The following is a 230,686-nucleotide window of genomic DNA, read 5'->3' on the forward strand; positions in this document are numbered from 1 at the left end:
AACACTACTGCTGGCAATGCCGACCGACTGAGGCACAGCTACTTTGAAAATAAATTCAATGTGCTCAACACCGGAATAATAGTCAGAAAAATATACAACACCGCTACCAGTACCGTGAAATCCACAATCAGTAATGTAAAGGAATCCACAAAATAATTCGTAGACTCAACTCTTTGTGCCAGGATTTTGCTGGCTTGGTATTGCCAGCCATAGTGAAAGTGTTGTTGAAGCCGATGAAATCGGCGATTACAACACCTTTGTATTTCAAGACTACAGGCTTGAAATCAAAGCCACTATGGCAGGCGGAACCAAGCCAGCAAAATCACACCACTCGATAATCGTACATTTCAAAAATATTTGGACGCAAAAAAACAGGTCAATCGCAATCAGCGATTGACCTGCATCGATTTTAATTATGCTTCTGGTTTGTAGTTAGGAGCTTCTTTAGTAATGTTGACATCATGCGGATGAGATTCTCTCAAGCCGGCATTTGTAATTTGAACAAATTGCGCACTGTCGTTAAGATCTTTGATTGTAGCAGAACCAGTGTAGCCCATTCCTGAACGAAGGCCGCCGACCATCTGGAAGACGATATCGTTAATGCTGCCTTTGTATTCAGTTTCGCCTTCGATCCCTTCTGGAACCAATTTGTTGGCTTCACTGACACCGCCTTGGAAGTATCGGTCAGCTGAACCATGTTGTTGTTCCATGGCTGCGACACTTCCCATGCCACGGTATGATTTATATTTCTTGCCGTGGTCTTCAAAGACTTCACCAGGTGCTTCGTCAGTTCCTGAGAAGACACTACCAAGCATAACAGCATTGCCACCAGCAGCTAATGCTTTGACGATGTCACCTGAATATTGGATTCCGCCATCAGCGATGATTGACTTGCCCCATTTACGAGCAACACTGGCTGAATCATAAACGGCTGTGATTTGAGGAACACCAACTCCGGCAACCACCCGAGTTGTACAGATAGAGCCAGGACCAATTCCAACCTTGACTACATCAACACCAGCCTGGAAAAGGGCTTCGGTTCCGGCAGCAGTTGCAACGTTTCCGGCAATCAATGTGGTGTCAGGATAGTGATCACGGATTTCAGCGATCTTGCGAAGGACGCCAGCTGAATGGCCATGAGCGGTATCGATTACGATTGCATCGGCACCAGCTTTGAGCAATGCTGAGGCTCGGTCAAATGTATCTGCAGAAACACCAACGGCTGCAGCAACCAATAACGCATTGTTATCATCAACAGCAGCATTTGGTGTGTCAGCTGTTTTCTTAACTGCCTTGACCTTGGCGATCTCAGCAGCCTGATCTTCAATACTTAAGTTCTTGTGAACAACACCCATGCCACCAAGTTTGGCTAACGCAATTGCCATCTTCGATTCGGTAACCGTGTCCATTCCGGCACTTAGAAAAGGAACATTCAACTTTAAGTTGTCTGCCAATTGTACTGATAAATCCACATCATTTGGTAAAACATCACTCGCTGCAGGAATCAACAGCACATCATCAAACGTTAAACCTTTTTTACCGAATTTTTCATCCCAACTAACCATCTATCTCGCTCCTTCTTTAATGTTGATTGCTTAATAACTTATCATTTTCATTTTCGTTAATCAACGTATCAGATAAAATTCTCATACGCTTTTAATAAAAGTGAGGCGACTGTTAAGCAAATCGTTTTCTGAAATTGTATTGATTATACACGACTCCCCCGAATAAATAAAGGCTATTGTTCATGTTTTTTAAGTTCTTGAGCAATTATGTCTGACTTTCTAAGTATAATGTTCGTGTTTAAACCGTTTAAAGTATAAAAAATAAGGCTCACTCAAACAAAAGGTTGTTTGAAAAGCCTTATAAATCAATGTTTTAATTAGTTTCTTTAGAAAACGCCACCGGTAATGTTAAAACGCCGTTTAACGAAGAATGATCCAACTCCGGACAACACACCCAGCACAATATAGACAATTGGATTCAAAACAGGATTCATAACGGTTGGCAGGATTGATGACACAGTGAAGATTCCCATCCACACGATCAGGAATAAGACAACCAAGATAATTCGAATCCAGACAGAGTATTGGTGCTTGACGCCAGGTGTGAACATCATGGTCACAACTGGAATTCCAAGTCCAGCAACTGCAGCACTAATTAAAATTCCAGTAATTCCCATCATTGGTGCATGTTGGCCACCCTTGGTTGGCAGGAAGTAAAGAACCCCATACATCAAGAAGAAGATTGTCAAAAATAGAATGGCGTTGTAACCGGCATTCTTCCAGTAATCTCGACGTGGGTCTGCTGGACGTGCCGGTGGATGAACCGTCGTTTCGACCTTTTGATCAACAGTCCCCCACATATTTCGGGCAGTTTTTCCCGACTTTTGACCCTCCAACAATTCTTGAATCATTGTCTGGACGGTCTCATTTTTCTTGTCTGCAGACAGTTTGGTAGCGCCAAGTGCCTGGTTAAATTTAAACATGTATTCTGCATTTCGTTTGGTTAACCCAATATTCTCAAACTGGGAATGAATCACTTTTGTTGCGTGACTCCTGTCTTGATGAACCTGGGCATTCTTTGCACGCGCCTTATCATTTGCATTGCGCTTTGCTGTTTCATCGTTGCTACTCACTAGCTTCACTCCTTAAAATAAACGTCTTAAACGTTAAATCTGAATTCAACAATGTCGCCATCTTGCATGACGTAATCTTTACCTTCAAGACGCAGTTTACCTGCTTCTTTAACGGCTGCGGGTGTTTCAAATTTGTCCAGGTCATCAAAGGCCATAACTTCAGCCCGGATGAATCCTCGCTCGAAGTCGGAATGGATGATCCCGGCAGCTTGAGGGGCCTTGGTACCCTTCTTAAACGTCCAGGCACGAGTTTCCTTGCCACCTGCAGTGAAGAAGGTTTGTAAGCCAAGAAGCTTGTATGAGGCTCTGATAAGCCGGTTTAAGCCAGGCTCCTTAACCCCTTCTGCATCCAGAAATTCGGCTTTTTCATCGTCATCAAGTTGGGCAATTTCTTCCTCAGGACCCGCAGCAACCGCAATGGCTTCTGCGCCTTCCTTTTGAGCGAATTCCTTGATTTCTGGGAAATATTTAGAATTCTCAGGATCTGCCATATCGTCTTCAGCGATGTTGGCGACATAGAGAACTGGTTTGCTGGTCAATAAGAACAGGCCTTTGACAATCTTTTGTTCATCTTCATCAAAATCGATTGAACGAACTGAGCCACCGTCTTCCAGGACTGGCTTAATCTTTTCAAGCACGGCCAATTCAGCCTTGGCTTCTTTATCGCTCCCTTTAGCAGCGCGTTGAACTTTGCCCAAACGCTTGTTAACGGAATCCAAATCAGCAATGCCAAGTTCGAGGTTGATGGTGTCAATATCGTCTAAAGGATCTACCTTACCGGAAACGGTCGTGATGTTATCATCGTCGAATGCCCGGACAACGTGAACAATTGCGTCCACCTGACGGATGTTTTCAAGGAACTTGTTTCCAAGTCCTTCACCTTTGCTGGCACCCTTTACAATTCCGGCAATATCAGTAAATTCAAAAGTGGTTGGGACAACTTTCTTGGCTGGAATCAATTCTTGAATCCGGTCAAGACGCTTGTCGGGAACTTCAACCATCCCGACGTTTGGATCGATAGTTGCAAATGGATAGTTGGCCATTTCGGCTCCGGCCTTGGTGATGGCATTGAACAAAGTTGACTTGCCGACGTTTGGTAGGCCGACAATTCCTGCAGTTAAAGACATAACTTAAACGCTTCTTTCTGGTTTATTTTTCAGCTTTTTCAAGGATCTTTTTTAATTTATGATCAAATTCTCGTCTGGGCATCATTACAATGTGGCCGCAGCCGGTGCATTGAATCTTGATGTCTGCGCCCATCCGAATGATCTGCCAGCGGTTGGTACCGCATGGATGCGGCTTCTTCATTTCAACTAAGTCATTTAAATCATACATGGTGAAATCGCTCCTCTCAGGTAGAGTGTGACGAAGCCCGGTTTGCCCCCGGAGTGTAAGTCGGAAAAATCAATGATGAACGGTTTTGGTTCATCGTTGATTTTTTTGACTTACACAGTAGGGGGCAGGGCTGTCGGAACACATTTCAGCTAGGTAACAGGTGAGCTTGCACTACACCCCGTCGCCCATCTAGTCCAAATCAACCCCAAACATCTCCAAAATCCGGTTCAAATCATCGGTCGAAGTATACTCAATTTCGATCTTACCCTTGCCCTTCTTGCGAGATGAGTTAACGATTGAAACCGGCGTCCCAAATTTTTCTTGTAATTGCCCTTCTGATGCACGGACAAATGGGGACTTTCGGGTTGTTTTTTTCTTTTTGGAGGGCTTGTTGCCATTGATCTTGGCAGCCGCTTGTTCAAGCTGGCGAACTGTCAACGATTCATTAACCGATTTACGAGCCAACTTGATGAGTTCCTGCTTATTGTTAACGGACAATAGCGTTCGTGCCTGACCCATCGACAGCTTCTTATCTTCCAACATTTTTTTAACTTCAGTTGGCAGGCCTAAAATCCGCAGATAATTAGCGATGTAAGGCCGACTCTTACCCAAACGAGTGGCAACCTGTGCCTGGGTCAAATCCAAGCGGCTCATCAGCATGTTATAAGCTTCGGCCTCCTCAAGGGTGGTCAAATCCTCACGCTGTAAGTTTTCCATCACAGCAATTTCCATCATCTGTTCTTCGTTGGCGCTGCGGATAATGGCTGGAATCGTTGGCTGCTTGGCAATCTTGGATGCTCGTAGTCGACGTTCACCAGTTAGGAGTTCAAATGACTCGACTTCTGGATCCGGTTGACGAACGATGATTGGTTGGAAAACCCCGGAATTCTTGATTGAATGAGCTAAATCTTCCAGCGCTTTCTGATCAAAATGATGCCGTGGCTGATACGGGTTGGGCTTGATCGTGCTGACCTTGAGATCAATCACGTCTTCCTTACTCGTATCAACATTATTGTCTTGGAACAGGGCTTCAATTCCCTTCCCAAGACCGGTTAACTTTTTCTTATTCGCCATGGTTTGCCAGCACCTCTTTTGCCAGATTCATATATTTCTCTGCACCTTTTGACTTTGGGTCGTAATCCATAATTGGCAGACCATAGCTTGGTGCTTCAGATAAGCGGACGTTTCTTGGAATAATTGTGTCATAGACTTCGTCCTTGAAGTATTTGCGAACTTCAGTGTTAACCTGTTCACCCAAATTCGTGCGGGCATCGTACATGGTTAACAGGACGCCTTCGATCTTCAAATTAGGATTGAAATGTTTCTTAACCAATTGAATGGTATTCAACAGTTGGCTCAATCCTTCCAGGGCATAGTATTCACTCTGAACTGGGATCAAAATTGAGTTGCTGGCAGTAAATGCATTAATGGTGATCAATCCAAGCGAAGGCGGACAATCGATCAGTACAAAATCGTATTGGTCCTTGACGACATCCAACGCTGCTTTTAAGCGGGTTTCACGAGCCATCTGCGGTGTCAATTCAATCTCGGCCCCAGACAACTGAATGGTAGCTGGCACGATATCCAAACCTTCGTGTGAAGTATGGACAATCGTTTCTGCCATCGGCTCTTCGTTGACCAGCACATCATAGATATCTTTTTTAATGTCGGCTTTGGAAACCCCGACACCACTGGTTGCATTACCTTGGGCATCGGCGTCGACCAAGAGAATTTTCTTCCCTAACGAAGCCATCCCGGCACCCAGATTCACCGCCGTGGTGGTCTTGCCGACACCGCCCTTTTGGTTCGCAAGCGCAATTACGTATGTCATCTTTCATCCCTCCTCATCGTTTGATTTGATCCAGTGGTTCCCGGTTGGGGGTTCCTGGCTTTCTTGGATATTTTTTCGGTGTGTCTTTAACCTTATCAATCACAATGATATGTCTTTCTTCATCAGAAATCGGCAGGGAAAATTCAAAGTCACCAGAAACTTTAGCGCCCAATAATTTAATGGCCGGTTCAGCATCAGCAAGTTCCCCTTCGGCTTTGGCAGCCTTTAAAGCCACCATTTTGCCACCGACTTTGGCTAATGGCAGACAAAGTTCGCTTAATACTGTTAGACGAGCGACAGCCCGAGCAGTCACCAAATCATACTGCTGACGGTGCTCTGATTTCTTGCCGCCAAATTCTTCTGCACGGGCATGAAATAATTCCACGTCTGTCAGATGTAACTTGTCGACTAAAGTTTGTAGAAAGTTAATTCGCTTATTCAATGAATCAACGATCGTGACCTTGAGTTGTGGAAAGAGAATTTTTAACGGTAATGACGGGAATCCAGCTCCAGCTCCCACGTCACAAATTGCTAACGGCTCTGTTTGGATCTGTGAAACAAAAAAGGCTGGCGTAATGGAATCATAGAAATGTTTGAGATAAACTTCAGACTTTTCTGTTATCGTGGTCAAATTAACGTGCTCGTTAACGGCCACCAACAGCTTAAAATAGGCATCGAACTGATCCATTTGCTGATCGGTGACTTCGATACCTTTATCCAAAAGTGCTTTTTTGAATTGATCATTGTTCATTCTTAACTTCTCCTGATGTGTGAAACAATCTGTTTCACGTCTTATTATACTTTACCTTAAAATTGCTTTACTGACAAGGTAACCACAGACATTTGTTTGAGCATACATATTTAATTTTAACATGTTTCGAAAGGGATTCCTGTTGTTTGGTAAATTGTTTTAAAGCCAGAATGAGGGATGGCTGCCTGTAGTTCGCCAGACGTCTTAGTGACAACCATCGGCGATGAATTTCAAAAGAATGGTTAGATTTGACGGTTCACTAAAAAGAGCAACCAGTCGCCTGATTGCTTCAACCGAAGATTATTAATTTTATTCTAGCTAAAATTTAAAATGTGATTCAACCACAATATAATCAATAATCTATTCTCCCAAATACATGTAAATCATTGAAATCAGCCCATAAGTCCGCACGGTTGATTTCTTTTCCTCGGCTTGCTTCTCACTCACTAGTTCCTGGTAAAGGGCTTGATTCTCATTCGAAGTATTTTGCATCTCAATGACCTCCCTTCTATTTCATAATACACCCATTTTCATATTCGATTAAAACTAATTTTAGGTGGTCCAAATAAAACCACATACTAAAAGCCGAGGCAAAAGTAAACCAACCTTTGTCTCGGCCTCACTATGAATCGATTAAAATAATTTGACGGGCGTCTCATCCCTATGCCCAAATTCCCGCACATGTTCTTGGACGATTTCCGCCACCACCTGGGCCGTTTTAGCCATTGCTTCAGTGCCGACATACTCATATGGACCGTGGAAGTTATCACCGCCATTGAAGAGATTGGGCGTTGGAATTCCTTTCGCAGTAATTGCGTTGCCGTCCGTTCCACCTCTAAATGGCGTAATGTTTGGCTTGATTCCCAGCCGATCATAGATGTTCAAAGCCAAGTTAACGATGTATGGATGCTTCTTCACAGTATCGCCAATGTTTTGATACTGTTCGTTAATTTTCAACGTCACTCGAGGGGCCTCAAAGCGATCATTAATCTGATCAACAATTTCCCGCAGCAATTCCAAATTACGCTGATATTTTTGGGTGTCAAACTCTCGCACGATTAAATTAATGTGTGCTTCAGCCACCGTTGCACCCATATCGGTTACCAAAATGAAGCCTTGATGATCGCGACTCTTTTCCGGGACTTCATCTTTAGGCAATGAGCTGACAATTTCATTTGCCAATGTCACAGCGTTGACCATCAAACCATAAGCATCCCCTGGGTGAACGGCAGTCCCTTGAATATCAATTTTAGCTTCGGACGCATTAAATGTCTCCGCTTCAATTTGGCCAGGTTGACCGTTATCCAAGGTATATGCAAATTCGGTACCAAATTCTTTGGCCGGAAATCGTTTGGCACCCCGCCCAATTTCCTCGTCAGGACCAAAGGCAACTTTGATCTCACCATGTTCAACTTCAGGATGGGTTAAGAAGTACTTGAGGGCACCGAAGATTGCGGCAATCCCCGCTTTGTCGTCCGCACCAAGTAAAGTCGTGCCGTCAGTGGTAATCACGCGTTGGCCAACATATTTCTTGAGCAGTGGAAATTCTTTTGGGCTCAAAACAATCTTTTTCTCTGCATTCAATACAATGTCGCCACCATCGTAATCAGGATGAACTTGCGGCTGAATATTTTCAGCATTGAAATCCGCCGTGTCCAAGTGGGCAATGAAGCCAATCGAGCTTAAATCCTTGTCCGAATTACTGGGTAAAGTTCCAAGTACATAGGAATTTTCCGGTTCATACTTGGCATCTTTAATCCCCAGTTCCTGAAGATCCTTCTCAACCATTTTAGCTAACTTCACTTGACCAACAGTTGTCGGTACGGTGTGACTGCTAGCGTCCGACCGTGTATTGACCTTGGCGTATTTGATGAACAACGATTCAATTAATTCGCTATCGAAATCTGATATTTTGCTCAATTAGGTTCACCTACTTTGCAATATATGTTGTTTTCCAGTCGTAAGGAACACCAGCTGGGTTGTAAACAACGTTCTTAACATTCTTACGTAGCAATTGTGACTTTGCTACTTGATAGAGCGGAATTGTTCCCTGATCATTCATTAGTGTTTTTTCAGCTTGAACCAAGTTATTCCAGCGCTTTTCGGGTTGATTACCAAATTTATTTTCAGATTGATCAAGTAAGGAGTCATACTTTGAACTCTTATAACCACTGGTATTGTAACTAGAACCTTTTTCGAAAACATCTAAGAAATTAATTGGATCGGCAAATACTGATTGCCAAGTTTGAACAGTGGTTTGATAGTTCTTCGCTGCCTGTTTTGAAATCAATTGTACGAATGGAATCGACTGAACTTGAATTTTCACTCCAGGAAGCTTTTGCAAGTCGGCTTGGATAAATTCTGCAGCATCTTTACTACTGTCGGTGTCAGAGGTTAACAGTGTTACATGGAGTTGCTTAATCCCAGCTTGTTTATATCCCTTTTTCAACAAAGTTTTTGCTTGTTTCAAATTGTAACTAACTGCATCTTTTACATAGGCTTCCTTGTCAAAGGCTTCACCTGTCTTGGGATTATTTCCCATCTTGGAAGGAACGAAGCCTTTCAATGGAACTGATCCATCTTGCAAAACATTCTTAGTCAACTGCTCCCGGTTGATTGCTAAAGAAAACGCCCGGCGAATATTAAAGTTCTTGAATGCTTTCACTTTATTTTGGTTTAAATCTAACCGAGTGGTGGCAGTTGGTAGGCGTTTTACAAAGTTAGGGTTGTGTTGATTGTTCTTTACTTGCTGTCCACTTAATAATGTGGCATCAGTTTTCTTAGCTGTAAATAAATTGTAACTGGTAGTTGTATCCTCTGACACCAATTCATTAATTTTATTCAAGTGAACTGCTTTTTTGTCCCAGTATGAATTATTCTTAGCCAAAGTCCATGATTTGCTAGTCCCACTCCATTTGGTTAACTTGAATGGTCCGTTTGAAACTGTATATTTTGATGCTGTCCCATATTTGTCGCCAAACTTTTTGACAGCATTTTGATTAATTGGGAAAAACAACGGCCAAGCTAATAGCTTTTTGAAATATGTAACTGGTTTGGTCAGCGTAACTTCAAGTTTGTATTTACCGTCTGCCTTAATTCCAAGAGAACTAACTGGCTTCTTGCCAGAATTAATTCCTTCAGCATTCTTCACTTGGAAGAAGTAAAATGCATCTTGAGAAGCAGTCTTCGGTGCCACCGTTCTTTGCCATGAATAGACAAAGTCTTTAGCGGTGACTGGATCGCCATTAGTCCATTTAACGCCCTTACGCAAATTAAATATATAGTGTTTGCCGTTATCAGTGATTGAAGTTTTCGTTGCCAAGGCCCCTTTGGGCGTTCCATTCTTATCCAAGCGATACAGTCCTTCTTGGGTGTTCATCAAAACATCAAAGCTCAAAGTATCTGTCGCTTTCGAAATATCAGCTGTGGCAAGGGCTGTATTTTCAGTCCAGTTAAGTGTTTGCGTTTTAGCATATTTACCAGTACCACCGTTGTTTGACTGTGAGGTTTTTCCACAACCAGTAAGAATTAAAATCGTTGCGAGTGCTGTGGAAGCTGCGAATATTTTCTTTAAGTTCATAAATTTAATTCCTCCAAATAATTGTCATTTTTTTACTTGTCTGATCATTTCAACTTGTGAGCATCGCATCTGATATTTCATAAAATCATCCCCTTAAATATGAGAAAACAAAAAGCGTCCCTTAGCCCAACTATGGACTAAGGGACGCTTACGCGCGTTACCACCCTGTATTCGTGTATTAGAAATACACCTCGACGGCACCACTTGGAATCGATACCCGGCAAAATAACGCTTGCTAACGAGTCATCGGCATTGACCGATAACTTGTTCGGAGCTCATCTTCATTATCTTAGTAATTGAACCTCTCACCAAACGGCTCTTCTCTTTAAATTACGTTGATAACTACTCTTCTCGTCATCACATTGTTCTCATGTGTTTTTAATGTTAAATCCATTATGCCAATTTGGTATCAACGTGTCAAGGGCTAAACTAATTACATTTTGGCAAGTTCGGCCATGACTTCTTGAACAATCTTGTTTCCAAATACTTCATCAGCGGATTTCTTGAGAATTTTTTGCTGAGTTGCTTTGGACAATTTATTGCCATGTACATTTTTTATGAAAGTTGTCTTTATTTGTTTGTTATCTTGCATACCTTTTCACTCCTACTATTTAGGAAAATCGTCCTTTAACTGCTCTATCGTATTCCAATCTTCATTGAACAAATTTAATCTAACGTTATCAGAAATATAGCTTGAAATCTCTTCAAAGTCAACTGCTTTCACTGCAATCTGAACTGAAAAATCAATCAATTCTTGTCTTAAGCCCTTATGAAAAATGAAATCATATCCGTTCGAATGAAGAAAAACCAAAGTAGCGACCATCGCTGTTCTCTTATTTCCATTTGAAAATGCCTGAAGCCCGGCACTCTGAGACCACAAATAAGTTGCTTTATTCAAAATTGTGGGGTGCCGATTTACACCATACATATACGGATTATTTAATGTATACGCCACATTTTCTATATGTCCACGATCTCGGATGCCATACTCTCCGTACACACCATCTTCTTTATATATTTGTTGTGCTTTAGAATTATAATCTATCAAGTTTTCAACGCTTGGCGCCACGGTTTCAATGGGAAAAAGAAAAATTCGATTTTTGATTTGTTGGTTGTACAGAACATTTAAAGCGAAAGCTTCGAAGTCAACATCAAGTTTAACTGGAACAATTTGATCAACCTCGTCATCACTCTGCTCCGTATACGTTTTGATTAACAGATTGATAACTTCTTGCTGCTGTTCCGGGGTGTCAAACGGCGTAACTAGTTGCACAGAATATTGAACATTTTGGAAATATGAGCCTTTAATCTTCCCCTTCCCAAAATTGATGGGTTTCAGTTCATCTTTGAAAGAATCTTCGTGTGTCATTCAATATAACCTCGTCTTAAGATTTCAAATTATAGTCCACATATATTATATACGAAAGTGAGCTCTACAATATTTTATTGCACTCAATTATTCACCCCAGCTTGAAATATACCGTTTCAGTAGCTCGCCCTTCAGTCCCTCGGCATTGCCAGCCATAGTGAAAGTGTTGTTGAGCCGATGGAATCGGCGATTACAACACCTTTGTATTTCGAGACTATAGGCTCGAAATCAAAGCCACTATGGCAGGCGGAGCCGAGGAACTGAAGGGCAGCGGAAGGTGCCCACAAAAAAAAGCGGCCAGAGACATTCTGGCCGCAAACAATTTTTACTTATTAATCTTAGAAACTTCTTCCAAGAACCATTTATTGAAAGCCTCAGCATCAATATCCACACAAACATTGGCATTGGTCTGACCATCATGATAGGCACCACGGATATCGCCGACGGTTTCACCAATGGCAGGACCATCAGTCACAATGTCGATCCACATTTTCTTAGTGGTGATGGCTTCAGGATGAAGCAGGTAGAAAATAGTATTCACATCGTGCATCGCGATTCCGTCAGAACTGTTGTCACCATCATGAATGATAATGTCATGCAGCATCTTACCGGTTTCGTTCATGTGCTCAAGCTTGCTGAGAGAGTCAGGGGTCAGCAAGGCCTTCATGGTAATGTCCAAGCCGACCATGGTAATCGGAATGCCAGAATTGTACATGATTCGAGCAGCATCCGGATCGGTGAAGACGTTGAATTCAGCAGCAGAAGTCATGTTACCTTTGCCGAGTGAGCCACCCATTGCAACGATTCGTTCGATGTGATCTTTGACTTCAGGGTATTCGCTGAACAGTAAAGCGATATTGGTATATGAGCCAGTTGGCACCAACGTAATCTTTTCATCGCTGCTCATGATGGTTTCCCGTAAAGCTTCAACGGCGGTCACATCCAAAGGCTTTGGCAGATCTTCAGGAAAATCATAGCCAGGCATCCCTGACTCGCCATGGATTCGGGCAGCATCTTCAAATTCCTTGATCAGTGGCTGCTTGGCACCTTCAGCAACCGGCACCTTCTTGTTAAAGAAGCGGACGATCTTCTGCGCATTCTTGGTTGTCTTGTCAACAGTGACGTTACCGGCAACGCTGGTAATCAATTTCAAATCAATCTCAGGATCATTCAGCGCCATGGTCAAAGCGGCAGCATCATCAATTCCGGGATCAGTATCCATAATAATTTTGATGGTCATGATAAGTTCCTTTCCAAACAATATTTGTCGATATCAAACGCTTACAATCAACTCCTAACAAGAAGCGAACCGCAAAGTCCGCCCACTTGCTACTTCTATAATAAGGCACTAAGCACCAAATCACACAAGAATAAAAATCCTAATACATAAGTTGCGACAGTCAATTCTTTTTGCCTGCCGGCAGCAATCTTTAAGATTGGATAAACAACGAATCCAAACGCCAAACCAGTGGAAATACTACTGGTAAATGGAATCAAAACAACAATCAGAAACGCTGGGAACCAATCGGAAAAATCAAACATATTAATTCGACTGAGCTGGTTCATCATCAAGGCACCAGTAATGATAATGACGGGTGCAATCGCTGCTTGAGGCACGAAGGCCAACAGCGGGATAAAAAACAACGAAATGGCAAACATGATCCCGGCGACGATTGACGTCAAACCGGTACGGCCGCCACTCTCAATTGCCGAAGCACTTTCCGCAGCGGCAACCGTGGGGCTAGTTCCCAGAATTCCGGAAAGAAAACTGGTCACAGAACTGGCCTGAAATGCCTTTTTGAATTTCTTGGGATTCGGCATGATGCCTTCCAAAAGCCCCATCGATTCAAACACCAAGATCATGGTCATCGAAAACACAGCGAGAATAAATGGAATCGTGAGAGCATTGCTAAAATTCCCTTTGGCAACAATCGACGAATACCGCCCAATATCACCAATCCCAACGGACGGTGATACCTGATCCTTGATGCCAAACAAAATTCCAACAACGGATGTCACCAGAATTCCAATGAAGAAGCCACCGGTGATGTTGCGGACAAACAAGAACAACGTGAGCAGCAAGCCAAACAGCGCCAATAAGGTTGCCGGTTTGGTTAAATCACCAAGCGCCAGAATTGAGTTGGTTCCCTGTTTGATCAATTGAGCCTTTTCCAGCCCAATTTCCACTAAGAACAATCCAATGCCGGCGGTAATCCCCGCTTTCAAAGTTTCCGGAATTCCCTTCGCCAAAATCTCACTCAATTTGGTGAATGCGATCAAGACGTAGATAATACTGGAAACAATTGAAATGGCTAAAGCTTCCTGCCAAGACAGGCCCATCGCCACAACCACTGTATAAGTGAAGAAGGCGTTGACCCCCATTCCAGGCGTCAGAATGACTGGCGCATTGGCCCAGAATCCCATAATCAAGCAGCCGATGAACGAGGAAATAATTGTCGCAAACACACTTAAGTCGGTCGGAATCCCAGCATCTTTTAAAATCATCGGATTCACAATGATGATGTAAGAAATCGCGAAAAAGCCTGTAATTCCGGCAATCAATTCTCGTTTGACCGTTGCTTTATCTCGTATAGCCTCACGAAGAGGCAGCCGGTTAGCTACCTCTTCTTCTCTTTGTAACTTATCCAAAAATAAAACCTAACTTTCTAGTTAAAAAGTTTACCAAACGAATAATCCAACGATTCCGGCAGACATCAAGGATACCAAGATACCTGAAAGAAGCATTGTACCAACGTTTTTACTGATCAAATCGTTCTTTTCCTTGTCAACCAATCCTTTGAAGGCACCGATAATCATACCGGTCGTTGAGAAGTTGGCGAATGAAGTGATGAAGACAGTTAATTGTGCTTGGTAGTGAGCTGGGAAGATGCTGAGGTTGTTGATGGTACCGGCAATCTTACCCATAACAACGAATTCGTTGGTAACTAACTTCATACCCATGAATTGTGCGAACTGGAATGCCTGGCTGACATCCAGACCCATTAACCATGCAAATGGGAACATGATGATTCCTAAGATATGTTCCAATGATAACCATGGGTTAAACAAAGCCAAAATCTTATCGATCAAAGCAGCCAAAGCAACAAAGGCGATAACGTTGGCAGCAATGATTAAGATCAAACGGCCGGCACCCAAGATTGAGTCACCCAAGAATGAGAAGTATGGTTCACGTTTACCGTTAGCTTGAACGTCGCCGGATTCAACAGCGGCTTCGCTAACACCTGAGCCACCCATTTTAGCAACAGTATCTTCTTCAGGAGTAACTTTAACGGGGTTTAATAAACTAGTGATAATCAAGGCGTTTAACACGTTCAATGGAACGGCAGTCAAAACATATTGGCCAGGAACCATTTGTGTATAAGCACCGATGATTGAGGCGGTAACACATGACATTGACATCAAAGCCAAGGTCAAATTACGTTTTGCTGACATTTGCTTTAATTGAAGTGATGAAACGGCAAGTGCTTCAGTGTTACCTAAGAACATCATTTCAACGGCAAAGAATGATTCGAACTTTGGAGCGCCGGTGATGAATGAAAGTCCACGGCCGACCCACTTGATGATCCATGGTAATACTCCAATATATGTAAGAGTATCAAACAATGGCACAATCATCAGGATTGGCAGTAACGCGCTGGTGACAAAGTTCATTGATTTGGCAGTTCCACCAAATTGTGGGGTAACCCAGTTAGGCAAGGCAAAATTGATTCCTTGGTAGGCAACTTGAACTAACCAGTTGAATCCGTCGGCAGCAGCTTTAACTGCGTCACGGCCCCAAGCAAAACTAGTCAATATCCATGCAAGAACAAGGTTAATAACTAAAACAACGGCAACTGAACGCCAGTTGATACCTTTTTTGTTATTTGAAAACAAGAAAGCAATTCCAAGGTATACGGCGACACCCAGAATATTGACCAGTAAATATGATAATTGCATATTCTGAAATCCTCTTTTCTGAATTTTAAACGACAATAATTGCTAAACAACGATGAAGATGACTAGCTATCCCCCTCTGTGATGGAATTGGTTTTATAAATTAAACCCTAAATGATGTGCGGTGAACTATTTCAATTCACCAAGAAAACTATGCCCAATGGACTCATTGGAAAAGTCGAGGCCAAAGATTTCACCAATCGTGGCACCTACATCTGCAAGTGTTCTTCTGATACCTAGAGCCTTGCCCTCAGGCAGAGAAGAAACGTATGCAATCAGTGGCAGGTATTCACGAGTTGGTGTAACGGCAAGGGCTGGGTCATTGGCATACGATGACGTAATGATCAAAAGATCAGTGCTGTATAACTCACGCATTAAGCGTGCCAAATGCTGATCTGCCAATTTCAGAGAATCAATGCAGCCCTTGCGATCGCCGGTGGCCGCATTTTCCTGGAGCCCCATGGCGCGAAAATAAAGCAGCCCATTATTAGGCTTGATCACCTGTTGATGGAGCTGATAAAAGCCGGCTTCATCGGTGTTAACAGGAATGACTTCGGCCTCATTTTGATTGGAAAGGTAACTCTGATAGTTGCTGATCAGAATCGAATGAACCCCCAGCAAGCCGACAATTGAATCAATCACGCTGGTCGTCCGGGTGGCCGCTTGAAAATCAAACATTTCCCGTAACCCACTGAGTTCTGAATTCTCTTCACTCTTGCTGCGGATCTTGCCGAAAAAGCCAATCGGTTCCTCAACTGGTGGCAAGCCGACAACTGGATCAGCGTAACGAATGTTTCCCAGTCCCATCCGGCTTAAAGTAGGCAACTGAAAGTCAGTCCCCTCCAAAGTCGCAATGTGACCCAATGTGTCCGCTCCAACTGATTCATATCGATTTGCGTCGCTGGCCTCACCGACACCTAAAGATGCCAAATCAAGAACAATCACTCGACGAAAGTTCATTAGAAGCTTCCTTTCCAGAACAAAAATGTGAAATAGAAAAATATTCTATGTGAATAGAATACCGCATTTGAGAAGTAAGTGGAAATAAAAATCACGAAATGACGTGAGGTAATACGGTTTACTTTAATGATTGCGTTTTCATTATATCAAAGTGTTTTGATCGCGTAAACAGAAATATTTTGCCTGGGTGGGATTTATGGAATTTGTCTGGTTTGGGTTTTGAGAATGGGAATTTGTTGGATGAATTTTTGGGGGTTAGTGGAGTTTGTTTGTGGGATTGTTTGGTGGACCTTGTTTGTGGAGTTTGTTTTATGTATTGGTTGTTTGGTGGTTCTCTGTTATCTAGCTGAAATGTGCTCCGACGACCCTGCCCCCTACTGTGTAAGGCAAAAATTTTAACGATGAACAAGAACCGTTCACCATTAAAATTTCTGCCTTACACTCCGGGGGCACCCGGGTCTCGTCGCACTCTACAAAAAAATAGGATTCAAACTCGCTTTTTGAACTTGCAAGTTTAAATCCTATACGGAAGGGAACTTTGGGGTAAATACCCACTTCATTAAAACTTTAATGTCTTATCGCCTCAATCTAACTATTTGTTGATCCAACTGCCGCAAACTTTAATCATTTTTCACGTTTTTACTTTATTGATAAATTTGCCGTGGTGTCAACATTTTGGTTCTTCGTGCAACTAACATACTTGGTACAACTGCTTGATACCGGTACATAAACCTAAGGTGCATGGTACTTGTTAATCGTGAACCTTAAACTTAAAACCTTTTGGAACTTTCATCAACTTGATATCACATCAATTTGATATTCGAAATGAATCTCTCAGACTCACTACAAGTGACCTCTGTACATAACCCTTTTCAATTACTCCACTAGGTTTTCAATAGCGAACCATCGAATTCATATTTGAACATGTGTGACTCATAACATTATATTCAAACACTTAATCACCTGAATTAACCTTCTGTTATTTTAAACTGTAACAATTTGAAACTCTGTGAATCTTTGAAACAATCGGCTAAATAAAACATTCTATTCGAACTTCCATGCTTCTATGAATCGTGAACCTCAAACTCTTAAAACTTAAAATAAACAACTATGCGTTCTACATGTGAAACATTTGAAAATAATCCTGTGACATAACAACATATTAATCTTGGATCAGAGAACATTCAAAGTAGGCTGAAACCCCTATGCTTCGAACTTCTTTTCCCTTCCTTGACTATATAATATCATATCTGTAAGCGTTTGCAAGTATTAAATACTCTTTTTTTGAATTTATTTCGGAACGTTGCTTTCACGCGGTTCAGAGCATCAAAAAACACGGTTGCTTAGACGCTCAACCGTGTTCTGTCTTCGTTATTATTTAAAAAGAAATCTCAATGGATCAAAGGCAATAAACGTAACCCCGGCAACTGCGATGACCGCCAAAGTTGCCATGACGGGAAGGGTTTCAGAAATCCCAGTCGAATCGTGTTCCATGTACTTAACATGCTTGACTGGCGTGGTCAAAGTTGCCTTACTGCCAGTTACGGTTGTAATCGTACCGGGCTTCTGGGCTGTTTTCAAGACATGACGGTAAATCGTGTTTGAAAACGCGTTAAATGTCAGTAGTTTGGTCTTATTGCTCGTAATCGCACTCGCCGCCTTGACTGCCTTTGGATCACTGTTCGTGACCTTATCAGCAAAGGTATCGCCTACAATATCGTTATGGACGTTTGAGCTCTCAATAATTGTCTGATCAGGGACAATCAAAGTCTCTTCAGTCTTGCCAGGTTGGGCTGTATCTGGCGATTCAAGCACAACCGTCGAATCGTCAGGTGTGTCTACTGCAGATGATGCAGTTTGAGCTTGAACATCTGAATCAGATTTATCGGCATCTGGGATAACCTTATCGACAACGGTTTTCACAACATTATCGATTGCGTCATCCCCTGCGCCAACTACTGAAGCGCCAGCATTTAAATCACTGCTGGTCGCGCTGGATGAACTGGTTGCAGAACTGGTACTCTCACTAGCAGTGCTTTCTGACTCGGAATCAGCTTGTTGGGTAGTTGTCTGTTGTGGTGTGGCAGAACTAACCGAGCTTTCGGAAACCGCAGTCGTTTCACCCTTGGCATCGCTAGTATCGTCATTATCCGTTGGTTTGACCTGGTTATCCTTGGCATCACCATATGTAGTCGTCACGCTACTGCTGTCAGAATTTTTGTTTGCTTTAGAATCATCAAGTTGACTGCTTGAACTGCCCTCAGAATCAGTGTCTGCAGAAGTGTTGGATGACGTCCCGTTTGCTGGGTTGGCAGACACAGTCGACTTGGAATTACTGATTGATTGAACTTCCGTCGATGACTGCGTTGAGCCGGTAGTAGCAGCTTGTGCCTGAGTACCTACCCCAAAACCGCCAAAGACTATCAACGAAAACAACAGTGTTAACCTGTATTTTGATTTCGTATTCATTATTTATTGACTCCCCCGGTTACATACTTGTCAAATCTCAAGCTTGTGAATCTTGCTAAAAGTAAGCATAATTGATTTACTAAAAATAAGCAAGTTGTGCGCAAACTCTTCACTTGAGTGTAAGCGGTATGTAAGGGTTTCGTAACAATATCATGCTAAAGTAATACATAGTTGAAATTTTATGAGGAGATAATCAATATGAATAAACGTTTTTACATAGCGACTGCGATTACAGCCGCCTTGGGGGTTGCGGCATTGATGACGCCTGCTCACGCCGCAGCAACGGATCCGACGACTCCGACTTCAACAAGTTCGTCCAGTACTAAATCAAAAACATCAAAGGATACCACGCCAAAAGTCATCCCGGCAGCGACCATCGTCTCTACTGAAGATTACGACCAGCCGCTTCCCTACCATATGAAGTCCGGCTATGTCTATACCACATCCGGCTTGAACAAGACGCTGGGATCCGCTAAAAACTTTGCCAAGATTACCTGGTACACTTATAAAAAAGCTGTCATCGACCGCTCTGCACAAGGCAAAGGCAACTCTGTCTGGTACTATGTTAAGAGTGGTTCCGGTAAGCAAAGCGGCTGGGTTTGGCACGGCAGTCTCCAGGATATTTCGGAAGGAACGTTTAACATCGCAATGAAAAATAGTGACTACTTCAAATCAGATAAAATAATCACCATGGGGGATTCAATTACTGCCGGTTACGATGGCTATGAGACTTTGGATGCCGGTTACCCAACCTGGCTGTCCCGTTACCTTGGTACCACGGTTGATAACGCTGCTTATAACGGTGCCTTCTTATGTGATGCCGGCGATATGTCAACGCCTGGTGATCTCGGCACAACTGTCAGTGACACCAACTTCGCCAAATACGACGTTGCCACGATTGCTTACGGGACCAACGACTACGGCCATACGGATTCAACTATTGATCAGATTAAAAATACTTTGGATTCCAACATCAAGAAGATGAAGGCTGAAAATAAAAATTTGATTATTTATGGGTTCCTGCCAATCACTCGTTATGATAATAACCAAAATTCAGATGACATTGTTGGCCAAGCCGGCTATACAATGAATGAATTGCGAGCAGCAGAAGCGCAGGTTTACGAGGATAACAATGTGCCATACCTCAACTGGGCAGACGTTGATCCTGATTTAATCACCGACGCCAACCACATCGACCGTTTCAACGATGGTCGTTTGCATCCCGCAGCCAAAACTTATCAGTTGATGGCAAGAGATATTGCCAAGTTCATGATTGACAATTTCCCAAAGGATCAGATTAAGAAGTCGACTTCGACTAAGAAGACAACCACTAAATCAACCACCGCTACAAAGAAAACCACAACGAAAACATCAACTAATTACTAATCGCGCATCAATAAAGGCAGGTTTCCAAAATCAGGAGACCTGCCTTTTTGTTTTTGCATTTAGTTAAATGGCCGGGCAATCCCAGCAATATCTGAGCGTTGTCCATTACGAATCGGCTGAACCATGATTCGTGGCGGCCAGCTTTCGATCACTTTGTTTTTACCAAGATAAATTGCCACGTGCCAAATGACGTGAGTACCCGGTTGGTAATAGAACACCAGGTCACCTCTTTGACGATGGGAATAAGCAACGTGTTTGAATTTCTTGGATGCCCACAAGTTTCGCGAGTTCCATTCATTACCAGGATAGGCATGGTGAATCGAACTAGTTGGCAGTGGATTGATACCGCCTGCATATAGTCCCTGCATCACCAATCCAGAGCAGTCAGTTCCATACTTGGGGCTCGATGAAGAACCAACCAAATATGGATTGCCCATGTAACGGTAGGCTTGATGAATCATTGCTTCAATGTGGGCTGAACGACCGTTCCACGCATGGGCTTTCAATGGGGCAACATAACTATCAATCCCCGTCCAAGCTTTTTTGGAAAAGCCCATCTTGAGCCATGTCTTTTCGTTGACGTTTCCGGTCACTTTCAAATGGTGCCGCTGTTGAAATCGTTTGACGGCGTTATAAGTTGCTTGGTTATATTTATCGTAACCTGCAAAAGTGCCCATCTTGCGCATAATATACCAGGTCTTGATCCCCTCGTAGTGACGTTTAACAGTGTAACCAATCTTACCAAATGGCTTAATCTGCGTGTAATTGACTTGGTAATACTTTTTCGGGTTCTGATAGCCCTTGGTCTTGACGACAAATTTCTTGCTGGCAGTCAAATACTTGCCGGTATTGGTTTTAAGCACCGGTGCCTTGCCATCTTCATGGATGACTTGACTGATTTTGGCAAAGTGATTGGCTGAAACTTTAGTGGCTTTATGTGTCTTTTCAGCATCCCGATATAAGATCACAGAATGTTTGGTCTTGATGATTCCAGGATTAGTGGTGTAGTAGTTAGAGTTAGCATGTACGCCGGTCGCCCAGGCGAAGGCTAGCAAAACGGTGAAGACTGCTGCTGTGGTCACAATGATTCGTTTAAAATGTGTCATGTCAAAGCATCCCTTCCATAATTAGTAACTCAGTGCTCGATAGCCATCCCTTGAACGATGAGTCTGCATCGTTTTGATCTTCATACTGGTCTTTTTCTTCGTCCAAGGATCGTTGTAATAAAATCTCGAACTGGAATAGCCCGTGATGGTAATTGCATGATTGACAAAGCCGTCAACATTATTGACCCAAACCACTACTGGATGTTCGGTAGCAATCTTAGCCTTGATCCTAGAAACGTTGGCCCCGGTCATGTTCACCGCACTGCCTGCGTGACGTTTGACAACTCTCATGAGTCCTTTGGGGTAAATGTACCAGCCAGTCGGGCTGTATGGGCTGCCGACAAACCCTTTGTTGGGGTTGCGGCTGCGTGGCACCTGTTTGGCCAGCTGCATTTTAGTGACTTTTGAGCCGGCAAAATTCAGCATCATCGTTGTCGCAACAATTTCACAGCCAGTCGGTAGTTCCGGCCGTTGAGCAATCAGCGGCACATTCAGCCAGCGATATGATTGATCGGTGGCGTTTAAGTGAACCCACCCCGTGAAGGTTCGATATGTAAATTTAACCCAGGTCCCTGTTCCAGCCGTTTCTTGCTTGGTGACATGGATCTTCTTATTTTTGAACTCATGGCCAAATGCGATTGGCTTAAGGTTATCTTCGGAAGTCTTCCAACCACCGGATTTGTAAATGCCATAATCATGGGAAGTTGAACGAATCCGGGTATAGTAGTTTGCCACCTTGAGATTGGTTGGATGAACATACGTGGTATCCGCGTTTGCGGTAAGGGGACCAATGATAAAAACTGCCAACAACCCCAGGATTATCAGTAGGCTCCGGAAAATAGTCTGCTTCATGATTTGCCTCTCATTGTATAAGATATGTGTCATTATACTATCTTTTTATAAGTGTTTCTATGGTATTTAGTAATTAATAGTTGACGGCGTGAATTAAAAGTGTTTTCTTGCTGGCAACTCAAAGATGATACTAGAAATAATTAAATGCAAAACAAAAACCAGCGACCCGAAATTAATCGGATCGCTGGTTTATTTTTATATCTGCCTGGAAGAAATATGCTTGAAGTATCCCTTCCGTTCCAGCAGATTATTCGTTACCTGTGTGCAACTACAAATCATATTGACGGAACGGTGATTCCATAAAGCGGACGACCAAATCACTTTGGTCGACATTACATATTAAGTTTGTAGAGCTGGAATTGGTAAAAATATGGGACAAATGAGAATGCTAACAATGATTACTTAGCAACATAATCAGTGTTGGCGTTAGCATCAGTCGTTTGTGTTGGAAGTGCTTTGCTAGTGATATAACGTTGCATTACAACTTTAACGGTAGCGCCCTTTTGTTGAGTTGGAGCATTGTTATTCAAAGTAGCCTTACCATCAAAACTATAGAAGTAACGTTGAGTACCATTATTTAAGTCTTGACCAAAGAATCCAGTAACTGGACCATTGTTATGAGTATTGGTGTTAGGGAAAGTCAATTCACCAGCTGGAGCAGTGTAAGCATTAGGTGCAAGAATTAAATTATAAATGAATCTTCCGCCACCATCTTTGTTAGTTAAAGTCCAATCTTGGAAGTAGTCGTTCATATTGAATGATCCGGCAGTCTTATTATCTGGAAGAGCTGCAGCTTGTTGAGCAGCAGTTAATGCAGGATAACCTGATGCAAATGCAGTTGCTGGAAGAGCAGTAATTGCACCACCTTCAGTATCTTGATAATAATACTGAACCTTTGTTTGTGCTGCTGTTGGTGTAACATCAACCGTCAAAGTATCACCAAACTTAGCACCAGAAATAACTGGGCTGATAGTAAGGTTCTTTGCATCAGATGCAGCGGCTTGGCCATCAGTAGTCTTAAATGCATAGCCTGATGGTGCACCAGCATTTACAAGATACTGAGTCAAACTATAACCTGCACTGTTTACCAATGCATTAACAGCGTTTCCTTGCTTAGTACCAGTAGAAGCAGTGGTCCAGACGTTAGTCTTGTCCAAAGTCTTACCAGTAGTAACATCACGGTACGCAATCTTCACACTAGTATCAGCGTTAAAGTTATCAACTGGAGTAGCAGGAGTAGCTTGTGCTAAACCACTGTATAAGATCCAGCCATTAGCCTTGCTGTTAGCAGAGTCGGTTGCTTGGATTTTAACCCAAAGGTCACCTTCACGAGTACGAACAGTTTGGTCAACAACTTTAAATGTTGCGTCCTTGTATGGCGTTGAGTCGGTGATTACTCGGCCCTTCTTATATTGAGTCCATGCAGGATAAGTGTAAGTTACTTCAGTACCATCGTTAGAAGTACCAGGGTTGGCAATCTTGTAAGTTGCAGCTTTTTGAGTAGCACTCAAAGCATTGGTTTGACCTTGAGTGTTAATCGTAGCACTTGAACTTACAGAACCGTTTGCGTCTGGGTTAGCTGCTGGATCAGTCGTTGTGTTGTATTGTGCAACACCGCCGCCGAACGCATCAGATGACTTACCACCGTAAATCCAGCCACGGTATGCACCATCAAATGATACAACCTTGTAGTAAACTGAGCCACGGTTAGTAGTCGCAACACGGTAAGCACGTACGTTGTGTTGTGAGCTCTTTGAGTTTGCGAAACTGCCTAAAACAGCCTTGCTTGCCTTAACTCTGGCACCACGTAAAGTACCAGCCTTAGTATATAAAGCACTCTTACCAGTGAAATTAACGTTACGAGAAGTAGCGTCCCCGCCAAGAGTTTTATTGGATGTTACTTTAGCGTAAGACTTTGCGCTTGCTTGAGTAGCATTAGCAGTACCAACTGCTGCAACCAATCCCAAAGCGGCAACACCAATGAAAAGAGACTTTTTCAAAGTATTTTTCAAATGACATTCCTCCAATATGTTAAAGATTATGATAAGTATAACGCACTTCAAACAAAAGTCGATGTGTTTCCGAGATTTGCTCAAGTGATTAACCAACCTTATCTAGTATATCATCTTTGCCGACGCTTCCCAAACGAAACAAACGACCCGTATTAAAACGGCTCGTTTGTTACGACACTATTTAAGGAAAAATATGCTTGAAATATTTTTCCCACTTCGCATAAACTGCTTGATTGAATATGCGAAAACGATTGTTCATATCATATTGGAGGTTGCTTGAACACAAAAGGGAGGGCTGGGCGAATGATCGCCTAATCCCCCCTCTTGGACTAGTTTGAAGTATTTGAAGCTACTTTTTAATTAACATATCGGCGTAGGCTATTTAAACCTATTTTGCGACATAATCAGTGTTAGCGTTCGCATCAGTTGTTTCTGATGGAAGAGGAAGGCTGGTCGTGTAACGTTGCATAACAACCTTAACTGTTGCACCTTTCTCTTGACGACTTGCATTATTGCTGATTGTGTCAGCACCGTTAAATACATAGAAGTAACGTTGAGATCCACTGTTCAATGACTGACCAAAGAATCCAGTTGTCTTTAACAGGTTAGTCGAAGTGGTTCCTGGAACTGTTAATTGGCCGGTTGAAGCAGTATATACATTTGGTGCCTTGATCAGTTGGGCAATAAATTTAGCGCCACTTGCAGGAGTTGATCCAGCTCCGTAATCCGCAAAGTAATCAGACATATTAAATGTATCTGAGGTGGTTGTGGTGTCAGGAAGTGCCGCAGTTTGTTCAGCAGAAGTCAATGCTGGATAGCCATATGCAAATGCGGATGAATCCAGAGCAGAAATTGTGCCACCAGCTTTGTCTTCATAGTAATACTGAACCTTTGTGGTTGCAGCAGTTGGCGTAACATCAACTGTTAAAGTGTCACCATATTTTGCATTTGTAATTGTTGGACTAACATTTAAGTTGCTTGTAGTAGCGGTGGTGCTACCATCACTCGTCTTAAATGCGTACCCTGATGGTGCACCCGCATTAAGAATGTATGATGAAAGGTTGTAGCCACTAGTGTTCAATGCAGTTGTGCCGACAGTATCTCCTTCCTTGGTACCAGAAGTTGCTGTGGTCCAAGTCTTGGTCGTGGAAATTGTCTTACCAGTCGAGACATCCCGATAGGCAATCTTCACGCTGGTATTTGCATCAAAGGTTGAGGTTGGTGTAGTTGAAGCAGTGGTCAAACCGCTGTACTTGATCCAGCCATTAGCCTTACTGTTAGCTGAGTCGGTTGCTTCGATCTTAACCCACAAGTCGCCTTCACGAGTCCGAGTTGTTTCATCGGTGATCTTGAAAGTAGCGTCCTTGTATGGCGTTGAGTCGGTGATAACGCGGCCCTTCTTGTATTGAGTCCATGCAGGATAAGTGTAAGTGACTTCAGTACCATCGTTTGATGTACCAGTGTTGGCAATCTTATATGTGGCAGCCTTCTGAGCGGTGGTCAAAGCAGAAGTTTGACTCGCTTGAGACGAGGTTGTTGAGTATGATGATGCTGACGATGAGCTCGTGTCAGTTGATGCTGTTGGGTCAGTAGTTGTGTTGTATGACTTGATGCCACCTGCAAATGCAGTGGTTGACTTACCACCGTAGATCCAACCACGGTATGTACCATCATATGATACAACCTTGTAGTATACGGACCCGCGATTAGTTGTAGCTACTCGGTAAGCCCGCCAGTTTTTCTCACTGCTTTTTGAAGTTGAAAGGCTTGATAATGTGGCTTTAGTTGCCACAGTCTTAGCACCTTTCAATGTACCAGCCTTTGTATAGAGGGCATTGGTACCATTGACGTTGACGTTACGACTAGTGGCGTCAGTTGTTAAGGCTTTGTTAGATGTCACCTTAGCATATGATTTGGCGCTCGCATTCGTAGCGTTGGCAGTCCCAGCAATTGCGACAAAACTTAAGGCTGCAATTCCTGTATAAATTGATCGTTTTAAATTTTTATTCATTTTCCATTCCTCCTTACAAAGAATACATTTAGTATAACTTGTTTATGGAGCAGTGACATTACGGTGTTTAAACAAAATTCTTAAGTTATTTCAAGAATGTGACATGTATAAAACAATGCGTCAAAAGTGAATAGATATTCTTAAAGTTTGCATATTTTAAGGTGTAGTTAAGGTAAGCGTTGTTCAGCAAAAAAGGAGCGTGTCGAAATGAATCGACCCGCTCCTGAGTTTTTAAATTTACGGAAGAGATACGCTTGAAATATCGTCTTCCACTCGCATAAACCGCTTGATTGAATATGCGACTACAAATCATTTTTTATCATATTGGATTGAACTTTTAGGATTAACAAAGGGGCCGACCAGGCTACTACCTCTGGTCGAACCCCCTTATTAACTTGTAGAGCTGTGCTTTGTTTTGAGACCTGAAATGGATGTGTTTTGAAAATCGATGATACTTTTAGTTGTTACTTTGCAACATAGTCAGAGTTAGCATTTAAATCAGTACTTGGTTTAGCTGGAGTCGTATTTGTAGTGTACTTAGTAAATACAAAGTTTACAGTTGAACCAGTCTGTACTGATGATGCATTAGCAGCATCCGTTGCAGCTTGATCGTATACATAGAAGTAGTATACAGGTTGAGAAGCTGATGACTTGGAATCATCTTTTTGGCCATAGAAACCAGTTAGAGTGCCATGATTTTCATTTCCAGCCGCGTCCCAAATATTACTATTAACACCGCTGATCTTTTGAGCATTTGGTGACTTGGTAGTGTCATTCAAAGCTTTAGTAAAGGAGCCATTAGAACCAAAGTATTTTCCAAATTCAAATGTCTTGTCCTTGTCAAGATTGACAGGTAAAGCGGCTTGTTGCGTTGATGCAGTTAAGGTTGGGAAACCATACAAGAAGTCGCTGGCTTTCAAATCAGAGTTAGTTGCACCATTTGTACCCGCAACTTGGAACTTAACCTTTGTGGTTGCAGCAACTGGCGTTACATCGACAGTTAAAGTGTCACCAAACTTAGCAGTGCTTGCATCTGGTGTTACAACCGCATTCTTACCATCAGTACCAACTGCTGAGCCATCTGTAGCACTACTCTTCAGCTTGTAGCCAGCAGGCGCATCGGTTGATCCGATGAAGGTCAAAATGTTTTCACCTTTAGCATCAGTGTTAGTTGAAACACTGTCGCCTTGCTTAGTACCAGTTGCAGAAGTAGTCCAAGTGTTAGTCTTGTCTAAAGTCTTACCAGTAGTGGTATCACGATAAGCAATCTTAACACTCTTGCTTGCATCAAAGTCAGTTGTTGGTGTAGTTGATGAAGCCTTAGTTAACCCACTGTACTTGATCCAGCCATTAGCTTTGCTGTTAGCTGAGTCGGTTGCTTCGATTTTAACCCATAAGTCGCCTTCGCGAGTACGAGTAGTTTCGTCAGTAACCTTGAAAGTTGCATCCTTATATGGAGTTGAGTCGGTAATAACGCGGCCCTTCTTGTATTGAGTCCATGCAGGGAAAGTGTATGTGACTTCAGTACCATCATTTGATGTACCGGTAGTCGCAATCTTGTAGGTAGCAGCTTTTTGAGCCGCGCTTAAACCATTAGTTTGGTTTGAAGTGCTGCCTGAAGCTGATGATGCTGACGAACCTGAAGTGGTTGTGTCAGTCGTTGCTGCAGGAGTTGTGGTTGTGTTATATGCTTCAACACCACCGCCAAATGCAGATGCTGATTTACCACCGTAGATCCAGCCACGGTATTGGCCGTCAAATGAAACAACCTTGTAGTATACTGAGCCGCGGTTAGTGGTAGCAACACGGTATGCACGAACGTTGTGTTGAGAAGTTTTGCTGTCAGCAAAAGTTCCTAATGTAGTCTTGCTTGCAGTAACGCTGGCACCCTTTAATGCGCTTGCTTTAGTGTATAAAGCTGAGCTTCCAGTAAAGTTAACGTTACGTGATGTTGCATCACCAGATAATGCCTTGTTAGACGTTACCTTGGCGTATGTCTTTGCACTAGCTTGTGTGGCATTGGCAGTTCCGGCAACGGCAACGAAGCCAAGAGCGGCAATCCCGACAAAGAGTGATTTTTTCAAAGTATTTTTCAAATTCATTTCCTCCAAATTTAAAACAAATAGTTCTGTTAAGCGCGCTAAACAACGTGTGATATTACTAAAAAGTAGCCAAACTTTTTTATTGGCAGTAATATTTCACTGGTTAGAACTTTATCACAGATTTGAAGAAAAATGTATATTTGAAGGAAACGTTCACAAAAAAGTCACATTTATACGGGCAAATAAAAGCGCCTTATCCCAACGTTTACGTGGGGTAAGGCGTATTACTTAGTCAAAATTGGTACTTTTAAATGTGTATATTTTGTGTATAAAGTGTGAAGATTTTGTGAAGATGTTTGTTTGGTTAATTAAACAGCGGTTAATTATAATGGTTCGTGCAACCTTAACGATGATCACACTACTTAGCGACACTGGCCGAAGCTTTGGTTTCATCGCCAAGGTATAAGACTCGGGCTGGGTCTCCAAATTTACCGCCTTGAATTGATTCGAGAACAACTGAATACGTGATTGTTTTATCAGTAGGGTTCAAATCATCACCGAGTTCAACATACTTTGGAGAAAGAAGTGTATTCAATTTATTGGAATTCAAATAGTCGATAACCATTCCACTTGTGAAGCTATCTCCGGGTTTGCCGGTTAAACCACTCAAGTTTACATTGGTAGAATTATATTGATGTTCAGCAGCATTTTTGAAAGCCCTGTTAACAGCACTGATTGCATCTGTTCGATCAGTACCAGTCAAAGCATTAATTTGAGCAATTACGCTACCGTTCGCCTTGGGGTCTTGCTTCATGAATTCGGCAGGACTTAATTTAATTTCGGGGCCAATATCAGTTAACTTAAAGTCCGCTTGAGCAGTTGCATATTCCGAGGTAGTTCCAGTCAGCAATGTACCAGTCGCATCAAGCCCATCATAGATGGTAATCGGACTAACGGCAGAAGCAACTGGACTAACTTCAACATAAACTTGGCCGCCAAAGGAACCTTGAGTGATCTTCTGAATTTGTGCAGGGGTCAAAGTAGAATTAGCAAGCGCGAATCCTGTACCAGTAAGCTGACTGTTGATCGAGTCTTGAAGTTTACCTTGTTCATCAGCGCTCAGGCTACCAACAGTGGTTCCTCTAGTAGCACCGGTTCGCATCCAATCAAAGCTCTTAATGACAGTCCCGTCTGACTTAATTAAATTAATTCGAACAGCGTTGTCAGCGATACTTGAAACAGCGTTCACAGTAATATTAATAAAACTGCCAAAGGTTGCCTGTGCAATTTGCGTCATTTGTGCACTACTCAACGAATTCAATCCATAAAATGTACCGTTCAAAGCACTTTGAATCTTGCTTAAAATATCGCTTTGATCTGCCTGTGTGATGGACCAAACACCGTTGTTGTTTATTCCAAAAGTGGTCCCTTTTTGCGCATTTGCACGAGAATAATCGAAGGATTTAATGGTCTTACCAGAGGCATCCACTAAATTCACTCGAATAGCATTGTCGGCGACTTGATCAACTGCTTGGTTCTGAGTCAAACCGCTGAACAAAATCCAGCCTGCAGCTGATGAGCTGGCATTATTTGGATCATAGATATGAACCCACTGATCATTCTCGCGGGTTCGAGTCCCAACTTGGTCAATTTTGAAATTCGTGTTGGCATAAATCGTTGAATCAGTGATCGCACGGCCCACCTTGTATTGGGTCCATGACGGGGCCTTATAAGTCACTGATTTGCCATCATTCTGAGTGCCTGGTGTAGTAATCTTGTATGTGGCATTTTGTTGAGCAGCAGTTAAAGCCGACATCCCCTGGTTGTTGAAAGTTGAATACTTGGTCAAGCCACCACCAAACTTGCCGGTGCTTTTCCCACCATAAATCCAACCACGATGCTGACCATCAAAAGTCACAACCTTGTAGTACACAGAACCACGATTAGTGATCGCAACACGATAAGCGCGAACATTACTCTGAGAATTATTTGAAGCAGCAAGCTGAGCCAAAGTTCGTTTTGATGCAACAACACGTGCCCCCCTCAAAGTCCCCGCTTTGCTATAAAGAGATTTAGAACCTGTGAAATTCACATTTCGACTATTCCCAGGCAATGATAACTTATAATTTGTAGAAATCTTCGCATATGATTTTGCACTAGAATTCGATGCTGTATAGATCCCCCCGCCGACACTCAATCCTAAAACAATCATGCTTAAAAGCATTGATCTTTTCATCTTCAAATCCATAATATCCTCCTCAATTGAATAACGTTTAACCGATTCTTATTTTACTCTAATAAACATTGGTACACCACATTTATTTATAACGTTTCTTATATAGTCAGGTAATAAATTACCTATACAAAAATTAAAACTTTTCGCATGAAATTCATGCTAAACTGATAAATGTGCAATAGATCACAGCAATTATTTGAGGAGTGAATTTTATATGAAGAAGATCATCTATTGCTTCCTGTTGACTGTCATGATGGTTGGTGGCGTTACTTATACGCAGCCAACGACCACTTCCGCCTCGACGACTGTGTACGTCACTCGCACCGGGAAGCATTATTTTTATCACCGGCACAATCGGGGATTGAACCGGGCCAAACACGTGTATAAGGTAAAATTGTCGACTGCTCGGAAACGCGGCCTGACGCTTGCCAAGACCGACTATAATCCACATAAACGTAAGGTGACTCGCAAGCGGGCCAACCAAGCTAGGAAGAAAGCCAGGCGAACCAGTAACAAGCCAATTCGAGTCAATGGCAAGCAGATTGTGATCATTAATCACAATCGACCAAAGTTCTCCAAGAGCACCCTTTCTCGTCGTCATGGTGCTTGGCAAAAGTACGGTAACCTTGATTTCTTGAACCGAGCAACGACTGCTAACGCAATGCTGAACAAGCGATTAATGCCGACCGGCCAACGTGAGCCGCTGTATGTTGACCCAACCGGCTGGCATAACAAACGCATCAAAGGTGGCTGGTTGTATAATCGCTGTCACTTGATCGGCTATCAATTGACCGGGCAGAACAATAATCTAAAGAACCTGATTACCGGAACCCGATCACTGAACACCCCAAGCATGCTTAAGTATGAGAACCAAGTCGCCTATTACCTTCGTGGCAGCTACAAACACTATATCCGTTATCAGGTACGGCCAGTATTTAAAGGCCACGATTTGTTAGCCCGTGGCGTTCAAATGCAAGGTAAATCAATCGGCAGCAATCGTGTTCATTTTAATGTCTATATTAAGAACATCCAACCTGGCGTGAAGTTAAATTACAGGACTGGAACTAGTCGGGTTGGTTAATTGAATGTATGTATGAAAGCAGGGCATCCCGCGATTGGGATGCCCTGCTTTCATACAATTCATTTCTTCAACTCGTTGCACGGCTAACTTTTATCATTTGTCTTTTTAGGCTCATCAAAATTTCCATCAAAAAAAGTATCCTTAGAGTCGTCCCACTTTTCTGCTGCTTTAAGATATGGGATCAAGTCCTCAGGTGTGAGATCCTTTGCTGCCTGATCTACAAGTTTCATTAATTCTTCATGCTTCATTAAGTACTCAGCCAATGATATCACCTCTACGCACCGGGACAGGGCCAAAAAATAGTATACACTACTTCTTGATTTTGGTAGCTTGTTCTTCTACGTTATCCGCAATGTTGTCAAATTCATCTTGCTGGTTCTTTTGCCAATTCTCAGCGTCCTGTAAATATGGGATAAGATCATCTACAGTTAATTCTTGCGCCATTTCATGAATATCTTTTCTAATTTCTTCATCGCTTTTTAAATACTTCATTGTATGATTTGTTCTCCCAATTTTTGCACTATCCATTGCAATTATGATATCAAACCATAACCTTAAATTCAATTACCTTTCTTTTCAAGTAAAAAACAAGGCCACGACTTTGGCCTTGTTTCAATCAAAAAGATTTATTTGGTAAGTTGATCATATGTGTAATAAGCCTTCACAGGATTCCCGTAAGTTCCCTCGTCAGCTTTATATGATTGGAATGTGAACTGAGCCCAATCATTAGTATCTTTCGCTGGCGCTTGATCAAATTCACCACTTGGAGAAAATACTGGGATTTTTACGGATTTAAGAGTATTGAGAGCTGAGTGACTCACATAGTTAAGTGCAGTTTCATCAGTAAACTTACTTCCTGGATTTCCACTGAACTCATCAAAGTTAAGCCCTGTGGAAATAAACTGAGTTTTAGCTTGATTTACATATGCTTCACTAATTCCATCGTATGCTGCCTTCCGAGCTTCGTTATCTTTAATTCCACTCAGGAAGTTAGTCAGAAGATCTTTACCATTACTGTCTGCTAATTGTGCTGCAGTCACATTAAAGGTTCTATTTGTTGGTGTTGCAGCACCACTAGCAGTCGGATTTTCGACAAACTTGTCAGCACCTACACTATCTGGAATCGAATATCCATTTGGTGTTGTGCTGTATACTCCAGAAACACCTTTTAATGCCACAGCAGTTTTGTCATCTGCATCTTTCTGTTTTCCGTATGGTGTAATAGTACTAATTCCATTTGATACCGACACCACATTCAGATAAACCTGCCCACCATACTGCCCGCGAGCGATGGTATCAATCTGGCTATCTGTCAGCGTGTTGCCACCCGATAACTGGTAACCTGAGTTGGCTAATGCCGAATTCACCTGACTTTGGATGGTTGACTTGTCGCCGTCCGCCAAAGTCCAGTTGGTACTGCCGGTCACGGCCGTTCCAACGTTACTTCCCTTAACCGCGCCACCTTTGACAAAATCAATTGTCTTGAGTGATGTGCCGTCTGGTTTACGGAAATTAATCCGGAGTGCGTTGTCGGCAATGTTTGTCACCGCAGTTACCGCAATGTTCACTGAACTACCAAAATTAGTCTGAGCGATCTGTGCCATCTGAGCAGTCGTCAACGAATCAAGTGTGTAGCTGGTTCCATTCAACGCATCCCTAATTTGATTCTGGATACTGGTTCGATCAGACATACTGATAGTCCAATTGCCGTTATCGTTGTACCCAAAGTTGGTCCCCTTCTTGGCACCGTCACGAGTTACGGTGATCGTCTTAATCACCTTACTGCTGTCGCTTGGATCCACCAAATTAATTTGGATCGAGCTGTCAGCGATCGGTGCGTCGACTTGTTTCAAACCGCTGTATAGAATCCAGCCGTTTGCCGGCGAGTTGGCATCCGCGGTATTGGTTACATGAACCCACTGATCACCTTCACGGGTCCGAGTTCCAACTTGGTCAATCTTGAATTTAGCATTTGCGTAAGGCGTCGAGTCGGTAATCGCACGCCCAACCTTATATTGAGTCCAAGCCGGCTGTTTGTAGGTCACAGTCTTGCCATCATTAGCAGTTCCCGGACTGGAAATGCTGTAAGTCGCATTCTGCTGAGCATCAGTCAAGCTGGAAAGGTTGGTGTTTTTAAATGTGTCAAACGACGTTACCCCGCCGGCAAATGTTGACTGAACTTTCCCGCCGTAAATCCATCCCCGGTACGCGCCGTCATAGGTCACGACCTTATAGTAAACGGATCCGCGGTTAGTCGTCGCAACCCGGTATGCCCGGACGTTATTCTGCGAGCTCTTCGAATTAGCTAATTTCTTAACTGTTGTGATCGAAGCCACTTTTTTGGCACCTCGCAGCGTACCGGCCTTGGTATACAAGGCGTTGCCGCCAGTGAAATTAACATTTCGGCTGGTAGCTGCGCTGGTCATCTTATGATTCGATGTCACCCGCGCGTAACTCTTAGCATCGGCGGAATGGGCATTGACCGTTCCGGCAGCCGCTAAAAATCCAAGGGCAGCCAGTGATAGGAACATTGATTTCTTGAGATTAGATGTCATAAAGTAATCCTCCTTAACAATACATAACAGTGTCTTTCTCTTTGGGTACATTGTTAGTATATCTGAGGTATGATTGGGATCTCAATTTTAAAGTCTGGAAAATTGGAAATTAATTATGATGGTGATAAGTATAAAAATAAAGGATCCCTTTATAAGGAATCCTTTATTACGAGAACATAGTATCAGCAGTTAGTTAGTAGTAAGGGGTGTATCAGTGTAGTTGTAATATACATTTACGTTACTACCATAATTACCACTGTTTGCAAAATTGAATACATAATTGCCTTGATGCCAACTGATGTTACCATTTGTATCAAACTTAGGATAAATAGGTGACTTCATTGACTTCATAGCTGCATTACCCGTAATTTGGTTGGCAATTGCAGTGGCAGGGAATGAGGTTCCATTTGTTCCTGGACCATAATCCCAGTCTTGGGCCTTATCGAAGATATATTGTGACAAAGCTGAGTTTGCGAACAAGGCATTTACAGCTGCTACCTTGGTACTGTCACCGTATTGAGTCTTGAACCAGGTTTGAAATTTCGTAAGTTTATCTGAATTCTTAGAAATTGCCAAGATATCATTTGCCGACAAATTAGTAACCGTTGATGCATCGGTAGCTGTTGTTGGAACATTGGTCAATACAGCATTTGTATCATAACCATTATTTGTAGCGTCTGAATTAAAGGCCTTCAAAACATTTGAAACTCCATTAATCGTTACGTTAGGAACAATGGTAGAAGTCTCATTGTTGGTAGGTACAACACTAATATAAACCTGTGTCCCAAACGTACCACGGGCAATCACATCCTGCTGGTTAGCAGTCAACGTATTGCCACTAGCTTGCAGCTGGTAACCAGTGCCATTCAAAGCAGTGGTAATTTGATTTTGAACATCAGTCAAGTCACCGGAAGCCAAAGTCCAGAGTGAACTGCCTGAAACAGATGATCCGGCAGCATTACCCTTGACCGCACCAGACTTAGCCCAGTCCATGGTCTTCAGTGAAGTGCCATCGCTCTTAACAAAGTTAATTCTCAAAGCATTGTCAGCGATGTTAGTTACTGTATTAACTGGCAAATTGATTGAACTGCCAAATGTTGCTTGACCAATTTGTGCCATTTGGGCAGTAGATAAGTTGTCAAGCCCATAAGTGGTGCCGCTCAATGCGCCTTGAATTTGATTCAAGATGCTTGCACGGTCAGAATTTGAAATTGACCATGTACCATTACTATTTGTACCGAAGTTGGTACCCTTTTGAGCACCATTTCTGGTAATCGTAATGGTCTTAACAACTTTAGTGTTGTTGGATGGGTCAACCAAATTAATTTGGATGGCGTTGTCAGCAACGGGTGCTGCGACTTGTTTCAAACCGCTGTAAAGAATCCAGCCGGTAACAGGTGAGTTGACGTTGGATGGGTCATATACGTGAACCCATTGGTCGCCTTCACGAGTACGAGTTCCGACTTGGTCGATCTTCAAAGCAGTGTTGGCATAAGGGGTTGAATCAGTAATTGCCCGGCCAACCTTGTATTGTGTCCATGCAGGCTGCTTGTAGGTAACGGTCTTGTTATCATTGGCAGTGCCTGGGCTGGCAATGTTATAAGTTGAATTCTGCATATCAGATGTCAAAGTACCAGTCTTGAAGGTATCGTATTGAGATACACCTCCGCCAAATGATGCCTGGCTCTTACCACCATAAATCCAGCCACGGTAGGCGCCATCATAAGTTACAACCTTATAATAAACGGAACCCCGGTTAGTAGTGGCAACTCGGTATGCACGAGCGTTATTACGTGAATTGCTTGAGTTGGCGAGCTTTCGTACAGTTGTCGTTGAAGCAACCTTACGAGCGCCTCGTAGTGTTCCTGCCTTGGTATAAATGGCATTTCCACCATTGAAGGTCACATTTCTACTTGTCGGATCAGTCGTCATCTTTTGATTAGATGTCACACGAGCATAGGTCTTGGCGTTGGCAGTCTGTGCATTAACAGCACCGGCAGCTGCGACAAAGCCTAAAGCAGCTAATGACACGAACAAAGTTTTCCTTAAATTGTTGGTCATTTTAATAATCCTCCTTTGCAAAACATAACAAATATCTTTAATATCACTACATCTTCATTATATATTAGGTATACTTTTTGTTCAATTGTTTCGACTCATGTTATGGAAGCGGGTTCAAAATAAGGCCTAAAAAAGAAGCTTCCTCAAACTGAGAAAACTTCTTCCAGAGTATTACACAACAAGACACTCATATACTATAGACTTTTTAAGGTTAACAAATATGATATTACTTACTCAATTATTGGTATGAGTAATATGCATTAGCAGGTTTACCAAAAGTCCCTGGTATCAAATCTCCATTCGATACTTTGTAGGTAATCGTGCTATCTGTCGATTTAGTTGTTCCATCCTGATTGAATACCGGGTAGGTAGGTGACGTTAAGGTTGTCATATTATTATCACTCAAGTATTTCATAACATCACTAGCTGAGAATGAAGCGCCAGATACTCCTTTAAATCCGTTAAAATTCAAATTTGCGAGTGAATATTCATTTTGAGCTTCAGCCTTAAACGCATCGTTAACTGCCTGAAGGGCCGTATCTTTGTCAACGTAATTTGCGAGGACTTTAGCTACAACAGTCTTATCTTTAATAGCATCCGTTGCATTAGTTGTTACTGTAATATAGCCACCTTGCGGGGTCTTTTCACTTAAACTAACAGTCCCAACAATCACTGAAGAACTCGTCCCTGTTAATTGATGAGTACTCAGTAAATTGATCCCTTGGAACGCATAAGGTGTAATCGGGCTTACAGTAGTAGCTGGTACAGGCACAACACTAATATAAACTTGTCCACCAAATGTACCACGCGCAATCTGATCAATTTGAGCGGTGGTCAGTGCATTTGTAGTGGTATCAAGCTGGAATCCAGAACCACTCAATGCAGAAACAAGTTGTGATTGAATGTTGGCTTGATCAGTTGAATTCAATGCCCAGTTAGTATTACCACTTGGCAAGTATCCAACATTGGCACCTTTAGTAGCTCCAGACTTAACCCAGTCGCTGTACTTAAGAATCGTGCTATCAGGTTTTACAAAGTTAATTCGTACCGCATTATCCGCAATATTCGTAATCTTGTTAACAGCAATATTAGTTGAACTACCAAAGTTAGTCTGAGCAATCTGAGCAATCTGTGCAGTGCTCAAATTATCCAATCCATAACTCGTACCATTCAAGGCGCCACGAATTTGGTTCAAGATGCTTGAACGATCTGAACTTGAGATAGTCCAGTTATTACCATCAAGATAACCAAAGTTGGTACCCTTAGTAGCGCCGTTACGAGTAACCGTAATTGATTTAACAACGTTGTTATTGTTGCTTGGATCTACCAAATTAATTTGAATGGCGTTGTCAGCGATTGGTGCTTGAGCTTGAGTCAAACCACTCATCAAGATCCAGCCGTTAGGTGCTGTTGTTGCAGCGTTTGTGGCCGTGATGTGAACCCATTGATCGTTTTCACGAGTTCGAGTTCCCACTTGGTCAATCTTGAATGTCGTGTTGGCATATGGTGTTGAGTCGGTAATTGCTCGGCCAACCTTATATTGTGTCCATGCAGGCTGCTGATAAGTAACGGTCTTAAAATCATTTGCAGTACCTGGATTGGCAATCTTGTAAGTAGCATTTTGTTGGGCAGTGGTCAAAGTCGACAAGTTCTGGTTATTAAATGTGGTGTATTGAGTTACCCCACCACCAAAGCTTGATAAGCTCTTACCGCCATAAATCCAGCCACGATACTGACCATCGAAGGTAACGACTTTGAAGTAAACCGATCCCCTGTTGGTGGTTGCGACTTGATAAGCCCGGACGTTGCTGGTTGAAACGTTTGAGTTTGCCAACCCCATCAATGTACTTTGACTCGCAACTTTTCGAGCACCTTTCAATGTGCCGGCCTTAGTGTACAAGGCATGAGTCCCAGTAAAATTAACATTTCTGTTCTGTGCCAAAGTTGACATCTTTTGATTTGATGTCACGTGTGCATATGTTTTAGCACTCGCATTTTGAGCATTTGTTGTTCCCGCAACTGCAATGAAGCCCAGTGCAGCGATGGACAGGAATAATGATCGTTTAAGATCAAATTTCATATCTAACCCCTCCTCAGAAATATGTAACATAATACCTTTCCTTTACCTAACCCATTATATATGACTAATTGAGGGGGTACAATAAAATAACCTTGGAAATTAAAAAAACGTTTCCAGGGTTATTATATTGCTACTTATAAAATTCGATTGATCGCCCATTCAAGGGTTGTAATTTTCGGTCATCTTTGCCGAAATGTTTCCTAAACCACTCAACCTGATCGTCGCTGACCGTGAAATCAGGATTGCTAACCAGCAGCCATTCGACACCCTCGGTCAATGGTGGTGTCGTCAATGATCCCAGGTAGTGGAACCCGACTGGATACCATGGCGCCCAGTCTTTGATGTTCAAATCGACTGGTTCCGTCTCACCTTTTTCATAGTTATCGATAATCTTTTGAAATGGTGCATTAGGTGTTTCACCGTGCTCCACCAATAGTGCCACGACACACAATTGACCAATCACGTTTTTGTGAACCATGTGAATTTCCAATGGGCAACGTCGTCCATTAATCACGTGTTCCGATGGTGAATGGAAATGCGCCTGCTGGAATTCAAAGTTGCGACCGAAGATTTCTGCCGACCCCGATCCAGTTAAGCGAATGGTGGTGCCATCATCGATTTCTTGTTTTAATCGGTAGTCCTCTAAAACATGGTAATTCAACTGACCACGTTTGGCGGACAACTTACTCGTATCAATTTTAATTGGTGACTGCAGTTCCCCGAAACCGTTAGGCCACTTGTCCTGCTGATTGTAATCAAGCATATACGTTCCTCCCCCGTTAGCGCTTCAGACTTTATTTTACACTTTTTGGGCAAAATAAAGAAGCCACCCCTGAGAGGATGGCTTCCTTTTATTTGAAATATGTTTCAAAGAGCAACAACCTGCATGTAAGCCAACTTACATTCCGGTTATTAACCGCTCTTTTCCACACTCTGATTAATCGTAAAATGAGTAGAACACATTAACCGGTGACCCAATCGTCCCATTCGATGCTGAACTTGCAGAGTAGTTAATCGTGTTCCAGACAACTTGGATATTGTTGCCATTGGCACCACTTGCAGGAACGATGAATTGCGGATACTTAGGTGATTGCAAGGTCATCAAGCTTGGATTACTACGTACATAGCTCATCAGCTGATCGCTGGTAAATGTCGAGCCGTTCGCTGCACTGCCATTGGTGAAGTTCAAGCCAGATGGTGCAACGTATTGCCCTTCAGCGGCGGTCTTGAACATGGTGTTCAAACAAGTCAGGTATGCTGGCCCAAAATTATCTTTATCATTATTGTAAGCCGTGGTCATTTCACTCAAAATGGTCTGCTGCTGTGCTTGGGTAAAATTATTGAAATCAGATGCAGACAGGTAACCTGTTTGATTGCCGGTCGTATTTGGATTGGTATCAATAAAGTTACCACCGGCATTCACAACGCCATTATTCACACCAGTCAGTGCGTGTGTGCCCAAGTTGTTAGTAGCGCTGGCATTCGTGTTGGTTGCATATGGTGTGATGGTGCTAAATGCGGTGTTGGTCGTGGTACTGACAACCGGAATGTTGACGTTGCCGGTTCCAAATTGAGCAGCAGCCAAGGCAGCCCGCTCAACCGTGGTCAAGGTGCTGGAATCCAGTTTGTAACCACTGTTAGCCAAGCCGGAATTGATTTGGCTAAGAATGTCATTGGCTTGAGCATCCGTCAAAGTCCAAAGACCGGAAGTCGTTGAATATTGACCTAAAGTCGTGCCTTTGACAGCGTTAGTAACAGCGTAATCAACGGTTTTAACGGTCTTGCCATTTGGATCATTCAAATTAATCCGAATCGCGTTGTCGGCTTGCTGAGTCTGAACAGGAGTTAAGTCACTCAAACGAATCCAGCCATTGGCAGCGGTGTTAGCAGGTTGTAATGATGTAATGTGAACCCAAACATCATCACTGCCTTCACGGGTTCTGAAGCCACTTTGGTCAATCTTAAAGGTTGCGTTGGCGTAAGGTGTTGAATCAGTGATCGCCTGGCCAATCTTATACTGGGTATATTGTGGTGCGTCCCAGGTTACTGAATCAGTGCCGGTTCCTGGCGTGGTAATCTTGTAAGTCGTCAATTGTGGGTTAACGCCACTCATGACGGTTGGTGAAAATGTCGTGTAAGGTGCAATTCCACCAGCAAAGCTGCTTTGTGATTTACCACCATAGATCCAACCACGGAAGTTCTGGTCAAATGAAACAACCTTGTAGTATACCGAACCTCGGTTAGTTGTTGCGACACGGTAAACCCGGAAGTTCGCAGTCGATACTTTGGCATTTGCCAAATTAGTGACAGTTGATTTGGAAGCAACTACTCGAGCTCCTCGTAAGGTGCCAGCCTTATTATATAAAGCATTGGTCCCAGTCATGGTGACATTTCGAGTCGTTGGATCAGAGTTCAAAACTGAATTAAATGTGACTTTAGCGTAAGTCTTAGCGCTGGCAGTCTGGCTGGTCGCAACCCCCGCTGCGGATACCAAGCCTAATGCTGCTATTGAGATAAATAATGACTTTTTAAGATTCATTTGCATATTTGATCCCCTCCTAATACATATCTTTACTACACCTATATTGTAACGCTTCCAAAATTGGGTTGTGTGGAAATGAGCTTTTGGATTAATTATGGCTTTAACTCCGGATCCTCAGCCATGTCCTTTTGATAATCATAATTCTGCCACTCAGATTGCTCAAAAATGTTTTGATGAACGGGTGTGTATGAAATCTTCCCGTCGTCACTCGATGAAACCTCAAAACGAGTTCCAACAACTGCTTTCAATTCCACAGGTACTGGCAACACCAACTCACCATCAATCTTCTGTACTTCAACTATCGCCATCCGATCACCTCCATCGAAATTTAACAAAAATCCCCGCCCCAGCCAAAGCTGAAACGAGGATTCAAAATTCAATGTTCAAATATTATTGAGTAATAGTGCCGGTTGCAGTTAAGCCATCAAGCTTAATCCAGCCGTTAACAACAGTATATTCTGGTGTTGTTGAAACGATGTATACCCAAGTGTCGCCTTCTTGAGTTCGAGTTCCGATACGGTCAAGACGGAATCTTGCCATACCGTAGTTCGAAGTGTTATCAATTTGGCGATCGTCATGGTTCAATTTGTATTCTGTGTACATTGGATCCATGTAGGTTGCGCTGCGACCATCATTGGCAATACCAGGATTGGTAATGCGGTATTCAGTGGTCTTTTGAGTTGGGGTCAAAGTACCTTCAGTAAAGGTTTGAGTTGGTCGGATACCACCGCCAAAGGTTGAAGTGCTACGGCCACCGTAAACCCAGCCACGATATTGGCCGTCAAATGAAACAACCTTGTAGTAAACGGAACCCTTGCTGGTAACACCGTAACGGTATGCACGCAAGTTATTCTTTGATTGATGTTCACCAATGAGGTCCTTGATGGTTGCTTTAGTAGCAACAACACGAGCACCCTTCAAAGTGCCCATCTTGTTGTACATAGCATTGCTGCCAGTGAAGACAACGTTTCTGTCATATGGGTTAGTCTTTAAAACACGGTTAACCTTAGTTGTTGGATATGACTTCTTCTTGGCATTAGCAGTTGTAGTCCCCGCTGCAGCAAACAAACCAAGAGCTGCGATAGATACAAATACAGTAATGAACGAATATACGAAAAAGGCCGACAACAGGAATATTTCCCATTGTCGGCCTCTTCATCGGTAACCGTAGCTAATTACCGCTATGCAATTGTGTTAATTATTCTCCGCGAGTATCGAACAACTTATCGATTTCAGTCTTACGATATTGAGCGGCGATTGGTGTGGCGTATGGATCGATGCCGTCACGGTCGAACATCTTTAATTTAGAGATGTCTTCCATGGCTTTGGTAACAGCGTCGGCATTCAAGTCCCCGTTGGCATAGTTGATTGACAGAGTCTTGAGCTTCTCGTCTGAAGTTTTGAAAATCAATTCTAATTTACGCATATGTGTTTCCTCCTATTAGTTAGTTAAGATTACGCTTTTGGTGCTGCTGGAGCAGCTGGTGCTGGCTGTGCTTTTGGTGCGTCACTGAGTTCAACATGGTCAGTTGAAGATACTGATGCGTCAGTGATGTTGCCGTCGATCAGGCTTTCAAGGACCTTGGCGAATGAAGCAACTTTTTCGGCGGTTACATTTTCAGTAACGTACGCAAAAGAATGCTTAACACCCTTCTTGTGATCCTCATTAACCAACGTATAGGTAACATTTGATTTCATCCAATCTTTTTGCATATTCTTTCTCCCTTTTTCTGATTAGTTTGTAAGTCGTTGGCGCCAACCCTTACATATGTTACTAACAAAATGAACCCCCAAAAGTGTTACCTTTTTTTAGAACTTTTTTTGAAGTTTCGCAATAACCTTGTTACGCCAGGCATGAACCGACTTTCGGCTCACGTTACACTCCTTGGCAATCTCCGAAATATTCATTCCATAATCATATGCCAGAACTAAATATCTGATTTCTTTCGCGTTCAGATACTGCATTAATTCTTTAGAAAGAATGTGCGTGTCGTAATAGCCCACTGAGTTTTGATTGTCAGGAAGTTCCGCCAGCGGATCCACATTGTCATCAGGAACTTCAATATGCTCAGTAATCGTAATTTGTTTGTGCAGATAATTAATCAAATCCCAATAGACACCACGATAGATAAATGCCAGATATGATTCTGGTTCCTTCTTCAGATTAATTGCCCGGATGTATTTTTCTACAAAGGATAACATCCCCTCTTGGACCATATCCTCATAATAGGTGTTGGTCTTGGAGATGTGCAGCTTCTTGAGGACACCATACACCACCAGCTCATGGTCGCCGTCTAATAGGAAGTTGAATGCGTCTTGGTACAATTTGATTTGCTTGTCGTCTTGTTTCATTATGAATCCACCTTTAATTTTGTTGGGTGATCCATTGGCCAATGTCACAAGAAGATAGTATATATAGTAGGAAGCGTGCGAACAACGCGGGAGATTTATTTTGTTTATGGGGTGTAAAGGCTGATGTGGTGCGTTTATTGCGCGTTCCCCTCGGCTGACTTTTTAGGAAAATGCAGCGATTTGGTGAATCTTTCGTATAATATGTATTTAACGAGGTGATTGGATGAAAATGGCGACGGAACAAGAAGCATTGGATTTGCTGGGACAAGTTGGCATTACATATCGGCGAGTCGACCACCCTGCCATTTGGACAATGGATGATCCGAATGCGCCCAAGGGACTGGCTGAGGTGAAGAATCTTTTGCTGAAGGATAAGAAAAGTGACCAGTTCTATCTGTACTTGGTGGATGACCACCGGGTGGATTTTAAGTCGCTGACCGATCAATTGGGGCTGGCGCACAGCCGGTTGACCTTCGCCAGTGAAGAGGAGTTGGAATCATTGCTTGGCGTTGTGTCGGGCATGGTCACCCCACTAGCGTTGATGCACGATACCGACGACCAGGTGAAGGTGCTGATTAACAAGTCACTCCAAAGCATGCCGGAAATCTCGGCGCACCCGAATGTGAATACGGCGACGATCTTGATGTCGTATGCGGATTTGGTGAAGGTGTTGGCGGCGATGGGGAAGGTGCCGGTTGTGATTGAATAGTAAAAGGCTGATGAACAGTTCCTCGTGTGAGGGGCGTTCATCAGCCTTTTTGGTTTGCCTTGCTATTCTTTTTAAATCTCATCCGGATACTCATAATGCAGCCCCGGCACGCCCAATGTATTGAGCATGTCGACCTTGAGATAGTCCAAGATATTTTCCGGAATCTCAGGTGCAACCAAGACAGCGACGTTTCTGGATGCTACCACGCCTTTGACCAAATTACGGTCGTTGCCGTCCACTTGGAAGTGGGCTTCATCGATTGGTTCATATTTGTAACCCAGGCCACTTTGGATTCCTTCCGTCAGAATGTCTTCAATGGCCGTGTCTGGGTAGTCTTGATGATGCTGAACAATGCCGATAATCTGACCGTGTCCCCAATCGAAGATCGAGAAGTTGCCGTCAGGATCACTGACCATTCGCGTTAATGCAGGTACGATGTCGCTTAAGTTCTTGCGACTGACTTTTTTGATTTGTTCGTTATTTTCATTTGCCATATTCTCATCCCATGTTTGTATAAATTTAGTACTCTCATAGTAAATGCTACAACAATTTGAATGCGCTAACAAGCAGAGTATATCCATATTAGCGCGGCATGAACGAACTCAATTTTCTCTAAGCTAAACTGTTTCACCATAATAAAAGGGATCCAGCCACAATCGACTGCATCCCCATTTCTACATATTCACTTAATTTGCGTCAAGTGCGACCTGTTCGACGACACCTTCACTCTTCAAATAGTCAACGATGCCAGCCATGGCTTCCTGCTCATCTTCGCCGTTAGCCTGAATTTCAACGTAGCTATCCTGGGGAATTCCCAACGACATGACGCCCATGATTGATTTAAGATTAACCGTCTTACCATTATACGTGAGCGTGACGTCCGATGCGTAATTTTGGGCTGCCATAACCAATCGAGTTGCCGGCCGTGACATGATTCCCGTCTCTGCTAATACCTTGAATCTACTCATTTCCATTTCACTTCGCCTCTTAGATTGATTGACTTTGATTCTTAAACTAATATATTAATGGATATTGTAAGCGTTTTCTAACGAACAATCAACACGTTCAGCCACTATTTGGTGAGTTTGATGAGAAAATATAACGGCTTTGTGAAATTTTGTAAACCAACAGCTCCATTCTTAGTTTTGATCAATATTTTAGTTAGTCTTGTCAACCAACCTCACGAATTCTTTAGGCTTTCCATACCAAATCTTTAACACTATTTCAGCCTGCAATCTTCCGTCAACGGATCACAAATTTCCTGTAATCGTCCTGCAAAGTTGATCAGTTATCCTGCTGGTACCAAATAAAAAACGAGGTGTTCTTTTGAGATTTACTAAAACAATTTTGAGTTTCGCCGTCGCCGGTGCCATCATGGGTGGCGCGGTTACGTCAGCGAGTGCTGATACTTATACCAACGCAGGACAGGGAACTTACAACAGCGGGTACAGCCAGAATTATAATGGCGGCTATACCGGGCAGAGCAACACCACCAACAACACGGTGACGACCAACACGACCTCATCGACTGCCGACCAAGTAGTTGATTTGGCCAAACAATTGGCAACCCAAAACATCCCTTACGTATGGGGTGGCGAGTCATTGAGCGGAATGGACTGCTCCGGCCTGACCGATTATGTTTATCAGAAGGCAGCCGGCATCAGCCTGGGCCACTACACAGTTACGCAAGAGAGTCATGTGACTAAGAAGGCTGTTTCGGCAGCTCAACCTGGCGACTTGCTGTTCTGGGGTAATGAAGGCGCATCGTACCACGTTGCCATCTATATTGGGAATAACCAGTATGTAGCAGCACCACAACCGGGTCAAAACGTTGAAATTGAGACAATTAATTCGGCGTTTATGCCTAGTTTTGCGGGTCAAGTAACTGGTTAGAGTGCGCACCAAGCCGGTTAGCTTTGGAGCATTAATGTAATAACCAGTTTTGATGCGGGTCATGCATCGAAGCTGGTTATTGGATTAAGCGGACAAAGTTGGCTTGCGTAGCACGTTTCAGCAAAATAACAGCAAAAAATAGAGGTGTCCTCCCCGATCAAATATTTCGGGAAAGGACACCTCTTTAATTTGCGTTCATTTTAGAGCATTGGGGCACCTTTACCATCCAAGGCGACTGCTTTCCAATTGTCCCAAGTAATCTGCTTGTATGCCGCATCCCAGAAGTACCACTCCAGCAGGCAGCTCTTCAAAAACGTTTGCTTGGCCTGTTCCTGTTCGCGTGGTGTGGCGGATTCAGCTTCGTGATCAATGATTCCGAAGAATTTTTGGATATAGCCATTTGGCCCCTCGAAGTCACCGCCACCGATGTTCAGGAAGTCCTTAAACGGCTCATCCTGGACGCGGGTCTGCTTGCGCATGAACTTACCAAGCTCAATGTACATCCACTCTCCTGCGGCAAATGACGGCAGAATTTGCAGAACACTGTGGGTTTGGATCGTGGCCGCCATGTGCTGACGATACATTTGGTTGATCGGCTGGATCGGCGTTTGCTTGAGAGTTTCCCAATCGTGAGGCATCGATTCCGGCTCGCGGGCTAACCAATCTCGCAGCATGGTGAGCTGCAGGTCCTGACGTTTGTGGAATAACAACGCCTGTTCTGTGTTGGTGCTGTAATTAATCAAGGCGTTAATGACGGCGACCTCGTTATACTCAAAGGCAATGTCTTGTTCGTCGTAGTAGTGCAGCTGTTCCGGCGTTAATTTACCATTGATGATTCCCTGGACAAACGGATGCTTCTCGTTGGCGATCAGGTACGGTTGGGCTTCAAACAAGATATCTTGTGACAGTGACATGGTGGTTCCTCCTTGTGTGGCGGTAGTGCTTGGGTAAAAAAATAACAGCTGACTGCAATTTGCAGGTTAGCTGTAATCTAGTGGAAACGTGCTTCGACGAACCAGATGCTAACTTCTAAGAATGCTTGGATTAAAGTCCCAAGACTAGGGACTTCAATCCAAGCACCCTTAGAAACAGCATCTACCAGTTCTTGTCGCACTCTGATTCTTCCTTCGACAGTGCTAACTGTATCAGGTTCAATGGGTATTTCTCAGCCTTTCGGCACCCCAGACCACGGTTTATTTGGTTGTACAAGTTAATTATATCTAGGCAACACACCACATACAAGAGGAATATTAAAGTGTTTGATGAATATTGTCTAACACCATGTCCAACAGATCAGGTGTGATGGACTCATGAAATCTGAATGGGCGAGCTCGGTAATCAAAGCAGCTTAATTGCTCAACGAATATTGTCCCCTCCGTTGTGGTTCGATCATCCAAAGAAACATGTAAAGGATGATAATATTGCCCATGCGAGACTGGAACACACCAGATAAATGGTGACGTGGCTGATAATTGTTGCTTGCTGACAACTAAAGCAGGATGCCAGCCCTGTTCTTCATGTCCACGAGAAGGATTAAAGTTAATATCAATGATGTCACCTTGCTTGGGCATATATGCCGGGTTCTGAGTTTCTACCACAATTTACCAAATCTCCTTCCCAGTCGGCCGCTTCTGTGACCAATCTTTTAAATCTTCAGGCTGCTTATATGTTTCCGGTGTCCCAGTGTAGTTCGCATACTTTTCTGCTAACGTCGGTTTGTCCTCAGGTTCAAGTGCCAAGATATCACGTCCATTGTGATGCACCGTTATCACTCTAATTTTTGTGCCTTCAGTCAAATTGCCAGCAGCTAGTGCTTTCTTGCTCAAAAATGCACCGTGCCCATTTCCCCACTTAGTAATCTTTGTTTCGCTGATTTCATTAACCATTAGGGAGCACCTCTCTTCATTATTTCCTTCAGTTTAACCAAATGTTTAAACATGGTCAACTAAAGCATCTCAACTTGGATCATGATCACCTCCTCAGACAGGACCCACATTAAATTAAATACGAAAGTTTTGCTCGTTTTTTTGAAATTCATGACGAACATCGGCCAACAGAACATCCATCTAACTTTGCCAAAGGGCTACGTATTGAATTATAATAAAGTACTAATAGGTGTTGGGGGGATCAGCATGGTCGAATACACATTGTTAACACTAATTGCGATTGGGTGCTTCGGGATGACGATGTATTGCATCAGCCTGCTGAGCGGCAATCAAGAATCCACAGACGATCAGAAGCCAGATGAGCCACATCTCTACGAAGGCAAAACGCCCCAGTATGATGTTGAAGTTGAACCCGGAACCTACCATTACGACCCGGTGACGGGCAAGACCGATGTCCCAATTGATGAGTTTGACCTGTACATGCTGTATACGATTGATAATCTCCCACGTGGGCAGAAGTTGAAATTGAACCCAACCGATCAGGCGCTGACTGACAAGCTGAAAAGTCCCGCCGGACATTGGGATCAATTTCCTCCGGCAGTCCAACACTTACCAATGGTTTGGACAATTGGTGGGCATGGGTTGGTGCTGTTGAGAATTAAATAAATTTAACGTATATAGGACTCGGAGTTGTTTAGCTTCGGGTCCTTTTCTATATATCGATTTTGAGAGTGTTTAGCCACCACTCCCCAATCTTCAAAAAGTCCAATTCCACATGTTTTCCAACGTATTGAATTATAATGAAGTACTAATGGTGGTTAGGGGGATTCGGATGGTTGTTGAATACTTCTTGATAATCGGCATCGCTTGCAGTGGCCTGGTGACCATGTGTATTAGTGTGCTCTGGGCCGACCGGAATGCACCGAAGCCACTGCCCCCGGAACCTCGTTTGTATGAAGGAAAATTGCCCAAATTCGATGTCGAAGTCGAACCTGGAACTTACCAGTATGATCCGCAAACCGGCGAGACCAACATCCCGGTCAATGAGTTCGATTTGTGGATGCTTTATACAATTGACAACCTGCCGAGAGAACGACAGGTGCTGTTAAATGACGTAGACCTGAACTTGACTCAGCAACTCAAGAATCCTGAAGGTGACTGGTCGCAATTTCCACTGGCAGTTCAGGAAATGCCGATGATTTGGACGATTGCTGATCATGGCATGGTGCTGTTGCGAATTAGATGAACACATGAAAAAGGACTCGAAGCGATTTGGCTTCGCGTCCTTTATTTTGATTAGATTAGTAGTTTCCCTGAATCACAAGTTTCTTGTTAGCAGATACGTATTGCCCGTTGGTTAACTGATATCTGGTAGTCAAATTATGCTTCACGAGCTTCTTCACATGCAGACGGGTGCCCTTTTTGTAGTGATGGGCTTTGCCAGTTAGGCTAGCAGTCTTGTATGAGTTGACGCCCTTTTTAGCGATGACCGTGATCTTTTTGTTCTTTGGCATCGTTTGGTAATAGACGTTTAGAACATAATTCTTGTTGGCTGTGATGTAGCCAGTCTTGCCATAATGCTTGGACTGTTTGTTCACATCACGAACCTTGTAGCGGAGTGCCCCACCATTGGACTTGGCGTACCCCGTCACGACAAACATTGGTCGGTTGACACGGGTGCGCTTGGTGTACTTGGCAATCCGATCAGACTTGCTAAAGGTTGGATCGCTGTACATGTAAATCGCTTTGGTTGAGTAAACAGCCGTCCCTTTAACCGCAGCATAATTTGGTAGACCAGTTGTACCGTCTGCCTTGTTTGGTGTGGTTGGATTCCAGTTTGGATTGGTGCTTGGCGTTGTGTTGCCATTCGTATTTGTGTTGGTATTGGATGAGCTTCCGCCGCCATGGTTATTCGATGGTGTTACTGGAAGTGGAACTGGTGTGACTTTGTATAGACGTAATTGGATACTTCCAGTTCCCCCTGTATCCAAACCACCATTACCACCACCAGAAAAGTTAGGGGTTACACCATTGAATTGGTAATAGTATGAAGTGGCGGTCTTATTTGTCGACGCATCAGGTGCAAAGTCATACCCGAGTGCCTTTAAGGCTTGTTCCAAGGGATATCCATTAGACGCTTTTAAGGATCCTATTTTGGTTAAATCCAAGTAAAAAAATGATCCGGTAAAGCCTACATGATCTAATGTACTGAAAAGCTTAGTTTGAACATCCCCTTGAACAGGTCCATCTCCGTCGTTCAGATTCTCCCAGAAGATCTCTCCATTTGCACCGATTTGAGGCATTAGATCTTGGACATTTTTGGGAAGAGGTGTGAAACTGCCATCTTTATTTTCCACGGTTGCAAGATACTTTCCACCACTCAAACTGTCTTGTTGGGCAATTCTTGCTTTAGTCCGCAATTCTACTCCATGGTCGTCTGGTGCATATGAATAGTCAGTCAACGTTGCCCAGTTGTGGCTATACAGATATTTATCAAGTGCAGCTTTATCTGTAAGATTCAGCCTTAATGGAATTTTGATGCTCCAAGAATTTCCAGGATGCAGGGTACCTCTTACACGGAACCTATCCATCGTTGACCAGTCTGCGTCAGCGGGGACCGTTTCCGACGCGGGATGTGATCCAGGTAAAAAATATTCCTTTCCAGCAATGTATGTTGTAAGCACCATTTCGCTCTGGCTGTCAGCTTCAGGGGCAATGGACGACTGCCCCCGACTATTATCATAAATTAAGGGTGCGTCTGAACTGTCTTTCAAAGGCAATCCAACAATTTCATTAACCTTTTTATCTTCCTTTGTGTTGTTCGTAATCGTAAAATTCATTGTCAGATTTTTGTAATGGTCTGCATTAATAATGGTCTTACGATAAGTACTGTTATCTCCGATAAGTGCATAATTTGAATCTTCAAGATTACCGCTATCATCCGTTGCTTGAAAATACAGTGAATGTTCAAACCCATTTGGAGTTTGTGGTGTCTGCATTGATTGTCCGCTCACGGTATTCGTGTACATCGCCCCGGTAAAAGTAGTATTAACGGTCGAACTCACACTAGTTTGAGTTGTTTCTGCCAAAGCAGTTGCTTGCTGACCAATAACCGGCGCACTTAATACTAAGCCCGCCAAAACTGCAGCACTAAAAGACAATTGCTTCAGCAACATTTTATGTTTAATATTCAATTTGATCCCTCCAAAAAAGCCCCATACATAACATTTAATGATCTTATTATAATGTGGATGACATTCCATGTCTACTTATATGATTATCGAAGCGTTAACTTTTTTGTAATGTAAATACCAATACCTGTAATAATAAAAAGCATGGCAAGTATGCCTACTCACCATGCTTCATAATCCTATTCACTTAATAATTCCCCTGAATCACAAGCTGCTTATTTCCAGTCACATAATCACCATTAGTCAATTGATAACGAGTGGTCAAATTGTGCTTAACAAGCCTCTTGACATGTAGATGAGTGCCCTTCTTGTAGTGGGTCGCCTTGCCATTCAAGCTTGCTGTCCTGTATGCATTAACACCCTTCTTGGCAATGACGGTGATCTTCTTGTTCTTCGGCATCGTCTGATAATAAGCATTTAAAACATAACGCTTGTTAGATGTGATGTAGCCAGTCTTGCCATAATACTTGGAGTGTTTATTCACGTCACGAACCTCATATCGAAGTGCTCCGCCGTTGGACTTGGCGTAACCCGTTACGACAAACATCGGTCGGTTGATCCGCGTGCGCTTAGGATATTTAGCAATTCGGTCACTCTTATCAAAGTTTGGTGAACTGTACATATAAATTGGCTTAACGGCATAGACAGCATCGCCCTTAACCTCAGCGTAGTTTGGCAAACCGGTTTTGCCATCGGCAGGCTTAGGTGTCGTTGGATTCCATGAATTGTTATTTGGTTGTGGTGCCGGAGTTGGGGCTGGACTTGGTGTAACTGGTGTTGGTGGAATTGGGACCACGTGAATCACCAATGTCGCATTCTGCTTGCTAGCCAAGTCGTAATTGATTGGCGAGTAGCTTACCAGCTGATATCCGGCCGGCAAGACTGGCTTGTACTGACCCTTCTGGCCCAAGAAGCCAGTGATGGTGTCCCGTTTGACGATGGAACCGTTGTTGTCATTGACGTACTCGATGGGCATGGTGGCCTGTTGGTAGTCGTAGATGATGGTGAAAGTTTGAGGAACACCCGTACTTGCGACGCGATCCATATCAACGGCGACGTCCGGTTGAAATGCCACACCGTTTTTATACCATTCGATGTACTTAGCAAGGCCCTCATTCATAGTCGTGAAAGTCGTATCAAGTTGTTGCTCTAAGGTTGCTTTATCTATTGAGTCTGACACAGGGTCATGTCCAGTAATGACTAAATATGAATCCAATTCATCATTGGCTGAGTTGACGGTAAATTTGGTTGATACATAAAATGGCGATAACTTGGGATTGTATTGCACATCGACTTCCCTCAACGTATCAGCCACCGGGTATCCAGGTACCGTGGCATCAATATTTTTAGCATCCGTCTTATATGTAAGTGTTTGAGCAGCTTTTAAAGTGTTGCCTTTTGTATCGACAACCTTGACAACCGCCTCGGCACCGGTAGGGTCAACAACCGGCTCGTCAGCCCGCGCATTCGTCCCTCCGACAAATAACGTGAGCATCACAGCCCCCATCGTTAACAGCATCCAATTAAAACAATTCATCCGCTTCATCATTTTCACGGCCTCCCAACAGCCATCACAATTTTCCTCAACTCCATTGTACAATTTAGGCATATTTTATCAAAGTGGATGGTTATGGCAAAAAATAAAATCTGGCCACAAAAAAAGCATGACGAATAATACTATTCATCATGCTTGTCATCATTATTAACTAACCCATTTAATCGATTCTTTGCCGACAGCCAGAACAAAATTGACTGCACGGCATCGTACTGCATCAAAGTTGCCTGACTGGCGGATTTTAATTCCAAACTGGTCGGATCGGAAAGCTCCTTGCCTGCTTTGGCTGCCTGTTCGTTGAACATGATCACAAAATTATTGTAGCCAACTTTGGGTGAACCAGATCCCAGCAAGGCCATCAGACCGGCCTTCACTTCATTCAATGAGAAGATGTTTTTCAACAGGCCGACAACAATAGCGCCGGCGAGCTGAGTCCGTTGGTATTTTTTCTTGACCGGCGGGACCAAAATCTTCGCCTTGAAGTAATTATGCAGCATTGTTTTCGTAATTTTATCGCCGATAATCGGTTCCAAGTACCCATTCGTCAGGTCCAGCAACTGATCCAGGTGCAGTGAGAACGTTGGCAGCTCTTCCCACATCGGTAATTTAATTTGAAGCTCGGTAGTCGTCTTTGGCATCGAACCGCTCCCTCTTTTATTCGCCTTCGCCAACCTGCACGCCCACCCCGACAAGACCGGGACCAGTGTGAACCCCTAACGCTGGTGAAATGCTTCCTCTATAGATTTTAAGTTGTGGGAAGGTTGAGTGCAAGCGATCGTAGACTTTTTCTTGAAGCGGCACGTCGGCACCGTTGGCCACTCCGACACGGACGCTCTTGTGGCTGGAAATCAATTTCTCAACCAAGGCAACCATTTTGGAAATGGCTTTCTGCTCGGAACGAGCTTTGGCGACTGGAAAGTAAATGCCATCCGAATCAGTCGCAATTACCGGTTTGATGTTCAGAACCGAGCCAATCAGTCCAGCCACTCGACCGATCCGACCGCCAGCCCGCAGGTATTTCAAGCTGGGAATGTAGAAAAAGGTCCGGCTATTCTTGACGGATTGTTTGAGGAAGGTCATCGTCTCATCAAAGGTTTGGCCGCAGTCGATCATCTCTTCGGCGTACACGGCAAACAGACCGCTGCCAATTCCAATATTCTTGGTGTTGATGACGTCCATTTTGATGTCGGTGGTTTCTCTAGCCACGTTGGTGAAGATGCCAAACGTGGTTGAAAGCCGAGCTGAAACCGTGATGCCGATGATGTGATCAAAACCGCGTTTTCTCAGCTTGTCGACACTCGCCTCCACACTTCCTTGAGTTGGAGCGGCAGTCTTCGGAAATTGATCCTCCTGGCCAAGCCGGGCATAGAATTCTTCTGGAGTAATATCGACATTATCGCGATATTCTTTACCGGTCATAGTCACCAGCATCGGGGCAACTTCGATATTATCGTATTTTTGTAACAGTTCTGCGGGTACATCAGAACCGGAATCAGCTAGAATAGCAATCTTTTCAGGCATGTAGGGGTCTCCTTTTATTCGGTACGTAGTTTTCAATACTATTTATGTAGTATTGTATACCTCATGTGTAGGTTGTCAATGCCATAACAAAAAGGAACGACCGTGGGAGCCGTTCCTTACGGACATCATTCAATTATTTATGCCAACCGTATTTCTCAAATGTCGCAACCATCTCATCCTCTGTCAAAGTATTGCCAGTTTCAAAATCCTTAAATCCAGTTTCAATAATTGCACCAATCCGAGCATTCTCTACTTCCTCTGAGTTCATAAAACATTTCTCTTTCTGCTGATGACTAATCATGCCAGCCATACTTGCCAAATTTTTGCTCCATCTCTTCTTCTGTTAAGAGCTTTCCTTCTTCAACATCTTTAAATGCTGCCTCAATGATTTCACGATCATGTTGCAATTTTTAAATTGGTTTGTTCGTCCATGCTTTGATCCTCCAACATATAATAAAGAACTTGATTATAATCCGCATCTCATATTTTAACCCATTTTGGATAAGTTGGACTGTTTTTGCTCCACACTTTTTAATAAGCTATGTTCCTCTACAACATAAAAAATAACGAACAAATGTGTTCGTCATTTTTCCCATATTTATTCATAACTCAAACTCTCAATTGGATCCAACCGTGCAGCCGATGCCGCCGGTGCCAATGCCGCCAAGAGTGAAATGAAGATGGCGACCACGAAGCCGAAGATAACGTTGCCTGGTGTGATCTGCATGATGGAATAATTGATTCCGCGTTGAGCGATGTTGTTCGCCACAACTTGCAGTAATTCCGCCAAGGCGATGGCTAAGGCCGATGAGAATAATCCGATAAAGAAGGCTTCAGAAAAGAACAGGTTTCGAATACTGCCCTTGGATGAGCCCAATGCTCGGAGGATTCCGATTTCCTTGGTTCGCTCGGAAACACTGATGTAGAGCACAACAATAATCATGATCGCTGATACCAAGAGTGAAATCCCGGCAATCGTTGCGAGAACGTTGACCGCCAGTGTGATGTAAGTGTTCAACGTATCAACAAAGCCGCCGACACCAGTGATTTGGTAAGCAGCCTTCTTCTTATCATTTTTGAAGGTCTTAATTTTGTTGGTCACTGGTTTGACATTCTTCACGTCACCTTTGATCTCAACCGTCACAAAATTAGGCTGAATCTTGATGCCCTTTGATTTGTACAGTGATTTCATGGTGTCATAAGTGATTGAAGTAGCGCCGGTACTGGCCTTGGCAATTCCACTCACTTTCAAAGTCTTGTTCAGCATGACCGGGCGTTTTTTGTTATTCAGTGTATTTTGGTAGAAAGTGACTTTCTTGCCAATCAGCGAATTTGGATTCTTCTTATTCAACTTCTGAGCGTATTCCTTGGTTAGCATGATTTCGCCGTTCTTAGGCGCATGCCCTTTGGAAATACTCTTAGTCAGCATGGTGCTGTTGTGGGTCTGCATAAATGAAATGGTTGCCGTCTTACGGCCCATTCGAATTTGTGTCCCACCTTGAACGAAGTAGCCGTCCTTAATGCTCTTCACATTCTTGATGTCCTTCAAACGGTTCTTATCCTTGGCCTTCATGGTGACTTTATCCATGTCAACACTGGAATTGGTTGGAACGTTTTGAGTAACTTGGACAGCATTAGGATTAACCTGCGAATAGATTTCGTGGTTAATATACCCTTGAACACCATTACCAAGCCCCAGCATGACAATCACACTGAAGATTCCGATGGCCGCCCCAAAAACGATTAGCAGGTTTCGTTTTAAGTTGTAGCGCATGTTCTCCAAGGCCATTTTTAACGTAGCGCCAAATCTCAATGTGTGAGTGGATAACTCATTGGCTTGTGATTTTTCATAGCCTTGCTTGATTGATTTGTCTTCACTAATTTTCCCATCAGCCAGTCGAACGATTCGAGTTCCGTGATTGGCCACGGTTTCCGAGTGGGTAACGGTGATGACCAGTTTGCCGTCTTTGGCGATTTGGTCGAGCAAGGTTAAAATTTCTTGCGTATTTTGACTGTCCAGTGCACCAGTTGGCTCATCGGCGATAATAATTTCCGGATCAGACGCCAATGCCCGGGCAATCGCTACCCGCTGCTTTTGGCCACCCGAAAGCTGGTTGGGATATTTGCGCATGTGGTCTTTCAAACCGACCTGCTCCAACAGCTGACGGGCACGGGCTTCCTGCTGCTTATGACTTAATTTGGTCATCTGCAGGGAGACCATGACGTTGTTAAAAACAGTCAGATGGCTAATCAGATCGAAGTTTTGAAAAATAAAGCCGATGGTTTGGCGACGGTATGCGTCCAATTGTTTGGCGGTATCGTGACGCAAGGACTTGCCGTTTAAGACGACATCCCCGGAATAATTACTATCCAAGCCACCAATAATGTTCATCAAAGTTGTTTTCCCACCGCCGGATTCACCGACGATTGAGACGAATTCCCCTTGGTCAAATGACAGGTCAATTCCAGTCAAAACTGGGAATTCTTGGTTTTCAAGATAATAGGATTTCTTGATGTTATGAAGTTCTAAGTAGCTCATGTGGTCCTCCATTCGTGATGCTTGCGATTAGCATATCAATTAATTTTAACGCAGTTTGTTGGCTTTGGATACCGCAAGGCTCTGATAAGTGCAAAAGAAAAAGCCTTGGCACAGTTGAGTGGTCAAGGCTACATTATTAAATTTTACTGTTGCTTGGCACCAAACAAAGTATCAATCAACTGTTCACGCTTCAAGATAGTTGGTGTGCCAAATGCCTTCAAGCTCAAGTCAGCTAAAGTTGCGACCAAGTAGTCAACAACTGGTTGAGCAAAGCTGTTACGAAGGTTCTTGTCGTCATCAATTGTCTTTTGGATGGCGTCGTTGTCGGTCAAGCTGCTGGGAACTTGATAGACACCGGCAATGGTTGCGGTGAAGTAGCTCTTAGCCAATTCGTCATCATACAATTTGAAGGTTGAAACCACCTGAACAACACTCATAGTTGAAGTGTCTGCAGGATCATTAGGCAAAGCCAAACGGGTTTCTGCATTGATCTGAGGGCCTTTTTGCGGATTGAAATTACTCCGGTCAAAGTTCAAACCGTCCAAGCGAACGCCCATTAACTGCCAATTATTATTTTCTGCCAATTTATTTACCACCTTATATTTATTCGAATATGCTACACGTTCATCGTATCATACCAGTGATTACATTTGCATTACTTATAGGTAAATTAAGAACTTTAACCACACATAGAATTTTTAGCCAATGTGTCATATTATAGAAAGGTAGATTTTCAAACTAATGCAATGGAGTTATACAATGACAATTAATGAAATGCTGACTGAAATTGAATCATATCAACACAAATTGAACTTAGCTGATGATTACCTGTTCAATATCGTTGAGTTTGACCCAGTGGAAATCAAGGCCTACCGAGATCACACTGCACCAGAAAGTGCTTATCAGGCGACTTTGAAGCAAATCAAGCGCCTCTACCTGCTGAGTTTGTCGCCGGAAGAGTTGCTCAACCGAATCCACAACGCTCAAAAGGCAGCCAGTCTCTCGGATGCTGATGCAATTAAAATAATGGGAATTGAGGATAGTAAACTGGCTGATTTCAAAGCGGGCTTACTACCAACCATGAATTACGTGACCGCTTTGTATGCTCTGAAAGCTAACATCTAAAAAATCACCACGGCCACTCATCTTTAAGATGAGTGGCCGTGGTGATTTTTTAATGAACAAACGAAACAGCATCAATGATAGCTGCCAAATCTCGATTAATCTTCTTAGTCACGTCTGAGATCAAATGATACTGATCAGACCTCATGACTTCTTTGAGTCTCAACTCAACTGTTTGTGCCTCATCCTTCGGGAATATCTGATGAATCAATCCCGAATTAACTAACAGAATTGCCAACATCGAGTTCTTCTCCGAAGGCTCTTTTTTTGCAGTGGCATCATTATATAACTGCGTCAAAATCCGGTCGGTCAGGGTTTGGTTATCGTAGTAGGTCTTATGATCCACTTCCAGGTATCCATCCTTAACCAATGCGTCACAAATTGCTTGAGCAAATTTAGTCACCCGACGTCGACGGACTGACAAGACAGAATCCCGCACATAATTGCTGACAGTTTGCGGTTGACCCTTCTTAATATCATCGGTGATCGGCTTCAGATAATCGGTTGGTGCTTTGGACACCTGGGCGATGACCATCCGATTTGCTGGTGTCAGGTCCATCGTCCCATCTCGGAGTAATTCAACAATTTCTGACAGCAGCAAGCATGCCGCAATTTTACGATCCTTAAATGCACTCAACTTCGGCTTTTGATTAAGCACACACAACACAAATTCCTGCGTATAAGTTAACCCGTCCATAAGCAACGCCCCCTGGCTTCACAATCTCATTACCTCAAAAATAGCCTAAATGAAAACGCTTAGCAAGAAATATGTTCTTTGAGTATTTGCGCATTTCTAACTGAAAATACTATACTGAAGGTTAGAATAATTAGGAGGCAATTATTTTGATTTATATTAACATTCATTTAATATCTTGGATCTTGCTGATCATCTCAACCGTGTTAGCATTTATTCTCAAAAACAAGTCGTCAATCGTTTTTCAGATGATCACGCGGGTATTGTACATCCCCATTCTGATCTCGGGCTTCATGCTGGCGCTGTATCGAGTACCACGTGAACCGGTCTTGGGAAGTCTCAAAGTCATTTTGGGTTTGGCGGTTATCGCATTGCTGGAAATTGGCTTTGCCAGAAAGAACCACAAGAACTTGGCGGCCAATATTCTTTGGACACTGGGAATTGTGTTCGTGTTGACCAGCTTGTTGGGACTTGTGTTGGCGGGATGGTATTTCTTTTAGAGAGTGCGACAAGACCCGGGTGGCCCCGGAACACGTTTCGGCTAAATAAAAGTGAACAACCCAGCATTTAACCTAATAACGGCCCGGACAAAAGCATCAAAACATGTCCGAGCCGCTTTTCTCATACGCATAGATCACCCATCTAAAACGGCAAAGTTCTACTAACAAAAACAAAGTAGGTATGAACTTTTTATGGGGTGTCGGTTCATCACTTATTTGTTATATTAGTATTGCGTTTCGATAATCTGGTGGTATAATTGATTTTTGAGTAAACCGATATATATGGGGATGTACGGGGAATCGATTTGCTACAAAATGAATAATCGGAGACCATCATGAAAAGATTCCTAGCATTCCTCGTGACCGGTTTGGCATTTATCCTAACCTTTAGTGCAACTATTGGGCTTGGGGTAACAATTGCTAAAATCGATCCTCAAATGAATACGACCATTGCATATGCCAAGCGGGTGAAGCCCAAAAAGCCTCAAAAGGTTCAGCCAAAGCAGCCGGCAAATTCGGTCAAAACTGCACCACAGCCTCAAGACATCACGGTTCCGGTTGCGACTGTTCCACAGGCAAAGCCGGCAGTCACAGTACCAACGCCGGCAAAATACCGCTGGGCAAGTACCACGATTACATATACAATCCAAACGCCATCCAATTACTACCGCGACATCTGGCAGCAGGCGGTTTCTGCGTGGAACGAAACCCAACAGGTTAATCTGGTCCCCGCGACTAATGACAAAGCAGATATTACACTTACCGTGGATGCCACAGATAACCTGAACTATGCTGGAATGACAACTGTTAGATATTTCAGCGAGACTAAGAATGATCTCCATCTCTTGGCGCCCACTACTTCAACAATTTACTCCAACAATTGCGACCTATATCAATACACGACTTTGGAGCGCGTCCACGTTGGCGAACACGAACTTGGCCACTCATTGGGACTAGGACACTCAAGTGATCCAAGCAGCATCATGTACCCCACTGTTTGCGATAACGAAATTACATCGGGTGACGTGGCTGGGTTGGTTCAGGCTTATAAATAAAAAATTCAAATGTAACTGAATCAAAGTGTGAAAGCTTTGGTTCAGTTTTTTTGTAGTGTCGTATCAATCTGGCCGAAATGTGTGGAAAAGGCTGATCACTGCCATTTAAGGGTACAAAGCGCCTTCCCCTGTACTCTAAAAAAGATTGGCACTCAGCTAACTTGAGTTCCAATCTCCTTGTTTCTCGTACAAACAACTACCCCAATTTGAATCTAACCTATCCATCCCCAGACAAAACAACAATTGAAGGGGGAGATTTTGCCTGCGGGTGGGCAGGCACAAACCAGCAAATTACAATCACATTGTGTTGGGGTGTTACAGGCCCTTGGGTGGCAACCTGCAACACTGTATCCTTTGAAGAAGATACATGTGCTCACCTTCTTTCAGTTCCTCTCATTTGCCGTAAGAGTACCATTTTCCACTGAGCAATTCTTTGTGCAAAGTTACAAACATTTCTCACCTCATTTGGCGAAAAATGCGGTATTGTAAAGGTAATGATAACTGTCGAATTATGGGGAGGCGACTATGATGATCGATCTTCAACGAATTGTCAGTAATGAGAAAAATCGAATCGTTCAAGTCAACCAGGTACCACTCGAAGGACGCGTCGTCAACGGCATCACGATCATGGACAGCGGATCAGCGGACGGCTGGGCGAAAACCGGCGAGCTGGTGATTACCAGTTCCAAGATGATGCCGGAAAACATCGATGATGCTAAGCAGCTGATCCGAGAGTTGGTTGACCGTAAAATCAGCTGCCTAATGGTCAAACCCTATACCCATGACAAGGCAGCCGAATTTCCACACGCAATTATCGATTTCGGGGATGAACTCAACCTGCCGTTATTTGCGATTAAAGATCACGTCACGTCGATTCAGGTCTTGAACAGTATCAATGCGCAACTCTTGGAAGGTCGACGAATCGGTAAAATGGCTGACCTCGATCTGGATTATTTGTTAAAATCCAATTCAGCTTCAGAAAAAGATTTTGTTTTCATCTCTGAATTAAAAGGAATGAATTTATTTGACCTCAACATTCGCTTGGTCAAGATTTCTTTCGCCCAAGCGCCCCAGCCTAATGAACGGCTGTCCGTCCAACTTGATTTAGTCAATCAAATTCACGAATTCTTCTCCCACGCTCAACGTGAGAACCGGATCATGACTTATTTCATCCTCGAAGCAACCAACGGCGCCACCGTCATCTCGTTCTTTAACCATGCGCAAACAGAGTTGCCGCCAAACGATCGAACACGATTTACGACACTTTTCAAAAATGTGAACATCACTCGTTTTACCGTGTTCGAAGGTGTATCAGGAATGCATCCGGCCAAGAAAATTCACCGGGCATTCAGTGAAGCCAGCTTTGGTGTGGAAGTCGCCAAGACGCTCGGATGGTCAGAACGGCCAGTCTTTTATCGGGATGTCAGCTTGTGGGACCTCGTCAACAAGATTTCCAAAGCCCAAGACAGTCGGTTGTATCCAGTGGAAATGGATGAGATTTTAGAAGATCCGGAAATATATGAAACAATCAAGGAATTCTTCAACCAAAACGAATCGATTAAGGAAACCAGCGAGACGTTGTATACCCATCCCAACACGATCCGGTATCGATTGACCCAAATCTATAAGCAAACTGGATTGGATTATCGGCATACCAATGATAAGTTTTTGATTTACATTGCCTTGATTAAAAAAATGATGAAAAATGCCAAATGAATACCTTATGTAAAGTGAGTGAGACAGATCCCCTGCCTCACTCACTTTTTGCTTTATGTCCAACAAATCCTCCAAAAATTTTGTACTAAAAGCAAACAATTTTGAAAACAAAACAGTTATATTCTAGGGCGAAGGGGAGAAAATTGTTCGAGGAGTCTGTTTGTTTTTAGAGGGGGAGTTGTTTCCTATGAATCGAATCAATAAAGCGTTACTACTAATGGCGGCATCGGCTGGTGCATCATTTGTGTTGATGAGCACACAGACGGTGACACCAGTTTCGGCCAAAGTTAGCCAGAGTTTAATTGCTAAGAAAGCCGCTGTGAAGACGCCGGGGTTGAAGGCAGATGCGGTTGGGGATGATCAAAGTGGGCAGATTGGTGATGTTAATTGGAACATTACTGGAACTGTCCTTACCATTAGCGGTGGAACTCTTCCGTCAAGAACGCCTCAAGAAGGTGCAGGCAGTTATCCGTGGTATGACAATCAAATTACCGAGATCCATATTACCGGTCCACTTAAGCTGGAAGGCAATGCCCCCGAGGGATTCTTCTCGGGCAAGCCTAACCTGACAGGTATTACCGGATTAGCGAACCTAGATCTGTCAGATGCCACTAGCACCTCACACATGTTTGCTGGTACGAATGTTCCTAACCTGGATATGTCTCAGCTTCACACTGGCAATGTAAAAGATATGAATGAAATGTTTGCTAACGGTACTTTTAATACTCTTGACTTAACAGGACTAGACACTCACAGTGCAACTACGATGGCCGGCATGTTCAGCAGCAGCCGTAATTTGACTGAGGTCAACCTGGATAGCATCGATACCAGTCATGTCACAGACATGTCCAAAATGTTTTATGACGTTCCAAATCTTGAGGGGATTGATTTTGGAAATATCAGCACCAAGAATGTGACTGATATGAGCGCAATGTTTGCCCAAGATACATCACTCAAGAGTTTGGATTTCTCCAAAGACCCAAATTTTGACACAGGTAATGTGCAATTTATGAATGATATGTTTACACTCGACACTGCCATGATCTCGTTAAACGTTTCAACATTTAATACGGAAAACGTCGTTGACATGCACAATATGTTTGCTCAAGATTCATCGATGACTTCGTTTGATCTCGCAAACTGGAAAACGGGTAATGTCACTGACATGAGCACAATGTTTGCCCAAGATCCGGCTCTCACCACTCTGGATCTTTCAAACTTTGACACTGGTAATGTTGAAACCATGGAAATGATGTTCGATGAGGATACTGGCCTAACATCACTAAATGTTTCTAGTTTCAAAACTGACAAAGTAAAAAATATGAGTGGAATGTTTTTAGGTAATACTTCTTTACCTGCCCTAAATGTTCGTAGCTTTGACACTTCCAACGTCACTGATGCGTCAATTATGTTTGGCTACGACACCGCGTTAAAGGCACTGGATCTATCTTCTTTTGACCTCACTAAAGCAGGGCAAATTGATAGCATGCTTGGTGAACTTCAGAGCTTGCAGCGAATAACGCTGGGCGGAAAAACTTTCCTGGTTTCCAAATTAGGTGAGATTGCAAGTGATGCTGCACTTGGCAAACCAGCTGGTGGAGATGAATGGCAGGCCGTTGCCGGTGGGACAATCGCAAATCCTGCTGGCGCAAAATTTACTCCAGACGCTTTAATGGCACTTTACGCCAATGATCAAACTCCACCGGCAAAGGAAACTTATGTCCTGCCGGGTCAAACTGATCAATCCGCCATCGAACTCGTCCCAGCAACCACAATTCCTTTAGGCGGTACATTTGACCCTGCCAAGGTATTTATTTCGGCAGTCACGCCAGAAGGTGTTCATTTGACTAATTTAAATGATGCTATCGGGGCTGGCTTATCCATCACCGGTGCTGATTTCAACACCAACACCCCTGGCCAATACACAGTCAACTTCAAGTTTGCTGGTAGCGATAAGAGCGCGAAAACCATCGTCACGATCAACTCAAACGGCGGTGGCGGTAACGTCACCCCTCCTGCACCAAACCCGACACCGACGCCAAATCCTACGCCAACTCCAACGCCGCAACCGACACCACCTGTAAAGCCGGAAACCCCAACGATTCCTGGTAATGTGACCAAGAAGAAGCACGCCGTTTATGCTTTGAAGGCCATTTACCTCTACAAGAATCCAACCTTCAAGAAGAGTCAGCGAATCGCCGCTTACCCGAAGCAAAAACGGACTAACCGACCAATGTTTGTCGTTATCGAATACGGTCGTTCCAGCAACGGTACCCTTCGTTACAAGGTTCGTGACGTTAACCATGGTCGCAAATCAGACGGCAAGATTGGTTACATCACCGCCAACTGGAAGTTTGTTCGTGGCGTTTACTACCAGTCAGTTCCGAAGAACAAGACGATCACCGTCATCTCCAAGAAAGGTGTTCACGCCTACAAGAACAAGAATTTGACTGGCAGGATGAAATCTTACAAGAAAGGCACCCGTCTGACTGTTAAGAAGATCGTCACTCACAACCTGACTACCCGTTACATTTTAAGCAATGGCACTTTCGTCACAGCTAACAAGAAACTGGTGATCCAAGGCAAATACTGATTGTAGTTTGTTTAGTTGAGCTGTTTTGAGGGGGAGTTGGTTATTATGAATAAAGTCGGTAGGACACTGCTTTTACTAGCAGCTTCCGCTGGCGCTTCGTTTGTTTTGATAGGTACGCAAGTGTCGACAACAGCTTCGGCCAATATTGGCCAGAGTTTGCTTACCACAAAATCCGTCGCGAAGGTGCCAGCATTAAGAGCAAGTTCAGTTGGTGACCCCAAATGGAGCGGTCAGATTGACGATGTCAGTTGGAATATAACTGATGGCGTACTGACAATCAGCGGTGGTACTATCAATTCACGTCCCGGACCGTATCCATGGGATTCGGAAAATGTGACTAAAATTGACATTACTGGCCCACTTGTACTACGTAATGATGCGCCAGAAGATTTTTTCTTTGGTTTGCAAAACGTTCAATCCATCGAAGGACTCAGTAACTTAGACCTTTCGGACGCAACCAGTGTCAAAGAAATGTTTGGTGGCAGAACAAATATTCAAAATATTGATTGGTCACAACTCAAAACTGGAAATTTAACCACTACCGAGCATATGTTTTATGACAGTGGGTTTACGCACCTTGATTTGTCAGGAATGGACACTCATAGCGTCACGGATATGAGCCAGATGTTTAGCAGTTCAGAAGCCTCAGAAATCGACTTAGGCAATATTGATACTTCGAATGTTCGGGACATGTCGGGCATGTTTTCAAGTGATAGAGCGCTTACCAAAGTTGATTTGGGGAATATCGATACAAAGAACGTGACCGATATGAGCCTGATGTTTTCACAAGATTCGGCATTGACAAATCTCGATTTTTCAAAATACCCCAACTTTGTCACAAGCAATGTGCATGATATGAACGGTATGTTTGTAGAGGATCGTAGATTAACATCTCTAAATGTGTCGACTTTTGAAACTGGAAGCGTTCTGGATATGAGCTACATGTTTGCAGGGGATATGGCACTAACTTCTCTCAATCTACAAAATTGGGACACAAAGAACGTTACGAGCATGCAAGCTATGTTCGTTCGAGATCCCACATTGACGAGTCTGGATCTCTCAAACTTTAACACTTCGAATGTAGAAGATATGAATCGGATGTTTTCTGAGAATCCCGGACTAACTTTTCTGGACATCTCCCATTTCAATACGAGTAAAGTCACGAATATGCACGACATGTTTTCACTGGATCAAAATTTGCCATCATTAAATGTTTCGAGCTTTGATACCTCAAACGTCACTGATGTTGGAGAAATGTTTTTGGGAGATGTCAAATTAACCTCATTAGATTTATCAAGTTTTGATTTATCTAAAGTCAATGTAATGACTGGCATGCTGAGCTTTACGCATTCTCTTCAGCGACTTACTTTGGGGGAAAATACGTTTTTAACGACACGTTTAAGCGGTGCACCCGTAACCGCGTCCCTCGGGGTACCCGCTGGTGGTGACCAATGGCAGGCAGTCGCTTCCGGCACCATCGCCAACCCTGCTGGTGCCAAATTCACACCGGATGCGCTGATGGCGCTCTACACGCCAGACCAAACTCGTCCTGCAAAGGAAACTTACGTTGTCCCTGGTCAAACTGACAAATCAGCTTTTACCCTCGTCACTACAACAATTCCGGTTGGCGGCACATTTGATCCTGCCAAGGTGTTTGTTTCAGCTACCACTCCTGAAGGCACTCCGGTCACCAACTGGAATGATGCGATTGGTGCTGGCCTGACTGTCACTGGAGCTGATTTCGATACCAACAATCCTGGTCAATACAAAGTCACTTTCAAATTTGCTGGGAGTGATAAGATTGGCACCGTGATTGTGACCGTCGGCAACGGTGGTGGCGGAGGCGGTAGCGTAACACCACCAGCACCAAATCCAACACCAACTCCAACGCCTAATCCAGTGCCGACGCCAACACCGCAGCCGACTCCACCGATTAATCCGGAAACACCAACAATTCCGGGAAACGTCGCCAAAAAGAAACACGCTGTTTACGCTCTGAAGGCGATCTATCTTTACAAGAATCCAACCTTCAAGAAGGGTCAGCGAATGACAGCTTACCCGAAGCAGAAACGAATTAATCGACCAATGTTTGTGGTCATCGGCTACGGACGTTCCAGCAACGGCACCCTTCGCTACAAGGTTCGCGATGTTAACCACAACCGGAAATCCGCCGGGAAAGTCGGCTTCATCACCGCCAACTGGAAGTTTGTTCGTGGCGCATACTACCAGTCGGTACCGAAGAACAAGACGATTACTGTGATTTCCAAAAAGGGTGTCAAAGCTTACAAGCATCAGAATTTAACCGGCAGACTTAAATTCTACAAGAAAGGCACCCGTTTGACTGTTAAGAAGATTGTCACTCACAACCTAACCACCCGTTACCTGCTCAGCAATGGCACATACGTTACTGCCAACAAGAAACTGGTGATTCAAGGCAAGTACTAGCTATTCATCAACTCTACGGAAGATCCATTAATACCCGAAAAGGCTCAAGCGACAAGCGGCTTGGGCCTTTTTGGTGGATATAAAAAAGTTCCAACAAAATTAAATTTGCTGGAACTCCATAAAGCATTTATTCGTATTAGTTCAACGGATCAGTTGATTGCATCAACTCAGGTGGCCACAATGCTAACAAGTAGCCGTAACCATCTTGGTCAAAGGCTAAGCTTTCAAATTCACGGCCTGAATCAAAGGCTTGATAGTGAATATCGTTGGCGGAGAAGTTACCACTTTGAACGTTTGATGTTGGCACTGAAGTCAAGATATCATCAGAAACGAAGTACAAACGGTTATTTGCAGGGTTGACTGCAACTCCTTGGTTGGTTGATCCACCACGTTTGCCGACCATTGATGATGAAGCTTGGAAACTGACACCATCTTGATCAAGACGACCGTAGAAGAACATGTAACCACCGTTCAGCTTACGACCCCAATATGCGTTACCATTCTTATCAAACGCAAGGGTATGCAACTGAAGGTTGGCACTGTCACCATGATACATCTTGAAGTTGTATTCACGAATTGGCTTCAAGGTATCTGGATCCATTTCCAAAACAGTGTTGTTATCATCACGTGAAGCAAGGTCAGTCAAAGTGTTATCTTCAGCTAAATAGATATGCTTGTTTTGCGGGTTGTATGACAATGTTTGACCATGGCCAATATCAACTTCTGGTGATAACTGAGCTGTTTGGGCAATATCAACATATTTGAACATGTCAGGATTTTGAGCCTTGGCATCGTCGATTTGTCCTTGGTAAGTATCGATCTGTGATTGAATGCCGCTGATCTTAGTGTTGTACTTGGCAATTTTAGCCTTGTGTGACTTGTAAGACTTCATCCAAGTTGCCATCTTTGAAGTTGCTGTCTTCACAGTCTTCTTAGCTTTGGCACGGGTATTGTATGAATACTTGTATGATTTAGAAATCTTAGTGTACTTGGCTTTCTTATTTTTCCAGTAGTAGTACCACTTTTGAGCATTCTTCTTCCAGTTATTCTGGTTGTTTTGGTATGACTTATTTTGGTTCAAAGTTGTGGTTAACGTCTGAACCTTGTCAAAGGCACCCTGCAATTGGGCGTTGACTTGGTTGTATTCGTCATTATGTGCCTGACCGTCAGTCGTGTATGGGTTGAAGTAATCAAATGCCCGCCATAACAGCAGAACATCCGAACCGACACCTAATTGTTGCAACTTTGCCATATTGAACTTAACAATGGCACCTTGGTTAGTGTTCGTTCCGTTAGATTCGATAAAGTAGATATTACCGTCACCATCAAGCGTGACACTTTGGAAGTTACCATGTTGGAAGTTGGAAACGTTAAAACCATCTGGTAAGAAAAACTTGGTCTTAAACGTGTTGGATTGTGAGCTACCAGTAATTGTGTTGTATGAATTACCATAGTTGTAGCCAGTTGGATCCAATGAATACTTTGTATACTTTTTGCTTACATTCCCCTGTGGCGTAGAATTATTGACCACGTTGAGTGAATTCTCATCGTAGTCTTTAAGTACGTTCCCGGAATTGACCTGCGGAATTGATCCTGCAGAACCAGGATTTGCAATCACGTCAGCATTGGCAGTCGGAGCAGCGATGCCAAAAATTCCAGCGGATGCAAATAAAAACGCAGCCGCGAGGGCTAACTTAAAATGTCCCTTCATTCAATCTCACCCCAATTAAATTTATTAAAACTAAAAACGTGTACATATTCTATTAAAACGGCTTTCCGGCAAAATCACAAGTTTTATGCATGGATTTTATCCAAACCTAATAATTGTAACTTTGGGGTAATCTGGAAGTAACATGCATTTTGTACATATTTGATACCCAATCTTTACACTTAATTTACATTGCCGCGGTACCCTATAGGTGTTGGTAGATAAGGTTTATTCGGGGAGCGGGTAATCATGAAAAAATCTACAATTACGATTATATTAACGCTGATTTTTGTGGCAACAATTGGCGTTTCTGGCGTTGTTGCCCATCATCGAAATGATGCGTCAGCGTCTAATCCAAGTGAGGTCTCCAAGTCCTTTCGCGGCACTTGGTATGGAAATAAAGCCGACATTTACTTTGGCAAACATAGTGTCAGTTATCATTCAGATCAGACATCATATGAACGCTCAGGCAATTATTTTGTCTTCGGCCCAACTTCAACTCAGAACTGGAAAGCGTTCGGAACGCCAAATACCAGCGATGTCAATCTAGCGCGAGTGACAAACAAGGACGTTGCCGGATTCGTCCAACCAGTTTTGGAAACCTATAAGGGTAAAGCCAATAGTTCTGGACCTTACAAAGTTTACTATTACACTCGGAATAATACCGACGTAATGAAAACGATGACCGGTCGAGTCAGTCATCTTCCACATGCAAATGTCGAAGGATTCAATATGGAGTAACAAAAAAAGGCGGAATATCCGCCTTTTTTGTTACTCTTGAAATGTCTTATTCATCACTTTAACGCTCCGAAAAATATCATCACTCTGGGCAATCATCGAGATCACTGAAACGCCGGCAACTCCAGTTTTGGGCAATTCAACAATATTTTCTTCTGTGATACCGCCAATCGCCACAACCGGCAGCTTACTTACCTTTACTAGAGCGGCCAACCCATCCACACCAATCACAGGATCGGCGTCGGCTTTGGAGCCGGTCGGAAATACCGGCCCACTGCCTAGATAGCTGATACCATCAATGTTATTCGCGATATTGACCTGCTCCTTGGTGTCGCACGATAATCCGACAAACATTGAGTTGCCAACTTGGGAGATAACTTTTCCGACTCGTTCATCTTTTTGACCAACGTGGATACCGTCCGCGTTGGTTTTGACTGCCAGATCGACATCATCATCGACAATAAATGGAATTTCATAATCGCTGCACATTTCCCGTAAATCTGCAGCCATTTCATCCCTGGCTGTTCCGGATAATGAGCCGGGGCCTTTTTCACGGTACTGAAACGCCGTAATCCCGGCTTCCATCGCCTGCTTAGCAATTTCTTGGAGAGTTTTATTTTTATCTTTGACATCCTGGGTGCCGGCGATAAAGTACGCGCGCAGCATCCCTGCTTCAAACTTCATGCCCATACTATTCACCGTCCCCTTCAAATGTCGCCCAGTGGTTCAGTGGTCCGTGACCGTGGCCGACTTGAATACCATTGGCAATCGTTGCCTGAACGTATTTTTTACCAGTTCGAATGGCAGTTTCCACATCGGCACCTTTGGCAATCTCAGCTGTGATACATGAAGAAAGCGTATCGCCAGTTCCGTGGGTGCGGACGGTGTCGATTCTCGGTGAGCTGACCCAGAATGATTGACCGTTCTCAAGCAAGATAAAATCAGATGATTCTTTAGACTCGGTCTGATGGCCGCCCTTGATCAGAACGTTCTTCACGCCCAGATCTTGAAGCTTTTTGGCGGCATCCATCATTTGATCTTTGTCATCAATCTTCATGCCGGTCAATTCCTCGGCTTCAGGCAAGTTGGGTGTCAAAATATCGGCCAACGGTAATAACTCGTCTCGAACCGTATTGATGGCGTCTTCCGAAAGCAATCGGGCGCCACCTTTGGCAACCATGACCGGATCAACGGTTAGCGTTCCGAGGTCATATTTTTTCAAATTAGCAACAACCGCCTCCACGGTGGCAACATCCGCCAACATCCCAGTCTTGCAGGCCCGGATCTTTAAGTCAGAAGCCACTGACGCAAATTGTTCATCAATCAATTTCTTAGGAATTGGCATGAAATCCTGAACGCCAATCGTATTTTGAGCCGTCACAGCAACAATCACCGCCGCCGAGAAAACGTGACGCATCTGCATCGTCTTGATGTCAGCCATGACACCAGCGCCACCGCCACTATCGGTACCAGCAATTGTCAGAGTTTGAATTGTTTCGTTAGCCATTGTTTTGAGTCCTCCTGGATTTTTTCTATTCAGTTACTATTTTGTCGAAACGTTGCTCGTCACACTCCTAGTCGAAGTTGGCGTTTTTTTCAACCGTCTTGGTATCAATCAAGTGAAGTTCATCAATCAATTGAACACCAAATGATCCAGCTAAAGGCTTCGCCATCGATTTGGCAACCACCTCACCGGCAACATCAAAGACGGCTGTGGCGGTTTGGGCAGCTTCAAAGTAATCGTGCTCAACCCCACAGAAGCAACCGATTGTGCTTGACAGCATATCGCCTGAACCAACATGAAGTTTGAATAAATCAGTTTCATTGTAAATTCGAACAACCGCCTCACCATCTGTGATGATATCGGTCTTGCCGCTTTCAACAACGACACAATTTCGCTTCTTCGCTAACTTCTTGGCGATTTCTTCGAGGTTACCGCTACCCTCACCGGCATCAATTCCCTTGGCGTTCCAATCAACATCCGCAAGGGCCGCAATTTCGCCGGCATTACCACGAATGACTGCCACATCAATTTGATCAAGCAGTTCGTTACAACGTTCTTTCCGGTAATCAACCGCCCCAACAGCCACGGGATCAATAATGATTGGTTTCTTGTATTTGTTGGCAAACGCAGTGACAGCACTGATCTGCTCGAGTTGACCCTCGGTAAAGGCCCCCAAATTAACTGTGACTGAGTCGGCCATTTGGACCATCGGCTCTGCTTCATTCTTTTCTTCTGACATAATTGGTGATGCGCCCAGTGCATTGATGCCATTAGCGACGTCTTGAACGGTCACGAAGTTGGAAATATTAAATGCGATTGGGTTCTTTTTGCGTAGTGTGTCTAGTAAATCGATTTTCATTGGTTTGTTCTCCTCTTTTTCTTTTTTGCCTATAAAAATGGAGCTGAGACATTTGATTGTCTGCAGCTCCGGATTGTGGGTGGAATTTGTTAGTGGATTTTTGTTTGTGGTTTGGTTTGTGGAAGAACCTTGAGGTGGATTCCTCTTGCTCTCCCTTTTTACCTAGCCGAAACGTGCTTCGACGACCCTGGCCCCTACTGCATAAGATAATTCATTCAACAAGGAACCAAACCCGTTCCTTATTGAATAAATCACCTTATGCTCCGGGGCCACCCGGGTCTCGTCGCACTCTACTTTCCTACCCCAGTCCTAGCTGACAGGTTCAAAGGGTTTCGGCCTGGTTCAGGTCGGTCTCAGCTGCTACCTAGCAGTTCCCCTAGTGTTTCTAGCTTAATGATACTTTGTTTAATTAAGGTGGTCAATTGCTATCTGTTTTGCGCCGTTTCCATGTTGACAACTTGTTGCGCATACTTGTTCAAGGCTGCAAAGAATGCATCCATGACCCTATCCGGCAAGAAACGCTTCATCAGCATTGCTGGTCTTGCGCCCGTGCCAATAACATAACGGATCTTCGGCCGCCTTGAGAAGACTGCCCGGTCGACCGCTCTGGCAACCACTCTTGGTGTGGAAGCAAATTTGTATGACATCGCCATGAAGGCTGCAGAACGACGAGCCAAGCTGGCATAAGGACCACTTCCAGAAGCAGCCATCATCCGGTCCACGGCGCCATCTTTCCATTCAGATTGAATTGCACCCGGTTCAATGATTGCAACATCAATGCCAAATGGTTTGAGTTCCTGACGCAATGAATCACTCATTCCTTCAACGGCAAATTTTGAGCCAACATACCAACTGCCTAACAGCATGTTGCTAATTTTGCCGGCCATCGACGCCATGTTGATGATTCGGCCACTGTGCTGCTTGCGCATAACCGGAAGGACCGCCTGGATCATTTTAATTAACCCAAAGACGTTGACCTTGAATTCGTATTCGCCTTCAGACAGCGTGACTTCCTCAACTGAGCCAAAGGTCCCAAGTCCGGCATTGTTGACCAAAACATCAATTCGACCGGTTTCAGCAACAATTTTACTAACGACCTGATCAATTTCATCATGATCAGTCACGTCCAAGTGCATGGTGTGAATGCCAAGGTCATCCAAGTCATTCATCGAATAGACACGTCTTGCCAACGCATAAACTTCCATACCGTTTCGATAAAGGTCCTTAGCAATTTGCTTGCCGATTCCTGATGAAGCACCTGTAACAATCGCAACTCTTTGATCCATAGTAATCCCTCCCGAACTTGTTCTAAATTAGTTCCAGTATATCACGATAAAGCGTTCACATGGACTTTACTCTCGAATTCCAAAAGTGGTAATATGCTAGTCAAATGTTAAAGACGGGAGCTGATAGAATGGTTAAAATACGGCCGATTGAGGGACAGGATGACGCCCCACTGGCACAAATTATTCGCACAATTTTAAAATCATACGGACTGGATATTCCAGGAACCGCTTATTTTGACAAGGAACTTGACCATTTAAGCAGCTTTTATTCAAAAAAATCAAACAGAGAATATTTTGTTGCAGTTGATAGCGACAGCACTGTCCTGGGCGGTAACGGGATTGCGGAATTTGATCCGGTCAACAAAATTGCAGAACTACAGAAATTGTATTTGACGGACTCAGCCCGTGGCCATCACCTTAGTTACCGGTTGTTGGACACAGCGGTCGGCTTTGCCAAAGGGGCCGGCTATCAGACGGTCTATCTGGAGACTCATCACTCTTTAAAAGAAGCGGTCCACTTGTACCAAGAATATGGTTTCCGCGACTTAGGCCACCCACTAAACAACGGCGAGCATTCTTCAATGGATAAATTCTTTGTACTCAATATTTGATTCCGATAGAATGGAGTTAGATAGACAATAGGAGGTCAGAACATGTCATTAACAGATACGTATACCTTATATAACGGAGTAAAGATCCCACAAGTTGGCTTTGGCACCTGGCAATCAGCTGACGGTGACGAAGCTTATCATGCTGTGTTGGCTGCGTTAAATGCCGGCTACCGTCACATCGATACTGCGGCCGCATACGGCAACGAAGACAGTGTTGGTCAAGCAATCAAGGATAGTGGTGTTCCCCGTGAAGATTTATTCGTCACGACCAAGCTTTGGAATGCCGACCACGGTTACGAAAAGACGAAGGAAGCCTTTGGCCGCTCACTTGAAAAATTAGGTCTGGATTACGTCAATCTTTACTTGATTCACTGGCCAAATCCAATTGATTTCCGTGGTAACTGGAAAGAAACCAACGCTGAATCCTGGCGTGCCATGGAAGAATTTTATGAAGAAGGCACTGCCAAGGCAATCGGGGTCTCGAACTTCAGACCCAAGCATTTGGATGCGCTGCTGGAAACCGCAAAAGTAAAGCCAATGGTCAATCAGATGTTCATCAACCCATCGGACCTGCAGCCAGCCGTTGTCGAATACAACGATGACCACGATATTTTAACTGAAGCATATAGCCCGCTTGGAACCGGTGAAATTTTCAAGATTCCAGAATTGGCAACGATTGGTAGAAAATACGATAAGACCCCAGCACAAGTGGTCCTCCGCTGGTCATTGCAGCATGGTTTCCTACCACTGCCAAAATCAGTTCACGAAAAATACATCAAAGAAAATGCCGATATCTTCGACTTTAATTTATCCAATTCGGACATGAAGACAATTGACGGTTTCCATGGCAAGGCAGGATTGGCAACGGATCCGGATACGGCTACTTGGTAAAAATCAGTGTGTGACGAGCCCTGGTTGACCCTAGAGCACAAGCAGAAAATGCAAATGATGAACGGGTTTTTCATCGTTTGCATTTTCTGCTTGTGTGGCAGGGGTCAGGGGCATCGGAACATAGCTCAAAAGCCGCAGAGAGCGGAAGATATAATGACCAATTCAGCCAAGAAAAGAGCACTTGGTATTGCCAGCCATAGTGAAAGTGATGTTGAGACGCTAAAAACGGCGATTACAGCACCTTTGCATTTCGAGACTACAGGCTCAAAATCTGTGCCACTACGGCAGGCGGAACCAAGCCAGCAAAATCAAAGCTCACAGTAGAATTGCTGGCAAACTGAAAACGTTTGGCTGCCAGATTTTACCGGTTCGGCATTGACAGCCATAGTGAAAGTGATGTTGAACCGCTGAAAGCGGTGATTACAACACCACAGTATTTCGAGACTACAGGCTCGAAATCTGTGCCACTACGGCAGGCAGAGCCGAACCGGTAAAATTACTGCTCAAAGTAAAATGAATTTTTAAAATAATTTTTAATCAAACCCAACGACAATATGCGTTGGGTTTTATACTACCCTTTCTCATGCGAATTTCACCACGGGTGTGCTATCATACTAGTAACTAAGAATATTAAGGACGGTTCAATGTATAACGATAATAATCAAGTTCACGTCAACGAAGGTGAACAATTAACAATTGAAATTAAACGTATGGGTATCAACGGTGAAGGGATCGGCTACTACGAACGTAAGCTCGTTTTTGTACCTGGTGCTCTACCAACCGAAAAAGTCATCGTTGAAGTCACAGACGATTTGAATAACTTTATCCGCGCCAAACTCATGGAAATTTTGACCAAGAGTAAGGACCGGATTCAACCAGTCGACGATTATGCAAATGAAGTCGGCGGTTTTGAGTTGGAAAATTTAGCTTATCCTAAACAGTTGGAATTCAAACGCGATGTGATTCGTCAATCGTTGGAAAAATACCAGCCAACCGGCTACCGCAGATTCAAACTGCTGCCAACCATCGGCATGGAAGACCCAACTCACTACCGTAACAAGGCAACTTTCCAAATTCGCAAGGATGAAGACGGCAACACAATTGCCGGATTATACAAGGCACGCAGCCATGACGTAGTTGATCTCAAGACATCTGCCCTCCAATACCCACTCACAATGAAAGTCATGCGGGCAATTGTGACGATGATTGATGAACTCGATATTCCTGCTTATGATGAAGAAAAGAACGCCGGTATCATCAAAACGGTCGTTGTTCGAGCAGCGATTGCCACCGACCAGGTTCAAGTTACCTTTATCACTCAGAGTAAGAAACTGCTCAAGAAGCATCAACTCTTGGAACGAATCAAGGCAGAATTACCCGAAGTTGTTTCAATCATGCAAAATGTCAATCCAGGTAGAACATCCCTCATTTGGGGCGATGAAATGATCCACTTGGCAGGTCGGGAAACCATTACCGAAGTGCTTAATGATTTGAAGTTCGATTTATCAGCCCGCGCCTTCCTGCAAGCCAACCCGGAGATGACCTCGATTCTTTACGACGAAGCCTTCAAAGCGTTGGATCTCAAAGGCAACGAAAAATTAGTAGATGCCTACTCAGGTGTTGGTACGATTGGCCTTTCAGTTGCCAAACAAGTCCGCGAAGTCCGTGGAATGGATACAATTGCTGACGCCGTTCAAGACGCCAACGCTAATTCCGTTCGAAACGGAATTTTCAATTGTTTGTATGAAGTTGGGGAAGCTGAAGAGCTCCTCCCTGAATGGGTTAATGACGGCTGGACGCCGACTGCACTGATCGTCGATCCACCACGGACCGGTTTAGCCGATTCTCTGATCGACACCATTTTGGATATCGTGCCGAAAAAGTTTGTGTATATTTCATGTAACCCATCGACTTTGGCACAGGATCTAGTAAAATTAACTGAAAAGTATAACGTTGAATACATTCAATCAGTCGACTTGATGCCACAAACCTCACGTTGTGAATGTGTCGTTAAATTCAAGAAAAAATAAAAGATAGTCCGGAAGGAGGTTCCCCATGCAAAATCCATTTGGTAATGGTAATAACGATGATGACAACAATCAAAATGATCCTAACAATCCAACCGGACTGCCGATTCCACCAAATTTTGCCACTGTGGTGAATAAGGAAAACGGTCAGATCCGGATTGCGAAAGTTGGCCCATCATTTACCGCCCTCCTTTTCAACCTCTGGGTGCCAATCTTCAGATCAGACTGGTATAACCTGCTGTGTATGGCCGGTGTAGAAATTATCGCCGGCATGGCGCTTTCCCTTGGAATGGGTCAACCGTTCCAAGTTGCCTATTCGCTCGGTTCATACGGGCTCGGAATTGTGTGGATGTTGCTCTATAACATGATGTATTTCAAGCATCTGTTCAATATCGGCTTTGTGCCTGCAGATGACCGCTCCAAGGAACTTTTAAGTAATGCAAATTACTGGAAAGAACCCCAAGATAAAAATGAATAAGCATTAAAAAATCCTTCAGCCGTTGTGGTTGAAGGATTTTTTTAGTTCATTAAATTTTGACTTTATATCCACGAGTAGCCTGAACCGCCGTTTTCCAGCCACGGTACAATTTCTGTCGACGTGAATCTTCCATATTTGGTTTGAACGTCCGACCAGGTGTTTGGAGACCCTTGATTTCATCGATATCTTTCCAGAAACCAACAGCCAGTCCAGCCAAGATGGCGGCACCAAATGCAGTTGTGTTTTCATCAGCTGCTCTTTGAATTGGAATGTTCAAAATATCAGCTTGGAACTGCATCAGATAACTGTTTCGTGATGCGCCACCATCGGCCATCAATTCAGGGATGTGCATGCTGGTATCTTTTTCCATCGTTTGAATGATGTCTTTGGTTCCATATGCGATTGACTGCAAGGTTGCCTTAACGAAATCATCCTTGGTGGTTCCACGAGTCAATCCAAAGACTGCCCCACGAACATCCTGTTCCCAGTATGGGGCACCTAACCCGTTGAATGCTGGGACGACGTAAACTTCATCGTCATCCTCGGAGTTCATCGCAGCTTGACGAGACTCAGGCACATTATCAATCAGTTGAAGGCTGTCCGCCAACCAAGACAAAGCAGTCCCAGCAGCAAAGATCGATCCTTCAAGCGCGTAGGTTACCTTACCATTGAGATTATAGGCAATGGTTGTCAGCAAATTATCATCTGAAATTTCTGGTTTGGAACCAGTATTCATCATGATAAATGCACCATCACCATAAGTATTCTTAATCATCCCCGGTTCAAATGCCAACTGCCCAATCAAAGCGGCCGACTGGTCACCGGCAATCCCTGAAATAGGCACTTCAATGCCATAGAACTGATAATTTTTAGTTGTTCCATAAAGTTCACTGGAAGTTTTCACTTCTGGCAGCATGACCTTTGGAATGTTTAGCAATTTCAAAATGTCATCGTCCCATTGAAGCGTGTGGATGTTAAATAACATCGTACGACTGGCGTTTGAATAGTCGGTCACGTGATACTCACCGCCGGAAAGTTTCCAAACCAGCCAAGTATCAACTGTCCCAAACATCAATTCACCCTTTTCGGCACGGTCTTGGGCACCATCAATGTGATCCAAAATCCACCGGACCTTGGTTGCTGAAAAGTATGAGTCAATAATGAGGCCAGTCTTCTTGTGGATCATACCAGAATAGCCGTCATTCTTTAATTTTCGAGCCAAGGCGGCTGTTTGCTTAGACTGCCAACCAATTGCATTATAAATCGGTTCCCCGGTCTCCTTGTCCCAAATAAGCGTGGTTTCACGTTGGTTAACAATTCCGATCCCCTCAATATCTTCAGGATGAACACCGGCATCAATAAAGGCAGATGAAATAACGTTCAGCACTGAAGTCCAAATTTCGTTGGGATCAGTTTCAACCCAACCATTATGTGGGATTGCCTGCTTAACCGGCTTGGAAGCTTCAATGACCTTTCGACCGCTATGGTCAAAAATCATTGCTCGAGTGGAAGTCGTACCTTGATCAATGGATAATACATATTTTGGTCTATCTGTTAACATTAAATTCCCTCCGATCACTAGAAAGCGATTACATATTCGGCTAAAAATTTTTAAGTATCTTGTATTTACTGTTTAGTACACAGCCTTTTGATTGTATTAAAAAAGCACATTATGAACTATACCATAACGTGCATTGCAATTCAAATTGCCTGTTCAGTAACTTTATGTGAAGTAATGTTCAACTAGACCAATTAACGTTTTACTTGAACGTGAATATCGTCACCGTTGTCATTGAGCTCTTCATCATAACTAAAGTTGGCGTCAGTGAAGTAATGCTTAATTTCTTTGTTAACGTTCTCGAGTGGGCGATGGTCCCCATCTTGACGGTTAATGATAATTTCGTATTCCTTCTTGTCATCGTCGGTGTTGACAAAACTATAAATAACATCAACGGTATTTAAAATTTCTTGAATCATTTGGCGTTCAGTCATTTCAATACCCCTTTCAATTAACCTATATATCCACTTTAGCGCTAAATGCAAAAAAATGTTAATAAATTATTCTTAAGCTTACACTTGTGAGAAAAATTGTTTACATCCAGCAGATTTGTGAACTATAATTAATTTTATCATAAGAGGTGACAATGTTGACTATTGCGACGAAAGAAATTTCAAATGAACTGATGAATGCGTACAAAAATAAGAAATTGGTGCTCATCCAAACCGGTGACAGCACACTGACAGGAAGTGTCGCTGCAGTCAACGACGATCAGGCTTTCATCGAGCGTCCAGCCAAGGGTGTGACGGTTGTGAAGTTGGATAGCATTGATCAAGTTAAGTTATTAAATTAATTTTTGTTGGGTAAATATTTTTTGTGAGGTGCTCTGTGGCGGATGGCTGCGGAGGGCTTTTTTAGTTTGTAAGATTTTAAAGGAACACCAACGATGAACAAAGTTCGTTCATAGCTGCACTGTGCATTGGTAGTAAATGCCACAGGCTTTTAAGCGCTTATTTTCTTTACTGCTCCCTTCGGCCTTTGAGCTATGCTCTGACGACCCAGGGGCCTACTGCACAAACAAAAAGATTCAACGATGAACAAAAACCCGTTCTCTGCGCCACTGTGTATGGACAGTAAATGTCACAGGATTTGAAACGCTTATTATATTTACCGCTCCCTCCGGCCTTCAAAATACGTTCCGACACCCCTGACCCCTGCTACATAAGCAAGAAACACCAACGATGAACAAAGTGCATTCATCATTGGTGTTTCTTGCTTATGCTCCGGGGTCACCCGGGGTTCGTCGCGCTCTACTTATTTTTCTCAAACATCACATTTTCAAATCTCTTCCTCAGCTTCTCCGTCAGAAGAATAATGTTCTTCGGCGGTCTGTTAACGCTGAAGTCGAAGCAGAATCTCAATGGGACACCCATGTTGTAGTCTTCCTCGTAGGCCGTTACCCTTTTAGGGTCAACATCCAGCTTGTAGCCCATGAGGACCTGCATGCCCAATTGCTTGTGTTCATCCCAATTAGATGCGTTTCGATGACCTTCCAGCAAGGTGCCGATTTTGATACTGTCAAGAGCTCTGATCAATGTTTCCGCGTTACTGATTTTATGTTGAACACCCAGAAAGACAAAATAGCGGTGCATGACTGGGATAACCGACGTAAAAAAACGTTGGTCGCCGCAATTTTTTCCGGGAACAAATCTAAGACAACTTCTTTGACCGATTTTGCAGAATATCGCCTCGGACTTCGTAATTGATATTTATAGGCTAAACCAATGAATGCTTGGGTAATGTACCCAGCTGCTGCTCTTTCCGGTTTGGTTAACTTTCGAAATGAGCGGGTTGTTTGGAATCGTCTAAACCACAGACGATTATTTTCGAAATGTTTTTCAGCTTCTACTTCCGAATATTTTTGTTCCACAAGACCGCCTCCTCTAATTTGAATATTAACACGATTCATGAAAGAACAGTATCAATTTGACCTGAGGCATTTTCAGTAATGATGTTCAAACCTGATCAAATATTATACAATGGAATTCATGGTTATTTTAAGGAGAAATCGAATACATAATGACTAAAATGAAAGACTTCAAACAGCGCCTTTACTACCTGGGCTTATCAATTATTATTAACTCCGCCGGAAACGCGTTGGCAATTTCGTCCAACTTGGGGAGTGCCGTCTGGACCGGATCTGCAGTGAACCTGTCCAAGTGGGTCAATATTCCCTTGGGAACAACGCTTTTCCTTTACGGAATTATCGTGACGCTGTCCAATCAGCTCCTGTTAGGCTCATTTGATCGTCGACGTTTCTTCTCTAATCTGCTTTTTACATTGCCATTCAGCTACTTGGTGGCATTCTTTACCTTAATTTTTAACTCATTAGGTGTCCCGACGATGGACTTTTACGTTCGGCTCATCTTAGACGTCATCGGACTATACTGTGTCGCGATGGCGGTGTCCATGTATTCCCGAGCAAACCTGATAATGCATCCAAATGATGACCTGGCCTACATCATTCGTTTCAAGTACATTCACGGAAGTGCGGTGCTGTCACAATGGCTAAGTTACATCCCACCAGTTGTCATTATTTCCGCCTCATACTTCTTCACAGGTAAGTTATACGCAATCGGATTTGGAACCATTTTTGCGCTGTTGTTCCAAGGCACCATGATGAAATGGTCCGATACCCACGCCTTCCCCAGACTTAAACATCACGTCGATCTTTAATGAATTCAGCGATTCGTTTAAAGGTCTTTTTTGTCTCAGATAATTTGAACCAGAGGGTGTAGTCGTGATAGCCATCCCGATATTCGGTGACGATGGGATTGGTCCCATCAGCGCTTTGCAGGGCTTTGATAAATTTCAAGTCAGATGGCACCAGCATCTCATTTCCCCCATAAAATATCTGAATGTCGCCTATGTTCTTTAACTGACTGGCATCAGTGAAATCAACCCACTGTTCAGCAGTGGTGCCCTCATCAAACCAGCCACCAATTTTCTGCAGAGTCGGCAGGTCAAGTAAAATATCATTGTCGGCACGAGCAGCAATCTCAGGATCCGTGAGCTGCATATCCAGCCATGGTGAAATCAGACTGGTACCAGCAATTTTGCCGGGATTGTTGACTAATAACTGTAACGCGATTTTCGCGCCAGCGGAATCAGCGACAATAAATGTCCGCAATTCTGAATCAGTCACCAACTCAAGAGCTGATTGCGAAAATGTGAGGATCTCATCAGCAGAATGACCTGGAAGCAGTGGAAAGTCAGCTACTTGGATTCGACTAGCTGACTCGGTTGCAATTCTGGTGATCATTTCCAGTTGATCTTCGTTCATCGGGACAGTAAAGGCCCCGCCATGGAAATATAAAATCTGACTGGTCGGATTCGCAATTGGTTCGATCGTCACAACTTGGCCATTTTTTACCGGACGAATTTTGTACTCAGATTCATTTTGTCGGAAAATATTGATCTTCTGATTTGGTTTCAAGAAACTATGAGCAACACTTTTTTTATAGTCCTCGGATCGAAATTTGTTGATCAACCGTTTAGCCATAAAGCTCATTTGAAATCCTCCTTCTGACGCGCTTTTATCTAATCAATTCTAATAATAACTAAATTTATCGGACAAATCGTGGTCAAATTCGAAAAAGTTCACAAAATCTTCACACTTTTTTCAAACTTTGAACACATTCATTCTATATATTAGAGACATAAACATAAAGTGATACGTCATTTTATGTAGCAATAAATTAAATCCCCCTTTAATTTATTACTTTTGTATTCATATTCTTCCCCTAGAATATAGGTAACTTGAGGTAAGGCATCCCCGTGTCTTATCTTTTTTTTACGCAAAATTTTGATTTGACTGAACAAATTCACAAAATCTTCACAATTTGTTCATACTTTGGTTAAACTTTTCCTGTAGTATACATTGTGAATAGAAGTTAACCTTCTCTTCACCTCATATTTGTCAGAAATGATAAAATCAATTTTGATTTAAACCTTATCTCCCCCTCAAAAAAAGATTAAGGTATTAGAAGCAAGGTAGTCCCCTCTACCTTGCTTTTATTTTTTGAGAGTGGAACAAGAGGCGTTTTGATCCCAGAATTTAAGCCTGTCAATCGATTGTTCCCGGCTTTGAAATGATTGATTGACAGGCTTAAATGGCCGGGATCAGCCGATTGCCAAGTAGGCTAGGCAAGCGTTGCTGGCCGTCGTTACACGTTTTAGCTAAATAACAGAGAAGCACTCACAAAGAGCAATTTTTATGTTACCTAGCCGAAACGTGTTCCAACAACCCAGATGCTAACTTCTAAGCGGGCTTTAATTCAAACCCCCAAGTTCAGGGTTTAAATTAAAGCCCGCTTAGAAACCGCATCTCCCGGGTCTCGTCACACTCTGAAAACTTCACACATTCTTCACACTTTCGTCCAACTTTGTTTATATTTGTCCTGTATATTAAAACCATGAGCAAGAGATAAACGAGATTTATTTCTACTCACCCCCCAATAACATTGCGCAGTAAATCGATCCCCCCATTGATTTGCTGTTTGGTGCATCATATTCATATTCCCCTCAGAATATTGAACTGAAAGGTCTGGCCCCCCGCCAGGCCTTTTTTCTATACTCAAATTACAATCAAAAAGGTTATAATTAAAGGCATCATTATTCGAAAGGAACCTAACCGATGCCAAAATATCAGCCAAAGTACCAATCCAGATTCAAAAAACATTATCAAAATATGATCCGGGCCAACCGTTATTCAAAGCAAGACTTCCAGGCCGTTGAAGATCAACTATTAAGTGGCCAACCCGTCGCCGAGAAGTATGACGACCATGTCATCAAGAGCCGCAAACCACAACGAGCACTGTTTATTAAGGGCAGCTGGCTCTTGATTTATGAAGTCACTGACGATACTGTCCGGTTCTTGGATACCGGCCGTCACGGGGAAATTTAAGAACAAGTTAATTGCAAATTTGACCGACGGCGTTCATCATAATCTCATTCTTGATTCAATAACTGATTACGAGTAAAGGAGCAATCACATGAAAGCAGCAATCATCAATGATTTTACTAAAGGGCCAGAATATGGCGATTTCCCCGATCCTGAAGTCAAAGACGGCGAAGTCGAACTTCACGTTCTGGCAGCGTCGGTCAGTCAATTAGCCCGCGCCAGAGCAAACGGCACCCACTATTCGGCAACCAACACCCTTCCAATCGTGCCTGGTGTTGATGCCGTCGGTGAAACCAGTGACGGTGAACATTTCTTTTTCAATACCAGTAGCCCAGTCTATGGTACATTAGCTGAAAAAGCGGTTGTTAACCGGCGGGCGTTATTTCCCATCGATAACACAGCTGATCCGGCAATTGTTGCAGCAACCGCAAACCCTGCCATGTCTTCATTTATGGCGATCAAGGAGCGCGTGAATGAAGACAAAGTTCGTGGTAAACGTGTCTTGGTACTTGGCGCCACTGGGGCTTCCGGTCAGCTAGCAATTTCCATCAGTATTGGATTTGGGGCATCTGAAGTAATCGGTGTGGGTCGAAATCCGGAAAAATTGGCCAAATTAAGCCATTTCGGCGTCACCTCAACAATCAAGCTGACCGATAACGATGACCAATTGAAGGCCGACTTGGATAAGATCGGTGACGTTGACGTCGTCTTGGATTATCTCTGGGGTGACATTGCAGCCACCATGATCACGGACATGATTTCTCAACGCCAAGATCCGCAGCAGTCACTCACATGGGTCCAAATTGGATCAATGGCCGGTCAAACCGCACCAATTAAGGGCAGCCTATTCAGAAGTATGGACTTTCATCTGATTGGTAGTGGGTTCGGAGCGTTTACGGCCAGCAGCTTGGCAGATAACATGCCCACCTTACTTAAGATGATCACGGACGGTAAAATTTCCGTTCCAGTTACCACCTTCCCATTAAGTCAGATTGCGGAAAAATGGAATGATTATGGCGATAATCGATTGGTATTTTTACCTTAAACGTAAAAAAGAAGTTGGACAAAATGTCCAACTTCTTTTTAATTTCATAAATTTATTCAAGACCCACCCGTGCAAAAATCTCACCAACATGACGAATGTGATAATGATAATCAAACGCATCGTTGATTTGATCTTCACTCAAAGCATCGGTAATTTTCTTGTCACCTTCAACCAAGTCACGGAATTGAATTCCCTTATCCCATGATTGTTTGGTCAATGGTTGAACCAAGTCATAAGCTTGCTCACGAGTCATCCCTGAATCAATCAACTTGAGCATGACACGTTGGCTGTAAATCAAACCATAGGTAAGCCCCATGTTGCTCTTCATCCGTTCTGGGAAGACGGTTAAACGATCCAAAATCCGTGTGAAACGATGAAGCATGTAGTCCAATAATGTCAAAGTGTCTGGAATGATGATTCGTTCTGCAGATGAATGAGAAATGTCTCGTTCATGCCACAAAGCAACATCTTCGTACGCAGTGACCATGTGTCCACGGACAACTCGTGCCAATCCACAAATGTTTTCGGAACCAATTGGATTCTTCTTGTGTGGCATTGCAGACGAGCCTTTTTGTCCGGCATCAAAATGTTCCTCAACTTCATGAATTTCAGAACGTTGCAGGCCACGAATTTCAGTCGCAAACTCTTCCAAACTAGTGGCAATTAATGCCAAAGTTGAAATGTAATCAGCGTGCAAATCACGAGGCAGAATTTGGCTGGTAATTTCTTGAGCCCGTAATCCGAGTGAATCACAAACATATTGTTCAACAAATGGTGGAACGTTGGCAAAAGTACCAACGGCACCAGAAGTCTGACCGGCTTCCAATTCTTTAGAAGCAGTCGCAAAACGACGCTTGTTACGGTTCATTTCTGAATACCAACGGGCAAGTTTTAAACCAAAGGTTGTCGGTTCTGCTTGAACACCATGGGTTCGGCCGATCATGACCGTATCCTTGTATTTCTTAGCTTGTTTGGCGATGACATCAATAAATGCATCAATATCTTTTCGAATAATTTCGTTGGCCTGCTTGATACGAACACCCCAAGCGGTATCAACAACGTCGGTGCTGGTAACACCATAGTGGACCCATTTCTTTTCAGGGCCAAGTGATTTTGACACGTCCCGAGTGAAGGCAACGATATCATGATGGGTAACTGCCTCAATTTCGGCAATGCCATCCACATCAAATTTGGCGTTCTTCTTAATCTTCTCAACGTCCTCAGCTGGGATCTTTCCGAGCTTGGACCAAGCTTCATCAATGGCAATTTCAACTTTCAGCCATGAAGCATATTGGTTTTGCAGTGACCAGATGTTGCTCATTTCAGGTAAAGAATATCTATCTATCATAACGAGTCCTTTCTACTAAATAATGACAAGATAATAATACCATATCGTTCATGTTTTGACTATATTATGAGAATAATAATTACCTTTCGTTCGTATTCGGTTATAAAGTCGAATATTAAACGTTTTACCAATGAAAATTATTAACCTTTTGGTTGATTAATAGAATACATGTTGGTATCATTAAAAATGCTGGGTAGATTCCTAGCAATAAAATTTAGAGGTGTTCATATGTCATCTATTGTGATTGTTGGAAGTCAATGGGGCGACGAAGGGAAAGGTAAGATTACCGATTTCTTTGGCCAAAGTGCTGATATTATTGCCCGCTATCAAGGCGGAGATAATGCCGGCCACACCATTGTATTTAACGGCAACAGCTACCATCTGCAACTTATCCCATCAGGTATTTTTGATCAGGAGAAGTACAGTGTAATTGGTAACGGTGTTGTCGTTAACCCCAAATCCTTGATCAACGAAATGGACAATTTGAAAAAGGATGGGATCAGTACAGATAACTTGAGAATTTCAAACCGTGCTCAGGTCATCATGCCTTACCACATTCTCTTCGACGGTTTGCAGGAGCAAAAGAAAGATTCCAAGATTGGAACTACTAATAAGGGAATCGGACCTGCATACATGGATAAATACGAGAGAATTGGCATCCGAATTGCTGATTTACTTGATAAGGATATCTTTGAAGAAAAACTTCGAAGCAATCTACAAGTTAAGAACGAACTGCTCACTAAAATCTATGACCATGAACCATTAGAATTTGAACCAATCTTCAATGAATACAACGAATACGCAGATCGAATCCGACCATACGTTGTTGATGCTTCCTATATTATTAACAACGCACTCGACGAACACAAGAACGTCTTGTTTGAAGGCGCTCAGGGTGTCATGTTGGATGTCGACCATGGAACTTATCCATTCGTCACCTCATCCAACCCAAGTGCCGGCGGTGCTGCTGTTGGTACCGGTGTGGGCCCTAACCGGATTGATCACGTCATCGGTGTCTGCAAAGCCTACACCTCACGAGTTGGTGAAGGTCCCTTCCCAACAGAATTGAAAAATGAAATTGGCGATCACATTCGTGAAGTCGGCCATGAATATGGCGTTGTCACTAAGCGTCCTCGTCGAATCGGCTGGTTTGACAGTGTTGTTCTCCGCCACTCAGCTCGAGTAAGTGGCTACACACATTTGTCATTAAACTGTTTAGACATTTTAACTGGCATTAAAACACTAAAAATCTGTGTTGCTTACGAATTGAATGGCAAGAAGATCGACCATTATCCAGCAACCTTAAAAGAACTCAACCAATGCAAGCCCGTATATGACGAGCTGCCTGGCTGGGATGAAGATATTACTAAGTGTAAAACATTTGAAGAGTTACCAACTAATGCACAAAATTATTTGAACCATGTCCAAAAAGCAGTCGGCGTCCCTTACGCAACCTTCTCAGTCGGTCCTGACAGAGAGCAGACTAACGTCGTTGAAAAAGTGTGGTAAAAAGCAGTGAGCGCAGCAAGGCGATTAGGAATCGGTGCATAAGTCTCCTTTAACAGAAATTCCCGTATTTGGAATTTTGTTAAAGGTGCTTATGTGCAGACTTCTGCCTTGCGAAGCTGTCCTAAAAAGCAGTGAGCGTAGCAAGGCGATTAGGAATCGGTGCATAAGTCTCCTTTAACAGAATTCCCGCACTTGGAATTTTGTTAAAGGTGCTTATGGGCAGATTCCTGCCTTGCGGAGCTGTCCTAAAGTCGTGAGCAGAATCAGGCAAGTAGAAAATGTAGCATAACTTTCTGCCTGACGGAACTGTCCTAAAACCTCGGAGGTAAATCATGGAAGTATTTGATTATGAAGACATTCAACTGATCCCTAACAAGAACATCATCAAGAGTCGGAGTGAAGCTGATACTTCAGTAAAATTCGGACCTAAGACATTCAAGATTCCTGTTGTTCCAGCTAACATGGAAACTGTTATTAATGACGAATTAGCCGTTTGGCTTGCACAAAATGACTATTTCTACATTATGCACCGTTTCCAGCCTGAAAAGCGTGAAGGATTCATCAAGATGATGCATTCAAAAGATCTGTATGCTTCGATCAGTGTTGGGATCAAGCCGGAAGAATACGAATTTATCGACCAATTGGTAGCCGATAATCAAAAGCCTGAGTACATCACCATTGATGTTGCCCATGGCCATTCAGACTATGTTATTCAGATGATCCATTACATCAAGGAACAATTACCTGACAGCTTCCTGATTGCTGGAAACTTGGGGACTCCTGAAGCTGTTCGTGAAATCGAAAACGCCGGGGCTGACGCCACTAAAATTGGTATCGGACCTGGTAAGGCATGTATCACGAAGCTGAAAACTGGTTTTGGTACCGGTGGTTGGCAGTTAGCTGCTTTACGTTTGTGCTCAAAGGCAGCTAGAAAGCCAATGATTGCAGACGGCGGAATTCGTTTCAACGGCGACATCGCCAAATCAGTTCGTTTCGGTGCTTCAATGGTCATGATTGGTTCATTGTTAGCCGGACACGAAGAAACTCCGGGTAACCTGATCAGTATTGATGGTAAAAAATACAAACAATACTGGGGTTCAGCATCTGAGCGTCAAAAGGGTGCCTACCGTAACGTTGAAGGCCGTCAAATGTTGGTTCCATATCGTGGTCACATTGCCGACACTTTAACCGAAATGCAACAAGATCTTCAGTCATCAATTTCATATGCTGGTGGCCGAAAATTAAGTGATATTACTAAAGTTGATTATGTGATTGTTAAAAATTCAATTATGAACGGTGACTAACCGTTTAGACATGACGAATCCCATTTCTCAAGGTTGAGAAATGGGATTTTTTTCTGGGAATGAATGACTAAACGATAAATTCCTTGCTTTTTGTATATCTCAACAGCTAAACTTAGAATAAATGAATCATCATGAAGGGACTTGAAGTCAATGAATAACCTGTTTGACGTATTGCAAATGGTACGATTTAATCATTTATCGTTTGATTCCTCACAGGTAGTGATTACAGATGTCGAAGGTAAGCCCAACGGAATTTTAACCGATCTATTCCGCGACGTTGTCAACAAGGTCAACTTATTTATTGATCTTTCCGAAGCACACGATGCCGGCGATGTGGTTGCATCTCTTAAAGCCCATACCCCACTCCCATTTGACGTACTGGACGAATATGGCAAGATATTACGAGAGCCGTTGGTTGGCATTAACTTTGCGCCACAAAAGGGCCAGATCGAGTTGTTAGTACGTGGGTAATAATAAATTATGTAGTGAAGGTATTCGCGATTGGGCGAATACCTTTTTGTTTTGTGTTTAATAGTTGCCGTGGATGACCAACTTCTTATTACCAGTAATATAATATCCGTTACTTAACTGATAACGGGTCGTCAGGTTGTGTTTCACAATCTTTTTGACCTTCAAGTGACTTCCGCTCTTATATTGTTTCACCTTTTTAGTCAAGTTGGCGTTCCGATATGCATTGACACCGTTCTTGGAAATAACGGTGATTCTTTTGTCCTTAGGCATTGAGGTGTAATAAACCTTCACCACAAATTTCAGGTTGGCGGTAATATAACCCACTTTTCCTGCCGTCTTACTCTGATGGTTCACATCTTTAACCCTATATCGCAGTGCACCACTGGCCGAGCGCGCATAGCTAGTTACCACAAACATTGGACGGTGCACTCGTTTAGCTTTCGGGTATTTAACAATTCGTTGACCCTTCTTAAAATTAGGATCCTTGTACATATATATTGCCTTGGTTGCATACACAACTGTGCCTTGTGTTGCCGCATAGTTTGGCAATTGAGTCCCATCTGGTAATTCCTTTGGTGCCGGAAATTCCACAGTCCCGTCCGGCTGTACCGAGTTAGTGCGGCTTTCTTCTGTTGGACGAGTGATTGTCCCACCGCCATTGTTATTGGTTGCTGGTGGGGTCACCTTTTTCTGATACTTAAAAGTAATCTTTTGATCTTCTGTCAACTTGCCGGTTACCTTTTTATCACCAATTAATGTATATCCTGAAATTTCTGGCGCTTCCGCCGAAAAATCAGAACCGGTTTTCAATTCCTGAATTTTAGTTGGATAGCCGGGAATTGGCTTACCGGTCTCATCTAGATATTCAACCGTCAGTGTGTGTACGACCTTTTCATAAATAAAGGTGGCAGTTGACCCGGCCTCATGCTGCTTTAATCGCACGGCTACCCCGTTCATATACCTTGGCTGAAGAATCGCTTGAAATAGCAAGTCTTCAACATTGGTCGCCATGTTAGCGTATATTCCTGATTCTGAATAAACGTAAGTCCCATAAGGTCGTGGATTACGAATCACGGCAGCAACATACCGATAACCGTTAAATTCGCGTTCGAAGGTGCTATCAACATCCGGTACATCTTCAAATTCATAACTAACTGATGGTTTTAGCTCATTTCCATGAACATCTGTGTAGAATGTTTTAATTTTACCAGCTTCCCTCTCAAGCGCTCCTGGCGTCAGCGTAATCTGATCTGGCTTAGCTGATTGGGTATCCTTATAAGCAAAGTAAATTTCAACTTCTGTATCGCCAGCTTTTCTGGCAGGATTATATACTTCAAGCCGTGTGAAAAACTCTGCAGCTGTTTTATTACGATCTGCGAAATCTCGATAATACATCATTTCTTGGCCTGACTGATTATCATGATAATAACCGACAGCGACATAACGATTATTGTCCAAGGTAGTGGGAACAAGCTTGGTCACATCAAGAAAATTGGTGTCCGCACTTACCACCATTTTCTTGCCATTAACTTCTGAATCAATTGGGTTTCCATAAATATCAATTGAATGCATCTGATACGTCACATCACCATCAGCTGCCTTGACAATTGATTGATGACTTAATAACCCCCAAAATACGATTGTGACAGCAAACGTTACTAATAATCGAACAGTTCGAATGAGGCTGAATCTCACAGTCTTATCGGACATATCGGTATCCCCCTTAAATTGTTGTCTACTGAATCATTTACAATATAATTTTATCAAGATCCGAGCCGGAAAGACATTATCATATCTGATAAGTTATTAGAATGAGTACTTTACTAATAATTCAGTGTTGAAACGCTGAAATCTGTGACTAACCAAAAAATCGCTTAAGGAAAAAGGATTCCTTAAGCGATGGGGGCACTGTTATATAGCCGAAATGTGCTTCGACGGCACTGATCCCTGCACCTAACCAAAAAAATCGCTTAAGGAATAAAAATCATTCCTTAAGCAAGGCGTTCCACTGCTATATAGCCGAAATGTGCTACACAAGCCAGCTTCCTCCGCTTAATCCAAAAACGACCCTGATGCAAAATCGCATCAGGGTCGTTTTTAAATTAATGCTCAGAAGCTAAACGGCTTACTTCGCACTCTGCTTCTTAATTTAAAGCCCAAGCACCCATTCCTTGTGATTGGTAAATCCGTGCTGCATCATTTACTTGTTCGCGCCAGTCATTACTTGTTGTGTAAAGTGATTGGTACAAACCATGAGCAGTTGAACTTGGGTTTTGTGCTGTTGGGTCGTTTCTTGATTCACGGTAACTGATGGCCATCCAAGTTGATGCTGAAACACCAGTCTTTTGTTCCATCAATTGTGCAGCCTGTTGAGCAACTGAACCACTAGTAGCAGTTGTAGTTGAAGCTTGTGATGCTTGACTGCTTTGAGTAGTTGTCTGTTGTGCAGGTTGGCTGTAACTCTGTGTCTGTTGTGTAGTCGTTGCAGTTGCTGCATGTGCGCTACCCTGAGTATTTGATGAACTGTTTGCTGATGGGATTGATAACTTCTGTCCCACAACGATAACATTTGCATCCTTAAGATTGTTGGCACTCTCGATAGCCTTGACTGAGGAATTGTATTGTTGTGAGATTCCCCATACGGTGTCGCCCGACTTAACAGTAACAACTGTGTTTGCTGAAGCATAAGCTGATCCAGCGAAGAAAAGTCCGATTGCTGCTGCTGAAGTAGCGAAGATCATAGATAATACTTTTTTCAAAATTACACACTCCTATATCTGTGTTCTGTGTCTAGAATTTTTGTCGACCTCATCGATCAACAATACATAGTGTATAGTTACGAAGTTACCATCAAATATCACGCGTATTAAGAATACCTGTTCGTATGTAACTAATGTAACGAGAGAGTAATGTTTGTCAAACTAAAAATCTATGATCTGGAAGTAAAACGTTGTTAAAGTGGCAATGCTAAACGTTTTCACGTGTTTTCAAATGTTTCAAACCGATCCCGGTAAAGCCACTAATGATTGAAAAAATCGGGGAAGAAAGGCTAAATATAGCAAATGGCAAGTACTCAATTGTTGGTACTTGGAGTGTATTGGCCGCAAAAACACCAGCGACACCCCACGGAATCAGGTAGTTAATCACTGTTCCCCCATCTTCAAGTGCCCGACTCAAAGCCACTGGCGCCAATTTAGCTTTGTCGAAGGTTGATTTAAAGGCATTTCCTGGCAGGATCACTGAAAGATACTGTTCACCGACAAAGATGTTGACACCGATTCCGCTCAAAATCACAGCCAGAATCAATGAGCCATTTGACTGTAACTTTCGTGATAACGGCCCCATCACAGCGTCAATCACGCCGAATTTCATCAGCAGGCCACCAAGCGCCAATGCTGAAATGATCAAGGCAATTGTCGCCATCATGCTGGCAATCCCCCCACGGGTCAATAGATTGTCGACATTTTTATTACCGGTCTGTGAAACATAGCCACTGGTCAAGGTGTTAACAACAGCCTGAATTTTCGTTTTGGGCTCTTCGACATAAAGCATCCCCACAGCAACCAAGATGTTGATAAACAATGTTGGGATCGCAGGAATTTTCCGCCAGGCACATAAAAACATGAGAACAATAGGAAGAAACGCCCAAAGTGAGATACTGAAATGTTGAGTCAAAACGTTGACAGTCTTATCGATTGAAGCCGTATTTAGTTGTGCATTTGTGCGCCCAACTATGAAAAAGACAATTAATGAAGTGAAAAACGCCGGAATCGTTGACCACATTAAATTCCGAATATGGCTGAATAAATCTGCTCCAACTACTGCAGAAGCAAGGTTGGTTGAATCTGACAAAGGTGAAGTCTTGTCACCAAAAATGGCACCAGAAATCACAGCACCAGCAATCATCGCTGGGTTCACGCCCATCGTCAACCCCATCCCAAGAAAGGCGATTCCAATCGTCGACACCACAGTGAAGGCACTTCCAATTGCCGTTCCAACAATCGTACAAACCAGAAAGACTGATGGTAGAAACCACTCGGCACTGATGAGATTAAAGCCATACACCATTAGAGATGGAATAACGCCGGCAGCGATCCATGAACTAATCAGGGCACCAATCAAAATAAAAATAAACATCGGAATAATACCGGTTGAAATCCCGTTAATAATTCCTTGATTCACTGAATCCCAAGAGAATTTGCGAACTTTCGCCCAGCCAATCAACAGTAAAATAACAAATAATATGGGAATTTGTGGCGAAATTTGTAATTTAATCACGCTAAATCCCATGATTACCAGCATAAATAGTAGAACAATAATCCCCTCAGTTAGACTAATGCGCGGTTCTTTGGCTTCATTTTCCATTTTTAATCTCCCTTTCGTTGCATAAAAAAAGTCCCCAATCCAATTAAGGATCAGGGACGCTTATCACGTGGTACCACCCAGCTTAGCCGTTCGAAAACGACTCACTCACTAGATGATATCGGCTCTAGTTATTATCCGTCAAAATTCACCACGGTATTTCGTCAATCAGCCCTGACCGGTTCGCATTACCCACCGGCTTTCTGACACCCAGACTGATTAACTACTTCATATGGCGTTTTAAATATCAAATTAATAATTGGTGCTTCGAACCCCAAAGTATTCTTCAGGATAATAAATCTTCCCGCCTTTATGAAATAAGGCACCATCGAACAATGGCTTAATCAAATTGGCGTTAAAATCAACGTTCACAGTTGGCAAAATGTTGAAATTATCAGCTGGCACATAGTTATTCTTGAAGAAAAAGTCAGAATTATCAATTGCACTAACGGCATGATAACCGGCCAAACGAGCCCGAGTTTCCAGCTCAATCACCATTTCCTGACCAACACCATCGTTTCGGTAGCCTTGAAGAACACCGATTTCAACGATGGACACAATTGGGAATTTGACCGTGGCAGAACGAACCGTTGCCGGTACCATCAATGCATGGCCAATTACACGATGATCCGAATCCTTGGCAACAACTTCAAACTGCTCATTATATCCGTCACTTGAGCGAAGTCGGTCGACCATATCAACCTCGTCGCCGTCTGTGTTGGGCCCATCATTCTTATAACTATCTGCGATAATACCTCGTACAGCCGCATAATCTTTGCGATCAATTGTCTCTACTGAAAATTTCACAATTTCATCTCACTATCTATATTTTTCCAACTTGTCTATAATTATATCTAAATGGTATCACAAATTTCAGGGAAAGTTGGTCAACCATGTCAACAAAATCTAAACTAACCATAATTAGCATTTTAACATATTGTGCCTTTATTATCTTGGCTTTATTTACCAATATTCTATCGCCCGCTAAAATTGGGATCACCTGGACCGTCTTTTGGTACATCGCTGCCGCCGGAATTGTGTACTATCTCTGGTTCAAAAATCTGATCTTCCAACGAGTGATGTACTACTCAAAAGAACTCGGACTCACGCAGACTGATTTAGCAAAAATGCTCCCTAATCTCAAGCAGAGTCAAGTGGTCCCCGATCCAACCAAGCGTGCAATTATCGCACCGATCCTTAATTTCCCATTGCAGGGGTTGGATATCCTGAATTCCAAACTGACACCAATGGCAAAAGAAAAAGGCATCAAACCATTTCGGTAAAATGCCCAACCAGATTTATTCGACTTCTGCGATTTTTTGATCAAAATATTTTTTTAACTTCTCTTTGGGATAAATGCCGCTGACTTTTTCGGCAGCCTTGCCATTTTTAAAAACAACCAAGCTGGGAACGCTGAGCACATGGTACTTTTCTGCAATCTCCTGATTCCCGTCAACATTCATCTTGCCAAAGTGAATCCGATCACCATAATCTTTTTCCAAATCTTCCAAAATTGGGTCCAGAATCTTACATGGGCCACACCAGGGAGCCCAGAAATCGATGATGGTGATTTTATTATTGGTTTCTCTTGTTAAATTATTAGGCGTTATCTCCGTGCTCATCTTTTTGCCTCCGATTCTTTCGTACATAGTGAATAATCAAAGTAATGATCACAGCTGCGATCACGATACCACCAAATGCGGTGGCTGGAATTTCAATGTCAATTGCTGGAATCGACAGGAACAATTTTAAAGCAATGATGGCAATTAACACGTACGCCATCGGTTGGAGTTCCGGGATGATCCCCATTAGTTTCATGATGACTTCGGCAACCCCCCGCATCGCGAGGATTCCGATCATTCCACCCAGGAGAACAATTACTGGGTTCGATGAAATTGCCAGTGAAGCCAAGACGGAGTCAATCGAGAAAACAACGTCCATAAATTCAATTTGAGCAACGACTGACCAGAAAAGCGAAATGCCGTGCTTCTTCTTGCTGGCCAGCTTTTTGGTTCGGACAATTTTCGTCTTCCGAAAAAATTGGTAAACCAGATAGAATAGATAAAGTGACCCAATTACTTTGATTTCCCAAAAGTGAATCAAGTAAGTTCCGGCCCCGATAATTAGGAAGCGGAAAAGATAAGCGCCCCACAGCCCATAGAACAAGGATTTTTCTCGTTGGACTTTGGTTGGTAGTGCTTGAGTCTGTGCGGCAAGGACAACCGCGTTATCAACCGACAACAGACATTCAATCGTGACCAGTGACAAAATAATTAGCCAATCACTTCCGCTACTGATTACCGTCTCCCAATTATGGGGATCAAAAAATGGACCATATAAGTTAGAAACCCAATTCAACAATGTGGCATTCACCTCGACAAATTTTTAGACTCTTGCATTTAAAGCTTTCAGATCATAATTACTAAGATGATATTCAACAATCAGATGATTCAATTTTGAGGCATAATGCGGATCGGTTGCATAGCCATTCTCCTGCAGCAGCCGGGTTGATTGACGATAGCTCAAGATGTTCTTTGACTTAATGAACTTTGCACTCACCAACTGATTATGATCAGCAATCGACGACGCCAGATTCGGGTACTTCCTGAATTGTGCCAAGACTTTGATCGATTTGCCGTTCTCAATTTCACGGGTGTAGAACTGAACCGATTGTCCCCGGTAGGTGCCCTTAATTCCAAATAAATTATTAGCATCAGTCGACAATTCAGACGTCCCAAACTGAGATTCCAAAATGGCCTGAGCAATCACCACACTAGGCAACACTTGGCGATTCTTGACATAAATCTTAACTGCAGGATTACCGACCTTGCTGATAAAGGTTCGTTTTTGCTGCGCCGAAAAATGATGTGGCTTTTTTTGAACCAAGGTTGGTACTGACTGGGTTTGCGAGCGTTGGCTAAACTGCCCACGCAAGGCAATCCCAGCTGCTAAAACGGCAAACGTTAAGAGCATTATTAAAATAACCCGCCAACCTTGTTTTCGCAACTTCATTTCTCCCCACAAATATCCTCAATACATTAGTTTAACTCATTGAAGCTGATTTTATCAGCCACATTGAAAAATTTTACTTCATTTGAGTGAATTAATTCATCGGTTAGTTGAATTTTAGTCACAGATTTAGCATGATACGACTGGTAATAGTAGTTGCGACTCTCACAGCAGACCGCTGCCCGATACACCGAATAGGTTGGCTGGTGCTCCCTACTCTTAGGTACGTTAACCGAGTCCAAAATATGCCAACAATTATCAAATGCTTCATTTTCATTTTGGGGAATATCAATTCGTTCCTTCAAATAGGATGCACGGACAAATCTTGAGCCTGGTGAATATGAACCGGGTGGAATTGACTTTCCGGATACGTTGCCAGTCGTCACTCTTGGCGTGTTCAATGGAACCGTCCCATTCAAAAAATCTGGGGTAAAGTCCAAATACTTATTCAGTTTCTCAATTTGACGGTCAAAATGATTACTGTTGGTCAAAACGCCAAGTGGATTTTCGATGATTTCAATTGGGGTCGTGACCGGTTCAATCACCACAATTCTGCCAGTGGGATCGCAAGCCGCAAAGTGCAGCTCACTGTGACCATACTTCATCAGGCTATGTTTGTCTGCCATTAATTCAATTTCTTCAATGTGGTCCTTGATATCGGCTACTGATTGATAATTGGACAGCAAAAAAAACGACAACTCAAAAGGTGCCAGGTGAATTTTATCAACACCCGGTTCTTCGACCAATTCGCTGCCATTAGTAAAAGTCAACTTTTGGACAGCCAAGCCAAATTCGTTCACCCCATCGGACATGTCGATCCGTTTAGCATGCTGATGGCCTGAACCCAGCGTGGCATACTTTGTCACGTACTTTTGATCATCGTAAACAGAATGCCAGGCATAGTTGCGCGGTACAAAAACGGGATGTGCCCCCAACTGCGGCCAATCCATCGTCCGCGACAGCACATGAGCGCCATCTTGTTGACCAATTTGGAATATACTTGTACACACTTTGAGGCCCTCCCATCAAAATGACTTGGATAAATTTTACAATAATTTTTCCAATATACCACAAAACGCCCGAAACGTATCGCACTACCCCTTATAAAATGGTAAACTCTTAATATATGAGCCTTTTTCATACATACATATTTAGGGGACGAACTAATGAAGGAAACTATCGCAAAATTACACAAAAATCGCTTATTCACGCTGTTAGTATGGCTGATTATTACATTTATTGCAATTATAACCGCTCCCAACGTGACCGATACACTGCAATCTTACAGTCAACCGACTTTTAGTCAGAACTCTCAGCCTGCTCAAGCACAGCAGCTGCGCAAAGATTGGGGATATAACCTGGGAAAAACGTCGACAATTAACGTTGTCTACACCAACCCAAAAGGCAAAATTACTCCTCAACAGCAGACTAAGATTGACACAGCTTTAAATAAATTAAAACAGCATCAGTCATTTTACAGCATCAAGAAAATTGTCACGCTTAACACCAACGTTGCCGGTAAACAGCAGTTGCTATCCAAAGATGGCTCAACTCAGATTGCCAGTTTGGATATCGACGCTAAGAGCAACACACTCCGAGTTCTGACCAACGAATTAGTGAGTGAAGTGCATGTTTCAGGACTGAAATCATACGTCACCAGTCCTGAAATTGTCCGCGACGTCAATAATGAAAAGACCGCTCAAGTGACCAACATCGTCTTGATTACCTTATTTGTGGTTTCAATGTTGATCGTCGGGATTTACTTCCGTTCGCTGTTCGCACCCATTATTTCATTTATCACCCTGTTTGCGGCTTTCGTGACGTCATTCAGTGGATCCGTCGCCTTGGCAAAACATTTCCACTTTGCGTTCACACAGTATGCACCGCTTGAAATTGGGATTGCCACCGTTGTGATCGGAACGATTTGGAATATTTATATCTACCGAAAGCTCAGAAGTGTCCTTTCCATGCAGCGGGAAGCCCGATATGCCACTCAGCAGACCATTTCTGATTTGCGTTTCCCAATTACGATTGTTGGCAGTGCATTGGCAATTATTTTCGCCTGCTGTGGGTTTATCAATTATGACCAACTTCAATCACTGTGGGTCCTCGGAATTACTTATGTTGTGTTGATGCTCGCCGTTCTAACTTTGAACGCCGTCTTTATGGCAGCCCTCGGTGAAAGTATCTTCTGGCCTTCAAACGCCCCACTGACTGCCATGAAATCGCATTTCTGGAACCAGGCAACCGATTTCTCACTGTGGCAGCCGATTGCAGCATTTTTGGTCGTCCTATACCTGACGCTACCGTTCATTTACTTCTATCACACAAGTTTGAATTTCTCACCAATGACCAATTTGACGCAGACTAATCAAGCTGTCAAAGGCGCCCATGTGCTTCAAGCTCATTTCTCTGAAGGCAAAGCAACCCCGATCACCATTTATCTGAAGAATGATCAACCGCTGGATAATGAGAAATACCTGCAGCATCTGGATCAGTTAACCACTAAATTACAGCATACCAAAGGCGTGAGTGCCGCATATTCATTGACCCAGCCAAGCGGTATGCCAATCGAAAAATATTATGTATCGAATCAACTGGAATCAATTGGTTTAAACGCCAAGGAAGCCACTGGTCAGCTTTCTCAAGCATCCAATGGGATTGAAACCAGTGGCAGCAATCTGAACTTGTCAGGATTGAAGCAACAAGTGAAGGATATGCAGAATCTGGTTAAAAAGAGCAACCAAATTGTGGAAGACAGCTCGAGTTTGGCATCCCAGGTTAACAGCGTGGCCGCCAACTCCAGTGTCTCCGTTCAACAGGGTGCTTCACGCCGGGTCCGAATGTATCAGCAAAAGATCAATGAATTGAACCAATCATTACAAAGTGTTTCATCGGGTATCAGTCAGTTAAACGCTGAAGGTTCGGTCATTCAGAATTACGGCCAAAACAGTGCTAATAATTTGCAAAGTTACAGTCAGCAAATCAGTCAGGTCCAAAAACAATTAAAGCAAGTCAGCAGCCAGGTTAATTCCTCAACTGATCAGTTGAACAACATTTATGATTATTTGAATGGCCTCCAAAAATCTGGGGCAGCAAATGTTTATTACATTACGAAGGCGCAACTCGCTGACACTGATTTCTTACAGACAATGTTAAATTACACGAGTCAGGACAAGAAGATTACCACCATTCAAGTCGTCATGAAAAATGCGCCTTCCAGCAAGACCAATGTCAAACAGGTCAAAATGTTGGAAGAACAGGTTGGCCTCCAATTAAGAGGTACCCCACTTTCTTCTGATCAAATTGCCTTCACTGGCGAACCGGTAACTCAATCGATGAATCAATCGAAGTTAAATCATCATTTCATAACTTTACTCGCAATTGTCATCATCGGCATTTTGGCAACCGTCTTTATCGTCAGTCGCTCAATACTACAACCACTTTATTGGACCGTTGCGTTCGTTATGTCAGCGATCACTGGTTTCCAATTGACATACTTGACGATGCATTATGTTACTGGCACCAATCAATTCGATTGGCAGGTCCCAGTGATTGCCGTTAGCATCTTGACTGCGATCGCTGCTTGGCAGATCATCGCGCTGGGATTGTCATTCAGGTACACGGAGCTTTCATTACTCGAATGGATTCGGCCAACGATGGCCAGTTATGGCAAGATTGTCCGTTACATCCTCTTGGTCGTCATTGCACTCGCCATTGGATTAACCTTCGGCGCATCATTTGCGATGATTGAAACTGCCTTGATTGTCATCTACACGGTTTGTGTCTATTATCTGATCTTGCCGATGATTGTCACTTCGATGGGCAAATTAGCAGTTACTTTACCAAATAAAAAGAATATTTTGAAGAACAAATAAAGAATTTATTAAGTTTAATATTTCTAAATGATCATAATCGAATAAATTTTGCAAAATCATCCACAAAATTGTTCAAAAAAGACATTCAAATGAATTTGAATGTCTTTTTTGCTTGCTCAGTGAAAAACACTTCTGCAACGGTCGATGAAAGCGGTAATTCACAATCTTCAGACTGTTTGTTGCAGTTGTTGTGAGACATTTAACTGCATTGCAAATTGTTTGTTACACTTTTGCAACAATTCATTGGTATTGTTATCACTGTAGATTTGATAGGGGAGTTGTTGATAAAAGATGAAATTACATACAAAAATATTGCTAACATTAGTAGCATTCTTCACATTATCATTCGCAGGTTTCCAAGATGCTCAAGCATCAAAAGCCGCTGACACTGACGCATCTTATTCAGCCGTATACAAGGTTGCTAAACAAAACCTTGGTAAGCCATATGTTTATGGTGCTACTGGTCCTTCAGCATTTGATTGCTCAGGATTTACAAGTTACGTTTACAAGAAAGGTGCGAGTGTTTCACTTCCCCGCACTGCTCAAGCTCAATACAATGCCGGCCAGAAGGTTTCATACAAGAACTTACAAAAAGGTGATCTTGTATTCTTCGGTTGGAGTGCCGCATCAATTTCTCACGTTGGTATGTACATCGGCAAAGGTAAGATGATCGATGCTCAAAACCGCGGTGTTATTACTGAGACTGTTAAAGCACCATGGTGGAACTACGTTGGTTCTGCTCACGTTGTTAATTTTGATGCAGATAACGATACCGATGATTAATTTTTAACACATAGTAACATAACAACAATTCAATCAACTACCATAAAAGAGGCTGGGAACATTCATTTGTTTCCAGCCTCTTTTTGCTTGCATATCAATTCTGTTTTGTCAAAACGAGTTCGCTTGGTATATTGGTAGTAGATAACCTTTCAAAGGAGTCTCTCTTATGAATGATGAAGCTAAGTTACCTAATGCGCCAGACATTGGTGACTACCTGAAAGTATTCGCCTGTACGGCTGTCATGCTGCAAACGATTCTTGGCTTGGCATTACAGACTCACCCTAGTCTTGCCGTTCAAGCTGGTATTGGGATAACCTACAATTTAATCAAGTTTACTGCGCCAGCTTTCATTGTTGGCATTCTTTACACGACCATTCGAGTAACCGGTGGAACTAACTTAACTTACCACGGTTATCTCGGTCAGATGTGGCACTCACTTTTCGTGCCAACCATCCTCTGGACCGCCATATATTTGTTGGCAATGCCCTGGGTTCAACAGGTCAGCCACGACCATACCCCAGTTCAGTTTGCTTGGCAGTTTGTTAATGGCAACGCTGCACCCCACCTTTGGTACAACTCGATGATGCTACAGTTCATTATTTTAATGCCGGTATTTTGGGGACTCGCTAAATGGTGTGGGAAACGATCAAAGCATGGAATAGTCACGTTAGTCGCAACAGTCATAATATATTTCAGCTGGATCATTTTCTATGACCTGCAAGTCTTCCACGGCCCACACATGCGTGACTGGTATCTGTTGGATCGCCTTTTTATCAGCTTTCTGCTTTATGGCGTCTTGGGAGTACTCGCTTGGCAATATCGCGACTTCACCGCCCATTTTTTGAGAAAATGGTGGCTAACCATCACTTTGGCCGCGATTGCGGCATTCATTTGGATTAACGTTGAATTGTTTTCATTCAAATTTCCTATTCTGCTCACCAACGCGCCCTACTACAAGCCTTCCATGGCCATCTATGATCTGGCAGTTATCGGATTGATTTCAACACTCGCAGTGGTTCAAATTAAACGCCGGCTTCCAATCACTCAAACAATCCATATCATGGCAAATTATGCGTATCCAGCTTTCCTGTCCAATGTCTTTTGGGACCAGCTGCTCTGGCTGGCATTCGGTAGAAAGTTGACGATCGCCCAACCAGTGGCGGGAATTGTGATGACCTACGTTGGCACTTGGGTTCTGTCGTTTGCTTCAGCAGTGATCATTCACTGGGTATGGACTCGGATCCGGGAATGGTCTTCAAAATAAAAGACTGGAACAAAAGTGTAAGCTTTTGTTCCAGCCTCATTTTAAATTGTCTTATCCATATTCACATGCGTGATTCCGACTTCCGTGAACGGTTCACCATACTGCCGAAAGCCCAAGGTTTCATAAAACCCGATGGCTGTTGCCTGAGCGCCCAAATAAAACTTCGGGGCGTCTTGGAACATCGGATCAGCTAAAATATATTTCAAAAGCTGCTTGGCATACCCATTATTCCGAGCAGCTTTTTCTGTTGCCACCCGCTGGATATGCACCCCATCTTTGGTGACGGTTGTCCGGGCAGTGACGACGGGCGAACCGTCTACATATCCCACGAAGTGAATGGCATCCGAATCGGTGCCGTCAAATTCCGCTGATTCATCAATCCCCTGCTCTTCGACAAAAACATGATGGCGAATGTTTCGAGCATCCTGATAAACGTTGTCTAATTGATCTGTTTGTTTGATTTCCAAATTCTTCCCTGCTTTGTTCTTCAAATTATTGTTCGTTAAACGACACAACTTGGATGTTGTCCCCATCAACTTCAAGTTTCGTCAAGCTACCGTTAGCTGGCCGCTCAGTCACATCATACTTGCCGTTACCATAACGTTCAACGATACTCAGCAGTGTATTACCATGACTGATCAATAAAACATTGTCGCCGTCTTTAATATCCTTGTTGCTCCTAATTAAATCAAAACCCTGATCCAATCGTTTCCAGTATTCGTCATTATTTTCCGCTTGATGGAATGGATCAGCATCCTTCAAGTAATCCTTAGCTTTACCAATTGAATATTTCTCAACGATATCCCTAAAGGTAGGCAATCCGTGAGGTGCACCTGCTAAGTACCAAGCCTGGCTCATATCATTGCCTTCGAAGTAGCCGTAAAACTCCTCTCGGAAAAACATTGAGGTGATTGGCGAATCAATGTCTGAAGCATCATTTTCATCTAAAATTTTTTGGGCGGTCTGCTCAGCACGGGTCGTGTCACTGCAATAAGCAGCGACAAATTTTGTGTTCTTGAGCTTTTCGCCAGTGTCAGCAGCGTTTTGAATGCCTTTATCTGTAAGTGGTGAATTACTCCACCCCTGCAGCTTGTTATAAATGTTAAAGTAGGTCTGTCCGTGACGAACCATGTACAAATTAAATTTACTCATGATGACACATCCTTTACCCTTAATACCTAAAGTATACCAACTTTTCTGGACGGCGCGCACCCAAAATCAATTTAAGATTTCGGCAAAATCACTTGATTTTTATTATTTCTGCGCGTTTTTTTGATAAGATAAAGCAAGTAATTATTTTAAGGAGCATACTGTTTTGAAATATATTAATTGGGCCCTGGAAAAATGCAGCACACGAAAGGGTTTTATCATTCTATTAATCGTCTGCTTTTGGGCCAAGACCATGTTGGCCTATTTTGTCGACCTTGGGTTGGGAATTACCAATCCATTCCAATTCATCATCGTCCTCATTAATCCACTTGCGACGACAACTTTATTGCTTAGCATTGCCCTTTATTTCAAGAAAAGCCGATTCTTCTACCCGTTGGCGCTCCTAATTTCAATTTTGAATACGGTTTTGCTTTACTTAAATGTGATCTACTTCCGTGAATTTACTGATTTCATGACCGTCAGCACCATGACCGGTTATTCCAAAGTCAATCAAGGCCTCAGCGGCAGTTCACTGGCGCTCACCAACGTTCACGATATTCTGTACTGGATCGACCTGGTCTTAATCATCGGCTTACTGATTTTTAAGAAAATCAAGATTGACCCTCGGCCATTGAACCGGCGAATTGGTATGGCTGTTACCTCGTTTTCAGTCCTTTTCTTTGTCGTTAACCTATCTTTGGGAGAAATGGATCGGCCACAGCTATTAACCCGAACCTTTGACCGTACCTACATCGTCAAATATCTTGGGCTGGATGCCTTCACCGTCTATGATGGCTTGAAGTCCCAGCATAATAACGATTTGCGGGCCACTGCCACCAAATCGGAATTAAATGATGTGTTGAAGTTTACCCGGAAGCATTATGCTAAACCCAACAAGAAATTCTATGGGACTGCCAAGGGTAAAAATGTCATTGTCATTCACTTGGAAAGTTTCCAACAATTCCTGATTGGCAAGAAGATCAACGGCCAAGAAGTCACCCCGTTTTTGAATAAGCTCTATAAAAGCAAGTCTTCGTATGCGTTTAAAAACTTCTTCCATCAAGTTGGTCAAGGAAAAACATCAGATGCTGAAAATATGCTTGAAACCAGTACGTACGGCTTGCCACAGGGTTCATTGTTTGCCCAACTCGGTAGTGACAACACCTTCCAGGCTGCCCCAGCAATTTTGAACCAGCGTCGCGGCTACACCAGTGCTGTTTTCCACGGGAACATTGCCAGCTTCTGGAATCGAAACAACGTCTACAAGAACATGGGTTACCAATACTTCTTCGATGCCAGTTATTACAACACCACTGGTGACCGTTCTCTTGGTTATGGCCTAAAGGATAAATTATTATTCAGAGATTCAGTCAAATACCTGCAGAATCTGCAACAGCCGTTCTATGTCAAATACATTACGGTTACCAACCATTTCCCATATGATCTGGATAAAGAAGATACCAATTTCAAGACAACTAATACCGGTGATGACGTGGTTGACAATTACTTCTTAACTGCTCACTATTTGGATCAAGCTGTCCACGAGTTCTATAATTACATGCGTAAAACTGGGCTGTTGAAGCATTCAGTCATTCTGCTTTATGGTGATCATTATGGGATCTCCAATTCCGAGAATACCAATTTAGCCAAAGCATTAGGTAAGAATCCCGATGACTGGGACGACTTTGATAATGCCCAACTGCAACGGGTACCACTCATTATTGATGTGCCAGGCAAAAAGAACGGCTTTATTTCCAAGAAGTATGCCGGAGAAATTGACGTCCTGCCAACTTTGATGCACTTATTGGGAATTAGCAGTAAACGTTACGTCCAATTTGGTACCGATATCTTATCCAAACAGCACGACCAAGTCGTTGCCTTCAGAAACCAGGATTGGGTCAGTCCATCGTTCACTTCAATTAGCGGCGATATCTACTCGAATAAGACTGGGCAGCTGCTCAAGCTAACCAAACGACAGCAAGCACAAGTCAAAAAGGACAAAGAAAAAGTGGATACTGAGCTTTCACTTTCTGATTCGCTCAATGAAAAGAACTTATTGCGTTTCTACCATCCAAAAGGGTTCAAAGCCATCGATCCTCGGGATTACAATTACGCCGACCTCTATCAAAAGGAACGCCGAATTGAGAAACGTTTAGGCAAGAAGTCCACCAGCATTTACTCCAAAAATGGCGATAAGTCTACTTGGAAAGAATACTTTACTGATGCACCTGAAATTCACCATAAGACTACTGACAGTAACCGAATCAAGATTACCAATCCAGATGCAAATAATAACGATAGCAGTCGTTAAGGGGGGAATCTGAGATGGAACAAAGCACGAAAAAAATGAGTATTTTATTTTATAATATTCTGGTTGTTTCATTAGCTTTGATTTCCTTTGCCTTGGCATTTCTGGCGTTATCCGCAAAAATCACCCTCAGACAAGGGCCATATCGAGTTGTGTTCTCACTCATATGGCTCTTTTTCCTGATCGATTATCTTATTCGTTTCAAACGGGCAAAATCGAAAAAGGATTTTCTAATCTCCAACTTGTTCGATTTAATCGCTTTGATTCCCTCACATCCGATCTTTATTTTCTTCCGGATTGCCAGAATCTACTCGATCGTCCGCTACTATAACCTCTTGTGGCGATTTGGGCTTTCTGGAAAGTGGACCAACGCGCTGCATAAATTTTTGTACGACACCGGCTTCATTTACCTGTTATCAATTAGTTTGGTGATTCTGATTTTCAGTTCGCTGATCTTCGCATCATTTGAGCACGATTCGCTGCAAAATTCCCTCTGGTGGGCCATTTCAACTGCCACCACGGTTGGTTATGGCGATATCACCCCAAAGACCGATGGTGGAAAAATCATCTCAGCCATCTTGATGCTCGGCGGAATTGGTTTTATTGGTTTGCTAACATCAACGATTACTGATTTCTTCACTTCTCAAGATAATCATGATGACCAAACCGATGCGCTGAAGGACTTAACCAAACAGGTGACTCACTTGTCCCGACAGGTCAACCAACTCCAAAAAGAAATCAAAAAAGAGGAGAGCCATCAAAAGCTCACCCCAGCTAAAAGTCATAAGAAAAAATAGGAGGTATCCGAATAAACATGTTTGAACGAGGCGCTATTGAAGTCCACGATGCTTATCAAAACAACTTGAAGCACGTTGACCTAAGAATCCCCAAGTATGCAATCACCGTGTTTGCGGGATTGTCTGGCTCCGGAAAATCTTCTTTGGTGTTCGACACCATCGCTGCGGCTTCCAGGCGAGAGCTTAATGAAACCTTCCCCAGCTTTACGCAACAGTATTTGCCAAAATACGGTCAACCGCACGTTAAAAGTATTGAGCATCTCCCAGTCGCGATTGTCATCGAGCAAAAACGGATTGGCAAGAATGCTCGCTCGACACTTTCCACGTATACCGGGATCTACTCATTGTTACGGCTGCTCTTTTCTCGAGCTGGAAAACCATTTGTCGGTTACTCGGATACCTTTTCCTTTAATCTGCCTCAAGGCATGTGTCAGCGATGCCAAGGCCTGGGGTACGTTGACGATATTGATGCCAGTGCGTTGATTGATCCTGAGAAATCGCTTAATCAAGGTGCCATCACTTTCGTCAGTTTTGGGCCCAACACTTGGCGTTGGCGGCGGTATGCCTACAGTGGTTTATTTGATAACGACAAGCCACTCAAGGACTACACCAAGGATGAAATGAATACCTTGTTGTACGCACCCCAACACCAACTCAAGAACGCACCGGAAAAGTGGCCGCGGACGGCACTTTATGAAGGGGTCATTCCCCGCATTCGCCGGTCAATCATCGGCAAGCGCGAAGCCCAACATCACAAAGAAGCGCTGGCTAAAATTGTCACCAGACGCCCCTGTCCTGCTTGCCATGGAACTCGGTTACGCCCAGAAGTCCTTACTTGTACCATTAACGGCAAAAATATTGCCGATGTGCTGTCAATGGACTTGGTTCATGCTTTAAAATTTTTGCATGAAATCAATGTACCATTGGTCGCTGATGTGATTAGGGAGGTTGCCACTAAGATCCAATCGCTCATCGACATCGGCTTAGGCTACCTCACACTGGATCGAAGCACTGAAACACTGTCGGGTGGTGAAACCCAACGGATCAAGATCGCCAAATTCTTGACTAGTTCGTTGGTCGACATGGTCTACATCTTGGACGAACCTAGTGTCGGTCTGCATCCCCATGATATTCAGCTCATCAAGAACGCTTTGATTAACTTAAAAAACAAAGGAAATACGATCATGGTGGTTGAACACAACCCTGAACTGATCCCGATTGCCGATTACGTAGTTGAAATTGGACCCAAGGCCGGTCGCGGCGGCGGTCAGGTAACCTTCACCGGTACCTATGATCAGTTACTGAGTTCCGATACAATGACCGGGAGCTATTTGAAACGGCCATTGACTTATCGAAAGCCCCGACCATTTACCAAAACGATTTCTCTAAGGCATGTCAATACCCACAATTTGAAAGACGTCAGTGTCGACATTCCCCTTGGAGTGGAAACGGTCATCTCCGGGGTCGCTGGCTCTGGGAAGAGTTCGTTGGTGGATGCATTGCGGCCAAAGCTCCACGAACCCTATATCGATTTGGCGCAAGGTGCCATTGGAACGAATATTCGTTCAACCCCAGTCACTTATCTGGATATTTTAGATGACATCCGCAAGATATTTGCCAAGGCGTCCGGTGCTTCCACCAGCCTGTTTAGTTATAACGGCAAAGGTGCTTGCCCCCGCTGCAAGGGCAAAGGGGTAACCATCACCAACATGGCCTTCATGGATCCAGTGGTTCAAAAATGTGAAATGTGTGACGGCAAACGTTACAACGATGAAGCCCTGAGTTACCTGTATCACGGCAAAAATATCAGTGAAGTCCTTAATATGCCAATTGAAACCGCAATTAATTTCTTCAAGGATACCGATCAAATTTACGACAAACTCATCAACATGCAAAAAGTCGGCCTGGATTATTTAACGCTCGGTCAACCACTCACCACACTATCTGGTGGTGAACTGCAGCGATTGAAGCTGGCGGTTCAGCTGAATAAGACCGGGACCATCTATTTGTTAGACGAGCCCACTGCCGGCTTGCACATGAAAGATGTTGCCAAATTGATCAAACTGTTTGACGAGTTAGTGGCTGCCGGCAATACGTTGATTATTGTCGAGCACAACCTCGAAGTCATCAGTAAAGCTGACTGGCTGATTGACGTTGGTCCGGATGCGGGGATCTATGGTGGTCGAATTCTGTTCTCCGGTCTGCCAAAAGATTCGCAACAAGAACCACAGTCTCGGACTGGTCGGGCTTTGAAGCAATATAATTTGGATCGAGGATAAATAAAATAACAGCCATTCAGGAATATTTCCTGAATGGCTGTTTTAATGTACATATTAACGTTTAATCGATGTGCTGTGAATGGGACCTCTACGATCTGGATACAAACTCTTCATAATTGCATTTACCGCAATCGGTGCTTCCCCGAAGGCCGTCGCAATCAACGGTTGTTTGCCTTCATACTTGGAAACATCACCAATCGCAAAGACATTTTCCAAATTTGTTTTGCCGCTTGGCTGAACTTCAATGGTGCCACGGTTAATTTCTGGATGGGCCTGCCACTTGTTCAAAGCATCATCTTGCGCAATGAAGCCATAGTTAACGACAATTTTATCAACTGTCAGTTTCTTGATTTCTTCAGTCTTCATTTTCTTTGCTTCAACTTCAACCTGGCCGCTGTCCAATTGGGTGAGACCTTTGATTAGGTATGGTGTCACCGGTTCAATGGATGATTGAATCAAGCGCTCCACATTATGTTCCAAAGCGCGGAATTTGTCGCGACGATGCAACAGGTAAACTTTCTTAGCCACCCCATGCAGCAACAGCGCTTCATCAATCGCCGAGTCGCCGCCACCGGCAACCAGAACCGTTTGGTCACGGAACTGATCAAGATGCTTCACACTGTAAAATAAACTTTTACCTTCAAAATCGTCACTATTATCAACCGCTAACTTACGGGGATTAAATGCGCCAACCCCGCTGGCAATGATGATTGATTTGGTTTTCGTTACTTCATGATTGGTCGTCACTTGATAGCCGCCGTCAATTTGTTCAACATCGATGACCGTTTGATTTAATTTAACAGCCGTATCAGAGCCGCTGAGCTGCTTTTCCAGTTCATCGACTAATGTTCTGGCTTTGATGCTTGGATAGCCGCCAACGTCCAATATTGTCTTTTCAGGGTATAGTGCGGTGACTTGCCCACCCATTTCAGCTAAACTTTCAATAATCTGGGTTTTGGCATTGCGTAATCCAGCGTAAAAGCCGGCAAACATCCCGGCAGGTCCGCCACCGATAATTGTAATGTCGTAAAATGAATCAACTTCTGCCATTATTATTCTCCTATCGTTTATTCACTAATTTTTTCTGTTTACTTCGATGAACCATAATCTGTTGCCCTTGAAGCGTTTTGACTTCTCTCAGCCCAGCATCAATCATCACAAAGATCAAGAACCAGCCTATCACAATATCGATAAATTCCTGCAATAATGACACGCCAATTCCGGTATTGGGAATATCCCAATCCCACAAGGTGTGCAGACAAATCACAATCAAGAAGAACAGGAAAAATTTTGGCTTGGTGAAGAAATCGTGCAACGTAAACTGCCTTTTCCGTGTCTTACCAAGGATGACAGCCCCACCAATAATGGCCGCCCATATGGCATGAGTCCCGATTGCCTGGAAACTTCGGGTGAAGATTGTAAACAACCCATATTCGCTCACATATCCGGAACTCTCAAACACCGAGAAACCAGCGCCAATTGCCGCACCAATCAAAACACCATTAAAAATATAATTGGCTTTATACGTATTGATAAACAAAATAATGACCACGCATTTAGCCAACTCTTCGACAACACCGACAATCAGTGCCGATTCGATGCTGACCTCAGTTCTGATCGGCAGAATCATATAGAAGGTCATCGTCACAATCAGCGATAGGATACCGCCCACCAAGAAAATGACCATTGTCTGCCTGACTGAAATATTTTGATAGACGTTAATTTCAAAAAACATCATCAGTAATGAAAATGGGACTGCCAGTGACCCGATAAAAATAATTCCGGGGATGACTTTGTTGCTTTTGAAGACAAACAGCAGTGCCATCAGCATTACGAAGCTCACGGCCAGCACTAAGAAGACCCGGGTAAAGAACCACGGGGTCACTGGCCGGCTGGATACCTTTCGCAGACTGGGCGTCGTGCTTTTCGTTCCGACAATGAATAGTCGGTCGGCTTCTTCTCGGGTATGCCGCTTGAAGACTTCGGAAAACATTCGTGATAAATGAATCTCTACTGGACTGTCGGGCTCAGTTTCTCCCAAGTGTTTGGCGATGTTATCATCCAAATTATCATAATTTCGACGGACACCGGTCCACACCAGCGAGAAAAATCGAGTACCTAAATTTTTAACACTATTTTTCATAATCCACTCCTATGGTTGATACCATTAAGCGTAACTTACAAATTAATTGGTTTCAAGTTGGAAGCGGAATTGAGTTTCCAATAAAATTCGGTTATGATTGGGTAAAGGGTTTCCATCCTTGATAATACACAAACGGAGGTAGTTCTTAATGGCTCAGAAAAAAATGATTCTTGACCTGGACACCGGTATCGATGACGCAATGGCAATCGCTTATGCCGTCGCTGATCCCGATGTTGATTTAATTGGTATTATCGGTTCATACGGTAATGTGTACGTTGAAGATGGTGTTCAAAACTCACTGAAGATTCTTGAACTTTTGGGTGCAACCGACGTTCCTGTATATCAAGGATTGTCACATTCATCCGAATCCGATCACTTTGACAGAATGCCGGTCAGTGCCCAAATTCATGGTGAAAATGGAATTGGTGATGTTCAGCTGCCAGATCCAAAACGTCAACCTGAAACTGGCGATGCCATCGACTTCTTCATTGACGCTGTTAAGAAGTACGGTAAGGATTTGATCTTGGTTCCAACTGGTCCACTGACTAATTTGGATGCCGCCATCAAGAAAGCCCCAGAAATCACTAAAGAAATCGGCAACATCACCATCATGGGTGGTGCGGTAACCGTTCCAGGTAACGTTACCAACGTTGCCGAAGCCAATATCCAACAGGATGCCACCGCTGCCGACCACGTCTTCAGAAAAGCGCCACTCACTCAAGTGGGCTTGGACGTGACCCTCAGAACATTGTTAACTTACAAAGAAACCCAGCAATGGCGCGATTTGCACACCAAATCAGGTGAAGCATTCGCCGACATCGTTGACTATTACATCAAAGCATACGAAGTTACCAGCCCAGATCTTCACGGCTGTGCCCTTCATGATCCATTCGCTGTTGGCGTTGCGATCAACCCAAGCTTCGTTCAAACAATCGGCTTGAATATGTATGTCACAACCGACGAAAAGTATTACGGCCGGACGACTGGTGATCCTGCTCGTTTGGACGATCCAAACACCAACGTTAAAGTTGCTGTGAATGCTGATGTTGACGCTTATCTCAAAGCCTTCATGGAACATCTCACAGGATTGTTCAGCAAGCATTAATTCAAATTATAATCTAAACCACATTTAGACTTCCAATTCAGCTTCCAGCGATTTGGAAGTCTTTTTATTTTGGTGTCATGCCTTCCACCATGCTTGCCGCGGTGCCTCAGTCTGCCGGCCCTGCCTGCTGTAGTGGCCTTATACTCCAAATGTTTCTTATGATAAAGGTTACTTTGAGATGTGATTTTGCTGGCTTGGTTCCGCCTGCCATAGTGGCTTTGATTTCAAGCCTGTAGTCTTGAAATACAAAGGTGTTGTAATTGCCGATTACATCGGCTTCAACAACACTTTCACTATGGCTGGCAATACCAAGTCAGCAAAATCAGGCAACAATTACCAAAGGATATGATCGTCGGCCAGCTCTTTGTTCTTCTGGTTGCCTCACTATAAAGCCTGGACAGCAAAGACAAACACGAAAATAATTTGTATTTATTGGATAAATTGGTGTTACATATCACTGAATTTTCCTATGTATGTCAAAGTAGCTGTTTCTCAGTTTTCCGGCTCTGCCAGCAGTAGTGTCAATGCTGTTGAAACGACTGCAAGTCGTGATTACAGCATCTTGGTATTTCGAGACTACAGGCTCGAAATCCAAGCCACTACAGCAGGCAGAGCCGGCAAACTGAGAAACTGAGACATCTAAAAGCCCAAATAAAAAACCAACGACGCAAAAATCATCGTTGGAATTTCAAAAACATATTTGTTTTTACCAGTAACCAAGAAGTTTGGTCAACTTAGCCCGATCAATATCACGTTGGCTGAGGGTCGCAGTGAGTGCACCACCCTGCGTGCCATCGCTGTCCTTGTAATCGGTCCAGTTATATTTCTCGTTTTCTTGGCTTTGCCCATCTTCAACACTGGACTGAGCGGCCATAATATCACCAAAGTACGGTGTGTGATCCAATCCAAGGGAATGCCCAAGCTCATGGGTAATCACACCAACCCAATAATTTTCAAGCAGTTGTGACGGCGTTCCAGTCACTGTGGTGGTCAGATAGTGGTTAGTGGCATCATAATGAACGCGATTAGCGACGTGAGCTGCCATGCCATCGCCAGCGCCATCCGAGTCATCAGTTGAAAGTTTAACAGAGATCGTTTGTGATGATGACAGTGGCATTGGCCCATATGGATAGGTGCTGTCATGGAATGAGACGTAATCGACTTCAACCCCGCTGCCGTCAAAAACACCGTCCCAGCCATCTGCTTGACCGTTACCAAATCCAAGGGTCAAACTGTGATCCTGGGCAGTCCCCAACGTAAAGACGGTACTGCCAAGAGCACTATTCCACTTGTCCATGGCCTTTTGTACATAAGGAATTAATTGAGCCGATCGAACATAAATAGATGCCTGATCGTTGTTGAAGACGCCGTCATTGGCATAATCGCCAACGTTGAAGTTTTTGTCAAAGACAGACTGATAAGTCGCATAGTCACCGGCCGTTAAGCTCAACAACTGCCCGGTTGGATCCAAATCCGGTGACGCATCGATCAGCGATTGCAGATCAGTTTTGGAAATCAGTTTGCTAGCTGTCGGCTTGGTCTGGGTCGTACTTGGATCAGTCGGTATGCCGACAATTGTGATGGTCTTCGGTTGATATAATTTTAAATATTTTGAATAGACGTAACCTTTAATCTTGCCAGATTTGTTGGCAACGTATGTGTAGTAGGCCTTCTTATTCTGAGTAGTTTTAATGGTAACCCGTTTTTTGGAATAAAAAGTCGTGTTTTTATAATTCTTTAAGTTATGAATCTTCTTGGTCAACTTTGCAGAGTTATACATGTAGCCCTTAGTTGCCCGATAAGGTTTAGAAGCAACTTTTTGAACTTTGACGATTTTAACCGTCCGTTTGGCTTCAGCATTTTGAGCGGGATTAATGCTTCCCATGATACCGATTGAGAACACGGCGGCTAGAATCATTGTTAGAATGCCACGTTTTTGTTTCATAATCATTCCCCCGATTATTATTGATATACCATCATAATAGTACACGCACTCACTATATAAAAGTACTTCAGGAAAAATTACCCATTTTTCTCAATTTTGGGGAGACCGGCCGTAACTTTCCGGCTCAAACGCAGATAAGCAATCGCATGCCAAATGATTCCTGCCAGCAAGAATACGCCGCCAGCCCAAACCGAAAAGAACGAGGTGATAATCGAAACAATGTAGATTGCCACGCTGATGATCGGATCACTTTTGATAAAATAAGCTTCTTCATCAGCCTTCGCATGTTTTAGTTTAAGCTCTGGGTGCTTATAAACGTATCGATACAAGATTTCAAATGTGTAGCTGATGAACAACGCGATCACCGCATAAGCCACCACGGCCGTTCGAATATCGGTAGCGTTGGATTTTGCTAAAGTCTCAGAAATCAGTGCCGTTGGATAATTAATCAATGTAATCGAAAATAGTACCAACAGATTAATCGCATTGAGCATCGGGGTAATCTTAGAAATTGTACTGAAGAAGTCGTGGTGAAATAACCACAAGGTCCCAATGTACAAAAATGACACCACATATGCCAATAAAATCGGCCACTGATTCAACATTGCGTCAAACAGGTGCCCTTCTTGATATTTTGGCAGCTTAAAATCTAAGACCAGAATCGTGATCAGAATGGCAAACATCCCATCACTCATTGCTTGAATTCGATCTGATTTGAACAAGTTAACACCCCACTAATCCAGAATTAGCCAAAGTATTTGTTAACAAACTGAGCCACACCATCTTCATCGTTATTACCAGTGATGACATCGCCTGCTTGTTTGACTGGATCTTGGCCGTTTTCCATGACAACGCCAATTTCAGCATTCTTGATCATGCCCAAGTCATTTTCGGCATCACCAAAAGCCATCAAATTGCTGAAGTCCATCTCAAAATGATCCAGCAAAGCTTTCAAACCAACAACTTTGTCCATTCCAGCAGCTAAAAATTCCATAATCTGTGGTTGTGAACGAACAATGTGGTAGTGGCTGCGCAAAGTGTCATCAATGGCGCTTTGATATTTGTCTAGTAGTTCCGGCTTGTCACTGACGATGGCCTTAGAATATTCATCAGCATCACTCAAATCAGAAAAGGCTCGCGGCACAAAATCAATATTGCCTTTAAATTGCTGCTGATACATCGAATGCTTCAAATCGGTCATAGGATAAACCTGCTGGAAATCCAGGACATCCAACGGGGCATTTTCAGATTTAACAAAATCATGCAGCGGCACCAAATCAGCTTTTTGAATGCCGCTCTTAGCCAATTCAGCTTTATCATTGTTATGAACCACTAGTGCACCGTTAAAAGTTATTGTATAATCTGTGTCTTCAGTTAATCCTAACTGTTCGATAAACCGCCAAATCGCGTTGATTGGCCGGCCAGTACACAGAACAACCTTCACGCCATCCTTATGAATTGCTTTTAATGCCTGTTCATTGCCTTTAGAAATTGTTTTGTCACTGGTGAGTAAAGTACCATCTAAATCAAGTGCGACCATTTTAATCAAGTTGTCCGTCTCCTTTGTTTGTCTGATTAAAGTTTAAGCAACAATCTCGTGAAACACAACACCAGTAATTTTCTGAGTTCGTTACATTATGTGAGAATAATAAACGTGAGCTTATTGATTTCTAATGTTGTTAGGACAAATCAAAATCTGTCCAAATTTATCGATAATTTATTCCGCGTGCGAGAGTATGGATTTGGGCCGATTTCACAAACTAAAAAAGGACCTTGAGCGATTATCCACCCAGGTTCCTTAATTGATCCGTATAACTATTTGGTTATCTTTATGAACTAACTAATTTGTGATTCTAGTTCACGAAGTTCTGCTTCACGGACGCTTCGTGGAAGAAATCTTCTGATTTCTTCTTCGTTAAATCCAACCTCAAGACGATGATCATCGAAAATAATTGGACGTTTAATCAAATCAGGATACTTAACTACCAGATCAACCAACTGTGAAACAGTTAAGTTGTCTAAGTCTAAATTTAACTTCTTGTAGATGTTAGACCTAGTAGAAATAATGTCTTCACTGCCGTTTTCGGTTAAACGTAAAATTTGTTTTACCTCATCAGCGTTTAGAGGGTTGGAATTGATGTTTCGTTCCTTAAAATCAATGTGATGGCTCTTCAACCATGCACGTGCCTTCCGACTTGAAGCGCTGCTCTGTGCTACATATAAATTCAGCATTACAATTCCCCCCTGCTTATAACAAAAGTACAAACGAGAAACAACATCCTTCAATTACTATATTATCATACTAGCAACATTTGTCAATACGGTTACTTACTTATAGTAACTTACTTGTGAAATTAATTATACACCACTTATCCACTCAATCAACTATAATATTGGTATTAAAACATTTTAAAGGAGAAAAATTTTGTTAGTCTTTTATTCCCTGACACTTTTAATTGTGGCAACCATCATTGCCAACATCATTTATACGAATTTTCCAGCAATCCCACTGACCTTTTATCAGATTGGTTGTGGCTTACTACTATCTCTCTTGCCGTTCTTCCAAAATTATTCATTAGAACCTGAAATTTTCATGCTGATGGTGATTGCGCCGTTAATGTTTAATGACGGTCAAAATACCAGTGGTGATCATTTTCGCCACTCTATCCGACAGATTCTCAATTTAGCTGTCTTTCTGGCAGTCGCCACGGCGGTGATCATCGGCGTTGTCGCTCACCTGCTGTTGCCATTGATCCCACTGGCACTGTGTTTTGCAGTCGCTGCAATTGTGACACCAACTGATTCGGTGGCATTTCAATCAATCACCAAAGATATCAAGCTGCCGACCCAAATTTCCGGCGCGCTGGAAAACGAATCGTTGTTTAATGACGCTTCCGGCATTGTGATCTTTAATTTGGCATTAGCTTCCTTTATCACTGGTGACTTTTCATTCACAGAAGGGTTGACTCGCTTTCTAATCAGTTTCTTTGGTGGATTGTTGGTTGGTGCAATTGCCGGCTCAATCTTCGTTAAAATTCAAACTGCCCTCGTCAACAAATCAATGGACACTGCCAGCGTCATCGTTCCATTTAGTATCATGACGCCAATTGCCATCTATTTACTTTCGGAAGAGTTGGGATGCTCCGGAATTTTGGCGGTGGTCGCAGCCGGAATCATCTATGGGATCAATCAAAGCCGGCTGAAGCTCACTTCGACTAATGTCCGGTTAGTCACCAACGCCACTTGGGGAATCATCTCCAGCCTCTTAAATGGCGTCGTATTCGTCCTCTTGGGTGTCACCCTGCCAAAGGTCATCAAGCGGATGATTCCATATTCAAATACGTTAACTCTTCAACTCGTTTTTGACGCTTTAGCCATCTATTTGGTCATGCTGGCAATTCGTTTTATTTGGATGCGACTGAATCTTTTCCACGTTCAAACAAAAGATGCGACGAATAAAGAAGCACTCATCAGTGCTATCGGAGGGGTTCATGGGACCATTACTTTGGCAATGGCACTCTCAATTCCCCTCACCTCAATGGGACAGGCATTTCCATTCCGAGATCAGCTCATTTTCATCTCAACAATCGTCATCCTGTTGAGTCTGATTGTGCCAACGATTCTGCTGCCAATTCTCTGCCCCAAGAAAGAAGTTCAAGACAATGGCGAGTTCGATAAGTACCGAGCCGAAATGGTCAATTATGCAATTGCGCAAGTCAAACTGGATCCAACGGTTTCAATACTCGACCGAAATTATGTCATCGATATGTTGAATAGCCAAAAGAACAATACTGAAGTTGACCGTAAGCAGGTCCAAGAAATTATGACAGGCACCCAACAGGCAAGCGTCCAAGCGGTTGTTGAATTGGCAAATGAAGGTAAAATCGAACAAAAGATTGCTGATGCCTTTTCACGACGGATGATCACCAATTCGAACAGTAACATTGGCATAACTAAGCGACTGAAATATATCTTCAAATATCAGTCACGACGTTTCAGAAATCGAAAAAAAGTGGCCAAAGTTAAACAACGCATCAAAAATACCGTCCCACAGCAGAAACGCCAACAAGTCTTCAAGGAGCGTCGCCAGACAAATCACCTAATCAAGACAGCGATGTTTAAAGGTGCCAACGATTATTTGGATCAAATTGAGAATGACCAAAACAGTAATGCGGTCAACTTTGTCCGCAGTTCGTATAGTTTCAGACAGGGACGTTCAACTACCAACGCCGAAACCGACACCGCTAGAAATACATTATTGATTAAATCTTTTCAATTTGAATACTCTTATGTGGCTGATACATTTAAGGCCGGCAAGATTTCCAGAAGTCTGTCAGATCAGCTCAGCCAAAGCATTTCGACTGACCAAATGGCTTATATGGAACAAGATGCCAACAACGATCTGTTATTAGCTTAACTACTTTGGTCAACAGTAATTTACAATCATGGAATAATTGACTATACTTGACGATATACTTGATTTTGTGTGGGTGAAAATATGAAAATTACGCTACTAGCGACCAGCGACACGCACGGGTTTATCGAACCTACTAACTACGTTGATTCAGGTCTTGAGAAGCCCTTCGGTATCGAGAAGGCGTGCACGACGATCAAAAATTATCGAAAAGCTCATCCTAATGAAAAAATCATCCTATTAGACAACGGCGATTTTCTTGAGGGATCCCCAATGGCCTATTATGTGGCCAAACGAGCTGATAAACAGGATCAACAGGCATTTTTTACTGCTTATAATGAAGTCGGTTATCAATTGGGGACAATCGGCAACCACGAATTTGATTACGGACTGGATTATCTGAACTACATGATGAAAAATTCAGACCGGCATTTTGTGTGCGCTAATATCGTTGATAACAATAACGAACCGCTCTTGGCTGATCCGTATACCATTTTAGATGTGGCTGGCGTCAAAGTCGGCTTCTTAGGCTTGACCACCACTTCCACCAAAAAATGGAAAAATGTGAATGATCTCAACGATTTCAACTTAACTTCAGAGTTGGATGCGTGCAAACGCTACGTGCCTGAAATGCGAAAGAAAGCTGACGTTGTGGTTGTCGTATATCACGGCGGTTTTGAACGCGATCATACTGGTAATTGGAATGATATCAACCCCGGCGAGAACCGCGGCTATGACATTTTGAAGAACATTCCCGGCATTGATGCGTTTATTTCGGGACATCAACACCGCAAAATTGCCAGTCGATTATTTAATGTGCCGATCGTGCAACCGGGTTCCCGCGGCCAATATGTCGCCAAGATTTCGATTGAAACGAAGAATAAACAGGTTGCCAGAACTGACGCCGAGCTGCTGAATGTGAAAGACGCGGAACCTGATCAAACCATCAAAGAAACCGTCACTAATTTATCCAAACATTTGGAAACCTGGCTGGACAAGCCCCTGTCTCGAATCAAGGGCAGCTTAACCTTCGATGATCCGTTCAAGGCCAGAATCCACGAATCCGCATTTATCGAACTTATTCAAAAAATTCAAATGGATAAAATGGGCACCGATCTTTCAGCGACTGCCCTGTACAACAACGAAGCGCACGGCTTTGAAGATCCGATTACCATGCGCAACATCATTACCAACTATGTCTATCCGAACACTTTAGTCGCGTCTAAGATTACCGGCGCAGATTTGCGCGGTGCCTTGGAAGTCACCGCCCAGTATTTCACTGTCCGGCATGGCGACGTGGTGGTAAACGAAAAGTTTGTTTTTCCTAAGGAACGCTTTTATAACTACGATATGTATGAAGGCATCGACTACACACTGGATATTTCCAAACCAGCCGGCCATCGCGTCACCCGCTTAAAATATCACGGCAAGGATGTCCAGGACGACCAAATCCTGACGATTGCCTTAAACCGTTATCGTGCCAGTGGTGGCGGTCACTACCCCATGTATACCAGTGATAAAATTGTCAAATCAAGCGATATGACCATCAGCCATGTCATTATGGAATACTTACAAGAACACCCTGTGATTGAAGCAACTGTTAATAATAATTTTGAAATTATTTCTGATACAAACGACTAAACAATCAACCAGAAAGGTTTTGGTATTATCAACCGATCATTCAAAGTTCAGATTACCTTCTATATTGCATTCTGCTGTGTCCTATTTGTCCTCATGCCACTTGTTTATTTGGGACTAGGGCTTTATTTCCAACTTTCATTTGTCGTTCTTGCTATTATTGGGCTTTACTTGTGGGGCAATGAGATAATGCCAGCTTACACAAAGGTACCTGCTTATAGGATTCCCCGAATATTTCGGGATGTCAGCATCACGTGTGTCCTGCTTTTTGCGGTTTTTGCATTAGCAACACACTTTCTTAGCTAACTACAAACATCATTTCTACTAAAAAAAGTCAATCCATTTCTGGATTGGCTTTTTGCTTATGCTTTCTTCAATTTACGATGAACCTTTTTCTTCTCGGCACCAACATATGCCACTGCCTTAAAATCTCGAATTGACGTCACCTTAATCTTACCTGGATAAGTCAATTCATTTTCAATCTCATCCTTGACTTCGTTAGCAAGCTTCTGGTTTTGGTCATCATCGAGTTTCTTAGGATCAACCACAATTCGGATCTCTCGGCCGGCTTGAATGGCGTAACTTTCCTTAACGCCCTGCTTTGAACTGGCAATCCGTTCGAGGCTCTTAAGTCGGTTAACATATTCTTCAACAGATTCACTTCGGGCACCTGGTCGGCCACCGGAAATCGAATCTCCTGCAGCAACCAAATGAGCAATTGGCGTTGTGACGTCAACGTCTCCATGGTGAGAGGCAATCGAATTAATCACTTGTGGATCTTCACCATAAGTCTCGGCAATCTTGACACCCAATTCAACGTGGGTGCCGTCAACTTCACGGTCAATCGCTTTTCCGATATCATGCAATAAGCCGGCTCGTTTGGCAATTTTGACGTTTAAGCCAAGTTCAGCGGCCAGCATCCCCGAGATGTCAGCAACTTCAATCGAGTGATTCAAAACATTTTGGCCATAACTAGTCCGGTACTTCAGTCGACCGACAATCTTCAGCAGGTCCGGGTGCATCCAGCCGATATGAAGGGAGCCGACAACTTTTTCACCGGTTCGACGTAACTCGTTCATTAAATCAAGCTGGGCAGTTTCAACCTGCTTCTCAATTGACTGTGGATTAATTTGTTTGGTTACAACTAAGTTGGTAATCACGGTCTTGGCAACTTCCCGCCTTAATGGATCTTGCGTTACCACGTGAAGTAAGTGTGGATCGTCGGGGTCAAAGACTAAATCAGTTCCAGTTAAGGTTTCAATATAACGAATATTGGAGGCTTCACGGCCAATCAACTTTTGCTTGGTATTGTTATCATTGATTTGAACAGAGTGCTCAATGTGCTCACGCGGCATATCGACAGGCCCACGTTGAATCGCATCGTCGGCCAAAATCTTGGCAACTTTCGGGGCACTGACTTGCGCCTCATCGTCTTGATACTTGAGTTCAATATCTTTTTCACGCTTCAAATCCACTTTGAGTTCGTCAAGGATTTGTTGCTTAGCCTCATCCAAAGTGATCGAACCACGTTCCTGCAAGGTCTTGAGCCGTTCTTGTGATAAATCACTGGCGGTCCGATGAAGCTTTTCGATCTCGTCTTTTTTCTCGTTGATCCCATGACTTTCACCAGAAAGCTTTTGGTGCAGCTGATCAAGACGCTCTTGGGTTTGTTTCAAACCCGTTTCGCGTTGATCAATTCGGCTCTGTCGAGTCACGTTGTCAGCTTGATAGCTGGCGAGTTCCTCTTCAATTGAATCCTTATAATCTAAAGTTTGGTGTTTGCCGTCAGATAGAATCTTCGCAGACTTTTCTTTGGCATCTTCTTCGGCTTTCGTTACCAGATTGTCAGCGGTGGTCTTCGCCTTTTGAATTTCCTGTTGAAAGTGACGTTTCTGCAGCTGAATACCACAAACAACCCCAACGATGGCAGCGATAATTCCGAGAATTATAATTGTTAACACACGCGGACCTCCTTTCGTAAAACAGTCCTAATAGTAGTGTAACATAATCCGTTTACGGACGTGGCAAAAGATATGCCAGGTGTGGACTAGTTCAGATATTTATTCAAGAATTTTTTAACGGTCGCCGTATAAAGTTTGGGATGGGTGCTAAAGGAGCGTGAATGAGCAGCTCCTGGGACAATCAATAGTTGCTTTGGTCCTTTATCCGCCCGGTAAAGTGGATAGACCATTTTGGTTGGTACGAACTGATCCTTGGCACCATGAATAAACAGCATCGGCCGCTTGTTTTTGGCAACTTGCTTCAGTGCACTGGCCTTTTTGAACGAATAGCCATTCTTAACGTGGTTAATCCCACTCACAATATCGACTAATGGGAATTTTGGCAAATGATACATTTCCTTTGCCTGATAGGCAATTTCTGAGTAGACATCGGTATACCCACAGTCTTCGATGAAGGCTTTGACCTGGGTTGGTAATCCTTTAACGCCACTGACCATCATGGTCGTAGCGCCTCCCATACTGGTTCCAAAAATGGCAATTTGGGAATTCTGACCGGTGTGGTGAATGACCTTTTTGGCCCACTTAACATAGTCGAGACGATCGGGCCAACCGTAACCAATGTAATTCCCTTGGCTGTCTCCATGGCCTCGGGCATCCGGAAGTAAGACATTGTAGCCGAGATTATGGAACAGATAAGCATAGTCAAACATCCGATTCTTGTCGGACATGAATCCATGAGCAATGATAATTGTCTTTCTTGTGGATTTGTCGGCAGATATGTAATTGGCGTCTAACTTCAAGTGCCGAGTCGCCGACATTTCAAACCAGTGCTGCTTATGCGCATCCTGATACCACTTGTAAGCGGGATAGCGAGAGTTTCCCGGCTTAATTGGCTCAGACTTGGCCAAAAACGACTTGGGTGCGGGCACCACCGCCACATTGTAGAAATACATGCCGGCACCAAATAGGCCACCACAAACCAGGACCACAGCTGACGCCAGACCAATTAACACTTTTGTTTTTCGTTTCATTTATTAATCCCACCAATTCAAATTTTCTCGTGATAAATATACCACATTAAGCATTTTGCCGCCGAAATTTGGTGATTCCCAAAAAAGTCGTATAATATAAGTAATGAACAGGACGGTGATCACATGTTTCCAGAAAGATTACGAGCATTAAGAAAAGGCCAACAATTAACTTTGGAAGAATTAGCCCACGCGATCAACAAAGACTCCCCGACCGATAAGGAGCACGAAAGCACCGGCTCCCAGATTGGTAACTGGGAACGTGGCATCAGAACACCTAACTATGTCGAAATTCAGCGACTCGCCAAATTCTTCGATGTGACCATGGATTATTTGACGGGCTTAACCGAAAACAATACCTATGATTTGGCAAGACTATTTATCTCAGACAAAACATTACAATTCAACGGCCAGGATCTCAGTTCAAAGGACCGTTATGAAATCTACCAATTAATCTCAGGCTACGTCCACGGCAGAAGTAACGTCCCGCATGATCAAGGCCCACGAACGGAGCAGGGAGAATTGGATCTGTAAGAGTGTGACAAAGCCCGGGTTGCCCCCGGAGTGTAAGTCAGAAAAATCAATGATGAACGGTTTTGGTTCATCGTTGATTTTTTTGGCTTACACAGTAGGGGGCAGGGCTGTCGGAACACGTTTCCGCTAGGTAACAGTAATGCACCCACAAACCACCCACCCCCACCAAACAAAAGGAGCCAAAAACATGCTAACCAACAAACAAAAGAAAAAGCTACTAAAAAAGCACCACGCCAAAGCAACCCCAAAGGAATCCACCTACATCACCCAAATGCTCAAATACCGCGACCAATTCAACGCCTACCCTCAGGTCAAATTCCTGATCAACAACGTCATTGAAAGCGATCATTTAATCAAACAAGGCTTGCTACCCCAAGATTTACCAGCCTTAATTCTCCCAGACGATATCCAGGATCAAATTTTCCAGGACATTAACAGCAAGTTCAAGCCTGGCGATCCCGAAGGTGACAAGATTTGGAACGAACTCTCAGATGCGCTGCCAAAATTGGACAAGCAACTACGTTCATTCCGCGATTATCTCGAAAGTGAATATGGCATGTGGGCATACATCTCCGCCCCATTTGCCAAAGATCTGGCCAAGTATATCGGAAATGATTCAGCATTGGAAATCATGGCGGGTAATGGCTACATTTCCAAAGGTCTCAGCGACCTTGGCGTGAAAGTCTATCCTACCGACAGCCTTGAATGGGTTAAGGAAAATCAAACAGGCAAGCACCAACTGATCGATGTTGAAAAGTTGGACGCATTGACTGCAATTGACAAGTACCAGGACCAAGTGAAATACGTCATCATGAGCTGGTCCCCCGACAAGCAAACTATCGATGTTGATGTTCTCAACGCGATTAGAAAAGCCGACAACGATTTGGAATTAATCGTCATCGGCGAAAAGAATGGTGCTACCGACTCCAAAGAGTTCTGGCAGCAGGCCCATTTCATTAAACCAGATGTGGCTAAACAGCTGAATCAGCATCATCAGCCATTTGATTTAATTAAAGATCAGACTTACCTAGTTGACTAAGCTTGGGTAGCGGCAACTTACTAATTAAAGCATGCTTCTCAATCGGCTTCTTCTCCAATTCGAGAAGGGCTTTTTTTGTGTCCTTACCTCCCCGATAATCCCCAATATCGCCGCTGGTGTGAACCACACGATGACACGGAACCACAATTAAATCTGGATTTAATGCAACAGCGTGGGCAACCGGGCGAATTGCTTTGGGTTTGCCGATATTTTCGGCCAGTTGTTTATATGTAATTGTTTGTCCATAAGGAATCTTTTGAATCTCAGCCCAGACTTGATGTTGAAGGTCAGTTCCGACACCATCCAAATCCAATGGCAAGTCGAATTCTTTGCGTTTTTGATCAAAATATTCAGAAAGTTCCGTCAAATAATCATTGGTGACCGCATCATCATACATAAACTGATAGTCGTAACGGTCCGGATAAAAATCAAAAAGTTCTGACAGATACTTGCCAGGACTGGAAACAAAGTTCAAGCCCTTTTGCGTAACTGTGAAGAAAAACTTTTGATCATTAACTTCGATGCTTTCCCAATACAATTTTTTCATAAATCAAGTCTCCATTATAGTCGAGTTGTCCAATGGGATAATTGTAACATATCGAGCGAACAGATGAGTTGGCTTCGCTTGACTCACGGACGCCGAATTGCCACAATGATGTTATAGATTGTAAATGATGAAGGAGTCGACTTAAATGGCAGATACCAGTAAGACTACCGCCACATCCACAACGGGCTTACACTATGACTTAAGTAAAATTAATATTGATAAATCGATCCATGAACTAATCGATAATGGTAAAAAAATCCGTGACACAGTTCCATTCGAACAACTGGGAAAATTTGTCCCGGTTAAGCGAAACGTGGTTGAAGGAATTTCTCACGTTGAGGAAAAAATGATTGGTGACTTGATGCCACTCAGACACAAACGTTTGGCGGCTTCTGCCTTCGCGTTTTTTCGTGGCACAGATGAATTAATGGCTTTCGACCTTTCAAAACAAACCTCAACTAACATCCCCGTCGTCATTTCCGGTGATGCGCATTTAGGAAACTTCGGTTTTTATGCCTCTCCTGAACGTAAATTATTATTCGATCTGAACGACTTTGATGAATCAACAATTGGTTCCTGGGATTGGGATATTCGCCGATTACTGGTCAGCATCGTCCTTCAAGGCGAGCAGCTAGGGCTGGACAGCGATCAGATTGATGACATTATGAAGGGCTCAGTTGAAACCTACCAGCAAATTCTCAGCGAGTGTTTTGACGACCATTCAGCGATGGAACGCTACTACTTCTCCACCGAAGTTGAATCATTTCTGCAGTCTGAAGATTCTGATCATGCCTTGCCAAAGGTTTGGCGCAAAATTCGTGATAGCGCTGAACAGCGGAACTCAGATAAAGTTGTCAAGAAATTCACGACATTGGATTCCCGTGGACGTTTGGTATTCAAAGAAAACGCACCCCGAACCGTTCATGTGAGTGACCGCAGATTTAATGAGATCCGCGAACATCTGAGAAGCTATACCCATTCAGTGAGCCCGGATGTCACCGTCCTACTGTCCCAGTTCCATATCAGCGACATTGTTCGCCATAGTGTTGGCGTCGGCAGTTTCGGTACACGCTGTTATTTAGTGCTCTTGACCGCCATTGACGGCAGTCATTTGGTTCTCCAAATCAAGGAAGCCTTGCAGACACGACGCTTCCGAGGATTTGATGTCACCACTCCATTTAGCCAAAGCAAACCAGACAACGGTGAACGAATCGTCACCTGCCAGCAAATTTTGCAGCGGGCTTCTGATCCACTGTTGGGCTTTTATCACAACGATGATACCGGCCGCAGCTTTTACGTTCGTCAGTTCTGGGATATGAAGGAATCAATTAATTTGGACAAATTGGACGTTGATGATTTCAAGACCTATGCTAAAATTTGTGGCCTATTGTTGGCTCGAGGTCACGCTCAAAGCCCAACTGCCGCAATTGTTCATGGCTATGTTGGCACAAAGAAAAAACTTGCATCTGCCTTAATGAATTGGGCCAATGATTATTCAAAACAAGTTCACGCAGATTACAAAGAATTTCTCGACTCTCTAAATACAGATGAAACGAGGGAATAACGATGCACAAAGTGGTTTTTCACATCGATGAGCTGGATAAGTGGGACCATACGTTAAGTAACATCACCAATTTATTGGACTATGGGCGTGTGAATAAGGAAGAGTATCACATCGTGGTGTTGGTCAATGGCGATGCAATCAAAGGTTATTTGGATGAGCACCTGAGAAACGCGGTGGAACAGTTCAGCCGCGAAGGTGTCAGGTTTCATGCCTGCAATAATTCGATGAATAGTCATGGAATTGAAGACAAACAGTTACCGGAAAACGTTGAAATTGTTTCTGCTGGTATCGCGGATTTGGTGTCGCTGCAGGAGCAGGGATTTGCGTATGTGAAGGCATAGAGAGTGTGACGAGCAACGGGTGGTGCGGTGTGTAAGGGTGAAATGATTAAAATCCCGATTTTGGATTTAAATCATTTTAGCCTTACACGTTAGCATCAGTTGCGTCGCCAAGTAGGCTAGGCGGGCTTTCAGCCGGCCGTCGGAACACATTTAGAGTGTGACAAGACCCGGGTGATCGCGGTGCATAAGTGGGAAATGGCGATTGATGAACGCTTTTTGTTCATCGATTGGCATTTCCTGCTTATGTGTAGCGATCAGGGTCGTCAGAGCACGTTTCAACAAAATAACATTAAAGCAAACACCAAAGAAAATACCATACCAAAAAGGATGGAGCCCAAGCAAACGCTTGTAGCCCCATCCTTTTCAAATTCTCAATGTTATATATATAAACGTGCAGCAACCAACTAATCCCGCACTCATCCAATCAGTTTCTGCACGCCGTCCTGAATCTCATTAGGCTTATCGACCAAAGTATCAGCATGCGCTCCCAACAACTCAGGCGCATCCCCAAATCCATATGTCACACCCAAGGTTTTAACGTGGTTATTGTAACCACCAAGCATATCAGTATCGCGATCACCAATCATGATGCTGTCAGCGTTATCGGCGTTGCTTTCTTCCAGTGCATACTTCAATACAGCCGTTTTAGTATTCCGGTGGCCTTCATCGCTGCTTGCACCATAACGACCTTGGAAATATTTGGTGATCTTGAGTTCATCAGTCAGGTCATGAATCAAATTTTCCGGTTTGGCAGAGGCAATATTAACGACATAGCCCAGATCATTAAGTGTTTGAAGCTCATCGACAATGCCAGGATACAGATTCAACTGATACATCCCATTGCCAATATAGTATTCATGATAATATTTTAAAGCATCTTTTCGATCCGCATCAGAAACTTGTGGGTAAAACTTTTTTAAACTATTCACCAAAGCTGGCCCAATAAATTTCAGGTATTGATCATGGGTGAGTTCGGGAAACTGCATTTTCTTCACAGCATACTTCAGAGATTTAACAATCCCCTCTTCTGAGTCAGCAATTGTGCCATCAAAGTCAAAAAATAATTGTGTCATGAGTAACCTGCTTTCTTCTTGGGTTGATATCTAAATATTATCAAGGGTATTCACATAGAAATCAAGTACCTTGCCACTGAAAGGCGAACTCTTCTTCAAAAAGTTGTATATTAATAGTATTAATAAATTGAAAGAAGGTCAGCTCAACTCATGGTACTCACGTTTATCTTCTTAATCATTGCGGGCTTCGCAGCCGGATTACTCGCCTCCGTTGCCGGGTTGGCCTCGCTTGTGTCGTATCCAGCTTTGTTGGCCGTCGGACTGCCGCCGGTAATTGCTAACGTTACAAACACCACCGCACTCATTTTCTCCGGGATTGGTGCCACGGCTTCATCAATGAAAGAACTGCGCGGCCATTGGAAAAAATTAACCCTGTATGTGATTCTGTCGTTGATTGGCAGTATCGGCGGTAGTGTTTTATTGCTAATTGCGCCGGCCTCATCGTTTGAAAAAGTCGTCCCGTTCTTCATCCTGTTTGCCGGCATTCTGCTATTCATGTCTGGACGGAAAAAGGATGTTTCGACTGCCAAACTCAAAAAGGCCCACGAAACGCCAGCGAAGCATTTCTGGGTCTCCTTGATCAGCCTTACCGGAATTGTGTTGGTTGGGGCGTACACCGGCTACTTTGGTGCAGCAGGTGGGGTCATCTTCTTAGCTATTTTATCAATTATCACAGACGATAAATTTACTGTGGTTAACGCAATGAAGAACGTCATTGCATTTGGTGGTAACCTAATTGCCACCGTGATCTTCATTTTTAAATCACACATCGACTGGCTGTTGGTCATTCCACTTGGCCTTGGCTTGCTAATTGGCGGCTATACCGGACCGATCATTGTCCGTCACTCAAATATTCATTTGTTGCGAATTTTGATTTCACTGGCTGCGTTTGGACTGGCTGGATATTTGTTTGTGACTGCTTATTTTTAATTAAGTAATTTTGGTAGCTGCCTCAAAACCAGCGTGATATAATGAAAATGTAGAAAAGGAGCCCTGTTGCCACAGGGCTCCAACGTAGAACCGTTAAAGACGGTGGCATAAATTGAAACTAAAGAACCATTCCAAACTCGCCAAAGTTAGTGGAATGGTTTTTATTTTATGTGTTTCTTGAATTTTCGCCAAGCAATGATTAGCAAGACCACAGCATTTAGCAGCTTAGAAATTGCAAGAATCAATGCTGTTGCTATGGCAATCATCACGATGACTAATTCAAGATCACTCAAATGGCTTATCCTTTCATTAGAATGTAAAAAATCCGTTGGTCAACTGAGACCAGTGGATTTTTATGTCTACTTCACGAATTGAAAACACAAGATTTCAATATTCGTCTTCATCTGTTTCCAAAATCTTGAAATATTTTCGATTATATTGAATTTTGTTTTCTGCAATCAACTTCTGCACCATCTGACTCGTCGTCTCTCTAGTTGTGCCACTCACCTTTGATAGCTCAACAATGGTTATCGGATAAGGCACCAGAATTGAGTCATCTTCTTGCAGATCCCCAATTTGCTGTCCAATGAACAAGATTGCATTGGCGACTCTGCATTTGGCACTTGTCGTCACCATCCGTTGCAGCTGAGTTTCAGACGTATTAATGATCTGACTCATCTCTTTGACAGCGTTAACCATCAATTCAGGATTTTCCCGAAGGATTTCTTCATAAATCGGCATCGAAAATTCAGCAATCTTCACATCGGTCATCGTTTCAACCGTATAGGCATACTGATCATCTTCAAATAAGCCAATATATGGAAAACCTTTATTGGGCCGAATGTACAAATAGAGCTGCTCTTCCCCATCCTTGTCCCAGTGAAAAGATTTTGCGACGCCGTCAATCAAAAAATAGAATTTGTCACGGGTATCGCCCTGATCAAAAAGGATTTGGCCTCGATGATATTTTTTGATTTTCATTTCATCAATTAATTGACCAACAAATTTGTCATCCAAGGGACTAAATTCAGGATGTTGGTGCAGCTTTTCCGCATAGTAATCATAGTCACTCTTATTCTTAATAATCATCAATACACTCCCAAAAACGGTTACATTATTTGTCCTCAGTAAAAGTGTACCTCAAATCAAGCGTTTGTACATTAAACCAATCTGAGACCCTGCTAATGAATAGTTCGGCTAATCATACTGACGCAAGAACTTGGATAATCGTTTAAGACCTTCTCGCAAGGCGTCTTCTTGCGCACAGTAACCCAATCTAACGTGCCCTGGCATATCAAAACGATTGCCGGGAACCAACAAGACCCCTTCTTCTTTGAGGAGACGAATGCAGAATTGCTCAATGTCTTCGGGAACATCCAATTTAGGAAATGAAGTTGAAACTGCTTGGGGCATAATGACGCTGGCACGCGGTTCCGACTCAATCCAATCGCTGTAAATTTTCAAATTGTTTAAAACGAGCTGCCGATTTCTTTCAAGAACTTTGTCACGGTTGCGGAGGACATAGGTCGCCAGCATGTCATTAAAGACACCACAGCAGATCATTGTGTAATCTCGATATTTTCTGAACAGATCCGCCAATTCACTATTAGTTGCCGTCCAGCCAACACGGATGCCAGGAACTGAATACGTTTTGGACAATGAGTTAGTCGCAATCCCTTTATCGTATAAGTCAACAATCGAGGTAAACTTTGAGGGGTCATCCAGCGGCAGGTAAACTTCATCAACGAGTACATACGCACCAACTGTTTTGGCTAAGTCGACCACCTGCTGTAAGAAATCACGATCGAGAATCGTTCCAGTTGGGTTGTTGGCATTGTTCAAACAAATCAACTTTGTGTTTGGTCGAATAAGCTGTTTCAATTCCTCAATATCCGGATACCAGCCATCTTCTTCGTGAATATGCCAGTAGTCAACATCTGCACCCAATGATTTGGGAATGTCATACAACTGCTGATAAGATGGATATTCAGAAATCACGTGGTCTCCCGGTTCAACCAAGGCGTATAACGCAAGGTGATTGGCCCCTGTTGCCCCGTTGGTCTGTAAAATATTGTCTGGACTAATATTCTTATATAGTTTGGCAACTTCAGCCTTAAATTCTGGTGATCCTTCAATCCAGCCATAATTCATTTTCTGTTTATTCAATAAATCATAGAACGATTTGCCATTCTCACCATCTAAATCAAGTACTTCTTGCATCGTCATAGAAGAAATCGTGCTTTGGGCAATATCGTAGGTCGCCTTTTTCTCCCAAACATTTAACCATTCTTCAACACCAAAACCAGCTATCTTCATTCAGTGATACCGCCTTTCGTTAAACAGAATCCGTTTTTGCTTGCAGCTGCAGAGTCATATCAATCACAAATGATGTTCTCAACAACTAATTATTAATTCATCATGACTTATTTTTTGGACTATGTACAGAAAAAACGTGATATTTGACCATCACGTTTCCCTCTCTAAAATATTAACTTATTTAAAATGTAATTTGACCCACAATCAATCCATAGATTGCATAAATTGCTGCAATCACAATGAAGATCGCTAAAGCCATTTCAACTGGGCCAAAGACCTTGTCTGCATGATTGTCCTTCTTCTGCAAAATCCAGAACACTGGAATGCCTGCTGCGAACAGCAGTGACATTAACAGCAGGAAGTTGGCTCCCGCCGCGAACAGCAGCCAGCAAGCATACACGCTGGAAATAATTCCAACAATGATATTGCCTATTCGGCCCTTACCATGATCTTCTGTGAATGAATATTTCAATTGATAGAATGCTGAGAATGCATATGGAATCAGAATCGCAGCACTGGCAATTGAATAGAAGAAGTTATAGGCAGACGCTGTAATCAGGTATGAGAACATGAAGATTTCAACACAGATGTTGGTAACAGTTAATGATGTAATTGGAGCACCATTCTTGTTTTCTTTGGCAAACATCTTCGGGAACGACCCTTCCTTGGCAGCTTCATATGGAAGCTGACCAGCAAACATCGTCCATGACAGCCAGGCACCAACCACGGAAATGATTAACCCGCCGTTAACAACCATTGCGCCCCATTTACCAACTAAACTTTGAAGCAATTCAGCCATTGCAGGTTGAGTCAGATGTGAAAGTCCGGCACGACTCATCACACCGAATGATAGCAATGTGATTAACATGTAAATCAAGATAACGGTAATAATTCCAAGAACAGTTGCTTTACCAACGTCAGAACGTTTCCGAGCCCGACCGGAGAAGACAACAGCGCCTTCAATTCCGATAAAGACCCAAACAGTTACTAACATGGTACTCTTGGCTTGTGCCATCACGTTGCCAAATTCAAATTTTCCACTTGGTGTGTACCAGAAGTCGCTGGTAAACATGTTCATTTTGAATGCGAATAAAACAATGAGAATGAAAAGGAAAATTGGAATCAACTTCGCAATCGTAATGATCGTGTTAACAAATGATGCTGATTCGACTCCCCGCAGAATCATAAAATGGCAGGCCCACAAAATAAATGATGCCGCAATAATTGACCAAATGTTTTGACCATCACCGAACACTGGCAAGAAGTAGGCAACGGCACTCATTAACAGTGTCGCATAACCGACGTTACCGAGCCATGCCGACAGCCAGTAACCCCACGCGGAGTTGAATCCCATGTACTTACCAAATCCGGCTTCGGCGTAACTATAAACTCCGGCGTCTAGGTCGGGCCGTTTCATAGTCAGGTTCTGGAATGTTAAAGCCAGCATGACCATTCCAATGGCGGTAATTACCCAACCAATGATAATGGCACCGGCACCAGCACCAACGGCCATATCATGCATTAGGTTGAAAACCCCACCACCGATGATTGATCCAACAACCAATCCGATCAGTTCGAGCAGCCCTAATTTACCATCATGCTCTTTCATTTAGCTCACTCCCTTGAATATATTGAATTAATTTCTAACACATGAGGCACGTTTGAAAACGATTACAAGATTGTTCCCAGTAAGAGTGTACCTCAAATAATATGACTATATGTTAAACAATGTTTCTAATTTCCAAACCAAAAAATTGTGTTATTTAGCTGAAATAATGGTTCCAGAACCATCATCAATAAAGCCTTCGATGTTATCCAGTGCAGTCACAACCGCCTCGTTACCGGTAGCTTCCACAAAATCAATTGCGGCTTGAACCTTAGGTAACATGCTTCCGGGGGCAAATTGTTTTTCGCCAATATATTTATGGAGATCGGCAACTGAAACGTGCTCCAACTTCTTTTGATCAGGCTTGTTGAAGTTAACAAAAATATTTGGTACAGCGGTTAAAATGATGAGTGCGTCGGCACCAACCAACTCAGCTAATTTTTCGCTGGCAAAGTCCTTATCAATAACGGCTTCCTTACCAACCAAACGGCTGCCATCTGTAACAACCGGCACACCACCGCCACCAACTGAAATTGGCACGATACCTGCTTCAACCAAGGCATTAACGGCTTTGGTTTCAACCACACCGATTGGTTTTGGTGACGGAACAACCCGGCGATAACCACGGCCAGCGTCTTCAACAAAGCTGAAATCTGGATTCTGCTTCTTAGCCAGATCAGCAGCGTCCTTGCTCATGAACGGCCCAATTGGCTTAGTTGGGTTGGCAAATGCTGGATCGTCAGGACTGACCTCAACCTGCGTCACAACGGTGGCAACAGTCTTGTCCATACCCTTTTCCTTGATAACTTGATCCATGGCATTCTGCATCCAATAACCGATGCTTCCTTGAGTCATGGCAACACATGAGTCAAGTGGCATCTCAGGGTTTTCACTGGTGCTGCCACCAGCTTGCTGCAATAACAGGTTACCAACTTGTGGGCCATTTCCATGAGAAATGATCAGTTGATCACCGTTTTCAATAAATTTAACTAAGTGTTCTGCGGTGTCGCGCAACGCTTGTTGTTGTGCGGCAGCTGAAGCATCCTTTGACAGGATGGCGTTACCACCTAGGGCAACTACGATTTTACGTCCCATAACAATTCTCCTCCGTCTTAGAAAATAACAAGGGACTGGGACAAAACAAATGTTTTGTTGCCAGTCCCTTGTATTGTTGAGCTATTTTTCAAGGTGGGTACTAGGCTGAAATGTGTTTTGACTGTTATCTAGCCGAAACGTGTTCGTGCGCAACTGATGCTAACTTCTAAGTGCACTTTGACTAAAACCCAAGACCAGGCTTGCAGCCAAAACACCCTTAGAAGCCGCATCACCCGTTGCTTCTCACACTCTTGGAATAAACAGATTACCAAGTGTTGCGGCCATCATAGCCTTGATTGAGTGCATTCTGTTTTCTGCTTCTTCGAATTGACGAGCATACTTGCTGGTGAACACTTCATCAGTAACTTCCATTTCAGTAATGCCATATTTCTTTTCAATATCCTTACCATATTCGGTTTCGGTATTGTGGAATGCTGGCAGGCAGTGCATGAAGATTAATTGATCATCAGGAGTGCCGGTCTTCTTCAAGGCTTCCATGTTTACTTGATATGGTGTTAACAACTTAACGCGTTCTTCCCAGTTGCTTTCGCCCATTGATACCCAAACGTCGGTATAAACGATGTTTGAACCCTTCATACCTTCATCGAGGTCATCAGTGATCAAAAGTTTAGCGCCTGACTTCTTGGCAAAGCCATTTGCGATACCTTGGATTTCGTCAGTTGGGAACAATTCCTTAGGTGAAACGATATGAATGTTCACACCTAAGATTGCACCAGTAACCAACAATGAGTTGGCAACGTTGTTACGACCGTCACCCATGAATGTCAAAGTTAATCCTTGGAGTTTGCCAAAGTTTTCCTTAACAGTCATGAAGTCAGCCAACATTTGAGTTGGATGCCATTCGTCGGTCAAACCATTCCATACTGGAACGCCACTGTCTCTGGCAAGAATTTCAGCATCACTTTGCTTGAATCCACGGAATTCAATTCCATCGAACATGCTGCCAAGAACCTTAGCAGTGTCTGAAGTTGATTCCTTCTTGCCTAATTGAATATCTCCGGCACCCAAGTATTCTGGATGGGCACCAAGATCGATAGCAGCAGTGGTAAATGCTGAACGGGTACGGGTTGATGACTTTTCAAATAAGAGGGCGATGTTTTTACCTTCCAAATAATGATGAGGAACACCGGCTTTTTTCAAAGCCTTAAGGTGTAAACCAAAGTCAATCAAATATTCGAGTTCGGCAGCGGTGAAGTCTTTTTCGGCTAAAACACTGCGTCCTTGAAATACGTTTTGTCTGAAATCTTTTGTCATAATCGAATTCTCCTTGATGATTATTGTTTTGGGTACGGTGAACTGATGTGAGTTGGATTGTAGAGTTGGTTGGATGTTTTTTGGCAGCTTCATAAACACGCTCCGACGGGCCTGACGCTAACTTCTAAGTGCACTTTAACTAAAATCCCAAAACCAGGGATTTCAGTCAAAGTACCCTTAGAAACCGCGTCACCCAGCCCTCGTCACGCTCTGATTCAGATATCCTCTCTAACAATAGGACAGCTCATGCAACGTGGACCCCCACGTCCTCTTGACAACTCACTTGAGATAACCTCAAGCACTTTGAGTCCGTGTTTTCTAAGCAGATCGTTTGATACGTAGTTACGGTTGTAGGTTACTACGACACCAGGTGCGATTGCCAATGTGTTTGAACCATCGTTCCATTGTTCACGGCCGGCGATGATTGGATCTCCGTTACCAGTTGGAATGAGGTCAAGGTCATCTAACTTAAGCGCATCCTTCAAGACTTGTTTGAGATCTGTTCTGTGGTCTAAGTTAAGTTCGCCATTTTGACCTGGGGTAATTGTCCAAGTATCAATGTGGCCACCTTCACCTAAAATTCCTGGATGAACAGTAAATTGGTCGTAGTTAATCATTGTGAACACAGTATCCAAATGCATCATTGCATGGTTATGCGGAATCTTGATGGCAATAACTGTGTCGAAATGACCTTCTTTAAATAAGCTCTTAGCAATATCTTGAATGGCATCAGCTGAAGTCCGTTGAGAAACTCCGATTGCCATTACGTGATCGTTCAAGACTAATTCGTCTCCACCTTCGATACGAGTATCGTGGTTACGGTCACGCCATACATGAACACCTTGGTTGGCAAAACGTGGGTGATACTTAATAACGATTTCGTTAAAGAGTGATTCACGTTGTCTTGCAGGGAATGTCATGTGGTTGATACTTAATCCTTCACCGATACATGCCGAAGGGTCACGGGTGAAGTATAAGTTAGGCATTGGATCCATGTAGAATTCGTAGTTTTCGGTTTCAGCAGCACTTACTAAGTCTGTTGGGACAAAATCTACTTCGTTCTTACGGATACCTTCCATGATCTTGTTGACCATGTCTTGGTTGTTCATGCTGCCGAGGTATTCTTTCAATGCATCATGAATGGTTCCTGCTGCATATCCAGATTCAGTCAACATTTGCTCTAAGAAAGCATCACGAACTTCATCACCAGCTGCATCTAAAGCTTCAGCAGCTAATTTTTCGAGATACAATACTTCGACACCATTGTCTCGTAAAGTATCGGCAAAGTAATCATGTTCCTTTTGGGCAATTGGTAAATATGGAATGTCATCGAATAATAACCGGGGCATCATGTCAGGTGTAAAGTTTTCAATTTCTCTACCCGGACGTTTCAGTAAAACTGTTTTTAACTTACCGATTTCCGATGTTACATGAATTGGACTTGTCATTTTGTTACCTCCTCTTCCATTAATACAAGTACATCATAAACCCTTCCGAAAACGCTACCGTATGTTTTTGGACATTCAAAATGCGAAAAAACTAACACAATTAGCATCGAAAATGATTACGGTTTCATTTTATGAATTATCCTGCTAATTATTCCCTTCACAAAGGGGCTCTTACGGGTAATTATACAAAAGCAAATGTTTAAATTAGAACATAAGAATTTGATTAGATTTAGGAATCCATTAATTGTAACACTTTATTCACAATATTCATAATTCGTTCTCATCTGTTTGGTATAAATATGTTTGGGCTTCATAAAATATTCACAGTTTGGTAAAAGAAAATTCACTTTTAAAACGATCAAATCCAGCCGAATCAGCGTCTATGGAAGCGTTTTACTTACTTGTGTGAAATTTATTAATGAATCTTCATGCACATTATTTCAAATTCACGGCGGTAATGTTACAAACATTAAAAAACTGTCAATAACCTTGTCTATCCAGCTAAATGCAGGCAAAATGGGATATGTATTAGGAGGTAATTTCATATGGAACCGAGAATTGATACTCGCAAAAAGTCCTTTCAGTTTCGGACTTATCTAATCTATTCGATTGCTTTTCTGCTGGTCTGCCTGGCAACTTACACTATCCCGTGGCTGGCTGGGAAGACATTGATCTGGAATGTTGACGGAATCGCCCAACATTTCCCAATCATGGCTGAATTCCAGCGGATGCTACAAGGCTCTGCCCATCAAGCAATGACCGGTTGGTCGTGGAACTTGGGTGCTGGAGCCGATCAATTAACCACTTTCGCATTTTACATAATTGGTGATCCGTTCAGTTGGTTGATCGCCCTTTTTCCAGCATCCAAGCTCGAGCTGGGCTTTCAAGTTCTGATTCTACTTCGGCTCTACTGTGTCGGCCTGTCATTTCTGGCCTGGGCAAATGAGCGAGACTTCAGCACCCATGCCAAGTTAATTGGAACCTTGATTTATACATTTTCCGGGTACAACTTCTACGTTTCCATGCACCACCCATTCTTCTTGATCCCAATGATCCTCTTCCCGTTGTTGGCAATGGGGGTCGAAAAAGTACTCCACAAGCAAAATTGGCTGCCATTAGCGGTCGCGGTTGCACTGGCTTTAATCAGTAACTTCTATTTTGCCTACATGTTGGCCATCGGGACTTTTGTCTACCTGTTAACTCGGTATTTGAATATCCGGCACAGTCATCCCGAACAGCTCAAAAACGTCAGAATTATTTATGGCTTGGTTCAGGGTGTGATGACTGGTCTCCTAACAGCGGGAATTATTCTCATCCCAACGCTGCTGGCGGTCTTCCAATCCACTCGAATTGCTTACCATGCCAAATTTGCCAACGGCCTAATCCTTTATCCACTCAAATATTACCTGGCAATGCCTAATCAATTCATTACCAGCACGACTACCAAGGATTATTGGCTGGTCTTAAATTTCTGTGGATTAACCTTCCTGGGTGCCGTTTATGTTCTCCGTCACTTCAAGCGTTATCGATCACTGGCAACCATCATCAGCCTGACCGTGGTTGCTTTGATGCTGCCGCAGTTCAGCGCCGTGGCGAATGCCATGTCAACACCATCTAACCGGTGGTTGTTCTTAATCGTTCTGCCAATGAGCTTAGCCACAATGATCTTGGTTGATCAGCTGAAAAATCTCACCCGCAATGATCTTCGCTGGCTGATTGGTGCCAGTGCCGGATTGATCATTCTCGTCTGGATTACCAAAGGTTTCACGTTAAAATTACCCCAAAACGATTTGGTTGCCTATGGCTTATTACTCAGCTTTCTCCTATTGTTCGCCTGCCAAAGTTCACTCAAAATATCGCCAAAGCACGTTGGCTATATTCTAACTGGATTGGTTTTAGTCAACGTCGTTAGTGCCGGGCAAGGTTGGTTCAGCCCTAATAATAGTAAAAACATCAATTCAAACTTGGCCGCCGGGTCCGCCGAACAGTGGCTCCACAAGTATTACGACGGTGCTCAAAAAGGATTGAGCAAAGCCGGCGATTTCTACAGGACAACCACCATTCATAATTACTATTCACACCGAACCGCCGGCAATAATATTCCAATGGTCTTGGGAACCCACGATTTAGGTGCCTATTACTCGATTCAAAACGGCAGTGTATTTCAATTTAGTCGTTCACTGGATAATTCTCAAGCGGTCGTGAACTCAGTACTTGGGGAAGCGGATGGTCGCACGACCCTCTTGAATTTGCTGGGAGTACAGTACATGTTTGCCAAAACCGACATCGTCAAAAAACCACAAGCCATTCCTTACGGCTATCACTATGTACGCAGGAAGAATGGCAAAATTGTCGACTTCCCTGAGCAGCCGGTCAGTGGTTTGAGTAATCATTCTGGGACCATTCTCTTGAAATCAAATTTGGCATTACCGCTGGTTTATACCCAGAAATATGTCATTTCAGATGCCAACTACAATAACATGTCACCAATTGAGCGTGAGCAGGCCATGTTATCCGGAGCCGTTGTCAGCAAACCAGTCGATGGTGTCTCACTCACCGAACCCGCCAGCAAAGTTCAAAACGTATCTTATACAACCCGATTATTTGACCAACACGTGGTGAATAATCCTGTCAAAGCAGTTTTGGATCGTCTGCGGATTTCACCGAATGCCCGTTATCGGGATACGGCGAAGAAATATAAGACGACCTTACCCGCAAACAAGGTCCGTATCTGGGAAAAGGCCACGGGGATCAATCCAAACGGCAAACCGCTTCAAAGCGTTCTCGCCAAGAACCATCAAATTGTTGAACGTAACGAAGCCCAGAATGCGAACGGTCTGCACTTAATGGATAACGATGCTCAAGGGCGCCACCTGTCATATCAACTGAATATCAATAACCCACAAAAATACCGGAACTCAGAGTTATATTTAGTCATTGATGGCGTCTCACACACCACTCACTCAACAATGGATCGCTTGAACAGCTTAACTGCCGATTCAATCATCGATGGAACCCCGGTTTCCAAGCTGCAGAAGATTGATCGCTTACGGACTGCGGTCCAGCATCCTGATCTGGGTGCATTTACCCTGTCAGTCCAAACACCGAACAACTTCACATATGTCCGCCAACTTCCGGAAAACAATCTTTCCGATTACGAGGACCGTCAGCATATCGTTCTCAACCTGGGCTATTCCAATCAATTGAGAAAATCAATGACGGTGCACTTCAATGGTGTCAAACAGTTGAAGTTTAAGAGCGTCAAATTAATGGCCGTGCCTTTCAACAAGCAATACGACAATCAAATTCATCGGATTCAAAAGACTGGTTTGACTAGTCAAAAAGTGACTAACAATTCCGTCAGTGGCTACACAGATGCCACCCAACGGACACGAATTTTGACGACTTCAATTCCATACTCAACCGGTTGGCGTTTGAAGATCGATGGGCAGCCCGGTGATACCTTCAAGGTTAACCGTGGTTTCATTGGTGCCAGGATTCCAGTTGGTCGCCACTTCATTTCATTGAAATATCAAACACCAGGCCTTGCACTTGGCAAGATCGTCACAATCGTCGGGATCGTATGGTGGTTGGTATTTCTGATTGGATCAGTTGGTCGATTGATTTACCGGAGAATTAAACAATAGCATTTAGATACAAAAACTAGGCTTTCTCACGAATGAGGAAGCCTAGTTTTTGGTTGATTCACTATTATTTTGCTAAAACGAGTTCAGACGAGCTTGATGCTCACTTCTAAGTGGGGATCACCCAACTCTATTCACTCTCTCCATCCTTGATAGAGCTAACCAACAAATCAGGGTTGGCATGTTTGGTAAACAAATCGTTGATCTCACGTGCCGCATTTACTGATGGACTAAAGGTCACAATTGTATCGTAGCCGGCCAAGGTGCCGGAAACATTTTCCATATGGAGGTCATCAATGACGGCTGCCAACGGATTGGCGTAACTTGGTTGGGTATGGATCACATTGACAAATTGAATCTGCCGAATATCGGTCATAGTTCCATTAATCATGCGATACATGCGTTCGATTTCGTTTTGGTTACCTGATTTAAAAATCATGTAACGCGAATTTCCGGAGCTGTCCGGTTGTTTAACAATCTGCATTTCACGGATATCTCGGGACAAAGTTGCCTGCGTCACGTTAATCCCCGCAACCTTCAACTTTTCCATCAATTCATCCTGCGTGGTAATTGTATATTGATTGATAATCTGCTCAATTTTAGATTGGCGAGCTTCCTTCTTCATTATAAAGTGCATCCCTTTCACATCTGAACCTCAACCAGCCCAAAAATGATCAAGGGCTTGTTTAAATATTCAGTAATTAACGATGAATTTGCATAACACTATCATAACAAATGATAAACCAAAGTTCGCCTATTTTCCAAAAAAGAGATAATTATTTCATCATTTCTTCAGAATTGCTCGTTAATAGTTCCAAGTTTCTCTGGCATTCTGTGGATTGAGATGTTTGCGTTCATTATAAACGGTGATATCGGCACCCTCACCACTAATCAGCACCACTTCAACCGAATCTTGATAGATCGTAAATTCAAATTCATTTCCGTAAAGATGAACCTTGAATCTGAGGCGGTTCCAAGTCGTTGGCAAATGTGGCTGTAGGCTAAAGCTGGTGGCATTGTTGACAATTCCGGCAAAGCCATACATGATGCCTTCCCAAGCAGCACCCAAGCTGCCAGCATGAATCCCGTTCTTGGTATTGTGATGGACATCCATCAAATCCGTCTGAACGGCCTGAGAGAAGAAATCGTATGCTTGCTTGTCTTTACCGATCCGGGCAGCAACAATCGCGTAGATCGCCTTAGAAAGGCTGGAATCGTGGGTTGTGATTGGCTCATAGAACTCATAGTCAGATTTCACTTGTTTCAAGGTATTACCTTCCGGGAACATAAAGTCAACCATAATCGTATCGGCTTGCTTGTTAACCTGGTGTCTGTACAACATCAATGGATGATAGTGCAGCAACAGTGGAAACATGCTTTGGTCAATCGAGGCAATATCCATTTTTGGCAGCTGCTCAAAGTTCTGGAACTGCAGCTTAACGTTCTTTTCTTTATCATACGGCAGGTACATCGCATCAGCTGCCTGCTCCATCGCTTCAACTTCATCATCAGTGACGTGTAATCGGCTTAGCATCCCGTCATCGCCTTTAAATTTACGGGCATATTTGGCTGCCAGGCGAAGATTGCTTTGTGCCAACTTATTAGTGTAATAGTTGTTGTCAACCAAGGCACTATATTCATCTGGCCCAGTTACCCGATTCAAGACAAATTGGCGTTTGCCCTCAAGCTCGGCATAGTTACCATATTCCATCCAAAATCTGGCGGTTTCCAAGATGATTTCAAAGCCATAATCACGAATAAAATCATCATCATTGGTGATTTCATAATATTGCTCAACCGCAAAGGCAATGTCAGCGTTAATGTGGAATTGGGCCTGGCCGGCTAGCCAATAGGCACTGGACTCGTAGCCGTTGATGGTTCGCCAAGGATACATAGCACCCTTGCCCAAACCGAAGTCACTGGCCTGCTCTTTAGCAATTTGAAGGGTATGGTAACGAAACATCAGTAATTCTTTGGCGACTTCCGGTTGGGTATAGGTAAAGAATGGGAGCATGAAAATCTCAGTGTCCCAGAAGAAGTGGCCGCCATAACCATTCCCAGTCAGCCCCTTTGCGGGAATGCTGGTCAACTCGTCTCGCCCAGCGGATTGATTCAATTCAAATAGATTAAACCGTACACAAAGCTGTAAGGCCGGATCACCATCAATCTCAACGTCACTGTGAAGCCAAAAGGTCTGCCAAACTTGAGCAGAAGCCATCAGTTCGGATTTGAAAGATGTGTCATAAATATAATTATCAAGTGAAGAAAGGTACTGATCCGAGTACATATTGGCATTAACCAGCGGATGAATATCGCCAATCGCAAACAAGAACTCGAAATCTTTGGAGCTGCCTGGTTTGGCATAATACTTGCTGCGGTAACCATAATGATGGTTTTCATCTCTGAAATACTCAATCGGTGGATTGGGTGCGACATTTTCACTGGCCTGGTAGGTGACAATTGCCCCCTGTTGGCTTCTGAAAGTCGTCACCAGATAACTGGGCTGACCATTGTCAGGAATAAAGTCCAATTGCATCTGGCCCAGATCAGGACTCACGCGAATGTCATCATCCTGTTGATGGACGGTCTGATTGACATAATCATGAACTTTGATGACTTCGATATCATCAGAAAAATTGGTTGGAATGACCGAGTATTTTACCCCATAAACGTTGAGCTTACTCATACTGGCGAAACTTTCAACAACTAGATTGAAGTTGCGGTTTTCCGGGGTGGTTACACTAAACAGTTCGTGCAGCAAGCCCGTCTGCATATCTAGATTTTTATCAATATTTTCTACTTTAAAATGATCGGTCAATGAATCCTCATCACCGACTTTGATTCGAATGAATCTGGGGTCAAACAATCGGTTGATCACCTGATTATTATCAGGATAGCCACGATATTTCTCCCCATAATTAACTTCCTTATAATCAAAGAAACCATTGATAAACAATCCAGGGGATCCGATATAATCCGGATTATTTCCCTGGAGTGGATTTGAATCACGAACACCAAAGTGACCGTTGCCGACATTATAAATTGTTTCAAGGAATAACTGTTCCTTGCTTCTTAAAGTCTGTAAGTGAATTTGAAATTCAGGTGACTGCTCAATTCTCAATATATAGAACCCCCTTCTAGTAGGCTATGTATAGGTTTGAGGTCTAAAAGTTATGTAGCTATTCTACCATTCAATACCAAAAAGTCACGATTTGTTGACCCAATATTGTTAACTTTATCTAGTACCTAATAGTAATATAAATTTAAAAACATTAAGATTAATATAATACCTTGGTTAAAAGATACATGTCCTTTACTGCCCGAGTTGGAATTGCTATACTTGGTTGTAGCTTTTTTGCAGGATAGTAACATCAGAAGTCACTATTCATGCATATATTACTAGAATATCATATAATCTGGTTAGAAGATAAACTAAAAGGCGAGAGGTCTTCAAAGGAGAATTACAATTATGAACAGCAAATTACTTTCGTTTCTTGAAGAAATTAAAGCACAAGGCAACATGTCCAAAGCCGCTCAAGCATTATTCGTCACTCAACCCTATATCAGTCGAGTTATAAAGAATGCCGAAGTGAACTTTGGTGTTAAATTGATAGATCGATCATCCCATCCAATCCAGCTGACGTACGCTGGCGAACGACTTCTTGCATTTTTGCAGGAGGAAAACCGACTACGAGCCAACCTTGACCGTGAGATGACCCACCTGTCACAGTTCAAGTATGGCCATTTAACGATCGCTTCCAATGAAGTGGTTACTAATGACTTGTATAAACCAGTACTGGTTAAGTTCTATAACAAATATCCAAATATCCACGCTCAAATTACTCGAATGACCAGCCGCGATGCTGAAAAGCGTTTGTTATCAGGCACATTGGACTTCTTCATTGGCCATGCACTTCAAAGTCATAAGATTGAGTATAAGCCAATTGCTCAATTACCGTTAGTTTTGATCATCCCTGAAACTTCCAAACTTTACGAACCAGGTAAGGTCTTCTTGGATTACAAAGATCTTGATTTAACCAAGCTTTCCGGTGAAGAATTCATCGGTACACCACAAGAAGATAATTACCAACGCCTGGTAACCAGCTTCTTGAATGATATCGGTGTTTCTGCTGAAATCAACATTGAAGTGCCTGATTTACATTTGGCATCTGACTTGGCACTGGAACACGTAGGTGCAATCATCACCCCAGAACCATTTGCCAACCCACGTCGTTTAACCGAAGAACAGAAGAAACACATCAATGTCATTGAAATCCCAACTGACGTGTTGACTGCCAACTTTGGTATTTCATATGTCAAGAACAAGCAGACTTCAGAACCAGTTACTGACTTGCTTAACATTATTTCAGAATATGTTGATGCATATGTACCAAAGCGTGAGTAGTACTGATTTTCTGTTAAATCAAAAGGACCAGCGATTAACTTCGCTGGTCCTTTTTTGTGCAGTTATTTAGCAGAAATGTGTTCCGACGACCCTGACCCCTACTGTGTAAACTCAAGAATTCGCTGACGAACAAGCCTAGTTCATCAACGAATTCTTGAGTTTACACTCCGGGGTCAACCCGGGTCTCGTCACACTCTACTCTTCTACTCGTTTACTTAAAGAAGTGTGGTTCAATAAAATATTCAAAATAACGGCGGTGAAACTTCCGACTACCATTCCGTTACTCATAATGACTTGAACAGTTGCGGGTAAGTATTGGAACAGGGCGGGCTGGGTTGTAACTCCCAATCCAAGTCCAATCGAAACCGCAATGATCAGCAGGTTTTTGTTATTCAACTCTACTTTTGAGAGCATCTTGATGCCCTGGGCACCGACCATTCCAAACATAACTAGCATCGCGCCACCCAATACTGAAGCTGGAATTAACGTTGCGATGGCACCAAACTTGGGGATCAGGCCTAAGATCATCAACATAAATGCTGAATAATAAATTGGTGTTAATTTTTTGATTCCAGATAACTGAACGATTCCCACGTTCTGCGAGAAGGTTGAGTATGGGAAGGTGTTGAAAACCCCACCTAAAATGGCAGCAATTCCTTCTGAACGATAACCATGCTCGAGATCGCGGTCTTCCAACTTACGACCAGTGATGTCACTTAAAGCAAAGTAAACACCGGTGGACTCGATCATACAGGTGAACGCAGCCAAAATTAATGTGGCAATCGATGACCATTCGAATTTAGGAGTACCAAAATAGAAGAATTGTGGCAGTTGAGCCCAGTGAGCTTGTCCCACTGCAGCAAAATCAACAGTTCCCATCAATACGGCAACTATTGAACCAACTAAAATTCCAATCAGAATTGAAATTTGCTTGAGAAATCCCTTGGCCCAAATGTTCAGGACAACAATCACAAGCGCAGTGAAGAAACCTAAGAACAAGTGAGTTGGGTTACCAAATGCTTTGGCGGTTGCATCGCCACCACCAATGTTTTGAAATGCAACTGGCATCAAAGTAAATCCGATCAACGTAATCAGTGAACCGGTTACGACTAATGGAAAATATTTCCGCATGTGAGCAAACGGCTTAGCAACAAGGATAATGAATAGTCCAGCGACAATAATCCCACCGTACATATATCCCAGGCCAAAGTTCTTACCAATCGATTGAAGCGGTGCGACATACTCAACGGCACACCCTAAAACAACTGGCAAGCCAATTCCTGTGATCGGTGTTCGCCGGATCTGGAGCAGTGTTGCCACCCCACACATGAAGATATCCATCGATACCAAGTAGGTCATTTGAGCGGCGTTGAAGCCCAGTGCCCCACCAATGAGCAACGGCACTAAGATATCACCAGAATACATGGCGAGTAAATGTTGAAAGCCTAAAATTGCATTACGAATGGGCGACTTCTTGCCCGGAACAGAAACGTTTTCCATTATGTTCTCCTTTTTATTCGTGTTTAACGTGATAATGTAATATTAACATTATATTTATGGGAAAACAATCTGGGTTTACGAATGTTTGCGATTACATTTCACATATTTTTTTGGCAATTACGCGATGGCTATCAATTGGTGAGATCATATGAGTTAGCGGTTATTTGATGAGTGTTTATGAGCACTGCTCCCTATAAATTCCATCTCAGGTCAGCAACTCCGCTCTGACATAAAAAGAGATCAAATGATGAACGATTATCGTTCATCATTTGATCTCTTCGTTTGCACTTTAATGTTGGTTTAGTACCAACCATAAGCCTTCCAATGCTTCTTAGCATTTACCCAGCTACCATAACGTTGACTAACGTAGTGGTCAGCAACTTTTTCTTGGTTGCTCTTTGAGTAGTTACCATGAAGGTATGAGGCACTCAATTGGTAACGGCCAATGTAACGGCCATTTTTTGCGTGATATGACCCGCGTGATTCGTGGTAAGCAATCCAGTTCTTGGCTTTTTGGTTAGCTTTTGAGAGATGTGATTTATATACTTTAGTAGTTTTAGCATCAGCGATTTCGGCGGTTGCGGCAACATCCATCGTGCCGTAGAAAGTTAATGCAGTCATTAATGCGATAATGATCTTTTTAAGTTTCATGAAATATATTTTTCCTTTCGTGTTTAATCAACAGTGAAAAATATACTCCAAGCTATTTACAGAGACGTGTCCAGATAATTACAACCTTGTTAAACTAAATAGGGGTTTAGTAATCTTTCCATAACATTCCATCAACAAACGCTTATATACCAGGAATCAGGAAATGCAAGAATCGATGGAATAAAGACCAATTTCATCGATTTTTTATGTTGATTATTCGAAAATTATTTGATATAAGCGTTTTCCAAGATAACTCATCGCATTTATTTGCGAACTTTGAGTTCCATTTTCAGAAAGAATAACCGCTATGAATGCCCGATTTCCTTTTTGAATAATTGCCGCATCATTTTGGACACCATAGTCTGGAAATTCACCAGTTTTGTTATAAATCGTGGCGCTATTCTTAATTTGAGCCGGAATCTTAGTTTGGTTGGCATTCCCCTGCAAAAGATTCAACATCTTGGTATCCCAGCCACTCCCCAGCAATCGATGGGTATAAATCATATTTAACGTTTTCCCAACATCACTTGCGCTGGTGTAATTGTCTCGGCCGGATTGTAATGCACTATAATCCAACATTTTTCGTTGGAGGCTAGTATTGCTGCAGCCCAGTTTCTTGATTGACTGATTAATTGGGCCCAAACCGCCCAGTTTATCAATCAAGACGTTAGTTGCCGTGTTATCGCTGTTCTTGATCATCAGATTTAGTAGTTGCCCGCAAGTTAAATGCTGGGTATTTTGATTAGCTAGTACGCCCGTGCCACCGACTTTGTCAGACTGTGGAATCGAAATGCTATCACTTAAGCGCAATGTACCGGCTTTAATTTGTCGAAATGCTTCAATCATCACAAAAATCTTAATCACGCTGGCTGACCGTTGGCGACGGTTACCACTAAATTCGACGGGTTGGTGATCACCAATCTGCTTGACGTACCCGGCTGTTTTACCAGAGGCATTGGTGACACATGCCTTCAAAGCAGTTTTAATTTGACCTTGTTGGGTTGCCAACCTTGATTGCTTTTGCGGTTTACTTGTCTTCGAAGAAGTGTTCGATGCCATTTGGCTGGAAGACGCTTGATGTGACGACGCCTTCTTACTCTGCGGACTGCACCCCGCCATCAAGATCAGGCTTAACGCCGCAACAAATTTAATACTTAACCCAAACTTCATTTACAAGATCTCCATGATAGGATTTTCCATCAGTCAGGACAGAGTCGCCATCATATGACGTGTAACCATAATAAGTTTCAACTTGACCGTTACTCCAAGTCACATCAATTTTTACATTGGCATTAATGCTTTTCGTTTTATTCGTCCCGGTTGTCACATCATATGAACGAATACCACTTTGGCTATACCCTGAAATAGAGGCGACACCATGGAAGCTGGTGCCATCTGTATTTTCCTGATCAACAGTTCCATCGGAGTCGATAATTAAATCACTTTGAAGTCTATCAGGATCATAGTTATAAAATTGATAATCTCCAGTAAACTTAGGGTATGACGAAAAACTGTTATTGGTGCTCAAGTCAGTCGTATCACCATTTGAATTGCTGGTAGTCGTTTGGTTTTGTTTCTTGGCTTTTTTCAGCAAGAATGCATCATTGCTCTTTTGCAGCTGAAAATACTCTGTCTTAAGTGATCCAAAGCCACTCTTACTCAAGTCGGCGATTCGAATCCCGTTAAGTGTCTTGTTGGAAGCCTTGTAATTACCACTTTCATTTAAACTGCGAGCAGATTTGATAACGCCCTCGTACTCAGAAATCTTGTTCTGTGCCTTTGCACTAATTTTTGGCTTATTACTATCGCTGGCACTCTTGTTAGAACAGCCGGACACAGAGAAAGTAAATGCAGCTAATATACCCAATACAACCCCAATTTTTTTCATGATAATCTCCCATGTATAATTAAAATATTATTCTATTATATAATAGTGTATATTTTAGCGATTAACAATGGGAATTCAATTTATTGTATACTATTCGTCAGGAGGGACAATCATGGAACCTCATTTCAACAACATCACGAAATATGGTTACGAAAAAATCAAGGCCGAAATTCGCGACCTCGAAAATTCACGGCCAGGCAAAATCAAGAACCTGGCAGATGCCCGGGCACTTGGTGACCTCTCGGAAAATGCCGAGTACAGCTCAGCAAAACGAGATCTCCGTCATCTGGAAAGCCGACTGCGATTTTTGCGTAAGCAGCTTCAATACGCGCAAGTCTATACCCCGTCCAATAATGACACGGTAGAAATTGGCAAAACAGTCACCTTCGAATTTATGGATGACCATTCAACGGAAACCTATGAAATCGTTGGCACCCCGGAAGTGGATATCGATCACAATAAGATTTCGATTGCTTCCCCGATTGGCTCCGCATTATTGAACCATCATTCCGGTGATGTTGTGACGGTTTCCGCTCCGCAACTCACATACAAAATTAAAATTATCTCAATTACAGTGTAAAAGGACTGGCATCTGCCAGTCCTTTTGTCTACTCACTATCAAGTTGTAACGTTTGTGCGGAATTAGATTGGTTTCTGTTCCAAATCAATTTCTTGATTCCAGAAATGACAAATGTTGGAATCGCTGAAATCACAATAATCGAGATATACATTGTCATGGAAAGCGGTGCAGTTCCCATTACATTATTAAAGAATGGACTTAAAGTTACGAGGATTGAAGAAGTTGCCGCAAAGCCAACCGCCAATGTCAATCTGGAATTAGAAAATGGATTGCGGTCAAACAGCGTTTTCACACTTCGGGCATCATAGACATGCCATAACTGACCAAATACCAACGTTAGAAAGGCAATTGTCTGACTTTGAGCGACGGTGAAGCCTTGCATAGCAGCCCATACAAAGGCCAGAAAAACCATTCCACCCATGACACCACCACGAAAAAGGACTCGTCGAAGCATGCCATTTGCCAAAACCGATTGCTTGGCATCACGTGGTTTTTGCTTCATCACGTCTGATTCCGCCTCATCATAGCCAAGGGCAAATGACGGTAGGGAATCACTAATCATGTTCACCCAAAGAACCATCAATGCCGTTAAAGTTGGGGTTACCTCGGTCACATTACCGATGGATGAAGTGATCAGGAACACTCCCAGTAACAGTGACAAAACTTCGGCAACGTTGGTCGTCAACTCATGGCGCATAAAGTTCAAGATATTGGCAAAAATCGTTCTGCCTGATTCCACCGATTTTTCAATGGTGGTAAATTTATCATCCAACAAAATTAAATCGGCGGCATCCTTAGTCACTTCGGTTCCGTTGATGCCCATCGCAATCCCAATATCAGCAGCTTTTAGTGCCGGCGCATCGTTAATTCCATCACCGGTCATCCCAACCACTTGTTCATGTTCCTGTAGTTGTTTGATAATCCGTTGTTTATGTTCCGGCGTCACTCGCGCATACACTCTGGTGTCCAATACTTCATCAAACAATTGGGCATCAGTCATCTCCTCAATCTCACGACCAGTAATGACTCTGGCATCATTTGATTTGATAATTCCCAGTTGTTTGGCAATTGCTTTAGCAGTCATCGCATGGTCACCGGTGATCATCACCACATTCACTGATGCTTCGGTTAACTTGCGAACGGACGCCTTCACTTCTTCACGAGGTGGATCAATAATTCCTACCAATCCTAGGAAAGTTAGATCACGCTCAAGATCTGTGCTTGAAGCATTCAAGGCCTGTTCTCTGGTAATCTCCCGCTGGGTAATTGAAATGGTCCGCAACGCATCATTGGCAAATTCCAACATGATCGTTTCAATGTCATCAGCAACTTGGTTAATGCCAATGGCTTCACCATCCACCATTGCAAATTTAGCCAGTGGTTTGATTATATCCGGTGCACCCTTGGTCAAACTATAATACTTGCCGTTTTCTTTAATTACGACGGTCATCATTTTCCGGGTACTGTCGAACGGGAAAATCCGGATAATATCGATATCACGATTGCCCTTATCTTCCAACAATTCATCACGCTTAATTTTTTCTTTAGCAGCTAGAACAACCAGTGAAACGTCGGTCGGATTTCCAAATGGTCGCCAGTTCTGCTTGTTATCAGGCTTAATTTCAGCTTCATTGTTCAACACCGCAACTTCCAGGAACCTCTGGTAATCTTTGGAATCAGCGGCCTCGCCATCATCCCTGATGAAATCACCAATCGGCGTGTAGCCGTTGCCTTCAACATTGTAGACTTTGCCATTTGCCAGAAAACGGGTCACTGCCATTTCATTTTTAGTCAACGTCCCCGTCTTGTCCGAGGCAATATAAGTGGCCGATCCCAGTGTTTCCACACTGCTCAGGGATTTCACCAATCCTTTTTGGCTGGCCATCATCTTTGCCCCAATTGTTAACACAATTGAGAGTACCACCGGCATTGCATCCGGAATTGAGGCCACGGCAATTGCAATCGCTGTTGCAGAGATACCGCCGATACTGTCCATGGAAATACTGCCGACTTGAATCAGTTGTTTAACCAAGTCATAGCCAATTGTGATCGCAATAATCACGGCAGCAATGATCATTAATTTCTTACTTAAACTGTGGACAGATTTTTCAATCGGTGTCTTCTGGTCATCAACATCTTGCATCAAGCCGGAAATTTTCCCCAGCTCAGTATTCATCCCCGTTGCGACGACAACACCGATTCCATTTCCGTTGACGACCATCGAGCCCGAGTAACCCATGTTAGTGCGGTCACCAAGTTCGGTATCATCGTCAACGACTTCGATGGTCTTTTGAATGGCGTCGGACTCTCCAGTTAAATGAGATTCATTAATCTGCAATTCGGACGTCTTGAGCCACCGCAAATCACCCTCAATGAAATCACCAGACTTCACACTGACAATATCGCCAGGGACTAAATGATTGGCAGAAACAGATGTCCAGTTGTTGTCACGGAGAACTTTCATGTGATGCTGGCGCATCTCGGAAATTGCGTCCAAGGATTTTTGCGCACTACGGGTTTGGTGGAATGTTAATCCACTATTAATTATCACAATCAAAATAATCGCGGTCGCTTCGTACACAGAAGCCATTGCGTGCCCTTGATCACCGCTGACAAAGAAGTCATACGCGGCACTGGCCAGAGCTAATCCAATTGCAATTAAGAGTATTACAATGAGGGGTTCTTTAAAACTTTTGAGCAGCATTTTCCATGCAGGTTCACGTTCTTCTTTGGCCAACTCATTCGGGCCATATTGTTCGAGTCGTTCTTGAGATTGCGTACCAGTCAAGCCGTGGATTCGGCTGGTATCAAGCTCTTTTAAAATCGTGGATGCTTCTTGACTGTACCATTTCATATAGTGCCTCCTTTTGTGGGGGTTCTTGTCGTGATGCATTGGTTATATTAATCATAACAAATAACAGGTATCCATTTGTGAAGTTAGTTTGATATTTATTGGAATATTTGGGGAAAGTTTAAATAAAGTTAAAGAGCATGACACGGACGTTTATGTTCTGAGCATTTATCAATGAGGAGGACCCGTTCCCAACAAAAAAGGACTAGATCTCACTAGTCCCTTACACAAACTCTATTCTGTTTTTCGGGAAAATTTATAGTACAGATAACAAGCGACAATCACAACCACCACGACCAAAATAACCATCAGCCACTGGTCAATCATCCCTAGAATCTGATCCCAAGCACGGCCGGCAAAGTGGCCAATAATAATCAAAATTGTGTTCCAAACTAATGTTCCAATCATTGTCAGCAGACAAAAACGGCTAAACGGAAAGCCGGTCATCCCTGCCGGAATCGAAATCAAGCTTCGGACTACGGGAATACAGCGTCCAAGCAGAATCGCTTTACCGCCATGGTTGTTAAAATATCTAGCCGATTGCTCGATGTCAGTCGGTTTTAACCGGATTATCTTACCAATTCGCCCTGAGACTAATTTTTCAATCTGCTTAACGCTTAACAAACGACCAACACCGTACAAAGCAATTGCACCGATCAAAGCGCCAGCAGTTGCCGCCAGAATCGATCCCCAGATAGTCATCTTACTGGTAACCGTCAAATAGCCAGTAAAAACTAGCACAAGTTCAGAAGGAATGGGTGGAAAAATGTTCTCAATTGCGATTAGAAAAGCAATTCCGAGGTAGCCATACTGATTAATCAATTCAGTAATTGTATTTTCACTCAAATTGGTTCCTCATTTCGTTTTATAAGTATCAAGATTATAACATATTCCAATAAACCTCTTTGGAAACGCCACCAAAATGCCGTATACTTAAAGTATTCATAAAGGAGGACGATCATGAAAACCGTAAAGATTGGTAACACAAATTTTAAAGCTTCCGCTGTCGCATTAGGTATTATGCGCATGGCTGGCATGGAAACGGCCGACGCCGCCAAAACGCTGGCAGCCGCCGTTGATTCAGGAATCAATTTTATCGATTCCGCTGACATCTATGGAGATGGACAATCTGAGACCAAATTCAAAGAAGCTTTGAAAGCTTCAGGAATTTCTCGTGACAAATTATTCATTCAATCTAAGGGCGGAATTATTTTAGATCCAGCCCGAAGCCACGATGGTTTGGTATTTGGTCAACGTTATGACTTCTCCAAACAGCATTTGATTGATTCCGTAGATGGAATCTTGAAGCGTATGGGCGTTGATTATCTCGACTCATTCCTGCTTCACCGACCAGATCCATTGATGGAAGCCGATGACGTCGCGGATGCATTTGACACCTTGCAACGCGAAGGTAAAGTCCGTCACTTCGGGGTTTCAAACTTTAATCCCCAACAAGTCGAAATGGTCCAATCATGGATCAGCCAACGCTTGTTGATTAACCAATTACAATTCAACGTTGTCCATTCAGGAATGATCAAAGAAGGCATGCACGTCAACATGATTGATGACGCCAGCATCATGCGTGATGGCGGCATCATGGAATACTCACGTCGCAAGAATATGACAATCCAAGCCTGGTCACCATTCAACTATGGCTTGTTCGCCGGTATGTATATCAACGATCCAAAGTTCAAGAAGTTAAACGATAAATTAGCAGAATTAGGCAAAAAGTATGGTGTGTCAAAGAACGCCATCGCTACTGCGTGGATTTTAAGACACCCAGCGCACGTCCAAGTCTTGCTGGGAACAATGAACCCAGAACATATCAAGGATAGCGCAGCGGGAGCAGATGTCGAGCTGACAAAGCAGGAGTGGTATGACCTGTTCTTCGCAGCGGGAAATGATTTGCCATAAAACAGAGTGCGACAAGGGCCGGGTGGCCCCGGAGCATAAGCAAGAAGCAACAATGATGAACGCATTTTGTTCATCGTTGTTGCTTCTTGTTTATGCATTAGGGGTCAGGCCCGTCAGAGCACATTTCGGCTGGAGAACAGTGGAGCAACAACCAAATCGCTCCACCATATTAACCAAACCAACTACAAACAAATCACCACAGCCTAAAACTCAAAAAATAAAAAAAGGATTCCCACACATTCTCCCGTATATAAAAACTGATGGCTTAAAAGCCATCTTTGCTTTCCCCAGCAAAATGTACAGAAGTGTGCATACTTTCCTTAACAACTTGCCTTCAAGCATGCCTGTCTGGTATGTTTGAAGGCGGTGTATACATATAGAGAATTGAGGCATAATCATGAGTCAACATAAAAAGTATCATAAGAATTACAAACGTCAGAAGCATACAACTGCTTGGAAGACGGTGATCGCGGCGATCGTCATTCTTGCAGGCATGTGGGTGGGAATCGGTCAACAACCTAATGAGCTAACTACCTTTGTCAGCAATATTTCCAGTTCGTTATTTCACACGACTAAAAGTGTCAAAACCGATCAACTAGCTAAACTTGATTACCATTCAGGTGATCCTAGTTACATCTTCGTCAATCACAACAAGGCACAATTGAATCCAGATTCCTGGAAAACCAACAAGGTCATCTACTCCAATCTGGACAATTTTAATCGAACCAGCACTGGTAACCTGGCCTACTTGGAATCGCGTAACGTTGTCTCCGATGAGAACCGGGTTCGCCAATATGTGAAACCGACCGCTTGGCACCAAAAGTTCATAGATGGTCAGCCAATTATCAATCGCGGCCACCTGATCGCCTATTCAATTTCTGGCGGTATCAGTGCGTCTGGCCAATACAATCCAAATGATGTCTCAGGTGATCAAAACAATCCCAAAAACTTGTTCACTCAAACCAGTTTCTCCAATCAACGGGTCCAAACCATTTTTGAAAGCAAAATTAGGGAATCGCTTCGTCGTGGCAACAAAGTCATCTTCTTTGCTAAACCGATTTTCCGGGGAAACGAACTAATGGCCCGAGGCATTCATTTAGAAGCAATTTCAACCAACAAATCATTGAATTTCAATGTCTACCTATTTAACGTCCAACCGAATATTCAGTTTGATTACGCCACCGGAAGATCGCACGTCGACCAGAATATGAAGATACCTGAACCCTGATCAAAACAAAAGCCCTGCATCTTGCAGGACTTTTTGTGTGCCTAATATGACTCATTAGGATTTTTCGTGGATTTCCAATAGCAATCAATTTGCTCGACAATTCACATATTAATTCAGGTCGTTATCATTTCCCAATCATGGTAAAATATTCTCAAACATGTCCCTAACTAATTGAAGGAGTTAACAGTAATGGCAAAAATCACCGACACGATGCGCGCACAATCAGAACCGCTGTGGGAAGCAAGTTTCAATCATCCCTTTATCAAGCAGCTTTCAACCGGTTCACTGCCTCAGCAAACCTTTCGTTATTATCTCAAACAAGACCGTTATTACCTGCAGAACTTCGCAGCTCTTCATGGAAAGATTGCCGATCAAATGACAGACCCCGACATTAAAGAATTCCTGTATGCTGGAGCACAGGGCTTTAACGATAGCGAAAAGGAAGTTCGGACTGAATTTTTCCAAGAACTCAATATTACTCAAAAAGAAATTGACCAAACTGAAATTGCCCCTAATGCTTACAGTTATGTCACGCATATGTATCATGAGCTTAACGAAGGAACCCCTTCTAGGGCGGCAGCAGCGCTGTTGCCATGCTACTGGCTGTACAATGAAATCGGTAAACGACTCGTCAAAGCCGGTTCACCGATTAAAATCTATCAGCAATTCATCGAAACCTATGACAGCTCGGCGTTCACAACCGCGACGGATAAGATGAAAGACATTGTCGACCAGCTGGGAGAAGCAGCAAGTGCCGAAGAACAAGAGCAGATGCAGACCGCATTTTTGCGAAGTAGTTATTTCGAACTGCACTTTTGGGAAATGGCTTATAGGCATGAGCAGTGGTAGAAACAGAGTGCGACGAGACCCGGTAGACGCGGTTTCTAAGGGCACTTTGACTGAAACCTTGGGCTTGGGGTTTTAGTTAAAGTGCCCTTAGAAGTTAGCGTCTGGGTCGTCAGAGCACATTTCGGCTAGAGAAAAGTAAAAATCCCACCCCACAACAAAAGGAGCCCAACAAACAATGACCACCTACATGTTCCACGGTTACACCTCCAACGCCAACGACCACTGGTTTCCTTGGCTGGAGAAAAAAGTTGAATCTGAATTAAACACTCCGTTCGTTAAACTGAACTTTCCTGATTCCGACCACCCAGTTGAAAGCGCCTGGGACCAATATTGTGACGCCCGCATTGACGCTGAAGATGGGATTACCTTGATTGGCCACAGTCTCGGCTGCATCCAAGTGCTTCATTATCTCGATCAGCATGATATCCACGATGTGAATGTTCTGTTGGTGTCTGGCTTTGATGAACCGATTTGGACATTGCCAGAACTTGACCCATTCACCAAGCATCCGGTTGATTATACAAAGATTCTGCACAAGATTCGCAAAGTCACAGTCATCTCAGCTATCAATGACGACAGTGTCCCCTATCCGTACACATTAACGTTGGCACGCCATCTCCATTCCAAATTTGTCCTCATGCCATCCGGTCATCATTTCACGGATACCGGCAAGGACAAACAGCTTCCGATCGTATTCGAGGAACTTAAACAATTACTGAAATAAAAAGTCGTTTCAAAATCCACTCAAATGGATTTCGAAACGATTTATTTTTGCTTAATTCAGGATTTCTGAAACGCGTTTAGCCAAAGTTCTGGTGTAATACTTCTCACCAGTCAAATCCAAATGGACTCGATCGCTGGCGTACCAGCCTTTGTGGCCCTTGCTGGCTTTGTACCAATTAACCAAATGAACGTTGGCATGCTTTTTAGCATTCTTACTAATCATTCGATTGGTCGTGTTCTGCCAGTGGCGCGGTACTCTGGTATTGATCCAGAAAATCTGTCGTTTTTTGCCGACCGTCTTAAGCACCGAATTAATATCATGCTGAGTTGGCGGCCCATTGATTCCCAAGTTAATGACGATGTACTTGGACAAGTGCCCGGTGGCCTTTAAATGTCGGACAATCCCTGGTAGTGAATAGAATTGCCGACCAACTGATCCGCTAACGGCACTGTGGCGGAACACCCGCTTAACGTCAGGCTTCACATCGATCATGACCGAATCGCCAATCGCTGTGATCGGCGTCTTTGAAGCAGTACGCGTCTCCAACTTGGTTAATTTATAATGGCTGGCAATTTTCTTTTCCCGCTTGGTTAAGTGAATCTTGGCATTGAGTTTGGCAATCTTTGCTTTTTTGGTTTGCTTTGCGCTGCGGGTCGCCACTGAATGGCTGTTGTTGCCCTGGGACACCTTGCCGACAGTGAACATCAGCAAGCCCACAACGATGATTGCCCCTAGGCTGAGTAATAACGATTTGTTAATCGAACGTTTCTTCATGGCATGTTTTGGCATTTTAACCCCTCTAAAATCAACTACAATATCTATGATATCTTATAACAAACTTACCAATAAGTACACCTTATTTCGTGTCGGCAGGTTGAATCGCCAGTAGTGGCGCTGTCTTTACCGCCTCAATAAAGTCCTTATCATGGTCAATGATAAGCATTGCTGGCTGATTCTTCAAGATCAGGTCTTGAATTTGCTTACGGGTGATCACATCTAAATAATTCAACGGCTCATCCCAAATGTACAGATTAGCTTTCTCACATAAAGATCGGGCAAGTGAGACTTTCCGTTTCTGCCCCATGCTCAAATCACTCAAGTCCTCAGTGAAGGCGGATCGTTCGAAGCCCAATTTCCGTAGAGTGTTCAGCAAGTCATTGAGTTCAATGCCAAACTGTTGGGCATAATGCTGGATAGAGCCTTGAAGGACCTCAAAGCTTTGAGTGAGGTATGAAATGTGGATACTGCTAGGCATTGTAATTGTCCCGCCTGCCATTAGCCTTTTGTCACCCATAATGGCTTTGATAATCGTTGTTTTCCCCAATCCGTTGGGACCAAACAAAATCAGGCGTTGATCCCGCTTTAAGTTAAAACTCAGCGGTTCATTTAACACCAGGCCATTTCGTTGAACCCGCAAATCATGAACCTGCAGAAGATAATTCTGATGGGGTCGTTGATAATTCAATTTCAGTGGTGCCACTTCGTCAACATTTTTCAGTAAAGACTGCTTCTGCTCGATGTCTTTCTCAGTTCGCCGTAAAGTGTTCTTGGAACGTTTCATGACCTTGGCTGCTTTATGGCCGATAAATCCTTTATCTAAATTAGCGTGTTGATCGCTCTTAGCTGATTGATTTTTCTGGCCTTCAGCGTTTCCAGCCCATCGTTCAATTTGATTAGCAGATGACTTCAACCTGCCAATTTCTTTTTGAAGGTGCTGCTTTTCTTCCAGCTCTGATTGATTTTCCCGTTCAAATTCTGCCGCCCAAGTCTCATAGTTCCCTGCAAACAGTTGAATTTTCGCCCGATCAATCGACAGCACATGATCAATCACTTGATCGACAAAATGGCGGTCGTGACTGACCACGATAAATCCTTGTTTGTGTTTCAAATAGTCCGCAACCACTTCTCGGCCTTCAACATCCAAATGGTTGGCTCGTCAATCAGCTGAAAGGTCCGCCCGTCGGTGAACATAACTGCCAACAATGCCTTGGTTCGTTCACCAGGGCTCAGGGTGTCAAACGGCCTTGTCAATACTTCGTCGGTTAATTGGAGCTTGTCCATCTCGACTTGGATTTTCCACAATTCGCTTTCATCCAAACCAGCCAACCGCAACAAAATATCTTGGGTCAGTTGACTCGCATCACCGATGGTTTGGGGAAAGTATTTGAAATCGACATTGGTCGTCATTTCACCTTGATATTCCAGTTGTCCCAGCAATATCTTGAGAAAGGTTGTTTTCCCCCGACCATTGCGGCCAATTAAGCCGAGCCGCCAACTTTCATCGATGTTTAAATTAAATTGGTCAAAAATATTTGTTAACATGCCGTCATATCGAAACGACAAGTTTGTGATTTTAATTGTTCCCATGATCTCACCTCATTAAAGGTTCAGCCGGGATTCCGTGCAATATAAAAGCCTGCAGTGCACAAGGCACGCAGGCTATTCTGAAGAGACTGATTGGGTTAAATTCATGATCAAGTGAAAACAAATCCCCATTAAAATTGCAAAATCGCACAGAATAACCCCTGTTCTGAACAGTGATTAATTATCAAATTCCGTTTTAACGATTTGCAATCTTCAATGGGCTTCACTTCCTTTTCATTTCGAATTTCTTTACCAAACATTTTGCCACAATTTAATTTAATTGTCCAATTTGTCCCCAAAAATTGCTTGAAAATGGCGATAATGCCACTCAAAAATAAAACGTTTTAAATATGAAGAAAATACTGTATTTTCGGACCAAGTACGTTACAATGAAGTTGTAAAGAAAGCGCAAACAATTTGCCCTTGCTAACCGAATGATTGATTGTTTTATCTGTAAATTGCTTGCGATTTTGCAACAATATATAGTATGGGGGAGCGATCTTATGGATGAGAATTTGAAAATTACCTTGATTGGTTTGTTGACTTTGGTATTTGGAACGATTTTTGCATCAATCTTGGCAAGTATCGGCTTCACGGATATGATCCTCGGCTTGTCGTCATTCCTTGTCGCAGCGATTATCGTGGTTTCCGGATTTACATTTACAGATCACCACTTGGCATCTAGACATTAATTTGGCAGAGTGCCACTACAACCCGCGTGTGTCAGAGGAACCTGATGGACGTGGGCTTTTATTATAAATATTTGGTACCTTCCCTAACTGCCAGCTTCGACAAATCATGGTTAGCGACAAAGTTTCGCACCCAGTCGGGATTGAATTTGCTATAATTTCGCAGTGCCCAACCAATCGCCTTTTGGATAAAGAACTCATCGGTATCGATGTCGTAAACAATCGCTTTTGTTAACAAATCAGTATCCAACGTGTTCTTTTCCAGCAACTGAAGAATAATTGAAACCCGTCGCATCCAAAAATTAGGATGTTGATAAAACAGCTCAAAAACTCGCCGCTTTTCCACTGGGTGTAACACAACAAAGGTGCCAAACACTTTCCGCCACGTGTCCACTGTATCCCACCAGGATTTCACTTGGATATATTGGGTCAACGTCTGAATGTCGGCAAATGATAACCGCTTAACGTTTGCATAGGCAATGTCGATGGCGACATATTGGTACTCACGTTCTTCACGATCATATAGTGTGGCAATCTCTCGCATCACTTCGGGAATACTCAGTTGCTTGGATTCTCTGACGAAATCCTTAGACGCAGCCTTTCGTTGAGGTGTCTTCAAGCCAAGAAATTTAAATTGGTTGCGCATATATCGTTCCATCGGTGCTTGATTCTCTTTATTCTCAGGCATTTTGAACATCTTGTCATCCCCACCAACTATTTAATGACATACCGCTGATTTTGAATCGGCTCCAGATAATCGTTTAACCGCTCAAACAGCATCACCAGCCAGCTAAACGCCAGTAGGAAGGCCATAATTTCAAACGCAGTTAGCGATAAGTAGCCCACGACCTGGAACAAAACTTCTCCGACCAATAGCGCAGCGGCAATCATCCAGGAAATATGCTGGAAGTCTTTTGAAATGTCTGGCAACAGCCATCGAATGCCAAAAATCAGTCCCAGTATCAGAAAAATCAGATAACCAGCTAACCGGGTATGCAGAGAGTGCATTTCAATGTTGTTGGGAAATACGCCTACCAGTCCCAGGTCAATTGCCAATAAGGTCAGCAAAATCCGTAAGATCAGTAATTGGCGATTTTTAGGAAAAATTCTTTTCAGCGACGCAAATAAATAATCGACCAAGGCTAACATGATCAACCCAGAGAAAATCAGTACCAAATTAAATTCCCATGAATCGACGGCCTTGTTGGTACCCAAAAAACTTAGATTATGTTTCCACCAATATAGGTTTTGATTACTGATCATAGCCAAGATCACGCCACTGACAATCACGGCAATGAAAACATTGGTGAGCAGCCGTGAAGAAAGTTGAGGCACAATGCTATTAATTGCTTGAATTTCCACACTGGTAATCGTCGCAAATAACGCCGTTGAAGTAACCAAATCAAAGCTGGCTCCCTTAAACAATCGCCCGGCAATCCAAAATAGACCCGCCATCAGCATAAAGCTAATTAAAGCACATGCCAGCGCTACAGTTGGCAGATTCCGCCAGGAAACAGCCTCAACTGCTGAAACTGATTGTCGTTTGAGCCGAACAAAGACTATGATGAAACTTAAAATCCCACTAAGCGTCGTTAACAGCAACACCATGGTCGCAACGGACTCACTGCCGACCAACGACACCTGATAGATTTTCCGGGTCATAAAATAACCTAAGAATACGCAACTCATCAGAAACGTTAAAATAATCATGCCCCAGCGACGTTTGCGAACTTCAACAGGTTTGGGTGTTGATATTTTTAGTTCATCAGCACCGATATGTACTTCCACCTGAGCACCGGGTTTTACACCCAATTGGTCCTTGAGTGCATCAGGTAACTTCAAAATACGTTTCTCGCTCAACAAGTCTTCCTCCCTCAAAAAAGGTTTATACTAATTCTAACAGTTTATCGAGGAGGGGTTCCATGTTTATTAACAAAGTGAACGACCATATTTCACTCAAGCTGCCCGCAGTAACTGATGCTGATGCAATGCTTGAGCTGATCGATTCCAACCGCAAAAGATTGGCCGAGTGGCTGCCGTGGGCTAAATCGATGATGGCCCCTAGTGATGAACAAAAGTTTTTACAATATGGCATCGAAAAAATGGCACGGGGCGATTTCTGGTTCGCCATTATTTTAGTCGACAATGAACCAGCTGGCATGATTGATCTCCATGAGTTCAGTCACGATAATCAACGTGCCCAAATTGGCTACTGGTTGGCTGATCAATATCAAGGAATGGGCGTCATGACGCTGTGTTTGAATCAGCTTGAACAGATTGCCTTTGATGAGCTTGGTCTCAACCGTTTGGAACTGATCGCCGATGTGGCCAACAAAAAAAGCCGCGCCGTAGCTGAACGTCGAGGCTTCCATCAAGATGGCATTTTAAAGGAATATCTGTTGTATAATGGCAAATTCCACGATGTCGTCCTATATTCGAAACTAAAATCAGAATAGTCTATTTAGCAAACAAAATTGTTGTCAACAATATCACGGCAGCAATTAGAATCGTCTGCCCATGCAAATACTGAATTAAATAGCCGTTCAACAGTGCCCCAATGAAGAAAGAACCGATGATGGTCATAATGTCACCGGCTTTTTTTAATGCCTTCATATCGCCTTGAGCAATGAAATCCAAGATACTTTCAGATAAAGTCCGAACGTTTCCGGTCATCATTAAGGGCGTAAAGGGCGCATTTTTCATCCGCCGGAATTCCTGCAGCTGTGAAGCTGCCGCCAGTGCCAGCAGACCGGTTGTCACTAAAATCGATACTCGGCCAGCAATTAGGCTGACAACAATCAAAACCAAAATTTCAAACACCAAGGTCACTCGTTTTCGGGTCACTGCTCGTTCACTGGGGTAATGATACTGAATCACTCGAATGATTGCGACGCCAACCGCAAACATGACCAGTGATACCAGCGCTTGAACAATACTGCCATAATTTCCCCGGCCAATCCGCAGACCGGTTAGAATTAAATTCCCAGTTTGAAGACCAGCAAAGACACCGTCATCCTGCATATACGTATACGAATCCAATACCCCGGCTGCCATGACTAACAACGAGCCACTGAGAAGCCGTTCGTAAGGTCCGATTGGCTCAATTGGTTGTGTATCCATACACTTTCCCCTCTCTCTTAAGGTAATTTTGTATCAGTGTACCCCCAGATTGAGTCTGAAACTACCAAAAACACCTGTTGATTTATTGAAGTACTTGTCTCATTTCCTTGTTGATGATGCTTGGGTCGACAAAATCTGTCCTAGGAATGTTGAAGGTCTTGATAATTGTGTTGCCAAGCAGCAACGGCCGCTGTTCAACACTAATTGATTCTTCTGACAAATTAATAATATTGTAGCTGGTCCCTTCCGAAATCAAGTGTTGTTTGGGATTGGCACAATTAATGTGATATGCCGTCGAGTCGGCGGTGACATTCAAGATGCCATTTTGTAAAAACAGGTTTGGAAAATGAACGTGCCCGGAGAAGATGGCTTTGACGTTCTTGCCATCGAGAACTTGATGAAGAGCATCGCTATTTTGCAGAATGCTGTACTTCATATTTTCCAGTGGCGCACCCAGCATCGGATGATGCATAAAGATGACCGCCGGTTTACTAGACTGATTCAAATTGTGATCAAGCCAGTTCAATTGCTGTGTATCGAGATAACCTGGTTCCAGATCACCACATTTGGTATCAAGAAAGTAGAAATCCCAGCCACCGTCAGAAATTGTGTAATAGTAGCGTGGCTGCGGTTTTTCTTCAAGATACCCTTCATAAAATGCCTGAGTGCGGTCGTGGTTGCCCAGAACAACCTGAATGGACACGCCAAAGCGCTCCTGCTGTTGTTCAACTAAAGATTCAAAATGCCGATAGTCAGATGCCTTACCACCATGAATTAAATCACCGCTGATCACAATCATGTCTGGTACCACGTTACTTGCCGCCACGTCATCGAAAACCTGCATCAGTTTCATCAGCGGGTCGATTTGCTGGTTGTTGGCGGGCTTGGCGTGAGTCGGGGTTAAATGCGTATCCGAAATTTGGACAATTTTGTAATTTTTCACTGTGCTTGCCTCCCAAGGATTTGTCTATATCATACGCTGGAATTCGACGGCCAAACAAAAAGCACCCCCAATGAAGGTGATGCTTAAGAATTTTTAAGGTGTCATAAACTTAACGAAATCAACGAATAAATGATAAATACCGCCAAAGATCCCGCCGACAAACCCAAAGATCCGTTTGAATAATGATTCCTTATGAGTTGCCTTCTTAACTTTAGCTGGTTTTTTCTTAACACTCGTTGTTGCATTCATTGGCACGGTTGCGGTACTGGAATTATCCGCCAACTTGACGATTGCATTCCCAACTGTTTGCCCCTTCGTGATTGGCAGCGGTGTTTTCACTGGGGCGTAATTAATCACATGTGAGCTGTCAGTCCCGTTGCGTTGCCAGATGACGGCTTCAGAATCTTCAGGATTAGCAAGTAACTTGTGACCGTCAATTGAAAAAGTGTGTGCCTTTAAGGCAACTTTTGTGGGTTTGTACTTTTGGTTAACGGCTTTGATCAACTTGTTCATCGAGGTATACAACGTATTACTATCAATAATCGTTGCAATCAAATGCCGGCCATCATGCCAATAGGTCACAGTAATACACAATCCGGCATTGACGGTAAACCCGGTCTTCAAGCCATCCACGTGAGTACTCTTATGATAAAAAGCGGATCCCGGCAATAGTCGATTGGAATTGACCAATACCTGATTGCCGACTTTCATCGAAGGCTGCTTACTCCATTTAGTAATGGACGGAAACTCGGCCAACACTTTGGCGGCAACAGTTGAAATTGCTTTGGCACTGACCATGTTCTGGGCTTTGGAACTGGTATGTGGCACGCGGTAATGATATTTGCCTAAATCGGTATTGTCCAAACCGGAACTGCTGACAAACGTGGCATCCAAGCCCCAGGCATGAGCCTGTTCGTTCATCATCTTGATAAATTCGGTATTGTTGCCGCCACCGACTAGTTTCCCCAGGGCAATTGCCGATGGATTGGATGACGCAATTAACGCTGCTTTATAAAGATCTCGAACGGTATATTCCTTTGAACGTTTAATTCGAAAACCACCAACTTCGTAACTCTTACTCATTTTTCTGAGTTCAGAATCAACCGGCACCTTTTGATCCCATGTGATTTGGTGATTATCAATTGCTTTTTTAGTGAGGTAAAGGGTCATCAATTTCGACAGACTCGCAATCGGGCGTTTGTGATTGCCATTTTTTTGATACAACACTTGTCCCGTTTTGGCGTCCATCACATACGCTTCTTTGGCCTCAAACTTTTGTTGGATCGTCTTTTTTGCATTCACGCTAACAGCGCTCATCGTCAAGAACACAATGAGCGTTGTAATCATTAAACAGATTTTATTCAATTTTTGCTGGTGAGATTTGGCAGATTTTAGCAAAACCAAAGGAACCTCCAAAAATAGATTTGTTCAGATGGAATAATATTACCGCAAACATACTCCGAAATGGAAGTCTCTGGCAAATCTTTACATAAATTTTACGGCTGCATCTTGCGTGCCATGTCATCGATGTGCTGTCGAACCACTTGTTCCTTGCTGCGCATCTGCCAGGTTGCTGAATGGATGATGCTATTGGAACGGCTGACTTTTGTGTATAGTGCGCCGGGGTAGAACAAAAATCGGTGGGCAACAAAAATGTAGTCAGCCGTGAATAACAAATCTTCGGCCAGATCAAGCGATTCATCAAACTGAATGTTGTGTTCACGGATAATCGACATCTTAAATCCTTTGTTCCAAGTGTAGCCGCCAAAGTCGCCGCCACGACGATTGATCGAGGCATATGCATTGGTCTTGGAAACTTCACGGAATTGATTACCACCACCGCTGCCGCCACGCCAACCCCAGTTGTAACCAACGGCGACCAGGTCAACAGAAGGATCGGACAAGCCCCTTGCCATCACTTCCAGATATTGAGGTTCAAGTAGATCGTCTCCGTCCACAAACACAATAATATCTCCTTTGGCGTTATTAATGGCATAATTGCGAGCCTTAGACACCCCTTCATGGGATTGAAAATAGTGGGCATGAATTCGGTCATCTTTATCCGCATATTTGGCGATCGTGCTTGGCGTGCGATCGGTCGATGCGTCATCCACCAGAATGACTTCGAAGTTTTGGTAAGTCTGGTTCAAAATACTCTCCAACGTTTTTGCCAGATACGACCCAAGATTATAAGCTGGAATTGAAATTGTAATTAACGGATTGTCAGCCAATGTAATCGCCTCCACGATTTCTTTTTGGTGAGTATAAGGCGGAAATATTGGTGTGGCAAATGATTAGCTCATTAAAAAAAGTGCGGGGAAAAGTATCTTGATCATAAAAATTTGTGGAAATAATATTAAAGCACTAAACAATACGACTAGGACAGACATTTCCACTTTGTCTTAGACTCTAGTGATATTGTTTTTGAACTCCTACAGGGTTTGAAACTATTAGGCTATTTACAGCTTCCTTCTGCTTTTGAGCTATGCTCCGACGACCGGCTGAAAGCCTGTCTAGCCTACTTGGCAACGACCTAGGATCCTACTGCATAAACAAAAAGCACAAACGATGAACAAAAATCGTTCATCATTTGTGCTTTTCGCTTATGCTCCGGACCCTAATCAGGTCTCGTCGCACACTTATTTTTCGTGTTCCGCATGTGACTTTGACTTTGCATTGTTTTGACCATAGTATGCGTTCTTACCATGCTTACGGTAGTAATGCTTGTCAAGCAAGTATTGTGGGACATGGGTTTCATCACGAGTTAATTGCAATGCGTGATAACTGATTTCAGCTGAAACTTCCAATACCTTGGCGTTGTAAACAGCCTTGTCAGCTGTTGGACCCCAAGCAAATGGGCCATGTTGGCTAACCAAGACAGCTGGAACAGCATCTGGGTCAACACCGCGACGTTCGAATTCGTCAACGATGACTTTACCAGTGTTTAATTCGTATGCTTCTTCAATCTGCTTCTTAGTCAAAGCAGGGGCACACGGAATGTCACCGTAGAAGGTGTCGGCATGAGTCGTACTTACAGCTGGAATATCCATCTTGGCTGCAGCAAATGAAACAGCCCAAGGTGAATGCGTATGCACAATGCCACCGATATTAGGAAAATGATTGTACAGGTAAGTATGAGTTGGAGTATCACTTGATGGGTTCATATCCCCTTCAACAACTTTACCGTCTAAATCAACAACCACCATGTCTGATGGCTTCATCTTGTCGTATTCAACACCGGAAGGCTTGATAACGAATAAGCCCTTGTCACGGTCGATTGCGGAAACATTACCCCAAGTGAATGTAACTAAACCAAGTTGAGGTAAACGCATATTTGCGTCATAAACTCCTTTTTTAAGATCTTCTAACATTCTCTCGCTCCTCTATTTCTTCATTTTCATTGCTTTAACCGCTTCGGCTTCTACAGGCAAAGCAGCCTTGTAGTTGTCGATAAACTTGTCATAGCCTTGAACACTGGCTTCTTCAGGATACAAAGTAGCTGTGGTTGAGTCTTTGAAGACTCGGTTGGCAAGGTAATCTTCCAATGCCTCACCGTTCTTGCGGTTAACACAGAAGAGTGCCAAGACAGCCATTCCCCAAGGACCACCCTCACCGGCATTTTCCATTACAGAAATTGGGGTGTTTAGGGCATCAGCCAATACTTGTTGGGCAACAACCGGTGTCTTGAAGATACCACCCTGAGCAACCAACACGTTGGTCTTGATATGTTCTTCTCGAAGAAGAATATCCATCCCAATCTTAAGTGGGGCAAAGGCTGAGTAAATTTGTTGCTTGATGAAGTTAGCCAGGTTCAGCTTGCTATCAGGTTTCCGGACAAATAATGGTCGACCTTCTGGCATTCTGGTGATGTTTTCACCTGAAAGATAAGCGAAGTTGACCAAACCGCCGGCATCCTGATCGCCCTTAACGGATTCAGCAAACAAAGTTCCATACAAATCATCAGGCTTTAATTGTAAGCCAAGTGCTTTGGCAAATTCACCAAACAGGCCAACCCAAGCGTTGATGTCTGAAGAACTGTTGTTAGTATGAACCATGGCAACTGGAGCACCATCTGGTGTCGTAACCATATCGATATCACGATGAACGGCCTTCATAGGTGAGTCAAGCACAACCATTGAGAAAGCTGAAGTTCCGGCTGAAATGTTACCAGTCCGCTTCTTAACACTGTTAGTGGCAACCATACCAGTTCCAGCATCACCTTCAGGAGGGGCAATTAATGAACCACCTTGAAGCGTACCGCTTTGGTCAAGTAATTTGGCACCATCGTCGGTTAATTCACCGGCCTTCTTACCAGCTGGTAAAACAGTTGGCAAAATGTCGAGTAAGTTCCATGAGTATTTCTTAACTTCTGGAAGTGAGCTGAATTTATCAGCCATTTCTTTATTGTAGTTAACAGTTGACTCATCAATTGGGAACATCCCTGAGGCATCTCCAACACCAATGACCTTTTCACCAGATAATTTCCAAGTTACATATCCAGCAAGGGTGGTGATAAAGTCAACGTCTTTAACGTGTTTTTCATCATTTAAAATTGCTTGGTATAAATGCGCAACGCTCCAACGTTCTGGAATGTTGAAGTTAAACAACTTGGTCAATGCTTCTGCAGCATCACCGGTAATATTGTTTCTCCAAGTTCTGAATGGAACCAGGAGCTCGTCATTCTTATCAAATGCCATGTAACCATGCATCATAGCACTGACACCAATCGAACCAATCTTCTTGATATCAACGCCAAATTTATCGTGAACTTGTAATGCAAGGGTTGCATAACTGGTCTGAATACCATCCCATACCTTCTCAAGTGGGTATGTCCAGATACCATTATCTAATTCGTTTTCCCAAAGGTAATCGCCAGAAGCAATTGTTTGGAAATCGTCAGATACCAGGACAGCCTTGATTCTGGTTGATCCCAGTTCGATCCCCAACGAAATGTTTCCGCTTACAATTTCGTTTCGTACTCGACTTTCGTCCATCGTTTTTTCCTCCAACGTAGCTACGTTTAGTTTTCGTTTACCCCTTCATTGTAAAATATTCGTACGTATAAATCAATTGTTTTCTAAATTTGTGCAATAAATATTGTGCAAATAAAAAAGCTTAGAGCAACATGTCCAAGCCATCTTCATCAACAATTTTGATTTTCGATCCGTTAGCGACAATCAGGCCTTTCTCAGACAATTGTTTGAGGGTGCGGCTAATGGTCTCTGGTGTGGTCCCCAGGTAAGTCGCAATATCTTTCTTCTTTAATGGTAGTTTAAATGGATTTTCGTCCAAGGCAGCCCCAGTTTCGACCAAATACTTGGCCAATTTACCAGCCATGTCGGCCGTCGACGAAAGCGTCTTTTCTTCCTGCAGGTTATTAATTTGCTGGCTCATGGTCGCCAAGAGGCTGACCGAGAGCTGTGGACTTTGCTGCAGTAATTTCTGAAAGGCACCCTGTTCAATTTGGCAGACGTTTGAATCAACCAACGCCGTGGCGGTTACGTTTCTCTGATCGCCATTGAACAACGCTGCCTCACCATCAAAGTCACCTGGCTGCAACACTTTAAGCAATTGTTCCTTACCATTGGCAGCGACTTGAGAAATTTTCACCTGACCAGCTTCCAAAATCATAAAGTGCCCAACTGTATCCCCGGCCAAATAAATAATTGTTCCTTTGGGATATTCGTGCTGGACCACCAATTTGGCAACTTCAATTTTCTGATCTTCAGGAAGCGTGTGAAACATTGGTACTAAGTTGACGCATTCCAAAGCTTGTTGTAAATCCATGTTAACGACCTCGCTATTCCTTCATCAGTTGTTCAAGCCATTGTCGAGTTCCGGCATCTGCCGCTTTGCTTGGATCAAAGTTAAACGGTCCAAAGACCGCTGCAACCTTTTGCCAATCAATCGACTCGTCGGTTAATAAATTAGTTTGCAGGGAGCTGGCCGGTTGGTTTTTAACTCGTTCCAACATTTCCGGGTTGTTATCGACCAACTCAGAATACGTATTGCCAGCTAAAGCCGTTGAAACAATCTCTTGCAGTTGAGTATCATCAACGGGGTCGCTGACAATGATTCGTTCAGTAAGCGGAACTGCCGGGATTTCCCGTTGAAGAAAGTGTTGAATTTCTGGCCAATCGTTGGTGATAACCCGATAAAATTGAAACGGCACTTTGTTGCCAATCCTTCGAAGCGTTTTGCCCAAAATGTCGGTCAATTGCCAATTCTGATCGATTGGTGTATCCGCCAACATTTCTTGAAGAAATCGCTGAACAGTTTCCTTGTGAATCCCTTTCAAACGTTTCTTCAATGTTAATCCATAACGAACCAGAACAAAATTCTCGAACTCATCAGGATGGATTGTTCGCCCTGCTGGTTGGTGCATTCGTTTCCGAATCGCTTTGATTTGTTTCATCTTACTGGATCGTGCAAATCTGCCTTGCTTAACCATAACTATTCACCACTCACTTTTCTTATTAATTTCATTATACCGATGAAACCCGGTTTTCCCTAATCATTAAACAGAATTTCACTGATTCACCACTCCGAACAAATTAATTGGCATATACAGGTAGTTGGTCGCCATTTACACAATCATTACATTCATTTAATGGGAAACGGTCTTTTTTAACTTTAACGTGTTTGTAACAAGTTGGAAAATTCATTGAATTACCACGGCCGTTCATTGTCACACTTTTGTCTTATTTGTAAATGCGGTTGACGGTTATTTCAGATCTGATATTATACTTGCGTGATTGATTGTTACACGTTCACATTACTCATCAATCATCTTCCAAAATTCTTCGCAGTATTCAAGTTGTGTTCCGGAACACACAAATTAACATCCAAGCAATCATTTATCAATTTTGGAAGTCAGGCATTCGTCTCATTCGTGAACGAAATTCTAGACACAGTAATCTAAAAGGTGGTCATTACAATCAAACAGAGTTTATTAACATTATCCGTCGTTGCAGGCGTTTTAGGTTTCACCGGCGTCGCTGCCAGTGCAAGTACTTACACCGTTAAGTCAGGCGACACGTTGGCTGAAATCGCCGCTCAACACAATTCAAGTGTGGACGGAATCGTTAAGCAAAATAAAATTGCCGACAAGAATTTAATCATGGTCGGCCAAAAGTTGGAAATTGGTAAAACTGCTAAGAAAGCGACTGCCAATAAGGTCAACAAAAAACATTTCAAGACTTCAACTTCAATTAACAAGGGATCAGCCCACGCAGCAGTGGTCACTTCCCAATCATCATCAGACAGTTCAACAAGCGATGCAACCAGCAGTGCAACCACAACACCAGCAGCATTCCAATCACAAGGTGTGATTTACCAAAACGGTAAAAAGTGGACGTATTACACAGGTGCAGCATTTGCTGACGGCACCACCAATCACGGTGGCTATGACGCCAACGGCTACCTAATCGTAGCAGCTCCAATGGATGTTCCATTCGGCACTCACGTCCAAACGCCATTAAGTGAAGGCGTGGTCCATGACCGCGGAACTGCGATTGTTGGGAATCATTATGACTTGGTAATGCCATAGAGTGTGAGTCAAGCCGGTTAGCTTCCGAGCATTTATTTAATAACGAGTTCTGATGCGGATTTCGCATCGGGACTCGTTATTGGATAAATGCTCGGAAGCTGGCTTGGGGAACACGTTTAGAGTGTGACGAGACCCGGGAGATGCGGTTTCTAAGAGTGCTTTTCCTGAAACCCAGGTTTTGGGTTTTAGGTAAAGCACTCTTAGAAGTTAGCATCTGGGTCGTCGGAACACGTTTCGGCTAGATTCCAGTGAACCGTCGGCATAATTCAAAATAAAAAACCAAAAAATACCAGCAAGCCATCCTCAAAAAAGGATCACTTGCTGGTATTTTTCATACATATCATAATCCATAAGGGAATTGTTTACATTTCCCAAAAGATCCACTCACAATCACCCACCTCCAACCAATAAAGGTTAAACTCTCAATCAATAGGAGGTCATTCAAATGAAAATGAAATCTAGCCCAATCACCCAACACACCATTCTGCGTACGAGTTTATCACTACTAGCGTTAGCACTTTTGGCTGTCGGCATTTGGGCAACAACCCTACTCGTCTTAACCAATAAGATCACTTTATCTTTAGTCATCGTCTTAGTTGGCGGCTGGGTCGTCCTCGGCTGTGTAGGTGCCTGTATCATCATCCTTTGGCAACTCGTTCAGCATTCTCAGAGAATACCATTGGCAGTCCAACGTTTGCATTGGTTACTTGGTGTGATAACGATTATCATTGCAGCCATCAGCCTAACATTTGCCTATATCTGGGCTCAGTCCGGCGATGCCCCTGGTCTGATATTCATTGGCCTATTTCTGAGTGCGATGCCATTTGCATGTTGGATTTTAGTGAGCGTTTGGCAGGTAACATTGGAATCGAATGCCAAGTCTTGAATTCGATCCTCTTTAACGGTCGAAATCAGGCTGCCCATATCCTCAATCCGTTTCATCTCGGGATGCGCTTCAAGCTCTTTTTGAACCTCAGCTGAGATGGTCCCCAGAACCAACGTCAAAAATTCTTCTTCCTTGGGTTTCAGTGTACCCTCAATCTGTTGATTCATTGAAATCAACTATTTACTGAGAATATAAAGATAAAGTATTGCCTGGACCCACTTTTAAGATACCAATAATTCCAACGTAACAACCGTTAAGATGTTGTTACGTTGGAATTATTATTTGTTATTCACTAATGAGATAATTAACCATAGTTTCAACAATTTGTTTTGCCGACAAATATCCAACAGCTTGTTCGTCAAAAGTTACTCCAAGAGTCAATGAATTCTGGAGAGTGATTACCCCAATTGTAAAAGCGGCGTTGGGAACTTTAGGCGGAAAAAAGAAGCAATCGTAAAGGTATTTATTTTCAGTAAAATCATTTACTCTTCCCAAATTGGATAGGCCTGTCACTTGCGGATTGCCGGTGAGCCCGAGCATTTTTGCAACTTTGAAGGATGTTTTGTTTGCATCATTCCCATACGCCGTGAAATAAAGGCTATCAATCAAGTTGGGGTCCATCCGCGCGTACAGGTTCATAAGTACCCATCGCTTTTTATCAGAACTTGTTTTTCGTTGTATATCTTTCCGGATGATTTTGGCATTCTCCCAAAAGCTTCGAGTATCGTCTAGCTTTGCCTTAATGGTGATAGCAGATGCAAAATTTCCTAAACTATCTACCGGATTAAATTTTAATTCACCGCGAATATTAATTGGGATAGCAATTTCTTGTTGCTCATTCGCAAGTTTAGGGTGATGCTTTTGCTGAGCTAATATTAATGCAGTAGTAAGAGCATCATTAACCGATACTCTATACTTATGGCAATTCTTTATTAATATGAATAATTTACCGCGAGAAATATCGCTTGTCAGCAGTGCTGACTTATGTTCTTGAACAAATTCAGAATGTAATAGCCTGAATTCACTTTGAGAATAGATATCTGGGTGTTTACGCCAATCACGGTTCCATTTTTTTATTAATAAGTCCATCATCATTGAACTTTTAGCTGATTTTGGAAAATCATTTATTCCTTGAATCAATCTCTGATTGTGAACAGGTACTTCGGCGCCAAAGTAAATCAGGGAAAAATCCTTTAGAAGATTAAAAATAGCTAATCCGTCTCCTAATAAATGATGAGCTACAATTAAAAGATCAAAATCATCTTGCTTTTGAAAAACGAAATATCTAACTAAGGGATCCGTGTCTAAATTAAAATAGTGGTCTTTCTCTCGCTCTGCAACATTTAACCACGTGGATTTTTCTACAATCGTAAAATCGTTTTTCTTAACCTCTCCACATTGGTAATAGGCATTGCCGATTTTATCAGTTTTGATATTCGAAGTTATCAAAGGATGAACTTGCCTCAATTTACGAATGGTTTCTTCAAATCTTGATAAATTGAAAGATGCCCCTACAGTTGCCTTCATCATTATATTTATTGATGGATTTCTTAAATGAGGTCGTTCAGTTAATATCCTCATCCTTCGAGAACGTTCTTTGCACATTATTGGCCCTGCCTTCCTCAACTTAGATTTTTTGTCAAAAAATGGTACCACTACTAACAACCGGTATGAGCGTTGGGTTAACTTAATTCCGAATTTTGTTTAGGGATTCTTTATGCTATTCTCTGTCAACAATGCCAAATTCAATCATATTCAGATATTGTTTAACTTCATCCACCAGTGCGTCCATATCTTCGATCTTTTTCATTTCCGGATGGGCTTCAAGTTCCTTCTGAACCTGGCTGAGGAGGATGGTTAAAACCATTCCCAAGTATTCCTGAACTTTGTTGGGGTCTAGGTCCTTTCTAATTTTCATCTTTTTGATGACTTTACCTAAAACATAATTTTTCATTGCCTGCTGCCACTGATTAAAAGTATCGAAAACCTGTTTGCGAACTTGCGGTGGAATCATTGTGTCCTGGGCGTATGCAAGGGTCAATAGCGCAAACTCATCCGGATATCGATGAGACAGCTCCGTCTTATATTTAGTTGCCCGAATACTCATCGTGACCAAATCATCGGATTCAGTCCAAACTTTGAGGTTTAAGACATCCTTGATGGTCGTCAGAGAATGATTAACGGCGGCAGCATAAAGTTTCTTCTTATTATCAAAGTATCTAAAGACAGATCCCTTGGATACCCCGGCATCTTCAGCAATTTTGTCGGTGCTCGCCGAATAACCATGACTTCCGAACTCATGGATGGCAGCTGTCAAAATAGCGGATTCTTTTTCAGGATCACGTGGTAATCTCTTTGCCATATTTAATCTCTCCTATCAGCTTTCCAAATCACGGTTTTTGTAGCCAACAAACCCAATAACAATCAAGACAACAGCGATTGCCAGCATCCACATCAACGGTGTTGCATTAATCGACTCGATCGGCACTTTCTTAGTCCAATAAAATGGTGAGATCTTCAGTGCCCATTTTGGCAGATCCATCAGATTACCAAAGTAGGTAATCAAGAAGGAAATCCCCAGATATGCCCAGACCAACGAGCGTAATCGTGGATAGACACCGATCAGCCCAACCATCAACGCCATGAATAAGGCAATCGATGGCAGGTTAGCTATAAATGTGCGCCAGAAGTACTTAAATGCAATTGGATGACTCATGACAACGTTTCCGGCACCCATCGCACTGATCAGAGCGACAAACAGCAGCCCTGCTGCCAATACCAAGCCAAAAATCACATACACTGCCAGCAGGTAGCTTCGGCTTTGCGGCTTGGTCATGACCATTTGCAGGTAGCCTCGGCGTTCCTGCGTCATCAAATGGTTGACGATCATCACACCGGCAATCACGGCTAGCAGACTGAAGATAATGCCCAACAGGCCGACAAATGACAGCACCTGACTTTGTTCAAGATGTCGGATACCACTTTGGCCCAGCACTTTTTGAATCGTTGGCGAAGTATTGAAGATCTTACCGATACTATTGAATACCGATCCATAGCTGGCACCCAAAACTGCCATTCCAATCATCCAGAAAATCGTCAGTGATTTTTGGTTCCAGATCAATAAAGTTGCCGGGCCACGGAGAAATCGGCTCTTACGGCTACCCGGATTGACGTGAATCACACCCGCATCAATGTCACGGTTACTATTCAGTACAACGGCTGCCAAGAATGCCAGTGCGCCCAAGACGACCAGCATCACGACCGGCCACCAGTTATTGTTGGTGTAGATTTCAGTTTTCTCCAGCCAGCCCAATGGTGAAAGCCAAGTGTAGGTTGGATTAGAAACATCCGCCATCATCCGAATTAGGTAAGCAATCCCTAAAAATGCGTAATTATACATAGAAACATTATGACTATCAGCCACCAATTGGGAGAAAATCAAGGCAATCATGCCAAATGCCCAACCCACGGCAGCAATCGCAACCGCCGACAACCAAGTGCCGTTTGCGTCACTACCAGGCATATTAGCAATCATTGTGCCAGCCCCAGTAATCAGTGCAAACAGTCCATTGGCGATCAGTAGTTCCAGGGCTGCGGCCAATAGAGGTGCCAGTCGGCCAACCGGATGACCCCCCAAGACCATTTCTGTTAAACCGGATTCTTCTTGGCCCCGGCTGGCACCAACGGCCAATGAGTAGTTGAAAATGATAATAAACAGTCCCCAGAAAACAGCCATTTCTGATGCAAAAATCAAAGCAGTTGTTAAATGACCATCGGGAACACTACCGATCAAAGCCACCATGGCTTTTGACCGCAACGTCGAACCGATTGCAGCGATTTGTTTAGTGGTGCCATATATGCCGTCAAACTTGGCAGCAACTGCCACAAATACTCCAACCAGTACCAGTAACCAAGCGAAAATTTTCACCCAGTCACGTTTTAAATTTGCTTTTAGTAAAGTCCAAGTTTGTGTGTATTGTTCCATCTTACTCACCTACTTTTTGACCATCATCTGAATGATAGTAACGCAGAAATAAATCTTCCAGAGTTGGCGGCGTTGTCCTTAGTTGGACAATCGAATTCTTCGCTAATAAATCCATCACTGCCCCGATTTCATCGGAGTCAACGGTGAATTCAGCGATCGTGTGCTGGTCATTCTTGAAGTTCAATTGATGAACGCCCCTTGCCTTGTCCAAGCCATCCAAAGGTGAAGCGGTGGTCACCGCGACCACGTTTCGGGTTAAATGCTGCATCGATTCCAGCGAACCGGTTTCAATGACTTTCCCTTCTCGAATAATTGAAATGGTGTCACACATTTTTTCAACTTCGGACAAAATGTGACTGGAAAGTAAGACACTCTTACCGTTTTCCTTAAGTTCGGCCACCCGTCGCTGGAAAATCAGTTCGTTCAGCGGATCCAAGCCGGAAGTGGGTTCATCAAAGATGTAGAGATCCACGTCCGTCGAAAATGCCGCAATTAACGCCACTTTCTGCCGATTTCCTTTCGAATAAGTCCGGTTCTTCTTGCTGGTATCCAACTTGAATTCTTTAATCAACTCATCCGTTTTGGCGGTATGCGTTTGTCCGGACATATGCAGCAGCATGTCAATCGTCTGGCCGCCAGTCAGGTTTGACCACAGATAGACATCCCCGGGAACATACGCCAGATTCTGGTGGATCTTAACGGAATCCTTCCAGGCATCCTCACCGAACACTGTCGCAGAACCGCCCGATTCTTTGATCAAACCAAGAATCACCCGAATCGTTGTTGACTTACCGGCACCGTTCGGTCCAATAAAGCCAAGGACTTCTCCGCTGTGCAGCTGCAAGTTCACGTCTTTTAAAGCGTGTACTTTGCCAAAGTTTTTCTGTAAATTTTGAACATCTAAGATCATTTTGTTATCCATGTTATTCACCCCTCAAAGCGTTTGAAAATTGCGTTTGTTCTTTAATTCGTCTTGAGTATATCATAAATGACTGAGTAGTCAATAACCACGTAGTCATTATGACCAAATGAAAAAATCAGGAGCCTTAAACTCCTGATTTCATGCGGTTCTCATTGACTATTTCAAATCCGGAACCTGTTCAATTTCATTGCCATAACGACCATTTGGATTATGCCAAGTGAAGTCGTCATACCACAAATCTCGTTTGTTTTCGTCGAGCTGATTAATTCGTTGTACATCTTCATCACTCAATTTGAAATCAAAGATATCACTGTTCTCAACAATTCGCTTTTCGTGGACTGATTTAACAACGGTCACGATGTCACGCTGCCACTCCCAACGCAGAATAATTTGGGCTGGTGTGCGGCTGTACTTCTTAGCCAATTCGTTAATAACCGGATTTTTCAAGGATTTACCTGCACCAAGTGGTGACCAGGCTTCCAATTGAATGCCATGGCTATTGTCAAAGTTCAAAATATCTTTTTCCTGTTGAGTTGGGTTGAATTCCATTTGGTTGATTGCTGGAACGATCTCGGATTCTTCCAACAATTTGGACATCCGCTCGTTATCGAAGTTGGAAACCCCGATTGCCCGAACTTTGCCTTCCTTGTAAAGACGTTCCAGAGCATGATAACTTTCCAAATAAGTGGCATCCACTGGCCAGTGAATCAAGTAAAGATCAACGTAGTCCAACTGCAAGTCAGACAATTGCTTGTCTAGGACTTTAGAAACCTTGTCGTAGTCGCCCTGCTCGCCGTTATAAAGCTTAGTGGTGACAAAGAGATCCTCACGCTTAAGGCCCTCCTGTGTCATTCCTTCTTTGATTCCTTCACCGGTACCGGGTTCATTGCCATACTCACGTGCAGTATCAATTGCCCGATAGCCATGCTTGATGGCCGTGATGACGGCATCCCGTGAATCATTATTACTGGTTTTCCAAACACCGAGACCCAAACGTGGCATCTCGACACCATTATTTAATTTGATAGTTGATTGTAATCCGTCCAAGAAAAAACATCTCCAATCTATAGTGTTGGTACACTTCAAGCATAACATATCGATTGGAATGAATGAAAATGATGTGCAAGTGAAAAAGATTGTGAAATAATTGTACACAATTGATTGCCTTAATTGCAAATTATCCGTAAAATGTGCGTATGGTTTATGAAAGGGGAACAATATGTTTATAGATAGCTTCGATCGCCTTAAGAAGGTTTACCTCAAATCCATGATCAGATATCTGATTGTCATGGCGATTGTCTGGATTGGCGTGCTCATTTATGCCAAGTTCTTCATGTCAACCGGCCAAATGGTTCATCATTTTTCATCTGGTATTGCAAAGGATCCTACCAGCAGCACTAATTTTTTGCCATTATTCTTTTGGAATCTGGGCGGCGCAGGTATGGTAATTCTTCTCGGCATCATTCCACTGCCAATTTACTGGTATTATATTCTGACCAACGCAGTGAGTGTTGGGATGGTTATCAGCATCATTGGAAATCCAATTCTAATGTTTTTGGGTGGCGTTTTACCACATGGAATTTTTGAAATTTCAGCTCAATTGGTTGCTGCAGCCATTAGTGCCCGGATCGCTTGGTATGGGATGAACCGCTTGTTTCGGCGGAAAAAACAGGAAGTTAAGTATTTCGATCTGTTGAAACAATCACTTATAGATTATTTGGTACTTGTCCTGCCGTTGATGTTGATGGCCGGAATTGTGGAAACTTATATTACACCAGTCTTTTTGAAAATGGTGATGCCACATTAGGTTGATGTGGATGTGAGTCTTGGGAGATTTTTCCTGAGGCTTTTTTGTTTTGGGTTATTTGTGGTCAATGGAGAGAAAAGCTGGCAGCGATGAACAGAGTACGTTCAGTTCGCATTATTTATTGAGGATGATGCTACAGGAATAGATGCACTTAGTTTATTCACTGCTCCCTCCGGCTTCTGAGCTATGCTCCGACGACCCAGGACCCTAAAGTACAAAATAAAACCAGCAACGATGAACAAGAACCGTTCATCATTGCTGGTTTCATCTTGTACCACGGGCCTTAATCGGGTCTCGTCGCACACTTTTATTGAAATTGCATCCCGCCATCCACAATCAATGTCTGACCAGTAACGTAGTTGGAATCCTTGCCTGCCAAGAATGATACTGCAGCAGCTACATCTTCTGGTTCTGACAAACGCTTGAGGGCGATGTCCTTTGCGAATGTTTGCATGCCCCACTCGTCGTCCTTACCGGCGTTCTGACCAACTTGGTGTGCAATGTCGAACATCATTGGTGTCTTTACGATTCCTGGTGCATAGGCATTTGCTGTGATGCCTTCTTCAGCTAAATCACGGGCAGCCACTTGGGTAATTCCACGAACTGCAAATTTAGTACCTGAGTACAGTGCCAAATTAGGGTTACCAACAACTCCAGCTTGTGAAGTGGCGTTGATAATCTTTCCGCCATGGCCTAATTTCTTAAATGCCTGGTGAGCAGCTTGAATGCCCCACAGAACGCCACCTACATTAACGCCATAGACGAGTTTGAATTGATCCGGGGTAATTGTATCGATTGGCGTTGTTGGCCCCAAACCAGCGTTATTTACGATTACATTGAAGTCGCCGAATTCATCCACGGCTTTATTGACAGCAGCAATAACTGAATCACGGTCAGAGACGTCGGCCTTGATGCCAATTGCTTCAGAGCCGTCGGGTGATAATTTTTTGGCGACCTTGTTAGCGTTGTCGATATTTAAATCAACAACGGCAACCTTAAAACCATCATCGTGAAGACGAGTAGCGATTGCTTCACCAATTCCTTGACCTGCTCCAGTAACTAATGCAACTTGCTTTGCCATAATTGTTACCTCCATTTGTGAAAATCTTTTGTACATACCTCGTATACGCTTTCATTGTACCTGATTATTGCAAACGATAACAGGAAAAGGTCGTTTGATTTTCATTGGAAAATAAAAAGCTTCTCCACACCGCATTTGGCAGGAAAAGCTTAGCTTGCTTCCGTTAAATCAACCGAGAAATGATCCCGAATCCAATATGTCAGCCCCCATGAAATAAACAGGAAAACGATCACGACCAGGTATGGCAGATGATAACTGGTATCCAGCAAAGCACCGGAAACAATTGGACCGACAATATTGCCGACACTGGTCAGTGACATATTGACACCGTTGATCAAGCCCTGTTTGGTGGCGCTCGCCTTTGTCAGTAACGTCGTAATCGCTGGTCTGATCAAGTCATAGGCAGTGAACACGATTAAGGTAGCAATAATGACTTCTAATTTGGAATGAGCTAGAATAATCCAGCCGGTTCCCAAGAATGATAATAGGAAACAATATCGAATCAACCGCTTCTCAGTCAGCCAAACCACCAGTCGATCGAACAACAGGGCTTGAAATGTCAGTGACGTCAACCCATTTAAGGTGAGAACCAGGGCAATATTGCCCATGGTAAAACCAAATACTTCATTAACGTATAGGCTGTAGATACTTTCAAATCCAACCAGTCCAAAGGATGAAATGAGAATCAAAAGGAACAACAGTCCCATCGGACCCGCAAATAATTTCTTTGCTTGATTCCAAGAGGCACGTTTTGGTGGCCGGCTTTGGGCCGGTACCGGGTGTTTGGCAGCAATCTTCTCGATTTCCTTTTCGTTGGGCAGCATGATCCACAAAGATAACATACTTAAGAATCCCAGCCCGGCTGCAAACCAGAATGGCGTTTTATAGTCGAACTTTGCCAGAATACCGCCAATGCCGGGTCCTAAAATGAGCCCGCCACTAAAGGCTGCAGACAGCAGTCCAATGACCCGCGCCCGTTGTCTGGGGGTCGTCAAATCAGCTGCCAAAGCGTTAGTGGTTGGTACCACCATGGCGGCAGACAAACCACCAATTGTCCGTGAAATATCAAACATCCACAACCAGTTGGTCATAGCAAATAGAACTTCTGAGAACATATATAGTAACAAGCCGGCAACTAGAATCGGTTTCCGACCGATCTTATCCGAAATTTGTCCAACGATAGGTGAGGCCACCAATTGTGCGATGGCAAACAGCGAGTTCATGATCCCCATGTCTGTAGCTGACAGGTGCAGTTCGTTTTTGATAAACGGCATGACCGGGAAAATTAAGCTCATTCCAATACATACCAAGAAGTTTCCAAATATCAGGACAATTATGGCGTTTCTAATTTCTTTAGACAATCGATGGCCCCCTTTCGTCTTTTCGTGGAAAGCATAAGAGCAAGTATAACGCTATAAATACGATTGTGTCCACCAGATTGAATCCTCAATCCAACAATCATCTGTTGGTAATTTTTGCCATTCTTTTGTAAACTTAGGAAAACTATACATACTCTACTTTCATAAAGGAGGCGTTTCACTTGAACGAATCAAACCACTTACCTGCTCAGATCAAAACCGTCTGGCGGATCTCGGCTCTTTTTAACACTTTGTTAGCGGCTGCAGTTGGTATCGCCGGATTAGTCATTTATCATTTTTGGGACTACCAATGGTGGTTGTACGCAGCCAGCTTCTTTTTTGTTGTCGCAATCATCGATTTCATTGTTGAAATGAGTCTGGTCCCCTACCGTTATTCATTTTGGCTGTACACCGTGACTGATGATGCCGTCGAATTGCGTTCCGGCTTTATTTTCCGTAAGCTCGTTTCCATCCCTATTGCCCGCGTACAGGATGTGACCTTGTCTGCTGGTCCAATTCTCCAATCACAGAAACTGCAAGAAGTTCGAATCACGACCGCTTCAACTTCTCATCGAATTGACGGTGTTGAACCCGTCGTCGGTGAGCAACTTCGAAAGCAAATCATGAAATTGGCGGTGGAGGTGGGGAATCATGACGTCTAACAAGCAGCATTTAAACCCACTGTCAATTCTGTACTTCATTTTTCGCCATTCTTGGGATACCATTCTGTTAATCATCATTGGATCAGGGCCAATCACCAATTGGTCAACTGCCATCGGCGTCACACCTTGGCTCGGCTTCACAGCTTTGGCCATCTTAATTGTCGGCTGGCACACCGTCCGCTACCTGTGTTTTACGTTTGAAATCAATGATGAAATGCTGACAATTAACACAGGGATCTTGGTAAAGAAGCACACTCACATTCCTTACTCCCGCATTCAAACGGTTCAGCATCAACAGTGGTTCTTCTTGGTGCCGTTTCATTTAGAAAAGCTGCAGATTGAAACTGCCGGCCACGATGATCATAGTCCAGAAGCGGTCTTGCCACTGGTTAACGAACGAATCCGAACTGAAATCGAACGCAAACGAATGGGTGATTCTTCTGTGTCAGATGACGCGACTGAAGATTTCTCAGAACGGCTCACGCCTCCAGTCAGACATGCAGATTACGAAATTAATCCCCACGAACTTAATGTGTTTGCCATGACCTCGCTGGGCGTTTTCCCTATCATTGGTGCGCTGTTTGCCATCTATGGCAAGGTTCAAGAAGCAATCCCCCAAAGGCTGATTGACTCAGTGACCAACACCATTATTCACCAATCGGCCATCATTCTAGGTGTCGTTGGTGTCTTAATCGTTGTTCTGAGTATTGCCGGCTCATATCTGACAATTGTTCAAAAATACTACAAATTTCGCCTAAATTCAGAAGACGATCAGCTTAAAACTGAACAGGGACTATTTCAACGAAATTCAGTCACCATCCCGACAGCTAGAATTCAAGCCTTACGAATCAAGCAAAATGTCATCCGCCAATGGTGCCACATTTCTACGGTTCAAGCTCTGGCGGCTTCCTCTGCTGGCGATGATGAAAAAAGTAATGACCTAATGATTCTTCCAGTGGTCAAAAACGATCAGGTTTTCGATACATTACATCCCTTTGTCAACTGGGCGCCTAAGCAATTCAGTCAACTGGACCATTTGGCAAAACGTTCCTATTGGTACTTCATTCGCAACGCATCGCTCATCAGCTTGATCGTTATCCTGCCCTGCCTGTACTTCTTCAAGGTGTGGGGCTTACTGAGTCTGCCAGTCCTGCTGATTGGCATTTTGATGGGCTGGTATTCCGCAGCCAATACTGGTTGGAAAGTTGTCGATAACCAACTGATTTTACAAGGCGGCCACTTTTTCACGCGATCCCAGTACGTCATCCCTCACAAAAATATTCAATCGTTTTTATTTGTTCAGTCGATCTGGATGACCCACACCAAATTGGCCCACATTCGGGTGAATGTTCGCCATGGTAACAGCAACCAGTTGATTGAAATTCGGTATTTGCCGGAAGTCACCGGTAAAGAAATTTTTAAGTGGCTGCAAAATAGATGATGTGATGTCGCTATAAGCGGTATACTATTAGATAACGAAATTTAGGAGGTATGTATATCTATGAGAGAATTGAACATAGGTGGTTCAAAAGTACCCGCAATCGGTTTGGGAACTTGGCACATGGGTGACAGCGCCTCAACCAGGGCCGATGAAATCAAAGCCCTTCAAGAGGGAATCCATGCTGGTGCCAGAGTCATTGACACCGCTGAAATGTATGGCAATGGCCGTAGTGAAAGCCTAGTCGGCGAAGCCATTAAGGATTTACAACGAGATGATTTATTCATCATCGACAAAGTTTTACCCTCAAACGCCTCTGCTTCCAGAATGGAACACAGTTTGGATACCAGCTTAAAGTTAGTTTGAACCGACTATTTTGATCTATACCTGTATCACTGGCGTGGTGCAGTGCCACTAAGTGAGACAATCGAAACTTTGCAACAACTCCAACAAAAAGGCAAGATCAAGCACTGGGGTGTTTCCAACTTTGATATTTCCGATATGGAAGAGTTGATGGAACTCCCTGGCGCTGATCAAGTCGCTGCCAACGAAGATCTTTATAACTTAGGCAGTCGTGGAATTGAATATAGTCTGCTTCCATGGATGCGAAAACGCAATATTCCACTTATCGCCTACACACCAGTTGCTGCAGGTGATGCCCGCGGCCGCTTAACCCATGATCCAGTCGTCAACCAAATTGCTGACAGCCATTCAGCAACCCCATGGCAAATTATCTTGGCGTGGGCAATCAGAGACGGTAATACATTGGCCATCCCTCAATCAGGTGACCCAAAGCACGCCGTTGATAATGTGAAGGCTGCCGATATTACATTGAATGATAATGAACTGGCTCAGTTGGATGTTGAATTTCCAAAGCCAACTAGTAAGCAAGTCTTAGACATGCGTTAGAGTGTGACGAGCAATGGGTGAGGCGGTTTCTAAGGGTACTTCGATTAAAGTCCCTGGGTTTGGGGCTCTAATTAAAGTGCGCTTAGAAGTTAGCCTCAGTTGCGTCGCCAAGTAGGCTAGGCAGGCTTTCAGCCGGCCGTCGAAACACGTTTCCACTAGGGAATAGTCACACCACTAAATTCCACAAAGTCAGATTCGAGCAACAACCCAAATTATGGGTTACAATGCAATTAGACAGAGTCAAGGTCTAATTGCATTTTTATTTGCAACAATTTGTAAACGCTTACCTTAATTGAAGGAGCTGATCATTATTCAATATGTTGATATTTCAAGTGGGAAAGAATACTTGAACCGGCCGATCATCACTGACAGCCTATCCAAGTTCTTTATCACGAGCCCAAAATTTACTGAACCGATTTTTTACTTTTCTCGTCCACCACAAGCGTCAGTTGTGATTGGTCTGAATCAAGATGTCTATTCGGAAGTTAATTTAAACTTTATTCGTGACCAGAAGATCCAATTATCCAGACGATTTGCCGGTGGTGGCGCCGTGTTTGTGGATCCCGGCAACCTCACGTATGTTTTTATCGACAATGATGACGGCACTAATTATGGCGATTTCAAACGCTATGCGCAGCCGGTTATCTCAACTCTCAAAAAACTGGGTGTCGATGCGAAAATGAGCGGGCGCAATGATTTAACCGTTGATGGTAAAAAAGTCTCTGGGATGTCTGCTCTCAAGATTGGCGATCGGTTCTTGTGTGGCGGCACGCTGATGGTTGATGTCGACTTAGCTGCTGCAGCAAAAGCATTGACACCACCAAAAGCCAAGCTGGCATCCAAAGGCATTAAATCCGTTCATAGTCGAGTCACCAACATTCGCCAATACTTCGATCCAAAATATAAGAACATCACTTTTGAAGAATTGGAGAAACGCATTCTGCTAACGGTGTTTAGAGTGACCGATATCCGTGATGTACCAACTTATACCATGACAGATGATGACTGGAAAAACGTGTTAAAGATTGCTGACGAGGCATACACCGGTGATGACTTCGTTATGGGCACCAAGCCAGATGATGATTACTTCCGTGGTCGTCATTTTGATGGTGTCGGGACGGTTGAAATCAGCTTTTCAGTTAAGAATGATGTGATTTCTCATGCCAAAATCTATGGCGATTTCAACAATCCCAACGGTGACTTGAAAGCTATCGAGCAAAACATCACCAATGTCCCATTTGCTAAAGAAAGTTTGGAAGAAGCATTCCGAATTAGCCATCTGGATGCCAACATCGGCAAAGTTTCACCTGAAGAAATGGCTGATTTGATGTTAAAGGAAAAGTACGATCTCAAATAACGAAAGGTAGATTATCATGGCAGATAAAGCAGACGATTCAAAATACTTATGGGAAGACAAAACCAAGGACGGACACACTCGAATTGGCTTGAATGACTTAGCCCGCGGTGAGATTGGCCAAGTAACCTTTGCGGAGTTTCCCGACAAAATAACCGAGGTTAGCGAAGGTGATCCAATTCTTTCATTTGAAGGAGCCAAAGCGGTTACCGAAATTCATTCGCCAATCAGCGGCAAAGTTGCAAAAGTGAACGCTGACTTGATCGAGCATCCCGAATTATTGAACGAGGATGACCGCGATCAAACTTGGATTATCGAATTGTTTTAAACGATAATAGAATTATTTTCAGCAAAAAAGGAAATTGACATCAATTGTCAATTTCCTTTTTGTGTCCCTAAAATATTTTGAATTCATTAATCCTGGTTAGTCATGCTCATGTTTCAGGATGCCGCTGCCGATCAATAACAATTCCATCGTGGTTGGCCCAACGAAAGTAAATCCCCGTTTTTTCATGTCCTTGGCCAATTCAGCCCCTAAATCGTGGGAATCCTGCTGCAAAGAGCCCTTCACAACATCATCCTTTGGTTTAAACGACCAGAGATAATCTGCCAAATCCTTGAACTCCGGCTGAAGTTTCACGGTTGCCTGAGCATTTTGGACCACGGCGCGAATCTTTCGAGGATTCCGAATCATGTCAGGATTTTCCTCCAAGGCTTCGAGGTCCATCTCATCGAACTTGGCAATTTCGCTTACGTCAAAATGTTTGAACACCTTATCGAACACCGGAATCTTACTTGCAGCCACTCGCCAGTTCAACCCAGGTTGGAAAACATTCACCGTCAGCATTTCAAACAATACTCGTGGATCATGGATTTCAGTTCCAAATAATGAATGATACAGGTCAACGCCATTTAATGGTTTTGCCATCACAACCACCTTCCCCAAATAACTCATTTGGCTTTAGACTAACACCTTTGAGTTCATAATTGGTTATCAACGACCGTTAGATTGCTTGGCTAATAATTGTTTGAGTCTCTGGGAATCAGCATCAACAATGGCCTTCATATTCTTGAAGCGTTTGGAGTAAGACGGATGGTAGAGCGGAAAAATCCGATATTTCTCTTGGGTGAACTCGAATGAATTGGTTTCCGGATTGTATTTCTGAATCGGACTTTCCAATAATTGACCGTGTAAATCGCCAATCTTCGCTTTATTTCCCAGAAGTCGCTGGAGACTGGCATTTCCCATTGGCACCAATAACACATTTGGAAAATGAGCCAGTTCCCAATCAAACATCGGAGCTGATTTCTTCACTTCAGCCTGATTCGGTCTGCGATCACTCTTTCGGCCGCTTTTACCGATTGAAAACGGACGTGAATTTACCACTCCAGTAATGTAAATATCTTCGCGGGTAAGCCCAAGGGAGGCCAACCAGCGATCCAGTTCCTTACCAGATGGTCCCATAAATGGTCGGCCAATCTTGACCTCTTGATCACCTGGCGCTTCCCCAAGCAATAAAATGCGAGGGTTTTCACCGCCTTCGCTGGGAACGAAGCCTTCCAAACGGGGATTTTCTGCGGCCATTAATTTGGCGTCGTGGATCCATTCTGGGGTGAGAATTGTATGTAAAGTCATGGTGTGACCTTCTTTCGTCTTATTCTTATCTTCAGTATAAAATAAAAAGCCCACTCGCTATGGAATAGGCTTGCACAAGTTTAATGAACAACAACTTTTGTACCAAATGGCACAGTTTGATACATCCATTTAGCATCAGCAATTGAAAGCCGAACACAACCGTGTGATGCCGGCGTGCCTAATTTTTCAGCTTCTGAAACAACATATTTTCCTTTTGCATTCGTTGGCACACTGTGGAATAAGTAGACACCGTGGTCTAACCAGGATACCCAATAATGGGCGCCTTCGTGGGAATGCTTGTTATAAAATGAATAGCCGCGTTCCTTTTGGACATGGAATGTGCCCCGAGGAGTTGGGCTGCTTGGCACGCCGGTTGAACAGTTCATGATATATTGAACTTTACCGTTACCGTGAATAAAGACTTTTTGCTGCTTAATGCTGACATATATCCATGGTTTGCTCATGTTCGACCACTTTGGATAAGCCTTATCTTCAGATGGCGCCTTCCAGTAAGCAGCCGTTGTAGACGACGCATTATTCGGCACAGCTTCCTTACGAACTGCAAATGAATGCTGAGCAGCGGCCAAGGCCATTACCACGAAAACTGAAACAATTATAAAGGCAAAAACGTTCTTAAATTTCAATATGTAATTCCCCCAAACCAACTACTTCCATCATACAACAAAATCACACAGATGTTTGCCAACAGGCTTTCAGATACTGATAGCTGTTGCGCATTTCTTGACTATTCATTTGATCTTTTAAGTTAATTTCAAAAATATTGGTGGCATTCATGTTGACCACGGGTTTTAATGCTGACCAGTCGATTGCTCCTTTGCCAAGTTCCAAACTGTCATGGAATTTACCCATGGAGTCGACAAAATGGTAATGGACAATTTGATCGTGCAGATGGGCCATGCTGGCCTGCAGTTTAGCATTGTCGCCATGGAGCACAATGAACCCATGACTGGTATCGTAGCACAAACGATACCGATGCTCAATCACCAGATTTTCAAGCTCGGGATCGCCATAATCATATAATGGTGAAATTGAATTCTCGAACATCACGTGATCACCGCCAATTGATTGGAAATAGTCTAGGCGACTGAAGACCACTTTGCGGGCAGCTTCAATGGATGAATAATTGCTCAAAATCTCCGAAAGCGGTGAATTATACCCACCATGAATCAATACCTGGGTATCAGTTTCAATTGCCAACTTGATGAGGGCCTCAGAACTCCGCATTAAAAAATGATAGCCGTCGCGATGACTGGTCTGATCGACGGCGACCTCGTTATGGATACCTTGAAATTTCATCGGGTGATGAATCACAATCTTCGATACGCCGGCTGCTTTGACGTACTCAATCATGTCGCGCAGGTGTATGAGCCCGCTTGGTGTCACATCCTGTTCAGTCGTGAAAAATTCAAACACTTGAGGATGGTACTGCAGCCGTTCATCGATTTGGCTTTGCTTGGTGCTGGCCTTCAAACCCAGATAAGGGAACATAAAGACACCTCATTTCAAATAAATTCATTAATATCATTATATCGCCCTGCCAATATTTTGAGAGTGAAGCCAAATTTCTTAAACAATTTATCACCTTATTCCCCGCCACTGTGCTACATTTAAATCAGCATACATATTATAAAATCGATTCTGGGGGCAATTGACATGAAAAAGTTGAAGACGCGGCTAGACGCATTTAGCGATGCCGTTATTGCGATCATCCTAACCATTATGGTGCTGGATTTGACGCCGGTGCTGCGTGATAATTTGAATGATTATCTGTTTTTGAGTAAACAAGTCGGCATCTACATTATTAGTTTCGCATTCGTTGCCAACATGTGGTATCAGCACGCGACCTTATTCAATGACATTGACGACATGAGTTATCGGATCATGTTATACGACTTTGTATTTTTGATTCCACTATCGTTAACCCCATTAGCAACCAACATGATGGCCAGTAACACCACTCGGATTCCGGTCATGGCATACGGTGTGCTGCTGTTTGTTGTTTCGGCATCATTTAGGCTGCTCACCCGATCGGTCATGCGCTTTGAGTATACTGATAAATCAAAAATGCGACAATTATACCGAAAAATTTTCGGACGCCATAATCAATACTACATCATCTCCAACGCAATCCTGATCGTGCTTGCTTACTTCTTCCCGCAGATTGTTCTGTGGTTCTATCTACCGTATCCACTGGTCTATTTGATTTTGAGCAGCCGTGATCGTCAGCAGATGTACGATGCATCTCAATTGACCACCGAACAGCGAATGGAATACTTGAAGTTGCCACAAAATGCGATCAATCAATTCCGTGACATGGTACAAGATCAGGCGGCAACCGGAACGGATGGTGCCACGACTGAGGAGCATCATCCCCAACGAGGTTTCACCGGCTGGCTTGATCATCCGGTCGCAACAGACAGTGCCGGCCACCCAGTGAACCCCACTGTTCCAAGCAACAATCCCAACAGTGTTGAAGCTCGGAAAGAGCGGCAGGCTCAGTGGGAAGAATTTGCCAAACAAATTCGTGATGGATCCAAAAAGTATCGTGATACTGCGGAACGAATTCGTAAAGAACAACGTGATACCAATCGGGAAGCCGTTAAGCAAGCGTCTCGAACGGCTGAACAGCAACAGGACCAGCGGAAGCATGACGCTGAAACAGCAGCAAAAGAAGCAGAAATTCAACGTGAAGCCCGTGAAAAAGCGTCCAAGCAGGCGGCGAAGGAAACTGAGCGCCAACAGGATGCCGACAAAGAATCAGCTAAGCAAGCTGCCAAGGACATCGAACGGCAGGCAAAGGCCAAGCGACGGGCAGCTCACGAAGAAGATAAAATTCTTGAGCATCAGCAGAAGACGCAACGGCGGACTGAACGAAGAGATGCCAAGCATCAAGCCAAATTGCAGAAACTACAGGGCCAAACACAACCACATGACGCGGGTGACAAACCGGATTCCACTGAAAACAATGGTTCGGAAAATACCCAACCAAAACACGATGACTAGTGTAGTGGCTTTTAGACAAGAAACATCTTTGACTCCCAAGCTAATTTTTTAATCGCCATATAAATTTCAACCTCATAAACTCCAAACAGCAATTCCCAATTAGTTCATGAGAATTGCTGTTTTCTTATTTGATCATTGCGACCCGACAATTCAACTGTATAATGGCATTAATTACAGTTCAGGAGGCCATCAATGAGAATTAATCAATTTGGATATGTTCCAACCACACATGAACAAGTCGTCAAAGAACTTAAAGCAATCCGCTTCTTAACGGCCGATAACATCAAGATTACTGACCCACTCACGTTATTCCGTGACTTTTTGCTGAAATACTTCTCACAGCATTCATCAACTTCAACCCGTCTCGAAAAATTAAGCAATTTGATGGCGACAACAACTGTTGATGCCAATCAATATACTCAAAACACCGGTCCCGTAACTCGCGTGGCATTTTACAATATAGGCCTCCAGTTACTAGGATTTCTAAATGATTTGGACTTTTCCCTCAGTGATCCACTCAAATCCATCGCAGAGCTTGGACTCCCCCAGCCGATGATTCACCAAACATTTAACTGCGGCCAAATAATAGATGCATGGTACCGGTTGTTAAATACTCGAAACAAGTATGGTCAACTTCTGATTGATTACATAGCAGGCAAAGGATACTATCATCATTTGCTTGGTGGTTCCAGCGTTAGCAAACCGTTATTTTTTAACGGTAAAGCCCAAGCCGTTTTCAAAACTGATGCGCTGATCCGTGAGGTCGTTTACGTTGAATCATCACTAGATACGGATCACGATGGTCAGCGAGATTTGCTGAAAACAAATATCATTCGCCCCGCAGAAACCAACGATGGCTATCGGGCGCCCGTGATATTTACGGCAGATCCATATGCACAAGGAATGAATGAAAAATGGTCAGCACAATATTCTCACGACAACGTCCGGCCCCTTAAACGCAAGCAGCCAAATGATTTGGCCTATCAAGATGTTGAAGCAAAGCTTCCCAACGATACCCCACCAAGCCCTAGGAAAATCAAAGGTCAAACCACCAAAACTGGGGAAACGTTTACCAAGTTTTGGTCTTATTCGCTTAACGATTATTTTCTAGCTCGTGGTTTTGCCGTCGTCTACTCTTCTGGGATTGGCACCAAAGATTCAGACGGCTTTCGCACGACTGGAACTCAAGATGAGACCTTAAGTGCAACTGCGATCATTGAGTGGCTAAATGGCAATCGAGTCGCGTTTTCGAATCGTACAGATCAAGTCGCAATTAAAGCGAGCTGGAGTGATGGCAACGTCGGCATGACTGGTCGTTCATATTTGGGAACCTTATCCACTGCAGCAGCTTTCACTGGTGTTGCTGGATTAAAGACATGCATTGTTGAAGCTGGGCTATCCGACTACTATCCATACTACCGAGAAAATGGTTTGGTGGTTGCACCAGATGGTGATGACGCCGACGTGTTGGCAGAATGGACTTTCAGTCGCCAGCAGAATGCCGGAGATTATTCTCGGATTAAGAAGCCATGGTTATCCCATTTACAACAAATGAAACACGACCAAGAACATGATACTGGTAATTTCAATCAGTTCTGGGATGCCCGTAATGTCACGAAATATAACCGCACAAATGCCGACATGCTGCTTGTTCACGGACTAAATGATTGGAATGTCAAAACGGGTCAAGTCTGGAGCTCTCGAAATAAATTAAAGGCCCGAAATATCACACAAAAGTTGATTTTACACCAGGGCCAACATGAATATTTGAATAACTTTCGCTCGTTTGATTATACGGATCTGGTGAATTTGTGGTTATCCAATAAATTGTTTGGTGTTAATAACAATGTGGATAAAGTTCTCCCAAATGTCATCGTCCAAGATAACGCTCATTCGGAAACTTGGAACAGCTATGACAATTGGGGTGGAACTGAATCACTCACTCACACTGATTCGCTGTTGGATTGGAAGAATCATGATGGTAATTCGAGCTTTTCGGACCGGCTGCCGAAGGCTACTTTTGACCACTACACAAATCATCTCACCAATTGGAGTCACGACCTATATTCACGAAATGGTTCGCCAATGGATTATCACTGCATTCGCTTATTGAGTGACCCACTAAAAGATGATTTGGTCATTGACGGGCAGCCAACAATTTCACTCCATGTCAAGACGTGTGCGGATGTTGGAATGATCAGTGTCGCCCTTGTCGATTACGGAAAAGCACACCGCCTCACAGAGGTCCCACAAACCATTGTTTCTCAAAAGATTCTTCAAGGATATCATTGGCGTAAGGATGATTTGAAAGAATTTCTACCACAAGCAGTGCAAACTGACTTTAAACGAGTCACTGAAGCTCATATTAATATGCAAAACCGAGACAACAGCTACAAGGTCAACGATTTGTTGCCCAATAAATATTACACTTTAAGTTTCCAATTTCAGCCGACATTTTGGCACTTTCTCGAAGGCAATCAGATTGGACTCATCATCTATTCAAGCGATATGATCTACACTGTTCACGGTAATCAGGATATTACTTATACGGTCGCCTTGAATCATTCAAAAATTACTTTACCAATTTTAAAATAAAACACATCATTTTTAACGGGTGTATCTAGTAAAAAGCTTCGATGGCAGGCACCCATCGAAGCTTTTTTATCTTTTCCTACTTAACTATTTTCACAAAATGCGCATTCGCAGTGACATACCCACCGCTCACCAGGTAACGTTTGGCACCAAAAGTCGTTGTGGAGTATTGATGTGAGTAATCCCACTTCTTCACTTTCAGCACGGTACCCTTCTTGATTTGCTTGATCCGTTTGCTAAAGTTGGCATTGTTATAGAGGTAAATTGAGTGTTTAACTTTGATCTTCGTTGGTTGCGTCAGCTTGCCCGCAAATACCAGCTTTCGGTTACCTGTGATGTAGTGACCGTTGCTGAGGAGATAACGGGTGGTCAGGTTGTGTTTGATGAATCCCTTAACCTTCAGTTGAGTGCCCTGCTTGAAGTTCTTGATCTTGCCAGTCAAATTGGCTTTGGTGTATTCATTGACACCGGTTGGGTTGATGACCGTCAACGTTTGATGCTTGCTGTGATAGTAGACTGGACGAACGTAGGCATACTGTGCGGTAATGTAGCCTTTCATGCCGTCTGATTTGGCATGGTGGTTCACATCCTTGACCACATATCTCAACGCACCATTTTTAGATTTCGCGTAATCGCTCACCACAAACATCGGGCGGTTAACCCGTGGCTTTTTAGCGTAGCTGGCGATGCGTTCACCCTTCTTGAAATTAGCGTTTTTGTACAGATAAATCTTCTTAAGTGAGTAGACTGCCTCACCCTTCTTGGCGATGCTGCCGCCTTCACTTGGTGCGACCACAGGTTGTTCCGGAGTCGGTTCAGTCTTCGGCTGAGGTGTTGGCGTTGAATCGGGTTTCGGCGTCGGTGTTGGGTTAACCGGCGTCACTGGGGTAACCGGTGGATTGACCGGCGGCGTTACCGGCGTGGTCTTGTCCTTGGTGTAACGGTAGTAAATCGTGTGCCCAGTAGCATCAAAGGTGCCAGTCATATCCCCTTGGATATCTTTAAACGTGTATCCATTAATGCTGAGCTTGTACATATTATCGCTCACATCGTATTTGTCGCCAACAAGTCCGGCAACCGTTCGAGTTGGAGCAATTTCGTGTGGCATGTTGTCCGCATCGACGTAACGAATCTTGATCGGTTGGGCTTCATTCTTAGCTGCGTCTCGTTTATATCTGTAGTAAACGGTCTGGCCCTGTTCACTGATTTGGCCAGTTGCGTTCCCCTGGATATCGACAAAGGTGTAACCGTCAATTTTCAGTCGGTACTGGGTTTCAGTGGTGTTGTAGTTATCGCCGATCTTCCCAGTAATGACTTTCTCTGGCCCAATTGCGTGAGGCATGTTATCGATGTCCACGTATTTGATGGTCACTGACTTCGGTTGAGCCGGATTCTTGGTGTACTGCATGTAAATTGTGTGGGCAGTGTCGCCAAATGTGCCAGTGGCATCGCCAGAAATCCCAGCAAATGTGTAGCCTGGAACATCGATCTTGTAATCATCCCCACTGACATCATACGTATCGCCAAGCTTACCAGTCAGGACTTTTGAAGGCCCAATTTCATGAGGCATGCTGTCTTTGTCAACGTATTTCACGGTGACTGGTTTGGCCGCGGTTGGTTTGACGTCATAGATGTAGGTGAGTGATGTATCGATGAAATCAAATTTGGCAGGCACTGTTTGGCCTTCTTTTAGGCCTTTCAAGGTGTAGACTGTATCATCTTTGGTGATGGTTGTTGGAATCTCTGGTAGTGTGAAATCTGTGTTGGTTTTACCTGGAACCAGGAGTGGATCTTTTAACTCGTTACCTGACTCATCTTCAAAATTGATAGTCACCGTCGAAGTATCAGAAGCAAACAAAACTGTCCGGTATTGCGGAAGATCGGTGTATGTTCCAGCCTGATCGACGAAATTAGCTTTTCCGTTATTGGCTTTAAAGTCTGAATAAAGCCCAGTTCCGTCAAATACCCCAATCGATCTGAGCCCTTTCTCACCCATCAATTTATTCAACGTATAGATAGTACTTGGATCGTGTCCAATATCATATCCAGTTCCAACATTTCCCGCCATAGTGTTAGTGGGTGCCAATGTCAGCTGATTCCCATTCGGCTGCACCAACTGATAATTCACAAACACATTTCCAACGGTCTGATTGAACTGATAAGGCACCATAATCCATCCTTCAAAATCGGAGTTTGGATCTGACCAGTGACTTGATAATGAGCCATACAAATCAGTTTTATCAGGTAGGAAATTCGTCCAAGTCATGGTCACTGGATCAATGTTGCCGCCATCCGAAGTACTTGGATATAAGTTTGGATAGGTCGTCTTTTCAGCTCTGATATCAAAGCCCTTCACCGGCAAGTTGGCCGATTCCAAGTCCTTAATGATAAATGAAGGTGTGGTGAAAGAGGTTTGCGCTGCTGTTGCTGCGCTTCCTCGTAAAGTCACTGGCTCTAACAAGATATGTTGGTGATTGAATCCAGAATTCAAATTCAGGCCTTTGTTACCCTTGTTGGTTGCTAGTGGTGATAAATCTGCAATTTGGTTATAAGTCAGCGAAAGGCTGGTTAGGTTAGGCTTGTTTGCCAAAGCTGAGACATCGTTGATTGAAAACATTTGGATCATGACTGATTGTAATTCATTCAAGCCTTTCAAGGCGTCGATATCCCATAAATTACCATTCTTGGCACCAGTCTTGAACGTCGCCTCGCTCACAGAAATATTAGGGTCTAAATGGATTGATGTTAATCCGGTGGCATACTGCAAACCTTCAAGTGATTGCATCGACATCAAAGCCATGTAATATTGTGAGGCCTTTGGGTTATCGTATGTCCCGGCATTCTGTTTATCTTCGCTACTAGTAAGTGACGTCAACGTCTTCATATCATTCTTCGTAAAGTTCGCGAAAAAGTCAGCCGCCGTCTTGTACTTACTTGCGAATGCCGTCTGCCAGACAAAGTATTCAAAACCGTTATCGGGCATCCATTCGCTTAAATAGAGTTGACCGGTCTGTGGATCGGTTCCTTTTGCATTATCTGGAATGTTGGCTGCGTATTCAGCACCGCGCCATGCGCCGGCGCCCAATTGATTGAGCCCAGGATGGACATAGGTGTACTGCAATGGATTAACTTTGCTAATATTGAATTCATCTGTCCGCGGAACAACGTTGGTTACATCATCCGCGGTAGCATGCATGAATCCCAAGCCAAACACGACTGCAGCTAAAGTGACCACCCCCGTTGCCACTTGCTGTAATCGTTTACATTTTGTGAGAAACTTCAACATTGATGAGTTACCTGCTCGGCTATGCATAATAAACACTCCCTCATAATTTGATATTCACGCTTCCCCATTCCACCGTTATAGTATCATGTTATTTACGATTTTAGTACTAACTTGGCTTATATCCTATAACATAATCATTATGTAACTGGTGCTCCAGAACTCGAGAACAGAACAGTTACAATTGCGATCATAGCGGTTTTGATGAGTAGTTTACTAATGTGGTTCCTTAAAGAGGATCTTCTCCACTACTTTTACTCACGTGATGATTCTTATTTCTAAAGTAGCTTTACGCTGTGTTGTCAGTGTACTTTTATATTTATTATTTATCACTCCCAATATTAATATTTACCCCATTTTTTGTGCAACAAAAATACTATCACTTCTGGCAGAATTTTAATAGTATTTTTGTTAATTAGTTAATAATATATTAGTTATGTAAGTTCATGCACAAAAGTCCATTACGGAGTGATTAATAATGTATATGAGGGGTCCTTATAAACATCTATAAGTCATATTCGCTTGAAAAATGGGTTAGTAAATCTTAAAATATGATCATGGTATAAGATTTTATACTACAAATATACATACAAAAGGAGCTCCCAACATGAAATCAACCAAACTACTCTGGACCATCCTAGCTACCCTCACCTTCACCTTGTTCTTAGGCGTCACCGCATCTCAACCAGCCATGGCCAAGAACGGCACCACGCCAACCGCATTGCGGGGTACTTGGCACTCAACAACTAGCAAATCCCGCTACGTGATGATCATCCACAAGCACTCGATGTCTGGCTATCGTTACAGCAAGAAACTCGGTCGAGTTGTGGATCGTAGTCACATTTCACGAAGTCACTTATACAGCCAGTATGCTGGCAAGGGTTACTACGAAATTGGGTTGAAGGGATCCGATGCCGTGTCTGATTTTAAACCCATGCACTACAAAGGCCAAAAGATCCTTTACCAACACCTCGGCTACTTCGGTTACGGCAACCGCCACATGATCTGGTACCGCGGCAAATAAACATTTTAGTCACTGGGAAATCCAGTGGCTTTTTTAATCCCCATCACTTTAAGAGCGGTAAAATAAACCTATAAAAACAACTAATTTGAGGGGAAATGAATGCAATGTTTCACTATTCGAAATCACGCTTAATCGGCATTTCAGACGGAATTTTTGCGGTTGTCCTCACCATCATGGTACTAGACATCAAAACGCCAATCAGTACGGCACAGGGGCCATTGATTGACCTTGTTAAACACTTAGCGATTTACTTCATCAGTTTTGCGATTGTTTCTCAATACTGGGTCTACCATCAAGAATTATTCAGTGAAATTAAACACACGACATCGCTGATCACGATTACCAACATCTACTACCTTTGTTTTATCAGCCTGACCCCATTCGCAACGGCCTGGCTGAATGATGATTTTGGCAGTCAGCTGCCGACGATCGCTTATTCAATCGTCATCATTTTGGTCAATTTGACTCAGGCCATCATGTTTCACGAAGTCATTGAAATGGGCGAAGCAGACGGCCTCAAAATGTCTGCGCATGACCGTGAAGAATATCGCTCTGCCCAAATCATGCTGGGATTCAGTCTGTTCTATCTGGTCTTCGCCTACTTTGCGCCCCAATATTTCCTCATCGTCGTTGTGCTTGGTCTGGTACTCCGAACCTGGGTCACAACAACGGCTAGAATTGTCAATGGCATTCGGAACAGACGAATACAAAAATAATTTCAATTCTAATGAACCCCCAACGGAATTATTTGCTATAATGAATTTGCAAACACTTAAGAAAATCTTAATAATTTAATATCCGTATTGGGGGGGGGATATAGATGAAATCACGAAATAAATGGTTAACAATTGTCGGTTTGGCGTTCGGGTTGGTAAGTGCAGGTCTATTCAGCGCCGACGCTGACGCTAAAACCATGACAGTCAATTATGTATCAACGACTGGCCAGCAGCTGCGGGCACCAATTACCTATCACCGTGTTTCCAATGGGATCAATGCTTTTGGAACAACCTATACCTACACGATGAGCGGCTATCCCAGCACGCAGGCCGGCTACGTCAAAACCATCAAAGGATACGTTCCTCATAAGGTCCAACAGAATTACACTTATCAAAACATGCCGAACTCGCTAACGGTCAAGTACATAAAAGAATCGACGCTGGCACTTAAGGTTGATAAGCAGTATATGAAACAAATCAACGCCTATCGGGCAACTAAAGGCTTAAAGGCGTTCAAGCACCGGGCATCTCTGAAGGCGAAGACCGTTGTCCGATCCAAAGAACTTTGGACCAAGTTGAGCCACGTCCGTCCAAATGGTCAATCGTACAACGCCAAGAATAGCGGCTACGCTGAAGTCATGGCAGTCCTGCCAACCTACTTCACTTCGTATGGCATCTCAACTTACAATTCCGGTCAGGGCGCCACGATCGTTTACAATTCCAACGGTTATGTTTCTTACAAGAAAACGGCTCAGACCGCAAGCCACGAACTGTTGACTTGTGATGCTGAGCATCGAGATACTGAATTGAATAATTGGGCGACCTATAGTGATGTGGCATTTAGCTTCCACGCCGATGGATCGGCCAAAATGGCACAGTTGTTTGAATTGAAGGGTGCCAAGGAATAGAGTGCGACAAGACCCGGGTGACGCGGTTTCTAAGTTAGCGTCAGGGTCATCGAAGCACGTTTTGACAATATACAAGTTCCAACACAAATAAATGCGTACGGACAAAATCCGCACGCATTTTTTATTTTCCAATCGAATCCAAAATTCGCTGTTCATCATACAATTTCAATACAAAATACATCCCAGCATAAATCGCCAGTGGAATCCAAACGTAATTCCAATTAATCATCGTCAAGGTTCCAGCATTCTGGGAATGGTTGGCAACGTAACCCGACAAATGGAATAAACCTGCCGTAATCAAGCCGCCAACTCCCAAGCCGAAATTAACCCCAAAGTCATCGGTGGAAGCCAGAATCCCTTCCGCTTGAATTCCCATGCTGGCACCATATCGAATCGTGTCAGCAATCATGATGGAAACTAGGCCAATGATGATCCCATTGCCAATTGAATTTAAGAACACACCGCCAAAGAGAACCAACAACCATTTACCATACACGCCAACCGCAATAATCGCCTGTCCCGCCAGGGCAACTAGAATGCCATGGAGCATGGTCTGCTTTTTACTCTGATGATCAGTCAGTCGAATAATCAGCAAGACGCCAATCAACGCGGCTAAAGTGAAGCCGTTAACCCACGGCACGAGGTTTTCATTGCCGAGCGTGTATTTGAAATAATAAATTGTCGTCTGATTTTTGATCGCCGTCACCAGCCAATACATAAAAATCACAACTGAAATGACGATCCACGGCTGGTTGTGCCCCAGCATCGACAAGACCACTTTGACTGGTTGATGCGCAATATGGGAATTCGAGAATCGTTCACGGACGTGCACAAACGTATTGAGGATCAGAAATAATGAAATGATTCCAAACAGGATAATTGTCCCGAGAAACCCTTTTTGCTGATTACCATGGCCGAATAGCCAAACTAATGGCAACGTAAACACAGCAACGACAATCTGCACCGAGCTGCCAAAGAACTGCCGGATCACTCCCAGCATTGTCAGTTCGCGCGTGTTTTCCGTCATCGTTGGCAGAATCGATGTGATTGGCAGATTGACTGCGGTATATAAAAAGCCTAGGCCTAGATAAGTTACATATGCCCAAATTAATTTCCCACCATAAGAAAAGTTGGGCGTGACAAATGTCAGAATCGCAAAGACAACGTACGGAACCGAATACCATAGGAAAAAGGGCCGGCTCTTACCAAATCGGGAATGCGTATGATCGATCATAATCCCAATGATGAAGCTTTCCACCACATCGGCAACTCGAGCAACCACGAACAAGATGGCAACAGCGCTTGGCGTCAGCCCGTAGACATCTGTATAGAAGAACAGCAGATACGTGGTCATCATTTGAAAGATTAAATTATCAGCCGCATCACTGAGGCCATAACTGATTCGCTCCGGCCAACGAGTTGACCATTTTGTGCTCGATTCCACTTCTGCCACCACCTTTATGTATAAAACATCCAAATTAATTGTACGCAACTTTGCCAGCCGCAACAATCAAATGCACGCTAAAATTTGTAGTCTGCCCATACATAGCCGGAATGTGTCACGAAAGCAAATCCGCCTCTCGTCACACTCCACAAAAAGAAAGCCCTGCTCGCATACAGGACTTTCTAAGGGAATTTTATATTTCATATTGAGGGGTAATTCTTGTTCATTTCATATTGAGGGGTATTTCATGAAGTTAAGAATTTTGTCAATCTTGTTGGGTATTTCTTAGTAATTATTTGAGGGGTGAATATTATTTTGTAAGACGCTAGTGATTCTGAACTTTCTCCATCGCATCAGTCCTTTCATTGGCTTCGTGAGTTTCAGCGCACGGTCTTAAATTAACTCGTTGGTACTTTGGTTTTAGTAGCAGCTCCAAACAACAAACCTCTTATGCCGGTTGGAACTGTGAATCTCATATTTAAACTTGGGTTTTACGTGAGTTTTCATTAGTTGTGAATTGATCCTTCCTTTCGCATATCATTTGTTCTGAAGCTGATTGGGATTTCATATTAGGGGTTTGGTACAGTAGCTTGATATTTACCTCCTCTCTTATTTGATTGTCTATAGATTATCGCATTCAACTTAAATGAAGCTTAAATGGCGGATAAAAATCTAAACTTTTTATTGTACTGATAAGCCACCAGTGTAATGAGTGGATTGACTGGTCAAAACTTGGAGAGTGTAAGTCCCTTTAGGAGCACTAAACGAGCCGGTTGCAGTTCCAGATGATGCATTGATCGTCTTATAAAGACTGCCATCCTTATAAATCTTAATCTGGAATGGCTTGCTGCTTGCGGAACCATCAGATTCATAGGTGTTGATTGAATACTTAACAGTCACATCTTTGTTGGCATGGGTATTTTTAACAGACGTTTTAAAACCAACGTTTTCTGATTTATATGTTGATCCGGTTAAACGAGGCGCTTTTTGATCAAATTTGGCTGAGGCTGTCTTGTCGCTATCAGTTGTTACAGCAGTGGCATTACGAGTACTAGGAGTATTCGTTGCATTTTTGTTTTGGTTTGCGTTATTGTTCGTTGTAGTTTGCGCTTTTGCTGCTGCATTATTATCCTTGGTTGGAGTGGATGTTGTCTTGGATTTGTCAGTATCAGCTGATTTTGCAGTTGCTGTAGCCTGTGTTGTCTGACTCTTGTTAGCCTGACTGCCATTTGCCTTATGGGCATCGTTTGATTTAGTCTGTTGGGTTTGCTGTGTTGGACTAACCGCCGCATTTGCTGTGATGGTAGTGACTGCTGTGGTGCCAAATAGTGCCATTGCTGCTCCGGTTGTGTACATCATCGTTTTTAAATTCATAAATTATAATCTCCTTTGATTGTAAGTGTTGGTTTGCTGCAATCCATTTTGAATTGCGGTTCGTTTTTGATTAACTTGATTCAAGTTGCCTATTTGTATTTGAATGGCCTGTGTGGCATTGGCATCGCTCCCTTCGTTATTGAATGTCCCTAGATTATCGGTAGGAACTTAAACGCAACTTAAAAACGGAAACCAAACGAGAAATGTGCACTTTACTTAATCAAAACGCAAACCTTTTTAGAAAACCGCAAATTTTTGGGTCAAAAAGGAGCTAAGATCGAAATGATCTCAGCTCCTTTTACAAAATGTGCTGTGCAAGCCAGATTCCACTATTATTTCCAGGATGGCTTATCACCATCAGTATTAGGCTGATTAACCCCAACCGAGTGATCAATTTCCAGGCTCGGATCATTGATTAGCTTAACCACAAAATCGGCAATGCTCTTGCGGGAGACTTCTGTTCCTTTGAACGGTTCCCCCTTCTGTGTCGTTTCATAACTGACAATATTCTTGTTAGATAGCCAGGCTGGGCGGATAATCGTATAATCCAAATCAGAGTCTTCCACCACTTTGGCCGCTGCAGCATATGGCTCCAAATAACCGCCGTCCAACTGTTGATGGTTCCATTTGCCGAAGTTGCCTGGCACTTCATCATAGATGCCAAGCGTTGAAATCCAGATCAAGCGCTGAACAACAGTCCGGTCAATGGCACCAACCACCGCCTTAGCCTCGTCTTCAATGTTTTTCCCACTCAAATTTGCATAAACAATGTCAATGCCATCAAGTGCTTTAATGATAGCCTGCTTGTTGGCGGCATCTCCATCAATCACCGTTTCCCGCGTAGGATCCGTTATTGTTAACCGGCCAGCATTTCGCAAGAATAGCGTCAAATGATGATCTGTTTCATTCAATAATTGTTTCTCTACTAGCCGGGCAATCTGGCCGTTAGCACCCAAAATTAATACGTTTGCCATAAATGACATTCCCCTTTTCAATTAGTATTCACTTCCACTGTACCAAATTTCAAACAAAAACGGGTCGCAAATAAATGCGATCCGTCATATTTTTACATATCAGTAGCAGTCAAACCGTTCAAAGTCTTCATATCATCTGAACTAATCTCAAAGTCTAATTGGGTATTATTTTCGATATGTTGCTTGTGAGTTGCTTTTGGTAACGGCAGCACATCATTTTGAAGGACAAACTTGATTGCCAATTGAGCGACACTCACGCCATATTTATCAGCAATCTTTTTGATATCCAGGTTCTCAAGGATGCCGCCAGTGGCCAGTGGTGAATAAGCCTCCACCAAAATGTCGTTATCTTTGGCAAACTTGGTTGTTTCCGGCTCAGTATAGCCGACAAAGTAGCGAATCTGATCGACCATTGGTTTAATATCAGCGTGATCCAAAATATTTTGCAGGTCGTGGACGTTGAAGTTGGAAACCCCAATTGCCTTGACCTGACCACTAGCATAGATGTCTTGCATTGCTTTCCAAACTTCAACATTGGCAGCATCATAATTAGTCGACCCACGTTCACCCCATGGCCACGGTGCGTGAATCAGATACAAATCCAAATATGATAGGTTTAACGCCTTCATTGTAGAACGGAAATCGGCAATTGCGCCATCGTACGATTTAGTAGCAGCTGGCAATTTGGATGTGACGAAGACGTTTTCTCGGTCAACGTCAGAATCCAAAATGGCTTCACCAACGCTCTTTTCATTTCGATAAGCTTTAGCAGTATCAATGTGTCGGTAACCGGCTTTAAGCGCCATGCTAACGGCATCATAAGTGTCTTGGCCGCCTGGAATCTGCCAGGTACCAAAGCCCACTTTAGGAATTTTAATTCCATTATTTAATTCATAGTTATCAGTTAAAATCGACATTCAAAATGCCTCCTTTTGCTTTTGCGAGTAATTATATTATGGGCTAGTTGGGTGGAAAACGCGAGGAAATAGCATTCCTTACAAAAAATCATCTCCCAGATGGAAGATGATTTTTCAAACTATTTATCTCTGCGGCAATGTATAATACAACTTCAGAGTATCGCCATATTTAGCCTCTGAGTTAGCAGCAATTGTCGATTGCTTGTTGAAATAGTAGACCGGCGTGGTTTTTGTTCCATCGGCGTTAGTGACCGGAACCCCTGTCAATGATGATAACTTATTTGGATCCGAGAAGAGGGCATTATCAAAGACTTTTGCTGGCACTGTTCCCTGAGTCTGACTGGAGAAAATCGTCATTTGCGCATCAGTCAAGATCGGATATGAATTTCCGACCAATTGAGATGGACTGATTTGCTGATTAGTGTTGGTCAGATAATAAGCAACTGGTGACTGGAAATTAGGGGTAACTGGATCAACATGTACCAAATAATCATCAGCTCCAACGGTCACTTCAGTTGGTTGATTGGTTGGGATTTGTGTGGCACTTAATTTAAATCCGGTTGGCACATTCTTAGAAATGATATCCGTTAGCTGAGTTGCCTTCTGCAAAATGTCGCCTAATTTGGCACCATTCGTTAATGTTGCGCCAGCTTTTAGATCGGTCTTTTGAATGATCCAAGTGTAATCACCAACCGACTGGCCAGCAGGGTTCACGTAGGTCACTTTGACGCTGTTATCTTTGGTTGCCTGCTGAGAGTTTGGCGCTGCAACTCCACCTGAGTAGACCCAGCCAACGATGGCCGAGTTATTATTATCAGTCACTTTGTAATAGAGGTACTGCTCACGCGTCTTGGTGGCAGCGTCAGTAATCGTGAAAGTATCACTTGGGCTGTAGCTACTCATGTCAACTTGTTTGGCCTTGTACTGTGACCATTTAGGATCAACCCACAGAGTGTATTTTTTGGTATTCGTGAGGGTATACCCCGTTTTTTGTAATGGTAAATTAGCATTGGCCATGGTATTGGCAGGATTCAGGCCCCCGGCAAAGGTGCCGTTAACCCGGCCGCCATAAATCCATCCACGGTAAACGCCGTTGAATGAAACCACTTTATAGTAAACTGCGCCACGATTGGTGGTCGCTACCCGGTACGCGCGGAAATATTGACTCGATTGTTTGGATGAACCGTATCGCTGCAAAGTGTATTTAGATGCAATGACTCGTGCGCCACGTAAAGTTCCCGCCTTGGTGTACAAGGCGTTCGTCCCGTTGGTCGTGACGTTGCGGTTCTGCGGTGCAGTCTGCATGACCTGATTTGATGTAATTCTAGCGTATGATCTTGCACTGGCATTGGTGGTTGCAAAGCCAGTTGTGGCAATCATAGATGCAACTGCCATGCCAAAATAAAATGATTTTTTCAAACTCAAAATCATGAAATTCACTCCCCATAAACTTTCTGTCGGACAAATTCGTATTAAGTAAATGTTACCATTTTGAAATTTGATATGGTACCATTCTTGGCTGAATTAACCAAATCGACTTGCGGTTGTAATTATTAGGAAATAAAAAGTTGGTGCTCGATGAGCGCCAACTTTGAAAGTATTCTTATTTTGTTACACATGCTTAGTATTTTCCTTGAATGACCAACTTTTTATTAGTAGTGACATAGTAACCATTCTTCAGTTGATACCGCGTCGTTAAGTTGTGACGAATTATTTTCTTAACCTTCAGGTGAGTGCCAAGTTTGTATGTCTTCGTTTTCCCAGTAAGATTTTCGTTCTTGTAAGCATGAACGCCATTCTTACTGATAATCGTGATTGTCTGATTGAACTTTGTGGATTGATAGTAGACATTTACAACATACTTTCGGTTAGCAGTAATGTAGCCAATCTTGCCTGCACTCTTCTTACCATGATTAACATCGCGAACCTTGTATCGTAACGCACCACCATTTGAGCGATCATAGCCGATCACAACAAACATTGGTCGGTTAACTCGTTTGGCCTTTGGATAAGTTGCGATCCGTTGTGATTTTTTGAAGGTCGGATTCTTGTACATGTAAATACGTTTGGTTGCATATATTGCATCACCTTTGACAGCCGCATAGTTTGGTAATCCCGTTCCATTTGGAGTGTTTGGTGTGGATGGATTCCAGTTGGGATTAGTTGGGGCTGGGGTCGGAGATGGATTTGGTGTTGGATTCACTGGATTTACCGGATTAGGATTTCCAACAGTAACGGTGATAGTCTTTGATAATTGAACATCTGGCAAACTTGGATAGTGAGCTGTGTAATGATAAGTTACAGAATAATATCCAGCTTTACTTGTATCCACGTTACCAGTAACTGTCACATTGTTTTTTACATCAGACGAACTAAGTGTAGTTGACTGGTAATCAGACTTGGGATTCCAAATTTTGACATTAGCATAAGGATCCCACTTACCACCCAATGGCACCGAAACGTTATTGGCATCAATAACTTTAATAACTTGGATTGAAATACCGGTCCCAGAATTAGGAGTAGGTTCAACATGAATATTATTTGAAGCTGACAGTCCATGAGGAAATACTTCATGCAATCGAACTGTTGGGTTCCATGGATCTGGCCAAGGTAAACTGTAGCCATTTTGATTCAAGTAACTTACAAGTGACTCCTTTCCATCTTTCGTTGGCAGCTTGGATGCATTAATTCCAATACTCGTTGTCGTATACATATAATCCATTTGATCATTCCAGAACGAGTTATTAATATCATAATAGTCACGATTTAATGACACAGTAGGTGCATTAGTTTCAACATCGTCAGCAAGTGGGTACTTGTATATTGGCTGATTATCACTAGCTTTTTTACCAGTATCTTCTTTGAGAACTATGCCGACTGGTTTACCAACGCCAACAAAGTCAGCCATGGATTCAACCGGCTTTGCCCATACACCATATAATCCAGTGTTTTTCCCATACTGATCTGTAGCTGTGGTTTGCATATAAAGTCCCATATTGTAAACGTTCATGTTACTTATGTTTATAATCTTCAACGGGAGATTCAGGACATATTCATGGTTTGGTCGTAAAGATCCTTTAAGATCCACCTCACCAGTATTTGCCCAATCGTCTTGTGAAGAGCTATCTGTCCATGGTTGGCCACTCTTAGATAAATAAGTCTGGGTTATGGCATCCGTGCTTCCGGATCCAGTTGGTGTTGTTGCCTTGGAATTAGCATATCGAACAGCAGGCCACTGAGCATTTTCCGCAACCCCAGATGGAATGTAAACCTTCAAGTCTACATTCATTGAATTTGTGTCGGTATTTTTTAACACAATTTGTTCACTGAGATTGCTGGTACCATCAGAATTACTAGAATAGTCATCAATATTAAAAATTGCGGCTTGAAAAAATGGTGTTCCTGGTGCCGTGTACATCGAAGAATCATTATTAAATTGGAATCGAACACCATATTGTTGGTTCGCATTTCCATTCAATTTTTGTAAATTAATATTATTTTGTGAGTAAGTACTTGTACCATTATTGATTGCAGGTGCCTGTATATCAGCATTAACATTTGGTGATACAAAAGCAATGCCAAATAACATTACCACAATAAAACTCAACAGATAACTAAATAATCCGAAAGTAATTTTCTTATCCAAATCATTACTCCCCATAACATAACCCCCCAATATAACAGAAAGAACTTGGACTTATTAACGACTCAATTATACCAGTTAGACGCTCATCCAGCGTATTTTTGAACCGACAAAAAGGGAGCATCCCCCAAACAGGAATGCTCCACACAATTTAAGAATTAGAAATATCGACAACATTAACATTGTCCTTCTTATAAGCCACAACAACCACGATAATGTTCACAACCACAAGCAAGGTCGTCATCAAAAATACATATCGATAGTCCAAAATTCCGGCAACGCCTGAAGCCAACATTGGCCCAACAACGGCACCCATTGCCTGGAAGGACTGATTATAACTAAAAATTCGGCTGACTGATCTGGCCGGTGCTTCCAGCGTCATCACGGTCTGCGTGATTGGCAATAATGCTGCGTTGGCAATTCCGATCAAGAAACGCAGAATGCCCAGCATGACAACTCCTGCAGTGAAAAACATTGGAAAGTATATAACCGCAGAGAAAAGCAGGCCAACCAGCAAAATCTTTTGCGGTCCAATATGATCACCAAGTCTCCCGAGCGACGGGGCAACAAAGATTGTCGCGATCCCGGGCAGTGCCGCGATCACCCCACTGGTAAAGGCGATGTTCCCGTGATTATGCATCAACTCTTTGACAAACAAACTAATAATCGGGTTAATTGAAGTTGTGGCAGCCATGACCAGCATTGAAGAAATGATCATTGCCCAAACAACTCGTTTGTGGACGATCCCCTTGAAGGCGTCCCTCATCCCAGTCTTGGCACCTTTTTTAATCGGTGTGAAATCTTCTTTAACAAAGAACCAAGTTGACAGTGATGCCAGGAACATCATGAAACCAAACATATAGAATGGCAATCGATAACCAAATATCCCCGATAAATAACCACCGATAATCGGGCCAATCAACTGACCACCGACATTTCCAGTGGTCAAAGTTCCCATGGTTTTGCCGCTGTCTTTGGTTGGCACTTCGCTGGCAATTAACGCATACGCATTGTTAATGTATCCAGAGAAAGTTCCCTGAATAAAACGAATGATAATCAGGAACCACACATTTGGCGACAAACCAGTCAATGTCGCACTGATTGTCATCCCAATCGCTGCCCGCAGCAGCATGGGTTTGCGACCAGTCTTATCCGCCAAATTGCCCCATAACGGTGAAACAATCGCCTGACTTAAAAAGACGCCGGAAAATGCGAGCCCGGCATATAAGGTTAATTCCCACTTGGGAAAGTTCCCCATCGTACTGATGAATAACGGAAGAAACGGCATCGACATACTCGCTCCGGCACCAGTCGCAAAATTGCCAAACCAAAGCGCCCACATGTTTTTCTTCCATTGTGGTGTTGCAGATTTTGTCATGATTTTTCAAGATCCTTACTAAATTCGAATTTTAGATACAAAATTCATTATAGCGATTAATCTTGTATGTGGCAATTATAATCAAATGCTCATTTCATTTTCTCTTGCAAAGCAATGGTATAATGTACGCAAAATATTTTTAAGGAGAACTCGAATGGACAAATTAGATCGCAAAATTTTAAATATCATCCAAGAAGACGGCCGGGCTTCCGTGAAGAGCATCGCTGAAAAATGTTTCATTTCCGCTCCGTCGGCATCCGTTCGAATTCAGAACCTTGAGAATCGCGGATTTATCAATGGTTACACTGCCAATGTCAATTACGAAAAGTTGGGTTACCTGATCAAAGCCTTCGTCAGAATCGATGTCAGTTATACAGAAATGCCGCGATTTGTCGAATTCATCTCAAAAATTCCCAACGTAGTAGAATGCAACTACATCACAGGGGACGCCTCAGTTCAATTGAAAGTATTCTACAAGACGATGACTGAATTAAACGAGTTCAATGCGTCCTTGAAAGACTTCGGCTATAGTCATACAAACGTTGCTTTTACAACAAATATTGGCCCTCGCCCACTCAAATTACCTGAGGACGACGCCTGATCACCAGGTGAAAAAATATTTTGTTTTCATAGGCAAAACGTGATTTCTGCCTTATTTTCATGAAAAATTCTTTAGAAATACAAAATCATCTGAAATCTTCCTCGCAAAACCATCGAATTTGGACACGGTGGTGTTAGTATAATGGCAAATTAATTAGAGGCCTCTAATTCAATCTACCATTTCACAGAGAGGAAGATTTTTTTATGCAAAAAACAGAAGTAACCGAAAACGCCGACGGTACAATGCGATCATTAAGCAACCGTAACGTCCAGATGATTGCCATCGGGGGCACGATTGGAACCGGGTTATTCTTAGGTTCCGGGACCACGATTAGTAAAACAGGTCCATCCATATTATTAGTTTATTTAGTATTAGGTATCTTTTTCTTCTTAATGATGAGAGCCATTGGTGAGATGCTTTATTCAGATCCATCGCAACACACCTTTGTTTCGTTCATCACCCGTTACTTAGGCCCCACCGTTGGCCATTTCACCGGTTGGACCTACTGGTTGGGATTGTCATTTTGTGCCATGGCCGAAATTACTGCCATCTCTACATATGTCCAGTTCTGGTTCCCCAATATTCCATCGTGGATCATTCAGCTGGTCTTCTTGGGAACCTTGGCGGCCGTCAATTTGATCGCTGCCAAAGTGTTTGGTGAAGCCGAATTCTGGTTCGCCTTGATCAAAATTGTCGCCATTGTTGCATTAATTGTCACTGGTCTCTTCATGATGTTCAGCCACTCAGTGACACCACTTGGTCACGCCTCAGTTCAAAACATCTTCCAAAACTTCACTATGTTCCCACATGGCGGACTGAGCTTCATCTCAGCATTTCCAATGGTGTTCTTCGCCTTTCAAGGAATCGAATTTGTTTCAATCACAATTGGTGAAGCGGAAACACCACATAAAATCATCAAAAAAGCCGTTAACGAAACTTTGCTGAAGATCTTGATCTTCTACTTCGGTGCCTTAATTGTGATTATGGGAATCATCCCTTGGACTCATTTAACCCCAGCCAGCAGCCCATTCGTTCAGGTATTCAAATTAGCTGGGTTCCCCGCTGCAGCCGCTGTGATCAACTTCGTCGTATTAACGTCCGCTTCATCCTCACTCAACAGTTTCATCTTCTCGGCTGGCCGTCACTTCTACCAGCTGGCAACTGAAACACCAAAGGACAGCTTCATGAACCGCCACTTCGCAAAGATTTCCAAGAATGGTGTCCCAGCAGCTGCCATTACCTTTTCAGCACTTTGCTTACTAATTACCCCTCTGATGAGTTTAACCAACGCCACGGCCTCAGTCTTTACCATTGTGGCCGGCTCATCCAACGACATGTACATCATCGTGTACGCCTTGGCAATGATCGCTCACCGCAAGTATCGAGAATCCAGCGACTTCCTGCCAAACGGCTTCAAGATGCCTTGGTACAACTTCACCAGTCCACTGACAATTGCCTTCTTCGCCATTATCTTTGTGACCTTGTTCTTCATCCCACAAGACATCATTGGTGCGGTTGGTGCAATCATCTGGACCGTTGTCTTCGGTGGCGTTACCTACTTGCATCAACGCAGTATGGCATTCGCAGATGCGGACAATAATTAAAAACTAAGTTACAAAAACTCGCCCAATTTGAGCGAGTTTTTTTGTGCGCAGATTAACTTGTCATCCCCATAACCAAGCCAGCTACATATGGAATGAGCCAGAATATCCAGACCATCAAGCTGAACTTATGGAAATTGGTCTTTGATTTGCTGCTGCCCAACCACAAAACATATGCTGCCCAGAGAAAGTGAAATGCCATTAACGCGATTGCCGCTGCCCCAGTGACCAGGTGCAGTTCGGGTGTTGCGGCAGTCGATGAACTGGCAATTGAAGACATGATGGTCGTCCCAGTGGTATCAAATACCAGCCCTAGTCCGAAGAATAAGATTTGTTTCAGCTTGAGGGAACCAGCCTTTCGCTCTGAGAAAACCCCAATCGTGTAAAAAACCAGTGCCATAGAAATAGTGATAATTGCTGCAATTAATTTAATGTTCATAATATGATCCTCCGTTTTTGTGTAGTGACATCGTGTTATTTTTATTGATGAGTTAAGAATAGCATATAGGTGACACGATGTCACTAATTTTGAACAAAAAATAGGCCATCATTTATCTGATGTCCTATCAAACGATGCTAACGGCTGGTATCTCGTCGGAAATCTACCAAATCATGAGTTATTTCTTTTGTGCTAGGATAAATTTTTCGATAGATCTGATGAAGCTTTTGGTATTTTTTCACATTTTCAGGTTCTGGCAGGAAGACATCTTTGAACTGAACAAAGACCTTTGAACATTCAGAGATATCATGGTACCAACCAATGCCGACCGCGGCCAGCATCGCGGCGCCCAGACCTGGGCCCTGCTCATTTTGAAGCGAGATCACTTTTACGTTAAAAATGTTGGCTTGAATCTGCTGCCACAGCGGACTCTTGGCGCCACCACCGATGGAAACAACCGTGTCGAACCGACTGCCCTTCTCTTTATACAGATCAAGAATGTCTCTGAAAGAGAAGATAATTCCTTCAAGAACAGCTCGAACAAAGTCGTACCGTCGATGAATGCCATCAATCCCGATGAAGCTTCCTCGAATATCGGCATCTGCATAAGGTGCCCGTTCACCCACGATGTATGGGGCGAATAACAGACCATTTGCGCCAACGGTTGATTTTTCGGCACTTTGAACCACTTCGGTAAAATCTTCGTTATCGGCAAATGTTTTCTTAAACCAATTCAGAGAATACCCGGCGGCCAGTGTAACCCCCATTGAATAGTAAGTATTGGGAATGGCGTAATCTTCATACTGAATGACACCGTTATAATTAGTTTCCTTTTTTGGCTCATACTTTAGAATCACACCAGAAGTACCAATACTTGAAAGGACCTTGGTTGGCCCATCAATTCCGGCACCAACGGCCCCGCAAGCGTTGTCCGCTCCACCAGCAAACGTCTTGGTGCCTGTTGATAATCCGGAATATTCTGCATACCATTGATCAATATTGCCGGTTTCGTCAATTGAACGAACCAGCGGGGGGCAAAGGCTTGCAGGAATGTCGAAGGCGTCAAGGATTTCCTGGCTCCATTGCTGCCGATCAACGTCCAGCATCACGGTCCCAGTGGCATCCGAATAATCGATTGCCAGCTTGCCAGTCATCCGGAAACGTAAGTAATCTTTTGGCAGCAGCATCGTTGTTGCCTGCTTAAATATTTCCGGCTGATTTTCTTTGACCCATAATAATTTGGGTAAAGTAAAACCTTCCAGGGGTTGGTTATGTGTAATCTCAACAAACCGCTTGCCCATCCTCGCCATGATCTCTTCACGTTGGGGAGTCGAACGCGTATCATTCCAAAGCATTGCCGGACGCAAGACGCGATTATTTTGATCCAGTAAAACCAACCCGTGCATCTGACCTGAATAACTCAGACCAATAATCTGTTCAGGAAGTATCTGATCTTTTAAAATGAGCCGGACGATCGCAACAGTTGTGGCGCTGACCCAATCTTCCGGGTCCTGTTCGGCATAGCCAGGTTTTGGCTGGCTGATCGGAAAATCCATCTGTTCTTGCGCAATCAAGTTGCCAGCTTTGGTGACTGCAGTGACCTTAACAGCGCTGGTGCCAAGATCAATGCCTAAGACACAATCAGTCATGGTGTCCCTCCTTCACATTTATTTGGGATTGTTTTGATCGAACTTTTTAAAATGTTCCGCTAAATATTTGGTCGTCAAACTCTGTGGGTCTTTAACCAAATCCCGTGGCCTACCTTTGGCAACGATGCGGCCGCCTTGATCCCCACCACGTGGTCCCATATCGATCAAATAGTCAGCGTTGGCCATTAAATCCAAATCATGGGTGATCATTAACACGGTTGCCCCTTGGTAAATCAATTGGGAGAAGACTTTTAACAATACGTGAACGTCGAGGGGATGTAAGCCGACTGTCGGTTCATCAAAGATAAACAGTGTGTCGTTTTGGCGACTCTTCATATGCGAAGTCAGCTTGAGCCGTTGTGCTTCACCACCAGAAAGGCTTGGTGTGGCTTCACCCAGATGTAGGTAGCCAAGACCCATTTGCTGAAGAACCTGCAAGGTTTTTAAAATCGACTCATCATCTTTAAAGAGGTCGATGGCGTGATCAACATCATAATCCAAAACATCAGCAATCGACTTGCCGTTCCACTTGATCTTCAAGATGTCTTGATTAAATCGTTTGCCGCGACAGGTTGGACAAGTTTCCACCATGTCCGGCAGATACTGGATATCCAAGGAAATTTCCCCAGTCCCGCCACAAGTTGGGCAGGCGCCTTGCTTATTATTGTAAGAAAAATAACTTGGCGTGTAATGATGCTTCTTCGCATCGGGTAATTGAGCAAACTTTTTTCGTAAATTGTCCATAATATTGGTGTATGTGGCTAGGGTTGACCGAGCGTTTTTGCCAACGGGTGTCGCATCCACGCTGACAATGTGTTTCATTTTATTCGGCTCGAATTTATCAATATAACTTGGTAACGTATGGCGGTGGAAGGTTGCTTTAAACGCATCCAATAGACCATCCAGCACCAAAGTCGTTTTCCCAGCACCCGAGAAACCAGTCACAGCGATTAAACGATTAATTGGAAAGTCCGCAGTGACGTTGTTCAAATTAAACCGATGATTAATCGTCAACGTAACTGATCCTTTGGCGAATACGTCAGCTGTAGACACTTCTCGAGTAATCAACTGTGCTTTTCCAGTTAAAAATGGTCCAATCAGTGAATGAGAACTTTGCCGAATTTGGGCAGGCGTTCCCTGATCAATGACTTCACCGCCATTAACGCCAGAGCCGGGACCGATTTCAATAATATAATCTGCAGCATTAATAATCGATGTTTCGTGGTCGACAACCACAAGTGAGTTGCCCTGCTCAACTAACTGATGGAAAATTTTAATTAATCCGGATACATTGTCAGGATGTAGACCAACTGAAGGTTCATCCAACACGTATAGCACACCGGTGGTTTGGGTTCTCAAAGTCCGCCCCAGCTGAATCCGTTGGAGTTCACCGGTTGATAATGAGGCACCAGCCCGATCCATGGTTAAATAATCCAGTCCAAGATCAAGCAACGGCTGAGTTTGGTTTAATAATTCTGTAGTGAGATTTTTCGCCAATTTTTGCATATTAGCTGGCAGCCATTTTTTGATTCGTTCCACAAATTCTGGCAGCTGGCCGATTGGCATATGACTGGCTTCGGCAATATTCATCCCATCAATTAACTGGCCCAAACGATTAGGGTTCATTCGAGTGCCATGACACATTGGGCAAGTGAAGAACCGGTAAAATCGATTGAGCCGTTTCAATGCAATTTCACTCTTGGTGGTGGCCATGCTGTCCTCGATGGCGTTATAGGCGTTCTCATAAAGGGCATTATCCATGTGAAAAACCCGGCCGTTCTTGCTTGGAATGTCGATGGCGTAATGTTTCTGTTCCCCGTGAAGAACCATTTGCTTTTCTTTGTCAGTCAATTGGTTGTACGGTACATCAATCCGGACACCGGCAGCTTGGGCAACAATCGGCATAAAATTACGTCCAGGTGTTCGCCAAGCTGCCACTGCGCCATCCCGAATGGTTTTGGTTTCATCGCCAATCAAGGTGTCCGGGTCAATTTGCTTGGTAATTCCCAGTCCTTGGCAAGTCGGGCAGGCCCCATCGGAATTAAAGGCAAAATCTTCTGCCCCAAACGCATGGAATTTCACGCCACAAGTTGGACAGGTAATCACACCCATTTGAGTCCCCATGACATCCATCGCTTCAGCAATTTTGATTGTTGGTGGAACCTGATGACCATTCGGACACTTGGGTGAGCCTAACCGCGAGTACATCAATCTGAGGACGTTGAAAATCTCAGTCATTGTCCCCACTGTCGAACGGGCGTCAGGAACTGTTGGTCGTTGACGCAGCGCCAAAGCGGACGGAATATGCGTGACAGAATCAACGTTGGCTCGGCCAACCTGACTAATCCGTCGCCGAGTGTAGGTTGCCAGTGAATCAAGATAACGGCGGGCACCTTCTGAATATAGGATTCCCATGGCCAGTGACGATTTCCCGGAACCCGACAAGCCCGAGATTGCGACAAATTTATGTAGAGGGATATTGACGTTAATATTCTTTAAGTTGTTCACTTTTCCACCGATGACTTCGATGTGATCTGGTAGTTTGGTTGTTGGCATGTGATGACTCCTTTCGAAAATGTGATTACGTTAATTGTAACGCAGAATGATTTCACCTCATCGTTAGAATCATAATCATGTAGTTGAAAACGTTTACGTGGTATTCTTGGGGGCGTAATCAAAAGTTTCTCAAGGAGGTTATATTATGGCAGATTTAACAAATAAAGTTGCAATTATCACTGGAGCCGCAAGTGGACTGGGAAAAGCATTTGCAAAGAATTTTGTTGACCATGGTGCAAAAGTCATTATTACTGATCTTAATGAAGAAAATGGCAAGAAGGTTCAACAAGAACTTGGAGAAAATAGTGTTTTCTTCAAGCAAGATGTATCCTCGGTTGACGATTGGAAACGAGTCGTCAGTGAAGGAGAATCAAAATTTGGCAACATTAATGTGCTCGTCAACAACGCAGGAATCGGCATCATGAAACCCATTGATGAAATTACACCAGAAGAATACGATAAGGTCATCAAAATCAATCAATACTCTGTCTTCTATGGTATGAAATATGTACTCCCATCCATGAGAAAAGCTGGATCCGGTTCAATTGTCAATATTTCGTCTATCGGAGGATTAGTCGCCATGCCAATCTCAATTGCATATGGTGCCAGCAAATATGCTGTTCGTGGAATGACAAAAGATGCCGCACTTGATCTGGTCGGTGATCATATTCGAGTCAATTCGGTTCACCCAGGGGTCGTCCAAACGCCAATCTTAAATGACATTCCAGACGAGCAGAACGAAGCAAGTCTAAAAGAAATTCCAATGGGCAGATTTGGTAAACCAGAAGAACTCGCAAACCTCGTTAACTTCCTGGCATCTGATGAAGCGAGTTACGTAACCGGGCAAGAATTTACTGCAGATGGTGGATATACAATGAAATAATAAAAAAATTCCAGCCAAATTGGCTGGAATTTTTATTTAGATTGTCTTTAATTTCCCTCTGAAATCATCCAGAGTCTTGTAACCTTTTTTATCCATGATTTCTTTTAATTCTTTAGAAATCCGTTCGAAAATTGGTGTACCTTCATACCCAAATGCCGTTCCGATTTGAACCAAATTAGCACCACAGAGGACATGTTCGAAAACATCCATCCCTGACTTAATACCGCCAGTCCCAATGATCGAAATCTCTGGGTTCAAACGCTGACGGAGTGCGCGGACGTTGGCCAATGCAGTTGGCTTGACGTAGTCGCCACCCAGACCGCCAAAACCGCCCTTTGGTTTGATAACAACTGATTCGGTTTCAGGATCAACCACCAGCCCATTACCAATTGAATTGATAACGTTGATGTAGGTAATTGGGAAGTCGTTTAGAACTTCAGCAATGCCGTTAAATTGGTTGAAATCAAAGTATGGTGGCAGCTTCAAGCCAAGTGGCTTCTTGAAGAATTTGAATGTTGACGTCAAAACGTCGCGAACAGCGTCAAAATCATAACCCACTTGAGATTTACCTTTAACGTTTGGGCATGAGAGGTTCAATTCAGTTAAGCCGCTGAATGAACTCTCTTGAACCTTCTTAAGCATCTCGATATTTTGATCGATTGATAAGCCGGCAATTGATAAAATGACCTGCTTGCCGTTTTTACCTTGGTTCTCTTCAGCAAATTTCAAATAATAATCAATACCATGGTTAGGCAATCCCATTGAATTAATGCTTCCAAGTGGTAAAGGCTTCATCCGTGGGCTTTCATTACCGGCCCGTTCTTCTGGAGTGGCACTCTTAGTCACACAGCCACCAGCCATTGAGTCCAATGTCTTGTTGAGTTCATCGGTGGTTGAGCAGCGAACGCCAGCAGCATTTAACAGTAAGTTATCGAATTGGTAATCGCCAATGTGTGAGGCGAGTGAGATATTATTTTGCATTTGCTTCCTCCCGTTTTGTCCAGTCCCAAGGGGCTTTGTGCCAAGTTGATAAACGTGAATATTCTTCATCTGAGAATTTATTTTCTTTATGGCCTTGTGCAATCAGGTCTGCATAACTGAGCAGTGGTACCAACTTCGTGTCGGCATCGGCGAAATTCTTGTCAGCGTCTGGAAGGCCGTATGTAAATACTGAAGCCACCCCAATCACGTTGACACCTTCGTTGCGAACCGCTTTGACGGCACCCAAGACGCTACCACCGGTTGAAATTAAATCATCAATCAAAACAACTTTGTCATCCTTGGTAATCCGACCTTCAATCTGCTTACCAGCGCCGTGATCCTTTGGTTTGGCCCGGACATAAATCAATGGCAGGTTCAAACGCTCTGCAACCCAGGCAGCATGTGGAATCCCGGCGGTTGCGACACCACCAATGACGGTAGCATCCGGATAATTTTCCTTGATATTTTCAGCCAAACCATCGGCAATCATATCTCTCAATGACGGAATGGAAATCGTTAATCTGAAATCGGTATAAATTGGTGATAGGATGCCACTGGCATACCTAAATGGCTTCTCAAGGTTGATACTGACAATTTGGTTATCAATCAGTGATTGAATAATTTGATTAGTTTGCATAATTCCATTCCTCCAACATTTTGTGATATGCGGCAACTGGGTCTTCGGCTCGAATAATTGGCCGACCGACTACTAAAGCGGAGCTGCCATATTCAGCAGCTTGCTTAGGGGTTGCGGTCCGTGACTGGTCATCCTTGGGGAAGTTGGCTGGTCGAATTCCAGGGGTAACATATAGGAAGTCATCACCAACTTGTTCCTTCAATGAACTGACTTCCAGTGGTGAGGTAATAACCCCATCGGCACCGGATCTTTTGGCTAATTTAGCGAGTGAAACCACTTGGTTAACCATGTCTAATTTACAGTTCTGTTCGTTTTCCAGAGCATCCTCAGTGATTGAAGTCAATTCCGTCACAGCGAGCAGTTTGGGCGTTGGAACACCAGCCTCTTCACTGCCGAGTTCCAAGCCTTCTTTGGCGGCGGCAATCATTTCCGAACCACCCAGTGCATGAACTGTTGTATAGGTAACGCCCATCCGACCGATTTGCATCATGCCCATCTTAACGGTGTTGGGAATATCTTGCAGCTTGAGATCCAAGAATATTTTGAAACCTTTGTTGAGCAGTTCCTTCACAATTTCAGGACCCTCTCCATAAAACAGCTCCATGCCGATTTTGACGGTCATGCCCTCGTCCGTTGGAAACTGGTCAATAATCTTGAACAAGCCTTCTCGATTCCAAACATCAAGTGATACAATTAACGGTCCTCGCATAATTACCCTCCTGGTTGATTGCATAAAAAGAGCCCGAGACTGCAGAATTCAGCACATCGCTGCACTAATCCCTGCAAAATCACGGACTCTTGGATTATTTTGTCGTCCGCTTTTGGCCTCTCTGAACCAAATTAAAGCTCTTTTATTTGTTTATAACTTTATCACGTTGGACCAGGTTGTTCAAGTGAAACTTAATGATCGTATTTGTTGAACATCAGGTGCACTCTGTGTATACTTCATGTATACGAAAGAAGGAAGTGATACCCATGTCAGTTAAAATTCGCAAAGTTGGCAATTCGAACACCTTAACTGTACCAAATGATATCAAACCAATTGCGCACGAGTTTGATGTTTTTCAGGGTAGAGATGGTGTAATTGTTTATGTCCCAAAGCATGACAATCCATTCCACAATGAAGCGTTCATAAAATCACACGATTTAAAACAACAAGAAGAATTTGGGGGTAAATTAGTTGGCAGAGAAATCCCCAAGGATTAGACCATATATCCCAAATCAGCAAGACATCATCTACATTGATTTCGATCCATCCGTCGGCCATGAAATTAGGAAACGACGACCTGCTCTGGTTTTAAGCAACCAAGGATACAGTCGAATGACTCACTTGGTAGTTGTTGCCCCAATAACCCATGCAGTGAACAACTCGTTACGTGAAAGTGGCTTTCTAATCAGAGTTAATAACGAAAAGATTGATGGGTTTGTGAATCCACTTCAATTTTTTACTTATGATTTTCAAAGTCGTCATGCAGAATTTGTGAGCCTACTTGATACACCCTCCTTTGTCCAAGCTAAGCAAACAATCACCGATATCCTTAATTAACCTCCTTGCATTCCCAGTACATCCATGTAATAATGTGAACAGCAAAAATAAAGAATGTCAGCGAGCATTCATTTGGAGGAACGAACATGGAAAATACAAACACACTTACGCACAGCCATACTTTTACGAAGAATCAGAAATGGGTAATTGCTTCTACCAGTTCTGGATTCGCGCTAGAAAATATGGATGTGCTATTTTTATCTTTTGCAATGAGTTCAATGATTGGCGAACTTCATCTCAGCGGTGGCGCTGCTGGATTGATTGGGTCGATCACGAACTTGGGAATGTTGTTTGGCGGCATTATGTTTGGCTTGATCGGTGACCGTTTCGGCCGGGTTAAAACATTTACCTACACGATCTTCATCTTTGCGTTTGCTACCGCAATGATGGCATTCGCCAATAACATCACCTTGATTTACATACTTCGATTCTTGGCAGGAATTGGTGCCGGTGGTGAATATGGTGTCGGCATTTCAATGATTGCCGAATCATTCCACAAGAATCAAATCGGCAAAATGACATCAGTTGCCGCAATTGGCGGTCAGATTGGTGCCATCTTGGCTGCCATCACCGCAGCAATCGTCATCCCACATTTGGGCTGGCACGCACTCTTCCTGGTTGGAATTGTCCCAGTTGTCTTAACTTACTTCGTTCGTCGACACTTGAGTGAAACCCAAGAATTCGTTGAAGCCAAGAAAGTTGAAGCAGAGAAGAAAGAATCAACTACCAGCGCCGTCTTCAAATACATGTTCAGTTCACCCAAATTAGCCTATCAAAGTTTTGCTTTGATGATCATGACCACAGTTCAAATTGCCGGCTACTTCGGCTTGATGAACTGGTTGCCAATCATCGTTCAAAAGCAACTCAATTTAAATGTTTCGGGATCATCACTATGGATGATTGCCACAATCGTCGGAATGAGTTTGGGGATGATGACGTTTGGCTCAATTCTTGATTACTTCGGACCACGTCGAGCATTTGGAATCTTCTTAATCGCTTCGGCTGCGATGGTCTTCACCATCACTTTAGCGCACAACACGATTTCACTGCTCATCATTGGTGCAATTGTTGGCTTCTTCTCAAACGGAATGTTTGGCGGTTACGGTGCGGTCATCAGCCGACTTTATCCAACTGAGATCCGTTCAACTGCCAATAACGTGATCGTTAACATTGGCCGTGCGGTTGGAGGCTTTTCATCAGTTGTCATCGGTATCCTGATGGATAACTACTCATTGACCGTCGTTATGGGCTTCCTGTCAGTTCTCTATGTCATCAGCTTCATCACAATGATTACATTGCCAGGACTGAAGAAAATGAGTTTAAAACGCGCATAATTTATTGATAATTTTCAAAGAGGTCGAGACAATACTACTTTGTCTGGACCTCTTTTTGAGCTCATTCATATTACCTAGCCATAACGTGGAATCATCGGCTGATCCCACTCACTTATTTATTCATTTGAATAAATACCTATATAGGCAGATAATGGTTATATAGACTCATTAAGGAGACCCTGCTGTGACAACTGAATTAGAGAAATGCCAGAATTGTGAATTATACGATGCCCACGATCCCTACTTCAAAAAACAAAAGGCAATTGCCAACCAATTCTTGCAGGAATACAACCGCACAGGTTATGCCGATTCAGCTGAACGATTCCAGTTACTACAAGATCATCTTGGCTCAATTGGCGGTGGCAGCGTTGTCACAAAAGACATTCCGGCAGGCGTTGTTGCAGTGGGTAATCCTTGTCATGTACTTCGAAAGGTAGGTCAAAAATAGTAATGGAAAAAATTATTGCGTTTGATATGGATGGAACGGTCGCCGAGACTTTCCCGGTTATCTTTGATTCATTTAGAAGGACTGTTCATGATTATACTGGCAAATGGATTAGCAACCAGGTCATCCTAGCCACTTTTGGAGCAAATGAAGTTGGGATGCTCAAGGAGCTGATTCCCGATTATTCCGACGAAGTGTTACAGAGTTTTCATGAAAACTATCGTCGTGCACATCTACAATTGCGCCACCCATTTGAAGGAATCGAAAAGCTCATCAAGGAGCTGCACGAGCGTGATGTGATCACCCCAATGATTACCGGTAAGGGTGAGCAGAGTCTTCAAGTTAGCCTGGATTCTTTGGGATTAACAGATTCCTTCTCCCCGGTTCTGTCCGGTTCTCCTGATGGTTCCATTAAGGCTAAGCAGTTCGGTGATGTGATCAAACAATTTGGCGTCACAAAAGAGGACATGGCATACATAGGCGATGCCCCAACCGACGTCGTTGCCTGCAATGAAGCTGGCATCAAGTGTTATTCCGCTGCTTGGTCAATTAATGCCAAGACAAAAGAGCTTGAGAAAATCAATCCGGATGAAATTTATACTTCGGTTGATCAGCTCAGAGAAAAATTAATTAACGACTAAAATTGGACTGTTTGAGGCCACGTGCTAAAGTGTACGTGGCCTTTATTTGTCTATATTATGATAAACTCTCTAATAATTCAGTACCAACTGGCGTATAATTTATGTCAATCAAACATTTTCATACAGAAAGGACTCGATGATTACATGAAAATTGAAGAAGGCTACATGCCCTTTCAAGGCTACAAAACTTATTATCGAATTGTCGGCGAAAAGACACCCGGCAAGGCACCGTTATTACTGATTCATGGAGGACCAGGCTCTTCTCATAACTATTTTGAATTACTGGATGACTATGCCGAGACCGGCCGCCAACTGATCATGTACGACCAAGTCGGCTGTGGCAAATCGTCGATTCCTGATGATGAATCCATTTATGTTAAGGAAACTTGGGCAGAAGAGTTGATCGCCCTCAGAAAATACCTTCACCTAGATGAAGTCCATATGCTGGGCCAATCATGGGGTGGGATGCTGGAAATGCTGTACCTCACCCATTACAGCCAAGAGGGCGTCAAAAGTGTCATGATCGACGGCTCTCCTTCATCCATCAAATTATGGATTGCTGAACAACATCGTCTCATCAAATATCTCAGCTATGAAGATCGACAAGCCATCGCGGAAGCTGAACGGACCGGTGATTTCAGTGGTCCCAAATATTTAGCCGCCAATGACCGTTACATGGAACGTTACTGTTGGGATGATCCAGATGAAAATTCACCGGAACCCCTTCGTCGCCCAACCAATGGTAAGAAAGCCAGCTTGATCGCAGAAGGCCCCAACGAATTTACGGAAAATGGGACGATTAGTGACTTTGACGTGACCGATGACTTGAAGAATATTCACGTGCCGGTCTTAGTAACAAATGGGACTGATGATCTTTGCACGCCACTGATTGCCAAAACCGTGTACGATCACATCCCCAATGCCAAGTGGCACCTATTTGCCAATAGCCGTCATCTGGCTCTATTGGATCAGCACGACGAATTTATTGGCGTGCTCGATCACTGGCTGAACGAGAATGATTAACGATGAAAATTATTATCTCACCCGCGAAGAAAATGATCGTGAACCAAGACGACTTTGATGTTCAAGGAATGCCGGTTTACCTCGATCAGTCAACTGAAATTTTACAGGCATTGCGACAGCTGGATTATGAGCAGTTAAAGAAACTCTGGCATGCCAGTGAGAAGCTGATTCAGGCAAGTTATGACCAGCTGCAACACATTGACCTGCAGCATCGACTAACACCGGCTATCCTGTGTTTTTCGGGCATTCAGTACCAGTATATGGCACCCGACCTGTTGAGTGAGGATGCATTGAAGTATCTGCAAAGTAATTTGCGCATTCTGTCTGGCTTTTATGGAGTTTTGAAGCCATTTGACGGCGTTGCCCCCTATCGCTTTGATATGGATACTCGCCTGGCAATTCCACCAGCCAAAAACATGTACGAATACTGGGGTGATCGAATCTACAAAACGCTTGTCAATGATGGTCCAATCATCAATCTGGCCTCCCAAGAGTATTCCAAAACGGTCACCAAGTTTCTGACGCCGAATGATCAATTCATTAACATCACTTTCGGCCATGTAGTTGATGGCCAAATCAAGACCCGGGCCACCTTTGCAAAAATGGCTCGAGGCGAAATGGTCCGGTTTATGGCAGAAAATCAGATTACCAGAGTTGCGGACTTAAAGACTTTTGACTCCCCAAATTATGAATTTTCGAAATCCGACTCGACTGATACGAATTTAGTATTTCTTCGAAAAAAATAATCTCACAATAAAAACGAGCGTCCAATATGGATGCTCGTTTTTATCTGCATTTAATTATTAAAGAATTTTGGTATCATTTCGCAATCCTTTGTGTAGCAATAATTTATTTGGTCGCATTTTGGGAATTAATATAGCCATTTTGATATTGATCTAATGAAGTTGAAACCACTTCATAGCCTGACAACGTCCCGGCTTGAACTAAATAACCGCTATCATCGAAGAAATCGCCCGTTGCTTTGGCGCTTCCAGAAAGACCACTTTCCGATTTACCTGTACCGCCGCCACCAATTGCAATCCCTTGCATTCGGGCGTGATCTAATACAGAATAGTTGCCTGAAACAAGAGCGCTATCCGTTACAACTGCATGATCACTAACATGAGCATCATCTTTAACGATTGCCAACTTTGAGATCTCCGCATTTCCAGACACAGTAGCGTGTCCATCAACGATTCCATAGTCCTCAACTTTTGCCTTGTTTGTCAGCTTGGAACTTCCTTCAACTAAAGCATGGCCTGATAAATGAACACCATCACTCACTGTGGCCTTATCGCGAACAACCACGTGACCCGTCATCACAACATGACCGTTAACTCGGGATTGCCCCAACACAGCACTGCCTTTGTATACCTTAACCGTTTTAGCAACTGATGCGGTATCAGCAACAAAACCACCCTGTTTCGTGTAATGGCCCTTAATTTTTCTGGTTGAGGTGGTTGGCCGTGTTGCTGGCGTCGCATTCTTCAATCGAATTTGATAAGGATAACGAGCCTTTGTATTGTATGGATGATTCATTTCGGCAAACTTTTCGCTATCAATGGAAAGCCCAAATGTATTATCGTCAATATCTTGAGTACTTGGCGTTGCAGCAACACTCAAATATATTTTGTCATTTACATTAATCTTGATCGATCTGGTTTGACCACTTTTAAATAGTGACGAATATTTTGCTGCTGACCCATCTTTGGGCTGAACGATCAATCTTGCACGCCAATCTGCTCCAGCCTTATGTGATAAGCCATTTAATTTTACAGCAACATAAGTACTAAATTGTCCCTTTTTAAAGTTCGGATGGAGTTGGATCACGTTAAAAGCATTTCCTTGCGGAGCTCGTTCATTTGGAACCTTATATGAAGTCACCGTTTTGGATACCTTATTCATTTGTGTGTAAAATTGCTGCCAATATAAGTTTCGATTCTTGAATAACTTCTGCAAGGCCGTTTGATACAAAGTCTTAGGAGAATAAGAATGTGTTGCTGAGCCTGCCCACTCAAGACTGGCAACTCGACTGGCAAAGTCACCAAAAAGCGTTTTTTGATTAACTTTAGGTGTATTGGCTCTCAATATTTGATAAAAGGTTTGATTTGGATTGCTCTTGTCGCCATTTGTTAATAGAACTTTCATCAAATCAGTTGGCATATCAAGGTGGTCCGGGTTATGTTGCAAGAACAGTAATAATGGCCAAGCTTCATAAAACGCACGTCCATTAACGGGGGTGAACATAGTTGCTCTAAGATACATTTCACTTAATGAAGTTCCTAAATGATTCCCTGAATTTCTGTAGATATCACTATATGCATATTCTTCCCGGAACCAGTTTGCGACAGCTTCATACCATGGACGCAAATAGTCACCGTCATTCCAACTATTATTACCTTGAGCAAACTGGACATCATGGCCAAATTCATGAGGAACGGCGGAACCCCACCAGTCTTTGTTAGGCGTTAAGGCAGCCACTTGGGCCACAAAGTATGGATAGGATTGTGAATCACGATCTGCATATGCCCAGCCTTGTTGCAGGTTCTTAAACCCAGTGTCAATTAGTAAAACATTGATTTTATATGGTTGTTGTTGACTGTATGGCTTATTAATTGCGTATACAGGTGGTGTCATTTTCATTTCACCAATATATACTTGCCAAATCTGTTCCATTAGGGTTCCGGCTTCCTTTAAATATGATGGGGTTACTTTAGTGGCATTATCAGAGTTACCCCAATAAAAGTTAAAATGAGTCGTTTCATAATGATTTGCATTATGTTGGTTGATCGTGGTATCACCCAGCTGAAAGGGCCGAACAGCTAAATCGCCAGTAACTTCGCTTGTCGACACACCGGAAACACTCGAGTCGCTTGCAAATGCTGGTCGAAACGTCGTAACAACCGCTAAAAGTGCAATTAAAGCAGTGATATACACCCACTTACAATCTTTAGTATATGTATGTTGATTATCGTCCATGAAAGTACCTCCTCAATTATTTATTTATTATTATAAAATGGTTAGGATATTAAGTAAACATTAATATTTGGTTAGATATTTGATGATGTGGCAACTATGCCTTGTGCAACTTCTCTTACAAGTGCTGTTAGCTTATTCCTGCGGTAACCATCTTCTCACAGAAATAATCTTACAAATTAAAATATAGTATAAAAAAGACGCCTACTATTGGTAGACGCTCAATTGTTCATCATTAAATTAAAGATCTCTAAACCCAATATCCTTCCGATAATAGAATCCAGACAAATCAAGTCGGCTAAGCTCGGCATATACCTTTGCCTGAGCACATTCGAGTGTCGATGCGTGATTATACAGAGTGAAAATTCGACCACCTGAACTGTACAGCTTACCCGCTTCTTCAGTCACTCCAGCATAGAACACGTTGCCAGGTAAGTCTTCCGGCAAGGCAATATGCTGCTTTGGTGAGGTTGGGTAACCAGGTGCAGAGACAACAACTCCCAAGTAAAATTCATCGGACTGCCACTGAACATCAGGCATTTTGCGGTTAATCAAGTCAGAAGTCATTTGATAGAAATCACTCTTAAGTTGTGGTAACAATACCTGCGTTTCAGGATCACCCAGTCGCAAGTTGTATTCAATCACTTTGGGCCCTTGCTTGGTAAGCATACAACCAATGTAAATGACTCCAGCAAATTCCAAGTCTTCCTTGGCAAGCCCAGCCATGGTTGGGTTGACAATTTGGTGAACAGTGGCGTCCAACACGTCTTGGGTGATATGTGGCACTGGCGAATAGGCACCCATGCCACCAGTATTAGGACCGGTCTCGCCTTCATAAATCTTTTTGTGATCCTGAGAAATCGGAAAGATGACTTTCTTGTCACCGCCTACAAATAACATCAGTGAGAACTCTTCGCCTTCAAGAAATTCCTCAATCAAGATTTCTCCAGATTTGTCTAATGCCGTTTTGATTGTCACATCCAGATCAGCGGCATCTTTGACGATGGTGACGCCCTTGCCGGCCGCCAAACCATTCTCTTTAACAACCAGTGGTAGCGACAATTCTTCAGCATAGCTCTTAGCTGCTGCAAAATCAGTAAAAGTTTGAAATTTAGCGGTTGGAATATTATTTCTGGCCATGAATCCTTTAGCAAAAGTTTTATCGCTTTCAAGCCGAGCAGCTGATTCATCAGGTCCGAACACTCGCAGTCGGGCAGCAATAAACGCATCGACAATCCCTTTGGAAAGTGGGACTTCTGGGCCGACAAACGTCAAATCAACAAGATGTTCTTTTGCAAATTCAACCAAACTGGGAAAATCCATCTCATCGATATCCACAGTATGAATATTGTCCTTCTTCATCCCCGGATTGCCTGGGGCACAATAAACATTTTCAACCTGTGGACTCTTTAACATTGTTGCTGCGATTGCATGTTCACGTGCACCGGAACCGATAACCAGAACATTTGCCATGATGAGATCTCCTTTTTTGGTCGTTATTTTTTCTATGTATGAAGGCTGGCGAGCAGCCTTGTTTTGCGTTTTTTCGTTTGTGGATTTAGTTTGTGGATTCGTTTTGATGACTTGATCACTTTGATAGCTTAGGCATCCTAGCCGAAACGTGCTCCGACGCAACTGATGCTAACTTCTAAGTGCACTTTGACTCAAACCCCAAGCCCGGGGTTTCAGCCAAAGTACCCTTAGAAACCGCATCACCCGTTGCTTGTCGCACTCTGCTTCTAATGTCTGAAATGTCTAACCCCTGTCATCACCATGGCAATTCCAAACTTATCAGCCATGGCAATTGAATCCTTATCCTTGATACTGCCACCTGGTTGGATAATTGCTTTGATATCATGCTTTGCTGCATATTCCACACAGTCATCCATTGGGAAGAAAGCATCCGATGCCATAATGGCATTTTCATAGCCGTCCTTCGGCATTGCCTTTTGGATGGCAATCTTGGCTGAGTCAATCCGGTTAGGTTGGCCCATGCCGACACCCAAAGTCTTCGTATCGGTGGTAACAACAACCGCATTACTCTTCACATGTTTGACAACGTGTTGGCCAAATTGCAATGCCTTCAATTGTTGTTCAGTTGGTTGAACTTTAGTCACAACTTTGAAGTCAGGGATTTGATCAATTTCGTGGTCACTTTCTTGAATGAGCATTCCGCCGCTAACAGTGATTTCTTCAAAACGGTCTGGTTCATCACGATGACTCAAATCAGCCTTGAGCAAACGAATATTCTTCTTTTTGGCAAGAATTTCAAATGCTTCATCAGTGTATGAAGGGGCAATGACGATTTCCAAGAAAATCTTATGCATCTTTTCGGCAGTTGCTGCATCGATCTCTCGGTTCACAGCAATAATGCCACCAAAGATTGACATTGGATCTGATTCATAGGCCTCATCCCAAGCCTTTTCAATTGTATCAGCGACACCGACACCACATGGATTCATGTGCTTCATGGCAATAACAGTTGGTTGGTCAAATTCAGCAACCATATTCAAGGCAGCGTTGGCATCCTTGATGTTGTTATATGACAACTCTTTACCATGAAGTTGGTTAGGAATAATTGATAATTTTGAAGGCAATGCTTTGCGATAGAAAGCAGCCTTTTGGTGACTGTTTTCGCCATAACGCAGTGATTGTTGCTTCTCGTATGTCAAAGTTAATTTTTCAGGGAACTCTTCGTCGGTCAAATAATTAGAAATCAAGGCATCGTAAGCTGCGGTGTGACGGAATACTTTGGCAGCCAAATGCTTTCTGAAATCAGCGTCATCTTTATGTTCTTTGAGAGCATCAATGACTGGTTGGTAGTCAGCAGGATCAACAACCGTCAGCACACCCGCAAAATTCTTTGCAGCAGCTCGAAGCATTGAAGGACCACCAATATCAATTTGTTCGATGGCTTCCGCTTGAGTTGTTTCTGGTTTTTCAATGGTCTGCTTGAATGGATACAGGTTAACTGCAACCAAATCAATTGGTGTAATGCCAGCATCTTTTAATTGTTTCATATGGTCTGGATCGTCACGTTTAGCAAGGATTCCGGCATGAATCTTTGGATGAAGGGTCTTAACTCGGCCATCCAGCATTTCTGGAAAACCGGTCACTTCTTCAACACCGGTAACTTCGACGCCGGCATCTTCCAGCGCTTTTTTAGTACCGCCGGTCGAAACGATTTCAAAATCCAAATCCTTTAATTGTTTAGCAAAATCAACCAAATTACTTTTATCAGAAACACTTAAAAGGGCTCTTCTAGACATTAAATTTCTCCTCTTTCTAATAATTGTTTGACAACGCTTGGATATAATACATGTTCAGTCGCGTGAATCCGCTGTTCAAGATCGCTCAACTTGTCGTCCTTATGAACTGGGACTTCTCGCTGGGCAATGATTTTTCCGGAATCAATTCCTGAATCAACCCAGTGGACCGTGACACCAGTGGTATCAACACCAGCTTCAAAGGCATCTTCAATCCCATGACGCCCAGGGAACTTCGGTAGCAGTGCTGGATGAATATTGATAATTTTGCCTTCATATTTCGCCAGCAATGTTGGTCCAATGATGCGCATATACCCTGCCAAAATAATGAAATCAATCTGCTCGTCTTCGAGTTTCTTGGCAATCACTGTCTCAGCAGCAGCCTTATCGGGATAATCTTTGAAATTAATCACAAAGGTTGGAACAGATTCTTTATGTGCCCGGTCAAGGACGTGAACATTTTTGTGATCACAAACCAACAGTTTAACGTTGAGTGGTAATTCTTCTTTTTTGAAAGATTCAGTCAACGCAGTGAAGTTGGTTCCCTCACCGGAGGCAAATATCGCTATGTTTTTTACGTCAGATTTCATTGCTGATCCTTTCGAATGATTACTTGTTTGTCACCAGAAATGAGCTTGCCGACTTGAGAAACGGTTTCCCCGGCAGCTTCCAATTGTTCTTGGACACTCGCGGCATCATCAGGATGGACCGCAATGACCATACCAAGGCCTAAGTTGAAAGTATGCTTCATATCATCGAATGACAAATTGCCAATTTCCTGCAAGTTGGTCATGATCGCCGGCACTTGCCAACTGCCATAATTGAATTCTGCGGAAAGATTGTCCGGTAAGATTCTGGCAACGTTCTCTGGCAAACCGCCACCTGTTATATGGGCGATTGAAACAATCTTTCCCTGTTCAATCAATGGGAGAACTGATTTGACATAGATCTTGGTTGGACGCAAAAGTTCATGTTTCAAATCAAGGTCACATCCTGAAAGCTGATCATTCAATGAATAGGAGTTCTGCTTAAACAAGATATCCCGAACCAAGCTGAATCCGTTGGAATGAAGGCCATTAGAAGCAAGTCCCAACAGCACATCGCCTTCTCGTAAGTTATCTGAGTTTAACAGCTTGGATTGATCGGCAATTCCAACCGCAAAACCGGCTAAATCGTAGTGACCATGGGTATACATATCAGG

The 230,686-nt window shown here is 43.2% G+C and carries 205 protein-coding genes, 4 pseudogenes, 1 riboswitch and 1 other annotated feature (1 of these 211 running past the window's edge); of the genes and pseudogenes, 73 read left to right on the forward strand and 136 right to left on the reverse strand.

The genetic code is table 11. The features are described from left to right. Window positions 1-413 precede the first annotated feature (413 nt). The 17 genes from guaB to FD05_RS04170 all read right to left on the reverse strand — a co-directional run bounded on the left by guaB (window position 414) and on the right by FD05_RS04170 (window position 18,887). Window positions 414-1,565 carry an IMP dehydrogenase gene (gene guaB / locus FD05_RS04100; protein ID WP_020280892.1) on the reverse strand — a complete coding sequence of 384 codons (1,152 nt, stop codon included), beginning with the start codon at window positions 1,563-1,565 and terminating at the stop codon, window positions 414-416. 326 nt (window positions 1,566-1,891) lie between these two features. After that, window positions 1,892-2,638 (reverse strand): DUF1129 family protein, encoded by a 747-nt coding sequence (locus tag FD05_RS04105; protein WP_020280891.1) that lies wholly within the window; start codon window positions 2,636-2,638, stop codon window positions 1,892-1,894. 26 nt (window positions 2,639-2,664) lie between these two features. Beyond that, window positions 2,665-3,765, reverse strand: a complete 1,101-nt coding sequence (gene ychF / locus FD05_RS04110; RefSeq protein ID WP_020280890.1) for a redox-regulated ATPase YchF — start codon at window positions 3,763-3,765, stop codon at window positions 2,665-2,667. A gap of 22 nt (window positions 3,766-3,787) precedes the next feature. Beyond that, window positions 3,788-3,973: a DUF951 domain-containing protein gene (locus tag FD05_RS04115; protein ID WP_013727415.1), complete on the reverse strand. Its 186-nt coding sequence runs from the start codon at window positions 3,971-3,973 to the stop codon at window positions 3,788-3,790. Window positions 3,974-4,162: 189 nt separating this feature from the next. Next, entirely contained in the window at window positions 4,163-5,047 is an 885-nt protein-coding gene (locus FD05_RS04120) for a ParB/RepB/Spo0J family partition protein (protein WP_054656629.1), read from the reverse strand. Then, on the reverse strand, window positions 5,037-5,804 hold the full coding sequence (locus FD05_RS04125) for a ParA family protein (RefSeq protein ID WP_020280888.1): 768 nt from the start codon (window positions 5,802-5,804) through the stop codon (window positions 5,037-5,039). Before FD05_RS04125 ends, FD05_RS04120 begins: the two co-directional genes overlap by 11 nt. Window positions 5,805-5,817: 13 nt before the next feature. Continuing rightward, window positions 5,818-6,555 (reverse strand): 16S rRNA (guanine(527)-N(7))-methyltransferase RsmG, encoded by a 738-nt coding sequence (gene rsmG / locus FD05_RS04130; RefSeq protein WP_020280887.1) that lies wholly within the window; start codon window positions 6,553-6,555, stop codon window positions 5,818-5,820. 360 nt (window positions 6,556-6,915) lie between these two features. Then, window positions 6,916-7,047, reverse strand: a complete 132-nt coding sequence (locus tag FD05_RS11900) for a hypothetical protein (protein WP_020280886.1) — start codon at window positions 7,045-7,047, stop codon at window positions 6,916-6,918. Window positions 7,048-7,188: 141 nt separating this feature from the next. Next, complete coding sequence (gene pepT, locus FD05_RS04135; protein ID WP_039932672.1) at window positions 7,189-8,475, reverse strand: peptidase T; 1,287 nt, start codon at window positions 8,473-8,475, stop codon at window positions 7,189-7,191. 10 nt (window positions 8,476-8,485) lie between these two features. Continuing rightward, on the reverse strand, window positions 8,486-10,135 hold the full coding sequence (locus FD05_RS04140) for a peptide ABC transporter substrate-binding protein (RefSeq protein ID WP_020280884.1): 1,650 nt from the start codon (window positions 10,133-10,135) through the stop codon (window positions 8,486-8,488). A gap of 137 nt (window positions 10,136-10,272) precedes the next feature. Then, window positions 10,273-10,502 (reverse strand) — a binding site (T-box leader). Window positions 10,503-10,568: 66 nt separating this feature from the next. Beyond that, complete coding sequence (locus FD05_RS11640; RefSeq protein ID WP_020280883.1) at window positions 10,569-10,727, reverse strand: hypothetical protein; 159 nt, start codon at window positions 10,725-10,727, stop codon at window positions 10,569-10,571. Window positions 10,728-10,742: 15 nt separating this feature from the next. Next, window positions 10,743-11,504 carry a type II toxin-antitoxin system death-on-curing family toxin gene (locus tag FD05_RS04145; protein ID WP_020280882.1) on the reverse strand — a complete coding sequence of 254 codons (762 nt, stop codon included), beginning with the start codon at window positions 11,502-11,504 and terminating at the stop codon, window positions 10,743-10,745. Window positions 11,505-11,829: 325 nt separating this feature from the next. Continuing rightward, complete coding sequence (gene rihC / locus FD05_RS04150) at window positions 11,830-12,744, reverse strand: ribonucleoside hydrolase RihC (protein WP_020280881.1); 915 nt, start codon at window positions 12,742-12,744, stop codon at window positions 11,830-11,832. A gap of 95 nt (window positions 12,745-12,839) precedes the next feature. After that, window positions 12,840-14,153: an NCS2 family permease gene (locus FD05_RS04155; RefSeq protein ID WP_039932670.1), complete on the reverse strand. Its 1,314-nt coding sequence runs from the start codon at window positions 14,151-14,153 to the stop codon at window positions 12,840-12,842. A 30-nt stretch (window positions 14,154-14,183) separates the two neighbouring features. After that, the gene (locus FD05_RS04160; protein WP_020280879.1) at window positions 14,184-15,461 is read right to left on the reverse strand and encodes a NupC/NupG family nucleoside CNT transporter; all 1,278 of its coding nucleotides are present in this window, start codon (window positions 15,459-15,461) and stop codon (window positions 14,184-14,186) included. A gap of 126 nt (window positions 15,462-15,587) precedes the next feature. Further along, window positions 15,588-16,418 carry an alkaline phosphatase family protein gene (locus FD05_RS04165; RefSeq protein WP_020280878.1) on the reverse strand — a complete coding sequence of 277 codons (831 nt, stop codon included), beginning with the start codon at window positions 16,416-16,418 and terminating at the stop codon, window positions 15,588-15,590. 1,374 nt (window positions 16,419-17,792) lie between these two features. Then, a complete protein-coding gene (locus tag FD05_RS04170; protein WP_020280877.1) occupies window positions 17,793-18,887 on the reverse strand; it encodes a hypothetical protein in 1,095 nt (364 codons plus the stop codon). Between the two features lie 198 nt (window positions 18,888-19,085). On the opposite strand from FD05_RS04170, the gene FD05_RS04175 reads away from it, so the two are divergent. Continuing rightward, complete coding sequence (locus FD05_RS04175; RefSeq protein WP_020280876.1) at window positions 19,086-20,273, forward strand: SGNH/GDSL hydrolase family protein; 1,188 nt, start codon at window positions 19,086-19,088, stop codon at window positions 20,271-20,273. A 59-nt stretch (window positions 20,274-20,332) separates the two neighbouring features. On the opposite strand, the gene FD05_RS04180 is transcribed toward FD05_RS04175, so the two are convergent. From FD05_RS04180 to FD05_RS11800, 6 genes are all read right to left on the reverse strand, one after another. Next, a complete protein-coding gene (locus FD05_RS04180; RefSeq protein WP_020280875.1) occupies window positions 20,333-21,379 on the reverse strand; it encodes a DUF5776 domain-containing protein in 1,047 nt (348 codons plus the stop codon). A 21-nt stretch (window positions 21,380-21,400) separates the two neighbouring features. Beyond that, entirely contained in the window at window positions 21,401-22,231 is an 831-nt protein-coding gene (locus FD05_RS04185) for a C39 family peptidase (protein ID WP_020280874.1), read from the reverse strand. Between the two features lie 398 nt (window positions 22,232-22,629). Beyond that, window positions 22,630-24,243 carry a hypothetical protein gene (locus FD05_RS04190; protein WP_020280872.1) on the reverse strand — a complete coding sequence of 538 codons (1,614 nt, stop codon included), beginning with the start codon at window positions 24,241-24,243 and terminating at the stop codon, window positions 22,630-22,632. Window positions 24,244-24,631: 388 nt separating this feature from the next. Further along, a complete protein-coding gene (locus FD05_RS04195) occupies window positions 24,632-26,254 on the reverse strand; it encodes a hypothetical protein (protein ID WP_020280871.1) in 1,623 nt (540 codons plus the stop codon). A gap of 464 nt (window positions 26,255-26,718) precedes the next feature. After that, window positions 26,719-28,356, reverse strand: coding sequence for a hypothetical protein (locus FD05_RS04200; RefSeq protein WP_020280870.1), 1,638 nt, complete (start codon window positions 28,354-28,356; stop codon window positions 26,719-26,721). A 358-nt stretch (window positions 28,357-28,714) separates the two neighbouring features. Then, complete coding sequence (locus FD05_RS11800; protein ID WP_039932666.1) at window positions 28,715-30,544, reverse strand: hypothetical protein; 1,830 nt, start codon at window positions 30,542-30,544, stop codon at window positions 28,715-28,717. 202 nt (window positions 30,545-30,746) lie between these two features. Here FD05_RS11800 and FD05_RS04210 point away from each other — a divergent pair, with 202 nt between their 5' ends. Next, entirely contained in the window at window positions 30,747-31,613 is an 867-nt protein-coding gene (locus FD05_RS04210) for a DNA/RNA non-specific endonuclease (protein ID WP_020280868.1), read from the forward strand. Between the two features lie 83 nt (window positions 31,614-31,696). Here the strand turns inward: FD05_RS04210 and FD05_RS04215 are convergent, their stop codons facing one another. The 12 genes from FD05_RS04215 to FD05_RS04270 all read right to left on the reverse strand — a co-directional run bounded on the left by FD05_RS04215 (window position 31,697) and on the right by FD05_RS04270 (window position 43,203). After that, window positions 31,697-31,876, reverse strand: a complete 180-nt coding sequence (locus FD05_RS04215) for a hypothetical protein (RefSeq protein ID WP_039932665.1) — start codon at window positions 31,874-31,876, stop codon at window positions 31,697-31,699. 46 nt (window positions 31,877-31,922) lie between these two features. After that, window positions 31,923-32,105 (reverse strand): YtxH domain-containing protein, encoded by a 183-nt coding sequence (locus FD05_RS04220; RefSeq protein WP_020280866.1) that lies wholly within the window; start codon window positions 32,103-32,105, stop codon window positions 31,923-31,925. Window positions 32,106-32,239: 134 nt separating this feature from the next. Further along, window positions 32,240-34,168 carry a hypothetical protein gene (locus tag FD05_RS04225; RefSeq protein ID WP_020280865.1) on the reverse strand — a complete coding sequence of 643 codons (1,929 nt, stop codon included), beginning with the start codon at window positions 34,166-34,168 and terminating at the stop codon, window positions 32,240-32,242. Between the two features lie 189 nt (window positions 34,169-34,357). Further along, window positions 34,358-36,229 (reverse strand): hypothetical protein, encoded by a 1,872-nt coding sequence (locus FD05_RS04230; protein WP_020280864.1) that lies wholly within the window; start codon window positions 36,227-36,229, stop codon window positions 34,358-34,360. Between the two features lie 238 nt (window positions 36,230-36,467). Then, window positions 36,468-38,309 carry a hypothetical protein gene (locus FD05_RS04235; protein ID WP_020280863.1) on the reverse strand — a complete coding sequence of 614 codons (1,842 nt, stop codon included), beginning with the start codon at window positions 38,307-38,309 and terminating at the stop codon, window positions 36,468-36,470. Between the two features lie 130 nt (window positions 38,310-38,439). Then, complete coding sequence (locus FD05_RS04240) at window positions 38,440-39,072, reverse strand: carbonic anhydrase family protein (RefSeq protein WP_020280862.1); 633 nt, start codon at window positions 39,070-39,072, stop codon at window positions 38,440-38,442. A 174-nt stretch (window positions 39,073-39,246) separates the two neighbouring features. Further along, complete coding sequence (locus FD05_RS04245) at window positions 39,247-40,854, reverse strand: hypothetical protein (RefSeq protein ID WP_020280861.1); 1,608 nt, start codon at window positions 40,852-40,854, stop codon at window positions 39,247-39,249. Between the two features lie 89 nt (window positions 40,855-40,943). Then, a complete protein-coding gene (locus FD05_RS04250; protein ID WP_020280860.1) occupies window positions 40,944-41,159 on the reverse strand; it encodes a hypothetical protein in 216 nt (71 codons plus the stop codon). 82 nt (window positions 41,160-41,241) lie between these two features. Beyond that, window positions 41,242-41,979: a hypothetical protein gene (locus tag FD05_RS04255; RefSeq protein ID WP_223602630.1), complete on the reverse strand. Its 738-nt coding sequence runs from the start codon at window positions 41,977-41,979 to the stop codon at window positions 41,242-41,244. 70 nt (window positions 41,980-42,049) lie between these two features. Continuing rightward, on the reverse strand, window positions 42,050-42,277 hold the full coding sequence (locus FD05_RS04260) for a DUF2922 domain-containing protein (RefSeq protein WP_020280858.1): 228 nt from the start codon (window positions 42,275-42,277) through the stop codon (window positions 42,050-42,052). A gap of 29 nt (window positions 42,278-42,306) precedes the next feature. Further along, complete coding sequence (locus FD05_RS04265; RefSeq protein WP_020280857.1) at window positions 42,307-42,564, reverse strand: DUF1659 domain-containing protein; 258 nt, start codon at window positions 42,562-42,564, stop codon at window positions 42,307-42,309. A 96-nt stretch (window positions 42,565-42,660) separates the two neighbouring features. After that, window positions 42,661-43,203, reverse strand: coding sequence for an RNA polymerase sigma factor (locus FD05_RS04270; protein WP_020280856.1), 543 nt, complete (start codon window positions 43,201-43,203; stop codon window positions 42,661-42,663). Between the two features lie 223 nt (window positions 43,204-43,426). Between FD05_RS04270 and FD05_RS04275 the strand changes: the two genes are divergently transcribed. Beyond that, window positions 43,427-43,912: a YbaK/EbsC family protein gene (locus FD05_RS04275; protein ID WP_020280855.1), complete on the forward strand. Its 486-nt coding sequence runs from the start codon at window positions 43,427-43,429 to the stop codon at window positions 43,910-43,912. A gap of 71 nt (window positions 43,913-43,983) precedes the next feature. Here FD05_RS04275 and FD05_RS04280 read toward each other — a convergent pair whose 3' ends face one another. Together FD05_RS04280 and FD05_RS04285 are read right to left on the reverse strand one after the other, a co-directional pair. Then, the gene (locus FD05_RS04280) at window positions 43,984-44,406 is read right to left on the reverse strand and encodes a hypothetical protein (RefSeq protein ID WP_020280854.1); all 423 of its coding nucleotides are present in this window, start codon (window positions 44,404-44,406) and stop codon (window positions 43,984-43,986) included. Window positions 44,407-44,598: 192 nt separating this feature from the next. Beyond that, window positions 44,599-44,886 (reverse strand): phosphocarrier protein HPr, encoded by a 288-nt coding sequence (locus FD05_RS04285; protein WP_020280853.1) that lies wholly within the window; start codon window positions 44,884-44,886, stop codon window positions 44,599-44,601. A gap of 352 nt (window positions 44,887-45,238) precedes the next feature. On the opposite strand from FD05_RS04285, the gene FD05_RS04290 reads away from it, so the two are divergent. Further along, a complete protein-coding gene (locus FD05_RS04290) occupies window positions 45,239-45,805 on the forward strand; it encodes a C40 family peptidase (protein ID WP_020280852.1) in 567 nt (188 codons plus the stop codon). A gap of 200 nt (window positions 45,806-46,005) precedes the next feature. On the opposite strand, the gene FD05_RS04295 is transcribed toward FD05_RS04290, so the two are convergent. The 4 genes from FD05_RS04295 to FD05_RS04305 all read right to left on the reverse strand — a co-directional run bounded on the left by FD05_RS04295 (window position 46,006) and on the right by FD05_RS04305 (window position 47,691). Next, complete coding sequence (locus tag FD05_RS04295) at window positions 46,006-46,719, reverse strand: TenA family protein (RefSeq protein WP_020280851.1); 714 nt, start codon at window positions 46,717-46,719, stop codon at window positions 46,006-46,008. Window positions 46,720-46,796: 77 nt separating this feature from the next. After that, on the reverse strand, window positions 46,797-46,919 hold the full coding sequence (locus tag FD05_RS11905; protein ID WP_020280850.1) for a hypothetical protein: 123 nt from the start codon (window positions 46,917-46,919) through the stop codon (window positions 46,797-46,799). Further along, window positions 46,911-46,999, reverse strand: a riboswitch (TPP riboswitch). (Overlaps the previous gene by 9 nt.) A gap of 56 nt (window positions 47,000-47,055) precedes the next feature. Continuing rightward, on the reverse strand, window positions 47,056-47,403 hold the full coding sequence (locus FD05_RS04300) for a type II toxin-antitoxin system PemK/MazF family toxin (RefSeq protein ID WP_020280849.1): 348 nt from the start codon (window positions 47,401-47,403) through the stop codon (window positions 47,056-47,058). Between the two features lie 3 nt (window positions 47,404-47,406). Then, a complete protein-coding gene (locus FD05_RS04305; protein WP_020280848.1) occupies window positions 47,407-47,691 on the reverse strand; it encodes an AbrB/MazE/SpoVT family DNA-binding domain-containing protein in 285 nt (94 codons plus the stop codon). 246 nt (window positions 47,692-47,937) lie between these two features. Between FD05_RS04305 and FD05_RS04310 the strand changes: the two genes are divergently transcribed. Beyond that, a complete protein-coding gene (locus FD05_RS04310) occupies window positions 47,938-48,357 on the forward strand; it encodes a hypothetical protein (protein WP_039932663.1) in 420 nt (139 codons plus the stop codon). A gap of 166 nt (window positions 48,358-48,523) precedes the next feature. Next, complete coding sequence (locus FD05_RS04315) at window positions 48,524-48,937, forward strand: hypothetical protein (RefSeq protein WP_039932661.1); 414 nt, start codon at window positions 48,524-48,526, stop codon at window positions 48,935-48,937. A 55-nt stretch (window positions 48,938-48,992) separates the two neighbouring features. Here the strand turns inward: FD05_RS04315 and FD05_RS11830 are convergent, their stop codons facing one another. The 7 genes from FD05_RS11830 to FD05_RS04345 all read right to left on the reverse strand — a co-directional run bounded on the left by FD05_RS11830 (window position 48,993) and on the right by FD05_RS04345 (window position 57,081). Further along, window positions 48,993-50,885, reverse strand: a complete 1,893-nt coding sequence (locus FD05_RS11830; protein ID WP_235714308.1) for a DUF5776 domain-containing protein — start codon at window positions 50,883-50,885, stop codon at window positions 48,993-48,995. 184 nt (window positions 50,886-51,069) lie between these two features. Then, entirely contained in the window at window positions 51,070-52,431 is a 1,362-nt protein-coding gene (locus FD05_RS11940) for a DUF5776 domain-containing protein (protein WP_020280844.1), read from the reverse strand. A 128-nt stretch (window positions 52,432-52,559) separates the two neighbouring features. Further along, window positions 52,560-53,075: a DUF1836 domain-containing protein gene (locus FD05_RS04330; RefSeq protein WP_020280843.1), complete on the reverse strand. Its 516-nt coding sequence runs from the start codon at window positions 53,073-53,075 to the stop codon at window positions 52,560-52,562. Between the two features lie 16 nt (window positions 53,076-53,091). Continuing rightward, complete coding sequence (locus FD05_RS04335) at window positions 53,092-53,958, reverse strand: DegV family protein (protein ID WP_020280842.1); 867 nt, start codon at window positions 53,956-53,958, stop codon at window positions 53,092-53,094. 133 nt (window positions 53,959-54,091) lie between these two features. Continuing rightward, window positions 54,092-54,277 carry a hypothetical protein gene (locus FD05_RS11490; RefSeq protein WP_156401567.1) on the reverse strand — a complete coding sequence of 62 codons (186 nt, stop codon included), beginning with the start codon at window positions 54,275-54,277 and terminating at the stop codon, window positions 54,092-54,094. Window positions 54,278-54,556: 279 nt separating this feature from the next. After that, a complete protein-coding gene (locus FD05_RS04340; protein WP_039932659.1) occupies window positions 54,557-56,497 on the reverse strand; it encodes an ABC transporter ATP-binding protein/permease in 1,941 nt (646 codons plus the stop codon). Between the two features lie 143 nt (window positions 56,498-56,640). Next, on the reverse strand, window positions 56,641-57,081 hold the full coding sequence (locus FD05_RS04345) for a hypothetical protein (protein WP_039932657.1): 441 nt from the start codon (window positions 57,079-57,081) through the stop codon (window positions 56,641-56,643). Window positions 57,082-57,256: 175 nt separating this feature from the next. Between FD05_RS04345 and FD05_RS04350 the strand changes: the two genes are divergently transcribed. Beyond that, complete coding sequence (locus FD05_RS04350) at window positions 57,257-57,622, forward strand: hypothetical protein (RefSeq protein WP_020280837.1); 366 nt, start codon at window positions 57,257-57,259, stop codon at window positions 57,620-57,622. Between the two features lie 49 nt (window positions 57,623-57,671). On the opposite strand, the gene FD05_RS04355 is transcribed toward FD05_RS04350, so the two are convergent. Further along, window positions 57,672-58,316, reverse strand: coding sequence for a GPP34 family phosphoprotein (locus FD05_RS04355; RefSeq protein ID WP_020280836.1), 645 nt, complete (start codon window positions 58,314-58,316; stop codon window positions 57,672-57,674). 146 nt (window positions 58,317-58,462) lie between these two features. Here FD05_RS04355 and FD05_RS04360 point away from each other — a divergent pair, with 146 nt between their 5' ends. The 5 genes from FD05_RS04360 to FD05_RS04385 all read left to right on the forward strand — a co-directional run bounded on the left by FD05_RS04360 (window position 58,463) and on the right by FD05_RS04385 (window position 66,622). Next, window positions 58,463-58,813 carry a YisL family protein gene (locus FD05_RS04360; RefSeq protein WP_039932655.1) on the forward strand — a complete coding sequence of 117 codons (351 nt, stop codon included), beginning with the start codon at window positions 58,463-58,465 and terminating at the stop codon, window positions 58,811-58,813. Between the two features lie 335 nt (window positions 58,814-59,148). After that, on the forward strand, window positions 59,149-59,868 hold the full coding sequence (locus FD05_RS04365; protein WP_020280834.1) for a matrixin family metalloprotease: 720 nt from the start codon (window positions 59,149-59,151) through the stop codon (window positions 59,866-59,868). A gap of 525 nt (window positions 59,869-60,393) precedes the next feature. After that, window positions 60,394-61,584 (forward strand): PucR family transcriptional regulator, encoded by a 1,191-nt coding sequence (locus FD05_RS04375; protein ID WP_223602633.1) that lies wholly within the window; start codon window positions 60,394-60,396, stop codon window positions 61,582-61,584. Window positions 61,585-61,771: 187 nt separating this feature from the next. Then, entirely contained in the window at window positions 61,772-64,177 is a 2,406-nt protein-coding gene (locus FD05_RS04380; RefSeq protein WP_020280832.1) for a BspA family leucine-rich repeat surface protein, read from the forward strand. Between the two features lie 45 nt (window positions 64,178-64,222). Further along, complete coding sequence (locus FD05_RS04385) at window positions 64,223-66,622, forward strand: BspA family leucine-rich repeat surface protein (protein ID WP_051990598.1); 2,400 nt, start codon at window positions 64,223-64,225, stop codon at window positions 66,620-66,622. 136 nt (window positions 66,623-66,758) lie between these two features. Here FD05_RS04385 and FD05_RS04390 read toward each other — a convergent pair whose 3' ends face one another. After that, window positions 66,759-68,333, reverse strand: coding sequence for a hypothetical protein (locus FD05_RS04390; protein ID WP_020280830.1), 1,575 nt, complete (start codon window positions 68,331-68,333; stop codon window positions 66,759-66,761). A 246-nt stretch (window positions 68,334-68,579) separates the two neighbouring features. Here FD05_RS04390 and FD05_RS04395 point away from each other — a divergent pair, with 246 nt between their 5' ends. Beyond that, entirely contained in the window at window positions 68,580-69,071 is a 492-nt protein-coding gene (locus tag FD05_RS04395; protein WP_020280829.1) for a hypothetical protein, read from the forward strand. Window positions 69,072-69,101: 30 nt separating this feature from the next. On the opposite strand, the gene thiE is transcribed toward FD05_RS04395, so the two are convergent. The 4 genes from thiE to FD05_RS04415 form a co-directional block, all read right to left on the reverse strand. Then, window positions 69,102-69,758, reverse strand: a complete 657-nt coding sequence (gene thiE, locus FD05_RS04400; RefSeq protein WP_020280828.1) for a thiamine phosphate synthase — start codon at window positions 69,756-69,758, stop codon at window positions 69,102-69,104. A gap of 1 nt (window position 69,759) precedes the next feature. Further along, a complete protein-coding gene (gene thiD / locus FD05_RS04405; protein ID WP_020280827.1) occupies window positions 69,760-70,575 on the reverse strand; it encodes a bifunctional hydroxymethylpyrimidine kinase/phosphomethylpyrimidine kinase in 816 nt (271 codons plus the stop codon). Window positions 70,576-70,642: 67 nt separating this feature from the next. After that, window positions 70,643-71,431 carry a hydroxyethylthiazole kinase gene (gene thiM / locus FD05_RS04410; protein WP_020280826.1) on the reverse strand — a complete coding sequence of 263 codons (789 nt, stop codon included), beginning with the start codon at window positions 71,429-71,431 and terminating at the stop codon, window positions 70,643-70,645. 425 nt (window positions 71,432-71,856) lie between these two features. Beyond that, window positions 71,857-72,717, reverse strand: a complete 861-nt coding sequence (locus FD05_RS04415) for an oxidoreductase (RefSeq protein ID WP_020280825.1) — start codon at window positions 72,715-72,717, stop codon at window positions 71,857-71,859. 128 nt (window positions 72,718-72,845) lie between these two features. Here FD05_RS04415 and FD05_RS04420 point away from each other — a divergent pair, with 128 nt between their 5' ends. The 4 genes from FD05_RS04420 (at window position 72,846) to FD05_RS04440 (ending at window position 76,724) form a co-directional block, all read left to right on the forward strand. Then, window positions 72,846-73,328, forward strand: a complete 483-nt coding sequence (locus FD05_RS04420) for a GNAT family N-acetyltransferase (RefSeq protein ID WP_020280824.1) — start codon at window positions 72,846-72,848, stop codon at window positions 73,326-73,328. A 42-nt stretch (window positions 73,329-73,370) separates the two neighbouring features. Further along, window positions 73,371-74,219, forward strand: a complete 849-nt coding sequence (locus FD05_RS04425) for an aldo/keto reductase (protein ID WP_020280823.1) — start codon at window positions 73,371-73,373, stop codon at window positions 74,217-74,219. Window positions 74,220-74,863: 644 nt separating this feature from the next. Further along, window positions 74,864-76,249 (forward strand): 23S rRNA (uracil(1939)-C(5))-methyltransferase RlmD, encoded by a 1,386-nt coding sequence (gene rlmD, locus FD05_RS04435; protein WP_020280822.1) that lies wholly within the window; start codon window positions 74,864-74,866, stop codon window positions 76,247-76,249. 25 nt (window positions 76,250-76,274) lie between these two features. Continuing rightward, complete coding sequence (locus FD05_RS04440; RefSeq protein ID WP_020280821.1) at window positions 76,275-76,724, forward strand: hypothetical protein; 450 nt, start codon at window positions 76,275-76,277, stop codon at window positions 76,722-76,724. A gap of 49 nt (window positions 76,725-76,773) precedes the next feature. Here FD05_RS04440 and glpK read toward each other — a convergent pair whose 3' ends face one another. Beyond that, entirely contained in the window at window positions 76,774-78,285 is a 1,512-nt protein-coding gene (gene glpK, locus FD05_RS04445) for a glycerol kinase GlpK (RefSeq protein ID WP_020280820.1), read from the reverse strand. 191 nt (window positions 78,286-78,476) lie between these two features. Next, window positions 78,477-78,716 carry a hypothetical protein gene (locus tag FD05_RS04450; protein ID WP_020280819.1) on the reverse strand — a complete coding sequence of 80 codons (240 nt, stop codon included), beginning with the start codon at window positions 78,714-78,716 and terminating at the stop codon, window positions 78,477-78,479. 152 nt (window positions 78,717-78,868) lie between these two features. Here FD05_RS04450 and FD05_RS04455 point away from each other — a divergent pair, with 152 nt between their 5' ends. Further along, the gene (locus FD05_RS04455; RefSeq protein ID WP_039932647.1) at window positions 78,869-79,075 is read left to right on the forward strand and encodes a hypothetical protein; all 207 of its coding nucleotides are present in this window, start codon (window positions 78,869-78,871) and stop codon (window positions 79,073-79,075) included. A 457-nt stretch (window positions 79,076-79,532) separates the two neighbouring features. Here the strand turns inward: FD05_RS04455 and FD05_RS11835 are convergent, their stop codons facing one another. After that, window positions 79,533-79,817: a hypothetical protein gene (locus tag FD05_RS11835; protein WP_235714307.1), complete on the reverse strand. Its 285-nt coding sequence runs from the start codon at window positions 79,815-79,817 to the stop codon at window positions 79,533-79,535. Beyond that, window positions 79,814-80,152 carry a hypothetical protein gene (locus tag FD05_RS11840; protein WP_235714306.1) on the reverse strand — a complete coding sequence of 113 codons (339 nt, stop codon included), beginning with the start codon at window positions 80,150-80,152 and terminating at the stop codon, window positions 79,814-79,816. The genes FD05_RS11835 and FD05_RS11840 overlap by 4 nt, the downstream gene beginning before the upstream one ends. A gap of 149 nt (window positions 80,153-80,301) precedes the next feature. Here FD05_RS11840 and FD05_RS04465 point away from each other — a divergent pair, with 149 nt between their 5' ends. Further along, entirely contained in the window at window positions 80,302-80,958 is a 657-nt protein-coding gene (locus FD05_RS04465; RefSeq protein ID WP_039932646.1) for a YczE/YyaS/YitT family protein, read from the forward strand. On the opposite strand, the gene FD05_RS04470 is transcribed toward FD05_RS04465, so the two are convergent. After that, window positions 80,936-81,793: an alpha/beta hydrolase gene (locus FD05_RS04470; protein WP_039932644.1), complete on the reverse strand. Its 858-nt coding sequence runs from the start codon at window positions 81,791-81,793 to the stop codon at window positions 80,936-80,938. The two genes, FD05_RS04465 and FD05_RS04470, sit on opposite strands and share 23 nt — an antisense overlap. A gap of 1,125 nt (window positions 81,794-82,918) precedes the next feature. On the opposite strand from FD05_RS04470, the gene FD05_RS04475 reads away from it, so the two are divergent. Then, window positions 82,919-83,188, forward strand: a complete 270-nt coding sequence (locus FD05_RS04475) for a type II toxin-antitoxin system YafQ family toxin (RefSeq protein WP_020280813.1) — start codon at window positions 82,919-82,921, stop codon at window positions 83,186-83,188. Window positions 83,189-83,276: 88 nt separating this feature from the next. After that, on the forward strand, window positions 83,277-84,230 hold the full coding sequence (locus FD05_RS04480) for an MDR/zinc-dependent alcohol dehydrogenase-like family protein (protein WP_020280812.1): 954 nt from the start codon (window positions 83,277-83,279) through the stop codon (window positions 84,228-84,230). Window positions 84,231-84,282: 52 nt separating this feature from the next. Here FD05_RS04480 and purB read toward each other — a convergent pair whose 3' ends face one another. After that, the gene (purB, locus tag FD05_RS04485; protein ID WP_039932642.1) at window positions 84,283-85,578 is read right to left on the reverse strand and encodes an adenylosuccinate lyase; all 1,296 of its coding nucleotides are present in this window, start codon (window positions 85,576-85,578) and stop codon (window positions 84,283-84,285) included. A 228-nt stretch (window positions 85,579-85,806) separates the two neighbouring features. On the opposite strand from purB, the gene FD05_RS04490 reads away from it, so the two are divergent. The 3 genes from FD05_RS04490 (at window position 85,807) to FD05_RS04500 (ending at window position 88,862) form a co-directional block, all read left to right on the forward strand. Next, window positions 85,807-87,087, forward strand: coding sequence for an adenylosuccinate synthase (locus FD05_RS04490; RefSeq protein WP_039932641.1), 1,281 nt, complete (start codon window positions 85,807-85,809; stop codon window positions 87,085-87,087). Window positions 87,088-87,419: 332 nt separating this feature from the next. Beyond that, window positions 87,420-88,391, forward strand: a complete 972-nt coding sequence (locus FD05_RS04495; protein WP_020280809.1) for a GMP reductase — start codon at window positions 87,420-87,422, stop codon at window positions 88,389-88,391. Between the two features lie 150 nt (window positions 88,392-88,541). Next, window positions 88,542-88,862: a hypothetical protein gene (locus FD05_RS04500; RefSeq protein WP_039932639.1), complete on the forward strand. Its 321-nt coding sequence runs from the start codon at window positions 88,542-88,544 to the stop codon at window positions 88,860-88,862. 57 nt (window positions 88,863-88,919) lie between these two features. Here the strand turns inward: FD05_RS04500 and FD05_RS04505 are convergent, their stop codons facing one another. The 4 genes from FD05_RS04505 to FD05_RS04520 form a co-directional block, all read right to left on the reverse strand. Next, window positions 88,920-90,572 carry a DUF5776 domain-containing protein gene (locus tag FD05_RS04505; protein WP_020280807.1) on the reverse strand — a complete coding sequence of 551 codons (1,653 nt, stop codon included), beginning with the start codon at window positions 90,570-90,572 and terminating at the stop codon, window positions 88,920-88,922. A gap of 434 nt (window positions 90,573-91,006) precedes the next feature. Continuing rightward, window positions 91,007-91,621: a LysM peptidoglycan-binding domain-containing protein gene (locus FD05_RS04510; protein WP_051990594.1), complete on the reverse strand. Its 615-nt coding sequence runs from the start codon at window positions 91,619-91,621 to the stop codon at window positions 91,007-91,009. A 208-nt stretch (window positions 91,622-91,829) separates the two neighbouring features. Next, window positions 91,830-93,227 (reverse strand): Na+/H+ antiporter NhaC, encoded by a 1,398-nt coding sequence (gene nhaC, locus FD05_RS04515; RefSeq protein WP_020280805.1) that lies wholly within the window; start codon window positions 93,225-93,227, stop codon window positions 91,830-91,832. A gap of 249 nt (window positions 93,228-93,476) precedes the next feature. Then, window positions 93,477-94,031 (reverse strand): GNAT family N-acetyltransferase, encoded by a 555-nt coding sequence (locus FD05_RS04520; protein ID WP_020280804.1) that lies wholly within the window; start codon window positions 94,029-94,031, stop codon window positions 93,477-93,479. Between the two features lie 86 nt (window positions 94,032-94,117). Between FD05_RS04520 and FD05_RS04525 the strand changes: the two genes are divergently transcribed. Further along, the gene (locus FD05_RS04525; RefSeq protein WP_039932636.1) at window positions 94,118-94,507 is read left to right on the forward strand and encodes a hypothetical protein; all 390 of its coding nucleotides are present in this window, start codon (window positions 94,118-94,120) and stop codon (window positions 94,505-94,507) included. 15 nt (window positions 94,508-94,522) lie between these two features. Here FD05_RS04525 and trxA read toward each other — a convergent pair whose 3' ends face one another. From trxA to FD05_RS04545, 4 genes are read right to left on the reverse strand one after another with little or no spacing between them, the layout of a single operon-like run. Further along, window positions 94,523-94,846: a thioredoxin gene (gene trxA, locus FD05_RS04530; protein WP_039932634.1), complete on the reverse strand. Its 324-nt coding sequence runs from the start codon at window positions 94,844-94,846 to the stop codon at window positions 94,523-94,525. Further along, window positions 94,824-95,582 (reverse strand): TerC family protein, encoded by a 759-nt coding sequence (locus FD05_RS04535; RefSeq protein WP_081637857.1) that lies wholly within the window; start codon window positions 95,580-95,582, stop codon window positions 94,824-94,826. Before FD05_RS04535 ends, trxA begins: the two co-directional genes overlap by 23 nt. Before the next feature lie 27 nt (window positions 95,583-95,609). Then, entirely contained in the window at window positions 95,610-96,236 is a 627-nt protein-coding gene (locus FD05_RS04540; RefSeq protein WP_235714305.1) for a glycoside hydrolase family 73 protein, read from the reverse strand. 26 nt (window positions 96,237-96,262) lie between these two features. Beyond that, window positions 96,263-97,243, reverse strand: coding sequence for a linear amide C-N hydrolase (locus FD05_RS04545; protein WP_039932627.1), 981 nt, complete (start codon window positions 97,241-97,243; stop codon window positions 96,263-96,265). Window positions 97,244-97,399: 156 nt separating this feature from the next. Here FD05_RS04545 and FD05_RS04550 point away from each other — a divergent pair, with 156 nt between their 5' ends. The 3 genes from FD05_RS04550 to FD05_RS04560 all read left to right on the forward strand — a co-directional run bounded on the left by FD05_RS04550 (window position 97,400) and on the right by FD05_RS04560 (window position 102,158). Then, on the forward strand, window positions 97,400-100,111 hold the full coding sequence (locus FD05_RS04550; RefSeq protein WP_020280798.1) for an MMPL family transporter: 2,712 nt from the start codon (window positions 97,400-97,402) through the stop codon (window positions 100,109-100,111). Between the two features lie 291 nt (window positions 100,112-100,402). Next, a complete protein-coding gene (locus FD05_RS04555) occupies window positions 100,403-100,894 on the forward strand; it encodes a C40 family peptidase (RefSeq protein WP_020280795.1) in 492 nt (163 codons plus the stop codon). Between the two features lie 166 nt (window positions 100,895-101,060). Beyond that, window positions 101,061-102,158: an acyltransferase family protein gene (locus FD05_RS04560; protein ID WP_020280794.1), complete on the forward strand. Its 1,098-nt coding sequence runs from the start codon at window positions 101,061-101,063 to the stop codon at window positions 102,156-102,158. A 41-nt stretch (window positions 102,159-102,199) separates the two neighbouring features. Here FD05_RS04560 and FD05_RS04565 read toward each other — a convergent pair whose 3' ends face one another. Beyond that, window positions 102,200-102,625: a GNAT family N-acetyltransferase gene (locus FD05_RS04565; RefSeq protein ID WP_020280793.1), complete on the reverse strand. Its 426-nt coding sequence runs from the start codon at window positions 102,623-102,625 to the stop codon at window positions 102,200-102,202. A 25-nt stretch (window positions 102,626-102,650) separates the two neighbouring features. Next, window positions 102,651-103,310 (reverse strand): histidine phosphatase family protein, encoded by a 660-nt coding sequence (locus tag FD05_RS04570; protein ID WP_020280792.1) that lies wholly within the window; start codon window positions 103,308-103,310, stop codon window positions 102,651-102,653. A gap of 163 nt (window positions 103,311-103,473) precedes the next feature. On the opposite strand from FD05_RS04570, the gene FD05_RS04575 reads away from it, so the two are divergent. The 3 genes from FD05_RS04575 to FD05_RS04585 are packed head-to-tail and all read left to right on the forward strand — an operon-like array spanning window position 103,474 to window position 108,691. After that, window positions 103,474-105,618 (forward strand): LTA synthase family protein, encoded by a 2,145-nt coding sequence (locus FD05_RS04575; protein WP_039932625.1) that lies wholly within the window; start codon window positions 103,474-103,476, stop codon window positions 105,616-105,618. 14 nt (window positions 105,619-105,632) lie between these two features. Continuing rightward, window positions 105,633-106,412, forward strand: a complete 780-nt coding sequence (locus FD05_RS04580) for a potassium channel family protein (RefSeq protein WP_020280790.1) — start codon at window positions 105,633-105,635, stop codon at window positions 106,410-106,412. Between the two features lie 17 nt (window positions 106,413-106,429). Beyond that, complete coding sequence (locus FD05_RS04585; RefSeq protein ID WP_020280789.1) at window positions 106,430-108,691, forward strand: ATP-binding cassette domain-containing protein; 2,262 nt, start codon at window positions 106,430-106,432, stop codon at window positions 108,689-108,691. Window positions 108,692-108,745: 54 nt separating this feature from the next. Here the strand turns inward: FD05_RS04585 and FD05_RS04590 are convergent, their stop codons facing one another. Next, a complete protein-coding gene (locus tag FD05_RS04590; RefSeq protein ID WP_020280788.1) occupies window positions 108,746-109,741 on the reverse strand; it encodes an NAD(P)/FAD-dependent oxidoreductase in 996 nt (331 codons plus the stop codon). Between the two features lie 10 nt (window positions 109,742-109,751). After that, complete coding sequence (locus FD05_RS04595) at window positions 109,752-110,834, reverse strand: PrsW family intramembrane metalloprotease (protein WP_020280787.1); 1,083 nt, start codon at window positions 110,832-110,834, stop codon at window positions 109,752-109,754. Window positions 110,835-110,982: 148 nt separating this feature from the next. Here FD05_RS04595 and FD05_RS04600 point away from each other — a divergent pair, with 148 nt between their 5' ends. Further along, window positions 110,983-111,939: a nucleoside hydrolase gene (locus FD05_RS04600; protein ID WP_039932623.1), complete on the forward strand. Its 957-nt coding sequence runs from the start codon at window positions 110,983-110,985 to the stop codon at window positions 111,937-111,939. Between the two features lie 469 nt (window positions 111,940-112,408). Beyond that, window positions 112,409-112,573 carry a hypothetical protein gene (locus FD05_RS11655; protein ID WP_020280785.1) on the forward strand — a complete coding sequence of 55 codons (165 nt, stop codon included), beginning with the start codon at window positions 112,409-112,411 and terminating at the stop codon, window positions 112,571-112,573. A gap of 72 nt (window positions 112,574-112,645) precedes the next feature. Here the strand turns inward: FD05_RS11655 and FD05_RS04605 are convergent, their stop codons facing one another. From FD05_RS04605 to spx, 4 genes are all read right to left on the reverse strand, one after another. Beyond that, a complete protein-coding gene (locus FD05_RS04605; RefSeq protein WP_039932621.1) occupies window positions 112,646-113,884 on the reverse strand; it encodes a M57 family metalloprotease in 1,239 nt (412 codons plus the stop codon). 77 nt (window positions 113,885-113,961) lie between these two features. Further along, on the reverse strand, window positions 113,962-114,606 hold the full coding sequence (locus FD05_RS04610; protein WP_020280783.1) for a TMEM175 family protein: 645 nt from the start codon (window positions 114,604-114,606) through the stop codon (window positions 113,962-113,964). 23 nt (window positions 114,607-114,629) lie between these two features. Beyond that, window positions 114,630-115,424: a Cof-type HAD-IIB family hydrolase gene (locus FD05_RS04615; RefSeq protein ID WP_020280782.1), complete on the reverse strand. Its 795-nt coding sequence runs from the start codon at window positions 115,422-115,424 to the stop codon at window positions 114,630-114,632. Window positions 115,425-115,720: 296 nt separating this feature from the next. Next, window positions 115,721-116,116: a transcriptional regulator Spx gene (gene spx / locus FD05_RS04620; protein ID WP_013727307.1), complete on the reverse strand. Its 396-nt coding sequence runs from the start codon at window positions 116,114-116,116 to the stop codon at window positions 115,721-115,723. A gap of 193 nt (window positions 116,117-116,309) precedes the next feature. Between spx and FD05_RS04625 the strand changes: the two genes are divergently transcribed. Together FD05_RS04625 and FD05_RS04630 are read left to right on the forward strand one after the other, a co-directional pair. After that, on the forward strand, window positions 116,310-118,301 hold the full coding sequence (locus FD05_RS04625; protein ID WP_020280780.1) for a cation:proton antiporter: 1,992 nt from the start codon (window positions 116,310-116,312) through the stop codon (window positions 118,299-118,301). 81 nt (window positions 118,302-118,382) lie between these two features. Continuing rightward, window positions 118,383-119,939, forward strand: a complete 1,557-nt coding sequence (locus FD05_RS04630) for a bifunctional metallophosphatase/5'-nucleotidase (protein ID WP_039932615.1) — start codon at window positions 118,383-118,385, stop codon at window positions 119,937-119,939. Between the two features lie 359 nt (window positions 119,940-120,298). Here the strand turns inward: FD05_RS04630 and rny are convergent, their stop codons facing one another. Then, window positions 120,299-121,897, reverse strand: coding sequence for a ribonuclease Y (gene rny / locus FD05_RS04635; protein ID WP_020280778.1), 1,599 nt, complete (start codon window positions 121,895-121,897; stop codon window positions 120,299-120,301). Window positions 121,898-121,983: 86 nt separating this feature from the next. Next, a complete protein-coding gene (locus FD05_RS04640; protein ID WP_020280777.1) occupies window positions 121,984-122,928 on the reverse strand; it encodes an alpha/beta hydrolase in 945 nt (314 codons plus the stop codon). Window positions 122,929-123,051: 123 nt separating this feature from the next. On the opposite strand from FD05_RS04640, the gene FD05_RS04645 reads away from it, so the two are divergent. Further along, entirely contained in the window at window positions 123,052-123,459 is a 408-nt protein-coding gene (locus FD05_RS04645) for a helix-turn-helix domain-containing protein (RefSeq protein WP_020280776.1), read from the forward strand. 187 nt (window positions 123,460-123,646) lie between these two features. Continuing rightward, window positions 123,647-124,498: a hypothetical protein gene (locus tag FD05_RS04650; protein WP_020280775.1), complete on the forward strand. Its 852-nt coding sequence runs from the start codon at window positions 123,647-123,649 to the stop codon at window positions 124,496-124,498. Here the strand turns inward: FD05_RS04650 and FD05_RS04655 are convergent. Beyond that, a complete protein-coding gene (locus tag FD05_RS04655; protein ID WP_020280774.1) occupies window positions 124,470-125,045 on the reverse strand; it encodes a methylated-DNA--[protein]-cysteine S-methyltransferase in 576 nt (191 codons plus the stop codon). The two genes, FD05_RS04650 and FD05_RS04655, sit on opposite strands and share 29 nt — an antisense overlap. A gap of 145 nt (window positions 125,046-125,190) precedes the next feature. Between FD05_RS04655 and FD05_RS04660 the strand changes: the two genes are divergently transcribed. Further along, on the forward strand, window positions 125,191-126,609 hold the full coding sequence (locus tag FD05_RS04660) for a DUF2252 domain-containing protein (protein WP_020280773.1): 1,419 nt from the start codon (window positions 125,191-125,193) through the stop codon (window positions 126,607-126,609). A gap of 2 nt (window positions 126,610-126,611) precedes the next feature. Next, a complete protein-coding gene (locus FD05_RS04665; protein ID WP_020280772.1) occupies window positions 126,612-126,950 on the forward strand; it encodes a DsrE family protein in 339 nt (112 codons plus the stop codon). A gap of 416 nt (window positions 126,951-127,366) precedes the next feature. On the opposite strand, the gene FD05_RS04670 is transcribed toward FD05_RS04665, so the two are convergent. Further along, window positions 127,367-128,023 carry an HAD hydrolase-like protein gene (locus tag FD05_RS04670; protein WP_020280771.1) on the reverse strand — a complete coding sequence of 219 codons (657 nt, stop codon included), beginning with the start codon at window positions 128,021-128,023 and terminating at the stop codon, window positions 127,367-127,369. 150 nt (window positions 128,024-128,173) lie between these two features. On the opposite strand from FD05_RS04670, the gene FD05_RS04675 reads away from it, so the two are divergent. Continuing rightward, entirely contained in the window at window positions 128,174-128,953 is a 780-nt protein-coding gene (locus FD05_RS04675) for a sulfite exporter TauE/SafE family protein (protein ID WP_020280770.1), read from the forward strand. A 387-nt stretch (window positions 128,954-129,340) separates the two neighbouring features. Here the strand turns inward: FD05_RS04675 and FD05_RS04680 are convergent, their stop codons facing one another. The 6 genes from FD05_RS04680 to arcA all read right to left on the reverse strand — a co-directional run bounded on the left by FD05_RS04680 (window position 129,341) and on the right by arcA (window position 136,693). Beyond that, window positions 129,341-130,042 (reverse strand): Crp/Fnr family transcriptional regulator, encoded by a 702-nt coding sequence (locus tag FD05_RS04680; RefSeq protein ID WP_020280768.1) that lies wholly within the window; start codon window positions 130,040-130,042, stop codon window positions 129,341-129,343. Between the two features lie 108 nt (window positions 130,043-130,150). Beyond that, window positions 130,151-131,269 (reverse strand): aminotransferase, encoded by a 1,119-nt coding sequence (locus tag FD05_RS04685; protein ID WP_020280767.1) that lies wholly within the window; start codon window positions 131,267-131,269, stop codon window positions 130,151-130,153. A gap of 181 nt (window positions 131,270-131,450) precedes the next feature. Continuing rightward, complete coding sequence (gene arcD / locus FD05_RS04690) at window positions 131,451-132,878, reverse strand: arginine-ornithine antiporter (RefSeq protein WP_020280766.1); 1,428 nt, start codon at window positions 132,876-132,878, stop codon at window positions 131,451-131,453. Between the two features lie 150 nt (window positions 132,879-133,028). After that, the gene (gene arcC / locus FD05_RS04695; RefSeq protein ID WP_020280765.1) at window positions 133,029-133,970 is read right to left on the reverse strand and encodes a carbamate kinase; all 942 of its coding nucleotides are present in this window, start codon (window positions 133,968-133,970) and stop codon (window positions 133,029-133,031) included. Window positions 133,971-134,213: 243 nt separating this feature from the next. After that, complete coding sequence (argF, locus tag FD05_RS04700; protein WP_020280764.1) at window positions 134,214-135,245, reverse strand: ornithine carbamoyltransferase; 1,032 nt, start codon at window positions 135,243-135,245, stop codon at window positions 134,214-134,216. A 215-nt stretch (window positions 135,246-135,460) separates the two neighbouring features. Beyond that, window positions 135,461-136,693: an arginine deiminase gene (gene arcA, locus FD05_RS04705; protein ID WP_020280763.1), complete on the reverse strand. Its 1,233-nt coding sequence runs from the start codon at window positions 136,691-136,693 to the stop codon at window positions 135,461-135,463. A gap of 545 nt (window positions 136,694-137,238) precedes the next feature. Here arcA and FD05_RS04710 point away from each other — a divergent pair. Beyond that, window positions 137,239-140,340 carry a YfhO family protein gene (locus tag FD05_RS04710; protein WP_051990589.1) on the forward strand — a complete coding sequence of 1,034 codons (3,102 nt, stop codon included), beginning with the start codon at window positions 137,239-137,241 and terminating at the stop codon, window positions 140,338-140,340. A gap of 127 nt (window positions 140,341-140,467) precedes the next feature. On the opposite strand, the gene FD05_RS04715 is transcribed toward FD05_RS04710, so the two are convergent. After that, window positions 140,468-140,962 (reverse strand): arginine repressor, encoded by a 495-nt coding sequence (locus FD05_RS04715; protein ID WP_020280761.1) that lies wholly within the window; start codon window positions 140,960-140,962, stop codon window positions 140,468-140,470. 180 nt (window positions 140,963-141,142) lie between these two features. Further along, window positions 141,143-143,458: a glycoside hydrolase family 65 protein gene (locus FD05_RS04720; RefSeq protein WP_020280760.1), complete on the reverse strand. Its 2,316-nt coding sequence runs from the start codon at window positions 143,456-143,458 to the stop codon at window positions 141,143-141,145. Window positions 143,459-143,806: 348 nt separating this feature from the next. On the opposite strand from FD05_RS04720, the gene FD05_RS04725 reads away from it, so the two are divergent. Then, window positions 143,807-144,742 carry a LysR family transcriptional regulator gene (locus FD05_RS04725; RefSeq protein WP_020280759.1) on the forward strand — a complete coding sequence of 312 codons (936 nt, stop codon included), beginning with the start codon at window positions 143,807-143,809 and terminating at the stop codon, window positions 144,740-144,742. 195 nt (window positions 144,743-144,937) lie between these two features. On the opposite strand, the gene FD05_RS04730 is transcribed toward FD05_RS04725, so the two are convergent. The 4 genes from FD05_RS04730 to FD05_RS04745 all read right to left on the reverse strand — a co-directional run bounded on the left by FD05_RS04730 (window position 144,938) and on the right by FD05_RS04745 (window position 148,781). Further along, a complete protein-coding gene (locus tag FD05_RS04730) occupies window positions 144,938-146,242 on the reverse strand; it encodes a nucleobase:cation symporter-2 family protein (RefSeq protein WP_020280758.1) in 1,305 nt (434 codons plus the stop codon). 300 nt (window positions 146,243-146,542) lie between these two features. Further along, window positions 146,543-146,893, reverse strand: coding sequence for an aggregation-promoting factor C-terminal-like domain-containing protein (locus FD05_RS04735; protein WP_020280757.1), 351 nt, complete (start codon window positions 146,891-146,893; stop codon window positions 146,543-146,545). Between the two features lie 213 nt (window positions 146,894-147,106). Next, window positions 147,107-148,063, reverse strand: a complete 957-nt coding sequence (locus FD05_RS04740) for a serine hydrolase (protein ID WP_020280756.1) — start codon at window positions 148,061-148,063, stop codon at window positions 147,107-147,109. Continuing rightward, window positions 148,041-148,781 carry a hypothetical protein gene (locus FD05_RS04745; protein WP_020280755.1) on the reverse strand — a complete coding sequence of 247 codons (741 nt, stop codon included), beginning with the start codon at window positions 148,779-148,781 and terminating at the stop codon, window positions 148,041-148,043. Before FD05_RS04745 ends, FD05_RS04740 begins: the two co-directional genes overlap by 23 nt. A 112-nt stretch (window positions 148,782-148,893) precedes the next feature. Here FD05_RS04745 and greA point away from each other — a divergent pair, with 112 nt between their 5' ends. Continuing rightward, window positions 148,894-149,361, forward strand: coding sequence for a transcription elongation factor GreA (gene greA / locus FD05_RS04750; RefSeq protein ID WP_020280754.1), 468 nt, complete (start codon window positions 148,894-148,896; stop codon window positions 149,359-149,361). Between the two features lie 28 nt (window positions 149,362-149,389). Here the strand turns inward: greA and FD05_RS04755 are convergent, their stop codons facing one another. Together FD05_RS04755 and FD05_RS04760 are read right to left on the reverse strand one after the other, a co-directional pair. Continuing rightward, window positions 149,390-152,215, reverse strand: a complete 2,826-nt coding sequence (locus tag FD05_RS04755) for a cation-translocating P-type ATPase (protein ID WP_020280753.1) — start codon at window positions 152,213-152,215, stop codon at window positions 149,390-149,392. 231 nt (window positions 152,216-152,446) lie between these two features. After that, window positions 152,447-153,058 carry a DedA family protein gene (locus FD05_RS04760; RefSeq protein WP_020280752.1) on the reverse strand — a complete coding sequence of 204 codons (612 nt, stop codon included), beginning with the start codon at window positions 153,056-153,058 and terminating at the stop codon, window positions 152,447-152,449. Between the two features lie 114 nt (window positions 153,059-153,172). On the opposite strand from FD05_RS04760, the gene FD05_RS04765 reads away from it, so the two are divergent. The 4 genes from FD05_RS04765 (at window position 153,173) to FD05_RS04785 (ending at window position 156,927) form a co-directional block, all read left to right on the forward strand. Then, window positions 153,173-154,126 carry an aldo/keto reductase gene (locus FD05_RS04765; protein WP_020280751.1) on the forward strand — a complete coding sequence of 318 codons (954 nt, stop codon included), beginning with the start codon at window positions 153,173-153,175 and terminating at the stop codon, window positions 154,124-154,126. A gap of 397 nt (window positions 154,127-154,523) precedes the next feature. Next, window positions 154,524-155,354 carry a DNA/RNA non-specific endonuclease gene (locus FD05_RS04775; RefSeq protein ID WP_020280749.1) on the forward strand — a complete coding sequence of 277 codons (831 nt, stop codon included), beginning with the start codon at window positions 154,524-154,526 and terminating at the stop codon, window positions 155,352-155,354. Window positions 155,355-155,543: 189 nt separating this feature from the next. Next, on the forward strand, window positions 155,544-156,203 hold the full coding sequence (gene tenA / locus FD05_RS04780) for a thiaminase II (RefSeq protein WP_020280748.1): 660 nt from the start codon (window positions 155,544-155,546) through the stop codon (window positions 156,201-156,203). A gap of 175 nt (window positions 156,204-156,378) precedes the next feature. Then, window positions 156,379-156,927, forward strand: coding sequence for an RBBP9/YdeN family alpha/beta hydrolase (locus tag FD05_RS04785; RefSeq protein ID WP_020280747.1), 549 nt, complete (start codon window positions 156,379-156,381; stop codon window positions 156,925-156,927). Between the two features lie 51 nt (window positions 156,928-156,978). On the opposite strand, the gene FD05_RS04790 is transcribed toward FD05_RS04785, so the two are convergent. Together FD05_RS04790 and abc-f are read right to left on the reverse strand one after the other, a co-directional pair. Next, the gene (locus FD05_RS04790) at window positions 156,979-157,716 is read right to left on the reverse strand and encodes an SGNH/GDSL hydrolase family protein (protein ID WP_020280746.1); all 738 of its coding nucleotides are present in this window, start codon (window positions 157,714-157,716) and stop codon (window positions 156,979-156,981) included. Between the two features lie 67 nt (window positions 157,717-157,783). Then, window positions 157,784-159,294, reverse strand: a pseudogene (gene abc-f / locus FD05_RS04795) (ribosomal protection-like ABC-F family protein). Window positions 159,295-159,794: 500 nt separating this feature from the next. Between abc-f and FD05_RS04800 the strand changes: the two are divergent. Then, on the forward strand, window positions 159,795-159,983 hold the full coding sequence (locus FD05_RS04800) for a hypothetical protein (RefSeq protein ID WP_020280742.1): 189 nt from the start codon (window positions 159,795-159,797) through the stop codon (window positions 159,981-159,983). Between the two features lie 61 nt (window positions 159,984-160,044). Here the strand turns inward: FD05_RS04800 and FD05_RS04805 are convergent, their stop codons facing one another. Together FD05_RS04805 and FD05_RS04810 are read right to left on the reverse strand one after the other, a co-directional pair. Continuing rightward, window positions 160,045-160,677, reverse strand: a complete 633-nt coding sequence (locus FD05_RS04805; protein ID WP_020280741.1) for a DNA alkylation repair protein — start codon at window positions 160,675-160,677, stop codon at window positions 160,045-160,047. 17 nt (window positions 160,678-160,694) lie between these two features. Beyond that, window positions 160,695-161,840 (reverse strand): permease, encoded by a 1,146-nt coding sequence (locus FD05_RS04810; RefSeq protein ID WP_020280740.1) that lies wholly within the window; start codon window positions 161,838-161,840, stop codon window positions 160,695-160,697. Between the two features lie 62 nt (window positions 161,841-161,902). Between FD05_RS04810 and FD05_RS04815 the strand changes: the two genes are divergently transcribed. Beyond that, window positions 161,903-162,436 carry a GNAT family N-acetyltransferase gene (locus FD05_RS04815; protein ID WP_020280739.1) on the forward strand — a complete coding sequence of 178 codons (534 nt, stop codon included), beginning with the start codon at window positions 161,903-161,905 and terminating at the stop codon, window positions 162,434-162,436. A gap of 1 nt (window position 162,437) precedes the next feature. Here FD05_RS04815 and FD05_RS04820 read toward each other — a convergent pair whose 3' ends face one another. From FD05_RS04820 to FD05_RS04855, 8 genes are all read right to left on the reverse strand, one after another. Beyond that, window positions 162,438-163,100 carry a YoaK family protein gene (locus FD05_RS04820; protein WP_020280738.1) on the reverse strand — a complete coding sequence of 221 codons (663 nt, stop codon included), beginning with the start codon at window positions 163,098-163,100 and terminating at the stop codon, window positions 162,438-162,440. Between the two features lie 82 nt (window positions 163,101-163,182). Continuing rightward, on the reverse strand, window positions 163,183-164,043 hold the full coding sequence (locus FD05_RS04825; RefSeq protein WP_039932607.1) for a metallophosphoesterase family protein: 861 nt from the start codon (window positions 164,041-164,043) through the stop codon (window positions 163,183-163,185). A 93-nt stretch (window positions 164,044-164,136) separates the two neighbouring features. Further along, window positions 164,137-165,447, reverse strand: a complete 1,311-nt coding sequence (locus FD05_RS04830) for a D-alanyl-D-alanine carboxypeptidase family protein (protein ID WP_223602637.1) — start codon at window positions 165,445-165,447, stop codon at window positions 164,137-164,139. A gap of 92 nt (window positions 165,448-165,539) precedes the next feature. After that, window positions 165,540-166,274 (reverse strand): glycosyltransferase family 2 protein, encoded by a 735-nt coding sequence (locus FD05_RS04835; RefSeq protein WP_020280735.1) that lies wholly within the window; start codon window positions 166,272-166,274, stop codon window positions 165,540-165,542. A gap of 408 nt (window positions 166,275-166,682) precedes the next feature. Then, the gene (locus FD05_RS04840) at window positions 166,683-167,414 is read right to left on the reverse strand and encodes an L-ribulose-5-phosphate 4-epimerase (RefSeq protein ID WP_020280734.1); all 732 of its coding nucleotides are present in this window, start codon (window positions 167,412-167,414) and stop codon (window positions 166,683-166,685) included. A gap of 12 nt (window positions 167,415-167,426) precedes the next feature. After that, complete coding sequence (locus FD05_RS04845) at window positions 167,427-169,037, reverse strand: xylulokinase (protein WP_020280733.1); 1,611 nt, start codon at window positions 169,035-169,037, stop codon at window positions 167,427-167,429. A 121-nt stretch (window positions 169,038-169,158) separates the two neighbouring features. Continuing rightward, window positions 169,159-169,830 carry a Crp/Fnr family transcriptional regulator gene (locus FD05_RS04850; protein WP_020280732.1) on the reverse strand — a complete coding sequence of 224 codons (672 nt, stop codon included), beginning with the start codon at window positions 169,828-169,830 and terminating at the stop codon, window positions 169,159-169,161. A gap of 13 nt (window positions 169,831-169,843) precedes the next feature. Continuing rightward, window positions 169,844-170,458 (reverse strand): hypothetical protein, encoded by a 615-nt coding sequence (locus FD05_RS04855; protein WP_020280731.1) that lies wholly within the window; start codon window positions 170,456-170,458, stop codon window positions 169,844-169,846. 510 nt (window positions 170,459-170,968) lie between these two features. Between FD05_RS04855 and FD05_RS04860 the strand changes: the two genes are divergently transcribed. Both FD05_RS04860 and FD05_RS04865 read left to right on the forward strand, forming a co-directional pair. Beyond that, entirely contained in the window at window positions 170,969-171,592 is a 624-nt protein-coding gene (locus FD05_RS04860; RefSeq protein ID WP_020280729.1) for a LysM peptidoglycan-binding domain-containing protein, read from the forward strand. A 451-nt stretch (window positions 171,593-172,043) separates the two neighbouring features. After that, window positions 172,044-172,478: a hypothetical protein gene (locus FD05_RS04865; protein WP_152436161.1), complete on the forward strand. Its 435-nt coding sequence runs from the start codon at window positions 172,044-172,046 to the stop codon at window positions 172,476-172,478. Window positions 172,479-172,763: 285 nt separating this feature from the next. On the opposite strand, the gene FD05_RS04870 is transcribed toward FD05_RS04865, so the two are convergent. The 5 genes from FD05_RS04870 to FD05_RS04890 form a co-directional block, all read right to left on the reverse strand. Beyond that, the gene (locus FD05_RS04870; RefSeq protein ID WP_020280727.1) at window positions 172,764-174,083 is read right to left on the reverse strand and encodes a condensation domain-containing protein; all 1,320 of its coding nucleotides are present in this window, start codon (window positions 174,081-174,083) and stop codon (window positions 172,764-172,766) included. A 115-nt stretch (window positions 174,084-174,198) separates the two neighbouring features. Beyond that, window positions 174,199-174,840, reverse strand: a complete 642-nt coding sequence (locus FD05_RS04875) for a TetR/AcrR family transcriptional regulator (protein ID WP_020280726.1) — start codon at window positions 174,838-174,840, stop codon at window positions 174,199-174,201. Between the two features lie 15 nt (window positions 174,841-174,855). Next, on the reverse strand, window positions 174,856-176,463 hold the full coding sequence (locus FD05_RS04880; RefSeq protein WP_020280725.1) for an ABC transporter permease: 1,608 nt from the start codon (window positions 176,461-176,463) through the stop codon (window positions 174,856-174,858). 1 nt (window position 176,464) lies between these two features. After that, on the reverse strand, window positions 176,465-177,385 hold the full coding sequence (locus FD05_RS04885) for an ABC transporter ATP-binding protein (protein WP_020280724.1): 921 nt from the start codon (window positions 177,383-177,385) through the stop codon (window positions 176,465-176,467). 156 nt (window positions 177,386-177,541) lie between these two features. Continuing rightward, complete coding sequence (locus FD05_RS04890) at window positions 177,542-178,387, reverse strand: aldo/keto reductase (RefSeq protein WP_020280723.1); 846 nt, start codon at window positions 178,385-178,387, stop codon at window positions 177,542-177,544. 217 nt (window positions 178,388-178,604) lie between these two features. Between FD05_RS04890 and FD05_RS04895 the strand changes: the two genes are divergently transcribed. Continuing rightward, the gene (locus FD05_RS04895; protein ID WP_039932599.1) at window positions 178,605-179,192 is read left to right on the forward strand and encodes a stage II sporulation protein M; all 588 of its coding nucleotides are present in this window, start codon (window positions 178,605-178,607) and stop codon (window positions 179,190-179,192) included. Window positions 179,193-179,499: 307 nt separating this feature from the next. Here the strand turns inward: FD05_RS04895 and FD05_RS04900 are convergent, their stop codons facing one another. Together FD05_RS04900 and FD05_RS04905 are read right to left on the reverse strand one after the other, a co-directional pair. Continuing rightward, complete coding sequence (locus tag FD05_RS04900; protein WP_020280721.1) at window positions 179,500-180,273, reverse strand: (S)-acetoin forming diacetyl reductase; 774 nt, start codon at window positions 180,271-180,273, stop codon at window positions 179,500-179,502. A 149-nt stretch (window positions 180,274-180,422) separates the two neighbouring features. Further along, complete coding sequence (locus FD05_RS04905) at window positions 180,423-181,634, reverse strand: MFS transporter (protein WP_020280720.1); 1,212 nt, start codon at window positions 181,632-181,634, stop codon at window positions 180,423-180,425. Window positions 181,635-181,813: 179 nt separating this feature from the next. On the opposite strand from FD05_RS04905, the gene FD05_RS04910 reads away from it, so the two are divergent. The 5 genes and pseudogenes from FD05_RS04910 (at window position 181,814) to FD05_RS04930 (ending at window position 186,322) form a co-directional block, all read left to right on the forward strand. Further along, complete coding sequence (locus tag FD05_RS04910; RefSeq protein ID WP_020280719.1) at window positions 181,814-182,293, forward strand: PH domain-containing protein; 480 nt, start codon at window positions 181,814-181,816, stop codon at window positions 182,291-182,293. Next, on the forward strand, window positions 182,283-183,734 hold the full coding sequence (locus FD05_RS04915) for a PH domain-containing protein (protein WP_020280718.1): 1,452 nt from the start codon (window positions 182,283-182,285) through the stop codon (window positions 183,732-183,734). The genes FD05_RS04910 and FD05_RS04915 overlap by 11 nt, the downstream gene beginning before the upstream one ends. Before the next feature lie 60 nt (window positions 183,735-183,794). Continuing rightward, a pseudogene (locus FD05_RS11660) lies at window positions 183,795-184,640 on the forward strand (aldo/keto reductase). Window positions 184,641-184,932: 292 nt separating this feature from the next. Further along, on the forward strand, window positions 184,933-185,997 hold the full coding sequence (locus FD05_RS04925) for a lipoate--protein ligase (RefSeq protein WP_020280715.1): 1,065 nt from the start codon (window positions 184,933-184,935) through the stop codon (window positions 185,995-185,997). Window positions 185,998-186,013: 16 nt separating this feature from the next. Continuing rightward, on the forward strand, window positions 186,014-186,322 hold the full coding sequence (locus tag FD05_RS04930; RefSeq protein ID WP_020280714.1) for a glycine cleavage system H family protein: 309 nt from the start codon (window positions 186,014-186,016) through the stop codon (window positions 186,320-186,322). A gap of 96 nt (window positions 186,323-186,418) precedes the next feature. Here FD05_RS04930 and FD05_RS04935 read toward each other — a convergent pair whose 3' ends face one another. From FD05_RS04935 to FD05_RS04950, 4 genes are all read right to left on the reverse strand, one after another. Further along, the gene (locus FD05_RS04935) at window positions 186,419-186,922 is read right to left on the reverse strand and encodes a DNA-3-methyladenine glycosylase I (RefSeq protein ID WP_081637855.1); all 504 of its coding nucleotides are present in this window, start codon (window positions 186,920-186,922) and stop codon (window positions 186,419-186,421) included. A 66-nt stretch (window positions 186,923-186,988) separates the two neighbouring features. Beyond that, window positions 186,989-187,630 carry a uracil-DNA glycosylase gene (locus FD05_RS04940; protein ID WP_039932596.1) on the reverse strand — a complete coding sequence of 214 codons (642 nt, stop codon included), beginning with the start codon at window positions 187,628-187,630 and terminating at the stop codon, window positions 186,989-186,991. Window positions 187,631-187,710: 80 nt separating this feature from the next. Then, window positions 187,711-188,274: a L,D-transpeptidase gene (locus FD05_RS04945; protein ID WP_051990587.1), complete on the reverse strand. Its 564-nt coding sequence runs from the start codon at window positions 188,272-188,274 to the stop codon at window positions 187,711-187,713. Window positions 188,275-188,317: 43 nt separating this feature from the next. After that, window positions 188,318-189,139, reverse strand: coding sequence for a TIM barrel protein (locus tag FD05_RS04950; protein WP_020280710.1), 822 nt, complete (start codon window positions 189,137-189,139; stop codon window positions 188,318-188,320). A 165-nt stretch (window positions 189,140-189,304) separates the two neighbouring features. On the opposite strand from FD05_RS04950, the gene FD05_RS04955 reads away from it, so the two are divergent. Together FD05_RS04955 and FD05_RS04960 are read left to right on the forward strand one after the other, a co-directional pair. Further along, window positions 189,305-190,654 carry a TMEM175 family protein gene (locus tag FD05_RS04955; protein ID WP_020280709.1) on the forward strand — a complete coding sequence of 450 codons (1,350 nt, stop codon included), beginning with the start codon at window positions 189,305-189,307 and terminating at the stop codon, window positions 190,652-190,654. Window positions 190,655-190,846: 192 nt separating this feature from the next. Continuing rightward, window positions 190,847-193,249, forward strand: coding sequence for a Xaa-Pro dipeptidyl-peptidase (locus FD05_RS04960; protein WP_020280708.1), 2,403 nt, complete (start codon window positions 190,847-190,849; stop codon window positions 193,247-193,249). 76 nt (window positions 193,250-193,325) lie between these two features. Here FD05_RS04960 and FD05_RS04965 read toward each other — a convergent pair whose 3' ends face one another. Further along, window positions 193,326-196,559, reverse strand: coding sequence for a MucBP domain-containing protein (locus FD05_RS04965; protein WP_152436156.1), 3,234 nt, complete (start codon window positions 196,557-196,559; stop codon window positions 193,326-193,328). A gap of 577 nt (window positions 196,560-197,136) precedes the next feature. Here FD05_RS04965 and FD05_RS04970 point away from each other — a divergent pair. The 3 genes from FD05_RS04970 to FD05_RS04980 all read left to right on the forward strand — a co-directional run bounded on the left by FD05_RS04970 (window position 197,137) and on the right by FD05_RS04980 (window position 199,177). Further along, window positions 197,137-197,553 (forward strand): hypothetical protein, encoded by a 417-nt coding sequence (locus FD05_RS04970; RefSeq protein ID WP_020280706.1) that lies wholly within the window; start codon window positions 197,137-197,139, stop codon window positions 197,551-197,553. A gap of 95 nt (window positions 197,554-197,648) precedes the next feature. Continuing rightward, entirely contained in the window at window positions 197,649-198,269 is a 621-nt protein-coding gene (locus FD05_RS04975) for a TMEM175 family protein (protein WP_223602597.1), read from the forward strand. 104 nt (window positions 198,270-198,373) lie between these two features. Next, a complete protein-coding gene (locus FD05_RS04980; protein ID WP_020280704.1) occupies window positions 198,374-199,177 on the forward strand; it encodes a hypothetical protein in 804 nt (267 codons plus the stop codon). A 121-nt stretch (window positions 199,178-199,298) separates the two neighbouring features. On the opposite strand, the gene FD05_RS04985 is transcribed toward FD05_RS04980, so the two are convergent. From FD05_RS04985 to FD05_RS05015, 7 genes are all read right to left on the reverse strand, one after another. Further along, window positions 199,299-200,621 (reverse strand): MFS transporter, encoded by a 1,323-nt coding sequence (locus FD05_RS04985; RefSeq protein WP_020280703.1) that lies wholly within the window; start codon window positions 200,619-200,621, stop codon window positions 199,299-199,301. 681 nt (window positions 200,622-201,302) lie between these two features. Then, window positions 201,303-201,995 carry a hypothetical protein gene (locus tag FD05_RS04990; protein ID WP_020280702.1) on the reverse strand — a complete coding sequence of 231 codons (693 nt, stop codon included), beginning with the start codon at window positions 201,993-201,995 and terminating at the stop codon, window positions 201,303-201,305. A gap of 332 nt (window positions 201,996-202,327) precedes the next feature. After that, window positions 202,328-202,969 (reverse strand): SDR family oxidoreductase, encoded by a 642-nt coding sequence (locus FD05_RS04995; protein ID WP_020280701.1) that lies wholly within the window; start codon window positions 202,967-202,969, stop codon window positions 202,328-202,330. A 92-nt stretch (window positions 202,970-203,061) separates the two neighbouring features. Next, entirely contained in the window at window positions 203,062-203,886 is an 825-nt protein-coding gene (locus tag FD05_RS05000) for an aldo/keto reductase (protein ID WP_020280700.1), read from the reverse strand. A 123-nt stretch (window positions 203,887-204,009) separates the two neighbouring features. Beyond that, window positions 204,010-205,317, reverse strand: a complete 1,308-nt coding sequence (locus tag FD05_RS05005) for a hypothetical protein (RefSeq protein WP_020280699.1) — start codon at window positions 205,315-205,317, stop codon at window positions 204,010-204,012. 190 nt (window positions 205,318-205,507) lie between these two features. Further along, complete coding sequence (locus FD05_RS05010) at window positions 205,508-207,547, reverse strand: DUF5776 domain-containing protein (RefSeq protein ID WP_020280698.1); 2,040 nt, start codon at window positions 207,545-207,547, stop codon at window positions 205,508-205,510. Window positions 207,548-207,680: 133 nt separating this feature from the next. Continuing rightward, window positions 207,681-208,907 (reverse strand): MFS transporter, encoded by a 1,227-nt coding sequence (locus FD05_RS05015; RefSeq protein WP_020280697.1) that lies wholly within the window; start codon window positions 208,905-208,907, stop codon window positions 207,681-207,683. A 154-nt stretch (window positions 208,908-209,061) separates the two neighbouring features. On the opposite strand from FD05_RS05015, the gene FD05_RS05020 reads away from it, so the two are divergent. After that, the gene (locus FD05_RS05020; RefSeq protein WP_020280696.1) at window positions 209,062-209,508 is read left to right on the forward strand and encodes an Lrp/AsnC family transcriptional regulator; all 447 of its coding nucleotides are present in this window, start codon (window positions 209,062-209,064) and stop codon (window positions 209,506-209,508) included. Between the two features lie 203 nt (window positions 209,509-209,711). Continuing rightward, on the forward strand, window positions 209,712-211,112 hold the full coding sequence (locus tag FD05_RS05025) for an amino acid permease (protein ID WP_020280695.1): 1,401 nt from the start codon (window positions 209,712-209,714) through the stop codon (window positions 211,110-211,112). A 52-nt stretch (window positions 211,113-211,164) separates the two neighbouring features. Here FD05_RS05025 and FD05_RS05030 read toward each other — a convergent pair whose 3' ends face one another. The 3 genes from FD05_RS05030 to FD05_RS05040 form a co-directional block, all read right to left on the reverse strand. Continuing rightward, on the reverse strand, window positions 211,165-211,548 hold the full coding sequence (locus FD05_RS05030; protein ID WP_020280694.1) for an HsmA family protein: 384 nt from the start codon (window positions 211,546-211,548) through the stop codon (window positions 211,165-211,167). Window positions 211,549-211,685: 137 nt separating this feature from the next. Then, window positions 211,686-213,197 (reverse strand): xylulokinase, encoded by a 1,512-nt coding sequence (gene xylB / locus FD05_RS05035; protein ID WP_020280693.1) that lies wholly within the window; start codon window positions 213,195-213,197, stop codon window positions 211,686-211,688. Between the two features lie 18 nt (window positions 213,198-213,215). Further along, complete coding sequence (locus tag FD05_RS05040; RefSeq protein WP_020280692.1) at window positions 213,216-215,753, reverse strand: excinuclease ABC subunit UvrA; 2,538 nt, start codon at window positions 215,751-215,753, stop codon at window positions 213,216-213,218. Window positions 215,754-215,898: 145 nt separating this feature from the next. Here FD05_RS05040 and FD05_RS05045 point away from each other — a divergent pair, with 145 nt between their 5' ends. Beyond that, entirely contained in the window at window positions 215,899-216,636 is a 738-nt protein-coding gene (locus FD05_RS05045) for an SDR family NAD(P)-dependent oxidoreductase (protein WP_020280691.1), read from the forward strand. 36 nt (window positions 216,637-216,672) lie between these two features. Here the strand turns inward: FD05_RS05045 and FD05_RS05050 are convergent, their stop codons facing one another. From FD05_RS05050 to pyrF, 3 genes are read right to left on the reverse strand one after another with little or no spacing between them, the layout of a single operon-like run. Beyond that, entirely contained in the window at window positions 216,673-217,617 is a 945-nt protein-coding gene (locus FD05_RS05050; protein ID WP_020280690.1) for a dihydroorotate oxidase, read from the reverse strand. Further along, window positions 217,607-218,254: an orotate phosphoribosyltransferase gene (gene pyrE / locus FD05_RS05055; protein WP_020280689.1), complete on the reverse strand. Its 648-nt coding sequence runs from the start codon at window positions 218,252-218,254 to the stop codon at window positions 217,607-217,609. The genes FD05_RS05050 and pyrE overlap by 11 nt, the downstream gene beginning before the upstream one ends. Next, on the reverse strand, window positions 218,244-218,963 hold the full coding sequence (pyrF, locus tag FD05_RS05060; protein ID WP_020280688.1) for an orotidine-5'-phosphate decarboxylase: 720 nt from the start codon (window positions 218,961-218,963) through the stop codon (window positions 218,244-218,246). The genes pyrE and pyrF overlap by 11 nt, the downstream gene beginning before the upstream one ends. Before the next feature lie 266 nt (window positions 218,964-219,229). Here pyrF and FD05_RS05065 point away from each other — a divergent pair, with 266 nt between their 5' ends. From FD05_RS05065 to yaaA, 8 genes and pseudogenes are all read left to right on the forward strand, one after another. Beyond that, window positions 219,230-219,460 (forward strand): hypothetical protein, encoded by a 231-nt coding sequence (locus FD05_RS05065; protein WP_020280687.1) that lies wholly within the window; start codon window positions 219,230-219,232, stop codon window positions 219,458-219,460. Further along, complete coding sequence (locus FD05_RS05070) at window positions 219,435-219,800, forward strand: type II toxin-antitoxin system PemK/MazF family toxin (protein WP_039932592.1); 366 nt, start codon at window positions 219,435-219,437, stop codon at window positions 219,798-219,800. The genes FD05_RS05065 and FD05_RS05070 overlap by 26 nt, the downstream gene beginning before the upstream one ends. An 86-nt stretch (window positions 219,801-219,886) precedes the next feature. Beyond that, on the forward strand, window positions 219,887-221,134 hold the full coding sequence (locus FD05_RS05075) for an MFS transporter (protein ID WP_039932591.1): 1,248 nt from the start codon (window positions 219,887-219,889) through the stop codon (window positions 221,132-221,134). Between the two features lie 184 nt (window positions 221,135-221,318). Next, window positions 221,319-221,480, forward strand: a pseudogene (locus FD05_RS11845) (maltose acetyltransferase domain-containing protein); the annotation flags it as partial. 6 nt (window positions 221,481-221,486) lie between these two features. Further along, window positions 221,487-221,582 (forward strand): annotated as a pseudogene (locus FD05_RS11850) (sugar O-acetyltransferase); the annotation flags it as partial. 2 nt (window positions 221,583-221,584) lie between these two features. Beyond that, window positions 221,585-222,220: an HAD family hydrolase gene (locus tag FD05_RS05085; protein WP_020280683.1), complete on the forward strand. Its 636-nt coding sequence runs from the start codon at window positions 221,585-221,587 to the stop codon at window positions 222,218-222,220. A gap of 144 nt (window positions 222,221-222,364) precedes the next feature. Then, a complete protein-coding gene (gene pepI / locus FD05_RS05090) occupies window positions 222,365-223,243 on the forward strand; it encodes a proline iminopeptidase (protein WP_020280682.1) in 879 nt (292 codons plus the stop codon). A gap of 2 nt (window positions 223,244-223,245) precedes the next feature. After that, complete coding sequence (gene yaaA / locus FD05_RS05095) at window positions 223,246-223,989, forward strand: peroxide stress protein YaaA (RefSeq protein WP_020280681.1); 744 nt, start codon at window positions 223,246-223,248, stop codon at window positions 223,987-223,989. A 103-nt stretch (window positions 223,990-224,092) separates the two neighbouring features. Here the strand turns inward: yaaA and FD05_RS05100 are convergent, their stop codons facing one another. From FD05_RS05100 to purM, 5 genes are all read right to left on the reverse strand, one after another. Further along, the gene (locus FD05_RS05100) at window positions 224,093-226,222 is read right to left on the reverse strand and encodes a DUF6055 domain-containing protein (RefSeq protein ID WP_020280680.1); all 2,130 of its coding nucleotides are present in this window, start codon (window positions 226,220-226,222) and stop codon (window positions 224,093-224,095) included. Between the two features lie 237 nt (window positions 226,223-226,459). Next, window positions 226,460-227,692, reverse strand: a complete 1,233-nt coding sequence (purD, locus tag FD05_RS05105) for a phosphoribosylamine--glycine ligase (RefSeq protein ID WP_020280679.1) — start codon at window positions 227,690-227,692, stop codon at window positions 226,460-226,462. Window positions 227,693-227,958: 266 nt separating this feature from the next. Beyond that, window positions 227,959-229,488 (reverse strand): bifunctional phosphoribosylaminoimidazolecarboxamide formyltransferase/IMP cyclohydrolase, encoded by a 1,530-nt coding sequence (gene purH / locus FD05_RS05110; protein WP_020280678.1) that lies wholly within the window; start codon window positions 229,486-229,488, stop codon window positions 227,959-227,961. After that, the gene (purN, locus tag FD05_RS05115) at window positions 229,488-230,075 is read right to left on the reverse strand and encodes a phosphoribosylglycinamide formyltransferase (protein WP_020280677.1); all 588 of its coding nucleotides are present in this window, start codon (window positions 230,073-230,075) and stop codon (window positions 229,488-229,490) included. The genes purH and purN overlap by 1 nt, the downstream gene beginning before the upstream one ends. Then, window positions 230,072-230,686: the 3' portion of a phosphoribosylformylglycinamidine cyclo-ligase gene (gene purM / locus FD05_RS05120; RefSeq protein ID WP_020280676.1), read on the reverse strand. 402 nt of this gene lie beyond the right edge of the window; only the last 615 of its 1,017 coding nucleotides appear in the window; its start codon lies off the right edge, out of view; the stop codon is at window positions 230,072-230,074. The genes purN and purM overlap by 4 nt, the downstream gene beginning before the upstream one ends.

Source organism: Lentilactobacillus otakiensis DSM 19908 = JCM 15040, from assembly GCF_001434145.1.
Lineage (GTDB): Bacteria > Bacillota > Bacilli > Lactobacillales > Lactobacillaceae > Lentilactobacillus > Lentilactobacillus otakiensis.

What these genes read in the sequence shown, in the direction of transcription:
- guaB (WP_020280892.1), bottom strand. Translation starts at nt 1,565, where the DNA reads ATGGTTAGTTGGGATGAAAAATTCGGTAAAAAAGGTTTAACGTTTGAT.
- ychF (WP_020280890.1), bottom strand. Translation starts at nt 3,765, where the DNA reads ATGTCTTTAACTGCAGGAATTGTCGGCCTACCAAACGTCGGCAAGTCA.
- FD05_RS04115 (WP_013727415.1), bottom strand. Translation starts at nt 3,973, where the DNA reads ATGTATGATTTAAATGACTTAGTTGAAATGAAGAAGCCGCATCCATGC.
- FD05_RS04120 (WP_054656629.1), bottom strand. Translation starts at nt 5,047, where the DNA reads ATGGCGAATAAGAAAAAGTTAACCGGTCTTGGGAAGGGAATTGAAGCC.
- FD05_RS04125 (WP_020280888.1), bottom strand. Translation starts at nt 5,804, where the DNA reads ATGACATACGTAATTGCGCTTGCGAACCAAAAGGGCGGTGTCGGCAAG.
- rsmG (WP_020280887.1), bottom strand. Translation starts at nt 6,555, where the DNA reads ATGAACAATGATCAATTCAAAAAAGCACTTTTGGATAAAGGTATCGAA.
- FD05_RS11900 (WP_020280886.1), bottom strand. Translation starts at nt 7,047, where the DNA reads ATGCAAAATACTTCGAATGAGAATCAAGCCCTTTACCAGGAACTAGTG.
- FD05_RS04140 (WP_020280884.1), bottom strand. Translation starts at nt 10,135, where the DNA reads ATGAACTTAAAGAAAATATTCGCAGCTTCCACAGCACTCGCAACGATT.
- FD05_RS11640 (WP_020280883.1), bottom strand. Translation starts at nt 10,727, where the DNA reads ATGCAAGATAACAAACAAATAAAGACAACTTTCATAAAAAATGTACAT.
- FD05_RS04145 (WP_020280882.1), bottom strand. Translation starts at nt 11,504, where the DNA reads ATGACACACGAAGATTCTTTCAAAGATGAACTGAAACCCATCAATTTT.
- rihC (WP_020280881.1), bottom strand. Translation starts at nt 12,744, where the DNA reads ATGACCATCAAAATTATTATGGATACTGATCCCGGAATTGATGATGCT.
- FD05_RS04160 (WP_020280879.1), bottom strand. Translation starts at nt 15,461, where the DNA reads ATGCAATTATCATATTTACTGGTCAATATTCTGGGTGTCGCCGTATAC.
- FD05_RS04165 (WP_020280878.1), bottom strand. Translation starts at nt 16,418, where the DNA reads ATGAACTTTCGTCGAGTGATTGTTCTTGATTTGGCATCTTTAGGTGTC.
- FD05_RS04170 (WP_020280877.1), bottom strand. Translation starts at nt 18,887, where the DNA reads ATGAATACGAAATCAAAATACAGGTTAACACTGTTGTTTTCGTTGATA.
- FD05_RS04175 (WP_020280876.1), top strand. Translation starts at nt 19,086, where the DNA reads ATGAATAAACGTTTTTACATAGCGACTGCGATTACAGCCGCCTTGGGG.
- FD05_RS04180 (WP_020280875.1), bottom strand. Translation starts at nt 21,379, where the DNA reads ATGACACATTTTAAACGAATCATTGTGACCACAGCAGCAGTCTTCACC.
- FD05_RS04185 (WP_020280874.1), bottom strand. Translation starts at nt 22,231, where the DNA reads ATGAAGCAGACTATTTTCCGGAGCCTACTGATAATCCTGGGGTTGTTG.
- FD05_RS04195 (WP_020280871.1), bottom strand. Translation starts at nt 26,254, where the DNA reads ATGAATAAAAATTTAAAACGATCAATTTATACAGGAATTGCAGCCTTA.
- FD05_RS04200 (WP_020280870.1), bottom strand. Translation starts at nt 28,356, where the DNA reads ATGAATTTGAAAAATACTTTGAAAAAATCACTCTTTGTCGGGATTGCC.
- FD05_RS11800 (WP_039932666.1), bottom strand. Translation starts at nt 30,544, where the DNA reads ATGGATTTGAAGATGAAAAGATCAATGCTTTTAAGCATGATTGTTTTA.
- FD05_RS04210 (WP_020280868.1), top strand. Translation starts at nt 30,747, where the DNA reads ATGAAGAAGATCATCTATTGCTTCCTGTTGACTGTCATGATGGTTGGT.
- FD05_RS04220 (WP_020280866.1), bottom strand. Translation starts at nt 32,105, where the DNA reads ATGAAGTATTTAAAAAGCGATGAAGAAATTAGAAAAGATATTCATGAA.
- FD05_RS04225 (WP_020280865.1), bottom strand. Translation starts at nt 34,168, where the DNA reads ATGACATCTAATCTCAAGAAATCAATGTTCCTATCACTGGCTGCCCTT.
- FD05_RS04230 (WP_020280864.1), bottom strand. Translation starts at nt 36,229, where the DNA reads ATGACCAACAATTTAAGGAAAACTTTGTTCGTGTCATTAGCTGCTTTA.
- FD05_RS04235 (WP_020280863.1), bottom strand. Translation starts at nt 38,309, where the DNA reads ATGAAATTTGATCTTAAACGATCATTATTCCTGTCCATCGCTGCACTG.
- FD05_RS04240 (WP_020280862.1), bottom strand. Translation starts at nt 39,072, where the DNA reads ATGCTTGATTACAATCAGCAGGACAAGTGGCCTAACGGTTTCGGGGAA.
- FD05_RS04245 (WP_020280861.1), bottom strand. Translation starts at nt 40,854, where the DNA reads ATGCAAATGAATCTTAAAAAGTCATTATTTATCTCAATAGCAGCATTA.
- FD05_RS04250 (WP_020280860.1), bottom strand. Translation starts at nt 41,159, where the DNA reads ATGGCGATAGTTGAAGTACAGAAGATTGATGGTGAGTTGGTGTTGCCA.
- FD05_RS04260 (WP_020280858.1), bottom strand. Translation starts at nt 42,277, where the DNA reads ATGCGTAAATTAGAATTGATTTTCAAAACTTCAGACGAGAAGCTCAAG.
- FD05_RS04265 (WP_020280857.1), bottom strand. Translation starts at nt 42,564, where the DNA reads ATGCAAAAAGATTGGATGAAATCAAATGTTACCTATACGTTGGTTAAT.
- FD05_RS04270 (WP_020280856.1), bottom strand. Translation starts at nt 43,203, where the DNA reads ATGAAACAAGACGACAAGCAAATCAAATTGTACCAAGACGCATTCAAC.
- FD05_RS04275 (WP_020280855.1), top strand. Translation starts at nt 43,427, where the DNA reads ATGAAAATGGCGACGGAACAAGAAGCATTGGATTTGCTGGGACAAGTT.
- FD05_RS04280 (WP_020280854.1), bottom strand. Translation starts at nt 44,406, where the DNA reads ATGGCAAATGAAAATAACGAACAAATCAAAAAAGTCAGTCGCAAGAAC.
- FD05_RS04285 (WP_020280853.1), bottom strand. Translation starts at nt 44,886, where the DNA reads ATGGAAATGAGTAGATTCAAGGTATTAGCAGAGACGGGAATCATGTCA.
- FD05_RS04295 (WP_020280851.1), bottom strand. Translation starts at nt 46,719, where the DNA reads ATGTCACTGTCACAAGATATCTTGTTTGAAGCCCAACCGTACCTGATC.
- FD05_RS04305 (WP_020280848.1), bottom strand. Translation starts at nt 47,691, where the DNA reads ATGGTTAATGAAATCAGCGAAACAAAGATTACTAAGTGGGGAAATGGG.
- FD05_RS04310 (WP_039932663.1), top strand. Translation starts at nt 47,938, where the DNA reads ATGGTCGAATACACATTGTTAACACTAATTGCGATTGGGTGCTTCGGG.
- FD05_RS04315 (WP_039932661.1), top strand. Translation starts at nt 48,524, where the DNA reads ATGGTTGTTGAATACTTCTTGATAATCGGCATCGCTTGCAGTGGCCTG.
- FD05_RS11940 (WP_020280844.1), bottom strand. Translation starts at nt 52,431, where the DNA reads ATGATGAAGCGGATGAATTGTTTTAATTGGATGCTGTTAACGATGGGG.
- FD05_RS04330 (WP_020280843.1), bottom strand. Translation starts at nt 53,075, where the DNA reads ATGCCAAAGACGACTACCGAGCTTCAAATTAAATTACCGATGTGGGAA.
- FD05_RS04335 (WP_020280842.1), bottom strand. Translation starts at nt 53,958, where the DNA reads ATGCCTGAAAAGATTGCTATTCTAGCTGATTCCGGTTCTGATGTACCC.
- FD05_RS04340 (WP_039932659.1), bottom strand. Translation starts at nt 56,497, where the DNA reads ATGAGCTACTTAGAACTTCATAACATCAAGAAATCCTATTATCTTGAA.
- FD05_RS04350 (WP_020280837.1), top strand. Translation starts at nt 57,257, where the DNA reads ATGACAATTAATGAAATGCTGACTGAAATTGAATCATATCAACACAAA.
- FD05_RS04355 (WP_020280836.1), bottom strand. Translation starts at nt 58,316, where the DNA reads ATGGACGGGTTAACTTATACGCAGGAATTTGTGTTGTGTGTGCTTAAT.
- FD05_RS04365 (WP_020280834.1), top strand. Translation starts at nt 59,149, where the DNA reads ATGAAAAGATTCCTAGCATTCCTCGTGACCGGTTTGGCATTTATCCTA.
- FD05_RS04375 (WP_223602633.1), top strand. Translation starts at nt 60,394, where the DNA reads ATGATGATCGATCTTCAACGAATTGTCAGTAATGAGAAAAATCGAATC.
- FD05_RS04380 (WP_020280832.1), top strand. Translation starts at nt 61,772, where the DNA reads ATGAATCGAATCAATAAAGCGTTACTACTAATGGCGGCATCGGCTGGT.
- FD05_RS04385 (WP_051990598.1), top strand. Translation starts at nt 64,223, where the DNA reads ATGAATAAAGTCGGTAGGACACTGCTTTTACTAGCAGCTTCCGCTGGC.
- FD05_RS04390 (WP_020280830.1), bottom strand. Translation starts at nt 68,333, where the DNA reads ATGAAGGGACATTTTAAGTTAGCCCTCGCGGCTGCGTTTTTATTTGCA.
- FD05_RS04395 (WP_020280829.1), top strand. Translation starts at nt 68,580, where the DNA reads ATGAAAAAATCTACAATTACGATTATATTAACGCTGATTTTTGTGGCA.
- thiE (WP_020280828.1), bottom strand. Translation starts at nt 69,758, where the DNA reads ATGGGCATGAAGTTTGAAGCAGGGATGCTGCGCGCGTACTTTATCGCC.
- thiD (WP_020280827.1), bottom strand. Translation starts at nt 70,575, where the DNA reads ATGGCTAACGAAACAATTCAAACTCTGACAATTGCTGGTACCGATAGT.
- thiM (WP_020280826.1), bottom strand. Translation starts at nt 71,431, where the DNA reads ATGAAAATCGATTTACTAGACACACTACGCAAAAAGAACCCAATCGCA.
- FD05_RS04415 (WP_020280825.1), bottom strand. Translation starts at nt 72,717, where the DNA reads ATGGATCAAAGAGTTGCGATTGTTACAGGTGCTTCATCAGGAATCGGC.
- FD05_RS04420 (WP_020280824.1), top strand. Translation starts at nt 72,846, where the DNA reads ATGGTTAAAATACGGCCGATTGAGGGACAGGATGACGCCCCACTGGCA.
- FD05_RS04425 (WP_020280823.1), top strand. Translation starts at nt 73,371, where the DNA reads ATGTCATTAACAGATACGTATACCTTATATAACGGAGTAAAGATCCCA.
- rlmD (WP_020280822.1), top strand. Translation starts at nt 74,864, where the DNA reads ATGTATAACGATAATAATCAAGTTCACGTCAACGAAGGTGAACAATTA.
- FD05_RS04440 (WP_020280821.1), top strand. Translation starts at nt 76,275, where the DNA reads ATGCAAAATCCATTTGGTAATGGTAATAACGATGATGACAACAATCAA.
- glpK (WP_020280820.1), bottom strand. Translation starts at nt 78,285, where the DNA reads ATGTTAACAGATAGACCAAAATATGTATTATCCATTGATCAAGGTACG.
- FD05_RS04450 (WP_020280819.1), bottom strand. Translation starts at nt 78,716, where the DNA reads ATGACTGAACGCCAAATGATTCAAGAAATTTTAAATACCGTTGATGTT.
- FD05_RS04455 (WP_039932647.1), top strand. Translation starts at nt 78,869, where the DNA reads ATGTTGACTATTGCGACGAAAGAAATTTCAAATGAACTGATGAATGCG.
- FD05_RS04465 (WP_039932646.1), top strand. Translation starts at nt 80,302, where the DNA reads ATGACTAAAATGAAAGACTTCAAACAGCGCCTTTACTACCTGGGCTTA.
- FD05_RS04470 (WP_039932644.1), bottom strand. Translation starts at nt 81,793, where the DNA reads ATGAGCTTTATGGCTAAACGGTTGATCAACAAATTTCGATCCGAGGAC.
- FD05_RS04475 (WP_020280813.1), top strand. Translation starts at nt 82,919, where the DNA reads ATGCCAAAATATCAGCCAAAGTACCAATCCAGATTCAAAAAACATTAT.
- FD05_RS04480 (WP_020280812.1), top strand. Translation starts at nt 83,277, where the DNA reads ATGAAAGCAGCAATCATCAATGATTTTACTAAAGGGCCAGAATATGGC.
- purB (WP_039932642.1), bottom strand. Translation starts at nt 85,578, where the DNA reads ATGATAGATAGATATTCTTTACCTGAAATGAGCAACATCTGGTCACTG.
- FD05_RS04490 (WP_039932641.1), top strand. Translation starts at nt 85,807, where the DNA reads ATGTCATCTATTGTGATTGTTGGAAGTCAATGGGGCGACGAAGGGAAA.
- FD05_RS04495 (WP_020280809.1), top strand. Translation starts at nt 87,420, where the DNA reads ATGGAAGTATTTGATTATGAAGACATTCAACTGATCCCTAACAAGAAC.
- FD05_RS04500 (WP_039932639.1), top strand. Translation starts at nt 88,542, where the DNA reads ATGAATAACCTGTTTGACGTATTGCAAATGGTACGATTTAATCATTTA.
- FD05_RS04505 (WP_020280807.1), bottom strand. Translation starts at nt 90,572, where the DNA reads ATGTCCGATAAGACTGTGAGATTCAGCCTCATTCGAACTGTTCGATTA.
- nhaC (WP_020280805.1), bottom strand. Translation starts at nt 93,227, where the DNA reads ATGGAAAATGAAGCCAAAGAACCGCGCATTAGTCTAACTGAGGGGATT.
- FD05_RS04525 (WP_039932636.1), top strand. Translation starts at nt 94,118, where the DNA reads ATGTCAACAAAATCTAAACTAACCATAATTAGCATTTTAACATATTGT.
- trxA (WP_039932634.1), bottom strand. Translation starts at nt 94,846, where the DNA reads ATGAGCACGGAGATAACGCCTAATAATTTAACAAGAGAAACCAATAAT.
- FD05_RS04540 (WP_235714305.1), bottom strand. Translation starts at nt 96,236, where the DNA reads ATGAAGTTGCGAAAACAAGGTTGGCGGGTTATTTTAATAATGCTCTTA.
- FD05_RS04550 (WP_020280798.1), top strand. Translation starts at nt 97,400, where the DNA reads ATGAAGGAAACTATCGCAAAATTACACAAAAATCGCTTATTCACGCTG.
- FD05_RS04555 (WP_020280795.1), top strand. Translation starts at nt 100,403, where the DNA reads ATGAAATTACATACAAAAATATTGCTAACATTAGTAGCATTCTTCACA.
- FD05_RS04560 (WP_020280794.1), top strand. Translation starts at nt 101,061, where the DNA reads ATGAATGATGAAGCTAAGTTACCTAATGCGCCAGACATTGGTGACTAC.
- FD05_RS04570 (WP_020280792.1), bottom strand. Translation starts at nt 103,310, where the DNA reads ATGAGTAAATTTAATTTGTACATGGTTCGTCACGGACAGACCTACTTT.
- FD05_RS04580 (WP_020280790.1), top strand. Translation starts at nt 105,633, where the DNA reads ATGGAACAAAGCACGAAAAAAATGAGTATTTTATTTTATAATATTCTG.
- FD05_RS04585 (WP_020280789.1), top strand. Translation starts at nt 106,430, where the DNA reads ATGTTTGAACGAGGCGCTATTGAAGTCCACGATGCTTATCAAAACAAC.
- FD05_RS04590 (WP_020280788.1), bottom strand. Translation starts at nt 109,741, where the DNA reads ATGGCAGAAGTTGATTCATTTTACGACATTACAATTATCGGTGGCGGA.
- FD05_RS04595 (WP_020280787.1), bottom strand. Translation starts at nt 110,834, where the DNA reads ATGAAAAATAGTGTTAAAAATTTAGGTACTCGATTTTTCTCGCTGGTG.
- FD05_RS04600 (WP_039932623.1), top strand. Translation starts at nt 110,983, where the DNA reads ATGGCTCAGAAAAAAATGATTCTTGACCTGGACACCGGTATCGATGAC.
- FD05_RS11655 (WP_020280785.1), top strand. Translation starts at nt 112,409, where the DNA reads ATGTATGTCAAAGTAGCTGTTTCTCAGTTTTCCGGCTCTGCCAGCAGT.
- FD05_RS04605 (WP_039932621.1), bottom strand. Translation starts at nt 113,884, where the DNA reads ATGAAACAAAAACGTGGCATTCTAACAATGATTCTAGCCGCCGTGTTC.
- FD05_RS04615 (WP_020280782.1), bottom strand. Translation starts at nt 115,424, where the DNA reads ATGGTCGCACTTGATTTAGATGGTACTTTACTCACCAGTGACAAAACA.
- spx (WP_013727307.1), bottom strand. Translation starts at nt 116,116, where the DNA reads ATGCTGAATTTATATGTAGCACAGAGCAGCGCTTCAAGTCGGAAGGCA.
- FD05_RS04630 (WP_039932615.1), top strand. Translation starts at nt 118,383, where the DNA reads ATGAAAATTACGCTACTAGCGACCAGCGACACGCACGGGTTTATCGAA.
- FD05_RS04640 (WP_020280777.1), bottom strand. Translation starts at nt 122,928, where the DNA reads ATGAAACGAAAAACAAAAGTGTTAATTGGTCTGGCGTCAGCTGTGGTC.
- FD05_RS04645 (WP_020280776.1), top strand. Translation starts at nt 123,052, where the DNA reads ATGTTTCCAGAAAGATTACGAGCATTAAGAAAAGGCCAACAATTAACT.
- FD05_RS04650 (WP_020280775.1), top strand. Translation starts at nt 123,647, where the DNA reads ATGCTAACCAACAAACAAAAGAAAAAGCTACTAAAAAAGCACCACGCC.
- FD05_RS04655 (WP_020280774.1), bottom strand. Translation starts at nt 125,045, where the DNA reads ATGAAAAAATTGTATTGGGAAAGCATCGAAGTTAATGATCAAAAGTTT.
- FD05_RS04660 (WP_020280773.1), top strand. Translation starts at nt 125,191, where the DNA reads ATGGCAGATACCAGTAAGACTACCGCCACATCCACAACGGGCTTACAC.
- FD05_RS04665 (WP_020280772.1), top strand. Translation starts at nt 126,612, where the DNA reads ATGCACAAAGTGGTTTTTCACATCGATGAGCTGGATAAGTGGGACCAT.
- FD05_RS04670 (WP_020280771.1), bottom strand. Translation starts at nt 128,023, where the DNA reads ATGACACAATTATTTTTTGACTTTGATGGCACAATTGCTGACTCAGAA.
- FD05_RS04675 (WP_020280770.1), top strand. Translation starts at nt 128,174, where the DNA reads ATGGTACTCACGTTTATCTTCTTAATCATTGCGGGCTTCGCAGCCGGA.
- FD05_RS04680 (WP_020280768.1), bottom strand. Translation starts at nt 130,042, where the DNA reads ATGATTATTAAGAATAAGAGTGACTATGATTACTATGCGGAAAAGCTG.
- FD05_RS04685 (WP_020280767.1), bottom strand. Translation starts at nt 131,269, where the DNA reads ATGAAGATAGCTGGTTTTGGTGTTGAAGAATGGTTAAATGTTTGGGAG.
- arcD (WP_020280766.1), bottom strand. Translation starts at nt 132,878, where the DNA reads ATGAAAGAGCATGATGGTAAATTAGGGCTGCTCGAACTGATCGGATTG.
- arcC (WP_020280765.1), bottom strand. Translation starts at nt 133,970, where the DNA reads ATGGGACGTAAAATCGTAGTTGCCCTAGGTGGTAACGCCATCCTGTCA.
- argF (WP_020280764.1), bottom strand. Translation starts at nt 135,245, where the DNA reads ATGACAAAAGATTTCAGACAAAACGTATTTCAAGGACGCAGTGTTTTA.
- arcA (WP_020280763.1), bottom strand. Translation starts at nt 136,693, where the DNA reads ATGACAAGTCCAATTCATGTAACATCGGAAATCGGTAAGTTAAAAACA.
- FD05_RS04710 (WP_051990589.1), top strand. Translation starts at nt 137,239, where the DNA reads ATGGAACCGAGAATTGATACTCGCAAAAAGTCCTTTCAGTTTCGGACT.
- FD05_RS04715 (WP_020280761.1), bottom strand. Translation starts at nt 140,962, where the DNA reads ATGAAGAAGGAAGCTCGCCAATCTAAAATTGAGCAGATTATCAATCAA.
- FD05_RS04725 (WP_020280759.1), top strand. Translation starts at nt 143,807, where the DNA reads ATGAACAGCAAATTACTTTCGTTTCTTGAAGAAATTAAAGCACAAGGC.
- FD05_RS04730 (WP_020280758.1), bottom strand. Translation starts at nt 146,242, where the DNA reads ATGGAAAACGTTTCTGTTCCGGGCAAGAAGTCGCCCATTCGTAATGCA.
- FD05_RS04735 (WP_020280757.1), bottom strand. Translation starts at nt 146,893, where the DNA reads ATGAAACTTAAAAAGATCATTATCGCATTAATGACTGCATTAACTTTC.
- FD05_RS04740 (WP_020280756.1), bottom strand. Translation starts at nt 148,063, where the DNA reads ATGAAGTTTGGGTTAAGTATTAAATTTGTTGCGGCGTTAAGCCTGATC.
- FD05_RS04745 (WP_020280755.1), bottom strand. Translation starts at nt 148,781, where the DNA reads ATGAAAAAAATTGGGGTTGTATTGGGTATATTAGCTGCATTTACTTTC.
- greA (WP_020280754.1), top strand. Translation starts at nt 148,894, where the DNA reads ATGGAACCTCATTTCAACAACATCACGAAATATGGTTACGAAAAAATC.
- FD05_RS04755 (WP_020280753.1), bottom strand. Translation starts at nt 152,215, where the DNA reads ATGAAATGGTACAGTCAAGAAGCATCCACGATTTTAAAAGAGCTTGAT.
- FD05_RS04765 (WP_020280751.1), top strand. Translation starts at nt 153,173, where the DNA reads ATGAAAACCGTAAAGATTGGTAACACAAATTTTAAAGCTTCCGCTGTC.
- FD05_RS04775 (WP_020280749.1), top strand. Translation starts at nt 154,524, where the DNA reads ATGAGTCAACATAAAAAGTATCATAAGAATTACAAACGTCAGAAGCAT.
- tenA (WP_020280748.1), top strand. Translation starts at nt 155,544, where the DNA reads ATGGCAAAAATCACCGACACGATGCGCGCACAATCAGAACCGCTGTGG.
- FD05_RS04785 (WP_020280747.1), top strand. Translation starts at nt 156,379, where the DNA reads ATGACCACCTACATGTTCCACGGTTACACCTCCAACGCCAACGACCAC.
- FD05_RS04790 (WP_020280746.1), bottom strand. Translation starts at nt 157,716, where the DNA reads ATGCCAAAACATGCCATGAAGAAACGTTCGATTAACAAATCGTTATTA.
- FD05_RS04800 (WP_020280742.1), top strand. Translation starts at nt 159,795, where the DNA reads ATGGATGAGAATTTGAAAATTACCTTGATTGGTTTGTTGACTTTGGTA.
- FD05_RS04805 (WP_020280741.1), bottom strand. Translation starts at nt 160,677, where the DNA reads ATGTTCAAAATGCCTGAGAATAAAGAGAATCAAGCACCGATGGAACGA.
- FD05_RS04815 (WP_020280739.1), top strand. Translation starts at nt 161,903, where the DNA reads ATGTTTATTAACAAAGTGAACGACCATATTTCACTCAAGCTGCCCGCA.
- FD05_RS04820 (WP_020280738.1), bottom strand. Translation starts at nt 163,100, where the DNA reads ATGGATACACAACCAATTGAGCCAATCGGACCTTACGAACGGCTTCTC.
- FD05_RS04840 (WP_020280734.1), bottom strand. Translation starts at nt 167,414, where the DNA reads ATGTTAGAAGATCTTAAAAAAGGAGTTTATGACGCAAATATGCGTTTA.
- FD05_RS04845 (WP_020280733.1), bottom strand. Translation starts at nt 169,037, where the DNA reads ATGGACGAAAGTCGAGTACGAAACGAAATTGTAAGCGGAAACATTTCG.
- FD05_RS04850 (WP_020280732.1), bottom strand. Translation starts at nt 169,830, where the DNA reads ATGGATTTACAACAAGCTTTGGAATGCGTCAACTTAGTACCAATGTTT.
- FD05_RS04855 (WP_020280731.1), bottom strand. Translation starts at nt 170,458, where the DNA reads ATGAAACAAATCAAAGCGATTCGGAAACGAATGCACCAACCAGCAGGG.
- FD05_RS04865 (WP_152436161.1), top strand. Translation starts at nt 172,044, where the DNA reads ATGAAATCTAGCCCAATCACCCAACACACCATTCTGCGTACGAGTTTA.
- FD05_RS04870 (WP_020280727.1), bottom strand. Translation starts at nt 174,083, where the DNA reads ATGTGCAAAGAACGTTCTCGAAGGATGAGGATATTAACTGAACGACCT.
- FD05_RS04875 (WP_020280726.1), bottom strand. Translation starts at nt 174,840, where the DNA reads ATGGCAAAGAGATTACCACGTGATCCTGAAAAAGAATCCGCTATTTTG.
- FD05_RS04880 (WP_020280725.1), bottom strand. Translation starts at nt 176,463, where the DNA reads ATGGAACAATACACACAAACTTGGACTTTACTAAAAGCAAATTTAAAA.
- FD05_RS04885 (WP_020280724.1), bottom strand. Translation starts at nt 177,385, where the DNA reads ATGGATAACAAAATGATCTTAGATGTTCAAAATTTACAGAAAAACTTT.
- FD05_RS04890 (WP_020280723.1), bottom strand. Translation starts at nt 178,387, where the DNA reads ATGCCACGTTTGGGTCTCGGTGTTTGGAAAACCAGTAATAATGATTCA.
- FD05_RS04895 (WP_039932599.1), top strand. Translation starts at nt 178,605, where the DNA reads ATGTTTATAGATAGCTTCGATCGCCTTAAGAAGGTTTACCTCAAATCC.
- FD05_RS04900 (WP_020280721.1), bottom strand. Translation starts at nt 180,273, where the DNA reads ATGGCAAAGCAAGTTGCATTAGTTACTGGAGCAGGTCAAGGAATTGGT.
- FD05_RS04915 (WP_020280718.1), top strand. Translation starts at nt 182,283, where the DNA reads ATGACGTCTAACAAGCAGCATTTAAACCCACTGTCAATTCTGTACTTC.
- FD05_RS04930 (WP_020280714.1), top strand. Translation starts at nt 186,014, where the DNA reads ATGGCAGATAAAGCAGACGATTCAAAATACTTATGGGAAGACAAAACC.
- FD05_RS04935 (WP_081637855.1), bottom strand. Translation starts at nt 186,922, where the DNA reads ATGGCAAAACCATTAAATGGCGTTGACCTGTATCATTCATTATTTGGA.
- FD05_RS04940 (WP_039932596.1), bottom strand. Translation starts at nt 187,630, where the DNA reads ATGACTTTACATACAATTCTCACCCCAGAATGGATCCACGACGCCAAA.
- FD05_RS04950 (WP_020280710.1), bottom strand. Translation starts at nt 189,139, where the DNA reads ATGTTCCCTTATCTGGGTTTGAAGGCCAGCACCAAGCAAAGCCAAATC.
- FD05_RS04955 (WP_020280709.1), top strand. Translation starts at nt 189,305, where the DNA reads ATGAAAAAGTTGAAGACGCGGCTAGACGCATTTAGCGATGCCGTTATT.
- FD05_RS04960 (WP_020280708.1), top strand. Translation starts at nt 190,847, where the DNA reads ATGAGAATTAATCAATTTGGATATGTTCCAACCACACATGAACAAGTC.
- FD05_RS04965 (WP_152436156.1), bottom strand. Translation starts at nt 196,559, where the DNA reads ATGCATAGCCGAGCAGGTAACTCATCAATGTTGAAGTTTCTCACAAAA.
- FD05_RS04970 (WP_020280706.1), top strand. Translation starts at nt 197,137, where the DNA reads ATGAAATCAACCAAACTACTCTGGACCATCCTAGCTACCCTCACCTTC.
- FD05_RS04975 (WP_223602597.1), top strand. Translation starts at nt 197,649, where the DNA reads ATGAATGCAATGTTTCACTATTCGAAATCACGCTTAATCGGCATTTCA.
- FD05_RS04980 (WP_020280704.1), top strand. Translation starts at nt 198,374, where the DNA reads ATGAAATCACGAAATAAATGGTTAACAATTGTCGGTTTGGCGTTCGGG.
- FD05_RS04990 (WP_020280702.1), bottom strand. Translation starts at nt 201,995, where the DNA reads ATGAATTTAAAAACGATGATGTACACAACCGGAGCAGCAATGGCACTA.
- FD05_RS04995 (WP_020280701.1), bottom strand. Translation starts at nt 202,969, where the DNA reads ATGGCAAACGTATTAATTTTGGGTGCTAACGGCCAGATTGCCCGGCTA.
- FD05_RS05000 (WP_020280700.1), bottom strand. Translation starts at nt 203,886, where the DNA reads ATGTCGATTTTAACTGATAACTATGAATTAAATAATGGAATTAAAATT.
- FD05_RS05005 (WP_020280699.1), bottom strand. Translation starts at nt 205,317, where the DNA reads ATGATTTTGAGTTTGAAAAAATCATTTTATTTTGGCATGGCAGTTGCA.
- FD05_RS05010 (WP_020280698.1), bottom strand. Translation starts at nt 207,547, where the DNA reads ATGGGGAGTAATGATTTGGATAAGAAAATTACTTTCGGATTATTTAGT.
- FD05_RS05015 (WP_020280697.1), bottom strand. Translation starts at nt 208,907, where the DNA reads ATGACAAAATCTGCAACACCACAATGGAAGAAAAACATGTGGGCGCTT.
- FD05_RS05020 (WP_020280696.1), top strand. Translation starts at nt 209,062, where the DNA reads ATGGACAAATTAGATCGCAAAATTTTAAATATCATCCAAGAAGACGGC.
- FD05_RS05025 (WP_020280695.1), top strand. Translation starts at nt 209,712, where the DNA reads ATGCAAAAAACAGAAGTAACCGAAAACGCCGACGGTACAATGCGATCA.
- FD05_RS05030 (WP_020280694.1), bottom strand. Translation starts at nt 211,548, where the DNA reads ATGAACATTAAATTAATTGCAGCAATTATCACTATTTCTATGGCACTG.
- xylB (WP_020280693.1), bottom strand. Translation starts at nt 213,197, where the DNA reads ATGACTGATTGTGTCTTAGGCATTGATCTTGGCACCAGCGCTGTTAAG.
- FD05_RS05040 (WP_020280692.1), bottom strand. Translation starts at nt 215,753, where the DNA reads ATGCCAACAACCAAACTACCAGATCACATCGAAGTCATCGGTGGAAAA.
- FD05_RS05045 (WP_020280691.1), top strand. Translation starts at nt 215,899, where the DNA reads ATGGCAGATTTAACAAATAAAGTTGCAATTATCACTGGAGCCGCAAGT.
- FD05_RS05050 (WP_020280690.1), bottom strand. Translation starts at nt 217,617, where the DNA reads ATGCAAAATAATATCTCACTCGCCTCACACATTGGCGATTACCAATTC.
- pyrE (WP_020280689.1), bottom strand. Translation starts at nt 218,254, where the DNA reads ATGCAAACTAATCAAATTATTCAATCACTGATTGATAACCAAATTGTC.
- pyrF (WP_020280688.1), bottom strand. Translation starts at nt 218,963, where the DNA reads ATGCGAGGACCGTTAATTGTATCACTTGATGTTTGGAATCGAGAAGGC.
- FD05_RS05065 (WP_020280687.1), top strand. Translation starts at nt 219,230, where the DNA reads ATGTCAGTTAAAATTCGCAAAGTTGGCAATTCGAACACCTTAACTGTA.
- FD05_RS05075 (WP_039932591.1), top strand. Translation starts at nt 219,887, where the DNA reads ATGGAAAATACAAACACACTTACGCACAGCCATACTTTTACGAAGAAT.
- FD05_RS05085 (WP_020280683.1), top strand. Translation starts at nt 221,585, where the DNA reads ATGGAAAAAATTATTGCGTTTGATATGGATGGAACGGTCGCCGAGACT.
- pepI (WP_020280682.1), top strand. Translation starts at nt 222,365, where the DNA reads ATGAAAATTGAAGAAGGCTACATGCCCTTTCAAGGCTACAAAACTTAT.
- yaaA (WP_020280681.1), top strand. Translation starts at nt 223,246, where the DNA reads ATGAAAATTATTATCTCACCCGCGAAGAAAATGATCGTGAACCAAGAC.
- FD05_RS05100 (WP_020280680.1), bottom strand. Translation starts at nt 226,222, where the DNA reads ATGGACGATAATCAACATACATATACTAAAGATTGTAAGTGGGTGTAT.
- purD (WP_020280679.1), bottom strand. Translation starts at nt 227,692, where the DNA reads ATGGCAAATGTTCTGGTTATCGGTTCCGGTGCACGTGAACATGCAATC.
- purH (WP_020280678.1), bottom strand. Translation starts at nt 229,488, where the DNA reads ATGTCTAGAAGAGCCCTTTTAAGTGTTTCTGATAAAAGTAATTTGGTT.
- purN (WP_020280677.1), bottom strand. Translation starts at nt 230,075, where the DNA reads ATGAAATCTGACGTAAAAAACATAGCGATATTTGCCTCCGGTGAGGGA.